At 47.0% G+C, this 230,686-nt stretch carries 224 protein-coding genes, 3 tRNA genes, 4 pseudogenes and 1 other annotated feature (1 of these 232 only partly in view); of the genes and pseudogenes, 89 read left to right on the top strand and 142 right to left on the bottom strand.

Annotation, left to right across the window (positions count from 1 at the left end; genetic code table 11):
- Position 1: 1 nt before the first annotated feature.
- Positions 2-1,021, bottom strand: coding sequence for a phenylalanine--tRNA ligase subunit alpha (gene pheS, locus CIB36_RS05070; RefSeq protein ID WP_093988449.1), 1,020 nt, complete (start codon positions 1,019-1,021; stop codon positions 2-4).
- Positions 1,022-1,106: 85 nt separating this feature from the next.
- Positions 1,107-1,345 (bottom strand) — a binding site (T-box leader).
- Between the two features lie 143 nt (positions 1,346-1,488).
- On the opposite strand from pheS, the gene CIB36_RS05065 reads away from it, so the two are divergent.
- Genes CIB36_RS05065 through CIB36_RS05050 form a run of 4 tightly spaced genes read left to right on the top strand, consistent with a single transcriptional unit; the run spans position 1,489 to position 4,589 of the window.
- A complete protein-coding gene (locus tag CIB36_RS05065) occupies positions 1,489-2,034 on the top strand; it encodes a hypothetical protein (RefSeq protein ID WP_093988448.1) in 546 nt (181 codons plus the stop codon).
- Positions 2,034-2,414, top strand: coding sequence for a holo-ACP synthase (acpS, locus tag CIB36_RS05060; RefSeq protein ID WP_093988447.1), 381 nt, complete (start codon positions 2,034-2,036; stop codon positions 2,412-2,414). Before CIB36_RS05065 ends, acpS begins: the two co-directional genes overlap by 1 nt.
- Entirely contained in the window at positions 2,411-3,970 is a 1,560-nt protein-coding gene (locus CIB36_RS05055) for an NAD(P)H-hydrate dehydratase (protein ID WP_093988446.1), read from the top strand. Before acpS ends, CIB36_RS05055 begins: the two co-directional genes overlap by 4 nt.
- A gap of 46 nt (positions 3,971-4,016) precedes the next feature.
- Positions 4,017-4,589 carry a hypothetical protein gene (locus CIB36_RS05050; RefSeq protein ID WP_093988445.1) on the top strand — a complete coding sequence of 191 codons (573 nt, stop codon included), beginning with the start codon at positions 4,017-4,019 and terminating at the stop codon, positions 4,587-4,589.
- A gap of 68 nt (positions 4,590-4,657) precedes the next feature.
- Here the strand turns inward: CIB36_RS05050 and CIB36_RS05045 are convergent, their stop codons facing one another.
- The 12 genes from CIB36_RS05045 to CIB36_RS04990 form a co-directional block, all read right to left on the bottom strand.
- A complete protein-coding gene (locus CIB36_RS05045) occupies positions 4,658-5,308 on the bottom strand; it encodes an HAD family hydrolase (RefSeq protein ID WP_093988444.1) in 651 nt (216 codons plus the stop codon).
- A complete protein-coding gene (locus CIB36_RS05040; protein WP_093988443.1) occupies positions 5,309-6,262 on the bottom strand; it encodes a DMT family transporter in 954 nt (317 codons plus the stop codon).
- 60 nt (positions 6,263-6,322) lie between these two features.
- Positions 6,323-7,108 carry an HAD-IIA family hydrolase gene (locus CIB36_RS05035; RefSeq protein ID WP_093988442.1) on the bottom strand — a complete coding sequence of 262 codons (786 nt, stop codon included), beginning with the start codon at positions 7,106-7,108 and terminating at the stop codon, positions 6,323-6,325.
- A gap of 10 nt (positions 7,109-7,118) precedes the next feature.
- Entirely contained in the window at positions 7,119-7,952 is an 834-nt protein-coding gene (locus CIB36_RS05030) for a YesL family protein (RefSeq protein WP_093988441.1), read from the bottom strand.
- A gap of 50 nt (positions 7,953-8,002) precedes the next feature.
- Positions 8,003-8,719: a stage II sporulation protein M gene (locus CIB36_RS05025; RefSeq protein WP_093988440.1), complete on the bottom strand. Its 717-nt coding sequence runs from the start codon at positions 8,717-8,719 to the stop codon at positions 8,003-8,005.
- Positions 8,720-8,779: 60 nt separating this feature from the next.
- Positions 8,780-9,571, bottom strand: coding sequence for a pyrroline-5-carboxylate reductase (proC, locus tag CIB36_RS05020; RefSeq protein WP_093988439.1), 792 nt, complete (start codon positions 9,569-9,571; stop codon positions 8,780-8,782).
- A gap of 13 nt (positions 9,572-9,584) precedes the next feature.
- Complete coding sequence (scfB, locus tag CIB36_RS05015; RefSeq protein WP_093988995.1) at positions 9,585-10,964, bottom strand: thioether cross-link-forming SCIFF peptide maturase; 1,380 nt, start codon at positions 10,962-10,964, stop codon at positions 9,585-9,587.
- A 187-nt stretch (positions 10,965-11,151) separates the two neighbouring features.
- Positions 11,152-11,295 carry a six-cysteine ranthipeptide SCIFF gene (gene scfA / locus CIB36_RS05010; protein WP_093988438.1) on the bottom strand — a complete coding sequence of 48 codons (144 nt, stop codon included), beginning with the start codon at positions 11,293-11,295 and terminating at the stop codon, positions 11,152-11,154.
- 58 nt (positions 11,296-11,353) lie between these two features.
- Positions 11,354-11,788, bottom strand: coding sequence for a DUF3792 family protein (locus tag CIB36_RS05005; protein WP_093988437.1), 435 nt, complete (start codon positions 11,786-11,788; stop codon positions 11,354-11,356).
- 69 nt (positions 11,789-11,857) lie between these two features.
- Complete coding sequence (yajC, locus tag CIB36_RS05000; RefSeq protein ID WP_324612346.1) at positions 11,858-12,196, bottom strand: preprotein translocase subunit YajC; 339 nt, start codon at positions 12,194-12,196, stop codon at positions 11,858-11,860.
- A 203-nt stretch (positions 12,197-12,399) separates the two neighbouring features.
- Positions 12,400-13,788, bottom strand: a complete 1,389-nt coding sequence (gene gltA / locus CIB36_RS04995; RefSeq protein WP_093988436.1) for an NADPH-dependent glutamate synthase — start codon at positions 13,786-13,788, stop codon at positions 12,400-12,402.
- 39 nt (positions 13,789-13,827) lie between these two features.
- Positions 13,828-14,667: a sulfide/dihydroorotate dehydrogenase-like FAD/NAD-binding protein gene (locus CIB36_RS04990; RefSeq protein WP_093988435.1), complete on the bottom strand. Its 840-nt coding sequence runs from the start codon at positions 14,665-14,667 to the stop codon at positions 13,828-13,830.
- A 194-nt stretch (positions 14,668-14,861) separates the two neighbouring features.
- On the opposite strand from CIB36_RS04990, the gene CIB36_RS04985 reads away from it, so the two are divergent.
- The 3 genes from CIB36_RS04985 (at position 14,862) to CIB36_RS04975 (ending at position 16,710) form a co-directional block, all read left to right on the top strand.
- Positions 14,862-15,701, top strand: a complete 840-nt coding sequence (locus CIB36_RS04985; protein ID WP_158662580.1) for a putative manganese transporter — start codon at positions 14,862-14,864, stop codon at positions 15,699-15,701.
- A gap of 127 nt (positions 15,702-15,828) precedes the next feature.
- On the top strand, positions 15,829-16,275 hold the full coding sequence (locus CIB36_RS04980) for a cell wall hydrolase (RefSeq protein ID WP_093988433.1): 447 nt from the start codon (positions 15,829-15,831) through the stop codon (positions 16,273-16,275).
- A gap of 15 nt (positions 16,276-16,290) precedes the next feature.
- Positions 16,291-16,710 (top strand): hypothetical protein, encoded by a 420-nt coding sequence (locus CIB36_RS04975; protein ID WP_093988432.1) that lies wholly within the window; start codon positions 16,291-16,293, stop codon positions 16,708-16,710.
- A gap of 22 nt (positions 16,711-16,732) precedes the next feature.
- Here the strand turns inward: CIB36_RS04975 and CIB36_RS04970 are convergent, their stop codons facing one another.
- Positions 16,733-18,826 carry an ATP-dependent helicase gene (locus tag CIB36_RS04970; protein WP_093988431.1) on the bottom strand — a complete coding sequence of 698 codons (2,094 nt, stop codon included), beginning with the start codon at positions 18,824-18,826 and terminating at the stop codon, positions 16,733-16,735.
- A gap of 62 nt (positions 18,827-18,888) precedes the next feature.
- Positions 18,889-20,709, bottom strand: coding sequence for a glutamine--fructose-6-phosphate transaminase (isomerizing) (glmS, locus tag CIB36_RS04965; RefSeq protein ID WP_093988430.1), 1,821 nt, complete (start codon positions 20,707-20,709; stop codon positions 18,889-18,891).
- Positions 20,710-21,196: 487 nt separating this feature from the next.
- Between glmS and CIB36_RS04960 the strand changes: the two genes are divergently transcribed.
- A complete protein-coding gene (locus CIB36_RS04960) occupies positions 21,197-22,147 on the top strand; it encodes an alpha/beta fold hydrolase (RefSeq protein ID WP_093988429.1) in 951 nt (316 codons plus the stop codon).
- Between the two features lie 19 nt (positions 22,148-22,166).
- Positions 22,167-23,015 carry a metallophosphoesterase gene (locus CIB36_RS04955; RefSeq protein ID WP_093988428.1) on the top strand — a complete coding sequence of 283 codons (849 nt, stop codon included), beginning with the start codon at positions 22,167-22,169 and terminating at the stop codon, positions 23,013-23,015.
- A 1-nt stretch (position 23,016) separates the two neighbouring features.
- On the opposite strand, the gene CIB36_RS04950 is transcribed toward CIB36_RS04955, so the two are convergent.
- Positions 23,017-23,706 carry a Crp/Fnr family transcriptional regulator gene (locus CIB36_RS04950; RefSeq protein ID WP_093988427.1) on the bottom strand — a complete coding sequence of 230 codons (690 nt, stop codon included), beginning with the start codon at positions 23,704-23,706 and terminating at the stop codon, positions 23,017-23,019.
- 117 nt (positions 23,707-23,823) lie between these two features.
- Between CIB36_RS04950 and leuC the strand changes: the two genes are divergently transcribed.
- The 6 genes from leuC (at position 23,824) to yfcE (ending at position 28,655) form a co-directional block, all read left to right on the top strand.
- A complete protein-coding gene (leuC, locus tag CIB36_RS04945; protein ID WP_093988426.1) occupies positions 23,824-25,089 on the top strand; it encodes a 3-isopropylmalate dehydratase large subunit in 1,266 nt (421 codons plus the stop codon).
- A 19-nt stretch (positions 25,090-25,108) separates the two neighbouring features.
- Entirely contained in the window at positions 25,109-25,591 is a 483-nt protein-coding gene (gene leuD, locus CIB36_RS04940) for a 3-isopropylmalate dehydratase small subunit (protein ID WP_093988425.1), read from the top strand.
- A gap of 8 nt (positions 25,592-25,599) precedes the next feature.
- Entirely contained in the window at positions 25,600-26,427 is an 828-nt protein-coding gene (locus CIB36_RS04935; protein ID WP_093988424.1) for a sugar phosphate isomerase/epimerase family protein, read from the top strand.
- Positions 26,428-26,461: 34 nt separating this feature from the next.
- The gene (gene leuB / locus CIB36_RS04930) at positions 26,462-27,532 is read left to right on the top strand and encodes a 3-isopropylmalate dehydrogenase (protein WP_093988423.1); all 1,071 of its coding nucleotides are present in this window, start codon (positions 26,462-26,464) and stop codon (positions 27,530-27,532) included.
- Between the two features lie 123 nt (positions 27,533-27,655).
- Entirely contained in the window at positions 27,656-28,075 is a 420-nt protein-coding gene (locus CIB36_RS04925; RefSeq protein WP_093988422.1) for a DUF3788 domain-containing protein, read from the top strand.
- 31 nt (positions 28,076-28,106) lie between these two features.
- Positions 28,107-28,655, top strand: coding sequence for a phosphodiesterase (gene yfcE, locus CIB36_RS04920; protein WP_093988421.1), 549 nt, complete (start codon positions 28,107-28,109; stop codon positions 28,653-28,655).
- Between the two features lie 81 nt (positions 28,656-28,736).
- On the opposite strand, the gene CIB36_RS04915 is transcribed toward yfcE, so the two are convergent.
- From CIB36_RS04915 to CIB36_RS04885, 7 genes are read right to left on the bottom strand one after another with little or no spacing between them, the layout of a single operon-like run.
- A complete protein-coding gene (locus CIB36_RS04915) occupies positions 28,737-29,669 on the bottom strand; it encodes an ATP-binding cassette domain-containing protein (RefSeq protein ID WP_229408195.1) in 933 nt (310 codons plus the stop codon).
- Complete coding sequence (locus CIB36_RS04910) at positions 29,659-30,345, bottom strand: ABC transporter ATP-binding protein (RefSeq protein ID WP_093988420.1); 687 nt, start codon at positions 30,343-30,345, stop codon at positions 29,659-29,661. The genes CIB36_RS04915 and CIB36_RS04910 overlap by 11 nt, the downstream gene beginning before the upstream one ends.
- 20 nt (positions 30,346-30,365) lie before the next feature.
- Complete coding sequence (locus CIB36_RS04905; RefSeq protein WP_093988419.1) at positions 30,366-33,260, bottom strand: ABC transporter permease; 2,895 nt, start codon at positions 33,258-33,260, stop codon at positions 30,366-30,368.
- 12 nt (positions 33,261-33,272) lie between these two features.
- Complete coding sequence (locus CIB36_RS04900; RefSeq protein ID WP_093988418.1) at positions 33,273-34,415, bottom strand: efflux RND transporter periplasmic adaptor subunit; 1,143 nt, start codon at positions 34,413-34,415, stop codon at positions 33,273-33,275.
- A gap of 1 nt (position 34,416) precedes the next feature.
- A complete protein-coding gene (locus CIB36_RS04895; protein WP_093988417.1) occupies positions 34,417-34,614 on the bottom strand; it encodes a hypothetical protein in 198 nt (65 codons plus the stop codon).
- A 46-nt stretch (positions 34,615-34,660) separates the two neighbouring features.
- Positions 34,661-36,163 (bottom strand): anti-sigma-I factor RsgI family protein, encoded by a 1,503-nt coding sequence (locus CIB36_RS04890; protein ID WP_093988416.1) that lies wholly within the window; start codon positions 36,161-36,163, stop codon positions 34,661-34,663.
- The gene (locus tag CIB36_RS04885) at positions 36,160-36,741 is read right to left on the bottom strand and encodes an RNA polymerase sigma factor (protein WP_093988415.1); all 582 of its coding nucleotides are present in this window, start codon (positions 36,739-36,741) and stop codon (positions 36,160-36,162) included. Before CIB36_RS04885 ends, CIB36_RS04890 begins: the two co-directional genes overlap by 4 nt.
- Positions 36,742-37,112: 371 nt before the next feature.
- Between CIB36_RS04885 and CIB36_RS04880 the strand changes: the two genes are divergently transcribed.
- Positions 37,113-37,808, top strand: coding sequence for a YjjG family noncanonical pyrimidine nucleotidase (locus CIB36_RS04880; protein ID WP_093988414.1), 696 nt, complete (start codon positions 37,113-37,115; stop codon positions 37,806-37,808).
- Positions 37,809-37,861: 53 nt separating this feature from the next.
- Here CIB36_RS04880 and CIB36_RS04875 read toward each other — a convergent pair whose 3' ends face one another.
- The 9 genes from CIB36_RS04875 to hrcA all read right to left on the bottom strand — a co-directional run bounded on the left by CIB36_RS04875 (position 37,862) and on the right by hrcA (position 47,000).
- Positions 37,862-38,605, bottom strand: coding sequence for an amino acid ABC transporter ATP-binding protein (locus CIB36_RS04875; RefSeq protein ID WP_093988413.1), 744 nt, complete (start codon positions 38,603-38,605; stop codon positions 37,862-37,864).
- A gap of 15 nt (positions 38,606-38,620) precedes the next feature.
- The gene (locus tag CIB36_RS04870) at positions 38,621-39,274 is read right to left on the bottom strand and encodes an amino acid ABC transporter permease (protein WP_093988412.1); all 654 of its coding nucleotides are present in this window, start codon (positions 39,272-39,274) and stop codon (positions 38,621-38,623) included.
- A 155-nt stretch (positions 39,275-39,429) separates the two neighbouring features.
- Positions 39,430-39,909: a 23S rRNA (pseudouridine(1915)-N(3))-methyltransferase RlmH gene (rlmH, locus tag CIB36_RS04865; protein ID WP_093988411.1), complete on the bottom strand. Its 480-nt coding sequence runs from the start codon at positions 39,907-39,909 to the stop codon at positions 39,430-39,432.
- A 31-nt stretch (positions 39,910-39,940) separates the two neighbouring features.
- A complete protein-coding gene (locus tag CIB36_RS04860) occupies positions 39,941-40,735 on the bottom strand; it encodes an MBL fold metallo-hydrolase (RefSeq protein ID WP_093988410.1) in 795 nt (264 codons plus the stop codon).
- 73 nt (positions 40,736-40,808) lie between these two features.
- The gene (locus CIB36_RS04855) at positions 40,809-42,092 is read right to left on the bottom strand and encodes a UDP-N-acetylglucosamine 1-carboxyvinyltransferase (protein ID WP_093988409.1); all 1,284 of its coding nucleotides are present in this window, start codon (positions 42,090-42,092) and stop codon (positions 40,809-40,811) included.
- A 181-nt stretch (positions 42,093-42,273) separates the two neighbouring features.
- Complete coding sequence (dnaJ, locus tag CIB36_RS04850) at positions 42,274-43,434, bottom strand: molecular chaperone DnaJ (protein WP_093988408.1); 1,161 nt, start codon at positions 43,432-43,434, stop codon at positions 42,274-42,276.
- 77 nt (positions 43,435-43,511) lie between these two features.
- A complete protein-coding gene (gene dnaK / locus CIB36_RS04845) occupies positions 43,512-45,359 on the bottom strand; it encodes a molecular chaperone DnaK (protein WP_093988407.1) in 1,848 nt (615 codons plus the stop codon).
- A gap of 52 nt (positions 45,360-45,411) precedes the next feature.
- A complete protein-coding gene (gene grpE / locus CIB36_RS04840) occupies positions 45,412-45,951 on the bottom strand; it encodes a nucleotide exchange factor GrpE (protein WP_093988406.1) in 540 nt (179 codons plus the stop codon).
- 14 nt (positions 45,952-45,965) lie between these two features.
- Positions 45,966-47,000 carry a heat-inducible transcriptional repressor HrcA gene (gene hrcA, locus CIB36_RS04835; RefSeq protein ID WP_093988405.1) on the bottom strand — a complete coding sequence of 345 codons (1,035 nt, stop codon included), beginning with the start codon at positions 46,998-47,000 and terminating at the stop codon, positions 45,966-45,968.
- A 244-nt stretch (positions 47,001-47,244) separates the two neighbouring features.
- Here hrcA and CIB36_RS04830 point away from each other — a divergent pair, with 244 nt between their 5' ends.
- The gene (locus CIB36_RS04830; RefSeq protein ID WP_093988404.1) at positions 47,245-47,748 is read left to right on the top strand and encodes a YcxB family protein; all 504 of its coding nucleotides are present in this window, start codon (positions 47,245-47,247) and stop codon (positions 47,746-47,748) included.
- A 49-nt stretch (positions 47,749-47,797) separates the two neighbouring features.
- Here CIB36_RS04830 and CIB36_RS04825 read toward each other — a convergent pair whose 3' ends face one another.
- The 6 genes from CIB36_RS04825 to CIB36_RS04800 are packed head-to-tail and all read right to left on the bottom strand — an operon-like array spanning position 47,798 to position 55,562.
- Positions 47,798-48,778, bottom strand: a complete 981-nt coding sequence (locus tag CIB36_RS04825) for an aldose 1-epimerase family protein (RefSeq protein WP_093988403.1) — start codon at positions 48,776-48,778, stop codon at positions 47,798-47,800.
- 17 nt (positions 48,779-48,795) lie between these two features.
- Positions 48,796-51,657, bottom strand: a complete 2,862-nt coding sequence (locus CIB36_RS04820; protein ID WP_093988402.1) for an alpha-mannosidase — start codon at positions 51,655-51,657, stop codon at positions 48,796-48,798.
- A gap of 30 nt (positions 51,658-51,687) precedes the next feature.
- Positions 51,688-52,362, bottom strand: a complete 675-nt coding sequence (locus tag CIB36_RS04815) for a D-lyxose/D-mannose family sugar isomerase (protein WP_093988401.1) — start codon at positions 52,360-52,362, stop codon at positions 51,688-51,690.
- Positions 52,363-52,389: 27 nt separating this feature from the next.
- Positions 52,390-53,232 (bottom strand): carbohydrate ABC transporter permease, encoded by an 843-nt coding sequence (locus tag CIB36_RS04810; RefSeq protein ID WP_093988400.1) that lies wholly within the window; start codon positions 53,230-53,232, stop codon positions 52,390-52,392.
- A gap of 5 nt (positions 53,233-53,237) precedes the next feature.
- Positions 53,238-54,155, bottom strand: a complete 918-nt coding sequence (locus CIB36_RS04805; protein WP_229408194.1) for a carbohydrate ABC transporter permease — start codon at positions 54,153-54,155, stop codon at positions 53,238-53,240.
- 42 nt (positions 54,156-54,197) lie between these two features.
- Positions 54,198-55,562, bottom strand: a complete 1,365-nt coding sequence (locus CIB36_RS04800; protein WP_093988399.1) for a sugar ABC transporter substrate-binding protein — start codon at positions 55,560-55,562, stop codon at positions 54,198-54,200.
- A gap of 456 nt (positions 55,563-56,018) precedes the next feature.
- On the opposite strand from CIB36_RS04800, the gene CIB36_RS04795 reads away from it, so the two are divergent.
- Positions 56,019-57,212, top strand: a complete 1,194-nt coding sequence (locus CIB36_RS04795) for an ROK family protein (protein ID WP_093988398.1) — start codon at positions 56,019-56,021, stop codon at positions 57,210-57,212.
- A gap of 41 nt (positions 57,213-57,253) precedes the next feature.
- Here the strand turns inward: CIB36_RS04795 and CIB36_RS04790 are convergent, their stop codons facing one another.
- Together CIB36_RS04790 and CIB36_RS04785 are read right to left on the bottom strand one after the other, a co-directional pair.
- Entirely contained in the window at positions 57,254-60,109 is a 2,856-nt protein-coding gene (locus CIB36_RS04790) for an alpha-mannosidase (RefSeq protein WP_093988397.1), read from the bottom strand.
- A 22-nt stretch (positions 60,110-60,131) separates the two neighbouring features.
- Positions 60,132-61,307: a carbohydrate kinase family protein gene (locus CIB36_RS04785; protein WP_093988396.1), complete on the bottom strand. Its 1,176-nt coding sequence runs from the start codon at positions 61,305-61,307 to the stop codon at positions 60,132-60,134.
- A gap of 31 nt (positions 61,308-61,338) precedes the next feature.
- Here CIB36_RS04785 and CIB36_RS04780 point away from each other — a divergent pair, with 31 nt between their 5' ends.
- Complete coding sequence (locus CIB36_RS04780) at positions 61,339-62,241, top strand: AraC family transcriptional regulator (RefSeq protein ID WP_093988395.1); 903 nt, start codon at positions 61,339-61,341, stop codon at positions 62,239-62,241.
- On the opposite strand, the gene CIB36_RS04775 is transcribed toward CIB36_RS04780, so the two are convergent.
- Both CIB36_RS04775 and spoIIID read right to left on the bottom strand, forming a co-directional pair.
- Complete coding sequence (locus tag CIB36_RS04775; protein ID WP_093988394.1) at positions 62,224-63,078, bottom strand: class II fructose-bisphosphate aldolase; 855 nt, start codon at positions 63,076-63,078, stop codon at positions 62,224-62,226. The two genes, CIB36_RS04780 and CIB36_RS04775, sit on opposite strands and share 18 nt — an antisense overlap.
- 187 nt (positions 63,079-63,265) lie before the next feature.
- Positions 63,266-63,550, bottom strand: a complete 285-nt coding sequence (gene spoIIID / locus CIB36_RS04770) for a sporulation transcriptional regulator SpoIIID (RefSeq protein ID WP_229408193.1) — start codon at positions 63,548-63,550, stop codon at positions 63,266-63,268.
- 134 nt (positions 63,551-63,684) lie between these two features.
- Between spoIIID and nagA the strand changes: the two genes are divergently transcribed.
- Positions 63,685-64,803 carry an N-acetylglucosamine-6-phosphate deacetylase gene (gene nagA, locus CIB36_RS04765; RefSeq protein ID WP_093988392.1) on the top strand — a complete coding sequence of 373 codons (1,119 nt, stop codon included), beginning with the start codon at positions 63,685-63,687 and terminating at the stop codon, positions 64,801-64,803.
- Between the two features lie 84 nt (positions 64,804-64,887).
- Here the strand turns inward: nagA and mutY are convergent, their stop codons facing one another.
- Together mutY and CIB36_RS04755 are read right to left on the bottom strand one after the other, a co-directional pair.
- Complete coding sequence (mutY, locus tag CIB36_RS04760) at positions 64,888-65,943, bottom strand: A/G-specific adenine glycosylase (protein ID WP_229408192.1); 1,056 nt, start codon at positions 65,941-65,943, stop codon at positions 64,888-64,890.
- Between the two features lie 14 nt (positions 65,944-65,957).
- The gene (locus CIB36_RS04755) at positions 65,958-66,278 is read right to left on the bottom strand and encodes an MGMT family protein (protein ID WP_229408191.1); all 321 of its coding nucleotides are present in this window, start codon (positions 66,276-66,278) and stop codon (positions 65,958-65,960) included.
- 269 nt (positions 66,279-66,547) lie between these two features.
- Here CIB36_RS04755 and CIB36_RS04750 point away from each other — a divergent pair, with 269 nt between their 5' ends.
- Positions 66,548-67,729 carry a Card1-like endonuclease domain-containing protein gene (locus CIB36_RS04750; protein ID WP_093988390.1) on the top strand — a complete coding sequence of 394 codons (1,182 nt, stop codon included), beginning with the start codon at positions 66,548-66,550 and terminating at the stop codon, positions 67,727-67,729.
- 92 nt (positions 67,730-67,821) lie between these two features.
- On the opposite strand, the gene CIB36_RS04745 is transcribed toward CIB36_RS04750, so the two are convergent.
- The 6 genes from CIB36_RS04745 to CIB36_RS04720 all read right to left on the bottom strand — a co-directional run bounded on the left by CIB36_RS04745 (position 67,822) and on the right by CIB36_RS04720 (position 73,197).
- Positions 67,822-68,778, bottom strand: a complete 957-nt coding sequence (locus CIB36_RS04745) for a D-alanyl-D-alanine carboxypeptidase family protein (protein ID WP_093988990.1) — start codon at positions 68,776-68,778, stop codon at positions 67,822-67,824.
- A gap of 66 nt (positions 68,779-68,844) precedes the next feature.
- A complete protein-coding gene (locus CIB36_RS04740) occupies positions 68,845-69,330 on the bottom strand; it encodes a deoxycytidylate deaminase (protein WP_093988389.1) in 486 nt (161 codons plus the stop codon).
- Entirely contained in the window at positions 69,330-70,676 is a 1,347-nt protein-coding gene (locus CIB36_RS04735) for a tagaturonate reductase (protein WP_093988388.1), read from the bottom strand. Before CIB36_RS04735 ends, CIB36_RS04740 begins: the two co-directional genes overlap by 1 nt.
- Before the next feature lie 18 nt (positions 70,677-70,694).
- Positions 70,695-71,420 carry an acyl-[acyl-carrier-protein] thioesterase gene (locus tag CIB36_RS04730; protein ID WP_093988387.1) on the bottom strand — a complete coding sequence of 242 codons (726 nt, stop codon included), beginning with the start codon at positions 71,418-71,420 and terminating at the stop codon, positions 70,695-70,697.
- 18 nt (positions 71,421-71,438) lie between these two features.
- Positions 71,439-72,239, bottom strand: coding sequence for a Cof-type HAD-IIB family hydrolase (locus tag CIB36_RS04725; RefSeq protein WP_203226428.1), 801 nt, complete (start codon positions 72,237-72,239; stop codon positions 71,439-71,441).
- A 16-nt stretch (positions 72,240-72,255) separates the two neighbouring features.
- Complete coding sequence (locus CIB36_RS04720; RefSeq protein WP_093988385.1) at positions 72,256-73,197, bottom strand: D-2-hydroxyacid dehydrogenase; 942 nt, start codon at positions 73,195-73,197, stop codon at positions 72,256-72,258.
- Positions 73,198-73,329: 132 nt separating this feature from the next.
- Here CIB36_RS04720 and dinB point away from each other — a divergent pair, with 132 nt between their 5' ends.
- Entirely contained in the window at positions 73,330-74,565 is a 1,236-nt protein-coding gene (gene dinB / locus CIB36_RS04715; RefSeq protein ID WP_093988384.1) for a DNA polymerase IV, read from the top strand.
- Between the two features lie 16 nt (positions 74,566-74,581).
- Here the strand turns inward: dinB and CIB36_RS04710 are convergent, their stop codons facing one another.
- Positions 74,582-74,962 (bottom strand): sulfite exporter TauE/SafE family protein, encoded by a 381-nt coding sequence (locus tag CIB36_RS04710; protein WP_093988383.1) that lies wholly within the window; start codon positions 74,960-74,962, stop codon positions 74,582-74,584.
- Positions 74,963-75,068: 106 nt separating this feature from the next.
- Positions 75,069-75,461, bottom strand: coding sequence for a sulfite exporter TauE/SafE family protein (locus CIB36_RS04705; protein ID WP_267872659.1), 393 nt, complete (start codon positions 75,459-75,461; stop codon positions 75,069-75,071).
- Positions 75,462-75,568: 107 nt separating this feature from the next.
- Between CIB36_RS04705 and CIB36_RS04700 the strand changes: the two genes are divergently transcribed.
- Positions 75,569-75,644, top strand: a tRNA-Gln gene (locus CIB36_RS04700).
- Positions 75,645-76,950: 1,306 nt separating this feature from the next.
- On the opposite strand, the gene CIB36_RS04690 is transcribed toward CIB36_RS04700, so the two are convergent.
- From CIB36_RS04690 to CIB36_RS04630, 13 genes are all read right to left on the bottom strand, one after another.
- On the bottom strand, positions 76,951-77,952 hold the full coding sequence (locus CIB36_RS04690; protein WP_158662579.1) for a dihydroxyacetone kinase subunit DhaK: 1,002 nt from the start codon (positions 77,950-77,952) through the stop codon (positions 76,951-76,953).
- Between the two features lie 48 nt (positions 77,953-78,000).
- A complete protein-coding gene (gene dhaL / locus CIB36_RS04685; RefSeq protein WP_093988379.1) occupies positions 78,001-78,633 on the bottom strand; it encodes a dihydroxyacetone kinase subunit DhaL in 633 nt (210 codons plus the stop codon).
- Between the two features lie 49 nt (positions 78,634-78,682).
- A complete protein-coding gene (locus CIB36_RS04680; protein ID WP_093988378.1) occupies positions 78,683-80,539 on the bottom strand; it encodes a beta-L-arabinofuranosidase domain-containing protein in 1,857 nt (618 codons plus the stop codon).
- Between the two features lie 47 nt (positions 80,540-80,586).
- On the bottom strand, positions 80,587-81,378 hold the full coding sequence (locus tag CIB36_RS04675) for a beta/alpha barrel domain-containing protein (protein ID WP_093988377.1): 792 nt from the start codon (positions 81,376-81,378) through the stop codon (positions 80,587-80,589).
- Positions 81,379-81,404: 26 nt separating this feature from the next.
- Positions 81,405-82,265 (bottom strand): carbohydrate ABC transporter permease, encoded by an 861-nt coding sequence (locus tag CIB36_RS04670; protein WP_093988376.1) that lies wholly within the window; start codon positions 82,263-82,265, stop codon positions 81,405-81,407.
- Complete coding sequence (locus tag CIB36_RS04665; RefSeq protein ID WP_229408190.1) at positions 82,262-83,173, bottom strand: carbohydrate ABC transporter permease; 912 nt, start codon at positions 83,171-83,173, stop codon at positions 82,262-82,264. Before CIB36_RS04665 ends, CIB36_RS04670 begins: the two co-directional genes overlap by 4 nt.
- A 253-nt stretch (positions 83,174-83,426) precedes the next feature.
- Positions 83,427-84,746: an ABC transporter substrate-binding protein gene (locus tag CIB36_RS04660; protein ID WP_093988375.1), complete on the bottom strand. Its 1,320-nt coding sequence runs from the start codon at positions 84,744-84,746 to the stop codon at positions 83,427-83,429.
- A gap of 66 nt (positions 84,747-84,812) precedes the next feature.
- Positions 84,813-85,652 (bottom strand): sugar-binding transcriptional regulator, encoded by an 840-nt coding sequence (locus CIB36_RS04655; RefSeq protein WP_158662578.1) that lies wholly within the window; start codon positions 85,650-85,652, stop codon positions 84,813-84,815.
- 399 nt (positions 85,653-86,051) lie between these two features.
- On the bottom strand, positions 86,052-87,728 hold the full coding sequence (locus tag CIB36_RS04650; RefSeq protein WP_093988373.1) for a Na/Pi cotransporter family protein: 1,677 nt from the start codon (positions 87,726-87,728) through the stop codon (positions 86,052-86,054).
- Between the two features lie 159 nt (positions 87,729-87,887).
- Complete coding sequence (locus CIB36_RS04645) at positions 87,888-88,481, bottom strand: zf-HC2 domain-containing protein (protein ID WP_106408085.1); 594 nt, start codon at positions 88,479-88,481, stop codon at positions 87,888-87,890.
- Between the two features lie 2 nt (positions 88,482-88,483).
- Positions 88,484-88,984, bottom strand: coding sequence for an RNA polymerase sigma factor (locus CIB36_RS04640; protein ID WP_324612345.1), 501 nt, complete (start codon positions 88,982-88,984; stop codon positions 88,484-88,486).
- Positions 88,985-89,093: 109 nt separating this feature from the next.
- The gene (locus tag CIB36_RS04635; RefSeq protein ID WP_093988371.1) at positions 89,094-90,788 is read right to left on the bottom strand and encodes an FAD-dependent oxidoreductase; all 1,695 of its coding nucleotides are present in this window, start codon (positions 90,786-90,788) and stop codon (positions 89,094-89,096) included.
- A gap of 29 nt (positions 90,789-90,817) precedes the next feature.
- Positions 90,818-91,126, bottom strand: a complete 309-nt coding sequence (locus CIB36_RS04630; protein WP_093988370.1) for a rhodanese-like domain-containing protein — start codon at positions 91,124-91,126, stop codon at positions 90,818-90,820.
- A 163-nt stretch (positions 91,127-91,289) separates the two neighbouring features.
- On the opposite strand from CIB36_RS04630, the gene CIB36_RS04625 reads away from it, so the two are divergent.
- Positions 91,290-91,997, top strand: a complete 708-nt coding sequence (locus tag CIB36_RS04625; RefSeq protein WP_093988369.1) for an SDR family NAD(P)-dependent oxidoreductase — start codon at positions 91,290-91,292, stop codon at positions 91,995-91,997.
- 116 nt (positions 91,998-92,113) lie between these two features.
- On the opposite strand, the gene CIB36_RS04620 is transcribed toward CIB36_RS04625, so the two are convergent.
- From CIB36_RS04620 to murD, 17 genes are all read right to left on the bottom strand, one after another.
- Positions 92,114-92,944: a sugar phosphate isomerase/epimerase family protein gene (locus tag CIB36_RS04620; protein ID WP_229408189.1), complete on the bottom strand. Its 831-nt coding sequence runs from the start codon at positions 92,942-92,944 to the stop codon at positions 92,114-92,116.
- A gap of 376 nt (positions 92,945-93,320) precedes the next feature.
- On the bottom strand, positions 93,321-94,298 hold the full coding sequence (locus CIB36_RS04615) for a Gfo/Idh/MocA family protein (protein WP_093988368.1): 978 nt from the start codon (positions 94,296-94,298) through the stop codon (positions 93,321-93,323).
- 11 nt (positions 94,299-94,309) lie between these two features.
- Entirely contained in the window at positions 94,310-95,242 is a 933-nt protein-coding gene (locus CIB36_RS04610; RefSeq protein ID WP_229408188.1) for a hypothetical protein, read from the bottom strand.
- Positions 95,243-95,303: 61 nt separating this feature from the next.
- Positions 95,304-96,128 (bottom strand): sugar phosphate isomerase/epimerase family protein, encoded by an 825-nt coding sequence (locus CIB36_RS04605; RefSeq protein WP_229408187.1) that lies wholly within the window; start codon positions 96,126-96,128, stop codon positions 95,304-95,306.
- A 26-nt stretch (positions 96,129-96,154) separates the two neighbouring features.
- The gene (locus tag CIB36_RS04600; protein ID WP_093988367.1) at positions 96,155-97,159 is read right to left on the bottom strand and encodes an alcohol dehydrogenase catalytic domain-containing protein; all 1,005 of its coding nucleotides are present in this window, start codon (positions 97,157-97,159) and stop codon (positions 96,155-96,157) included.
- A gap of 26 nt (positions 97,160-97,185) precedes the next feature.
- Positions 97,186-97,929: a hydroxypyruvate isomerase family protein gene (locus tag CIB36_RS04595; protein WP_093988366.1), complete on the bottom strand. Its 744-nt coding sequence runs from the start codon at positions 97,927-97,929 to the stop codon at positions 97,186-97,188.
- A 28-nt stretch (positions 97,930-97,957) separates the two neighbouring features.
- Positions 97,958-99,322 carry an ABC transporter substrate-binding protein gene (locus CIB36_RS04590; RefSeq protein ID WP_093988365.1) on the bottom strand — a complete coding sequence of 455 codons (1,365 nt, stop codon included), beginning with the start codon at positions 99,320-99,322 and terminating at the stop codon, positions 97,958-97,960.
- Between the two features lie 94 nt (positions 99,323-99,416).
- Positions 99,417-100,268: a carbohydrate ABC transporter permease gene (locus CIB36_RS04585; RefSeq protein WP_093988364.1), complete on the bottom strand. Its 852-nt coding sequence runs from the start codon at positions 100,266-100,268 to the stop codon at positions 99,417-99,419.
- A gap of 17 nt (positions 100,269-100,285) precedes the next feature.
- Positions 100,286-101,197, bottom strand: coding sequence for a carbohydrate ABC transporter permease (locus tag CIB36_RS04580; RefSeq protein WP_229408186.1), 912 nt, complete (start codon positions 101,195-101,197; stop codon positions 100,286-100,288).
- 468 nt (positions 101,198-101,665) lie between these two features.
- Positions 101,666-102,682 (bottom strand): LacI family DNA-binding transcriptional regulator, encoded by a 1,017-nt coding sequence (locus CIB36_RS04575; protein ID WP_093988362.1) that lies wholly within the window; start codon positions 102,680-102,682, stop codon positions 101,666-101,668.
- A 23-nt stretch (positions 102,683-102,705) separates the two neighbouring features.
- Positions 102,706-103,167 (bottom strand): VOC family protein, encoded by a 462-nt coding sequence (locus tag CIB36_RS04570; RefSeq protein WP_093988361.1) that lies wholly within the window; start codon positions 103,165-103,167, stop codon positions 102,706-102,708.
- A gap of 348 nt (positions 103,168-103,515) precedes the next feature.
- On the bottom strand, positions 103,516-103,959 hold the full coding sequence (locus CIB36_RS04565; protein ID WP_093988360.1) for a hypothetical protein: 444 nt from the start codon (positions 103,957-103,959) through the stop codon (positions 103,516-103,518).
- Positions 103,960-104,022: 63 nt separating this feature from the next.
- Positions 104,023-104,568 carry a phosphatase PAP2 family protein gene (locus CIB36_RS04560; RefSeq protein ID WP_093988359.1) on the bottom strand — a complete coding sequence of 182 codons (546 nt, stop codon included), beginning with the start codon at positions 104,566-104,568 and terminating at the stop codon, positions 104,023-104,025.
- Between the two features lie 2 nt (positions 104,569-104,570).
- On the bottom strand, positions 104,571-105,851 hold the full coding sequence (locus CIB36_RS04555) for a methionine gamma-lyase family protein (RefSeq protein WP_229408185.1): 1,281 nt from the start codon (positions 105,849-105,851) through the stop codon (positions 104,571-104,573).
- Between the two features lie 30 nt (positions 105,852-105,881).
- Positions 105,882-106,895, bottom strand: coding sequence for a M42 family metallopeptidase (locus tag CIB36_RS04550; protein ID WP_093988358.1), 1,014 nt, complete (start codon positions 106,893-106,895; stop codon positions 105,882-105,884).
- Positions 106,896-106,898: 3 nt separating this feature from the next.
- Positions 106,899-107,930, bottom strand: a complete 1,032-nt coding sequence (locus CIB36_RS04545; protein WP_093988357.1) for a M20/M25/M40 family metallo-hydrolase — start codon at positions 107,928-107,930, stop codon at positions 106,899-106,901.
- Between the two features lie 12 nt (positions 107,931-107,942).
- The gene (gene murD / locus CIB36_RS04540; RefSeq protein WP_093988356.1) at positions 107,943-109,349 is read right to left on the bottom strand and encodes a UDP-N-acetylmuramoyl-L-alanine--D-glutamate ligase; all 1,407 of its coding nucleotides are present in this window, start codon (positions 109,347-109,349) and stop codon (positions 107,943-107,945) included.
- Positions 109,350-109,656: 307 nt separating this feature from the next.
- On the opposite strand from murD, the gene asnA reads away from it, so the two are divergent.
- Entirely contained in the window at positions 109,657-110,667 is a 1,011-nt protein-coding gene (gene asnA, locus CIB36_RS04535; protein ID WP_093988355.1) for an aspartate--ammonia ligase, read from the top strand.
- 43 nt (positions 110,668-110,710) lie between these two features.
- Positions 110,711-112,795: a glutamine synthetase III family protein gene (locus CIB36_RS04530; RefSeq protein ID WP_093988354.1), complete on the top strand. Its 2,085-nt coding sequence runs from the start codon at positions 110,711-110,713 to the stop codon at positions 112,793-112,795.
- Positions 112,796-112,831: 36 nt separating this feature from the next.
- On the opposite strand, the gene CIB36_RS04525 is transcribed toward CIB36_RS04530, so the two are convergent.
- The 3 genes from CIB36_RS04525 to CIB36_RS04515 all read right to left on the bottom strand — a co-directional run bounded on the left by CIB36_RS04525 (position 112,832) and on the right by CIB36_RS04515 (position 114,468).
- Positions 112,832-113,500: a nitroreductase family protein gene (locus tag CIB36_RS04525; RefSeq protein ID WP_093988353.1), complete on the bottom strand. Its 669-nt coding sequence runs from the start codon at positions 113,498-113,500 to the stop codon at positions 112,832-112,834.
- 102 nt (positions 113,501-113,602) lie between these two features.
- Entirely contained in the window at positions 113,603-113,893 is a 291-nt protein-coding gene (locus CIB36_RS04520) for a Dabb family protein (RefSeq protein WP_093988352.1), read from the bottom strand.
- Between the two features lie 23 nt (positions 113,894-113,916).
- Positions 113,917-114,468, bottom strand: coding sequence for a TIGR01440 family protein (locus tag CIB36_RS04515; RefSeq protein ID WP_093988983.1), 552 nt, complete (start codon positions 114,466-114,468; stop codon positions 113,917-113,919).
- A 208-nt stretch (positions 114,469-114,676) separates the two neighbouring features.
- Here CIB36_RS04515 and fucO point away from each other — a divergent pair, with 208 nt between their 5' ends.
- From fucO to CIB36_RS04500, 3 genes are all read left to right on the top strand, one after another.
- Complete coding sequence (gene fucO, locus CIB36_RS04510; protein ID WP_093988351.1) at positions 114,677-115,828, top strand: lactaldehyde reductase; 1,152 nt, start codon at positions 114,677-114,679, stop codon at positions 115,826-115,828.
- Positions 115,829-115,900: 72 nt separating this feature from the next.
- Positions 115,901-116,470: a cysteine hydrolase family protein gene (locus CIB36_RS04505; protein ID WP_407657451.1), complete on the top strand. Its 570-nt coding sequence runs from the start codon at positions 115,901-115,903 to the stop codon at positions 116,468-116,470.
- A gap of 16 nt (positions 116,471-116,486) precedes the next feature.
- Positions 116,487-117,929 (top strand): nicotinate phosphoribosyltransferase, encoded by a 1,443-nt coding sequence (locus CIB36_RS04500; RefSeq protein ID WP_093988350.1) that lies wholly within the window; start codon positions 116,487-116,489, stop codon positions 117,927-117,929.
- Positions 117,930-117,974: 45 nt separating this feature from the next.
- Here the strand turns inward: CIB36_RS04500 and CIB36_RS04495 are convergent, their stop codons facing one another.
- The 4 genes from CIB36_RS04495 to CIB36_RS04480 form a co-directional block, all read right to left on the bottom strand.
- Entirely contained in the window at positions 117,975-119,330 is a 1,356-nt protein-coding gene (locus CIB36_RS04495) for a penicillin-binding transpeptidase domain-containing protein (protein WP_093988349.1), read from the bottom strand.
- Positions 119,327-121,099, bottom strand: a complete 1,773-nt coding sequence (locus CIB36_RS04490; protein WP_093988348.1) for an FtsW/RodA/SpoVE family cell cycle protein — start codon at positions 121,097-121,099, stop codon at positions 119,327-119,329. Before CIB36_RS04490 ends, CIB36_RS04495 begins: the two co-directional genes overlap by 4 nt.
- 408 nt (positions 121,100-121,507) lie before the next feature.
- Positions 121,508-122,116, bottom strand: coding sequence for a hypothetical protein (locus CIB36_RS04485; protein WP_093988347.1), 609 nt, complete (start codon positions 122,114-122,116; stop codon positions 121,508-121,510).
- Between the two features lie 187 nt (positions 122,117-122,303).
- Positions 122,304-123,812, bottom strand: a complete 1,509-nt coding sequence (locus tag CIB36_RS04480; RefSeq protein WP_267872658.1) for a recombinase family protein — start codon at positions 123,810-123,812, stop codon at positions 122,304-122,306.
- Positions 123,813-123,946: 134 nt separating this feature from the next.
- On the opposite strand from CIB36_RS04480, the gene CIB36_RS04475 reads away from it, so the two are divergent.
- From CIB36_RS04475 to CIB36_RS04315, 32 genes and pseudogenes are all read left to right on the top strand, one after another.
- Positions 123,947-124,165, top strand: a complete 219-nt coding sequence (locus tag CIB36_RS04475) for a hypothetical protein (protein ID WP_002604486.1) — start codon at positions 123,947-123,949, stop codon at positions 124,163-124,165.
- Positions 124,166-124,293: 128 nt separating this feature from the next.
- Positions 124,294-125,238 (top strand): DUF6017 domain-containing protein, encoded by a 945-nt coding sequence (locus CIB36_RS04470; protein WP_002604485.1) that lies wholly within the window; start codon positions 124,294-124,296, stop codon positions 125,236-125,238.
- 36 nt (positions 125,239-125,274) lie between these two features.
- Positions 125,275-125,748, top strand: coding sequence for a PcfB family protein (locus CIB36_RS04465; protein ID WP_002604484.1), 474 nt, complete (start codon positions 125,275-125,277; stop codon positions 125,746-125,748).
- Positions 125,745-127,526, top strand: coding sequence for a VirD4-like conjugal transfer protein, CD1115 family (locus tag CIB36_RS04460; RefSeq protein WP_002604483.1), 1,782 nt, complete (start codon positions 125,745-125,747; stop codon positions 127,524-127,526). The genes CIB36_RS04465 and CIB36_RS04460 overlap by 4 nt, the downstream gene beginning before the upstream one ends.
- Before the next feature lie 67 nt (positions 127,527-127,593).
- Positions 127,594-127,722, top strand: a pseudogene (locus CIB36_RS04455) (Maff2 family mobile element protein); the annotation flags it as partial.
- Positions 127,723-127,996: 274 nt separating this feature from the next.
- The gene (locus CIB36_RS04450) at positions 127,997-128,518 is read left to right on the top strand and encodes an AAA family ATPase (protein WP_093988346.1); all 522 of its coding nucleotides are present in this window, start codon (positions 127,997-127,999) and stop codon (positions 128,516-128,518) included.
- Positions 128,519-128,880: 362 nt separating this feature from the next.
- Entirely contained in the window at positions 128,881-130,800 is a 1,920-nt protein-coding gene (gene tet(32) / locus CIB36_RS04445; RefSeq protein WP_002602099.1) for a tetracycline resistance ribosomal protection protein Tet(32), read from the top strand.
- An 81-nt stretch (positions 130,801-130,881) separates the two neighbouring features.
- Positions 130,882-131,226, top strand: a complete 345-nt coding sequence (locus tag CIB36_RS04440) for a helix-turn-helix domain-containing protein (RefSeq protein ID WP_002602098.1) — start codon at positions 130,882-130,884, stop codon at positions 131,224-131,226.
- A 323-nt stretch (positions 131,227-131,549) separates the two neighbouring features.
- Positions 131,550-132,317 carry a class I SAM-dependent methyltransferase gene (locus CIB36_RS04435; protein WP_002602097.1) on the top strand — a complete coding sequence of 256 codons (768 nt, stop codon included), beginning with the start codon at positions 131,550-131,552 and terminating at the stop codon, positions 132,315-132,317.
- A 204-nt stretch (positions 132,318-132,521) separates the two neighbouring features.
- The gene (locus CIB36_RS04430) at positions 132,522-132,968 is read left to right on the top strand and encodes an RNA polymerase sigma factor (RefSeq protein WP_002602096.1); all 447 of its coding nucleotides are present in this window, start codon (positions 132,522-132,524) and stop codon (positions 132,966-132,968) included.
- A complete protein-coding gene (locus CIB36_RS04425) occupies positions 132,958-133,161 on the top strand; it encodes a helix-turn-helix domain-containing protein (protein ID WP_002602095.1) in 204 nt (67 codons plus the stop codon). Before CIB36_RS04430 ends, CIB36_RS04425 begins: the two co-directional genes overlap by 11 nt.
- A 624-nt stretch (positions 133,162-133,785) precedes the next feature.
- Positions 133,786-134,184 (top strand): plasmid mobilization protein, encoded by a 399-nt coding sequence (locus tag CIB36_RS04420; RefSeq protein WP_002569238.1) that lies wholly within the window; start codon positions 133,786-133,788, stop codon positions 134,182-134,184.
- Positions 134,156-135,778 carry a relaxase/mobilization nuclease domain-containing protein gene (locus CIB36_RS04415; RefSeq protein WP_002569237.1) on the top strand — a complete coding sequence of 541 codons (1,623 nt, stop codon included), beginning with the start codon at positions 134,156-134,158 and terminating at the stop codon, positions 135,776-135,778. Before CIB36_RS04420 ends, CIB36_RS04415 begins: the two co-directional genes overlap by 29 nt.
- Positions 135,779-135,963: 185 nt before the next feature.
- A complete protein-coding gene (locus tag CIB36_RS04405; RefSeq protein WP_002569236.1) occupies positions 135,964-136,176 on the top strand; it encodes a hypothetical protein in 213 nt (70 codons plus the stop codon).
- Positions 136,166-136,915, top strand: a complete 750-nt coding sequence (locus CIB36_RS04400; RefSeq protein WP_002569235.1) for a phage replisome organizer N-terminal domain-containing protein — start codon at positions 136,166-136,168, stop codon at positions 136,913-136,915. The genes CIB36_RS04405 and CIB36_RS04400 overlap by 11 nt, the downstream gene beginning before the upstream one ends.
- Positions 136,912-137,766, top strand: a complete 855-nt coding sequence (locus CIB36_RS04395) for an ATP-binding protein (RefSeq protein ID WP_002569234.1) — start codon at positions 136,912-136,914, stop codon at positions 137,764-137,766. Before CIB36_RS04400 ends, CIB36_RS04395 begins: the two co-directional genes overlap by 4 nt.
- A complete protein-coding gene (locus tag CIB36_RS04390) occupies positions 137,763-137,951 on the top strand; it encodes a transposon-encoded TnpW family protein (RefSeq protein WP_002569233.1) in 189 nt (62 codons plus the stop codon). Before CIB36_RS04395 ends, CIB36_RS04390 begins: the two co-directional genes overlap by 4 nt.
- 111 nt (positions 137,952-138,062) lie before the next feature.
- Positions 138,063-139,673: a recombinase family protein gene (locus tag CIB36_RS04385; RefSeq protein WP_002569232.1), complete on the top strand. Its 1,611-nt coding sequence runs from the start codon at positions 138,063-138,065 to the stop codon at positions 139,671-139,673.
- A gap of 90 nt (positions 139,674-139,763) precedes the next feature.
- A pseudogene (locus tag CIB36_RS13720) lies at positions 139,764-139,856 on the top strand (Maff2 family mobile element protein); the annotation flags it as partial.
- A gap of 73 nt (positions 139,857-139,929) precedes the next feature.
- Positions 139,930-140,793, top strand: coding sequence for a VirB6/TrbL-like conjugal transfer protein, CD1112 family (locus tag CIB36_RS04375; protein WP_002604481.1), 864 nt, complete (start codon positions 139,930-139,932; stop codon positions 140,791-140,793).
- Between the two features lie 10 nt (positions 140,794-140,803).
- A complete protein-coding gene (locus tag CIB36_RS04370; RefSeq protein ID WP_002604480.1) occupies positions 140,804-141,352 on the top strand; it encodes an MT-A70 family methyltransferase in 549 nt (182 codons plus the stop codon).
- 1 nt (position 141,353) lies between these two features.
- Positions 141,354-141,746 (top strand): PrgI family protein, encoded by a 393-nt coding sequence (locus CIB36_RS04365; RefSeq protein WP_002604479.1) that lies wholly within the window; start codon positions 141,354-141,356, stop codon positions 141,744-141,746.
- Positions 141,706-144,102, top strand: coding sequence for a VirB4-like conjugal transfer ATPase, CD1110 family (locus tag CIB36_RS04360; protein ID WP_002604478.1), 2,397 nt, complete (start codon positions 141,706-141,708; stop codon positions 144,100-144,102). Before CIB36_RS04365 ends, CIB36_RS04360 begins: the two co-directional genes overlap by 41 nt.
- Positions 144,099-145,104, top strand: a pseudogene (locus CIB36_RS13500) (DNA-methyltransferase). The gene CIB36_RS04360 and the pseudogene CIB36_RS13500 overlap by 4 nt, the downstream one beginning before the upstream one ends.
- Before the next feature lie 38 nt (positions 145,105-145,142).
- Entirely contained in the window at positions 145,143-147,071 is a 1,929-nt protein-coding gene (locus tag CIB36_RS04350) for a C40 family peptidase (protein ID WP_425516017.1), read from the top strand.
- 13 nt (positions 147,072-147,084) lie between these two features.
- Positions 147,085-147,807, top strand: a complete 723-nt coding sequence (locus CIB36_RS04345; protein WP_002604475.1) for a phosphoadenosine phosphosulfate reductase domain-containing protein — start codon at positions 147,085-147,087, stop codon at positions 147,805-147,807.
- A gap of 6 nt (positions 147,808-147,813) precedes the next feature.
- Positions 147,814-148,080 carry a DUF4315 family protein gene (locus CIB36_RS04340; RefSeq protein ID WP_002584965.1) on the top strand — a complete coding sequence of 89 codons (267 nt, stop codon included), beginning with the start codon at positions 147,814-147,816 and terminating at the stop codon, positions 148,078-148,080.
- Positions 148,070-148,819 (top strand): DUF4366 domain-containing protein, encoded by a 750-nt coding sequence (locus CIB36_RS04335; protein WP_002584964.1) that lies wholly within the window; start codon positions 148,070-148,072, stop codon positions 148,817-148,819. Before CIB36_RS04340 ends, CIB36_RS04335 begins: the two co-directional genes overlap by 11 nt.
- On the top strand, positions 148,816-150,891 hold the full coding sequence (locus CIB36_RS04330) for a type IA DNA topoisomerase (protein WP_002584963.1): 2,076 nt from the start codon (positions 148,816-148,818) through the stop codon (positions 150,889-150,891). The genes CIB36_RS04335 and CIB36_RS04330 overlap by 4 nt, the downstream gene beginning before the upstream one ends.
- Complete coding sequence (locus CIB36_RS04325) at positions 150,888-151,256, top strand: cysteine-rich VLP domain-containing protein (protein ID WP_002584962.1); 369 nt, start codon at positions 150,888-150,890, stop codon at positions 151,254-151,256. Before CIB36_RS04330 ends, CIB36_RS04325 begins: the two co-directional genes overlap by 4 nt.
- Before the next feature lie 125 nt (positions 151,257-151,381).
- A complete protein-coding gene (locus CIB36_RS04320) occupies positions 151,382-154,729 on the top strand; it encodes a YodL domain-containing protein (RefSeq protein ID WP_002584961.1) in 3,348 nt (1,115 codons plus the stop codon).
- Between the two features lie 4 nt (positions 154,730-154,733).
- Positions 154,734-154,943, top strand: a complete 210-nt coding sequence (locus CIB36_RS04315; protein WP_002584960.1) for a transposon-transfer assisting family protein — start codon at positions 154,734-154,736, stop codon at positions 154,941-154,943.
- Between the two features lie 201 nt (positions 154,944-155,144).
- Here CIB36_RS04315 and CIB36_RS04310 read toward each other — a convergent pair whose 3' ends face one another.
- The 3 genes from CIB36_RS04310 to CIB36_RS04300 form a co-directional block, all read right to left on the bottom strand.
- On the bottom strand, positions 155,145-156,479 hold the full coding sequence (locus CIB36_RS04310; RefSeq protein WP_002584959.1) for a relaxase/mobilization nuclease domain-containing protein: 1,335 nt from the start codon (positions 156,477-156,479) through the stop codon (positions 155,145-155,147).
- Positions 156,440-156,769: a plasmid mobilization protein gene (locus CIB36_RS04305; RefSeq protein WP_002584958.1), complete on the bottom strand. Its 330-nt coding sequence runs from the start codon at positions 156,767-156,769 to the stop codon at positions 156,440-156,442. The genes CIB36_RS04310 and CIB36_RS04305 overlap by 40 nt, the downstream gene beginning before the upstream one ends.
- Positions 156,770-156,970: 201 nt before the next feature.
- Positions 156,971-157,327 carry a helix-turn-helix transcriptional regulator gene (locus CIB36_RS04300; protein ID WP_002584957.1) on the bottom strand — a complete coding sequence of 119 codons (357 nt, stop codon included), beginning with the start codon at positions 157,325-157,327 and terminating at the stop codon, positions 156,971-156,973.
- Between the two features lie 398 nt (positions 157,328-157,725).
- Between CIB36_RS04300 and CIB36_RS04295 the strand changes: the two genes are divergently transcribed.
- The 4 genes from CIB36_RS04295 (at position 157,726) to CIB36_RS04280 (ending at position 160,048) form a co-directional block, all read left to right on the top strand.
- Positions 157,726-157,911: a cysteine-rich KTR domain-containing protein gene (locus CIB36_RS04295; protein ID WP_003431289.1), complete on the top strand. Its 186-nt coding sequence runs from the start codon at positions 157,726-157,728 to the stop codon at positions 157,909-157,911.
- A 16-nt stretch (positions 157,912-157,927) separates the two neighbouring features.
- Positions 157,928-158,911 (top strand): 23S rRNA (adenine(2503)-C(2))-methyltransferase RlmN, encoded by a 984-nt coding sequence (gene rlmN, locus CIB36_RS04290; protein ID WP_002584956.1) that lies wholly within the window; start codon positions 157,928-157,930, stop codon positions 158,909-158,911.
- A gap of 473 nt (positions 158,912-159,384) precedes the next feature.
- Positions 159,385-159,822, top strand: a complete 438-nt coding sequence (locus tag CIB36_RS04285) for a sigma-70 family RNA polymerase sigma factor (RefSeq protein ID WP_002604474.1) — start codon at positions 159,385-159,387, stop codon at positions 159,820-159,822.
- Positions 159,806-160,048: a helix-turn-helix domain-containing protein gene (locus tag CIB36_RS04280; RefSeq protein WP_002604473.1), complete on the top strand. Its 243-nt coding sequence runs from the start codon at positions 159,806-159,808 to the stop codon at positions 160,046-160,048. Before CIB36_RS04285 ends, CIB36_RS04280 begins: the two co-directional genes overlap by 17 nt.
- On the opposite strand, the gene CIB36_RS13495 is transcribed toward CIB36_RS04280, so the two are convergent.
- Entirely contained in the window at positions 160,036-160,257 is a 222-nt protein-coding gene (locus CIB36_RS13495; RefSeq protein ID WP_015522615.1) for a hypothetical protein, read from the bottom strand. The two genes, CIB36_RS04280 and CIB36_RS13495, sit on opposite strands and share 13 nt — an antisense overlap.
- A 249-nt stretch (positions 160,258-160,506) precedes the next feature.
- Between CIB36_RS13495 and CIB36_RS04270 the strand changes: the two genes are divergently transcribed.
- Positions 160,507-160,680: a transposon-encoded TnpW family protein gene (locus CIB36_RS04270; protein ID WP_002604472.1), complete on the top strand. Its 174-nt coding sequence runs from the start codon at positions 160,507-160,509 to the stop codon at positions 160,678-160,680.
- 77 nt (positions 160,681-160,757) lie between these two features.
- Positions 160,758-162,431, top strand: coding sequence for a recombinase family protein (locus CIB36_RS04265; protein WP_002604471.1), 1,674 nt, complete (start codon positions 160,758-160,760; stop codon positions 162,429-162,431).
- A gap of 7 nt (positions 162,432-162,438) precedes the next feature.
- Here CIB36_RS04265 and CIB36_RS04260 read toward each other — a convergent pair.
- Both CIB36_RS04260 and CIB36_RS04255 read right to left on the bottom strand, forming a co-directional pair.
- A pseudogene (locus CIB36_RS04260) lies at positions 162,439-162,621 on the bottom strand (recombinase family protein); the annotation flags it as partial.
- A 3-nt stretch (positions 162,622-162,624) separates the two neighbouring features.
- Positions 162,625-162,882 (bottom strand): hypothetical protein, encoded by a 258-nt coding sequence (locus tag CIB36_RS04255; RefSeq protein WP_024730796.1) that lies wholly within the window; start codon positions 162,880-162,882, stop codon positions 162,625-162,627.
- A 344-nt stretch (positions 162,883-163,226) separates the two neighbouring features.
- On the opposite strand from CIB36_RS04255, the gene CIB36_RS04250 reads away from it, so the two are divergent.
- The 5 genes from CIB36_RS04250 to CIB36_RS04230 all read left to right on the top strand — a co-directional run bounded on the left by CIB36_RS04250 (position 163,227) and on the right by CIB36_RS04230 (position 165,812).
- Entirely contained in the window at positions 163,227-163,847 is a 621-nt protein-coding gene (locus CIB36_RS04250) for a TetR/AcrR family transcriptional regulator (protein ID WP_093988345.1), read from the top strand.
- Entirely contained in the window at positions 163,844-164,605 is a 762-nt protein-coding gene (locus CIB36_RS04245) for an EFR1 family ferrodoxin (protein WP_093988344.1), read from the top strand. Before CIB36_RS04250 ends, CIB36_RS04245 begins: the two co-directional genes overlap by 4 nt.
- 30 nt (positions 164,606-164,635) lie before the next feature.
- Entirely contained in the window at positions 164,636-164,824 is a 189-nt protein-coding gene (locus CIB36_RS04240; RefSeq protein WP_093988343.1) for a cysteine-rich KTR domain-containing protein, read from the top strand.
- Between the two features lie 348 nt (positions 164,825-165,172).
- On the top strand, positions 165,173-165,619 hold the full coding sequence (locus CIB36_RS04235) for an RNA polymerase sigma factor (RefSeq protein WP_093988342.1): 447 nt from the start codon (positions 165,173-165,175) through the stop codon (positions 165,617-165,619).
- Positions 165,609-165,812 (top strand): helix-turn-helix domain-containing protein, encoded by a 204-nt coding sequence (locus CIB36_RS04230; protein ID WP_093988341.1) that lies wholly within the window; start codon positions 165,609-165,611, stop codon positions 165,810-165,812. Before CIB36_RS04235 ends, CIB36_RS04230 begins: the two co-directional genes overlap by 11 nt.
- 758 nt (positions 165,813-166,570) lie before the next feature.
- On the opposite strand, the gene CIB36_RS04225 is transcribed toward CIB36_RS04230, so the two are convergent.
- Positions 166,571-168,634 (bottom strand): beta-galactosidase, encoded by a 2,064-nt coding sequence (locus tag CIB36_RS04225; RefSeq protein WP_229408184.1) that lies wholly within the window; start codon positions 168,632-168,634, stop codon positions 166,571-166,573.
- Positions 168,635-168,776: 142 nt separating this feature from the next.
- On the opposite strand from CIB36_RS04225, the gene CIB36_RS04220 reads away from it, so the two are divergent.
- The gene (locus CIB36_RS04220; RefSeq protein WP_093988339.1) at positions 168,777-169,541 is read left to right on the top strand and encodes a MerR family transcriptional regulator; all 765 of its coding nucleotides are present in this window, start codon (positions 168,777-168,779) and stop codon (positions 169,539-169,541) included.
- A 94-nt stretch (positions 169,542-169,635) separates the two neighbouring features.
- Here the strand turns inward: CIB36_RS04220 and fabG are convergent, their stop codons facing one another.
- Genes fabG through CIB36_RS04190 form a run of 6 tightly spaced genes read right to left on the bottom strand, consistent with a single transcriptional unit; the run spans position 169,636 to position 175,272 of the window.
- Entirely contained in the window at positions 169,636-170,364 is a 729-nt protein-coding gene (gene fabG / locus CIB36_RS04215; protein ID WP_093988338.1) for a 3-oxoacyl-ACP reductase FabG, read from the bottom strand.
- A gap of 20 nt (positions 170,365-170,384) precedes the next feature.
- The gene (locus tag CIB36_RS04210) at positions 170,385-171,815 is read right to left on the bottom strand and encodes a four-carbon acid sugar kinase family protein (RefSeq protein WP_093988337.1); all 1,431 of its coding nucleotides are present in this window, start codon (positions 171,813-171,815) and stop codon (positions 170,385-170,387) included.
- A gap of 15 nt (positions 171,816-171,830) precedes the next feature.
- Positions 171,831-173,024, bottom strand: coding sequence for a thiolase family protein (locus CIB36_RS04205; RefSeq protein WP_093988336.1), 1,194 nt, complete (start codon positions 173,022-173,024; stop codon positions 171,831-171,833).
- A 19-nt stretch (positions 173,025-173,043) separates the two neighbouring features.
- Positions 173,044-173,979, bottom strand: coding sequence for a BKACE family enzyme (locus tag CIB36_RS04200; RefSeq protein WP_093988335.1), 936 nt, complete (start codon positions 173,977-173,979; stop codon positions 173,044-173,046).
- A gap of 39 nt (positions 173,980-174,018) precedes the next feature.
- The gene (locus tag CIB36_RS04195; RefSeq protein WP_093988334.1) at positions 174,019-174,807 is read right to left on the bottom strand and encodes a sugar phosphate isomerase/epimerase family protein; all 789 of its coding nucleotides are present in this window, start codon (positions 174,805-174,807) and stop codon (positions 174,019-174,021) included.
- A 36-nt stretch (positions 174,808-174,843) separates the two neighbouring features.
- Positions 174,844-175,272 carry a PPC domain-containing DNA-binding protein gene (locus tag CIB36_RS04190; protein ID WP_093988333.1) on the bottom strand — a complete coding sequence of 143 codons (429 nt, stop codon included), beginning with the start codon at positions 175,270-175,272 and terminating at the stop codon, positions 174,844-174,846.
- Positions 175,273-175,485: 213 nt separating this feature from the next.
- Here CIB36_RS04190 and CIB36_RS04185 point away from each other — a divergent pair, with 213 nt between their 5' ends.
- Complete coding sequence (locus CIB36_RS04185) at positions 175,486-176,535, top strand: LacI family DNA-binding transcriptional regulator (RefSeq protein ID WP_093988332.1); 1,050 nt, start codon at positions 175,486-175,488, stop codon at positions 176,533-176,535.
- Positions 176,536-176,695: 160 nt separating this feature from the next.
- On the opposite strand, the gene CIB36_RS04180 is transcribed toward CIB36_RS04185, so the two are convergent.
- The 8 genes from CIB36_RS04180 to CIB36_RS04145 form a co-directional block, all read right to left on the bottom strand.
- Positions 176,696-177,124, bottom strand: a complete 429-nt coding sequence (locus CIB36_RS04180) for a PPC domain-containing DNA-binding protein (RefSeq protein ID WP_093988331.1) — start codon at positions 177,122-177,124, stop codon at positions 176,696-176,698.
- A gap of 37 nt (positions 177,125-177,161) precedes the next feature.
- The gene (gene rpiB, locus CIB36_RS04175) at positions 177,162-177,611 is read right to left on the bottom strand and encodes a ribose 5-phosphate isomerase B (protein WP_093988330.1); all 450 of its coding nucleotides are present in this window, start codon (positions 177,609-177,611) and stop codon (positions 177,162-177,164) included.
- Between the two features lie 36 nt (positions 177,612-177,647).
- Positions 177,648-178,487: a carbohydrate ABC transporter permease gene (locus CIB36_RS04170; protein ID WP_093988329.1), complete on the bottom strand. Its 840-nt coding sequence runs from the start codon at positions 178,485-178,487 to the stop codon at positions 177,648-177,650.
- Between the two features lie 16 nt (positions 178,488-178,503).
- Positions 178,504-179,397 carry a carbohydrate ABC transporter permease gene (locus CIB36_RS04165; RefSeq protein ID WP_093988328.1) on the bottom strand — a complete coding sequence of 298 codons (894 nt, stop codon included), beginning with the start codon at positions 179,395-179,397 and terminating at the stop codon, positions 178,504-178,506.
- Between the two features lie 148 nt (positions 179,398-179,545).
- Complete coding sequence (locus CIB36_RS04160; RefSeq protein WP_093988327.1) at positions 179,546-180,871, bottom strand: ABC transporter substrate-binding protein; 1,326 nt, start codon at positions 180,869-180,871, stop codon at positions 179,546-179,548.
- Positions 180,872-181,488: 617 nt separating this feature from the next.
- A complete protein-coding gene (locus CIB36_RS04155; RefSeq protein WP_093988326.1) occupies positions 181,489-182,805 on the bottom strand; it encodes an ABC transporter substrate-binding protein in 1,317 nt (438 codons plus the stop codon).
- Between the two features lie 480 nt (positions 182,806-183,285).
- A complete protein-coding gene (locus CIB36_RS04150; RefSeq protein ID WP_093988325.1) occupies positions 183,286-184,614 on the bottom strand; it encodes an ABC transporter substrate-binding protein in 1,329 nt (442 codons plus the stop codon).
- Positions 184,615-185,037: 423 nt separating this feature from the next.
- Positions 185,038-185,886, bottom strand: coding sequence for a helix-turn-helix domain-containing protein (locus tag CIB36_RS04145; protein ID WP_093988324.1), 849 nt, complete (start codon positions 185,884-185,886; stop codon positions 185,038-185,040).
- A 695-nt stretch (positions 185,887-186,581) separates the two neighbouring features.
- Here CIB36_RS04145 and CIB36_RS04140 point away from each other — a divergent pair.
- Both CIB36_RS04140 and CIB36_RS04135 read left to right on the top strand, forming a co-directional pair.
- Complete coding sequence (locus CIB36_RS04140; protein ID WP_093988323.1) at positions 186,582-187,280, top strand: RraA family protein; 699 nt, start codon at positions 186,582-186,584, stop codon at positions 187,278-187,280.
- Positions 187,281-187,781: 501 nt separating this feature from the next.
- The gene (locus CIB36_RS04135; RefSeq protein WP_158662577.1) at positions 187,782-188,510 is read left to right on the top strand and encodes a DUF4397 domain-containing protein; all 729 of its coding nucleotides are present in this window, start codon (positions 187,782-187,784) and stop codon (positions 188,508-188,510) included.
- A 46-nt stretch (positions 188,511-188,556) separates the two neighbouring features.
- On the opposite strand, the gene CIB36_RS04130 is transcribed toward CIB36_RS04135, so the two are convergent.
- The 6 genes from CIB36_RS04130 to CIB36_RS04110 form a co-directional block, all read right to left on the bottom strand.
- On the bottom strand, positions 188,557-189,420 hold the full coding sequence (locus CIB36_RS04130) for a DUF362 domain-containing protein (protein ID WP_093988321.1): 864 nt from the start codon (positions 189,418-189,420) through the stop codon (positions 188,557-188,559).
- Between the two features lie 86 nt (positions 189,421-189,506).
- A complete protein-coding gene (locus tag CIB36_RS13490) occupies positions 189,507-190,142 on the bottom strand; it encodes an MATE family efflux transporter (RefSeq protein ID WP_267872647.1) in 636 nt (211 codons plus the stop codon).
- 9 nt (positions 190,143-190,151) lie between these two features.
- Positions 190,152-190,835, bottom strand: coding sequence for an MATE family efflux transporter (locus tag CIB36_RS13485; protein WP_229408182.1), 684 nt, complete (start codon positions 190,833-190,835; stop codon positions 190,152-190,154).
- Between the two features lie 28 nt (positions 190,836-190,863).
- Positions 190,864-191,871, bottom strand: a complete 1,008-nt coding sequence (locus CIB36_RS04120; RefSeq protein ID WP_093988320.1) for an aldo/keto reductase — start codon at positions 191,869-191,871, stop codon at positions 190,864-190,866.
- Positions 191,861-192,181: a MerR family transcriptional regulator gene (locus tag CIB36_RS04115; protein WP_093988319.1), complete on the bottom strand. Its 321-nt coding sequence runs from the start codon at positions 192,179-192,181 to the stop codon at positions 191,861-191,863. The genes CIB36_RS04120 and CIB36_RS04115 overlap by 11 nt, the downstream gene beginning before the upstream one ends.
- A gap of 96 nt (positions 192,182-192,277) precedes the next feature.
- A complete protein-coding gene (locus tag CIB36_RS04110; RefSeq protein ID WP_093988318.1) occupies positions 192,278-193,174 on the bottom strand; it encodes a LysR family transcriptional regulator in 897 nt (298 codons plus the stop codon).
- Positions 193,175-193,340: 166 nt separating this feature from the next.
- Here CIB36_RS04110 and CIB36_RS04105 point away from each other — a divergent pair, with 166 nt between their 5' ends.
- Positions 193,341-193,685, top strand: a complete 345-nt coding sequence (locus CIB36_RS04105) for a cupin domain-containing protein (protein WP_093988317.1) — start codon at positions 193,341-193,343, stop codon at positions 193,683-193,685.
- A gap of 123 nt (positions 193,686-193,808) precedes the next feature.
- Here CIB36_RS04105 and CIB36_RS04100 read toward each other — a convergent pair whose 3' ends face one another.
- Positions 193,809-194,762 carry a sugar kinase gene (locus CIB36_RS04100; RefSeq protein WP_093988316.1) on the bottom strand — a complete coding sequence of 318 codons (954 nt, stop codon included), beginning with the start codon at positions 194,760-194,762 and terminating at the stop codon, positions 193,809-193,811.
- Positions 194,763-194,992: 230 nt separating this feature from the next.
- On the opposite strand from CIB36_RS04100, the gene CIB36_RS04095 reads away from it, so the two are divergent.
- Positions 194,993-195,721: an SDR family NAD(P)-dependent oxidoreductase gene (locus CIB36_RS04095; protein ID WP_093988315.1), complete on the top strand. Its 729-nt coding sequence runs from the start codon at positions 194,993-194,995 to the stop codon at positions 195,719-195,721.
- A 67-nt stretch (positions 195,722-195,788) separates the two neighbouring features.
- On the opposite strand, the gene CIB36_RS04090 is transcribed toward CIB36_RS04095, so the two are convergent.
- From CIB36_RS04090 to CIB36_RS04025, 14 genes are all read right to left on the bottom strand, one after another.
- Positions 195,789-196,529 carry a hypothetical protein gene (locus tag CIB36_RS04090; RefSeq protein WP_158662576.1) on the bottom strand — a complete coding sequence of 247 codons (741 nt, stop codon included), beginning with the start codon at positions 196,527-196,529 and terminating at the stop codon, positions 195,789-195,791.
- Positions 196,530-196,837: 308 nt separating this feature from the next.
- Positions 196,838-197,605, bottom strand: a complete 768-nt coding sequence (locus CIB36_RS04085) for a peptidylprolyl isomerase (RefSeq protein WP_093988313.1) — start codon at positions 197,603-197,605, stop codon at positions 196,838-196,840.
- 109 nt (positions 197,606-197,714) lie between these two features.
- Positions 197,715-199,115 (bottom strand): cysteine--tRNA ligase, encoded by a 1,401-nt coding sequence (gene cysS, locus CIB36_RS04080; protein ID WP_093988312.1) that lies wholly within the window; start codon positions 199,113-199,115, stop codon positions 197,715-197,717.
- A 175-nt stretch (positions 199,116-199,290) separates the two neighbouring features.
- Positions 199,291-199,941, bottom strand: coding sequence for a serine O-acetyltransferase EpsC (epsC, locus tag CIB36_RS04075; RefSeq protein ID WP_093988980.1), 651 nt, complete (start codon positions 199,939-199,941; stop codon positions 199,291-199,293).
- A gap of 324 nt (positions 199,942-200,265) precedes the next feature.
- Positions 200,266-200,832, bottom strand: coding sequence for a CDP-diacylglycerol--glycerol-3-phosphate 3-phosphatidyltransferase (pgsA, locus tag CIB36_RS04070; protein WP_093988311.1), 567 nt, complete (start codon positions 200,830-200,832; stop codon positions 200,266-200,268).
- Between the two features lie 28 nt (positions 200,833-200,860).
- Positions 200,861-202,186 (bottom strand): 30S ribosomal protein S12 methylthiotransferase RimO, encoded by a 1,326-nt coding sequence (gene rimO / locus CIB36_RS04065; RefSeq protein WP_093988310.1) that lies wholly within the window; start codon positions 202,184-202,186, stop codon positions 200,861-200,863.
- Positions 202,171-202,812, bottom strand: a complete 642-nt coding sequence (locus tag CIB36_RS04060; RefSeq protein WP_093988309.1) for a regulatory protein RecX — start codon at positions 202,810-202,812, stop codon at positions 202,171-202,173. Before CIB36_RS04060 ends, rimO begins: the two co-directional genes overlap by 16 nt.
- Positions 202,813-202,817: 5 nt before the next feature.
- A complete protein-coding gene (recA, locus tag CIB36_RS04055; RefSeq protein WP_093988308.1) occupies positions 202,818-203,993 on the bottom strand; it encodes a recombinase RecA in 1,176 nt (391 codons plus the stop codon).
- 15 nt (positions 203,994-204,008) lie between these two features.
- Complete coding sequence (gene prmC / locus CIB36_RS04050; protein WP_093988307.1) at positions 204,009-204,848, bottom strand: peptide chain release factor N(5)-glutamine methyltransferase; 840 nt, start codon at positions 204,846-204,848, stop codon at positions 204,009-204,011.
- Positions 204,849-204,852: 4 nt separating this feature from the next.
- Complete coding sequence (locus CIB36_RS04045; protein WP_229408181.1) at positions 204,853-205,803, bottom strand: DUF1385 domain-containing protein; 951 nt, start codon at positions 205,801-205,803, stop codon at positions 204,853-204,855.
- 16 nt (positions 205,804-205,819) lie between these two features.
- Complete coding sequence (locus CIB36_RS04040; RefSeq protein WP_093988306.1) at positions 205,820-207,280, bottom strand: sensor histidine kinase; 1,461 nt, start codon at positions 207,278-207,280, stop codon at positions 205,820-205,822.
- Positions 207,281-207,316: 36 nt separating this feature from the next.
- Positions 207,317-208,018, bottom strand: coding sequence for a response regulator transcription factor (locus tag CIB36_RS04035; RefSeq protein WP_093988305.1), 702 nt, complete (start codon positions 208,016-208,018; stop codon positions 207,317-207,319).
- An 18-nt stretch (positions 208,019-208,036) separates the two neighbouring features.
- Positions 208,037-209,362, bottom strand: a complete 1,326-nt coding sequence (locus tag CIB36_RS04030; RefSeq protein WP_154824630.1) for a hypothetical protein — start codon at positions 209,360-209,362, stop codon at positions 208,037-208,039.
- Between the two features lie 146 nt (positions 209,363-209,508).
- Positions 209,509-210,879, bottom strand: coding sequence for a citrate/2-methylcitrate synthase (locus CIB36_RS04025; protein ID WP_229408180.1), 1,371 nt, complete (start codon positions 210,877-210,879; stop codon positions 209,509-209,511).
- A gap of 190 nt (positions 210,880-211,069) precedes the next feature.
- Between CIB36_RS04025 and spoIID the strand changes: the two genes are divergently transcribed.
- The 5 genes from spoIID (at position 211,070) to CIB36_RS04000 (ending at position 214,152) form a co-directional block, all read left to right on the top strand.
- Entirely contained in the window at positions 211,070-212,083 is a 1,014-nt protein-coding gene (gene spoIID / locus CIB36_RS04020; protein WP_158662575.1) for a stage II sporulation protein D, read from the top strand.
- Between the two features lie 125 nt (positions 212,084-212,208).
- Positions 212,209-212,297: transfer RNA gene (locus CIB36_RS04015), tRNA-Ser, on the top strand.
- 37 nt (positions 212,298-212,334) lie between these two features.
- Positions 212,335-212,425: transfer RNA gene (locus CIB36_RS04010), tRNA-Ser, on the top strand.
- A 708-nt stretch (positions 212,426-213,133) separates the two neighbouring features.
- The gene (locus CIB36_RS04005) at positions 213,134-213,880 is read left to right on the top strand and encodes a plasmid segregation actin-type ATPase ParM (protein WP_456085490.1); all 747 of its coding nucleotides are present in this window, start codon (positions 213,134-213,136) and stop codon (positions 213,878-213,880) included.
- Entirely contained in the window at positions 213,877-214,152 is a 276-nt protein-coding gene (locus CIB36_RS04000) for a plasmid segregation centromere-binding protein ParR (protein WP_093988302.1), read from the top strand. Before CIB36_RS04005 ends, CIB36_RS04000 begins: the two co-directional genes overlap by 4 nt.
- Before the next feature lie 105 nt (positions 214,153-214,257).
- On the opposite strand, the gene CIB36_RS03995 is transcribed toward CIB36_RS04000, so the two are convergent.
- Positions 214,258-215,151, bottom strand: coding sequence for a hypothetical protein (locus tag CIB36_RS03995; RefSeq protein WP_093988301.1), 894 nt, complete (start codon positions 215,149-215,151; stop codon positions 214,258-214,260).
- Between the two features lie 179 nt (positions 215,152-215,330).
- Here CIB36_RS03995 and CIB36_RS03990 point away from each other — a divergent pair, with 179 nt between their 5' ends.
- Both CIB36_RS03990 and CIB36_RS03985 read left to right on the top strand, forming a co-directional pair.
- Positions 215,331-215,966 (top strand): hypothetical protein, encoded by a 636-nt coding sequence (locus CIB36_RS03990; RefSeq protein WP_093988300.1) that lies wholly within the window; start codon positions 215,331-215,333, stop codon positions 215,964-215,966.
- Positions 215,963-216,355: an SLOG family protein gene (locus tag CIB36_RS03985; protein WP_093988299.1), complete on the top strand. Its 393-nt coding sequence runs from the start codon at positions 215,963-215,965 to the stop codon at positions 216,353-216,355. The genes CIB36_RS03990 and CIB36_RS03985 overlap by 4 nt, the downstream gene beginning before the upstream one ends.
- An 81-nt stretch (positions 216,356-216,436) precedes the next feature.
- On the opposite strand, the gene CIB36_RS13480 is transcribed toward CIB36_RS03985, so the two are convergent.
- The 5 genes from CIB36_RS13480 to istA all read right to left on the bottom strand — a co-directional run bounded on the left by CIB36_RS13480 (position 216,437) and on the right by istA (position 221,787).
- Positions 216,437-216,688: a DUF6171 family protein gene (locus CIB36_RS13480; RefSeq protein WP_093988298.1), complete on the bottom strand. Its 252-nt coding sequence runs from the start codon at positions 216,686-216,688 to the stop codon at positions 216,437-216,439.
- A complete protein-coding gene (locus CIB36_RS03975) occupies positions 216,688-218,196 on the bottom strand; it encodes an alpha-N-arabinofuranosidase (protein WP_093988297.1) in 1,509 nt (502 codons plus the stop codon). Before CIB36_RS03975 ends, CIB36_RS13480 begins: the two co-directional genes overlap by 1 nt.
- Before the next feature lie 79 nt (positions 218,197-218,275).
- Positions 218,276-219,337, bottom strand: a complete 1,062-nt coding sequence (locus CIB36_RS03970; RefSeq protein ID WP_229408179.1) for an aspartate-alanine antiporter-like transporter — start codon at positions 219,335-219,337, stop codon at positions 218,276-218,278.
- A 148-nt stretch (positions 219,338-219,485) separates the two neighbouring features.
- Entirely contained in the window at positions 219,486-220,229 is a 744-nt protein-coding gene (locus tag CIB36_RS03965) for an ATP-binding protein (protein ID WP_093987802.1), read from the bottom strand.
- The gene (gene istA / locus CIB36_RS03960; RefSeq protein ID WP_093987658.1) at positions 220,219-221,787 is read right to left on the bottom strand and encodes an IS21 family transposase; all 1,569 of its coding nucleotides are present in this window, start codon (positions 221,785-221,787) and stop codon (positions 220,219-220,221) included. The genes CIB36_RS03965 and istA overlap by 11 nt, the downstream gene beginning before the upstream one ends.
- 105 nt (positions 221,788-221,892) lie before the next feature.
- Here istA and CIB36_RS03955 point away from each other — a divergent pair, with 105 nt between their 5' ends.
- A complete protein-coding gene (locus CIB36_RS03955) occupies positions 221,893-222,366 on the top strand; it encodes a hypothetical protein (protein ID WP_158662574.1) in 474 nt (157 codons plus the stop codon).
- Complete coding sequence (locus CIB36_RS03950; protein WP_093988294.1) at positions 222,348-223,964, top strand: recombinase family protein; 1,617 nt, start codon at positions 222,348-222,350, stop codon at positions 223,962-223,964. Before CIB36_RS03955 ends, CIB36_RS03950 begins: the two co-directional genes overlap by 19 nt.
- A 362-nt stretch (positions 223,965-224,326) precedes the next feature.
- On the opposite strand, the gene CIB36_RS03945 is transcribed toward CIB36_RS03950, so the two are convergent.
- The 4 genes from CIB36_RS03945 to CIB36_RS03930 are packed head-to-tail and all read right to left on the bottom strand — an operon-like array spanning position 224,327 to position 228,142.
- On the bottom strand, positions 224,327-225,088 hold the full coding sequence (locus tag CIB36_RS03945) for a carbon-nitrogen hydrolase family protein (RefSeq protein ID WP_203226426.1): 762 nt from the start codon (positions 225,086-225,088) through the stop codon (positions 224,327-224,329).
- Between the two features lie 27 nt (positions 225,089-225,115).
- Positions 225,116-225,949 (bottom strand): carbohydrate ABC transporter permease, encoded by an 834-nt coding sequence (locus CIB36_RS03940; RefSeq protein ID WP_229408178.1) that lies wholly within the window; start codon positions 225,947-225,949, stop codon positions 225,116-225,118.
- Positions 225,946-226,830: a carbohydrate ABC transporter permease gene (locus tag CIB36_RS03935; protein ID WP_093988293.1), complete on the bottom strand. Its 885-nt coding sequence runs from the start codon at positions 226,828-226,830 to the stop codon at positions 225,946-225,948. Before CIB36_RS03935 ends, CIB36_RS03940 begins: the two co-directional genes overlap by 4 nt.
- Before the next feature lie 49 nt (positions 226,831-226,879).
- The gene (locus CIB36_RS03930) at positions 226,880-228,142 is read right to left on the bottom strand and encodes an ABC transporter substrate-binding protein (RefSeq protein WP_093988292.1); all 1,263 of its coding nucleotides are present in this window, start codon (positions 228,140-228,142) and stop codon (positions 226,880-226,882) included.
- 157 nt (positions 228,143-228,299) lie between these two features.
- Between CIB36_RS03930 and CIB36_RS03925 the strand changes: the two genes are divergently transcribed.
- Complete coding sequence (locus tag CIB36_RS03925) at positions 228,300-229,178, top strand: AraC family transcriptional regulator (RefSeq protein ID WP_093988291.1); 879 nt, start codon at positions 228,300-228,302, stop codon at positions 229,176-229,178.
- Between the two features lie 645 nt (positions 229,179-229,823).
- Positions 229,824-230,231 carry a helix-turn-helix domain-containing protein gene (locus CIB36_RS03920; RefSeq protein WP_093988290.1) on the top strand — a complete coding sequence of 136 codons (408 nt, stop codon included), beginning with the start codon at positions 229,824-229,826 and terminating at the stop codon, positions 230,229-230,231.
- A gap of 82 nt (positions 230,232-230,313) precedes the next feature.
- Here the strand turns inward: CIB36_RS03920 and CIB36_RS03915 are convergent, their stop codons facing one another.
- Positions 230,314-230,686, bottom strand: partial view of a hypothetical protein gene (locus CIB36_RS03915; protein WP_093988289.1) — the 3' end only. It continues 518 nt past the right edge of the window; 373 of the gene's 891 nt are visible here — the last part of the coding sequence; its start codon lies beyond the right edge, outside the window — the gene reads right to left on this strand; its stop codon occupies positions 230,314-230,316.

The raw sequence follows: 230,686 nt of genomic DNA, 5'->3' as shown, positions 1-230,686 counted from the left end.
ATTAAAACTGGTCTAAGAAACGCATGTCGTTTTCAAAGAACATCCTGATGTCGTCAATGTTGAAGCGGCGCATTACCACGCGTTCCAACCCGACGCCAAACGCAAAGCCGGAATATTCCTCCGGATCGATCCCACAGTTTAACAGCACCTTTGGATGAACCATCCCAGCGCCTAACACTTCGATCCAGCCTTCCCCCTTACATAAGCGGCAGCCCTCGCCGTGACAGTTAAAGCACATCACGTCGATCTCTGCGCTCGGTTCAGTGAACGGGAAGTGATGCGGGCGGAAGCGGATCTGGGAATCTTCGCCGTACAAGCCCTTAATGAACATTTCCAGCGTCCCTTTCAGGTCGCTCATCGTGACCCCTTTGTCCACGACAAGCCCCTCGATCTGATGGAATACCGGGGAATGGGTCGCGTCCAGCGCGTCAGAACGGTATACCCGTCCCGGGGAGATGATCCGGATCGGCGGTTTTCTTTTTTCCATGGTACGGATCTGCACCGGAGAGGTCTGAGTCCGCAAGAGAGTGTTTTCTGTAATGTAAAAGGTATCCTGCGTGTCGCGGGCTGGGTGGTCTTTCGGCAGGTTCAGCGCCTCAAAGTTGTAGTAGTCAAGCTCTACCTCCGGCCCGCTGACAACGTCAAATCCCATCCCTAAGAATATTTCCTTGATCTCATCCATCACAATGGTCAAAGGATGCTTTTTCCCCACGTCAAATTTTTTCCCCGGCATGGTCACGTCGATTTTTTCAGCTTTCAGCTGCTCTTGCAGCTGTTTTTCCTTGAGCTGTGCGATCCTTTGGGTCACTTCTTCCTCAATTTTTGCGCGCACCTCATTGGCAAGCTGTCCAATCACCGGGCGTTCTTCCGGGGAAAGCTTTCCCATCTGCTTTAAAATTGCGGTCAGTTCCCCTTTTTTTCCAAGATATTTTACCTTCAGTTCATCTAACGCTTTTAAATCGCTGCAAGCCTCCAGCTTCTCGATCGCAGTATTTTTGATTTGCTCCAATGCGTTTCTCATTTGAACAAAGCCTCCTGTCTTAAACTTCTTTTCATGACAAACAAAATACCCCGTAAATAAAAAAACTTCCGTCCCCCTGAATCATTCAAGGGACGAAAGACTTTATCTCTAACGCGGTACCACCCTGATTTCTGCGCAAACCTGCGCAGACACTCAAAAGCCCTTTAACGAAAGCCAACCCGTTTTTGCCTACTGTAAAAGGTTCAGCAAAACCACTCCTAAGCGAACTTCTGTATTTCCAATCAAGCGCCCGCTTTCAGCCGGTGACGGAACTTCTCTTCTCAAGATTTTTGAAATACATACTTTCTTAATCATCGTGTTTATCATATGACAACTAATAATATAACAAATTTTTTACAATTTTTCAAGTACAAAATCTACAAAATATATTGAATCTTTTCCTAAAATCCTCTATAATATATCTAACAGGCAGTTTTGCCACTGAACATTTAAAGGAGCTTTCAACAATGGATGTATTTTTTGAACAAATCGTAGCAAAAAGAAACACAGGAATAGACCTGGTTAAAAAAATTGGGATCGTGGTAGCGGCCCTTCTCTTGATTTTTATCTTTGCGTTTATTTTACCAGGCTTTCAAATGGCAGAGGGTGTCCTTGGCATCATTGGGCAAATTTTCAGCACCCTTGGCCTTTTGCTTGCAGCCGGTGTTATTTATGGAACATATTACCTGATCTCCGGCATGAGCATCGAGTATGAATATATCTTGACCAACGGGGAGATCGACGTTGACAAGATCATTGCCCGCCGGAAAAGAAAACGCCTGATCACAGTGGATACCCGCCAGTTTACAGAATTTGGGCTGTACCAAAACGCCCCGCAGACAGATTCAGGCACCACTGTCATTATGGCATGCAGTTCTACCCAGGACCCTAATACATACTATGCGCTGTTGGATCATGCAAAATTTGGGAAATGTATGCTGGTTTTCAATCCCAACGAAAAAATCTTGACCAACATGAAACAGTATATTAAAAGGAATATTTGGAAAGCATAATGATAAAGACTGGAATTGATTTAGTAGAGATCTCCAGGATCCAAAAGAGTATGGAAAACCCTCGTTTTTTAACGAGGGTTTTTTCAGAGGAAGAACTGGAGTACTTTCAGCAAAAAGGCGCGCATAAAATAGAAAGTGCCGCCGCAAACTTTGCCGCGAAAGAAGCTTTTTCCAAAGCGCTGGGAACCGGTGTGCGGGGATTCTCCCTGCGGGAGGTGTCTGTCCTGCGCGACAAGCTGGGCGCACCGTTTCTTTCCCTTTCCAAAAAAGCGGCACAACTGGCGCAGGGATATGAAATCTCCCTAAGCCTTACCCATACGACGCACTATGCGTCCGCTGTGGTGATCCTTACAAAAAACCAAAATGAACGAAAAGAGTGATCAATTTGCAAGCAAAGGCGCTGACGATCGCGCAGATGAAAGAAGCAGAAGCCCGCAGTAACGAATTAGGCGTATCCTACGCTCAGCTCATGGAAAACGCAGGTTCGGCCTGTACAGCAAAAATCAAAGAGCTTTTCCCAAAGCTTTCCACCTCTTCTGTTGTAATCCTATGTGGAAAAGGGAACAACGGCGGTGACGGCCTTGTCATTGCCCGCAAGCTGGAAAATTCCGCCGCAGATATCACCTGCATCTTTTGCTGTGGAGAACCGGGAACAGAGCTTTCCCAAAAGGTGTATCAGCAGGCGGCGGCTATTTCTTCCATACAATTTCTTGATGCAAAAAAGGAACCGATGCTCTGTCATTTCTGCTTGAATCAGGCAGATCTGATCATTGATTGCATCTTTGGAACCGGTTTTCACGGTGAAGTTCAAGGCAGTGCACAACCGATGATCGGCACAGCCAACAAAGCGGACGCCGTACGCATTGCGGTGGATATCCCCAGTGGAATGAATGGTGATGACGGCAGTTGCTCCATCTCGGTATTCCGTGCAGATCACACCCTTGCTCTGGGGGCGCTCAAACCCGCCCATCTTCTGGAAGATACCCAGTCTGTCTGCGGGAAGATCCACACATTGGACATCGGGATGCCCAGTGAAGCTTTAGAAGACAGTTCTTCTGTAAAGCTTCTCAAATGGGAAAATCTGCCCGCCCTTCTCCCGAAACGGGATCCAAACGCCAACAAAGGTGATTTTGGAAAACTGCTCATCCTTGCCGGACGTTCCGGGATGGGCGGCGCCGCCATGATGGCTACCCTGTCCGCCCTGCGGTGTGGCTGCGGCCTGACTACGCTGGCCGCGGCCAGTAGCGTCATCAATGCCTGTTTCCCCCACTTGATGGAAGCCGTTACCCTGTCTTTAGCGGAAACGAAAGACGGCGCCGTTTCTTCCGAAAGCCTGACGCTCCTTTCCGAACGTCTTTCCTCCTCTACCGCCGCTGTTATTGGCTGTGGGCTGGGACATGATGAGCATACCGAAAAACTGGTACGGTCGTTGGTAAAAGAAACACAAACCCCGCTTGTTATTGACGCAGATGGTATAAATTGCCTTGCTGGTGACATAAATATAGTACAAACAGCAAAGGCGCCCATTATCTTAACGCCCCACCCTAAAGAATTTTCACGCATTTGTGGAAAATCTGTTGCAGAGATCGAAGCAGACCGCGAGCAGGCAGCTTCACAATTCGCCCAACAGTACTCTGTCCATTTGGTGCTGAAGGGGCATGCCACCGTGATCGCCCTGCCGGATGGGACGGTATACCAAAATACTACCGGGAATGCTGGGATGGCAAAAGGCGGAAGCGGCGATGTCCTGGCTGGCATGATCGGTTCATTTCTGGCGCAGGGAATCGCGTCAGAGAAGGCGGCGTGTCTTGCGGTCTGCCTGCATGGCGCCTGTGGTGACCAATGCGCCCAGCGTCTCTCCGAATATGGGATCCTTGCCAGAGACCTGATTCAGGAAATCCCTTTGCTGTTGCGGGAATTGGAACAAAACAGATAAACTGTACCGTTTCGCTCCCGAACTATGGAAAAGGAGCTGAATTGGTTTGAAAAAGAAAGTCATCTATGCAGCGGTGTTTGTGGGGCTGTTTCTGTTTGGGATGCTCCTCGCCTGGTTTTTCTTCCACGACCGGACTCAGGTCCCGGAAACGAAGAAAGAAAACCTTGTCCAGGAGCTGCAACAGCCATTCTCCGCAACTGCTACCATTAAACTGGACCAGATCACTGCAACTGCCGACTTAAACCGTACGGCCCAAAATACCTTTACCCTGCATTTGACAGAACCGGCGGCGCTGAAAGACCTGTCTTTTCAGTATAACGGCGAAGATATTACCGCCTCTTACCATGGCATGAGCGTTTCGATCAGCGATGATTCTCTGGTTGCCAAAACACTGGCCGGGGTCTTGTTCCGCTCTCTCAGTTCCGCAACAGAAGGAACCGGCGTTGACATTTCCTCAAAAGATGGGATCCTTCTGGTAAAAGGAGAAAATGAAGACGGCAGGTTTTCCATGCAGATCGACCCAAAACATTCTTCCATCCTAAACTTGGAGGTACCCTCGCTGGATCTGTCCTGTGAATTTTCAGACTTTCTATTTCAGAAAAATACTGAATCCGAATAGGTAAAAAGGAGCGGCACATTTTTGTGCCGCTCCTTTTTACGAAAGCATGTGGTTTGCGTACTTCCTGCTTAGGCCAATAATTCTAATAGCTGTTTTGGGCTTGCAATGATCCTGTCTGCATGGTTTTCCCTTAGTTCCCGCTCTGTTCGGAATCCCCACAGCACGCCAATCGTTTTCATCCCAGCGCTTTTCCCTGTCTGCATATCCACGTTGGTATCGCCTACATAAAAACAATCTTTTGCCTCTATCCCAAATTGTTCCGCAATCTTTTTTGCTCCAACCGGAGAAGGCTTTTTCGGAACAGATTCACACTGCCCCTGAACATAATCAAACAAGTGTTCCGGAAAATACCGGGAGATCACATCTACTGTCTGCTGATGCGGCTTATTAGAGAGCACTGCCAGCTTTACCATTCTGCGTTTCAGTTCCTGAAGCAGCTCCACGATCCCCGGATAAGGCGCCACGTGGTAAGTACAGGTCTTTTCAAAATATCCCATATAGATCGGAAATGCTTTTTCCAGCAAAGCCGGGTCATCCTTTCCACAGGCATGAAGCACACGCTCCACTAAAGTCTTTGCACCATCTCCAGCATACAGCTTATATTCTTCTGCCGGACGCGGAGATAGCCCCAAATCTTTCAGCATTTTGCTTCCCGCCGCCTCCATGGATTCTACTGTGTTCAACAGCGTTCCGTCTAAATCAAAAATAACAGCTTTCATTTATCCGTTTCCTCCAAGTTCTTCTGCCGGCTCCTTTTGGCAGTTTACAATATAAATTCCTGCACACACCAGTACTAAGGCAGAGATGCTTTTCACCGAAAAAATCTCTTCCCCTAAAAATACGGCAGATAGGAGCGCTCCAAATACCGGCACTAGAAAATTATACACCGAAATTTTTCCCATCCGGTTGTACTTCAGTAAGATCGTCCATAGGCTGAACGCCGCAGAAGAAAGCACCGCCATGTAAAGCAGCAGTAAAACAGCTTTCATGCTCAAATCAGAAAAAGAAGCGCCGCCAGCCTTTCCGATCAAAACCAAAATAAGCCCGCCAATTGCTAGGTTGTATCCGGTCACAGCAGCAGAATCTTCCCCCGCCGACACCTTTTTGCTAATGAGGAAGCTGACCGCAAAGGAGGCGGCCGCTAAAATCACAAACCCTTCTCCTAAAAAGCGGAATCCGCCCTGTAAATCAGAAACACCGTTGAGGTTCACTAATACTACCCCTGCCATTCCGATGATACAGCCTATTCCCTTCGACCAGTTCAGCCGGTCATTTCGATAGAAAAAGTGAGCCAGTATCACAGCAATGAATGTGCCGAAGGAGTTCAAGATCGCGCCCTTCACCCCGGAGGTATAGGACATCCCTATGTAGAAAAACATGTATTGCAGGCTTGTCTGAAAAACTGACAGCAGGACAATCCCACCCCAGTTTTTCCTTTTCGGCAGGATCAGTTTCTTCTGAAAAATACTTGCGAAAAAGATCACGATCACTCCTGCAAGGGCAAAACGGTACCCGGCAAACAATATTTTTCCAAACGTATCCGCTTCTGTAATGGAAAACAGTTCATATCCGATTTTTACACAGGGATAAGCACTTCCCCACAAAACACAGCATAACGTTGCGCAAAGCAGTATCACCGTATTTTTCTGAAAAAAACTCGCAGTCCGTTCCAAGTTTGTCCCCCTTTTCTTTCACAGCAAAACAGGACGGAGCTTTCCGTCCTGTGATCGTTCTTAAAGCTGTTTTGCCAATTCTCCCAGATCTTCAAAAATATAATCCGGCTGAATTTCAGAACCTTCCAGATCCTGCCTCCCGGTCTCCCCGCTCAAAACTAAAATGGAAGTGATCCCCGCCTGTGCGCCTACAGCAATGTCTGTATATAGCCGGTCGCCGACCATAGCGATCTCCTCATGCGGGATCCGAAACTTGTCTGCCGCCGCGTCAATGATATACCGGTTCGGTTTTCCGATTACCAGCGGCCTTTTTCCAGTCGAAGCCTCTACAAACGCCATCATTGCACCGGTATCCGGAATAAAGCCACCGTTTTCTATCGGGCAGTTAAAATCCGGATGTGTCGCAATATATGGTACGTCGGCACGCACAAAATCACATAATTTTCTCAGCCGTTCATATGTCAGGCACTGGTCAAATCCCAATACTGCAAAATCCGGTTCCGCATCGGTTAATATAAAACCGGCTTCCTCAAATTCTTGCTCCAAGCTTGGCGTGCCCAGCAAAAACACCCTCGCCCCGGGCCTTTGCCGGTTCAAATAGATTGTTGTCGCCTCACCGGAAGTAATGACCTGATTCTCCGAGAAGGAAAATCCCATTTTTTGAAGCTTTTTTACATAGTCCATCCGGTTTTTGGAAGAATTATTCGTTAAAAAAGCAAGCTGACAGTCTGGCATGGCAGCGATTTTGTCTACGAACGGACGGGAACCCTCAAGTACCCGATCCCCTAAATAAAAGGTACCGTCCATATCCAATAAAAACAGTCTGATATTTTTTAAAAGGTTCATAGAATGGTCCTTATTTAATCGTTTTTGATTTTGTTTTAGAATTCCCTTTGATATTTACCGGTACTTCCTTGGAGCCAATATCTTCAAAAACAAAATCGTCTTCATCCATATCGTCCAGGTTTAACACATCAGGACGTTTTTCCCCGATCTGTTCATAATACGGGTCAATAATGTATTTTTCAACATACTGGAACGAGTTAAAGGTCATGATAAACCAAACGGTTGAAAAGAACAGCACCAATGCAACCAGAAGGGTGATCGGGAAAAACAGGAACATCAAAATGGACAGCGCCGCTACAAACAACGCAGTCAGGATATTTGTTTTGATCCCTAAAACAGACAAAAGAAGCGCATTTTTCAGCATAGGCTTAAATTTCATATCCAAAATAGGGATCATAATGAACATGTACATGCTGGCAAGCAAAGCCACAAATGTTAAGCTTAAAACCAATACCAAAGGCACATAGAAAAAGCTGTTTGTTTCCACACTCGCATAATAGAACCGGCAAGAAACAATACTTACTATGAAAAGCACGGCGTCGATCAAGCCCATTAAAAATCCCTGTTTCCAGTTTTTCTTAAACGCTTCCCAAAAATCAGACCATAAGAATACCGGGCGTTCCATGGTATAATTCTTTAAAATGTAGGTCATTGCCGCTGTTGCAGGGCCGATCGTCACGATCGGGATGCAAAACAGAACATACAGCATGTTCAGCGTGATCAGCTTCCAGAACTTTCTAAAATACAGTTCAAAGAAATGGAAAAACCGTTTCTTCTGGGGGCCGTTTTTGTCGACCCCTTTTCCCGGTTTGGAATAATCGAACAACCCAAAAAATCCAGCCATGGATACATCTCCTCTTTTTTACACGATGATCTTTTTTCGCTTCCTGTCTTTTACCCTAAATGAAAAATCCCTGAAAAAACAGCCCGTAAAATACAATCCAGCCCAGCGGAAGCGACTAAGAAGATAAATAAGATCAGGTGCTTTTTCAAATATAACGTGAAAATCTCACGGTTCAACAATGCCTCTCCCCGCAGGAAAGAACACAAAATCCGGTTTGACATCCGCAAAGATTCCCGGCATGATAACCCCAGTGCAAGTACCGAAACTAATACCCCCGGAACGATCAGCAGCAAAGAATACGCAACCCCCTGCACACTGTGCACCAAATAAAAGTACCCCATATAACTGCCGATCCCCAATCCACGGATAAACAGTGTCAAAACAGAAACCGGCTGCCCAACTGCGCATAATCCGCCTAAAAACGACAATGCCAGAAAAACACAGGAGGAAGTCAGCGAATTTAAAAAGTTCGCAAACATGCTTTGGCTTTCCGCCGCATACAGATACGACTGATTGATCGCCGACATCTTGGACCATAGCCCTCCGTCCTCTGTCTGTAGGAATACTGCGCCATACAGCATGCCGACCAGAAAAACTGCCAGTAATGTATAAAGCATCCTTGCCGAACGTGTCCGTTTCACCGAAACCTGTTTGACCGTTCGTAAGGGAGGTTGTGTCTCTGTGGGTTTTGCCGGAGCCATCCGTTCTTTTGAGGGTTCTGTCACCGGAGCCGAAGCCACGGGTGTAAAACCGCTTGTCCGAATCATAACATCATTCCTATCATAAAAGATTATGATAATATATATGTTACGAAACTCTGAATTATTCTATTTCGCCAATTCAATTGCACGTTTTGTACAACAGTCGCAGGCTTTTTTTATCATATCTCCCAAGCCATCCTCTGCGAAAGAAGTCAGCCCGGCAATAGTCGTGCCACCCTTGGAGGACACCATCTGGATCAACTCATCTAATGAGTACCCAGATTCGGTCATCATCTTGGCAGAACCGGTCAAGGTCTGGCAAAACATAGAAAGCGCCATCTGCCGGTCCAGCCCGCTTTCCTCTGCGTAATCCACAAAATGCTTTGTGATCTGGTAAATATAAGCCGGCGTGCTCCCACTGACAGAAATGATCGCGTTGATCTGGTCTTCCCGTACTACGGCAATCTCTCCGGAGGCTTTAAAAATCTCACAGCAGAACGAAAATTCTTCCTCGGTAGCCGGGGCAATCTGCGCCAAAGCTGAAGCGCCGCAGCCCAGCAGCAATGGTGTATTCGGCATCACCCGAACCACCTTCACATCAAAGCCCAGACCCTCTTTGATATAATCGGACGAGATTCCCGCAGCGATTGAGACGATCACCGTATCCGCCGATACATGGCCTTTCAGTTCTTCCAACACCTCTCCAAAGTTCTGCGGCTTCACTGCCAAAAACAGGTATTTCACGCTTTCGGCAAGCTCCCCGGCAGAAGCCTTCGGCTTAGCGCCGATCCCAGCTAACCTTTGAACCTGTTCCGGATTGATGTCATACACAAAAATATCGGAAACTGCGTGCTTTATGTACCCTTTGATAATGGCAGTCGCCATATTTCCAGCTCCGATAAAACCGATCTCATTCATTGCCACTTCTCCTTTAATCTTCCCCGGCCATCGCCGCTTTGATCATGATCGCGCATTCCAGACGCTTCTTCTCCAACTCGCAGGAAATGCGGTGCGGTTTGTGGATGTCCCCGGCGTATTGATAGCTGTTCGCATTGCACCCGCCGCTGCAATAAAATTTTGCCCAGCAGTTTTTACACTCTTCTTTGGAGTAAATATTTGCCTTTGCAAAATAATCTTTTTTCTTGAAATCAACCGTTAAATCGTGGACGCTACCCATTTTCCAGTCTTCCATCCCCACAAACTGGTGGCAGGGATATACATCTCCATCCGGCGTCACCGCGACATATTCGTTACCGCAGCCACAGCCGCGCAGACGCTTGATCGCACAAGGCCCTTGGTCAAGGTCGATCATAAAATGGAAGAAATTAAAGCCTTTGCCGGCTTTTTTCAAAGCGATCATCTGCTTCGCCAGCTCCTCATATTCTTCAAAGATCCGCGGCAGTTCCTTTTCTGTGATCGCATAATCCCGGTAGTCTTCCGATACCACCGGCTCGATCGAGATCTGGTCAAAGCCCAGCTCGTTAAGATGCATCACATCTTTTGCAAAATCCAGGTTGTGCTTGGTAAAGGTCCCGCGGACATAGTATTGCCAGCGGTCTTCTTCATTGTTACGGCGTTTTTCCACCAATCTCTGATAACGCGGAACGATCACGTCATAGCTTCCCTTCCCGTTTACTGCAGGCCGAAGCAGGTCGTTGATCTCTTTCCGCCCGTCAATGGACAAAACTACATTGGACATTTCCTTATTGATGTAATCGATCTTTGCGTCATCCAGTAAAACACCATTTGTCGTAATTGTAAAGCGGAAATTCTTGCCATACTCTTCTTCCTTGCTGCGGGCATAATCCACCACTTCTTTTACCACATCAAAGTTCATCAACGGCTCTCCGCCAAAGAAATCCAGTTCAATATTGCGCCGCCCGTAAGAATATTTGAGCAAAAAGTCGATCGCCTTTTTCCCGGTTTCAGCGTCCAAAAGCTTTCTTCCGCCGCCAAAATCCCCGGTGGAGGCAAAACAATATTTACACCGCAGGTTGCAGTCGTGCGCAACGTGCAGGCACATCGCCTTAATAGGAGAAGCTACCATCATATCGGCATACTGTTCATAATCATCGGAAGAAAACAGCACGTCCGCATGGTAAAGCTCTAAAATTTCCTGATAAGCCGCCAGAAGTTCCTCTTTTGGATAACGCCCCTCCAGTGCTTCCAGCACTGCTTTTGGACATTCCTCTGCAAGTGGGGCTTTAAGCAGCTCCAGTAAATCATATACAATGTCATCCACGACATGGACCGCGCCTGAATTGACATCCAGTACAATGTCATACCCATTCATGCGATATTGATGGATCATAAAAATCAATCATTCCTTTCTTCGGAATTTGTGCCGCTCGGCGAAGCCGGTTGCCGCTTTGCTTTTTGCAGCAAAAGCACAAAAACGGGGTGTGAAAAAGTATTTTTCACACTAACATCCTTTCTTTTTGAGAAATACAAAAAATTAAGGGACATCTTCATGTCCCTTAATGCAAGAAAACAAATTCTTACTTACTGTGTTCGCATTTCTGGTTAGCTACTGTACAGGAAGTTTTGCAAGCAGACTGACAGGAAGCCTGACATTCACCGCATCCGCCAGTTGCAGCAGATTTTTTCAAATTTGCCTGATTCAACGTTTTAACGTGTTTCATTTCTTTTACTCCTCTGCTAAAATCTATACCTTTATTATATCATAACCACAGCAAAGATTCAACGTTTTTTGAGCTTTTTTTTGCTTCTTGATCTTGCCGGCTTTGTCACAGCGGCAATCAAAAATGCCGGCAGTAAAATAGCCGCATATTTCCCAAAGCTTAATGCTGTGATCGGTTCCCGGAAAAAGATCAAATTCGCCAGTACCAAAATCAAAACCATCATTAAACCACAGATGATCGACATGGTCCCCCGTTCCTCCGGGAAAGCCCTGGCACATAAACGGCCAGTCACCACCGCACCAAAGATCAAGGCAACAAACACAAAAACCATAACGGCAATTTCCGGCAAATCCACTAAAGCAAAAACAAAGGAAAAGAAAGCTGCCAAGATCACCGTAACCAGTTCACCGCCTGCAATGCAGACCACGACCGGAAAAACAGATGATCTTACAGTTTTTTTTCTATTATTCTGCGACGCAGTAACAGTCGGCACAATAATTCCCCCTCAGCGAAGTTCTTACTAAAGGATATTCCGTCATTTGCAGTTTTATGCCGAATCCAATCAGCCTTCCAGATCGTCGTGGATTGTCGCGTTAGACTGGATCGCCCAGCGCTTGATCCGGATCTTGTTTCTTTCCCCCGCGGTTTCGATGACAACGTTGTCCTCTTTCAAGCTGACAACCAAGCCGATGATCCCGCCGATGGTAGTGATCTCGTCCCCTACCTGGACGTTCTGACGCATTTTCTGTGTTTCTTTATCTTTCTTTTTCTGCGGACGGATCAAAATAAAGTACATGATCACGAACATTAAAATCAACGGCCCGATCGTAATTAACAGCGATAAAGCCCCGCCGCCCGCCTGCGCTGAAGTGTCAGCAGTCAATACATTCATAAAATTCATATTATCCCAATGCCTTTCTGACCCACAAACATATTTTTACTTTCCCGAAATGGCGCCTTATCGTGAGCCGGATAAGGCACGCCGGACAAACCAATGGAAACAACAGAAAAAACCGTTGTTTCCACAGATTCAGACAAAGATATTATACACTTCTTTTTTAGAGGATGCAAGAAGTATTTCCAAACATTTATAATATCTTTACATTATTTGGTTTTTAGGTATTCATCAATCGAAGCTGCGGCGGTTTTTCCAGCGCCCATCGCCAAAATCACGGTCGCCGCGCCGGTCACCGCGTCGCCGCCCGCATAAACGCCCTCCCGGGTCGTCTGCATCGTTTCTTCATTTGCTACCAAACAGCCGCGGCGGTTCGCCTCCAGCCCCTGTGTCGTAGTGCGGATCAATGGGTTTGGCGAAGTACCGACAGACATGATCACACTGTCAACCTCCAGTACAAACTCACTGCCCTCTACCGCTTTCGGACGGCGGCGTCCGGATTCGTCCGGCTCGCCCAGCTCCATCTTCACGCATTCCAATCCGCAAACCTCTCCGTTCTCATTGCCGAGTACCTTGGTCGGATTAGTCAGGAGCATGAACTCGATCCCCTCTTCTTTGGCATGGTGGATCTCTTCTGCTCTTGCAGGCATCTCCTCTTCCGAACGGCGGTACACGATATATACATGTTCCGCGCCCAGTCGCTTGGCGCTTCTTGCCGCGTCCATAGCGACGTTTCCGCCGCCGACGACCGCCACCGCTTTTGCATGGCGGATCGGGGTGTCATAATTTTCGTTATATGCCTTCATCAGGTTGATGCGGGTCAAAAATTCATTGGCAGAATAAACGCCGATGTACGCTTCCCCTTCGATTCCTAAAAAGCTCGGCAGGCCTGCGCCAGAACCGATGAAAACAGCTTCATAGCCCATTTCAAACAGCTCGTCTACAGAAAGGATCTTCCCGATCACCATGTTTGTTTCAATATCCACTCCAAGCTCTGCCAGCTTGTCGATCTCTTTCTGAACGATCCGTTTCGGCAGCCGGAATTCCGGGATCCCATATACCAGCACGCCGCCGGCCTTGTGGAACGCCTCAAAAATGGTTACCTTATAACCCTTGCGCGCCAAATCGCCTGCGCAGGAAAGTCCGGCGGGCCCTGCGCCGATCACCGCGACTTTTTTCCCGTTGGATTCGGGCTTTTCAATCTTATCTGTGCCGTTTTTCATATACCAATCCGCAACAAACCGCTCCAAACGGCCGATCGCTACCGGTTCCCCCTTGATGCCGCGGACACACTTCCCCTCGCACTGTGATTCCTGCGGACATACACGCCCACATACAGCCGGCAGGGCATTCGTAGAAGTAATGATCCGGTAAGCCTCGGCAAATTCACCAGCAGCCACCTTTTCGATAAATTCCGGGATCCGTACATTGACTGGGCATCCGGAAACACAAGGCTTGTTTTTACAATTTAGGCAACGGGTCGCTTCTTCCATTGCCATCAGTTCATCATAGCCCAATGCGACCTCTTCAAAATTCTTATTTCTGACGTTCGGATCCTGTTCCGGCATCTTGATTTTTTCTAACGACATATTTGCCATCTTCCTCATTCCCTTTCCATTCAAAACCCCAAAAGTCCTTTATTCCTCCGCCTGATGTTTCATCAGCCGGCAGCCGCGTTCCCGTTCCGCTTTTTGATAGGTGGAATTGCGGCGCATCAGTTCGTCAAAATCGACCTTGTGTCCGTCAAAGTCCGGACCATCCACACATGCAAATTTGATCTGCCCGTCTACCGTTACACGGCATCCGCCGCACATGCCGGTCCCGTCGATCATAATTGGGTTTAAGGAAACGATCGTCTTAATGCCATACGGCTCTGTGACCTTACATACAAATTTCATCATCGGGATTGGTCCGATCGCTACCACGACATCGTACTTGTTTCCAGCATCGATCAATTCCCGAAGCGCGTCTGTTACAAAGCCTTTCTTTGCGTAAGAACCGTCGTCTGTTGTGATGATCAGATTGTCCGAAACTGCGCGCATCTCATCCTCTAAAATCACAATATCCTTGCTCCGGAATCCCGCGATCAAGTCCACACTTACCCCCATAGAGTGCAGAAGCTTTGCCTGCGGATATGCGATCGCACAGCCTACACCGCCGCCGATCACCGCCGCTTTTTTGATCCCCTTTTCAAAATGGGAAGCAACTCCCAAAGGCCCTACGAAATCCTGGATAAAATCCCCTTCATTCAGCTGTCCCAGTTCTTTGGTAGAAGCGCCTATCGTCTGGAAAATGATCGTCACAGTTCCCGCTTCACGGTCATAATCCGCAATGGTCAAAGGAACCCGTTCCCCCTGCTCGTCAACGCGGAAAATGATAAATTGCCCTGCCTGTGCTTTTTTTGCAATTAAGGGAGCTTTTACCTCCATAAGCACCACAGAGTCATTTAACCGCCGCTTCTTCACAATTTCAAACATTTTGAAATCCCTCCTCAGTTTAGATGGCTGTTTTAACTCCATATAAAATCTTCTGTTATTATACTATAGTTCTCTCTTTTTTTCAATCGCTGCGCCATTCCAATTTTGACATTTCGGTCATTTTATATTATAATATTAACTTATCAACGGCCTACACACTGCATCCTGTATGAATGAGTAAGGAGATCACCACGGTGCCTGAATTTATCCTTGATACTATTATCGACACACTCAAATCCATTCCCATCTTATGGATCGTTTATATCCTCATTGAACTGATCCAGCAAAAGATCAAGCCTCAAAAATTAGCCGAACACCGGGGCGGCTTATGGGCGCCGGCTGTCGGGGCATTGGCCGGTTCTGTACCGCAGTGTGGTTTTTCCGCAGCTTACGCTACCCTTTATAACAGCGGCGTGATCGGTGCCGGGACTTTGATCGCGGTGTTTATTTCAACCTCTGATGAAGCCATCCCAATCCTGCTTTCCCGCGCACAGGATTTTAAACTGATCGGCGCGCTGATTCTTTGTAAAATCTTTTTTGCCATGTTGGCCGGATATTTGCTGCGCTTTACCGTATTCCGGAACGAGCGGATCTCCCCGGACAGCGATTTAGTCTGCCACGATGAACACTGCCATGAACATCACAAAAAATCTATCGTGGTCAATTCCCTGATCCATACGCTGAAGATCGCCGCGTTTATCGGCGTAACACTGCTGGTCATCAACAGTATCGTTTACCTGATCGGAGAACAGCGCTTAGAACAGGTGCTCCTGTCACAAAATATATTCCAGCCCTTTATCACCGCCCTGATCGGCCTGATTCCGGGCTGTGCCACCTCGGTATTGTTGGTAGAGCTTCTTCTGAAAGGCTCTATCTCCTTTGCTTCTGCGATCGCCGGGCTGTCTACCGGCGCCGGGTTTGGATATATCATTCTTTTTAAAGGGTCTAAAAATATAAAAAAAAGCCTGCTCATTTTATTGTGCACTTACCTTTCCGGCGCGCTGATTGGCATGGTTTTACAGCTTTTTTCCTGATCCTGCATCATATGACTAATCCTGCTGTCAAAATACATTTGACAGCAGAATTTTTTTATTTCAGTATCCTTTTTTTCTGTTTTTGCATAGCATAATACGATAAAACAAGAAAGAAAGGGGGAATTTTATGCCTTATACGACCCGGGAACTATTTGCCCGGCTGATCCAATGCGAGGCAGGCGGTGAGGGGGACAATGGAATGCGTGCTGTTGCCACTGTCATCATGAACCGTTCTACGATCCAGTACGGGGAATTTGCCCGTGTTAACCAAGGGGGAAATATCCGCAACATCATCGAACAGTACGGACAGTTTAACTGTATGCGCGACGTCCTTGGCGGAAAACCAAACCGTCAAAACGTTTGGAACATGACGCCCACCGAGCTTCATTACGAAATCGCCGATTGGGCAATGGCTGGAAATATCCTGCCGGGGATCGACCATTCTTTGTTTTTTCACAATCCCTACAGCCCAAAATGCCCCACATATTTTCCACCCGGAGGCGCTGGGATCATCCACAACCGCCTGAACGACCATTGTTTTTACATTCCCACCGAAAAATACGCTGATACATAGAAAAGGAGCGCCATCATGGATCAATTTCAGGATATCCTAAACCAATACCTTTCCGGAAAAACCACCTCGCCGAATGTTTATCCGCAGGCCATGCAAAATGCCGCGAACCAAACCAATGCCCAAAACTCGCTTCAGCCTTATCCCCAGCAGCCTACCCCCGGATATTCAGCCCTCTCCGGCCTTACCCCGATCGAACCGTCAAACCAACCGCAGTCGGAAATGCTGTACAATGACGAATATCTCAATGCGATCCTGCAAAAGTTTGTAGGGCATAAGGTTCTCGTTGAGTTTCTGATCGGCACCAATACCCTGACCGACCGCAGCGGTTACCTGCTGGAGGTCGGCGCCAATTACCTTATTTTAAACGAAATGGAAACCGACGACCTTTTGATTTGTGACTTCTATTCGGTCAAATTTGTCCGCGTGTATCTTTAAACTGCAAAACAGGGCGGTGGGCTCAAGCCCGCTGCCCTGTTTCTTTTATCGTTAAAAGTCCGCTGTCAATGCACACCCGATAGGATAACTCCCGTATCTCCCCTTTGGCAAAGCGCACCGTGATCTGGTCCTGAGGACCCGCCTTTTTTATGACGCCTTCCCCAAACAATTTGTGGACTACCCGCCGGCCTTTCAACCAGCTTTGGTCTCCTGCGTTTTCCGTATTTTTCCCCTGATAGGCCTCTCCGAAAAAGCGGGTCAAAAACCGGGATTTTGTAACATATTCATCATTGCAAAAGCTGGAAGTAAAGATCAAAAGCTTTTTTCTGGCACGGGTCACGGCCACATAAAAAAGACGGGTTTCCCCTTCCAGGGGTTCCCGGTCCCCGGCGTCCGCGTCCTCCAATGCCTGCAAGGTGGGCAGTACTCCGTCGATAAAATCCAGCAAGATCACCGTGTCAAATTCCAAGCCCTTGCTGGAATGAACCGAAGAAAGCGTTACCCGGCACTCCTTTCCCGATCCTTCCGCCTGTCCGAGCCGCCGGCTCAGAAAATCCAGCGCAGACAAAAACTCCCGCACTGTTGTGTGCCGGCCCGCTAGGGTTTTTAAGATATTCAGCTTTAAAGCGGCGTTGATCCGGTTTATCCCAGTGCCGGAACGCTTTTTCAGATATTCCCCGTACCCCAGCCGGGATTCGATCAGATCTATCACCTGGCGGGGTAGCTTTTTTGCAAAGCGCCCCATTTCCTCCATGATCTGGACAAGCCTTTTCCTAGAAGCATAAGAAGTGTCCGGGCAGTCGATTGCCGCTTCCCAAACAGAATCATACCGTGCAAGGTTATACTTGACATAAATCAAAGTCATCCGTGAGCAATAGCATTGATAACATATCCGTTCAAAGTCAGGCAGCGACTTGGGGTTTAAAGCCAAATTCAGGTAGGCTGTAACATCCCTTACGACAAAGCTTGAAAAAAATCTCTGGCTGTTCTCCTTGCAGTAATAGGAGACCCCCTGCTCTTCCAGCAGGTCGACCACCGGCACCGCGCTTTCATTGTTGCGGTATAAAACCGCTACAGTCCCCGCCGTATTTTGGATCTCCTCTAAGATATGTTGATACTGGTCCCTGTAATCCTCCAAGGGCTGAACTGCCACGGAATCCCGCTGCCTGCTTGCCGGCACCATCTTTTTTTTATAGCGGTTCCGGTTTAGCTCAATCACCGCGTTGGCCTGGTCAACCAGATCCGCCGGACAGCGGTAATTCATTTCGATCTTCAGAACCTTTGCGTTTGGATAACGGGCAGGAAACTCTGTCAGCCCTTCGGGATACGCTCCCCGGAAAGAGTAAATGCATTGATCCTCATCCCCTACCACAAACAGTCGTTTCCCTTTCCCGATCAAATTCAGGATCTCGTACTGCAACTTGGAGGTATCCTGCGCTTCGTCCAGATAAATCTCGTCATACCTGCCCATGACCGCCTCCCGCACTGCCGGCGCCTTTTGCAGGATCGTCAGCGCAAAAAAAAGCATGTCGTCATAATCCATCAGGTTCTGTTCTTTTTTGGCTTGTTCGTACCGATCTAGGATCTCTCTGAAATTTGGGGCGGTGATCTCATAATCTTTTAATTCTTCCCGTGGGATCATCAGATTGTTCACTAGGCTGATATCGTTTACTAGGCTTTCCAGCATGTCATCGGTCAGATATTCCTCGTTCACCTGCTGATAGATCCTCCGCAGCAAAGCCGCTCCCTGCCCGTCTATCAGCTCCGGGCGTTTTCTCCGGTAGCGTTTCGCGTAATACTCCAAAACCATGTAACAAAAACTGTGGATCGTCGAAAAACGCGGAACCAAAGGGATTTTTTCAGAAAACAGGGTCAAAAACCTCCGCTTCATGTCCTTGGCCGCCTCCCGGCTAAAGGTAAGCGTTAAAACACGCTTTCCTTCTGTTTTCCCGGTCAGTATCCTGTGAGCGATCCGGCTCACCAGCACAGTGGTTTTCCCGGAACCCGGCACCGCCAAAAGAAGGATCTGCGGATCTTCCGCCAGTACAGCCTGTTCCTGCTGCTTGTCCAGCGAAATTTCAAATCTTTCTTTTAAATATTCTGTGATCTGTTCCACGTTCTCCCTCTTTTCTAAAAGCTGAAAAACAGACGGAGGTTTCCCGCCGTCTGTTTTTCCCTTTATTCTACTGTTACAGATTTCGCCAAATTTCTCGGTTTGTCAACGTCACACCCACGAAGCACAGCGGTATAATATGCAAATAACTGCAGCGGAATCACCGCCAGCAAAGGCATCAAAACATCCTCTGTCGTCGGAAGGCGTAAAATGTAATCCGCAATATCGTCTTTCACTTCAAAGCGGTCGTTCACTACCAGCAGTACCTTAGCGCCGCGGGTCGTCACCTCTTTGATGTTGCTGATGGTCTTTTCGTAAATGTGTTCCTGGGTCGCCACGGCTACCACTGGGACATGATCCGTGATCAAGGATATAGTGCCGTGTTTTAATTCCCCGGCAGCATATGCCTCGCTGTGGATATAGGAGATCTCTTTCAGCTTCAAAGAGCCTTCCATTGACAGCGCATAATCCAGCCCCCGTCCAATATAAAACAGGTGCTCCGCATTCTGGAAACGGGAAGCAAAGTATTGGCAGGTATCCGACTGTGCAAGAATATCCTGCTGTTTTTCAGGCATCGCCTGAATGATCTCACAATACCGCCGTACCTCTTCTTCCGTTAATGTACCGCGTACCAATGCCATTTTTAAAGCAATCAGATACATCACGGACATCTGGACTGTATAAGCCTTGGTGCTGGCCACTGCAATTTCCGGCCCCGCCCAAGTATAGATGATACTGTCAGCCTCCCGGGCGATCGAAGAGCCAACCACATTGACGATCGCCATGGTATGGATGCCCTTTTCCTTGGCAAGGCGAAGCGCCGCCAAAGTGTCGGCCGTTTCCCCTGACTGGGAAATCACGATCACTAAATCGTCCGGAGCAAGGATCGGGTCGTTGTACCGAAATTCCGAAGCGATGCAAACCTCAGCCGGCACACGCACTAGTTTTTCCAAAGCGCATTTCCCGATCATCCCGGCATAGCTTGCCGTCCCGCATGCAACGATGTGAATTTTCCCAACCGAGCGGATCAGCTCATCGGTAAATGCCTCTACCTGCAAATCAGGCAAGCCATCCTTGATGCGCGGCGCCACAGTTTTTCGCAGCGCTTCAGGCTGTTCAAAAATCTCTTTCAGCATAAAGTGAGGATAACCGCCCTTTTCCGCCGCCTCAATGTCCCAAGTCGCGGTCTGTCGCTCTTTTTCAATCGGCTCCTGATCCAGGTTCAGGACTTTTACCCCATCTTTTTTCAAAATGACGATCTCGTTCTCGTCAATCAAATAATAATCCTTGGTGTATTTCAAAATTGCGGGGACATCGGAAGCAATAAAGTTTTCTTCTTCCCCCAGCCCCACGATCATCGGACTGTCCTTCCGGACTGCAAAAATCTGATCCGGATAATCGGAAAACATCATCCCAAACGCATAAGACCCCTTTACGCTTTGGATCACCTTTTTTACAGCTTCAAACGGATTTCCGTCATAATAGTAATCCAGCAGCTTTGCCACTGCTTCGGTATCTGTTTCCGATTCAAATACATATCCTTTGGAAATCAACCGTTCTTTGATCTCCAGATAATTTTCAATGATCCCGTTATGTACCAGCGTCACGCGGCTGTTTCCGTGTGGGTGGGAGTTGACGTCGCTTGGTTCCCCATGGGTCGCCCAACGGGTGTGGCCGATCCCGCAGCAGCCTTTCGGTACGCCGGCCAGTTTCATCTTTTCTTCTAAGTCAGATAAACGCCCTTTGGCCTTTACTACCTTGATCCCTTCGTCTTCAAATACAGCAATCCCAGCCGAGTCATAACCCCGGTATTCCAGCTTACGAAGCCCATCCACTAAAATTTCCGCCGCATTATTTTTGCCGATATAACCAACGATTCCGCACATAATAAAATCCTTTCCGCAATCAGGGTGCACAACAATAAATCGTAATAGCTTTTTGCTGTTACAACCACCAATCGCCCGTGTTATTTTGTATAGAAGATAAGCTGTATTTTTGTCCTCTCCGGTCGCCCAAAGTTTTTGTATACAGCCTAACGAGAAGCGTTGTGTCTTCCCGGGAGAGTACCCGCCGAATATCTCGATTTTCTCTCCACCTCGTTAACCATATGCGGACTCAGGTCTGGCGCTTTTTTATCCCGGCTTTTTGTTTTATATTCCCCTTTCCCCTTTTATTTTCCGCAATACAGGATAGTACTATTTTATGTTTTTAACTTCAATATTGTACCCCGTTTTCGTTAAAAAGTCAACTTTTCCGCCCCGTTTCCAGAATTTTGTCTTCCTATATGCAGATTATTCACAGTTTCCTGTGGAAATTGTCACGAATTTGGTATATGATAAAGATAAATACTTTGATTAGAAAGGATGCTGTCGGATGAGCCGTGCAATGTATCGATCCAATTTCCTAAGTAGCAATCAAAAGGACCGGATCGCCTATTATGTGTTTCAGGCAGATCCTCTGACCCAACCGCCTAAGGCGGTGATCCAAATCTCACATGGGATGTGCGAATATTTCCTGCGGTATAGCGATTTTGCCTCTTTTTTGGTAGATCATGGCTATGCCGTATGCGGGAACGACCACTTGGGGCATGGGGACTCTGTCCCAAGCGATAAATATCTGGGATATTTTGCTCCCGAAAAGGGCTGGAACTATCTGGTGGAGGATGTCCACCGTCTCACTGTCTTGATGAAAGGGCGGTTTCCCAATGTTCCAATTATCCTGCTGGGACACAGCATGGGATCGTTTATCGCCCGGCTGTATCTGGACCGTTACAGCCAGGAGCTTGCTGGCAGTATGATCGTCGGGACAAACGGCGGTAACCCCTTTACCGCCGTCGGAATCTCCCTTGCCAAGCAGATCAAAGCGGTCAAAGGCGAATTTTACCGCAGCGACCTGCTCCAGAAGATGATGAACGCAGGCTTTAACAGCAAATATGCAGAACATTATTCTATTTACGACTGGCTGAGCCGCGACAAACAGGTAGTGGATCAATTTGCCGCCGATGAAAAATGCGGTTTTACCTTTACCACCAGTGGCTTTTTAGATCTGTTTACCATGATACAAATGATCAGCCGCTCCTCTTGGGGAGAAAACATCCGCAAGGATCTGCCCCTTTATTTGTTTGCGGGCGCCGCCGACCCGGTGGGCGGTCACGGAAAAGGGGTCGAAAAGGTATCCCGTCACCTAAAGCAGCTTGGAATTCGGGATGTGGAATGTAAATTATACCCAGAGGCACGGCACGAAGTGCTGAATGAACTGAATAAACAGGAAGTTTATCAGGATTGCCTGGACTGGCTGAACCGCCACGGATTTGGCGAAAATTAAGCGGAACGGGGGTCACTTTATGAGACGGAAAGTATGGCTCGCCGGGATCTGCCTGTTTGTGGTTTTGCTGATCTGGCTGATCTGGGAAAGCGTAAGCCTGCAGGTCACAAAATATCAAGTTTCGTCTGAAAATCTTCCCAAAGCCTTTGATGGCTACCGGATCGTACAGGTATCGGATTTTCACAATCACCGTTATGGCGCCGATAACGCCGGTTTGCTGGAAGAAATCAAAAAGCTTCGGCCGGATATCATTGCTGTTACCGGCGACGTTATCACCAATTCCCGGGATCTTAAGACGGATAACACGCCAAATTTTCTCCGCCGCCTGACCGCGATCGCGCCCGTTTATTATGTGCCCGGAAACCATGAGGCGTGGACCCCGGAATATCCCCGATTAGAACGGCAGATGCGGGATGCGGGGATTCATGTCCTGAGAAACGAAAAAGTCGTCCTGCAAAAAGGGACGGATACCATTGAACTGTTAGGGGTGGACGATCCCGCCTTTGCAGAGGAATCTTTTGTAGACGACGCGGCGGCTATGGATGCTGCCCTGCAGAAGCTGTGCGACGGCTCTCATTGCCGTATCCTGCTTTCCCACCGCCCAGAGCTTTTTGACCAGTACGCCGCTCATCATATTGATCTGGTATTTTCCGGGCACGCGCATGGCGGGCAGTTCCGCCTGCCTGGCATTGGCGGGCTGTATGCTCCCAATCAGGGAATCTTCCCTAAATATTCCGGCGGGCTTTACCGCAAAGGAAATACGCAAATGGTTGTCAGCCGCGGCTTGGGAAACGGCTTTTTTCCGATCCGTATCGGTAACCGGTTGGAACTGGTTTTTGTCACCTTACATACAGAAAACGGCAGGTAGTTTACCTGCCGTTTTCTGTTGCGTCTGTCAAAGCAAATTCCCGAATGGGCTTTTCCTTTAAGATCACAATCTCTCGGTAGCCGGTTTGAATCCAGCCGTATTTTGCGAAGCGGCTTAAAACCTTACTCACAGTAACACGGGAAACCCCCGCAAGCTCCCCGATCTCCTCATGGCAGACCGAAACGGTCAGCTCGTCCCCTTTTTCTCTGGCCAAGTTGAGCAGAAGCTGCGCGATCCTGCGGTCCGCCTGCATAAACGCCATGTGGTCTACCTGCGCGGAAAGCATCCGCACAGTCCGCGATAAATAACGCAACAAATCCAGCGCCGTATCGGGCTGTTCGCGGAAATAACGCAGCAGTACCGGCTTGGTGATCACTACGATCTGTGAATCCTCTTCCGCCCTTGCCGAGGATACCCGTGGCAACTCGTCAAAAAAGGCCGCTTCTCCGAATACGGAACCCGGCTTTTGAATCGCCAGGGTTTTCTTGGTCCCATTGACCGAGCTTAAAAAAATACTGACTGTCCCTTTTTTCAGGTAATAAAATCCCTCTGCCCGCTCTCCCTGCCAGTAGATCATCTGTCCCTTTTTTACCCGCTTTACCGCCGTTTCCCGGGCAAACAGCGGTAACAGCCTGCTATTGGGCAGATTTTTTTCCATGGAACTTGCAATATAGCCAGAACCGTATTCCACCTGTCGTCCCCCCTGCCTTTTTCTTTTAATTGTAGCATACTTTACATTCTTGATGCAAGGAGTATAATATAATTAGATTATGCAATCCAAAATGAATGTTAAGAAAGAGATGATATTATGGGAATGACTATGACACAAAAAGTACTGGCGGCGCACGCCGGTCTTCCAGCCGTAAAAGCCGGTCAGCTAATCAAGGCGAAACTGGATCTGGTGCTTGGGAACGACATCACCTCCCCTGTCGCGATCAATGAATTCAATAAGGCAGGGTTCGACCAGATCTTTCATCAGGATAAGATCGCGCTGGTCATGGACCACTTTACCCCGAACAAAGACATCAAGGCGGCGGAGCAATGTAAGCAGTGCCGCACCTTCGCCAAACAGTTTCAGGTGAAAAACTATTTTGACGTCGGTGATATGGGAATCGAACATGCCCTTCTCCCCGAAAAAGGACTGGTCGCACCGGGCGACTGTGTCATCGGCGCAGATTCCCACACCTGCACCTACGGCGCTTTGGGCGCGTTCTCCACCGGCGTTGGCAGCACCGATATGGCCGCCGGCATGGCGACCGGAGAAGCTTGGTTCAAGGTTCCTTCCGCCATCAAATTCCACCTGACCGGAAAACTGAACAAATGGGTCAGCGGAAAGGATGTCATCCTGCACATCATCGGCATGATCGGTGTGGACGGCGCTTTGTACCGCTCCATGGAGTTCACTGGCGAGGGGTTAAAAAATCTGTCTATGGACGACCGTCTCTGCATGGCGAACATGGCGATTGAAGCCGGCGCTAAAAACGGGATCTTTGAAGTAGACGACGTCACCTTAAACTATGTCAAAGGACGCGTCAGCAAAGAGTACACCGTCTTTCAGGCAGACGCCGACGCAGAATATGACGAAGTATATGAAATTGATTTAAGCACGATCAAGTCCACAGTTTCCTTCCCGCATCTGCCGGAAAACACCAAAACGATCGACGAAGTGGGCGATGTAACAATCGATCAGGTCGTCATTGGTTCCTGCACCAACGGCCGTCTGGAAGACATGGAAACCGCGGCAGAGATCCTCAAAGGCAAACACATTGCCCCGGATGTACGCGCTATCATTATCCCGGGGACCCAGTCCATCTATAAAGAATGCATCAAACGCGGCTATGCGGAAATTTTCATCGATGCCGGCTGCGTCTTCTCCACCCCGACCTGCGGGCCTTGCCTGGGCGGCCACATGGGGATCCTAGCGGCTGGGGAACGTGCCGTTTCCACAACAAACCGCAACTTTGTCGGAAGAATGGGACATGTTGATTCCGAAGTTTATCTGGCAAGCCCGGCTGTTGCGGCCGCAAGCGCGCTGACCGGGAAGATTTCCGGGCCAGAAGAAGTGATGGGTTAATCGAAAGGGGTAATAAGCTATGAATACAAAAGGGTTTGTACATAAATACGGCGATAACGTTGATACCGACGTCATCATTCCCGCAAGATATTTGAACACGGCAGACGCTAAAGAACTGGCCAGCCATTGCATGGAGGACATTGATAAGGATTTTGTTAAAAATGTCAAGCCAAACGACATTATCGTTGCAAACTACAACTTTGGCTGCGGCTCTTCCCGGGAGCACGCCCCGCTGGCAATCAAAACCGCCGGTATTTCCTGTGTTATTGCCAAGACCTTTGCCCGGATCTTTTACCGCAACGCGATCAATATCGGGCTTGCGATTTTGGAATGCGAAGAGGCCGCCGATAAAATCGACGCGGGTAATGAAGTGGCGATCGATTTTGATACCGGTGTGATCACCAACCTGACGAAAGATGAAACCTATCAGGCGGAACCTTTCCCTGATTTTATCAAAGACATCATCAACAAGGGCGGTTTGTTGAACTCCCTGAAAAAGTAGGTGCCGGCATGGAAAAAATTTTGATTGCCGCCCCGCTTTATATTCTTCGTGAGGAAGCGCAGAAAGATCTGTTCGGTGTGCTGGAACGCCTGCATGAAATTGGGTATGACGGCGTAGAGCTGCTTGGCCTTTTTGGAAAAAAGCCGGAAGAACTTCGTAAAAAACTGGATCAGCTGGGCATGAAAGCGCTTGGCGACCACGTTTCCACCACCGATTTCCTCCGCGACCCGCAGCAGGTCATTGCAGACCACAAAATCCTAGGCTGTGAGTATCTCACCATCGGCTGGCCGGACCGGGACCTTCTTCCCGGCCAACCCGCTTACGAAGACGCGATACAGGATATCCAAACCTTGAGCGCGCTCTGTGTGCAGGAGGGGATCACCCCGCTGTACCATAACCACGATTTTGAATTCCGCATCATCCCCTCCACCCTGGACCGGGTAATGGAATACGGAAAACAACACGGGCTTTGTCTAGAACCCGACCTTGGCTGGATGCTTTTTGGGGGCGCCGACCCTGCTTCTTATCTGAAACTGTATCAGGACTGCTCCCCTGTCATTCACCTGAAAGACGTTTATGCGCTTTCCTTTGAACAAGCTGGCAAGGGGGAAGAATTGGGAGAGGAAAAGGCGCGGCCGGAGAAGGGATTTTTTGAATTCCGTCCGGTAGGGTACGGCCTGCTGGATCTCCCGCGGCTGATGCCGCTCTGCTTAGCCTGCCAGCCAAAATGGCTGGTCGCGGACCACGACCTTGCGTATGACCGCGACAGCTACGAAGATCTGGCATGGAGCCTTTCTTATATCCGCAACATGCTCAAAATCTGTGGAAAATCTTAAAAATATCTATCATCTGTAAAAGGAGTTTCATAACATGGAAAAAAACATCGTACTGATCAAAGGCGACGGTATCGGCCCTGAAATCGTTGATGAAGCTTTGAAAGTGTTGGATAAGGTCTGCGAAAAATATGGCCACACGTTCCGCTATACCCGCATCCTCATGGGCGGTGAATCCATTGATGAATACGGCGTGCCGTTGACAGACGAGGCGCTGGACACCGCAAAAGCAGCGGACGCCGTCCTGCTTGGCAGCGTCGGCGGCCCAAAATGGGATGATCTTCCCGGTCACCTGCGCCCCGAAAAAGGCTTACTGGCGATCCGGAAAGGCTTGGGGTTATTTGCCAACGTCCGTCCAGCTTACCTATACCCGGAACTAAAGGCCGCATGCCCGCTGCGTGATGAGATCATCGGCGACGGCTTTGATATGGTCGTGATGCGTGAGCTGACCGGCGGATTGTACTTCGGCGCACGCGAAACCGTAGAACAGGACGGCCAAATGGTTGCCAAGGACACCCTGACCTATTCGGAAGAAGAGATCAGGCGGATCGCTGTCAAAGGCTTTGACATTGCCAGAAAACGCAGGAACAAAGTCATCAGTGTGGATAAGGCGAATGTTTTGGATTCCTCCCGCCTGTGGAGAAAGGTTGTGCATGAGGTTGCCGCTTCTTATCCGGACGTAGAGTGCGTTGACATGCTGGTAGACAACTGCGCCATGCAGCTTGTCAAAGACCCCAAGCAGTTCGACGTGATTCTCACGGAAAACATGTTCGGCGACATCCTTTCCGATGAAGCAAGCATGGTGACCGGATCGATCGGGATGCTTTCCTCTGCAAGCCTGAATGAAACCAAGTTTGGGCTTTATGAGCCAAGCCATGGTTCTGCGCCGGACATTGCCGGCATGGATCTTGCGAACCCGATCGCTACGATCCTTTCCGCAGCGATGATGCTCCGTTATTCTTTCGACTTAGATCAGGAAGCGGATGCGATCGAAAATGCAGTCAAACAGGTTTTGGCAGACGGTTACCGCACCGGTGACATTATGAGCGACGGCTGTAAGCAAGTCGGCTGTAAAGAAATGGGCGATTTGATCGCCGAACGTGTATAGCTTGGCAAAACACTAAAATAGAAAAAGACGGACGGCAAATTATCAGACCTCCGTCTTTTTTTCGTGAAAATAAGCGTGACGAAGTGCGATAAAAATGGTATAATAGACGCGAGGTGACGGATAATGGATCTGCTGGAAAATCCAAGCCACTGCCCTTCTCTGGAAGAGATCAGGAAATATATAAATAACCCGCTATTCTCTGAATTTTATCATGCTGTTACAGAAAAGTATCATGCGATAGAAAAAATAGAGTTCAGCAAATGCAGCTTAGCATACGGATGGAACATCAAACTAAAAAAATCCGGGAAATCATTGTGTACGATCTACCCCGGAAAGGGGGATTTTACCGTATTGGTTGTGATCGGGGAGCAGAAACAACCAGCCGTGGAACTATTATTGCCCGATCTTACCCCGGAAGTACAAAAAATTTATCGAGAAACTAAAGAAGGCAACGGGCAAAGATGGCTGATGATCGACTTCACAGACAATAAATCCGTCTGCCAAGATGTGTTGCGCCTGATAGAAATCAGACACAGCCGTTAATCTTTCAGATAAAGGAGAATTTGAAACTACAATGAAATGGATGATCGCTTCTGATATTCATGGCTCTGCTTATTACTGTAAACAAATGGTAGAAGCCTATCGCCGGGAAAAGGCAGACCGCCTGCTTTTATTGGGAGATCTGCTTTATCATGGCCCCAGAAATGACCTCCCCCGGGACTATGCGCCCAAACAGGTCATTGCCATGCTCAACGAGCTTTCCAATGACATCCTGTGTGTACGTGGAAACTGTGACACCGAGGTGGATCAAATGGTGCTGGATTTCCCGATCCTTGCAGATTACGCTATCCTTTGTGAACAGGGACGCCTCATTTTTGCAACGCACGGCCACCGATACAATGAAGCCGACTTACCAAAAATAAAGCACGGCGACATTTTGCTAAACGGGCATACTCATGTTCCGGCTTGCGATCAGCACGGGCATTACACCTATCTGAATCCCGGTTCTGTTTCTATCCCCAAGGAAGGCAGCCCCAACAGCTACCTGACATTAGAGGACGGCGCTTTCTTGTGGAAAACGCTGGAGGGAACTGTCTGGAAAGAGTTTACGATCGCCCCGTAGCAGGCCGCCAAAATATCCGGTAAAATAGGCTATTTAAAAAACAACGAGTAAACGAGCAGGCGAAATTTTCGCCTGCTCGTTTTACTTTTCTTGCGTCTGTTCTGTTTCTTCCGTTTCCTTGACCGGTTCAATGATGATCTTCCCATCCTCCAGTTCCACCCGGACTTTATTTTTGTTCTGCAAGCCGAGCGAATCCAGATATTCCCTGGGAAGCTGTACCCGTCCCGCCCGGTCCATCACAACAAATTCTTCGTGGCTGTCCTGATCTAAGAAGCTGCCCATTTCGTCTAAGACGCTGGAATACTTCTGCCGCCGGATAAATTCGGAGCTCGTTTTTCCATCCCGGATCGCGATGATCCGATCCACCTTTCTGGACAACGACATATCGTGAGTAACGATAACCACCGTGACGCCCAGCTGTTCATTGACTTCCCGGAACACCTGTAAAATTTGGTCCGAGGTTTGGGTATCCACCGCGCCGGTCGGTTCATCTGCAAGCAACAGCTTCGGCTGATTTGCCAGTGCGATCCCAATCGCTACCCGTTGCTGTTCCCCGCCGGAAAGCTCGCTCAACTTATTGTCCGCACGGCCGGAAAGCCCAACCATATCAAGCAGTTCTTTTCCCCATCTGCGGTGCTCCGTCTTTAGGCGGCGATGCTTCAGGCGTATCACCAGTTCAATATTTTCCGTGGCGGTCAAATAAGGCAGCAGGTTTCTCGCCACATTCTGCCAAACAAACCCCACTGTGCTGCGCCGGTACTCTACCAAATCCCTGTCCTTAAACTTTAACAGATCCTGTCCGTTTACTAAGATCTTTCCGGCAGTTGGCTTATCCAGCCCGCCCAGCATATTCAGCAGGGTCGATTTCCCGCTTCCGCTGTTTCCGATGATCCCCACCAGATCACCCTGTCTTACTGTCAAATCAAGCCCCTGCAAAGCCAGTATCTCCGTTTCCTCCGTGCGGTAGATCTTTACAAGATTCTCACAAAGAATCATCTCAGTGTCACTGTGCATCGACAATCTCCCCATCCTGTAAGCTGTATACCGTGTCTGCGATTTCCATCATATTCGGGTCATGGGTCGTCATAACAACCGTAATTTTTTCCGTTTCGATCAGCTCTTTCAGAAGCTTCACCACATGCAGCGCGGTTGCGGTATCAAGCTGCGCTGTCGGTTCGTCCGCAAACACTACCTTTGGGTGATGAGCAATTGCCCTTGCAATGGCGATCCGCTGCTGTTCCCCGCCGGAAAGCTCGCCGGGAAGATGGGCCGTCCTGTTCCCAAGCCCAACAAGGTTTAAGTATTTCTGTACCAGCGGCTTGTATTCCTGATAAGGTATCCCCGCGATCCGCAGACCAAATTCCACATTTTCATAGGCAGTCATCTGGCTCATCAGCGCCACGGACTGAAAAATGACCCCAATTTCTTCCCTGCGGAACCGGTCCTTCTCTGCTTCGGAAAACTTGGTAATATCCTCATCGTGATAATAAATATTCCCCTGTGTCGGCATATCCAGCGTGCTCAGTAAATTTAAAAGAGTGGTCTTCCCAGACCCCGAACGCCCGCGCAAAACGGTGAGCTCCCCCTGTTTTACTGTAAGGGAAACGTTTTTTACAGCATTGATCACTGTATTTCCTACCTGGTATTGCCGGTACAGCCCATTGGTAGAAATGATAATCGTTTTTTCCATCTATGCTCTCCACTTTATGTTTAATCTTCGCCCAGTTTTAGGGCCTGATCGATCTTAATTTTACTGATCATCCGTCCCAGGATCAGTACCCCGAACAGAATCATCAAAGCAATCACAACAAATATCTTCACATAATCAGACGGATCCATATAAATGCTGAACGGCGGCACCTGTTCTGAAGGCGCGTAAAGGTATTGCAGCAGCGGGATAGTCAGCTTGTTGACCAGCAGGCCGATCAAAATCCCGGCGGCTACCGCCCCTCCGGTAATCATCAGCTGCTCACAGCCCAGCATGAGCAAAAGACTGCGCCTGGAAAGCCCCATTGCCCGAAGCACCCCGAATTGAAGCGTACGTTCTTTCAAATTCAGAATCCAGAAAATCAAAAATCCAATAAAACTGATTGCTAGGGTGATCACAAAACTCAGTGTCAGGGATCCGTTGATCCCCTGTAGCATCGGGTCGTTTTTGATCTGGATGATCTGCTGTCCAGCGTCCTCGACCTCGGCAACCGGAAGCTTTTTATCCTGAATATCCTGATAAACCTCCGCATGGGTGATATCTCCATCCAAACTCAGCCAAATTTCATAGGGTTCCAGCCGCATCTGTGCCTGAATCAAGCTGTAATTTGCGATCACTAGAGCCGGCGCCTTATCCGGATCTGTTTCTGTGTCCTGTTTATCTGATTTTACCGGGTTAAAGGAAGGCCAATAATCTACAAAGCCAGCGACGATCCCATCCATTGCATAAGGCTGATCTTTCCAAGCCACCTGGATCTCATCCCCTACCTTTAGGCCCCTTTCTTTCATCGAAGAGGAAAGCAACATCATTCGCGGGTCCTCTGCCAAAAGGTTGAGGTACTCGTTGATATGATAAGGCAAAAGATCACTTCGCATCCAGGCTACTTTCGCAAACTCATGTGGTGTGATCCCCATAAGCTGTACATCATTCCAGCCATCGCTTCCCCTGGAAACTGTTGTGCCCGGCTTTTGGAACACCTTAGTGGCTGATCCCACACCCTTTATTTCCTCAAACGGCTGAAATGGAATATCCAGATAAGTAACGGAATGCACCAGGTATCCCTCCTCATCCGGTAATGCGGGCTCCAGCTTTGTTTCCTCTCCCTCCTCGCTTTCCGCCACCTTGTAGTAGGAGTCCTGATATGGAAGGCTTATCCCCAGCACCATATCCGTGCCAACCGCGTAGTTAACACGATCTTCCATAAAGGTATTTAATGTTCTCGCAGCTGTTGCATGGAACATGGCAAGAGCTACCGTCAAAATTATAAACAGGATAATGAACTGATCCTTTCCCTTGGAACGGGAAACTGATAAAAAAGAAGCATAAAGCTGGGGCGACCAAGCTCTTTTTCCAATCAAAAAAATCAGTTTTATCAAATACGGAAAAACCCGCAAAAATAAAAGCCCAAGTCCTAAAATCAATAAAGCGTTAATCAAAAATAAAGCCGGATCGATGTAAGAAAGCATCCCGGTGTCCGAATGGGACAATGAACGGCTCATATTGGTATAATTATATATCAGATAAGCGGAAACAGCGATCAGGATAAAGTCGATCCCTATTTTTTGCCACCAGGAACCCTTAAAAAACCTCCCCTTTTTCCGTTTATATTCTACAATCGACATTCTGGATGCCTGCACGGCAGGGATCATGATCGCGAGAAATCCGATCATAAACACGCTTAACAGTCCCAGAAAATAGGAACTGTTCAGATGAAAATCCACATTGATGTTTTTTCGCCCTACCAATTCCATAAATCCATTGGAAAGCCCAAGCACTTTACAGATAAAAATCCCGGCTAATGTTCCCGGCACCACAGATACAAGTGCAATTATCCCATTTTTCATGATGGTTTCTGAGAAGATCTGAAGATTGTTCGCCCCTCTGCTTTTGAGCAGCACAATATCATTTTTTTCATGCTCCATGATCAAGGAAGATACCATGAAAATATAGAAAAATAGCATCAGTATCACCGGCGCTAACAGCACCTGAAGCGTCATATTCAAATTTTCATGGCGCTCGGTATAGGAACGAAATACCTCAAGTGCTTTAAAGACAACGGAAGCGTCTTCTCCCACTGTGCTTTTCAGTTGTCCCAGCCGAGATGTCACAGTAGAAACCTGATCCATTTGCAAATCATGATAATCAAAGGTATAATACCAGTTTGCACTGTCGATCAAAGGGGTTTCACCCTCAACAAACAAATCCTGAAATAACCCAAAATCCATCATTGCATTCTTTTTGTGATCCTCAATTTTGCTGTTCCAGTACAGGTCGCCGGTATCCTTATAGGTATAAACTCCAACGACCTTCAGCTTCTGTGCCGGATATCTTTCCTTATATGGAGTCAGGTCGAAGGTATCACCCAAAGAAAGCTCGAAAAAATTTAATCCTTCTTCTGTTAGCATCACCTCAATAATTTCTCCATTTTTCTGCGATGACGGGAATTTTCCGGCAATCAGGCTGCAATGGTCGAACAGGTCTTTTCGCCCGGTCAGATTCATCGCTTCTTTCCGGTCCCGCGAGGTGCCCCTGACCACTTTTACATAACTGTCAACATAGCGGTACTGCTTGCTGGAAACAACGACCGGGACTCCCAGCGAGGCAATATTGTCCTCATCTATCTTTTTCTCTAAAAGGAAAAAGGTATCAAGCGCTTTTTCCAGCTCTTCCTCTTGCATATTGGGCTGGATCGCCCGAAGCGTAACAGAATAATTTCCCGGATAAAGTCCGGTTTCCTCCTGCCGTGCTTCCATATCCTTGATCAGCATGCGGTGCAAAATGCTTCCGGTATAAATTGGAATACAAGTAATTACAGCAGTACTGATGATAAAACCAATCAGCAGGCAGGCCACCATCCACTTGTTTCGCATCATTTTCCTGACACAAAATTCAAACAAGCTGCCTTCCCCCTATTCCAAAATAACAATGTCGCCTTCTTCCAGCCCACTTATAACCTCATACTGTGTTGCTGTTTCGATTCCCACTTCGATGTCCTTCTCGCTTCTGATATTGTCCTCAGATAGCACACGTGCTGTATAAATCCCCATATATTGGATCACTGCACGTTTTGGTACGAGCAAAACATCTTCCTTCTGTTCCAGAACTACTTCAAAGCTGGCGCTGTCCCCGATCTCTACACCCTCAGGCACTTTATTTAGCTTGATGAACGCCGTTTCCTTCCGAAGCTCTTGCTCCTCTGCCGGAAAATCAGATGGTGTCGTTACCACCTCGCCAGTAACTGTTTTTCCACTCACAGTTGCTGTAACAGGCATCCCCACCTTCATTTTCAAAGCGTACCCGCCTGTATATTCCAGAATCAAATCAGAGGGATCAGAAACCTTGACCAGTGTTTTGAGCGCAGGAACATAATCACCAATTCCAATCTCCTCCATATAGGTGATCTTTCCGCTGCTCGGTGCAACGATCTGTGACTTATCCCGGGTCAGCTTCAAATCCTCCAGATCGATCTGTGCGATTTCCAGATCCTTTTTCTTTACCTTGACACTATAATTGTCGCCATCCTGGTTTTCCATGTCTTTGATTTCTAATTTCAAATCTTTGATTTGGTAATCAAGCTCCAGTGCTTCATCTGGAAACTGTTTTTTCCTGTCCTCTAAATACTCCAGCTTTAACTTCTTGCGTTCTAATTCATTGGAGGGATCCTGATCCTGTAATTGTTCTAATTCCAGCTTGATTTTATCGATCTCAAGCTGCTTTTTTTGAATATCCTTTTCCAACGAGTCCGTGTCAAGCTCGGCAATCAGTTGCCCTTTCTTGACGGTATCCCCCAGCTTGACATTCATAGATTTCAGATACCCGCTGCGGTATGTAAAAGAAAGAGAATACTGCTTTTTGCTCCCGATATTCCCTGAGCCTTTCGCCGTATTCACAATGTCCCCGCGTTCTACCACTTGTGTTGTATATTCAACAGCCTCCGGCTCTTTGACCGGCGGCGGCAAAAGTTCCTCTTCCTCCGGCATCATAGAGCACCCCTGCAACAGCAATGTGATCATCGAGATAGACGCCAGTATTTTTAGCCTTAACTTACACATGTCAGCCTTCCTCACTTTTACTTTTCATTTCAGGGCTATTATAATACACAGGAATAAATATTGCTAGTTTTTTCTTATTATATAAAAAAATATTTAGCAGGATGACAAATAAATAAAAAAATATTATTGATATTGCCAAGTCAGAAAGGGCAAAAAAATACGCAGGCATATTACCTGCGTATTTTTCATCTTTTTTCATCGGCTGTGCATACCGTTATCTCAAATAATATGAACTTATCTGTGTCCTATAACCTTTCCCGATCATATTCCATTATTTTTCCGTTCTGAGCATTGATCTCATAATCATACTCATAGCCGCTGGCAGCGAATTCCACATCATATTTGTTATCCTCGCCGTCAAAAGAAGCTTCTATCCAATCCGGATCACTGATCCCAGCCTGTTTTAAGGCAATACTTTTCGCTTCCTCTTCTGAAATAATAACTCCTGTTGAACTGCTGTTCCTATCATCGTCATCTAACCGTTCCTTGTCTGCTGCAAGGACCTTTCCAGACACGGCATGGATCTCGTAATCATACTCAAATTCCCCGTCCATAAACTCAACATTGTATTCCCTGTCATCACGGTCTAAGGAAACTTTCACGTTTTTTGCTTGATTAACCCCAGCGGCCTTTAAAGCAATATTTTTCGCTTCCTCTTTTGAAATAAAGCTGTTATTTCCAGTGGAGTTATTTCCGCCTTGGCTGTTTTCGGAAGAAGAATTGGAGGAGTTTGCCTGCTGGCTATTGTCAGTTCCGTCTTTTTCTACCTTCAGCACCTTGGCGGTAACAGCGTCTATATCATATTCATACTCTGCATTTCCACGGACAAATTCAATCTCATATACCATTACGCCATCGTCAAAATCGAGCTCCGCTTTTAACAGCTGCACTTCAGAAGCACTTACTCCCGCATGTGCAAACGCCGCTGATTTCGCTTTTTCTACGTCAATATATGCTTTATCGCTTGGATTTCCCTGTGTTATCGTATCATCTAAATTTACTTTTTGGGAATCTGCGATTAGGTAAAGGTCATTGATCGATAATTTTGCCAAATCAGCAAATTGTTTCGTACTGTCCTGAGCGCAGATGCTCTGGATCAGGGAAGCTTTACCCACCGAAATCTGATACTGCTCAGAAAGTTTTTGCAATTCATCGCTTTCTGCGGAAACGGTCTGCGCCTTCAAGGCTGGGTCCACCTGACTGCTGGACAAAATCGCACTGATCTCTTCCATTAAGCGGTTTTCCAACTCTGCGCTTTTTTCTGCGTCATCATTATCAACAGAAATTAAAATAGAATTTTTCAGTTCGTCAATATACCCGTTTTTCAGCATAGAACCAATCAACGCGTTGACTGCCACATCAAAATCAACGCCCTTTAATTCCATACCATCCAGAATTTCATTTGCGTCTTGGTTTAATGCCTCCACTTTCAAAACTTTATCCTGCCGGTTGATCTCCAGTTCAATGCTTGGGTTTACATCAATTCCGATCACAGAATCGACCGCCATATAATTGTATCCAAATATGCCGGCGCCTGCCACTACAACAACCGCTGCCGCCGCAGAAGCTAACCCCGCGATCCATTTTTTCCTTTTGCTGGTGTTTACCACCTGTACTTCCATCTGATTTGCCATATCCGTACACTCCTCTTTCTGTGTTTGACATTGCTGGAGGACCTGAGCCAATACATTAGGAGTTGCCTGCCGGATCTCTTCTGCCAGCCTATTCTCAATTTCTCGATTGGTCATCCTTGTTCCTCCATTCGTTTTTTCAATTTCATTAGTGCGCGGCGATATTTGGAAAGCACAGTCGGCAGCGGTAATCCCACTAAAGATGCGATTTCCCTGTGTTTCATTCCGGAAACCGCATAAAGGGTGACGATCTGCCGTTCCTCATCTGTCAAAATCTGCATAGCAGCCTGTAATAGCAATTTGTTGTTTGACTCAGAAACAAAATCCCGTGCTTCATGAATATCCCACGATTCTTCGATAGAAACCGCACTGTTCTCTTTTAGTTGCCGCAGCTTCATCAAAGAAAGGTTTCGGACGATCCTTAAAACCCAAGCCATTGGTTTTCCCTGCGGTCGATACTTTTCCGCACCGGCATGGATTTTTAAATAAGCGTCCTGCATCACATCTTCCGCAAGTGTGTGATCCTTCAAAATTGACAAGGCAAAGCCATAAACCGCAGAAGCAGTTGCCTGATACAAACTGGCAAATGCCTGCTGGTCACCTTTTGCCACCCTTAAGATCCATTCTTCTTCCAAGGGCAGTGTATTCTGCTGTAAGGTGCTTTTTATCGTCGACGTCAAACCAATAAAAATCATTGCTTTTACCTCTTCATTAGAATAATGCTCAAATAGTTAGATTTATTGCACGGAATTTAAAATTTTTTTATCATCCTATGGCCCTGACAATACAAAAGCGGCATGCAAGGCATAAAAGAATTTTCTATCACCTTAAAAGTCTGTTTGCCCTGTTATGATTACCGCGAACCTGCCAAAACAAAAACAGCGATACTGTAAGGCATGAAAGAACTTTGTTCTGAGAGCTGCTTTTTAGGACGTTGAACGACCCGTTTAACGTTATAATAACATATTTATCAAAAAAATGGAAGAATCCTTGCTTTTACGCAGGTTGCCTTATCAAACCCTTTTTGTTATAATATGGATAAAATCAAACGCGTTAGGAGATAAAAATGATAAAGGCAGTTCTGTGGGATATTGACGGCACGCTCCTTGATTTTAAAAAATCAGAACGCTATGCGCTAAAAACATGTTTTTCCCGATTTGGACTGGGAATATGCGACGATGATGCGATCAAACGATATTCAGCCATTAACCGGACGCTTTGGGAAAAGCTTGAAAAAGGCGAGATCACAAAACAAGATGTCCTTCTTGGAAGATTTCAAGCATTTTTCAAGGAAGAACAGATCTCATTCGACCAAGTCGAAGCTTTTAATGAAGAGTACCAGCTCTGTCTGGGGGATCGATTTTTCTTTTGTGAACATGGGCTGGAAACGGTGACAGCGCTTAAAGGCCTTGTCAAGCAATACGCAGTAACAAACGGCACTCTAGCCGCTCAATCCAGAAAGCTTCAAAAATCAGGGCTTATCAGCCTTTTTGATGATATTTTTATCTCAGATCAGGTCGGCTTCGAAAAACCAAGCCGAGAGTTTTTTCAGTTTGTATGGGACCGGATCGGAGATTGTAAGCGCCATGAGGCGATCATCATTGGGGATTCCTTGACCAGCGATATGCTGGGCGGGTATCAGTTTGGTATTTTGTGCTGCTGGTATAACCCACTGCATGCCGCCGCCCCTTCAGATATAAAGATCGATTACACGATAGATCATTTAAGCCAAGTCTTGCCTCTGATAGATCACCATCAATAAAAAGCAGTACAAGTTTTCACTTGTACTGCTTTTTATTGATAATAGAACATATTTTATTTTAAAACCGTCGTCAAAAATTCCCGTGTCCGGTCGCATTTTGGGTTTCCAAACACTTCGTCCGGCGTTCCCTCTTCCAAAATAACGCCGCCGTCCATAAAAACAACCCGGTTGGCTACTTCCCTTGCAAAGCCCATTTCATGGGTCACCACAATCATTGTCATGTTTTCTTCCGCAAGCTGACGAATGGTTTCTAAAACTTCCCCCGTCAATTCCGGGTCCAGTGCAGAGGTAGGTTCGTCAAACAACATAATATCCGGATTCATCATCAACGCACGGGCGATCGCAACACGTTGTTTCTGACCGCCGCTCAGAGAGGCTGGAAATACATCCGCTTTAGAGAGCATCCCCACTTTGGAAAGGTATTTTTGGGCATTCTCCCGGATCGTTTTCGGATCCTGCTGTTTTACAAGCTTAGGCGCCAATTCCAAATTCTGCCGTACGGTCAAATGCGGAAAAAGATTAAAATGCTGGAATACCATCCCCATTTTTAAGATCAGCTTTTGAATCTCCCCCTGAGATACATAAACGCCGTCCTGCACTAAGGGATCCCCCTCAATGATAACTGTTCCGGAATCCACCTTTTCAAGGTCGATCAAACACCGCAGCATGGTCGATTTCCCGGAACCGGAGGAGCCGATCACCGCCAGCACATCGCCCTGATGGACATCCAAGGTGATCCCTTTGAGCACTTCTACATCAAAGGACTTTTTCATGTCTTTTATCTGTACCATTTTCATGACTGTTCCCCTCCCTTACTGAAAGCTATATTTCTTTTCTAGCTTTTTGAAGATGATTGCGGGAACCGTTGTCAAAATCAAATAGAAGATCATGCAGAAGAAATACGGCAGAATCGTTGCCTGAGCGTTTGCGATATTTTTTGCCGCTTCCAAAAGGTCGCCCATCCCGATGACAAAGACCAGAGAAGTGTCCTTCACCAGCGTAATGGTTTCATTTGCCAAGGAAGGCAGTGCTACACGGAACATCTGTGGGAAAATGATCCGAAACATGGTCTGCGTCCGGTTTAATCCCAATACTTTGGCGGCTTCATACTGACCCTTGTCTACTGCTAAAAGCCCGCCGCGGAAGATCTCAGCAAAATATGCCGCATAGTTTAGGGTAAATGCGATCAAAGCTGCCGCCATCCGGCTGGTCAAGGTCAGGTACGGCCCAACTACCGGTAAAAACGGCAGGCCGTAAAAAATTGTAAAGATCTGAAGCATCAGCGGCGTTCCCCGCATGATGTAAATATAAAAATTCAATACCGCCTTTAAGGGCTTAAAGCGGCAGCGCACCCCCAGCGTCACCAGCATCCCCAGCGGGAGCGCCATGACATAGGTCGCGCAAAATACGATAATCGTTATTCCAGAACCCTTTAAAAGCTGCTGAAGCATCCCTAAGTAGTCCATTGCAGAATCCTCCGTTTGATTTGTTTTTTGGCATCCCAGCCAAGATTGATAACGTAGTAACACACTAAAGTATATTATACTATAACTTCCCAGCCCTACGCAACCAATTTTTCAGAAAAAAGCAGAAAACAGAAATATTTCCACCTTTTTCCCAATTATTTGTGATATTTTCCGTTGCAGTTGATTTGAAATGCACGGTAAATCTGTTCCAGCAGCATTACTCTTGCAAGCTGGTGCGGAAAGGTCATTGGGGACATGGATAATTTCCAGTCGGCCCTATCCTTTACCTGCTGAGATAACCCATAGGAACCGCCGATCACAAAGCTGATCTCACTCACCCCATTTAAAGAGATTTCTGAAATTTTCCGGGCAAGCTGCTCGGAAGTAACGTTTTTCCCCTCAATGCACATTGCGATTTGGTATCCGCTTTTGACGCGGCCCATGATCTCTTTTCCCTCTTCCTCAATGCATTTTACGATTTGGCTGTCAGAGGGCTCAGAGGGCAGCTTATATTCCGGCAGCTCTATCATTTGCAGTTTACAGAACGCTTTCAGCCGCTTCTGGTATTCCGCGCATGCGTCCTGCCAGTAGCGTTCTTTCAGTTTGCCAATATGTATCAAATTGATCGTCAGCATAGGCTTTCCTTCTCATAAATTCTATACAAAGCTATTTAATTTCCATCCATTTTCCCTGATTTGCCTTGGGCGCTACCATCAGTTCAAAATCCTTTGCGGCAACCGCGCCGCATTCCCCTAAAATATGTACAATGTTTGCATACGCAAGCTCAGGACGGTTGTTTTCCTCACTTAAATGGCCCAGCACAAAACGCTTTACCCCGGCTTCATATAAACGTTTGATCTCTTTCCCGCAATCTTCGTTGGACAAGTGCCCGTGCGCTCCTGAAATACGGCGTTTTAAGAAAAACGGATATTTCCCAACTGCCAGCAAAGATTCCTCATAGTTGCTTTCCAACATTACTAAATCGCTTTGCACTAAGTGGCTGTGGATCTCCTCTGTCATATGCCCCAAATCGGTACAGACCGAAACCTGTTTCCCATCGGGAAGCCCGATCCGGTAACACTGGCTTTCTTCACAGTCATGCGGCGTGGGAAAGGCGGTTATCTGAAAACTACCAGCCCTGACCCCTTCTCCCGTCGCCAACTGCATCGGTGCTTGTACCGAAAGCACCTGTTTTTCCAGCAATCTTTTTAAGGTACCCCTTGACGCATAAACCGGCACTTTCAAAGCCTGCTGGATTCTGGCTAACCCTTTGATATGGTCAGAGTGCTCGTGTGTGACAAAAATGCCCTGGATCGCTTTGGAATGAATTCCAATCAAAGCCATATGCGCGGCAAAAGACCGTATCCCGATACCGGCGTCGATTAAAATGCCCTGTTTTTGATCCCCAACGTAAATACAGTTTCCGCTGGAAGAGCTTGCCAATGGATAAATAAATGACATACGTTTCGTCCTTTTCTGAATGGTTTGCAAAAAGAAAGCCACTTAAATGATAAGTGGCTGGATCGTCTTTTTATTACAGTGCCTGTTCTAAAACACGGTCAGGGATCGAAATCTTTTTCACATCAGCGCCAATGGCAAGAAGCTTCTTTTCAATATCTTCATATCCGCGTTCTACATGAAAAATATCTTCGATCTCAGTTGTCCCCTCTGCAGACAGCGCCGCAATGACCATGGCGGCACCCGCGCGCAGATCTACTGCTTTTACCGGTGCGGCAGTAAAATGTGGAATTCCTTCCACTACCGCCACTCTGCCGTCTACCGATACCACTGCTCCCATGCGGCGCAGCTCATCAATGTACCGGAAACGATTGTCCCATACTCCTTCTTTTACAATGCTTGTCCCCTCCGCCAAACACAACAAGGTGGTGATCTGCGGCTGCATGTCGGTAGGAAAGCCGGGATGTGGCAAGGTCTTTACATCACACTGTTTTAATGGGCCGACATACCTGACACGGACAGCATCATCATATTCAGTGACTTCTACGCCCATTTTCCGCAGTTTTACCGTGATCGGTTCCAAGTGCTTCGGAATCACGTTCTGGATCAAAAGATCCCCTTTGGTAGCCGCCGCCGCTACCATATACGTTCCAGCCTCAATTTGGTCCGGGATAATGGAATATTCCACCCCATGCAGGTGGTTCACTCCCCGGATCTTAATAGTATCTGTCCCGGCGCCCATAATATCAGCGCCCATAGAGTTCAAAAAGTTTGCCAAATCGACAATATGCGGTTCACGCGCAGCGTTTTCAATAATAGAAACGCCCTCTGCCTTTACCGCCGCCAGCATAATATTGATAGTAGCACCAACAGAAACCACATCTAAATAAATCGTTGACCCGGTCAGCTTTTGAGCCTTTACATTGATCACGCCGTATTCCAGATTCCAGTCAGCGCCAAGGGTCTTAAAGCCTTTTAAATGCTGGTCGATTGGTCGAACGCCAAAATTACATCCTCCCGGCAGCGGAACCTTTGCATGCTTAAACTGTCCCAATAAAGAACCCAAAAAATAATAAGATGCACGCATCCGCTTTGCCTGTTCATAAGGAACTTCCGGATTGCGGATTCTTCTTGTGTCGATCTCCAAGGTTGTTTTATTGATCACTTTGATGGAGGCGCCCATCTCGTGTAAAATACTAGTTAAAATAGAAACATCACTGATGTTTGGTATGTTTTCAATGACACAGGGAGTATCTGCTAAGATAGTCGCAGCTAAAATCGCCACAACGGCATTTTTTGCTCCACTGATCGGCACTTCACCGTACAGTTTCTTTCCGCCGTTGATGATGTATTTTTCCAAAATGCTCTCTCCTTTGTTACTCATAGAGTTTATTATAGCATAAAGTTCCCCAATTGAAAAGCAATTTTACAAATTTTAATAATTTGTCACTTTTCATTACCGTTTGGCGATTTTCCCTAATGCCAAGCAAAGAAAAATAAGAGCCAGAACACTTTCCAGCTCTTATTTATCTTGCCCACAATTATTTAAAATTATCCCTTAATCGCTCAAAAAATGATTTTCTTTTTTCATAATTTTTTTCATTTAATGATTCATCAAATTTTTTCAGCGAATCCATCTGCGTTTTATTTAAATTCTGCGGCACCTCAACGACCATCGTTACAAATTGGTCGCCGCGCCCGCGCCCGTTTAAGCGCTGTACCCCTTTTCCGCGCAGACGGAACACTGTTCCGGGCTGAGTACCGGCAGGGACCGTATATTCCACTTTTCCGTCGATCGTCGGAACGATCAGCTTATCGCCGGATACCGCCTGAAAATAAGTAATCGGAATATCGCACCATACGTCGTATCCATCCCTGCGGAACAAGGTATCTGGACGCACTGTAACTGTTACGGCAAGATCTCCGGCCGGGCCGCCGTTAGCCCCGCTGTTGCCCTGTCCCCTTACAGCCAAAGTCTGGCCGTCGTCAATCCCTGCTGGGATCTCGACCTCGATTTTTTTGGTCTGAGCCACTTGCCCGGAGCCATGGCAGGTCTTGCATGGGTGGTCAATGATCGTTCCTTTTCCGCCGCACCGTGAACAGGTGCGGGTAGTCTGGATCACCCCTAAGGGGGTCCGCTGTGCAACGCGCGTCTGCCCCGTACCGCCACAGTCCGGGCAGGTCTGCGGATTATGTCCCGGTTCACAGCCATTCCCATGACAAGCGTTGCAGGTTTCCTGCCGGGTAACACGGATTTCCTTTTTTACCCCTTTGCAGGCTTCAAAAAAATCAATGGTAATACTGCTGCGCAGGTCTGCTCCCCGTCTTGGCGCGTTGGGGTTTGCCCTTCTTCCGCCGCCAAAGCCGCTGAATCCACCGCCAAACATATCAAAAATATCACCGATGTCTCCAAAGTCAAATCCGCCGCCGCCAAAACCGCCGTATCCTCCAGCTCCGCCTGCGCCGTAATTAGGATCGACCCCAGCATGGCCAAATTGATCATAACGGGATTTTTTCTGAGGATCGGACAGTACTTCGTAGGCTTCATTGACTTCTTTAAAATGTTTTTCCGCTTCGGCATCACCAGGGTTTAAGTCCGGATGATATTTTTTCGCCATTTTGCGGTATGCTTTTTTTAGTTCATCTTCCGAAGCGCCCTTCTGAACACCCAGCACTTCATAATAATCTCTTTTATCAGCCAAGCTGTTTACCCACCTTTTCTACAACAGTTTGCAGTTAGAGAATCCCCTAACTGCAAACGATCTTCCTGTTCAGGAAACTATTTGTTGTCGTCATTTACTTCCGTAAAATCCGCGTCAACATAATCTGCATTTGCGCCCGCGGCATTCTGGTCAGCGCCAGGCTGTGCACCTGCCTGAGCCTGCTGCGCCTGCTGAGCAGCCGCATACATCTTTTCACTGATCTTATAGAAAGACTGCTGCAGTTCTTCCTGTTTTGCCTTGATCGCATCGTAATTTTCGCCTTTGAGTTCTTCTCTCAAAGCGCTGATCTTAGCTTCCACATCCGCTTTTTCCTCTGCGGAAACCTTATCGCCCAGTTCGTTCAAAGTTTTTTCGCACTGGAAGATCATCTGGTCAGCACCGTTTCTGATGTCGATCTGTTCTTTGCGTTTTTTATCTTCTGCAGCAAACTGTTCCGCTTCTTTTACCGCCTTGTCGATATCGTCTTTAGACATATTGGTAGAAGAGGTAATGGTGATCTGCTGTTCTTTTCCGGTACCCAGATCCTTTGCGGATACATGGACGATCCCGTTTGCGTCAATATCAAAGGTAACTTCGATCTGCGGAACACCGCGCGGTGCAGCCGGGATCCCATCTAAATGGAACATCCCCAAAGTTTTGTTATCCTTTGCAAATTCACGTTCACCCTGCAGGATGTGGATCTCAACAGAGGTCTGGTTATCCGCAGCGGTGGAATAAACCTGTGTCTTTTTGGTCGGGATCGTGGTATTGCGTTCGATCATTCTGGTGCAAACGCCACCCAAGGTTTCAATCCCCAAGGACAACGGAGTAACATCCAGCAAAAGCAGGCCCTTTACTTCGCCGCCTAATACGCCGCCCTGAATCGCAGCGCCCATTGCAACGCACTCATCCGGGTTGATCCCTTTGAACGGATCTTTCCCGATCACATTTTTTACAGCATCCTGGACAGCTGGGATACGGCTGGAACCGCCCACCATCAAAACCTTATCCAGTTCAGAGCTGGAAAGCCCGGAGTCCTGCAATGCCTGACGTACCGGCCCCATGGTGGCTTCTACCAGGTCAGCGGTCAGCTCATTAAATTTTGCACGGCTTAGAGTCATATCCAAGTGTTTCGGGCCAGTGGCGTCCGCGGTGATAAACGGGAGATTGATCTGGGTAGTAGGCATGCTGGAAAGCTCGATCTTCGCTTTTTCAGCAGCTTCTTTCAGTCTCTGCATCGCCATGTTGTCAGAAGACAGATCAACGCCGTTATCGCGTTTAAATTCCGCAACCATCCAGTTGATCACTCTCTGGTCAAAGTCGTCGCCGCCAAGGTGATTGTTCCCGGCAGTTGCCAGAACTTCCTGAACACCGTCGCCCATTTCAATGATAGAAACGTCAAACGTACCGCCGCCGAGGTCGTATACCATGATCTTCTGTTCCTGTTCTTTATCTACCCCGTAAGCAAGAGCCGCCGCAGTTGGTTCGTTAATGATACGTTTTACATCTAAACCGGCAATTTTCCCAGCGTCCTTGGTCGCCTGACGCTGTGCGTCGGTAAAGTATGCCGGAACGGTGATGACCGCTTCTGTTACAGTGCCTCCCAAATAGCTTTCAGCGTCTGCTTTCAGTTTTTGCAGGATCATTGCAGAAATTTCCTGCGGGGAATATTTCTTCCCGTCAATATCAACCTTGTAGTCACTGCCCATATGGCGTTTGATGGATGAAATGGTTCTGTCGTGGTTGGTTACCGCCTGGCGTTTTGCCACCTGGCCTACCATTCTTTCTCCAGTTTTGGAGAATGCGACCACAGACGGGGTGGTTCTTGCGCCTTCTGTGTTTGCGATAACGACCGCTTCGCCGCCTTCCATAACAGCAACGCAAGAGTTGGTAGTACCTAAGTCAATTCCAATAATTTTTCCCATAATAATCTTCCTCCTAAAAATCTATCTGATTGATTGTTTTACCATTTTTGATTTATGGATTCGCTACCACGACCATGGAATGGCGGATAACGCGATCACCGATTTTATATCCCTTTTGGAACACCTGGCAAACGGTGTTTTCTCCGTATTGATCATCCTCTACCTGGTTCACCGCGTTGTGGACTTGTGGGTCAAACGCCTCGCCCAAGGCCGGAATTTCTTCCACGCCCAACTTTTTCAAGGTTTCACTGAACTGGTTAAAGATCATCGCAACGCCCTGTTTAAAGGTTTCATCGGAGCACTCTGTCTGCAAGGCTCGTTCAAAATTATCAAGCACGCCCAAAACAGATTCTACACAGTTTGCTTTTGCAAAGTCATAAAGCTCATCTTTTTCTTTGGCTGTTCTTTTTTTATAGTTGTCGAACTCTGCCATTTGACGAAGAAGCTTATTTTTTAATTCCTCATTCTCTGTCTGCAAAGCTTTTATTTCTTCCTGCCCCGGCTGTTCCGCCGTGCTGGGATTTTCTGCCGTTTCCTCCGCAGTTTGATCCACCATCGGTTCTTCGGGCATTTTTTTCTCTTTTTCTGCCATGTCTGATTCTCCTTTTATTTTGTTTCATGTTCTTCATGTAATATATCGGATAACATTTTTGTAACGCTATCGGAAAAATACTGCATATACGGAATCACCTTTGCATAATCAAGCCTTAAAGGTCCGATGATGCCAAGCGAGCCGCCTTGCGCCTCCCCTATCCTATAAGGAGAAACCACCATGGAAGAATTGGTGATAGAAAAGGTCTCATTTTCCTTTCCGAAAATCACCTTGATCCCGCTAAACGCTTCGGATAAAAGCCGCGCCAGCTCCTGCTTTTCATTCAAAAACCGGACGATCTCTACACTGTCCATATTCCCCGCTTCTAACAAGCGCTGTTCCCCGCGGATATTTACGTTATCGTGAGAAAATTCCTCACTCAGCTCATAAACAGCATATAACAGCGGAGAAAGGGAGATCATATAACTGCCGAGCGCGATCGCCAAATTTTGAAGCATAGCAGGCGTCAGTTCATCAATGTTGATCCCTTTCAGGTTTTTATTGACAAACTCAGCAAAAAAGCCAAGCTGTTCGTTGGTCAAATCAAATTCCAAACGGCAGATCTTATTCTTGATCGACCCGCTGGAGGTGATGATCAAAAGTGCATACAGCCTCCGTCCCGCCGGGATTACTTCTACCCGAGTGATCACAGAAAAATGCGGCATATTGTTGGTGTTGACCACTGTCAGCTGGGTCAGATCGGAAAGCACCTGCACCGCATTGTCCACCACGTTCTCAGCCGTGATGCCGTTTCTTGTCAGCTGCTCGTCGATCTCATGCTTCTCCTTTGCTGACAACACATACGGCCGCATCAGGCGTTCAATATATAACCGGTATCCCAAATAGGTGGGGATGCGCCCCGCCGAGGTATGCGGCTGTTCTAAAAGCCCCATTTTTTCCAAGGCAGCCATATCGTTTCGTACTGTGGCGGAAGAAACATTGATTTTAGAGCTGTTTAAAATCGTTTTAGAACCCACCGGTTCCCCGGAGCGGATGTATTCTTCCACGATCGTGGCCAGCACCAGCAGCTTGCGGTCGTCTAAAGCCAATTTTCTCACCACCTGTTATTTGTTTTATCACTTGTTTTTCACATCTTCATTCTTTTAGCACTCTTCTATCTCGAGTGCTAACTATAATTTACCACTCAAATCCAATTCTGTCAAGGCTTCTTTTCACAAATTTTGTAAATTAAATTTTAACAATTCCGGTAAATTTTTTACCGCCTCAAATATGCGATTGCAAAACAGTTTTCAAATTGTTATAATGATAATATCCTAATCTTCGGAGGTCAATATGGACGAATTAGTAATACATACCGCATGGACAGAACAGGATATTAAAAAGGGGGCTTTCTATAACATTATCGTGCGCCGCCCCGTGCTGCAGATATTGTGCCTGTTGCTCTTTTTAGGCGGGCTGTTCTGTCTGATCTTTCCAGATATCATGCGCCTTCATTATATTTTTGCAATTATTTTTATGGTCTATCCATTTGTACTGCTTTTTTTGCAGTTCCGCCAAATCAAGCGGGTCGTAGCGCGCCGTAAGGACTGGCTCGGCCAGCCGCAAGTCATTACGATCAGCGACGAATCCATCACCCTGCGCAGCGACATTGAAAATCAAGATTTGGACTGGGGAAATATCCGGGCGGTACGGGAACTGTCCGACCAGTTTTTATGCTACACTACCGTCAACCGGCTGATCTATCTTCCAAAGCGCGATTTCTCTGCGGAACAGATCAATGCATTTCGCGGAATGGTGATCAACCATCTGTCCTATAAAAATTATACTTTGAAATAAAAGCCAGCGAGCCACGGGAAAATCCCGTGGCTCGCTGGCTTTTTGGATATTACAAAAACGGGTCGTGATCTAAAAATTGCAGACAGATCCGGAAGCATTTCTCTTCGTTAGGATGTATCCATTTCAGCTTTCCTTCCCGGCGGACAACATCCCGGCCGTCAGGATAGCAGTTTCCCGGTTCCAGTCCCATCACATAATCCTTTGTTCCCATCATCTTCCACTGGGTAAAGCAGTCCAGTTCCCTTGGGTCAAAGCTCATGACCAGCCCTTTGCTGATTTTCGGGTTAAAGATCCCTGCCCTACCCTCTTTCTCAAAGGTATGGTAAAAGCACTGCTCCTGATACTGCGGCTGTGGCGGAATTATTTCGTCCCAGGCGGAAAGCCCCTTTTCCGCTTCCCTGTCGCGCGGGCGCATCGAATCGGAAGGAATATGAAGCTTTGCAGTTTCACTTAATAGCGGATACCCCATATTAAAATGGTACAGCAGCATCAGGGGGCTTTCCCTGTCCCCGATATTCCTGACACGGTCCTCCAGTTCGATCGTATTTTCCTCTAACGAACAGGTTATTGTTCTCTCCAGCGCCAATTTGTCGCCGAAGATCTCCGCGTCGTACATTTTGGCAGAGATCGAAATTTTTTCATCATCTACCAGCCAGTTCAGCTGCTGCGCCGGCTTGTGGGAGATGGTGCCATGCATCGGCAGGTCTTCCCCTTCGTCCTGGCAGGCGGCGCCCGCGGCGCGCAGGCCGCAGGTGGTCAAAAAACCCGCCGTAAAGGATTTTAAAAACCCTTTTCCCACAGGATCATAATACTGCGGGGCCACATAGCCGCAGGGGGAGAAAAACCCCATATTCGCGCCTTGGAAAGAAACACGTGAAATATCGCTGCACCGGTCGGCTGAAATGGTAAATTCCAAGCCCTTTCCATTGCGCACCTGAAGTAGGCGCATTCCATCGCCTGTTCCGCCAACTAAACGGTGCTCCTCTACGCCGTAGATCTGCGAATCATGTCCCAAATAAGATTCAACCATGCTTTTTCCCCCGTTCTTTAAAAGGTGATCCTCAAGGTGGCGATCTTGTGGGCGGTCAGTTCCACCGCCACGCAGTTTTCTTCTATGTTTTGATCCAGGCAAACCACCGGTTTTTCATGCAGGTCTGTCATCCAAACCGATTTTACCGGCCGGTCAAATTTTAAAACGGTGCGCCCCGCTTTTCCATCCGGTTCATAAATGCGGGCGATCATCGCGTGATCTCCGTCCTGTTCTGGCTGTTTTACACCCGAAACGATCCCGTTCCCCTCCGCCACAGAAACAAAGCTGTACCGCATGGGAAGCTGTCCTTCATGTGAACGGTCGGATACAACTGTCATCGGGAGATTGTAGCACTGGGACAAGCTAATCAAATCCCCGCCGGAAACGATTCCATTCAGGAATCCCACCGCAAAGTCAAAACGATAGATCCCGTTTTCCGGATACGGATCCGGGTCAAATCCGCAGCGGAGCAGCGGCAGCATGATCGCGTTGTCATCGCACCGGAATCCATACTTGGAACGGGTCAGCACCATTGTGGTGTCCTCTCCGTTCGGATTCAGTCCGGCCGCAAAGCTGTTAGCAGCCACATCCACCCCATTTTCCCCGCGGTCGATCACCCCAAACGGGACGTCGAACCGGTAGGTATCACAAGGGTATGCCATCGGCAGGTAAAAACTCAGCAGGGGAACCCCAGTTTCTTCCGTGCCGTATTCATGCCAATCGCAGGTGACCTGATAACGCAGGAAACGTTCGTGGTCATCCAGTGAAACCGTCACATCCAGTTTAGAATCAGCAAACGCCGCATGATAGGTGACAGAATTTCTCAAGATCCCTTTGGAAACGCTCATTTCCATATTTTTATTGATGACTTCGACCTGTTTGTACCGTCCGGTAAACCAAGCGGACATTTCAGAACGCCAGTCGTTCACCTCTTTGTGGTTCGCCTCCAAAATGTATTGGAACACCCCGCCCTGACGCGTCTGGTCCGCCAGTTCCCTGCCGGTCTGTTTGTCGATCACCGAATCGATCGCGGCCGACTGCGGGTTTAAAGTCACGCGAATCAGGTCGTTTTCCAGTACGAACTCTTCCCGTTTCTGTTTCCGGCGTTCCCACCAGTAAGAAATCGGCAGATCGTCGATCTCCGCTTCAGAGATCACATAGGTCGCATATCCGCAGGCGGGCACCTTTACCTTGACCAATAAGCGCTGGTACTTGTGCCACCAGTAGGTGTTAAAGCCCTGATCCACCAGCTGGCAGGGAACGACATTGCCCTCTGCGTCTTTTGCCTGCAAACGGTTGTGGTCGCCGTACCATTCCCACAGCAATATTTCCACGACCTCTTCCCGTTCCTTGGCAGCAGGGTTGAAGAAATGGAAAATACGGGTCTTCCCTGTCCCCCGTTCCACCTGTCCGGAACCAACGCCGGAACCATATGAACGGGTCGAGGTCACGTCGTCCATGTCGCCGATCGCTTCTGTCGTGATGGAGGAAGTGTCGATCTTCGCGGCGATCTTTTGCAAAGCCAGTTTGCGCTTGCTGCTGGTGACGGCGCGCACCTCCTGATACAGCCCCAGCGCGTAATGGCGGGTATCCGCCACACCGGATCCGGTAATGATGTCGTGGAACTGGTTTAACAGCACATGCTGCCATGCCGTCCTGAAATCCTTGGCAGGGTAACGGACGTCGTCCAAAGAAAGAACGGTGTTAAACAGCTCCGCAGAATACAATTCGTTTTCCGACGTGCGATTCCCCTCCTTGTTTTCGCTTTGGGAGGTAAAACAGCCGTCAAAAATAAAGTTCAGTTCCCCGGTCACGACCGGAAGCTTGTCCTTTTCCTGTTCAATGATCTCAAAAAATTCGCGGTAAGTTCCCATCTTGACAGTTGGGAAGATCGGCCATGATGCCATATCGCGCAGGCGCTCAATGTCGCGCCGGGTCGGCCCGCCCCCGTGGTCGCCTACCCCGTATACCCGCAAGGTCGTTTTGATCCCGGATTTTTTGGACAGGTCAAAGGCGTGCTGGGCAATCATTTCGTCCACATTGGTGAAATAAAAGTTTGTTTCCCGGTTCACCAGTACTTCCGCACCGGTTTTTCCCACCCAGCGGTAAAGCTGTTCCCCATCGCCTTTTCCGCGGCAGTGGTAGTAATATTTGATCCCCGCTTCCTGCAGCATCTCCGGCACATAAACGCTGTGCCCAAAGGTGTCCGGTTCAAAATCCATAGAAAGGTAATCCTCCGGCAAATCAAACAGGCTGGTCAAATATTCCTTTGCATATAGCATCTGCCGCGCAAGGCTTTCGCCGCTCGGCATGTTTTTGTCACATTCCACCCATGTCGCCGCCGTGACCTCCCAGCGCCCTTCTTTCACGCGCTGCTTGATTTCCTCCAGCATTTCTGGATCGTAATCTTCTACGATCTTGTAAACAGAGGCCTGCGACTGGGAAAATTTATAGTCCGGATATTCTTCCATAATGTCCAGCATCGTGCGCAGGGTATCCAGTACAACATTGACCGTTTCATCCCAGCCCCACTGCCAGTTCATATCAATGTGGGCGTGTGCGGCGCAGATGATCTGGTAGCTTTTTGCCTCCGATTGGATCGGCAGCAGGATCTCCTCCGCCGCCGAAACTGCCTCTGGGGTGATCAGCCCGGTTTTTCCGCACATAGTTATGATCGTCTGTTCTGCCTGACGAATCAATTCATGGTATTTCCCGTCCAACTCTTTAGAAAGAAGGTATGCAAACTTCATCTCCCCAATGATCCGGTCACGGTAATAGTCTACCCGCCGTTTTGCCGCCACATCAGGGTTGTTTTTTCGTTCCCGGTATCCATCTCTCGGTGCCGGGTCGCCTGCAATATCCAATAATCGTTCTAACATATCCGTTCTCCTCGCTCTTTCCGATAAAGCTTATTTCGGATACTCGTTACACAGCAGGTATAACGGCGCTTCATCTTCTATAATGTTAGTAAACCGGCTGGTTTCATCATAAAACCGGTTGTCAATATTGTCGTCGTTCGTCATAGAGACCTCGCCCAGCAGCGTCTTTCCAAAGCCCTTTTCCGCCCAGAATTTGTGGTAAAGCCTTGGGGTAAGGCTGATGCTCTCACCTGGTTTTAATCGGATGATGCTCCCTGCCTCGAAAGTCTTTTGGATTCCGTCAATGGAAACTACCACAGGGGTGTCCGCAAACTTTTCATCCGGGGTAGAATTATACAGCTGGATCAGCAGGTTCCCGCCTCCCCGGTTGATGATGTCCTCCATTTTGTGCCAGTGGAAATGGAACGGGGTGATCTGATCCTCCGAAGAGATCATGATCTTTTCCGCATATGGCTTTTTGTAGCGGTCGTCGTGCAGCACCCCGTTACGCAGCGTAAAGCTGGTAAAGCCATACTGCCTAAAATCTCCATATCCAAAATCGGTAACGTCCCAGCCCAGCATTGCGTCTTTGATCTCTTCGCAGTTTTCCGGGTGGCTGTTCCATTGTTCTGCCGTCCAATATGCGAACGGAGGCAAATTGAATTTTAACTGCTTTAAAAATGCCAAAGAAAATTTAATCGTGTTGTTGATTTCTGAACGTTTCATGATACTACACTCCGCTTCCCTGAAAAATTAACCTTTGACCGCACCGGAAGTCAAGGCCGATACAATGTATTTTTGAAGAAATACAAACAAAATAACGGTTGGCAAAATAGTCAGCACGCTGGCGCCTGCCAAATAATGGGTCGTGATCTGGTTTAACTTCCCCTGTAAGTTTACCAGCAAAGCCGAAACAGGCATCTTGGTTGGGGAATCAATCAGAATATATGGAACGATAAACTGGGACCAGCTTGTGATAAAGACCAGCAAAACCCCGCTGAACAACCCCGGAACAATGACCGGGAGCAGGATCTTCACTACGGTTTGCAGGCGGCTGCAGCCGTCAATGGTGGCCGCTTCGTCCAGTTCAACCGGAATGGTATCCAAAAAGCTTTTTAAAAACCATACTTGAAACGGCGCTGAAATGGCAATGTAAATCAGCGTCAGCCCAATCAGGGAGTTGAGCATTCCCAGAGAGGACAGATACCGGTACAGCGGGATCACTACCACCAGCGGGGAGATCATCTGGAACATCAGTACAATAAACTGAAGCTGCTTGGAAAACCGGAATTTCATCCGGGAAAAACAATATGCGGCCGGAACAGAGATGATCATGGTACCAACAATGGTCCCAGCAGTTACCTTTAAGGAATTCCAGATCCCCTGCATAATATTGATCTGCTCAAACAGGTAAACATAATTTTCCCACGCGAATGTTTCCGGTAGGATCGCCGGCGGCACCTTATACAACTCCGGCACCGTTTTCAAAGAAAGGGACAGCACCCACAGCACCGGGAACAGGAAGAAGACCGCAACGATAAAATAAAAGAAATATAACGCCACTTTGATCAGGCGGTTCTTATGCCGAATATTCATCTTTACTACTCCTCCTTGTTCATCCGGATATACAGTATCCCAAAGCAGATATTGATCAGCAGCAGGATCACCGCGACCGCACAGCCCTTTCCAAGGTCAAGCTGCTGGAAAATCGTCCGGTAAGAGCTTAATACCAAAACCTCGGTGCTTCTGCCCGGGCCGCCGCCAGTCAAAGGCATGATCATATCAAAGGTATTGAACGTATTGATGATATTGAGCAGTAAGTTGATCATAATGACCGATTTCATGGAAGGAATGATCACGCTGATGATTTTCCGGAAGCCGCTGGCGCCGTCTACATCAGCCGCCTCCAAAATATCGGTGGGAACAGTTTTGATCCCCGCGTACAGCAAAATCATACTCTGCGCAGTACCGCGCCAAACATTTGCGATCGAAATGGAGAGCAGCGCCATCTTCGGGTCAGTTAAAAACGCAACAGTATCCACCCCGATCAGAGAAAGCATGTAGTTTAAGATCCCGGAGCCGGTTTCGGAATACATAATCTTCCAGATGATCCCAATGGCTACCCCGGGGATCGCCCAAGAGATCAGGGACACCGTCCGGGTAAACACGGTTCCGTGCAGCCGGCGTTTTTCCCCGTTATCTACTGCAAAAGCAATCAAAAAACCCAATAAAAATTGGAATATTACGCTGAACGATACAAAGAAAAAGGTAACGCCCAGCACCTCCAGAAAAGAAGGATCCTGAAACACCCTTAAATAGGAGTTTAATGTAAATTCATATCCAGGCTTCGTCATAGAAGCGTTGGTAAAGCTCGTTTTTATAACATCCAAAATAGGAACCAGAAAAAACAGGCACAAAAATACCAAAAGCGGCAACAACCAGAGGATGGGCCTCTGGTTGTTGAGTGCACTTCTTTTTCGGTTTCGTGTGGATGCCTGAACATTCGTCATTGTTCTCATATTCTAACCTCCACTACCGTAGCTGTAAAACGCCCTATCAAACTATTTTGTTTTAGAATATTCAACGTCGACATTGTCAGACATCGTCTGCAAAGCCTGTTCCGGAGAAGCGTTTCCATTGATCACATCGGCGATCGCTACCTGAAGCTCGTTAGAAACAAAGGTATAAAGCGGGTCGGCTGGTCTAACCTTACCATACTGGAACAATTCTCTGAATGCCATTGCGTTCGGATCGTCTTTGAAACGGTCGGACAGGTCATAGCTGGTTTCACGGCAAGGAAGGTTTCCGCAGGCGGTGGTATAATCAACGTTTCCTTCGTCGCTGATGTATGTATCGATCGCAAACTGAGCAGCTAATTTTCTGGTTTCATCGTCTTTTGCAAAAACACCGCAGGTCCAGCCGCCGCAGCAGGTGGACGGATCTTTTCCGTCAGCAACCGGGATATTGGCAATCCCATAGGTTTCATTGAAAACGTCCTGTCCAAGGATCGCGCCGATCTGGGTGGCCAGCCAGCTTCCGCCGACAAACATTGCTACCTTACCGGTCGCAACGTCTTCGTTCATAGCGCCGTCGTCAATAAAGGAGGTAACACGGGCCGGAGTAATACCGGTATCGATCGTTTTCTTCAAGAAGTTGAACGTGCCAAGCATCGCGTCTTTGTTCACGCCTTCGTTGAAGATCGGTTTTCCGGTTTCATCTAACAGTTCGCCGCCCTGTGACCAGAACCATGGCAATACATCGCAGGTGGTTGTTTCGTTCTTCCCAGCCGGATACAGGAACATATACCCTTCATCCGCCAAAGGCTCCATGGCGTCAAACAGCTCCGTCCAGGTGGTCGGCGGGGTTTCTACTAAGTCTTTCTGATAATACAGCGCCCGGACATCAGTGTCGTACCACATCGCCAAAACTTCGTCTTCTGGTTTCATCATGCCTTGGGCAAACGGGAACCAAGAATCCAGAGGAATGTTGTTTTCTTCCAGCACATCGGTCACTGGCTGTAAATAGTCATAGTAATGCGGCAGGAAAAAGCTGTCGACAGATGCAAGGTCCGGAGCGTTCCCGGCAGCGGCCTGGGTCAGCAGTTTTGCCATCGCGTCATTGATCTGCGTGGTCTGTGCAGTGATCTGGATTTTTACTTCTGGATGCTCTTTCACGAAATCAATCGCACTCTGTTTAAAATAATCTGCAACCGGTTTGTTCGTGGAATCAAAACCTTCCTGAGGCAGCCATGTCAATTCAATGGTCGCGTCGTCATATCCAACGCTGTCGCTGGTTACCGTTGGCTCGCCCTTTGCGCCGCCGGTTTTTCCATCAGAGGTATTTCCCCCGTCGTTGGAACCGCAGCCCGTCAGTGCCATTGAACCTAACAAAGCAGCTACTAAAACAGAACTAATCGCTTTTTTCATGTTGAAATCTCCTCTCCCTTTTTTGTCTTTGCCTGTGTAACATACATTTACCCCTATTATTTCTTCTGATGTGTGAAAGGTAGGAGTTTTTGTTCAGGGAAAATCTTGAAAAAAACATGAAAAAAAGTCCCGTTTCAGGAACTTTTCAGCTAATTTTTTAATGAACGGAAATGTCTACATTTTCGGTAAAAGCACTAAAACAAATTTACACAAAAATTACTTCCTAATTTTTACTAGCGGAATGTTTTAATAACACAAAAACATTTAAAATAAATTCTGATAAATATATATTTTGTACTAATAGTAAAACATATTTATTATTAAATGTCAAGAACTATTTGTAAAAAAAATGTACAAATAACCATTTTTTTGTTTGTGTAGATTGATTCTGGACTTTTTTCCCGTTCCTGTTTATAATATATAGTGCTTTTATGTGTAAAGAAAGAAGGTGTCAAAATGGATTCGCATAAGGTGAAAAACATGCAGTTTTTGCGAAATGCCAACCGCGCCGCGATCATTAAGCGTCTTGCTACACAGGAAACTGTCAGCCGGATCGAGCTTTCTTCCCAACTGGGTCTTTCCAAAATGGCTGTCAGCAATATCGTGTCCGAAATGATAGAGGAGCACCTGATCACAGAGGTGGGCTCAGTTCCCTTAAAAAATGGGAAAGCCACCTCCTCGGGCCGCAGGCCGACCGCGCTGGCATTAGTGCCAAACAGCATCAATGGCATTGCAGTCTGGATCACCCGTTATCAGCTTCACTGCCTTGCGATTGAGATCAATGGGCAGATATTCTGCCATCTTTGCCAAGAGATCCCCGAGGATGCGGACAACCAGTTTATTTCTGATTCTCTTCGGGCTATGATAACACGGATTCTTGCAGTCAATCCCGATATGAATTTTGTAGGGATCGGGATCGCCTCCATTGGGCCGTTAGACATCCAAAAGAAGAAGCTGCTCGCTCCGCCAAACTTTTGCCGGATCAGCAATCTTGACCTAGGCGCTGTTCTGGAAAACGCATTTCCGTACCGGGTCTTTTTGGACAACGATATGAACGGGATCGCTATGGCCGAACAGCTTTATGGAATTGGAAAAGGGCTAAACGATCTGGTATATATCGGTATCGGCACGGGCGTAGGGTCCGGGATCATTGCAAACGGAAAAATCCTGCACGGAAACGGAGGGTTCGCCGGCGAACTAGGCCACATCTCGATCGACCCCAGCGGCGAATACTGTTCCTGCGGGCAACGTGGCTGTCTGGAGCTGTATACCCGAATGGCAAGCCTGTTAAAAAAATGCGGGCTGTCTTCCCTGAAAGAGCTGCGTCAAAAGCTTTCCTCAAATCCCGTGCCGGAGCTGATCGCTGAAAATATGCGGGAATATCAGAAAGCGGTAGAAAAGGCCTTCGTTACTATTGCAAACCTGTTCGACCCGGAACTGATCATAGTCGGGGATCAAATGCTCCCCTTCCTTACGCCGATGCTCCCGAGCATCGAAGCGTATATGAATACCCACATGTTCCACCATGGTTCGCGGGACATCCGGGTGGTTCCCAGCAGCTTTGGCACCCGCGCCCCACTGGTCGGCGCCGGAGCGATCCTGTTTCAGCGGGTATTCAGCGGAGAGATTTCCCTGCGTGCCAACGAATAAAAAAATCCGTGATCCCATATAGGATCACGGATTTTTAGGATCTATTGCTCCAGTGTCACACAGATTGTCCGCATCGTGTCAGGCTGTACCGTAACAGTAACAGTATCGCCGTCGACCGGCAGTTCTTCTTTTGGATGCTCCAAAAGGTCTGTAGTCTGGGCGGATTTTACACGGTATCCCGCAAAATGGAAGGCCGCATCTGTAGCCTCCTCCCCTGTGTGATAAAAGCGCAGGATAACCTGATTTTGCGTTTTGTCCTCCGGCATCTTGACTGCGGATACTTTCACATTTCCCTCTACGGTCAGGAAGCTGTCCTCCAGCGGAAGATCCCCTGCGTGGGAAGTATTGGAGAGGGTGTGGACTGGATGCGCGATCTGGCTGCTGAGTTCCAAAAGTTCGTTATCACTTCCCGTCTGGGTCACGGCAAGGGCTATGGTAGTGTCATGGATCCCAAATTCCGGATAACGGTCCGGTTCATAGGAGGTGTGCAGCAAGGTCACCGCCATAGTGTTTTCTGTGCCGCGGTAACCATACTTGTTGTCAGTGATCAAGGCAAGGCTCGGCCCGACCGGGTTCACTGCATGGATCAGGCTGTTGCCCGGTACATCATGACCGATCGCCGGACGGACGATCATTCCACCCGGTATGTCATAAGTAAATTTGTTTGCCTGATAACCCACCGGCACCATAAAGCTCAGGTTCGGCATTCCTTTTTGCTTATCCCCGGTTTCCGTCCAGTCGGCAGAGGCAAAGAACTTCAGCATTTTGCTGTTCTTTTCCAAGCTGACCGCAACAGAAAGCTTTGACTGCATAAAGGTCAGGTCATACTGGATGGTCTGCACCAGTTCGCCTTTGGAAACTGTGTTGATACACACCGGATATACTTCATTCAGGTTGACGATCTGCATGAACCGCCCGATTCGCCATGCAATATAGGATTCGTGGGTGGTTTCCAGCGCATACTGAAAATACCCTGCCGGTTTAGAGAGCATTTCAGTTCCGTCAGCCTTGTTGACTAGCGAAACCAGCTGCATGGTGCTCTGTTCAAATTCCGCGCGCAGGTGTTCGTTTTCCAGAACCAGATTATCGGAAGTGACGACGTCAATCCGCGGCTCTACGAAGTCAGGCACCACAATGCGCTGAGGCTGCGCTTCCTTTACCACATAGGTGCAGTATCCAAATGCCGGCACTTCGATCTCCGCCACAAATTTAATGTAATGGTGCATCCAGTACCATTCCTGATTTTCTAAAATTTGCACCGGGATGCGGTTCCCATGGATATCTTCAAAGGCCAGCAATTCCTCTTTTCCATTCCAGTCCCAAATCACAAATTCCACGACTTCTTTGCGGTCGTATTGGGTCGTGTTGAAGGCATGAAGGATCCGTACCTTTCCGTTTCCGCGTTCTGCCTGCGGGAATTTGTACTGACAGCGCCGGATCAAACCGGAATCCGCTTCGCTGATGTGCCCGGTAGAGCTTGGATCAGCGTCGCTGACGTTAAACCCAACTCCCGCGCCCTCGCTGCGGGTCAGCGGGTCTTCTCCGGTCACGATGCCGGAGGTGTCGATCCGTTCCATCAGCGTATACATTGCCTGATTGGCGTTGCTGTTTGCATAGGCCATAATTTCCTGGAAGTTGCCCAGCGCATGTTCCCGGGTTTCCAAAACGCCGGAACCAGGGATAATGTCATGGAACTGGTCAAACAGATGCTTTTCCCATGCGCTTTGGAACCTTTCAGTGAAACGGTTGCTGTTTTCTTTGAGCCCGGCCAAGGTGCAAAGCATCTCTGCGTCATACAAACGGTCTTCCCCTAAGCGGTTTGCCATTTTGATCCGTGACTGCGCCGTGTAGCAGCCGCTGAAGACGAAATTCAATTCCTGCTCCACCACCGGCAGACGGTCCGCATATTGTTCCAATTCATGGAAAAATTGATGGTAGGTGCCAAATTCCAGCTTAGGCTGAAGCGGCCACGAAGCCATGTCCCGCAGGATTTCAATGTCGCGGCGGGTCGGCCCGCCTCCATGGTCACCGACACCGTAAACCTTTAGCATAATATCAATATTGTGCTTCTGACAGAATTCCGGTACATTGAGCAACATGTCATATTCAATGTCCGCATTGTACCAGTAGGGCTCCCGGTAAGCCAGCACCTCTGCACCGGAGGGCGCTTTCCAGCGGTAAACATGGTGCCCCATATATCCGCGGCAGTGGTAAAGATATTTGACATTCCCATTCGTTAAAATTTCCGGAACGTTGGCGCTGTGTCCAAAGGTATCCGGCTCAAAATCAAGCTCCATGCTTTCTTCCGGGATCTCTAGGAGCTTGGACAGATATTTCTTAGTATATAGGACCTGACGGCTCAAAGATTCCCCGTTCGGCATATTCTTGTCACATTCCACCCAGGTAGAGGCTGTTACCTCCCATCTGCCCTCGTGGATCCGTTGTTTTATTTCCGGCAGCATTTCAGGATAATACTGCTCGATGATACGGTATGTAGACGCCTGTGACTGGGAAAAGGTAAATTCCGGGTATTCCTTTAATAATTTCAGCATGGTGCGGAACGTGTCGATGGTAACGGCGACCGTTTCCTGGAATCCCCACATCCAGTTCATATCAATGTGGGCGTGCGCCGTGCAGATGACTTTATATTTTTTTGCTTCCGGCGAAAGAACAGAAAGCTCCTCCTCTACTTTCCGGGCAGCTTGGTATGAAATAACTCCCTCCTTTTCCAAAGCTGCCGTCAGCTGGTCTAATCCCTGTTCCAGCACCTCGTCGAAGCGATGTTCCTTTACTTCCGATACCTTTAACATAAATGCGATCTGGGATAAAATCCTTTTCTCCCAATAGCTGTGATTGGTTTTTTCCAATAAAAACTGATACTTTTGAATGACGTTCATCTTATTCTCCCCTTTTCCTATGTTATTTTTTCCAGCACTTATCTGCCGTAGAATATTCCCATGATAACAGTTCCACCGGCTGCTTTTTCCATCCCCTTTCCATTTTTTCCTCTAATTCTTCAAAGCTGCGCAGCCCGCTTAAAGCGTCAAACGCTTCTACACAGCAGGCGCCTGTTCCGGCTGCCAGCTTCATGCTCTGGTTCCATGTTCTGCCTTCCATCACCGCAGTCAAAAAGGCGGCGATGGTCGTGTCCCCCGCGCCTGTTCCAGAACGCACCTGCTCCGGCAAAAAGCACTCTTCAAATAGTTCCAAATCGGCCCAGCGCTCTATTTGCTCCGGCGCACCGCGACCCATGGTACTAAGCATCGCGCCTTTTGCAGTGCGCAGGTAAAGTCCCTTTGCCCCGCATTTGATCAAGATCACCTTAGCCCCCATCTGAAGCAGCTGGTCGGACAATCTGGTCAAATCCTTTTCCAGATCGATCCCCTGGATCAATTCTTTTCCGGCCGTTTTTTCTTCCCACTGACGGTATAATTCCCGGTCTATCATAAAGGCCAGTTCTTCTGCGCTGGGAACAAAATAATCCACATACGGCAAAACCCGTTTCAAGATCGCTTTCCAGTCCTCTTCGGCCGCATCTGACGCGGCGTCGATCGCAGCCATATCCAAAGATACCGAAACACCCATCTGATAGACCCTTTCCAAAAGTTCTGCCAGTTCCTGCCCGTTATTGCAGTACATCCGCTTCATTAACGGCGGGTATCCAAAATGGAATAGGTCTGCCTCTCGGATCTTGTCAAAATCCAGATCTTCGCTTGAAAAAGTATCGTTGGCACCCGGATCATGCAAAAAGATCCGGTCAATTCCCTCCGGCGCCAGCACTACGGAATAAGAGGTAGCGGAATCCTCGGATACCAGCATATGCTTTTTTGATTCCCCGTCCAAGAAGGAGAGCACCAGCCTGCCAAAGGCGTCATTCCCTACCTTTCCCATCAGTGAAACCTCTCCGCCAAGGCGTTTTATCGCCAAACCGGTATTTGCCACACAGCCGCCCACATGAACATCCGCGCCCTGCATATGCACCAGTTTTCCCGGGGACAGCAGCTCCGACAGGCTTTCACATCTTTGCTTTCCAAACACAGGGGTAATATCCAGGCAGATATGCCCGCATACGATTATTTTTTTCTTCTGTTTCATTCCAAACCGCCTTTCTGTTAGGAGAATTTTTATGGCCAGACATCCCTTTGAAATGAACTGTCAAATTGAATTTTTAAACCTGACTGCCCAAAAACAGGTATTTAACCAGAATTTTGCATTTTTTGCGGTGCTGTCCGGCGCGATTTCGGTCCATTCCGATAAAAAACAATTCCTTTGCCAAGCCGGAGAGATCCTGCTTTTTCAGCCGCATACCCCGTTTCGCCTGCAAAGGGTTAATGAGCAATGCGAGGTAGTAAGCCTGCGCGTCCATCCGGAATTTTTTTACGGCTCCTATCCCGCCCTTTGCACACAGCTTCTTTCTGCCCCGGTACTGCTTCAGGATACACAGGTAAAACAGTTCCTCCTGCTTGCAGCGCTTTCTGCCTTAAAAAAGGGAGTGGGATGGGAGCTTATTTGCAGCAGTTATATCTGCCAGTTGTTTTTCCAACTGCTTCAAAACTTCCCGGTATCCGAAAAAAGCATCAAAAAATATACCGACCGCCTGTACCAGGTGCTACAATATTGCCACAGCCATTACAGCCAAAAGTTCTCTATTCAGGCAATGGCGGAACAAATAGGGCTTTCCTCCTCCTACCTTTCGCATTCCTTTAAAAGGGAAACGGGGATCTCTGTTCAGGAATATGTCTGCCGCCTTCGGATGGAACATGCCTGCCGTATGATCCTGACCCAGGAGCAAAAAAGCCTTTCCGAGACCTGCTTTGCAAGCGGATTTTCGGATTACCGGTACTTTAACCGGGAATTTCAGCGGCGCTACCACTGCACCCCGCAGCAGTTCCGGCAATCTCTGCGCCGCTTGGGAAATCCTTACCTTTATACAGCGGGTTTTTCAGAACATTCGGCCCAGCCTCTTTCCTTATCCCGCGCGCAAAAGCTGGCAGAGGACCTTCTCTACTCCTCAGGCCTTGCCCACTGAACCAAACAGTTCCATCTTATGGCGTACAGTCGCCTGGATCTCCGCTGTTATTTCAGGTATCAGGTCTGTCAGGCAGGCGGCTCCAGCCTCCATTGCCCTGCGTGCGCCCCGGCAGCCGGCCTGGTCAATATCAGTAAAAATATTGATCTTCGCGATCCCGCGTTCAATACAGTTACGGAAATCCTGATCACTCAACCCCGAACCGCCATGAAGCACCAGTGGGGTGTCAATGGTACGGCGTATCTCCTCCAGACGCTGTAAATCAAGCTTTGGCGTTTTTAGGTAAGGCCCGTGCGCAGTTCCGATCGCTACCGCCAATGCATCCACTTTTGTATATTCCACAAATTCCTTCGCCTGGTCAGGCTGTGTGTAAACGGAATGGTCTTCTCCGCCGGCAGACTCCTTGCTTCCGGCCGCCCCGCTTCCCACATGCCCCAGCTCCGCTTCGATCGAGGCGCCAAACGCATGGGCGATGGATGCCATCTCCCGGCAATTTTTCAAATTCTCTTCCAAAGAGCAGCCGGAGCAGTCGTACATCACAGAAGAAAAACCGCATCGTAAAGCCTGGATCACCCGGTCATAGGTCAGGCCGTGGTCATAGTGCAAAACGATCGGGACCGGGCTTTTTTGGATCATCGGAAGCAAAATATCTGCCAGCTGCGGAATATCACAGTGTCCCAGCAAAATTTCCGCAGACCCCACAATGACCGGGGACCTGCTTTCTTCCGCTGCTGAAATAACCGCTTTGGCCATTTCCAAATTCACCGTATTGAACAACCCTACCGCATATCCCTGCTTTTGTGCATCTCCTAATACTTCTTTTAAGGTAACTAACATCTTGACCCTCCCGTCTGGTTTTAATTAATAAAAAAAGTTTAATAATTACTTTTATTATAATACCGCCGGTTTTTATGGATATTGCAAATCCGCTTTTTTTATATGACAATTCTGCTTTTTCTTAAAAATATTTCTACCAAAAAATAAACGGGCCTATCGCCTACTAAGGCGGATAGGTCCGTTTATTTTAATGTTTTTCCATGCAATGCTGTTCTTCCAGTTTCCGGTACTTTTCGCGGGTCGCCAGTCCGCCGCGGATATGACGTTCCTGCTTATTCTGATCTAAAATCTTTTTTACTTCCACATAAAGGCTGTGGTTCAAAGCTGGCAAACGGGAGGTAATGTCCTTATGTACCGTGCTTTTGCTGATCCGAAACGCCTTGGCAGTGCTGCGGACAGTTCCTTTATGTTCTAAAATATATTCCCCTAATTTCAAACATCTGTCTTCTAAAAATTCAGCCTGCTTTCTCAAGTGATCTCCCCTCGTCATTCATTATAGTTTGTACTATCCTATGCACAAATCGCGGTACTTATGAGGAAATCTATGGGATTTTACTGCAAAAAGGTGTATAATAAACGTAGAAATCTAAAATAGGGGGTCTTATTATGTTATTCCAACACGGTACGGTATTTTATCAGAGCCAGTTCCGGCAAATAGATGTGCGGGTCGAAAATGGAAAAATCACAGAAGCAGCGGCCCATTTGGAAGGAACCGAAACGATCGACTGCACAGGAAAGCTATTGCTTCCCGGACTTGTGGATATACACAGCCATGGCTGTATGGGATCGGATTTTTCTACAGCCCAGCCGCAGGAAATGGAAAAGATGCTGCAGTATTACCAGTCGTGGGGGATCACCTCTGTTTGCCCCACCACCATTACCATGTCTCCCGAGGGCTGCAAACGTGCGGTAACCAATCTCGCTCAGGTCAATTCCCTTTCCCCAAGCGGCAGCAGAATGCTGGGAATCAATCTGGAGGGGCCGTTCCTGAACCCTGCTAAGAAGGGCGCGCACGACGAACGATTTTTGATCCCGCCGGATCTTGAACTGCTGGACGAGTTGGACAAGCTTTCCGGGGGGCTTCTGCGCATCATTGACATCGACCCCACTTTAGCGGGAGCAGACCAGGTGATCGAGCGTTATCACCAAGAAAAAACCATCTCACTGGCGCATACGCCCTGCACCTATGATCAGGCGATCGAGGCTTTTGACCGCGGCGCGGACCATATCACCCATCTTTTTAACGCGATGAACGGCCTGCATCACCGCGATCCGGGCTTAGTCGGCGCCTTGGGTGACCGGGATGTCTTTGCAGAACTGATTTGTGACGGGATCCATATCCATCCGTCCGTGATCCGGCTCATCTTCCGGGCCTGTGCGCCTAAATTGGCGATCATCTCCGATTCTATGTGTGCCTGCGGCCTAACAGACGGTACCTATGAACTTGGAGGGCTTACCGTAACTGTAACCGGACGGAAAGCCGCCCTAGCTGACGGAACGATCGCAGGCTCGGTCACAAACGTGTACCAGGGGATGTGCAATGCCATTCGCTTTGGCGTTCCGGCGGAACAGGCGATCCTTTCCGCTTCCTTGATCCCGGCAAAATCAATCGGAGCCGATCAGGAATACGGCAGTATTGAACCGGGAAAATATGCTGATCTGCTGTTAGTTCAGCCCGATTATCAACTGGAGCATGTATATCAGGCAGGGAAGCTGGTAAAGTAATACCATAAAAAAACAGGGAAGCAAATTGCTTCCCTGTTTTTTATTACTATATCTCTGCGTAACTATAAAAATGTGATCGTATTGTCATCCCAAAACCTCGGCGAGCACCTTTAAAAACGCCTTATAGGCATTGGGAACAGCATATTGACCATGCAATTCTTCTTTGGTGACCCATACAAACTGATCCGCAGACTGTGGAAGACGAACCAAATATCCGCTCATTTTCCACTCCACATGGGTAAAAATATGTTTTGCAGCCCGCAGTTTTTGTATGGAACTGGGGCAAACGCCAAGATTTTTCCAGTATTCTGCCGCTTGTTCCCGGGTCAGCGCTCCCTCCGCGTTTGGGAATTCCCATAAGCCTGCCAGAAGCCCCGTATCAGGGCGTTTTTGAACTGCTATCCTGTTTTGCGGGTCTAATGCCACAAAAACTGTTTTTTCCTCCAGTTTTCGAGGCTTTTTTTCTGCCTTTACCGGCAATTCCAACATCGTCTGGTGCAAAAAAGCCTGACAGCAGTGGGATAAAGGACACTGTTCACACAACGGGACGCCATTCGGCACGCATACCATCGCGCCAAGCTCCATCAAGGCCTGGGTAAAATCCCCGGCGCAGTCCGCCGGGTAGATCTCCCGAAGCTGTTCAGAAAATTCTTTTTTCACTTTGCTGTTTAAAATGTCCCGTCGGCTTTCCGTAACGCGTGATAAAACCCGCAGCACATTTCCGTCTACCGCCGGGACTGGCTTTCCAAATGCAATAGAAGCGATCGCCCCCGCCGTATACTCACCAATCCCCGGAAGCGAACGGAGTTCCTCAAACTCTGCGGGCAGTTCCCCGCCGTATGTTTCCATCACGACCTTTGCGGCTTTCTGCAAATTCCGCACACGGCTGTAATATCCCAGCCCTTCCCACAGCTTTAGCAGCTTTTCCTCTTCCGCTTCGGCAAGCGCCTGAACCGTTGGAAGTTGCTCCATAAACCGTTCGTAATAAGGCTTTACCGCCTCTACCCTCGTTTGCTGCAGCATGATTTCCGATACCCATACCCGGTAAGGCGTGGGATCGCTTCTCCAGGAAAGCTCCCTAGCACATCGGCGGTACCATTCCAACAAGGGCGCTACGATCTGTTTTAATTGATCATTCATATCATTTATATTCCTTACTCTGAGATTCCATCCCATTGATGTTTCTTTAAATCGACCCGTCCTTCTTCCAGAAACGTGACGCCCTCCTGCCGGAGCAGGCCTATTTGACGGTTTTCCCCACCAAAAGCAAACGCGGACGACACTTCGCCAAAGCGGTTCACGACCCGAAAACACGGTATCCGGTCCGGGTCAGGATTCACATGAAGGGCATATCCCACCACCCGGGACCAGCGCGGGTTTCCTGCCATAAGGGCGATCTGTCCGTAGGTTGCCACTTTTCCCTTTGGGATTTTTTTCACGATCTCATAGATTCGAGCGAAACTATTTTGCTTCATCACAATACTCCTATCGTATGAACCGCCGGCTTTGTCACACAATAACTGCATACCAAACGTGATACGCCCCTTTTCCCCGTTATCATTCCCCGCAAGCCTGCCGGGATAAAAACGGCGGTGCCCCAAGGCAGGAAAGAACCTCGTTCTGACAGCCGTTTTGTGACGTTAAACGACCCGTTTAACGTTATGATACCACACTTGTCCTAAAAAAACAAATTTACAATTACCTAAGATAATGGTAAAATAAAGGAGAAAGGAGGGGATTTTTGATGAAGACCCTGATCGAATTGTTTGACCGGGAGCCCCTTGAAAATGTTTTGGGAATGCTCATGATGAATCCGGAACACGTCATTTTTCTCGGAGATAAAAGGATCATGCGGGAATACCGTAAAGAGAGTATCCGGCGTTTTGTCGCGCAAAGAAAACTGGAAACCAAAATTTCCTTTTATCATTATCGGAACAATGATTATCAGGATATTTTATCCTCCTTTGAGCGGATCTATCAAAGCCATCCCGGCTGTGCCTTTGAGGTCACCGGCGGTAAGGAGATCCCCTTACTGGCGGCTGGCGCGTTCTGCCGGGAAAAACAAATTCCCGCCTTTTATTTTGACACCCGCAACAACCGGTTTATCCATGTTTTCACCGGTGAGCCCTTAAACGATATTCCATCCCCAAAATTGACAGTCCGGGACATTTTAACCATTGCGGGCGGCTCTATGATGCGGCATGGGCATTTTCAGGAGCCGTATTATTCCGAAGAAATGAAGACTGATATATTGTCCGTTTGGGATATTTACAAGCGTTTTCGGCAAAAGTGGGGTGCCCAAACCACCTATTTTCAGCAGCTGACTGGAGAAGAGCTCTCTTTCCGTGTTCCCATTCATCTACAGGGTAAGGTCGCGGCAGAATGCAGCCTGCCAATCCTGTATGCTTTGGGCGAGCGCGGCATTTTAAAAGATGTTTCCCATCAGGGAAAAATGGTATCCTTCACCTTTAAAAATGAATATCTCCGCCGGTTTTTAAACGACGCCGGCATCTGGCTGGAATTTTATACCGGCCTGTGCGCCCACCAAACTGAATTTTTTGACGATGTACAGGTCAGCGTGGTCATTGACTGGGACGGCAGCGACCGTGACCCCCGCGACACCACCAATGAGATCGACGTCCTGCTGGTACATGACCTCACCTCTGTCTTTGTGTCCTGCAAGACCGGTGTTCCCTCTACCCATGCTTTAAATGAAATCAAACTGCTGGCCGAACGGTTCGGCGGTTCATTTGCAAAGGCGGTGCTCGTTACCTCTACCCCGCTTTCAGAGATCGCCCCGGCTACCTACCGCCGTGCGGCAGATATGGGGGTATCTATTTTAGAAGAAGAGGAATTATTCACCAAGCAATTCCCGCAAAAGCTGATCGACATCGCACAAAACCAGTTTTACATGAAAAAGGTCTAAAAAATACCGCCTGAATTTTTCAGGCGGTATTTTTTAGATGAAAAGCCAAAAGCCTTTATAGAAAAAATTTCAAATCATCTTACAGCTTCTCTTTACTGTGACAAATAATTAGATTCATCGATCGTTTTGATGATGGAATCCACGTCGTCGTAACGGGCAGAGTCCGATTCCGAGCCAAAGCTGCAAATCAAAAATTCTTTTCCATGCTGCTGATACAGCACCACCAAATTATAGTCCCCAGATAACGAACCGGTTTTGACCCCAATGACATTTTCATGATAATATTCCGACTCCGGGTCAAGGAATGTATTTGTATTTTTCCAAGTTTGGGTGCTTCCATCGGGCAGTTTTGCAGTGTAAGTGCTTTGTGAGATGATTTCCCGAAACCAGTCATGCTCCAGCAGACGGTCTACGACCGACTTCATATCCAGCGCCGTAGTACGGGCGTCTGTATCAAATCCGCTGGGATCATATAAAACGGTATCATGATAACCCAATTCCTGCAAATGCTGGTTCAAGCTGTCCATAAAAACACTGATCCGTTCCTGACAGGTTTTCGCCTCTGGCGATAAAATCCCCCCGCAGTAATCTGCAACCACATAGGCGGCGTCATTGCCGGAAGGGACCAGCATGGCGGCAAACAAATTCTGTAAAGAATAGTTTTTCGCTTCCAAATTTGCAACAGAAGAATTCGGTTTGATCGAAGCGATCGCCTCGGGATCTGCAAACACAGTATCTGTCAAATCAGCGATCGTTGATGCATACTCGACCACAAACAGCTTTGCCAAGCTGGCTGGGAGATGTTGTTCCGTTTCCCTTTTAGAAATAAAGATGCTGTCATCGGAACGGTCTACTAAAACCAGTGATTTCGCATTATAGTACCCCTCTTTTAAATCCCCAAACAAAAAGGCGGAAATTTGGCTTTTGATAGTCTGGACATTTTCAGGCCTTGCTAGCCAAAATGCAAAGGCTCCCCCTAATATCATCACTGCAAGGAATAAAAAAGCGATAACATGCCTTGTTTTTTTCTTTTGACGGTTCTGTTTCATAGTTCCTCCCGCAACGTGTTCTAAAAAATGTGCAGAAATCATTTCTCCGCCTTTTTGGCTGACCATTTATTGTTCTACCCGAAAATCCAAGGTTATCGTGTCAACCGATGGTGTAAAGCGACGATACTTTACACCCGCCGAATCCATCATCCGCTTGGAGGCAAGCGTTCCATCAGTATGGGCATACTTATCAGACAGGTAAACCACTTCCCGAATCCCCGACTGGATGATCGCTTTTGCACATTCGTTGCATGGGAACAGCGCTACATAGATTTTGGCATTTTCCAAAGACTTGCCGCGTGTGTTTAAGATCGCATTTAATTCTGCATGTACAACAAAGGGATACTTTGTCTGTTCCCCTTCCCTATCCCAAGGGTAATCATCGTCAGAACAGCCGACCGGGAACCCATTATACCCGGTGGACAAAATAATATTGTCCTGACTCACAATGCAGGCGCCGACCTGTGTGTTGGGGTCTTTGCTCCGTTTTGCCGCCAGCATAGCGACTCCCATAAAATATTCATCCCAGCAAATATAATCCCTGCGCTTCATCAAAGTATGCCTCCTTTGTCTTTCAAAATCATCTGGTATGCTTCTTCTGTTCTTCCTGCCAGCATCCTTTCATAATAGGGGGAAACCTTTTCCATTAAAAATGACAGGTCGCGCCCCCAAACAGCCTGGTCGGAAAGGATCTCCCGCAACGCCTTTTCTTTCAGAGTCCGGATATATTCCGGCTTATCCTTCGGCTCCTTTAAACGATAATAGGCCAAAAGCGCTGCCAGCGAAAAACACAGGCCATCCGGCAAGGCGCCGAACTGCTCCCGGTATTCCAGTATCGTCGGCAGGATCCGCACTTTAAACTTGCTGACCGAATTGACCGCGATATCAGAAAGATGATGGCAGAGATACGGGTTGGAAAACCGCTCCTCCACTGCACGGGCAAAGCTTTCTTCCTCCGTACCGCCGCCCAAAGCAGGCACGATTTCTTCCCAGATACAGTGCCGAAACAACGCATGTACCTGCTCATGCCGCATACACTCCAGCACGTTTTCCAGCCCCAGAAGGCTGGCGCCCAATACCATGGAGGTGTGCCCGCCGTTTAAAATCCGCACCTTGCGTTTTTTATATGGGGTGATGTCCGTTGTCCACACAACGTTGCAGCCCGCCGTGCAAAACGGCAGCAACGCTTCATAATCCCCCTCGATCGCCCACAGGTGGAACGGCTCCGCCACATTCAGCAGCTTATCCTTTTCGCCGATCTTCTCCTGCCAACGGGCTTCTTCCTCTTTGGGAAATCCGGTACAGATCCGGTCTACCAGGGTATTGCAGAACTTGTTTTCCTGCTCCAGCCAGTTTAAAAAGTCTTGTCCATAGCCCCATTCCTCAGCATAACGGCACACGATCCCTTTCAACACTTGGGCATTGGAGTCGATCAGCTCGCAGGGGAAAATCAAAAATCCCGGCAGGCCGCATTCATACCGGCGGTACAAAAGCCGGCACAGCTTTGCAGGAAACGAGCTTGGCGGGGCGTCTGTAGCACGGTCAGCCGCATCATATTGAATACCCACCTCAGTCGTGTTAGAAACGATCACCTGCATATCGGGATTTTCCGCCAGCTGCAAAAACTCGTCAAACTGTCCGTTTATCTCCAGTGCGCGGGATATTGATTCCACCGCACGGCATTCTTCCACAGGCTGTCCGTTTTCGATTCCGCGCAACACCAAGTGATATTTTCCATGCTGGTCATTAATATCCTTCCAAGTATGCCCGCCTGTTGACTGCACCACGACGATTTTCCCATCATACAGGCCACGGCGATTTAAGCTGTCTACAAAACAGTCCACAAATCCCCGCAGCAAACGCCCTGTTCCAAACTGAATGATCCGTTCCCTGCTCATTTGGCTTCCCTCTTTTCTTTATTTCAAAGTGACCTGCGCTTCAAAGCACTTCTTTTCGTCCTGTCGGATCCCATAAAAATAATAGCTGTTTTGCGTTGTCTTTGCCCGGAACAATTCCATCGTTTCACCCATAGGAAGCTCGTTATGATAATAAATAACCAAACGTTCTACTGAAGTATGTTCCAATTCTTCCAGCGGCAAGTGATTCAAAATGAGATCCGCATATTCCGCGTTGTTTAAATGCCGGTTAATATCGACCCGGGAATATTCCGCGCAAACAATTCCCACCGATTCCGTTTCCGGTACAGCCTCGATCGAAAAATCAAGCTCCTTTGCCGTCTTGTCCACAAAGGGAAGCTGAAATTCCTCCGGCGGCCTGCGCAGAATACGGCGTGACTGTGTGTCTACCAATACCCAGCGGGTGTCGATCCCTGCGGCTTCGTTCCCGTTTTGATCCAGCACAGAGGTGTAGCGGTTATAGACCGCACGCACAGGAAGCGCCGCGGTCGTGTCCAGCTTTAACAGCTCCCCCACGGTAATATCCCGGTAAAAGATCAAAGAAAGCTTTGCCAGCAAAAAGGCCGTGTGGGTGCGGTCATAAAGCGCCGCGTCCACCCCGATAGCGGTGCAGTTGTCCATACTTACCTGCTCCACCTGCCGCATCAGAGAGCCGGCTTTCATTCGGTTTTGAAAATCGCATTCAAATTGATTGACTGCGATCTCTTTTTCATAATGCTGTATCACAAAAAGACCTCGCTTCTTCTAAAAAAATTTTTCGATCATGTATGCTATGCCGTCTTCATCGTTAGAACGGGTCACAAAATCAGCCGCCTCTTTTACCGGTGCCTGTGCATTTGCCATGGCGACGCCAAAGCCGGCAAACCGGATCATAGAAAGGTCGTTAAACCCATCCCCGCAGCAAGCCAGCTCCTCCCGGCTGTACCCCAGCCTTTTGAGCATCAAATCCAAAGAACTAGCCTTGTCGACCCCTCTTGGAACTACCTCTAAAAAAAACGGCTCCGAACGGTACATCATCAATTCCGGCATCCGCCCGGCAATTTTGGGCTCTACCTCACCCAAATAATCGCCGTCAGCCATCATCAAACACTTGTTGACAGGGAATGTCACATATTCCCTGAAATTTTCAATCTTACGCAGACCTAATCCATTGATCCGCGCCTCATATTGTATGTATGGATCCTCCGGGGACTCGGTGATCACGTCATCCCCTTCATAGGACATCAGCGCAATGTTGTATTCCTTTGCTAGATCTGCCAGCTTTCCAAGCTGTTCCTGAGGCAGGGTAAAATCACAGATCGCTTCCTGCGTACGGTAATCCACGATCCGACCCCCGTTAAAGCAAAGTAAATATCCCCCGTATTCTTTTAGCTTCAGTTCCTCTGCAATCCCAATCAGCCCGGCCAAGGGCCTGCCAGAAGCCAATATCACCTTGACCCCTGCACGCTGAATCTGCTCCAGCACTTCTTTTGTTTTTGGGGTGATCTTTTTTTCGCTGTTGGTCAGTGTTCCGTCAATATCTAAGGCCAGCAGTTTAAATTTCATCTGTCTTCTTTCTCCTTTACCGATTTACCACGTTTTTCATAGGCGCTCCGGAAAGGAATGCCTCCAAGTTCTCCGCACTGATCTTCACGATCCGTTCCAGTGTTTCTGCCAAGTGAAAACCGCCGGTGATGTGAGGCGTTAAGATCACGCCCTCAGTACCCCACAAACGGTCATTCTCCGGCAGCGGTTCCGGGTCGGTCACATCTAAGTAAGCGCCGCCCAAATTTCCTTGTTCCAAAGCGTCGCAAAGCGCCTCGCTGTCCACAGCAGTCCCCCTCCCTACATTAAGGAGGATCGCGCCTGGTTTCATATGGGACAGGCGTTCCCTGTTGATCAAATGGTAGGTTTCCGGCGTTGACGGCAGGCTTAACGCCACAATGTCCGCCTGCGGAAGAAGCGTATCCAGGTTTGAAATCAAATCGATCTGTTCAACATGATCCGGTTTGACGGAAAGGCTTCGTTTTAACCCGGTAACATGCGCTCCCATTGCGGCGGCACGCTTTGAAAATCCCCCGCCAATATCGCCCAAGCCTACTACTAAAACATTCGCGCCGTAAATGGAACGCACCATCCCCGCGTCGCTCCAACGGCGGTTCTTCTGTTCCTCAAAATAAAACGGCATCTTTTTCATCAGCATCAATGCCGCACAGATCATGTATTCAGAGATCGCCAGCCCATATGCTCCGCTGGCATTGGTCAGCACCACGTCCTGCGGAAGTACGCCTGCTTTTACATAATTGTCATATCCGGCGCTGTTTAACTGTACCCACTTCAATTTTTTCGCAGATCGAAGCTTTTCCGGATCAGGATTTCCCAAAATGATCTGAGCGTTTTCCATTTCCTCCTGCGAAACAGCCTCCGGACTGGTAAAACGAAATACCGCCTCCGGCGCTTTTTGTTTCAAAATCTGCTTTTGATGCTCCTGTATTGGGAACAAAACTAAGATCTGCTGTTCCATGTAACTGCCCCTCCCAAAATATTTTCTTTCAGGATTTATTATATCATAAAGCCCTTTTATTTACAATTTTCCTTGCAGTATTTTAAGATTTTGGGTATCATAAAGATAAGAAATAATTAAGGAAGGAATACCATGGACCGTACCATCTTACACTGTGACTGCAATGGCTTTTATGCTTCTGTAGAATGTGTGCACAATCCAAAACTGAAAGAAGTTCCCATGGCAGTCTGCGGCAGCCCGGACAACCGTCACGGAATCATTCTGGCAAAGAACGAGCTTGCCAAGCGTCAAGGGGTCCTGACTGCGGAAACGATCTGGCAGGCCAAACAAAAGTGTCCCGATCTGACCCTTGTTCCGCCCCACCGGGAAGAATATCTCCGCTACTCCAAGCTGGTCAATCAAATTTATCTGGAATACACTGACCTTGTGGAGCCTTTTGGAATCGACGAATCGTGGCTGGACGTTACTGGTAGCCGTCGCCTTTTCGGCGACGGCAGGACGATCGCCAACACCCTTAGAGAGCGGATCCGCCGTGAAACCGGGCTGACCATCTCCGTCGGGGTGAGTTTTAATAAAATTTTTGCCAAATTGGGAAGCGACTACAAAAAGCCGGATGCAACAACGGTTATTTCCCGGGAAAACTTTCAGCAGCTTCTTTACCCTTTACCAGTCGATCAGCTGCTTTATGTAGGGAACGCTGTCAATAAAACCTTGAAAAAATTCAGCATCCGCACCATAGGGGATTTGGCGAGCTGCAATAAAGCCCAGCTTTCCGGGGTCTTAGGAAAGCTGGGAGAAAATATTTGGGAATATGCCAATGGTCTGGATAGCAGCCCGGTACGCCGTTTTGACGACCAGCCGGAAGTTAAATCAATCGGAAACCACATCACCTTCCGCCGCAACCTGACTGGAACAGAGGATTTCAAGGTCGGGATCCTCGCCCTAGCAGACAGCGTGGCTATGCGCTTAAGAAAACACGGGCTAAAATGCCGCGGTGTGCAGATCATTATTAAAGACCCGCAGTTAAAATCCATCTCCCGGCAAACACAACTGGAAAATCCGACCGACCTCGCCAAAGAATTGGGACAACAAGCCTTGTCCCTGCTGTCCTCCTGCTGGAGCCCAGAGAAGCCGATCCGGATGCTGGGGCTTACTGCGATCCAGCTAACAGAAGAGGACTGCGGTTTTCAAATCAGCCTGTTCGCACCGCAGCAAGCATCTGATCACCAAAAACAGCAGGAGCTGGAACAAACGATTGACAAAATACGGCAGAAATATGGCGTCAATTCTGTGCAGCAAGCAGTTATTTTGAAGAACGACATTGGTGTAGACCGTTCATCGAAATCAAACTATTCTAGAAAAGAATAGCATATATCAGTCCACCCTATCCTTTTTGTGCCTGTTTGTCTGCTTTTTTATGGAATAACTCTCTTGCCCCGATCCACAAAATAAATGCACCAAATAATTTAGAGATCCACTCCTCTGGTAAATATCTGGAAATCAAATAGCCGACGATTACCCCGGCTACTCCGGTAATAATTGCTTTCCACAGGACCTTCTTCTCGATCAAACGGTTTTTCAAGTGAAGCAGGATGGAAATAGCGGCAATCGGTAAAAAGAAAACCAAATTTGTCAGCTGTGATTCCAACTGGGACAACTGGGTAAACATCGTCAAATACACCAGCAGTACAAAACCGCCCCCCAGCCCCATCGAGGCACATATCCCGGATAACAGCCCGGCAAGAATCAAAAAAATGTTATTCATCGTATGACTATCGCTTTCGTATTCAAAAGCATTCCTTTCTTGTGTACTTTGCGTCGGTTTTTCTTACAAAACCGCGTCACTGTTCTTGTAACGAAAATCACATAACTTACCCTAATAAATGACGAATTCCGGAATAAATAATCACAGCCCCAAATATTCTTCTAAGCAGGTCCTGATCTATGGTCTTTAAGAGTTTCGCACCGATCAGTGCCCCCACGATCCCGCTGGGAATCAACCATAAAAGCATGGAACCATCCACCTGAATCCCTCGCATAAAATATAAAATCGCGGTCGCAGCGCTTAATGGAAGGATAATTGCTACGGAGGTGGCGTGGGCTTTCTGCGGTTCGATTTCCATCTGTTCCAGCATAGGCACTACTGCCACGCCGCCCCCGGCGCCAAACAACCCATTTAAAGCACCGGATATGATCCCTAATATGGCGCTGCCCCATTTTTTCATCTTCATAACTTTGTCCTCAGCTTTTCTCTTTTTTCTTATTATGGATTATTTTTGAAAAATTATAAAAAATGTATTGACAAATCAAATTTTCACTGATATAATATATCTTGCTGTTAAGGAAACAGGCAAGCCTAAAAATTAAACATTGGGGTATAGCCAAGCGGTAAGGCAGCGGACTCTGACTCCGCCATTCCAAAGGTTCGAATCCTTTTACCCCAGCCAATAAATGATAAAGCCTATCCAATAATTGGATAGGCTTTATCATTTTAATAGTATGCTTGTATCCGGTCAGGTTAAGATACGGCGTATTTCCCCTATTTCTTTTGCTGGCGGTATCATGGCAATTATTCTGTTTGCTATCCGGGGGTATGACCTTTTCACAGGATGTGCGCACATCAAAAGCCTTGTTGCTTTGGCATGTTATTTGTCAAGTTTCAATCCTCCTTTCTGCAAAGGAAGCCAAAAACAAGGGCCTGAACGTTATCTCTCACAGAATACGTTCAAGCCCTTGACAGTTATCCCTATCACTGAATATATCATAAATACATTCAGTGAATTAACCCCGTTAGTGTTTAGAACGTATTACTAGTACGTTTCAATTCGTGTAGATGGTCGCCCCATTAGCCTACAGCTAATGGGGCGATTTTATTACAATTTTGATAAGCTGACAACAATATTTTGCTGCGATATTTAATTCTGGAAACATCAATAAACTATATGAATTTTATCCATAATATATCTATATTGCTCTATAAACTAAAAGATATATCCTATTTCTTTCTGTCCTGCTTTAGCTTGTAGGTCTAATAGATGTTGCTCAAAATATATACCAGATGAAAATCAACTCCAAAGACATATAAAACATTTGACAGATGTAAAAGCATGTGCTATCTTAAGGTTAAGATAGTTAGTTAATATATCCTGCATTGTATATTTCTTTGGAAAAGTACGTTTGGCAGAACGTACTTTTTTTCTGCCCTTTTTTCTTTGATTGCAGAGATAGAGTAAATAACGATTGTACCTGAACGCTGCTGTACGCTTGTATTTGCGGCGTATTTTGTTTATGTAGGAAATCTCCTTTCAGGAACCTCAAACCCCGTGATACGGCGGTGTGGCTTAGCCCTGTAGCCCATTCGATTTTTCTTAATGACGGAAACGCTTCGTTTTGCTTTCCGGACATACATTTTTTGATGCAGCAGTACAGCATAAAGTTTACCGGGGAAATATCAGTGTAAACACCTCACGTTCCACGACAAACCTGCCTCCAGCCGGGACAACAATAAAATAGCCGTTCTTTTGATAGCCACAATACTCAAAACACTGTTTCTTAAAAGCCTAGAGAAATCGTACGGAACGAGCAGCCCGCCCATCTGCTAAAATAATTTAGCTGATAAACAAGAGGGTTCCTGACTTTTTGAGCCAAGAACCCTCTTGTTTTATTCAGCTAAAATCTTTATATAAAGCTTTTTTCGATCTCGTAAGCATAGATGATATAGCCAAAGACCCGGTAATCCACTTATGGAATCTGCTATAGTTTACATTGGATCCCGCATTGACAAGGGGCATTCCAAAGCATTTTGCATTCATCATCGACTTTGCATAAAGATACAGATACACCACCTAGTTCCTGTGTGGTCAAGCAGCTGTCACAGAATCCATCATACACATGGATGTTTCTCGATTCTAAATATTCCACGATGTCTTTATAGAATACGGATAACTCCATCATTGTAGTGGAGCCTAATCCATTTATGAATACCAACACTTCATCATCAGGCATATAAGGAAGATCCTCGATCAAGACATCGCAAACCTTCTTCGCCAAATCCTTTGACTTTTGCATTGGGATCCGGTTTGCTCCGCCTCCCTCACCATGCACGCCCATTCCAAGTTCAATTTCCGTTTCCGGCAAAGAAATAATATCTAACCCGGTGATTGGATGGGTGCATTTTGTAAAAGCCACACTGTATGTCCGTGTCGCGTCCCGAACTTTTTCAAACAGGGAAACGGCGTCTTCGATATTCCCCCCTGTTTCTAAAAAGGCCCCTACTATTTTGGTGTAAAAAAGCATTCCGCCCATACCCCTTCGTTCTTCTTCCATTCCCTTAGGGGCAGAGGCAACATCGTCGTAAAATAAAACCTTATGCACGTCGATACCCTTTTCTAATGCATCCGCATATGCTAAATTGGCATTTAATACATCTCCGGCATGATTTTGAACGGCAAGCAAAATAGGGCTTCCATCATCAATATACTCCAACGCTTCTAAAATTTTGTCACTGGATGGGGCGGTAAAAACCTCCCCTACAACATTCATGTCCAGCATTCCGGGCCCAACCCAACCAATAACTGCCGGTTCATGCCCCGCGCCATTGCCCAAGACAAACTTGACCTTCCCTTTTTCTTTTTTCTGTTTGCGGACAACCATATGTGAATCTGGTACTAATTCAACAATGTTTTTATTTGCCATAGTATATCCCAGCAACGTGTCATTTACCAGTTCTTCGGGACAATTTATCAATTTTTTCATTGTTATGGTCATACCTTTCTTTTTGATTTAAACTAAAAAATTCTGGAATTATAAAGTTTTTAAAAAATCACTCATGGCCTTCATGATAATTGCCATGGAGGAAGCTCCTGCATCTCGGTATCCCAGTGACTTTTCCTTTAAAAATCTTGCCCTGCCCTTTTGGGCGATCATATCTACAGTGGACTGCGCTCCTTTTTCCGCGCATTCGGCAGCGGCTTCAAAAGCCTGTTTTAAGTCCAAGTTATTTACATAGCTTTTCGCCAACGAACTGACTGCTGGGCTTAATGCGTCAATCAATGTTTTCTGCCCTTCTTTTACATCAGCCGTCAGCTTCACCCTTTGCAGCCCTTTCCGGAACATCAACATGATCGCTTCTAAATCCAAGGTTTCTTTTCCCTCGGTTTCTTTGGCAAAGGTCTTAAACAGAGTTCCAAAAATCGGACCGATCGCTCCTCCCATATTGGACATCAATCCCTGTCCCATGGCAGTAAACTTTTCCGAAATCGTGCCGTCACAGTTTTGCAAAGCTTCTTTTGCAGCGCGCCAGCCACGCGTCATGGTAACGCCATGATCGCCGTCTCCAACGACAGAATCCAGTTCACATAAATGGGATTCATTTTCTATAACTGTATCAGCTACGAACACAAATAAATTTGTAATGTCTTTGACAGTTAATTCCATGTCTTTCTGCTATCCTTTCTATGTACACAGGACACCTGCTTTTTATTATTTATGGCCTGCCTGTATTCTTCACAGGAAAATATACCGTATAGTGTTCTTTTCCAATATCTTTTATTGGCTTTAAATAGAATCCCATTTGCTGGTTTACGGTTTTATAAGCTGGCATCCATTGCACCCATTGGCGTTCATGATATGGTTTAATCAATGTTTCCGGTTGATTGATGTCCCCAAATAAGATCCGCTCCTCCGAAACCAGACCAGCCAGCAAAACCGGACCATCTAAAAAGGCCACTGTATCCTTTTCGTCTGGCAAAGGCCAGCATGTGATCCCTTTCGGGATCGTAACTGTAACCGTATCATTTTCCCATTTCCTAGTCAAAACGGCAAAATGATTTTCTTCTGTATAGGCAACCGGTTCCCCATTCACCGTGATCTGCATATCACCTTTCGCCCACCATGGGATCCTGAATTTTACAGAAAATCCAACCGGGTCTTCTGCCGAAACCTCAAAACACATTTTGTTGTAATTCGGTCTATCCTCAATAGCCATCGCAATGTCCTTGATCTCGATGCAGTCCCCGCATAAATCAAAATCTGTCTGTTTGATCTTTACCTGCGTCCCTTGGAAATCTGTACATAACTCAGAGGGCATATATTGCGCCACTGTCAGTTCTGTATCATTTTTATAATAGATAAATTCCCGGTATCTGGCATTTGCCTGAACCAATGTACAATGACAGCACCAAAAATCTTCTGTTTTTGAGCCCCATTTCTTTTGTGAACCAGCCGCCAGCGGCAGAAAATATGCTACGATCCCAGTATCGGGAACCGCGGGATCACATACGGTATCCTGGCAGCGTGCCTGCCAAAATCCCTGTGCAAACAGGCCGTTTTCAATGTTCTGCTCAATATAATCCAGATAAACCGCATCGCCTGTCCAACGAAACAGGTAATCAGCCAAGCGGATCATATTATATACTGTGCAGTGCTCTTGGTTCAGTTCGCTTAAACGGGCAGACTGCTTCAGCATAGGCGTCCATATTTCTCCGTTTGTCTGCCCTCCTGTTGCAAATGTTCCGCGTTTCGCCACGGCAAAATCCCAATAGTTTTCTACAATTTTGCGGTAACGATCTTCTCCTGTTACTTCATATGCCCGCGCGCAGCCATGTATTTCCGGAATCGTAGTATTCGCATGCATGTTGGTAAGCACATCTTTTCCCAAGGAAAGCGGTGTGGTAAGTTTGGGCCGTTCATACCGTTTCATCAGTTCCAAATGTTTTGGGTCTTTTGTAACGGCATACAGGTCCGCCCACAGCTCCATGATCCCGCCGGTTTCTTCAATATCCATCATCATGTCCATGGTCTCCCGGCTGATGTCGTCTGTAAATCTTAAAAACCAGTCTGCGCATTTTTTAATTATATCCAACGCCTGTTGGTTTCCCGCAAACTGGTACATGTCCAGCAGCCCCATCATTGTTTTATGGCAGACATACTGGGGCGCCCAGAAATGCTGTCCTTTTTTAACGCCATAAAGGTATTTTTCCGGGATCGGGAAAGCCCATTCCCCTCCATTCGTCTGCTGGCACCTCGCAATCTCAGCAACAATATGGTCTGCCTTTGCCTTTAATTCCATGTTAGAGGTTTCCTGATAGATTCTAGCGGCTGCGCTCAGCCAGTGGCCGGTAAAAGTTCCCCTGATCTGGCTCAACGGGCTATCCCACCCCCAATGTACATCGGTAAGTTTATAGTTCAGCCTGCCGTTCAAGCCAGCTTCAGTATAATACGGGAACAATAAGTTTTCTGTCTTTAACTCCATGAGATACTGTATATCCCGTTCTCTTTTTTCATAAGCCGTACCTGGTAACAGCTTCACTGTCTGAATCAATTCCTGATAAGCTTGTTTCATTCGCAATACCACTCCTTTTATTGATTTTTTAACTACAAGAAAAAGGGTTATTCTTCCGCGATGATATTTAAAATTTCTTCAATCGTCTTTTCCATATCGTCAGACTGCCAAACATTGCGGCCAAACATAAAACCGTCGATTTTTTGCTTGGACATCTCTCGCAGCTGGCTTTTAAACGCTTCCCTGTCCTCGTTTTTTTGCCCGCCTAGCATGTAGATCGGCAGTTTTAATGAGTTTGATATCTCTTCCACTATATTGGAATTGGGGATATACGGAATTTTCAAAGCATCCGCTCCCAGTTCCATAGCAATACGGCATCCCCGCATCAGTTCAGCTTCCCTGGTAGCGGGATCGGCAAACGCCTTGTTTCCATAAAACATGATCTCAGCTAAGGTATTTACACCGTGATTCGCACCATAAACGGTAAATCGCTCCACATCCCTGCAATTTCTATATAATTGCTTATCGTCTTCATAAAGGTTCAAAAACATTTTAAAACAGTGGGGGGCTACGATCTCGGTCTCTTCCGGCTTAACGATCATTTCTCTCTGGTCTAAATAAGAAACTCCGTCTTTCTCTTTGAGCGCAACATAATCGACCAGTACCAGCCTTGTTTTATCCGCTAGATCAATCCCTAATTTCTTTGCCTGCCGAAACACCCCAAGGGAGGCGATCAGCCCGTCTATTTCCGGATGATCCGATATGACTTTTAAAATGTCAAATGGTTTTTCTAATCCTTCTAAAATTGGGAAAGACAGTCCGTGGTCGATCGCGATAAACAACTGCTTACGTTTTAACAAGGTTCCCTTTAATGTTTTCTGTATGATTTGAGAAGTCATAGTTTCCCTTCCTTACTGTATTAGAATCATTTTTCCACGCCTTTTACCACGATCCCCGCAATAAAATAACGCTGACAGAAATAATATAAAAGCAAACAAGGGATCACCGTTATAATTGCCGCGCACATCTGCATAGGCATCATGGATTGCACATCTTGTGAACTCTTTAAATACATCAGCGCTAAAGCGGCTGTTCGACTGGATTCTTTTGTAATATAGATCAATGGACCAAAGAAATCGTTCCAGTGGAACATGAATATGTAAATTGCCGATGTTGCCAAAACTGGCTTGGACAACGGTAAATAAATGCTGCGGAAAATCCGAAACCTGCTGCATCCGTCTATTTTGGCGGCTTCACCCAGCTCATTTGGGATTCCAAGGAAAAATTGCCGCATTAAGAATATTTGGAATGCATCTCCAAAAAATGCCGGGATCCATAAAGGCGTCATCGTTCCGTAAAGGCCTAAATACTTGAACAAAATAAATCTTGGGTAAAAAATCACTTCTTTTGGCAGCATCATCGTTGCAAGCACTAATAGGAACAATACGTTTTTATATTTCCATTTCTGAGTTGCAAACGCATATGCGACCATGGCGCATGAAATCATATATCCAATCAGGTTTACAGCAGTTAACCATACGGAATTAAAAATATAATTCTGAAAATGAAATTCTTCAAACAACCGGGTAAAATTCGCTAAAGTAGGTTCCTTTGGAATCCACTGCATCGGCTGAATAAAAACTGCGCCCGGTTTTTTAAACGCGGTAGAGATCATCCAGAAAAATGGAACTAAAAATACTAGGGAGCATAGAATGAGACAGGCATAAATAGCAATTTTCGCTCCGATCGAATTGATTTCTCCTGGTTTTGTAGCATGTTTTCTCATAATATGTCGCCTCCCTCTTTGTTATCATAGTGTACATGCCCATTGGTAATCTTTAGGGTAATAAACGTTAATATAAAGATAATAACGAATAAGATCCATGCCTGCGCGCAGGCCTCTCCCATCTTATGCCATACAAACGCATTATTATAAATGTAATACGCATAGAAGTTTGTGGAGTTGTTGGGCCCGCCCTGAGTCATAACGAAAGCCTGGGTAAATGTTTGAAGCGCATTGATGATCCCTGTCAAAAGGGTGAACAGCAAAACTGGGCTCATACTTGGGATCGTAATGTTAATCAGCCTATCCCAAAAATTTGCACCATCAATATGGGCAGCTTCATAAAATTCGGTGGAAATACTTTGCAGAGAAGCTAAATAAATTACGATATTGCTGCCAATCCCCCATAATGACATAATAATGATAGAAGGCAGCGCCCAGTTTTCATCGTAAACCCAACCAGGCCCCTGGATCCCGAATATCCGTAAAAAGCTGTTTATAATACCATAATCCGGATTATAGATCCACAGCCAAACGATCGCCACGACAATTCCAGATACGATCGCCGGAAGATAGAAGATCGTTCTAAATAGTTTCATCCCTTTCAAATTATTGTTCAATAGCATTGCCACAAAAATTGAAAGTATGATATTGATCGGAACTGAAAAAACTGTATACAAAAGCGTTACTTTCAGGGATTTATAAAATAATGGGTCGGTGAAAATAGTTTTAAAATTATCCAAGCCGATCCACACAGGGTCTGACAAGATGTTCCAATCTGTAAAGCTTATATAAAGCGATGCCACCATCGGTATCAGCGTCAGAAAAACAAATCCCAGGATCCATGGAGCCGCAAAGGCAAAAAAGCCCAGCGTATCCCCTGTTTTGGTTTTTATTTTTATACCTTTCAAAATACGAACCTCCTTATCAAATAATCAACACAGACAGTATCTGCTATCTGTGTTGATTGAATTGATCCAAGTATAAGATCCCGGGATCTCACATTTTCATAATGAAGCTGTCATACAACCAGTTTACTGTATGGCTGAAAAAACAATGTTATAAACGAAATCTTATACATTTTCGTTCATAAAAAAGGGCATAAAAAAACACCCTAAAACGGATGTAAACAATATGGCAGGAGCCTGCCAGAAAAGGTATGTTTTATGCTTGAGCGAGCATCTCTTCCAGTCCCTTATGGACTTTTTCCGCACACTCTTCTGGGGTTACCTTAGCGGTCAGCAATTCATCAAATGCAGGTTTCATCACCTTTGTCATCATTTCTTCCCAGTTGGTCAGCATCGCGTATCCATTCGTTGCATAATCGATCGAAGAAACCCTAAGCGCGTGATGTTCAGGCATCCCTTCCCCTTTTAGGTTCTCATCAGAAGAGGCGATCTCTTTATTGATCACTGTAATCAAGCCAAGCTGTGATAAGATCTGCTGTCCGTCATCTTCCTGGAAAAATTTCGCAAAAGCATAAGACAGATCGGGATTCTCTGTTTTGGCATTGATTGCATATCCTGCATAAAAGGCGCTTGTTCTTCTTTCCTTGCCTTCTTTTAAAGGAATATTGGCCATATCCCATTTAAACTCTGTAATGTTCTTTCTTCCTGCCGGCGCCCAAGAACCTTCAATATCCATCGCAACACGGCCTGTATCAAAGGCTCCGCCCGTCAGGTCGCTGTCCTGATAGTCGGGTGCTACGCCATATTTGTGAACTGCATCTTGAATAAACCGTAATGCTTCTACCGTTTCCGGACTGTTAAACACTACCTTTGTAGGAGCGTCCATATCATCAAAGATGTTTCCGCCAAAGCTGTAAATAAATGGGAACCATGCAGCCGGATTGTCCGCACTGAACACAGTAGCGTATTGTGTAGAGCCATCTGCGGCAGTAGTCGTTAATTTTTGGGCTGCTGCCAGCCAATCATCCCAAGTCCATTCGTCTGTTGGGTATTCCACCCCAGCCTTATCGAACAAATCCTTGTTATAATAAAGCAGGAACGTGTCATGGCCGTTGATAGTGGCAATGTTTTTTCCATCATATTTAAAAGAATCGTACATATTCGTTGCGAATTTATCCGCCATATAAAAATCGCTTTCTTCCTCAAAACGTTCGGATAAATCCATAATCAATCCCTGTTCTGCCCATGCGGCAAAGTAGTGAGGATGTCCATAAATTACATCCGGTGCGTTTCCTCCTAAAAACATCGTGTCGATTTTTTCTCTGTACTTTTCAGGAATAAATTCCAGATTGACCTTTGTGCCGGGATTTTTTTCTTCAAACGCCTTGATCACTTCTTCATTTACTTTCTTTTCGTCTAAAGAACCCCATGTAGAAAATGTAATTTCTCCTTTTAATTCGCCATCTCCTGAAATGCCCCCGCTTTCATTGGAACCGCCGGAATCATTCCCACAGCCCACGATCGATGTGCACATAAGGCCTGCCAACAAAAGTGTCCATAGTTTTTTGAATTTCATGATTTGACCTCCGTTTTTTATTATAGTAACGTATATTCAAAACAGACTGACCTGTTTTTGAATCAATTAAAGAAGCCTTTGCGCCAATTTTTTACTGGTGATCAACGTGTTAAAATACTTTTTATTTAAACTTGCCCGTATCACTATCTCCTTTTCCGGTTCGCTGGCAATGCAAAGGGAGGTAGGCGCGCGGCTGATCAGTTCGACCGGCACACCATTATACAGCTCGGACTTGCTCCATTTAATCGGTTCGCCTTTCTCATCAATAAAATATCCGGCGATGTCACCAACCGCATTCAAACTGGACAGCTCTTCAATATCGTCCGGAGATACCATCCCCACCTGAAAAACCGTACTTTCTTTTTTAAGAGGACTTGCCCCAATAATATTCACCGCAGATCGGCCCGCCAGTTCATAAATTTTTAAGATGCCTTCATCTTTGAGCAATTCATTTTTTGTATCCAGATTCGGCGAAAAAAATGGGGCGTTTAAAAAGACCGGAACACCTCCCAGTTTTTCACAGGCAGTTGTAACAATATGCGCAGGGGTGACCATATAATTGTTTTCAGAAAAAAAGCCCCCGGACAGCTGTACTATTTTTAGATTTGGGAACCTGCTAAAAGGAAGCTGTTTTACAAACTCATAAATTCCCTTCCCCCACGATACCCCTATGATCGTATCATCCTGCAGCAATGAAGATACAAATTTTGCAGTATATTGGGCGATCTTTACACCTATCAATCCATCATTTTCTTCATCTACTACAACACATTCCCTCAATTTGTATTTATCCTTTATTTTTTTCCCTAAATCAAAATCGACCTCTATCGGCATCGTGATATGGAATTGAATAATGTTGCTGTCAATAGCTACTTTTAAAAGCCGCGACACTTGAATCGGGGTCATATGAAAGATCTCTGCAATATCTTTTTGTTTAATTTGGTCAATATAATAGAGCTTAGCTATCTCCGCTAACAAAAATTTATCAAACATTTTATTTCACTCACCAATATTGTTATAAATTTCTATTTCGATATTTATAACAATATTATATCACAACATTGCACATTGTCAATAGTTTCCATTTACAATTCAATAATTTTTTTGAGAATATTTTCAATAAGACGGCAAACTAAATTACAATCGGTTCCAAAACAGCCTCCCTTTTGGGATGGACGCTTCTAACTTTCAGCCCGCTGTATTCAAGCCATAAAACCCAAAAGGTTAGCCAGCCATATTTCCAGTACTTATGAATAAATCAACCCCCAGCAGATGATAATATCTGCTGGGGGTTGATTTCAAATTTTATGCTATCACTAACTCTTTTTTCTCCGCTTCCGGTTGAAAATTATTGTTTGCCATCATCTGTCCAATGTTTAAAACATGGTCCCCGATCCGTTCAAAGTCGGTCAGCATTTCGGAATATAAAACACTGGATTCATTTTGGCAGTCCCCATGGCGCATCCGTTCAAATTGGTTTTGACGGAAAGCAACTGTCATATCATCCATCTTCTGCTCGATTGCGGCAATCCGTTCCAAACGCTGCGCGACTGTCAAATTTTCCCGCTGCAACAAGGACAAAGCTTCCAGGGCAGTGTCCTTCATCTGCTGAATTTCATTCTTTGCAGCCTCAGACAAATGGATCCGCTGCTGCTCTAAATGTTTATTATATCCAAACAGATTCATTGCATGGTCCCCGATCCTTTCCAGATCAGAGGACATTTTGAAAAATGCACTGATCAGTGCGGAATCCTTTTCATTGCTTTCGATCGCGATCGTATTAGAGATATATCCCGCAATTTCTTTATTCAAATAGTCAATATATTCTTCGCGGTCATTGATCTCTTCAGCGCGTTTCCCCTTTTCCTTTTCGTGAAGCAATGTGTCAAAGCTTTGCTCCACATTGGAACGCACCATTCCAAGCATCCGGGAAAGCTCTTTCCAAAGTCCATTTAACGCGATCGCCGAAGAACCGATCTGATATTCAGGTGAAGCGGAAAGCGGTTTTAAATACATTAAATGGTGTTCCTGGTTCGCCTCGTCTGCTGATTCCGGCAGGATCTTCTGCGCCAGTTTCGCCAGCAGAGTTCCAAACGGTAACAAAAGAAGTGTTGTAACCACATTAAACAGCGTATGCATATTCGCAATTTGCGCTTCCGGTTTTCCCGGAGTCAGGTATTCAATCAAATCAGTCAAAGGCAGTGTTAAACAAATTACCGTAAACAGCGTTGTCCCGATCAGATTGAATAACAAATGGATGATCGTGGTGCGCTTTGCATTTCGGCTGGTTCCGATCGAAGCCAGCACCGCTGTAATACAGGTACCAATATTCTGTCCAAACAGAACATACACTGCACTGGGAAGTCCAATAAGTCCGCTTCTCGCCAACGTCTGCAAAATCCCGACAGAAGCAGAGGAAGACTGGATGATCGCAGTAAATACCATACCGGCCAGGATTCCCAAAAGCGGATTGCTGAACTGCGTCATCAGGGAAATAAAGGCTTCCGATTCTCTTAGGGGAACCATTGCGCCGCTCATCATTTCCATCCCAATGAACAAAACACCTAGTCCTGCAATGATCTGTCCATAGTGATGTGACTTTACATTTTTGATAAAGACAACCATCACAACGCCCAAAAATGCAAACAAAGGAGCTAATGTACCGATGTCCAAAGCAATCAGCTGTCCTGTGATCGTAGTCCCAATATTCGCTCCCATGATAATCCAAACAGCCTGCCGTAACGTCATCATGCCAGAGTTCACAAACCCCACTACCATAACTGTCGTAGCGGAAGAGGACTGGATGATCGCGGTGATCCCCGCCCCAACGATCACGCCTAAAAGCCGGTTGGAAGTAAGCTTTTCCAAAATCTGCTTCATGCGGTTTCCTGCCGCCGCTTCTAAACCGGTACTCATCATCTGCATCCCATACAGAAAAAGTGCCAGCCCACCCAGCAGGCTAATAATATCTGTGATTTTCATGATTATGTTCCCCTTTAATCTTCAAAATTCATCCGACAAGATCTTTCAAAAAACAAACCTTGCGATATTAAGGTTAACATAATCTGAATCGTGCAACTATCAACTCTTGGTAAACTTCATGTAAACGGCAAGTAAAACCTCAAAATAGAATCAGCCAAGCTATTTCCCGAAGTTTGTATTGGCTCGCTTCTGCCTCTTCCGTCTGTTCCATGCCCTTTTACTGAAAAAAATAATACTTCCCAATCCCAACCCGATCAGTGAGGGGATCAGCGCAAAAAACAACGCGATACCATCAAAATTTCTGAAAAAAAACATCGGAATCAAGACCCCTACCCCTCCAAACACAATGGGAGCAAACCACTTGATGGCAGACTTCCCCAATCCTAACACCAAAGAGCAGACAAATGCCGTAACAGGCAGGATTAGATAAAAGCATAGCAACGTATAGCCAAAGGCTTCATCGGGCTTTACAAAAAAGAGCCCCTGAATCAAAATCATCGCCGCAACAGTCAAAAACACTACAATCATTACAATGCTTAACGTATGCTGCAGCAAGACCCGTTTCAGCCGCTTTAGCTGCCCGACTTGCTGAACCGGTGGCTGAGGCTGTGGGCATTTCATGCATTCGCACCTTTCGCGGCATTCTCCGCATTCTTCCAGATGTTCTTCCACCAGTTCCCGGCTTTCTTCACTTGCTATCCCCTCCACATACAGCGGCAGTAGGTCTCGGATAATATTACAGTTTATTTTCATCTTCATTCCTCCATCCCTTTCTGGATCTTTTCCTTTGCCCGGTGATAGGTCACGCAGGCCCAATGCTCGGTTTTGCCAAACAGCATGGCAATTTTCCCAAAGGAAAGCTCCCCAAATACACGAAGTGAAAAAACCTCCTTATATGGCTCTTTCAGGTCATGCAAACACCGGTGGAGCTGAAATGCCAGTTCCTTGTCCGCAAACAGCTTTTCCAAATCCTCTCCGCTCACTGTCAGCATCTCCGGCGATCCTTCCCCAGAAATTCGCTTTTGTTTTTTCAGATAGGAAAAATAACTGTTTTTTGCAATTTGGCACAGCCATACCCGCACGTCACATTTTCCTTCAAACTGCTCCAGGGAACGGAGCGCTTTGAAAAATGTTTCCTCGGTCAATTCTTCAGACAATGCCTCATCGGCCGTCAATCCCCTAAGATAGCGGAACACATCTTCAAAATACTGCGTGTAGATCTCCTCAAAATCTGTCATCCCATCACCTCTAGCCACCTATAAGACTCCCAAAAGAGAGAAATATCACAAGTTATTTTTATTCTACCATATCCAGCAAAAAAGGGCAGGCCCTAAGCTTTAAGGTCTGCCCTTTTTACATGGATCGTTATAATTTTACACCGCACGGGTAAGCAGGCGCTTCATCAAAACCGCCGTCATGCTCAATCAGCTGGTAAAACCGATATCCTCCGGAGAAGTTATAGCAGTCATATCCATGCTGTGCCAAAATGCGGCAGGCGATATAGCTTCTCAATCCGCTTTGGCAGTTTACATAAATCGGTTTGCTGCGGTCCAATTCTCCTAAATGCTCGCGCAGGACATCAACTGGAATGTGTACAGTACCCTCCATATGTCCCGCCTGATATTCCGCATCGGTACGGACATCCAGCCGGATCACGCTCCCGTCATTGGGAAGCGATTTTAAATCGTGCCAATGGTATTGCTTCACCCGGCCGGCAAGGATATTCCCAATTACAAAGCCAGCCATATTGACCGGATCCTTGGCCGAAGAGAACGGCGGCGCATAGGCAAGCTCCAGTTCCTCCAGATCAGCGGCTGTCATCTCCGCCCGGATCGCTGTTGCCAGTACGTCGATCCTTTTATCTACCCCGTCAAAGCCTACGATCTGCGCGCCTAGGATCTTTCCTGATCCCGGGTCAAAAAGCGTTTTGATGGTCATGTTGCTGGCTCCCGGGTAATAGGTAGCATGATTAGGAGAAAAGGTCACTACCTTATCAAAGGGAATTTCCGCAGCCTTAGCAGCGGCCTCGTTCAATCCAGTCGCCGCAACGGTCATGTCAAACAGCTTCAGCACTGAGGTCCCCTGTGCGCCGCGGAAATGGCTGTCTCCGCCGCAGATGTTGTCCGCCGCGATCCTGCCCTGTTTGTTGGCAGGGCCGGCCAGCGGGATCAGGGTCTTCCTTCCGCTGACGTAGTGCACAAGCTCTACCGCATCCCCTACAGCGTAGATGTCCGGAACAGAGGTTTCCATCCGGTCGTTCACCACGATCGACCCGCGTGCGCCAAGTTCCAAGCCGGATTTCTCCGCCAAGGCGGTCTCTGGCGCAACGCCGATCGCAAGCACCACCAAATCAGCTTCTACAGCTTCTCCGTTTTCCAGCAGGGTGGAAATCCCGTGTTCCTGTTCTTCAAAGCCGGTCACTGCTTTGGAACGGAGCAGACGGATCCCCTTTTTCTGCAAATACCCATGCACGCTGCACGCCATATCATAATCGAGCGGGGTCATAACCTGGTTCAACCGCTCTACAACTGTTACTTCCAGACCAAGATTTTTTAAGTTTTCCGCCATTTCCAGGCCGATAAAGCCGCCGCCTATCACAACCGCCCGTTTGGGTTGTTCGCGTTTAATAAATTCATCTAATAAAAAGGTGTCTTCCACGCTCCGCAGGGTAAAGATTCGTTTTCCGTCTATCCCGGGAAGCGGCGGCTTCACCGGTTTCGCCCCCGGCGAAAGGATCAGCTTATCATAGGTTTCCTCATATTCACTGCCGTCGTCAAGCCTGCGGACGATGACCTTTTTCTCGTCCGGCAAAATCTGTACCGCTTCGTTTTTCACCCGCACGTCGATCCGAAACCGCGCGAAAAAGCTCTGCGGGGTTTGCAGGGTCAAAGCGTTTTTTTCGGTGATCTCTCCGCCGATATAGTAAGGCAGCCCACAGTTTGCGTAAGAAATATACCCGCCCCGTTCTAAAATAATGATCTGGGCTTCTTCATTCAGCCTGCGCAGCCGTGCCGCCGCGGTCGCTCCGCCGGCTACCCCTCCGATAATTACAACTTTCATCTTTGTGTTCTCCCTTCTCTCAATATGGATCAGCCTTTCCAGGATGCGATTCCGCCGATATTGGTCACATTCTGATACCCCATGTTCTGGAAGATCGCACAGGCCTGTTCGCTGCGCATTCCGCTGTGGCAGTATACATAGATTTTGTGCTCCAAATCCGGGATCAGGTCCGGCAATTCGTTTGCTTTGGAAAGCTCTAAATGGATGCTTCCGGGGATATGCTCCGTTTCATATTCATCATCTGTCCGCACATCGATCAAAGCGATCTCCGGGTCGTTTTGTGCTTCCTTTGCCAACTGGTTAATATCCGGCCTCTGGAATAAATTCAATAAATTCATTTCTTCTTCGCCTCACAGTCTATTCGTCTTTTGTTCTTGTTTTTTAGTATACGCTGCCTTACGGCCGAAAACCGTGACTATATCACATTTCGGAAACGATCTTTCAAAAAAGGCTGAATCCCCTCAAAAAATGTGGTATAATTTTCAAAAAGGAGGTAACAGCATGGATTTTCAAGATAAGGTTGCCGTGGTTACCGGCGGGGCAGGCGGCATCGGGAAAACGATCGCGGAGGAGTTTTCCAAGCATGGTGCCAATGTCTGTATCATCGACCAAAAGCCAAACCCATATTTTGTCGGGGATCTGTCAGAGGAGCAGGTTTTAATTCGCTTTGTGAAGCAGGTCATCTCTGATTTTGGCCGGGTGGATTACCTTGTGAACAACGCATTACCCATTACCAAAGGGATCGATACCTGTACCTACCAAGAATTTGAATATGCGCTGAAGGTTGGAGTAACCGCTCCATTTTATTTGTCAAAGCTGTTTCTCCCCCACTTTTCCGCTGGGGCGTCGATCGTCAATATCTCTTCCTCCCGTGATCGTATGAGCCAGCCGAATACCGAAAGCTATACCGCCGCAAAGGGCGGGATTTCCGCGCTGACCCATGCGCTGTCGGTCAGCCTGGCAGGGAAAGTACGTGTAAATTCGATCTCACCGGGCTGGATCGATACAAGCTTCCGGCAATACGCCGGACCGGATGCCCTTCAGCATCCCGTACGCCGGGTAGGGAATCCTTTGGATATTGCCAATATGGTGCTGTTTTTATGTTCGGAGCAGGCCGGATTTATTACCGGGGAAAACATCTGCATTGACGGAGGGATGACAAAGCAGATGATCTACCATGACGATTATGGCTGGAAGCTGGAGGGATAAAGGACTCCCTTGGCCACAAAAACATGATGGAACCAATCCGCTTTCTGTTTCCAAAATGAGTATAGACTATATAAAAACACCTGTGGGAATCGTTCTCACAGGTGTTTTTTCGTTTCTTATAATCCAATCGAATGGAGATAGTCAATGCTCATCTTCGCAGCTTCTAAAGAGGTGCGGTTGTAGGAAAGGTCTTGTTCTACTACAACATATTCGGCGCCGCTTTCCTCGGAAGCTTTTAAAATGCTTGGGAAGTCTTGCATTCCGTGCCCAACCGGACGGAACTCAAACACCCCTTCCCCTGCTTCGTCGCTCTTCTTGTCTTCTTCGCCGATCAGTTCATACATGTTGGCAGGTTTCCCCTCTTTGTAGAAATCCTTCAGGTGAACGACCGGGCAGCGGCCCGCATATTTTTTAATGTATTCAGACGGATTTTCCCCGGCCACGTTGATCCAACAGCAATCCAGCTCTGTCTGTAAAAGGTTTGCCGGAACAGTTGCATACATATAATCCAGTGCGTATTGTCCATCATCCATTTTTACAAATTCAAAGTCATGGTTGTGGTACAGCAGGGTAGCGTTGTGTTTATTGCAAACTTCGCCCAGCTTCGGAAGCACTTCCATAACTGTGGCAAAGCCTTCTGTTTTTGGACGGAGTTCATCCGGCAAAAACGGTACAACAATAAATTTACAGCCGATCACTTCCGTATAATCAGAAACTACTTTTTCCATGTCCCCCATCAGTTCTACCAACGGAACATGGGCAGACAAAGCGTTGATCCCCACTTCATCCAAAATTTGTTTTACTGTTTCCGGGGACTGTCCGTAAAGCCCTGCCAGCTCTACAAAATCATACCCCATTGCTTTGACTTCTTCCATAGTCTTTTTAAAGTCTTTTTCAGCCGCATCCCGAACCGTGTACACTTGCAGCCCGATTGGAAATTTTTTCATCGCAGGTTCCTCCTCATTTTTATCCGCCCTTTTTGGCTGGAAATACTACCCGCATAAAAACTGGAACTATTTTACATACCAGCCCAATTTTTATTACATATTTTTAGCAAATTTATTATAGCAAGATTTTAAGAGAATATCAATAGCAAATAAGAACGATTTTTAGGAAAATATTTCGTTTCTCACAAATCCGGTTACTTCTCCCGTATGGAATAAAACAGTCTTTTCTTCCTATCAAACCAGCCCTTTAAAAGGTACACAGGCAATGTAGGTTTAGGGCAGACACAAAAAACTGCCCTCCCCAATCCCGCTTTTTTCAGGAAAGGGACTAAGGGCAGCTTCTAAAAAAGAGCAGGAAAAATACTTTCTTTTGTCCTTATTCTTTGAGCTTCCACTCCCGCATGAGCCGTTCAAATAATTCCGAGCAGGCAATACTGTCCTGCCACGGAATATAGGGGCTTTGCAGCTTTTGATTTTTCACCAGCTCAGCCGCATGGCAGATCTGGTAAATAAATCCGTCCTCGGCTTCTTCTTCATAAAAATCTAACAATTCATTTTGATCGTTATACAGTTCGCACCGTTTTCCACGCAGAAAATCCCGGACGATGATATGCCCGTTTTCCCCGTAAATGTAAGCGTCAGAAATCGTATTCAGGCTGATCCCGCAAACCATATGGGCGATCGCTCCGTTGCCGTACTGCATGGTAATCACGTCAAAGCTGTCCAGCCCGTTCGGGGTCAGCGTATGCATACTGTGCATGTTTTCAGAAAAACCGCCCATCACATCGTACGCATATTCTAATGGGTAGACACCGGCATCATATAAAGCGCCGCCTGCCAAGGCCGGATTAAACAGCCTCTCTTCCGGATCATACTCCACATGGAACGAAAACTGCACATCCAAATACCGAACTTCACCGATCGTTCCAGCCTTCAGCCACTCCTTCGTTTTCAGGCTTGCCGGCAGGCAGCGGGTCCACATCGCTTCCATCAGCAGAACCTGATTTTTTTCCGCACATGCGGCCAGATCCTCCGCTTCCCATTTTGTCAGCACCATTGGCTTTTCGCATAATACGGCTTTCCCATGCTCCAAGCATTGCTTGACGACTTCATAATGAAAGTTGTGGGTCAGGCCAATATAAACAATCTCTATCTCCGGATCGTTCATCAGATCCAGATAGTTTCCATAAGCGCGCTTTGCACCATATTCTTTCGCGAAAGAATCCGCTCTCTCCTGCTCCCGTGCGGCTACTGCCCAAAGCAGCGCCTGGTCGCAGGTATTCAGTACCTTGGCAAACCGCTGGGAGATCCGTCCCAAGCCAATGATGCCAAATTTCGCCTGATTCTGGGCCATCTGTACCCCTCCTATTTCCGGTCGTTTAAAACAGCCTGTTTATTATTCGGACTGGAGCGTTTTTCCAGCTGCGGGAACCGGTGTTCGATCGCGGCAAGAGAAATTTCCACATCCTCGTGGACTTCTTCCGGGGTAAAGCAGCCTACTGTGACCATATCGCAGGGACGGATCGTATTCCAGGAGAAATTAAGCCCCACATAAGGCGTACAGCGGCCTGCCCCCATAGATTTAATGGTCATCACCGGTTTTTTCGCATGATGGATAATGGAAGAAACTGTTTCAATTTCGATCTGCATCATAAATCCTACGCAGTTATAGATTTGAATATAGGTTTCCACGTCATAGCCGTTCGCATCGGAATACAAAATCAGCTCCGGCATGTGCGCGCTCAGTCCCGGGATCATCTTTTCTTCCCGGATCATTTTCGTATAGTCATCCAATCGTTCAATGGTCCCTTTGTTTTTGTTCACCAGCTGTTCTGCGCTGGAATGGTGGATCAGGCAGAAAGTTGAGCCGATCTCCGCGCTTTTGCGGATCGCCTTCCGCGCTTCAGCCCGGGCTTCGTCCGTATCATCTACATTGATGATCGGGGTGTCCACAATAATAAATTTGCAGTTTAGCTTCTGCTCCGCGTAACGGATCGCTTCGACCATGCGGGGCTGGCTGCTGATCGGCCCCATAATGGTATCGATCCCATATTGCGCATAGGCCTCCAATACCGGGAAAAAGCTCTCCGGCGACTGATAACGTTCCGTGATCCGATGATCCGCCGCTTTGCCGGTATGGCTCCATCCCAATAGCCAGTTTGTGCCGATGATCATCCGGGATACCGATACCCCGGCGACCTCAGTCCTTGGGAATTGCTGTCTTTCCATCATATAACCAAGCCTTTCTGACAGATCCCTCTCCCCAGTTTGGGAAACGGGATCAAAAATTTTTATCATTCATCAAAATCCCCCGATAACGCTTATCGGGGGATCTCAACCTTACAATCATATTTTAGTCTTAGAAGCCTAACAAGTCAAGATATTTTTTGCTCATGGTAACAGCTTCCATCGGTGTTCTTCCAACTGAAGCATCTTGTTCTACAACAACATACTCAGCACCATTTGCAACTGCTGCCTCCAGAATCTCCGGCATAACCTGCATTCCAAACCCTACCGGGCGGAATTCAAACTTTCCTGAATCCTCTTTTTTCTCTTCCGGATCAATTCCAATCAGTTCATACAGGTTTTCCGGATTCCCTTCCTTGTAGAAATCCTTCAGATGCACCACCGGGCAGCGGTTTTCATATTTCTTGATGTATCCTGCCGGTTCCTCTCCTGCTACCTTTACCCAGCAGCAGTCAAGCTCGGTCTGCAACAATTCTGCCGGTATTGTTTCATACATGTAATCCAATGCGTATCTTCCGTCCGCCACCTTTACAAACTCAAAGTCATGGTTATGGTAAAGCAGGGTCACTCCATGTTTGTTGCAAACCTCCCCGATCTGAGGGATCAGGCTCATTACCTTATCAAAACCGGGGGTGTTTGGCCGAAGTTCCTCTGGGAGATACGGGATCGCAATGTATTTACAGCCAATTTTCGCATAATCCGTAACGGTTTTCTCCACGTCCGCTTCCAATTCTGCCAACGGCACATGCGCAGACAGCGCAGGGATCCCCGCTTCTTCCAGCGCCGCCTTTACTTCCTCGGCGGTTTGCCCATACAGGCCGGCCAGCTCTACAAAATCATATCCGATCTCTTTGATCTTTTTCATGGTGCCGAGAAAATCTTTCTCTGCATCATCACGGACAGAATATACCTGTAATCCTACTGGCAATTTTCCCATAGCTTTCATCTCCTCTACCGTATCGGTTATAAAATATATGGTTCGCCGTCTTCCATGGTCATGTCGATGATCGCTTTCATGTATACGCCGTATTTATCATACTGTTCCGCCTGAGCTTCGTCAAACTTATTCATCGGGAAAATTTTGACCGGAATATCTTTGTAGTTCCAAGCTCCGTTCGCCAGCATTTCCACCGCATTATGAGCGCCCTCTTCAGACAGCCAGGCTTCCCGCGGATGGGTGTTCAGCATTTCGATCGCTTTTACGCCCAGTTGCTGTACGTCTACGGTTCTCTTGCCGCCGGTATGGTAGTCTGCTACACAGAGCTGTCCGCATTCCGCAGTCAGGTTTACTGCCAGATCCAAAGAATCGCTTCCTTCTTCAGGATCTAATCCTGCGCCCCATTCCATAACGACCTTGAAGCCTTTGAAATCACTGTCAATGAACTTTTTCTTTGCTTCTTCCACAAGATATACTTCATCTGCCCCATATTTTTTCGCATCCTCTAAAGATGTCTGGCGCTTGTCGATCGCTACGACGTAGCAGCCGCGCATCTTCAACAGGCTGATAGCCCCACAGCCCATGTATCCGCAGCCGACTACTGCTACATGAGTTCCCGGCATCTGGACCTTTGCTTTGCTGACTGCGCTCATCATGCAGGACAGCGGTTCTACGATCAGGTCTTCGTCGCGGACATTATCCGGCAGCTTGATCACGACTTCTTTTTTCGGGTCCGCGATGCCATACTGTACCATTCCGCCGGAGCCCGGCAGGGTGCCGCCCCACATCCCGCTGACACGGTCGCCGGGCTTGAAGCCCGTTACATTCTTTCCGACCTTTTCAACAATCCCCATTGGTTCGTGTCCGAAGGTCATTCCGGCTTCTGCAACCTTCCAGTCGTCATGCTCCGAATGGCATACGCCCACATATTTAGTTTTAATCAACAGCTGATCATCGTTTGGGACCGGAATATCGATTTCTCTGATTTCATTCTGTTTTGGTCCTACAGCTACAATTTGTTTCTGTTTCATTGCTCTTTCTCCTTTGTATGTAATTTTTATCTAGGCAATTTTTGTAACCCTTCCAACGCAGGTTTTACGGGGAAATATTCCAATCCCATATAGCCAGTATAACCTGTTTCCTGAATTACCCGAAAAATATTCGGGTAATTCAGTTCACCGGTATCGATCTCATGCCGTCCGGGGTTCCCGGCTGCATGAAAGTGCCCGATCAGGGAAATATTTTCACGGATACTGCGGATCACATCTCCTTCTGTAATCTGCTGATGATAGATATCAAACAGTATCTTTACGTTTTCACTGCCAGCCTCTTTAGCCAGCAAAAACGCTTCTTTAGAAGAAGAAAGATAATATCCGGCATGATCTACCGCCGTATTCAAAGGTTCCAGAACCAGGGTGATCCCGTTTTCCTCCAGCACCGGAACGACCTTTTTTACCCCTTGAAGCAATGCGGCATATTGTTTTTCCCGCGCTTCTCCGGTATCCGCCCCGACCTGACTGATCAAGGTTTTGCAGCCAAGCTTTTTCGCGGCCGCAATGCTTTCTTCCAAACCGGCAAGATATGATTCATGTTCTTTTGGGTCTACAAGGCTGAAAAACTTTGTGCACATCGCGGCCACTGTCAAACCCAATTTTTCTTTTTCTTCCACGATCTGGTCAAGGTCTTTGTCCCACCAAGACCAGAACTCGAACGCATCAAGTCCAGCCTCTTTGGTCTCACGCATCCCTTCCACGAAATCCTTTCCGTGATACAATGCGTCAATACATACGGAGTAGTTCATATCTTTCGTTCTCCTTCTTCTGCTGTGATTAGCCTAAATCAACTTCGCCTTTGTCGTAGATTTCCTGGACTTGTTTCAGGCAGTTATCTACTTCTGTTTGGATGTCCGCGCCGCCTACGATGTTGGTCAGCATGGTGTTGAGCGGGCCGTTCGGGAATGCGTCGATCTGGCTCCAGGTCGGGATAGCCGGGTCGCCGTAAATAGCGCGTTCCGCCTGTTCCGGATAAGTTTTCATAAAGTCACTGCTGTAAAATTCATCTTCCATAACGTCTTTTCTGGAGTTGATGAGATTTACGGAAGAGCAGAATTTGATCTGGCCTTCTTTAGAACAGAAATATTTCAGCCATTCTTCGGCTGCCGCACGTTCTTTGGTAGAATTCATAATGCAGATCGGCGCAGAAAATACGACAGAAGAAGGTCCTTCGCCAGTCAAGCTAGGCATAACGGCGCTTCCTGTTACGTCAACTAGCTGAGGAGCATTTGCTTCCAAAGCAGTCATAAAATCAGCGTTAGCACCCAAAACGATAGATGCTTTTTCAGCCTGGTATTCTGTACTGGAGTTAAAGGATGGGTCAATTACATTTGCAGTGCAGACTTTATGTACATTGATCAGATCCAGCATAAACTGAATCGCATCGATCCCTTCCTGTCCGCCAAAGGTAAATTCTGTGTAGTCTTCGTTCATAACACTTGTTCCGTGTCCTGCCAGGAAACTAAACCACCCTTGGTCAAAACGTGCATCCCCTACTGGTAAAACTGCTCCGGAACGGGTAATGTTGCCGTTTGCATCTGTTTTAGTCAATTTTTTAGCAACTTCGATCAGTTCGTCATAGGTAGTCGGCACTTCCGTGATGCCTGCTTCCTCAAAGTGAGCCTTGTTATAAATCATAGCACGGGTATCCATACGCCACGGGATACCATAAATCTTGCCGTCGATTTTAACTTCATCGATAGCCGCTTCAAAATACGCGTCTTCTCCGCCCAGCTCTTCAAAAACATTTGTAACGTCAGCCGGTCCGTATTTACCCTGTCCAATGGTAACAAAGGAAGAGGTAAAATAAGCGTCGGCAACATCCGGGGCTTCCCCTCCGGTGCAGGCCAGAGTCAATTTGGTAAGCGCCTGCCCCCAGTCAATGATAGAATAATTAACCGTGATCCCGGTTTCTTCTTTAAATGCCTCTGTCATTTCTTTTAAGACCTTGTCCTGAGCCGAAGCATCGTTGCCGTATTTCTGCATGGTGAATGTAATTGTTTTTCCGCTCAGGTCGCCAGTATCACCGCCGGCAGATCCAGAACCATCGTTGGCCGGTTTGTCGTCTTGTCCGCAAGCCGCAAACGTTGACAGCATGGAGACTGCTAATAATGCACTTAAAATTTTCTTTGAATTTTTCATACACTTACTCCTTTATACTTGTTTTATTCTTTTAACAGCATATGGAGGCTGCCCTCTGGGACAGCTGCCCCGCATAGCTGTTGCCGAAACAAAATTAACCTTTTACCGCACCTGCGGACAGACCGCTGATGAGATACTTTTGCAGGAATGCGAAGAAGATGATCGCCGGAAGTGTGATCATAACCGCAGCGGTCATGGACATGGAAATATTGCTGTTCGCCCCATACTGTCCAATAAAGTCATAAATACCAACTGAAGCCGGTTTCATGTCATTGTTAGACAGCATAACGCTTGCCCACATAAACTCATTCCAGCCTTGGATAAATGCGAAGATCGAGGTAGCGACAAGTCCAGGAACCGAGATCGGGATCGCAATACGGAAGAAGATCCCAAATTTGCTGCAGCCATCTAATGTGGCGCTTTCCTCCAGCGCGATCGGAACCGATTGGCTGAAATAGCTCTTCATCATCAGTGTGCAGAACGGGATCGCCCAAACAGAATAAGCAATGACCAATCCCTGATAAGTATTTGTCAGCCCTGCATTGTACATGATAAAGTAGAACGAGATGAAAGGCAGCGTGCCGGGAATCAACTGCGATAGGATCATCATGACTGTGGTGATTTTTTGCGGTTTCCGAATTACGAAACGGCTAATGCTGTAACCGCAGAAAGTTGCCAAAACAAGACATACGATCGTCGTCATCAGCGATACGAACAGCGAGTTGCCTAAATATCTCAGCAAGGGCATCTGTTCCCACACCAGCTTATAGTTGTTAAAATCCAGAAAGGACGGGATCCATACCGGCGGGGAAGCCATCAGCTCTTCACGCGGTTTTAAGGAAGTGAGCACCATCCAGTAGAATGGGAACAGAACAAAGATCGTTGTAAAGATCATAACGGCCCAGTGCCGAATCCCGTTGAGTATACGTCTGCTTCTTTTGTTCATTGATGTTTTCTCCTTCCCTAAATGTTATCTGTCTGCCGCAATTGTTTTTTCAAATAGACAACTGCCGGGAACAGGATAATGAGCATCATCAATACGCTGATCGTAGCGCCGGAACCATAGTTAAAGTTAATGAATGCTTCCGTATATACATCAACAGCCATAACCATCGTACTGTTCAACGGCCCGCCCTTAGTGACCAGATAGCTGATATTGAAGTTGTTGAACTGCCAGATCCCTTCCAGCAGGATCGACGTTTCGATCACCGGCATCAGGCAAGGCAGGGTGATCTTAAAAAAGCGCTGCACAGAATTTGCGCCATCTACCGTCGCCGCCTCGATCATTTCAGCCGGGATCGTCTGCATCCCTGCAAGGAACATGACCATGAGGAACGGGAAGATCGACCAAACGTTGATGATAATGATCGAAATCAGCGGCATGCTTAAGAATCCTAAGATCGGTTCTGTATTTCCCAGGAAATTGATCGGCTTATCAATCCACCCAAGCTGCATCAGCAATCCGTTGATCGGGCTGAAAGTTTCGCTCAGCAATAATTGCCAAATTGCGGAAGTTACCAGTGGCGGCGTGACCCATGGCGCTAAAAACATTGCGCGGAAAAAAGTGCGGCCACGGAATTTTTTGTTCAATTCGTTCGCAACGAGCATTGCGAAAACCGCTCCCAAGGCCAAGGACAAAACAGCAAACACAAGGGTATTCAAAATCGTCTGCCATGTCTGCGGGTCAGATAATGCTTTGATGTAGTTGTCAAAGCCCACATAAGATGTGATCGGGTTGAGCAGGGATTTGTCCGTAAAGGACAGGCGAATCGAATCTAAGCTGGGATAAATTTGAATAATCAATACGCCGATTAAAGCCGGCAAAAGCATGATCACTGGCGTATACTTGTTAACGAATTTTTTTAGTTTATCCACCTTTGAAACCTCCATTTTCTAATCTGGTTTAATCACACCTTTTCGTTCCGGAAAAAAACGTTAAAAAGGCATAAAAAAACACCTTAAAAAAGGTGTTTCAACGGTATTTTTTTTAGAACGAAAAGGTGTACCTTTTAATATAATCAGCTTATCGACCCCTTTTCCTGAAAAAACAAAATTTCTTAAAATTTGCCTTATAAAATATGTAATTTTTCATAAGAAAAAACTAGAACAAAAATGTAAACTTACTTAATTCTCAAATATTAATTGTGCATTCATCACAATAAATATTATAAAGTTTATACAAAAATAATTCAATTAACAAATTATACAAATGTATTTCAAAATAATTGTGCAAATATCCCTGTATATTATATGTAAAATTACATATTTTTATTGATTTTGATAAGGTATAAAACTGTAAAAAAAGACCTATCAGAAAACCTGACAGGTCTTTTTTTCATTCAATTACATTCCCGATGACTTTCTCACCGACAGCTTGGGGCTTAATGTAATCGTTTTCGAATAGAAATCCAATGTTTGGTTCCGGCTTTCTACAATCATCTGGATTGCGGCCTGAGCCATTTCCTCCAAAGGCATTTTTACGCTTGTCAGCGGCGGAACTACAGCCGGGGCATAAATATCGTCAAAGCCTGTTATTGCAATGTCCTGCGGCACCCTGCGTCCCGTATCAAAGCAATACTGCATGGCGCCGACCGCATATAGATCCGACCATGCGACAACCGCAGTTGTCTGCGGCCATTGTTCCAAGCCGATTTTTATTGAATCGTAGCCGGCCTGCATTGTACCGCTTTCAAAGGGGTTTACGATAGGCGGGTCATGGATACCTATTTCCGCTAATGCGTTCTGGTACCCTTTCAGCCGCTGTTTATCAACGTCATTCGTTGAATTCTGCCCAATATACAGAAAATGCTTGTGCCCTTGTTCTATTAGGTGCCGGGTCGCCAGGTAGATCCCTTCCCCTCCGTCCAGCAGTACGCGATTAAGCCCATAACAGCGGGCTGTTCGCTCCACAAAAACAACTGGTACCCCGCAGCCCAGCAAAAGGTCTTTTGCTTCATCCAGAAGCAGCGTATCCTCAAAACCTACAATGACGATCCCGCAAACTGATTCAGAGATAAAATCCTGCACCACATCTTGTAAATATTGATTGGTAGCCTGCTGCACACGGAGCATGACATACAATCCGTTTTTATTGGCCTCTATTCCCAATGCATGCGGAAGGTAGGAAAAAAACGGATTTTCCCTGTCCGGTGGCGTCAGCACCCCAACAAGGTTTCTTGAAACGGAAACAGTTTCTTTCACCGGAACTACATATCCTAATTCTTCGATTGCCTGCTGGATCAGTTTCCTTTTTTGCGCAGATACATACCCGTTATTGTGGATCACCCGCGCTACTGTTGCGATGGATACGTTCGCCCGATTGGCAACCTCCATCATTGTCGCCGTCTTTTTGATTCCCATTCATAAGCCCCGATTCGCTAAAATTATTTCTCAAAGTTCTCCAACAGTTCCAGAATTATTTTCAGATCTCCTTGCGTGTCCATATATGCAAATTGTCCAGAAGCATCGCCGTAAAGCCCGCGCTGCATCACAGGATACCCCTTGCCTTCCATCGCTTTGATCGCCTCATCCGCACTTTTTACCCGGAACGCAATATGGTGGAGCCCTTCCCCTTTTTCATTCAGGAACTGCCTCCATACGCTGGGGGTGTCGTCCGGCTGGATCAATTCGATCTGTACCGAAGGTGTTTCAAAAAATTTCATATGGCAGGAAGCCGTGGTTGGCTGTCCCAAATATGTTCCTTTCACCACCTCAGCGTCACCGGAATAACAGGTAGGCGGGCATTCCACCCCAAAAAATTCCGCAAATTTCTGGCCTGTTTTTTCCAAATCATTCACAACTAAGCCCACTTGAACAACCACATCTGTCCCAATGATCGAACTCATAAACATTCCTCTTTTCTTTCCTAAAAGTTCATTTAAAAATTAACGCTTTACTCTGCTGTAACCCTTTCTCAAAATAAATCCGTCACGAAAAAGGGCCGATTTCATTACAATTTCAGCATAGCAAAAACAAAACCGCTTTTCAATCATTTCTCACCACATCAATTTCTATTTTGGACACTTTTACAGGAAAATACAATAATTTTCTGTAAAAATAATCAAACATCAAAAAAATATCCTCCAAAAATAGAGGATATTTTTTATTGATATTTTCAGTTCAAATTTTACTTTCCAAGTTTTACAGCCAGTGGCAGAAATCGCCCTAAAGCAAAGCCTTTTTAGATTTCCGTATCAGCTTTTTTGTAACGGTAGGACTTCACTCAACCTTATATATTCAGCAACCAAAAAGCAGTTTTTTAAATCTTCCTCATCCAGTCCCCGGTACAGAAATAAATCATCGTAAACCGCGGCCGCTTTGTTTATATCCTCACATTCCACGTGAAATTCACCACTTAATAAGTCGATTCCGACCAGAACGCCGTCCTTGCAGTAACATTGAGGATTCGGCCGCGTTCCTTGGGGCAGTTTTCTGCGGGAATGCTCATTTTCCATGATATTGTATGCAACGATCTTGCGAAATTCTTCATTGTCAAAGGTCTGGTAATGATATTTTTTTCTAAAATAATCGTCGATCCCCTTCCCGGTTTTCCTGTTTGGGTGCAGAGATAACCGATTGGCTTCAAAGATCCGTTTCCCTCCCTCTACTAACTCAGGTGTGACCTCAGTCGTTAACATCAGAAGACCTCCTCCGAAACGCCAAATTGATTTTCCTGTTTCCGATCGTTGTCCCGCCAAGCCTTATTCTTTTCGGCGGCTCTGCTCCCACCGGCGGTAAACCCACACCGTCAGCAGCCCAACACAGACGCCTAAACAGCATCCTGTCAAAACATCCGTTGGGTAATGGACATATAAATACATTCTGGAAAAGGCGATCCCTCCAGCCAAAAGAAAGGCAAAAGCGCCCCGCTTTCTGTAAAATGCGGTCAACACAACTGCGGCGGCAAAGGAACTTCCGCTGTGCCCGGAGGGGAATGAATACCCGTGCGGCGGAGAGATCAAAAGCTCAAACGCCGGATCGTCGATAAACGGCCGTGCGCGGCTGACTAGAGGCTTGACGATCAGATCCCCGATCAAAAAATTCAGCGCAACTGCCGCCAAAAGTACCACGCCGCAGCGCCGCGTCTTTTTAAAGCACAGTAAAATGATCCCGCCAAGGATCCAGATAAAGCCGGCGTCTCCCAATTTGGTGATAAAGATCATGATATGATCGAGCCACGCAGAGGACAGGCTGCTCTGCACCCATTCCATTACCGCGCGGTCCGTCTGATAAATCCACTCTATCATTGTTATTCCTCCGAAGGAAGCTGTAACAGGCCTTTCTCCAGCATAGACTGTGCCGCCATTAAGATCCCGAATTTCCCGGTATAATAGGTAAGCCCGCCCTGAAGCCAAACCGCATAGGGCTCTCTTAGCGGTGCGTCGGCGGAAAGCTCGATCGACGCACCCATCGTAAAGGCACCGGCAGCCATGATCACCTGGCTTTCATATCCCGGCATGTCCCATGGTTCCGGAGATACAAAGCTATCCACCGGGGAACCCTTTTGTATCCCCTGACAAAATGCCACCAAGGACTCCGGCTCACCCAGTTTGATCGCCGCAATAATATCGGTGCGCTGGGCGTCATAGCGCGGAAACACCTCATACCCCAGCTTTTCAAACATCCGCAGGGCGAACACACTTGTTTTTAAGGCAGACGCTACCACGCCCGGCGCAAAAAACAGTCCCATAAACATACCGCGGCTTTGATCCAGCGTGCAGCCAACCTCCTTGCCCATCCCTACTGCGGTCAAGCGGTAGGAGCACAATTCCACCAGCTTTGCTTTCCCCGCTATGTAACCGCCTGTCTGCGCAATCCCGCCGCCCGGATTTTTAATCAGCGAGCCTACCATCAAATCGGCTCCCATCGCAGAGGGTTCCTGCTTTTCCACCAGTTCACCATAGCAGTTGTCCACCACCACGACCGCCTGCGGATTGGTGCTGCGGACAGCCCTGATGATCTGTCCTATCTCGGATACCGTCAGCGATTCCCGCAAGGAGTACCCGCGGGAACGTTGGATATAAGCCACCTTGCAGCCTTTTACCGCTTCCGGGATCGCCGCAAGGTCTACCGCCCCATTTTCCAATAAATCGACCTGACGGTACAAAACGCCAAAATCTTTTAAAGAGCCGTTCCCCTCTCCCCGTAAGCCGATCACCTCTTCCATGGTATCATAGGGGGTTCCGGTCAGGGATACCATCGTGTCCCCGGTGCGCAGCACGCCAAACAGCGCCACGCTCAGCGCATGGGTGCCCGATACAAAATTATGCCGTACTAAGGCGTCTTCGGTCCCCATCACCTTGGCGTATACCTCGTCCAGCACATCCCGGCCGCGGTCGCCGTAACCATACCCAGTAGACCCAATAAAATGCGTTTCACTGACCCCGCATTCCATAAATGCGGACAAGACCCTCGCTTCGTTATATTCACAGATTTCGTCGATCCGTTCAAAAACCGGTTTGCAGTCCCGCTCCACCTCTTTGGCGAAGGCAGTCAGCCTTGGGGAAAAATTCATCTGCTCTGTCAGCATATTTTTACGACACTCCTACTCTTTTTCACATTACAAAATCGTTTCTGTCAATTCATAAACCAGCTTTAGCACTGCTTTTACATCTTCTTTTTTTACAGTGCAAACGCCGGAATGCAGATACCTGCTCGGCACGCTTACCGCAATAGTACGCACCCCGCCCCGTGATGTATGGATAGCCCCCGCGTCGTTCCCGCCGGCAACCATGGTTTTGGTCTGCGCGGTAATTTTTTTCTCCACCGCCAGCTTATAAGCAAGGGCATAAAGCTCCCGGTCGTAAATCGTGGCCCGGTCCATGAATCCAACCACCGCGCCTTTTCCCAGCGCGCAGACCTGCTTTTGCTCCGATACCCCGCTTAAATCCGCGGCCGTTGTAGTTTCTACCACCACCGCAAAATCCGGATTTACCGAATATGCGGCCGCTTTTGCGCCGCGCAGCCCGACTTCCTCCTGGGTAGTAAAAACAAAATACATATCAAACTTCAATTTACTGCGGATCAATTCTACCAAAACCGCGCAGCCAAGACGGTCATCCAGCGCTTTTCCTTTCAGCAGCCCGTCACCGAACTCTTCGTAGTCCGTGCAAAAGACCGCACAATCCCCCGGCCTGACGACGTTCATCGCCTCTTCACGGCTGGATGCGCCGATGTCAATAAACATGTCCTCTACCTTGACTACGGTTTCCCGTTCCTGCTCCGTCTGCTGATGGATCGCCTTGGTGCCAATCACACCGATCGTTCCGGTACGGTACAGGTTTACCGCACGTCCCAAAACAACGCGGCTGTCGATCCCGCCCACCGTGGTGAATTTGAGCATCCCGCCGTCCGTGATATGGGTCACGATAAAGCCCACCTCATCCATATGGGCGCAGAGCATCAATTTTTTATCCGGGGTCACCATCCCTTTTTTAAAGCAGATCAAGTTTCCCAGCGCGTCTACCTCATATTGGCAATAGGCTTTGACCTCTTCAATAATGGCTTCCCGCACTGCAGATTCATCGCCGGATACGCCGTTTAGCCTGCTGTAATGTTCCACACGTTCCCACATTGCCTATTCCCCCTTTCCGATCTCAGAAAGGAACGCTGCCAACAGCCTGGCAGTTGCTTCACAGTCTGAAAGGTCCACCATTTCGATCGGTGTGTGCATATATTTCAGCGGCACAGAAAGAAGCCCCATCCGTACGCCGCCGCGCAGAACCCCGATAGCATCCGCGTTGGTGCCTGTTGCGCCGCCCATCACTTCGGTTTGATATGGGATCTGATTTTGCTGTGCCAATGTGACAAATCTCTGTGATAATTCCCGGTCCAGCGTCGGCGCCATGCCGATCATCGGCCCGGCCCCCATTTTTCCGCATTTGGTTTCATCAGCATCCGGGGTATGCGCAAAGGAAACATCCAGCGCCACAGCAATGTCCGGCTTCAATTGATATCCGGCGATCATGGCGCCCCGCTCCCCAGTTTCCTCTTGGGCGGAAAACATGACGGACAGCCCGCAGGACAAATCCTGCCCTTTCAACAGTTCCAAAGTACGGAGGATCACCGCCACACAGCTCCGGTCATCCAATGATTTGGAGGCGATCCGGCTGCCTAACAAGGAATGGAAGCCGGATTTTATCGTGACCCGATCCCCCAAGGCAACTACCTTTTTCACCTCGTCCCGGGTAAGTCCTACGTCAATTAAAATCTGCTCGATCTCCGACACCTTGCCGCTGTCGTCCCCGGCAGTCAAATGCGGCGGCATTGCCGCAACCACACCGTGCAGTTCCTGCCGGCCGTGGACGATCACTTCCTGTCCCAGCACCAGCCGGCGGTCCACCCCGCCGCAGGCGGAAACCTTTAAAAAACCATGCGTATCCACATAGGTGACGATCATCCCGATCTCGTCAATATGTGCGTCCAGCACCACGGCAGGCTGCCCTTCTTTGGCAAGGCGCACCACGCCGTAAACATTGTGAAACGGGTCTATTTCCGCATTGGGCGCATATTCTTTCAATAAATTCAGTGCGGCCGCCGCTGCGGAATGTTCCTGTCCCGAAACACCGACAGCCCCGCACAGGGTTTCTATTGTCTGTAGCAATTCCATTTCTTTCTCCTTCTATTTCAGCGCGTTGACGATCCGTTTAAAATGCTGCCCCCGCTGTTCAAAATTCAGGTATAGATCAAAGCTGGCGCTTGCCGGGGAAAGGGTGACCACATCCCCTGCCTGAGCCGCTTTTCGAGCCGTCTCCACCGCCTCTTCCAAAGTCTGCGCGTGCAGGATCTTAAGCTTCTGCGGATCGTAGGCAGTATCCTCAGTCACCGCTTTTTCGATCTTCGGGGCAGTCGCGCCCAAAAGCACCAGCACTTTTACTTTTTCATTGATATAAGGCGCCAAAGGCTCGTAGGGGATCTTTTTGTCATACCCGCCCGCAATGACGATCAGCTTCTGGTCAAACGCTTTCAGCCCCGCGATCGTCCGGGTCGGGCTGGTGGCGATGCTGTCGTTGTAGTAGCGAACCCCATCAAGCGTGCGCACTAGTTCGATCCGGTGTTCCACCCCGCCGAACTCCATCGCTACCTTCTTGATCGTCTGTGCCGACACATCAGCCCCAACTGCGCTGATGGCAGTCAGGTAATTTTCCACGTTGTGCATTCCGGGGAGTTTGATCTCCTCCTTGTGAAGAAGCTTTTCTTCTTTTCCTTGAATCACCCGGACTAACGTGCCATCCTCTGCCAAATAAGCGCCGTTCTTGACCGGCTGGGTGCGGGAAAAGAAGCCCAGTTCCCCACGTACCCGGACGGAAAAACCTTTTGTGATCTGGTTGTCCAAATTCAATACCGTTCTGGAAAATGCGTTTTGATGGCAGAAAATATTGGTTTTCGCCTCAATGTATTCTTCCATGGTCCCATGTACGTCCAAATGGTTCGGCGCGACGTTGGTCACCACCGCCACATCGGGCGACTGCCGCATAGAAATCAGCTGGAAGCTGGATAGCTCCACCACGGCGACATCCTCCGGGGAGATGCTCTCGATCTCCGGCAGCAGGGCTTTCCCGATATTCCCGCCCAGATGAACGGTTTTCCCCTCCGCCTTTAAAAATTCACTGATCAGCGTGGTAGTAGTCGTCTTCCCATCCGAGCCGGTGACCGCATAGATCTTGCAGGGGCACAGGTCAAAAAACACTTCCATCTCCGAGGTGACCACCTTGCCGTTTTCCCTTGCCTTGGTCAGCTCGGGATGATAAAAATACATCCCGGGAGTCCGGAAAATAATGTCCGCTTCTTCAAAGGCGTCTGTATAGCGATCTCCTAAAGAAAACCTTGCTCCCTTCTGCTTCAGGGCTTCATAGTTTTCCCTGTAGCTTTCCAAAAGCTGTTCTTCGGTCCGCTTATCACAGACAATGACATCCAGTCCTTTGCGGATCAGCAGGCAGATCAGGTCAAAATGGCTTACCCCCATCCCCACGACCGCGATCCTTTTATTTTGTAACTGTGCAAAAAAACCGGCAGTATCTTTGCGCATCTTCTCATCTCCTATTATTTGTTTCCTGTTGGAAAACAAGAATTCACTAATATTTTATTATACTTTTTTTGCCTTTATTTATCAATCTTTTCCGGGAAAAATTTGAAATTATTTCGCTTTTTGATCCCTTTATTTTCACATCTTTGTAAAATCTCTAAAATTTCATCACCATATTTCACCAGAATAAAGTGAAAACAGAAAATTTCTGCACAGAACCCTCTCATTACTTGTCAAACTGTTCCAATAATGATAAAATTATTTCTAGTTATAAGAAGAAAGAACTTTGTCTGAAAAGGAGTTGTCCTGATTGAGCTGCCGTTACGAGATCCCAAAATCATACACCAACAAGCTTTCGATCCTTGACACCGAGATCGCTATCAAGCTGGTAAAGGATACCTTTGAAAAAAAGCTGGCGGAAAACCTGAATCTTACCCGCGTATCCGCCCCGCTTTTTGTCCGGCCGGAAAGCGGTTTGAACGACGACCTCAACGGTGTGGAACGCCCGGTGCGTTTTGATGTTCCAGATGCTGAGTGCGAGGTGGAAATCGTCCATTCTCTGGCAAAGTGGAAACGCCAGGCGCTGAAGCGCTACCGCTTTTTTCCTGACAGCGGGCTGTACACCGATATGAACGCCATCCGTCGTGATGAGATCCTGGATAATCTTCATTCTGTTTATGTGGACCAGTGGGACTGGGAAAAAATTATTACCCGGGAAACCCGTAATGCGGAAACTTTAAAACACACTGTCCGCCAGATCGTAAAGGCGATCAAAAGGACACAGGACCGTCTGGCTGAAACCTTCCCTCAGATCAAAAGCTTCATTTCTACAGACGTCACTTTTTTAACGACCCAAGAACTGGAGGACCGTTACCCTGACCTGACTCCAAAGCAGCGTGAGGATGCTGTCTGCAAAGAACATAAGACCGTCTTTTTAATGCAGATCGGCGATGTGCTCAAAAGCGGTGAAAAGCATGACGGCCGCGCCCCTGATTATGATGACTGGACCTTAAACGGCGACCTGTTGATCTGGTATCCGGTCCTAGAACGTTCTATTGAACTGAGCTCCATGGGGATCCGTGTAGATACCGAGGCCCTGGAAAGCCAGCTGAAAAAAGCAGGCTGCGAAGAACGGAAAGACCTTCCGTTCCACCGACAGCTGTTAAACGGCGACCTTCCGCTGACGATGGGCGGTGGGATCGGCCAGTCCCGGCTTTGCATGGTTCTGCTGCAAAAGGCACATATCGGGGAAGTTCAGGCTTCCATCTGGCAGGACGAAATGATCGCTGCCTGCGAAGAACATGGCATTACCCTACTGTAAATAAAATAACCCATCCCTGTTTTTAAGTACCAAGGAGTAATTTATGAGCTTTGATTTTTCACAATTTGGCTGCAACGTGTTCAGCGACACCGTGATGCGGGATAAACTTCCTAAAAGCACTTACAAGGAACTAAAAAAATCCATTGATTCCGGCAAGCCGCTTCGCGCCGACGTTGCGGAGATCGTTGCCGAAGCAATGAAAGACTGGGCCGTGGAAAAGGGGGCTACCCATTTTACCCACTGGTTCCAGCCGATGACGAATATCACCGCCGGGAAATTAGACAGCTTTATCTCCCCCACCCCAGACGGAAAAATCATTCTGGAATTTTCCGGAAAAGAACTGATCAAGGGGGAACCGGACGCTTCCAGCTTTCCGAACGGTGGGCTGAGAAATACCTTTGAAGCGCGCGGCTATACCATGTGGGACTGCACCTCCCCCGCCTTTATCAGGGATCACACCCTGTATATTCCCACCGCCTTCTGTTCTTATACCGGGGAAGCGCTTGATACCAAGACCCCGCTTCTGCGCTCCATGGAGGTCATCTCCAACGAAGCGATGCGCCTGCTGCATGCATTTGGAAATACTACTTCCAAAAGGGTGCTGGTAACTGTCGGTGCAGAACAGGAATATTTTTTGGTAGACCGTAAAGCCTATGAAAAACGCCTGGACCTAAAGATCTGCGGCAGGACCCTGCTGGGCGCTAAACCGCCGAAGGGTCAGGAAATGGAAGACCATTACTTTGGCCGCATCCGTATCCGTATCGCAGACTACATGCACCAGCTTGACGAAGAACTGTGGAAGCTTGGGGTCACTGCAAAAACCAAGCATAATGAGGTAGCACCGGCACAGCATGAGCTTGCCCCGATTTTTGATTCGGTCAATATCGCGTGCGACCATAACCAGCTCACCATGGAACTGATGCGGGTGATCGCCAAGAAAAACGGCCTTGCCTGCCTGCTCCACGAAAAACCGTTTGCGCACATCAACGGCTCTGGCAAGCACAATAACTGGTCTTTATGTACAGACGACGGGATCAACCTCTTTGAGCCGGGGAAAAACCCCTATGAAAATATTCAGTTTTTAACCTTTTTATGTGCGGTCATCACCGCTGTTGATGAATACGCCGACCTCATCCGTCTATCGGCCGCCATCGCCGGAAACGATTACCGTCTTGGCGCCAATGAAGCGCCGCCGGCGATCATCTCAGTATTCTTGGGTGAACAGCTGACCTCTATTTTAAAACAAATCGCGGACGGGGAAAAACCACACAACCAAATGGAATCTGCGTTCCTGCAAATGGGGGTCGAGACCCTGCCTAAGCTGAAAAAGGATGACAGCGACCGCAACCGCACCTCCCCATTCGCATTTACCGGAAATAAGTTTGAGTTCCGCATGGTCGGCTCTTCCGCATCGATCGCCTGTGCAAATTTTGTGTTAAACACCATTGTAGCCGACGTTCTGTCCCGGTTTACCGACCGTTTGGAGCATACCAAGGACTTTGACGGGGAGATCCACCGCATTATCAAAGATACCATGGAGCAGCACGGCCGTATCATTTTTAACGGCAACAACTATACGCAGGAGTGGGTGGAAGAGGCTGCCCGCCGCGGCCTGCCGAATTTAAGCAATACCGTAGACGCCGCCTCGGCTTACCTGAACCCCAAAAATATTGATGTTCTCAGCCGCCACCATGTCCTAAGCGAAGTGGAGTGCCACTCCCGGTATGAGGTCCTGCTGGAAAATTACAGCCATATCATCGTGATCGAGGCCAACACCCTTCTGGAGATGATCCACAAGCTGGTGATCCCCGCCACGATCGAATACATCGGCATGATCTCTGACAGCTTTTTAAAGCTGAAAGAGGCCGGCCTGCATAATCAAAGCATGGAAAAAATTTTAACTTCCCTATCCGAATTATTGGACGGCACCTCCAGCCTGACAGAAACGCTGGAACAGCTTGTTGCGCAGGTGCCGCACACCAATTCTTTAGAAGCCGCAGGGTTCTGCCGCGACCAGATCCGTCCAAAAATGGAAGAGATCCGTTTACTGGTAGATAAGATCGAAGTGCTGACTGACAAGAAAAAATGGCCGATGCCAAGCTACACCGACCTGCTCCACAGAATATAGTAAAACAGTCCGCCGGAAAATTCCGGCGGACTGTTTTTACGCCCAGATAAAATTCTTTTTATCGGCGCCGATCTCAAAATGATATTTGACGATACCAAGGTCTATTTTGCTGTAAAACCCCATTCCAGCCTTTGCGGTCACCCTGTTTTCCCCGTCAAGCTTCAGGTAAAACTTTTGTTGGTTCACCGCGGTAGGTGCCAGCAAAGCCAGTTCCACGCCGTTTTGAAACCATTTAGGCGAATCTTCTGCGGCATTGCTCACCGCTTCTATGGACTTTGTTTTGTGGGCTGTTCCCTGCGTTTCCCCGTATCCCAAAGCGATCACGGCCACCAGCCTTTCTCCCTTGCGGACAACAAACGCCCCGGGCACCTTTTTATAGGTCATCGCGGCCCAGCAGGTATTTAGCCCCAGCTGCTGGGCGTTCAGCACCAGCCGTTCGCCGTAATAGCCGCATAATTCCTCCAGATGTTTCCCTTTTGTTCCAACCAACGCAATATAATTGGTAACTCCGCTGAAATTCCCATAATGCGCCATCAGGCTGCGAAACGCATTTGGCTCCCCGGTCACAAGCTGGAGATGCAGGCCGCTTTTCTGATTACAGGCGTTTATCTCTTCCTGCAAAGCAGAAAGCTTTTCTGCTTCTATGGGCTTTTTCTGATACCGGCGCACACTGTGGCGGTTTTTGACGGCTTCAATCAGCTCCATGGCTGTTCCCTCCTCATTGCTCCCTCTGTCCGGTAGAGATTCCATAATCATGTAAGGCCAATGCAGAAAGCGGCAGGATTTTATTCCCGCCGCCTCAAGCTGTTAACATTCATAATCCACCGCAACGCTTGCCGAACGCACGGCATGCATATGTTTTTTCACAACGCCGACATGGTACGGGTGGCTTTGGTAAGCCTCCATGTCCTCCCGGCTGTCGAGCAGGACTTCTAAAATCAGGTCATAGGAACGCTCCGAATGGAGGAAATCTATCCCCACCTGAATGTCCCTGATCTGTTCCACCTGCCCTTTCATGGACATTAAAACCTCCCGCGCTTTTTCACATTCTGCCGCAGAATTGTCTTTCAGCTTAAAACAAACGATGTGCTTGATCATGTCCTTTTCTCCTTATCTTCCCGTTATAATAGTTCCTGATTATAATGAGCGCGCTCCCCGCCTACAAATTTAGGCCTTGTCCGCGCGCAGATGATCGGCGCTTCCCCGATGTTCCGAACAGACAGCCTTACCGGTACTGCCACCCGTTTCAGGTGCATCCCGATCAGGGTGCCGCCGATGTCAATGCCGCATACCGCCCGGACTTCTTCTACTACGACCGGATGCGCAAAATGTGCATAGGCAGTTGTAGCAAAAGAACCGCCCGCTTTCATCTGGGGGACCACATTGACTGGTTCCAGCCCCAATTTTTCCGCCGCCTCTTCTTCTATAACAATACAGCGGTTTAAATGCTCACAGCACTGCGCCGCTAAAAACAGCCCCTTTTCCTGCAATGCCGGGGCAATCCCCTGATAAATCGCTTCCGCCAGTTCCATGCTGGAATGGGTGCCAATCTTTTTTCCCCCAACCTCACTGCTGGAACAGCCCACTACCACGATTTCTCCTTGTTTGGGATCGGCCATTTCCAATAGCTCTTTCATTGCCTGCGCCGCCTGTTGTTTGATCTGATCTAACATGTTTCCGCCTCGTTTCCCTGATTTCAAGATTATTGTATCACAAATCGGCCGCTTCATCAACTTTTTCCTATCATGTTCTTTTTTGATCATTTTAACAGCAAATTTTGATTATTTCTGCTTATTTTCCAAGTTAACGCAGACCACTTTACATGAAAAATCCTTTGCAGTATACTAAAAGCAAAGATCAAGAAAAAGGAGTTGCATGCACATGGCTAACAGAATGGTTTTAAACGAAACAAGCTATATCGGCGCTGGCGCGATCGCTTCTATTGTGGAAGAAGCGAAAAACCGCGGTTTTTCCAAGGCATTGGTCGTTACTGACAAAGACCTGGTAAAATTCCAGGTTGCTTCCAAAGTCACTGACCTGCTGGATCAAAACGGGTTGGCTTATGAGGTTTACGATTCGGTCAAGGCAAACCCAACCGTTGCAATCGTAAAAGACGGACTGAACAAATTCAAAGCGTGCGGTGCGGATTATTTGATCGCGATCGGCGGCGGTTCTCCGATCGACACCACCAAGGCGATCGGGATCATTGCGGCGAATCCGGAATATGCCGATGTCGTCAGCCTGGAAGGCGCTGTCAACACCCCGAACAAGTCTGTCCCGATCTTTGCAGTTCCCACCACTGCGGGCACTGCCGCTGAGGTGACCATCAACTATGTTATCACCGACGAAGAGAAAAAACGGAAATTTGTCTGTGTAGACCCGCATGATATCCCTGTCGTTGCTTTTGTGGACAGCGATATGATGAGCTCTATGCCAAAGGGGCTGACCGCCGCCACCGGTATGGACGCCTTGACCCATGCGATCGAAGGATATACCACCAAGGCCGCTTGGGAACTGACCGACATGATGCACTTAAAGGCCATTGAGATCATCTCCCGTTCCCTGCGTGCGGCAGTAGCCGGGGAAAAATCGGGCCGGGAAGATATGGCTTTGGGCCAGTACGTTGCCGGTATGGGCTTCTCTAACGTGGGTTTGGGGATCGTCCATGCAATGGCTCACCCGCTGGGCGCTTTTTATGATACCCCGCACGGCGTTGCCAATGCAGTGATCCTGCCCTATGTTATGGAATACAATGCTTCCGCGACCGGGGAAAAATACCGTGAAATCGCGCGGGCAATGGGCGTTTCCAATGTTGACGGTATGTCTCAGGAAGAATACCGGAAAGCCGCGATCGACGCAGTAAAACAGCTTTCTGAAGACGTCGGTATTCCAAAAACGCTCCGAGAAATCGGCGTCAAGGAAGAAGACCTGCCGGCTCTGGCTGAATCCGCCTTTGCCGACGCCTGCGCGCCGGGAAATCCGAAAGACGCTTCTGTGGAAGACCTGCTGAACCTCTACAAATCTATCTATTAACTTTTATTCCAAAAAGCCCCTCTGTCAGAGGGGCTTTTTGCTTGCCAGCGGGTTTTAGGTGTGCTATACTGGATGAAACACATCTTGTCCAGAAAGGGAATGATGCAGATGAAACGCGCTTTGATCGTAGTAGATTATCAAAATGATTTTGTGACAGGAGCCTTGGGATTTTCCAAAGCAAAGGAAATTGAACAGGCTGTTGTTGATAAAATCAAAAAATATCTCCATAATAATGAGGACCTGATCTTTACCTTTGACACCCACGGCGAAGATTACCTTGATACGCACGAGGGGAAACATCTGCCCGTGCCCCATTGCTTAAAAGGAACGTCAGGCTGGCAGCTTTGCGAAGCTTTGACGCCCTTTTTGGAAAAAGCGGCGGCGTGTTTTGAAAAGCCGACCTTCGGTTCCTTAGAACTGGCAAATTATCTGCAAGCGCAGGGCTATGACGAGGTGGAGCTTTGCGGCGTTGTTTCCCATATCTGTGTGATCTCCAATGCGGTTTTGTCAAAGGCGGCGCTCCCGCAGGCAAAGATCATCATTGACGCCAACTGTACTGCCGGGCTTTCCGATGACATGCACCAGAAAGCGCTGGACTTGATGGAAGGACTATACATGACGGTCACAAACCGTTCAAACTAGAAAAGAGGATTCGGCAATGAAAGAACCAAATTATACACTGCTGTGCGACTATTATGAATTGACCATGGGAAACGGCTATTTTGAGGCCGGCATGGCAGACCAGATCACCTATTTTGATATTTTTTTCCGTCAGGTACCGGATCACGGCGGCTTTGCGATCGCGGCCGGATTGGAACAGGCGATCGAATACATTGAAAATCTGCATTTTTCGGAGGAGGATATCGCCTTTTTGCGAAACAAGGGGATCTTCTCCGAAGAATTTTTGTCCTACTTAAAGCACTTCCAGTTCAGCGGGGATGTCTGGGCAGTGCCTGAGGGGACGCCAATTTTTCCCGGCGAGCCGATCCTGACCGTGCGCGCCCCAGCCATTGAAGCACAGCTTTTAGAAACCTTTTTACTGCTGACACTCAACCACCAGTCCCTCATTGCGACAAAAGCTAACCGCATCGTACGGGCGGCCAACGGCAGGGTGGTACTGGAATTTGGCTCCCGGCGCGCGCAGGGGCCAGACGGCGCGGTGCTTGGCGCAAGGGCCGCGTATATAGCGGGCTGTGCCGGCACAGCCTGTACTTTGACCGACCAGCTTTACGGCGTACCGGCCGGCGGCACGATGGCACATGCCTGGATCCAGATGTTTGACGATGAATACACGGCGTTTAAAACCTACTGCGAGCTGTACCCGGACAACGCTACTCTATTGGTCGATACCTATAACGTATTAAAAAGCGGGATCCCTAATGCGATCCGTGCATTCCGTGAAGTACTGCTGCCTAAGGGAATCACCAAATGCGGCATCCGCTTGGATTCCGGCGATATTACCTACCTGTCCAAAAAGGCACGGAAGATGCTGGATGAGGCAGGATTCCCACAATGCCAGATTGTCGCCTCCAACTCTCTGGACGAAATGATCATCCGGGATATTTTGATGCAGGGCGCTCAGGTGGATTTATTCGGAGTTGGAGAGCGGCTGATCACCTCAAAAAGCGATCCGGTGTTCGGCGGGGTATACAAGCTTGCCGCAGTTGAAAATGAACAGGGAGAGATCATCCCAAAAATCAAACTGAGTGAAAATGTTTCCAAGATCACCAACCCCCATTTTAAAAAGGTATACCGCTTGTTTGAAAACCAGACCGGAAAGGCGTTTGCCGACCTGATCTGTGTACACGACGAGGTAGTTGACGACACCCAGCCCATTGAGCTGTTTGATCCAGACTACACATGGAAACGAAAGACCTTTACTGATTTTACTGCAAAGGAGCTGCTGGTGCCTGTGTTTTCTCACGGCGAACGGGTTTACCCCAAGTTTTCCACCGAAGAGATCAAGCGGTACTGTGCTGAACAATTAGATCTTTTATGGGACGAAGTGAAACGGTTTGAGAACCCGCACAATTATTATGTGGACCTGTCACAGAAATTATGGGATATCAAACACCAGCTGTTAAACGAAAAGAAAAACTAGTAAAAAAGCTGTATGGCAAATTCGCCATACAGCTTTTTTTATTGTTTATAATGCTTTTTGCGCTGATTCAAGCACCTTTTGCGCTACCGGGATCGCAACGCTGCTGGCACTGCCGCTGTGTTCCACCACTACAACAAAAGCAAGCGGAACGGATTCATCGGCGGAAAAACCGACGAACCATGCATGCGGGCGGCCGTCATCCACCTCCGCAGTACCAGTTTTGGCACAAATTTTCAGGTTTCCGAATTTAGAATCCCCGTACTCGCTTTCCACGTTGTTGCGCATCATGTCCTTTAACTGCGCGGCTGTATCCGCTGAAAGCATCCGGTCTTCCTTGGAACCTAAATTAACTTTATTCAGCAGCTTGGAGGAGCTGTCAATATAATAGGGTGTGACAGCCTGACCGCCGTTTGCGATCGCCCCCATGTAGATCAGGTACTGCATCGGGTTGACCATATCTGTATACTGCCCGATCCCCGCCCAGGCAAGCCCAACTTCATCCGCTTTGCTCAGGCCAAAATTCCCCTTAAAGGTTTTTGCCCCGCTCACCGTAAAGCTGGAGGTGACCCCGGCGTCAGCGGCGTGTTCTAATAAGGCTTCTTTTCCTACCTCATTGGCGATCGTGGCAAAAGCGGCGTTGCACGATTTGGCAAGCGCCTCGTCAAAAGAAATATTGCCATGATTGCCGGTACATTTGATCCATTCGCCGTTGATCTCGATCCCGCCCTTGCAGGTAAAGGTCTGCGTTTCAATGTCATCGATCGTGTCAATGGCCGCCGCCGCAGTGATCACCTTAAAAACAGAGCCCGGCGTATAAAGTCCATTCATAAACCGGTTGATATAAACGCCCTCGTAGTAATCGCTGGTTAGATCCGGCGGATCGTTTGGGTCATAGGAGGGCTTGCTGACCATACAAAGGATCTCCCCGGTCTTATAGTTGTATACTCCGACTGTTCCTTTATAGTCGCCAAGCGCCTTGTAAGCCGCCTTGCTGGTATCTGCGTCAATGGTCAGCTTCACGGTATTTCCGGCAGAAAACGGACTGTATACCCCGTTTAACAGGTCATAACCGATCAGCTTAGATTTTTGGGTCTTTAAAACCCCGGTTGTAATGTTATCCTGCAAATCCCCTACTAAATGCAGGGTGGCTTTTCTTAAAGTAGCATCCTCTGCGGCATAGGTAGTCCCATTTTGGTCTAAGGTTAAAAGTACTGTTCCGTCGGCAGAAACGACCGTTCCTTTCCCCGTGGGCACACCATTGTGATAAACGTCCTGATTAGCCGGATGCACTACCCATTTGCTTGCGTTTTTCCCATATTGGTAAAAGAACACGCCAAAACAGGCGGCAAAATAGAAGATCACTACGATCAAAATTTTTGCTCTGGTCCCGATCCGTTTCATCCGCGCACCACCCTTCTGGAAACACGCTCCGGTTCTTTGCGTGTTTTCCGCTTCATTTTAGGACGCGCATAATTCAGCGCCGCGGTAATAAAGCTTAAAAGCCCCCAGCTTGCCGCAATACTGGAACCGCCGTTGCTGATAAAAGGCAGAGTGACCCCCGTGATCGGTAAAATATCGGTCGCTCCAAAAATATTTAAAGAAGCCTGAAAAATAAAAATGGAGGCCGCCGTACAGGCCGCAATGATATGGTAGGAAGAATAGGTCGTTTTCCTGGAACGGATCGCCGCCAGCAGCAGCAAGACATAACAGCTGACTGCCAATACCGCGATCAAAAGCCCCCACTCCTCACACAAAATACCAAATACCAGATCCGTGTCCGAAGCAAAAACCTGCTTTAAAAAGCCGTTTCCGCCGCCGATCCCAAGCAGGCCGCCGCTTGACGCCGCCATCAGGGTGCGCGTCTGCTGGAAGCCAATCCCGTTGACATGCTCCCATACATGCCCCCAAGCGGCAAAACGGCTTACGATATATGGCTTAAAGGTCAAGATCAAAAGCCCGCCCATACCGGCGCAGACACAGGTCAAGATAATCGCGCGCAGGTCGCCGCTTGTCAAGAATACCATCACCAAAAAGGTAAAGAAGAAAATCAAGGCTGTCCCAAAGTCCCCCATTAAAAACAGCAAACCGATACAGCCGGATGCATATAAAATCAGCATCGTCAAATTTTTGGTGGTCAAAAGCCATTCCAATGTAGCGGCTCCCGCAAATACGAATAAAATCTTTACAAATTCAGAAGGCTGAACCGACACAAATCCCAAATTGATCCAGTTTTTCTGGCCGTTTAAAGTAGTTCCCATCACCAAGTTGACCGCCAGCAGTAAAATGGAGGCGACCGCCGCGTATCTTCTTAATTTCATCACCAAATTCAAATTCCGCAAAATGCCGCACAGCACGCAGAAGATCGCAAACCCCAGTAAAAATGCCAATAGTTCTTTGACCAGACTATAAGGGGCGGCGCTGGCTGTGGTGCAAAACCCAAGAGTCGTTAAAAAAAAGGCTAGGGCTTCGGCTGTGATTGTGCGTATCCCCAAAAGGTTGGCCGACACTTTATAGACCCACGGCAAGATCAGCAATACCACAAAACACACCGCCAACGCGGGACGGTACTTCTCGTCAAGGGTCAAAAACAACTGCAAAAACGCCAAAAGCTGAAACAGGGTCAGCGCCCCCAACGCCATATTGATAGAGCCCAGCTTTTTCGCCCTGCCGGTAAAACGCCGTGCCAGCTTTCCCCAATGGTATGCAAACCAGTTTTTTTGCTTTTCCATGTATTCCGGGCGCTGTTCGTACCGGGCAGGCGGCGTTAACGTCATATGCGCCCCCGCCATCACGATGTCATCGCCCATTTCGATTAAGGTATCCTGCTCCAATTCTTCCCCGTTGACAGAGATCCCCCCATTAGAATTCGTATCGCTGATCCGCCACAGCCCGTCATCTTCCATGGTAAGCACAGCATGCTGACGGGAAAGCACCTGCAGCGGGATTACCACGTCACAGGATTTTGACCTGCCGATCGTGGTTTCATAGTGGGTGATCGGAAGGCGGATCGCCCCTTCCTCTACATTCAAAACAGCCAATACTTTGGTATCCTCAGTCCGGTGATAGATACACCGTTTCAGTTGAACCCAAATAATCGCCGCATAAATCACAAAAAGATACCGGGCAATAACCAGATAATAGGTATTTAAAAATGTAATGATCTGTTCCATTCCCTCTCCCCTTTCGTCAGGTTTCTATTCGTAAGCCCTTTTTATTGTACGGGAACCTGTTGGAAAAATCAAGCGATTCCCGGTGAACTTTTCGTAAATCTGCTGGCGTGAAGGGCAGGATTGCCATGTACTTTGGGCACTGGATTTACACTTTTACAGTTTTTTTGTCAGATAAAGATAAGACTTTCAGAGAGAACTGTTTTAATGACCGGGAAATTGCATCCATTGCCATAGACCGGCCTTGCGGTGATCCGCCGCCGGGATGACAATAGAAGACAAATGGGCAATCGTTCCGGAAAATACCATATTTTCCAAGAAAGAAATCAAAGAGCAGGTCTATTTTCAGGAACATTTCTTTGATTTTATCGTGCAGTTATAAAAGAGGGGCAGGAAATCCCGCCCCTCTTTTTAGCTGTTTGGAAATTCTGTATACGGTACATCCATCGGTATGGTTACATTGATGTTTTCCAGCGTTAACGGCTGGTCGCCCTCCATGCTGTAGTAAATATCCAGCGAATCCGGATCGCCCCCGGCTTCAGTATCCACAAAATTTTCCTGCAAGGTTTTCTTGATGCTGTCCAGAATCGTTTGCGACAGTGTTTGTGCATCATACATAAAAAATGTTTCTTTCTGGTTTTCCGGCGGGCCGACAAATAAAGCAGAGGTTTTGGCAAAGGATACTGTCATTCCGCCCTTTCCAATCGTCACCTCGTCTGCAAGGCTCAAATCCCAGCCGGTTAATTCAGCGATCCCCTGTATCAACATTTCCGGCTTTAATTCCTCTTCATATTTAAAAGAAAATTCTTGGAAGGAATCTTTTGTTCCAATATATAACGTTGCCTCCTGCATCTGGGCCTGTGAGGAATTCCCCTGACTCTCTGCCGAAGAGGCAGTGGAAGAGGTTTGGTCTGATGAAGAGCCCTGCTCCTTCACTGGCGCCCCGCAGCCTGCCAAAGATGCTGCCATGATCACCAATATAGCTGCCATAGAAACAGCTGTTATCAATCGACGTTTCATTGCTTCTGCACTCCTTTCTTTGTCCCCCAGTATAACAGCTATTTGCAAATAAAATTCTTAAAATCTGCAAATATTGTATGAATGGAAAAAGAAATTTCGCTTCCTGCAAAATAAAGAGAGGAGCCTTAAAAAGCGGCACACCCATAAGGAAGTAATTGTATTACCGCAGGGCGGCATAGTCAAAAGGCTATGCCGTTCTGCTTTTTCTTTGCCTTTCAATGGTCTGCTTATCCTCGTCCTGTTCCAGTTCTCCGATAAAGTTCCAGACAATTTCTATCCGCTGTCTGCGGTGTCCGGTGGACTTGTCCGGCGCATGGACTATGATTTTCTTCACAAACTCATTGACGATAGTAGGTGTTAATTCCCGTATTCCCACATACTTGCGGATAACGGCGGCGAAGCTGTCAAAATCCGTTCTGTCCTGTTCGTAAGTATCAACGGCAGCTTGCTCTACCTTGACAAACTCTGTCAGTTCCTTTTGCTCCGCTTCATACTCTGCGGATAACTTCAAGAATCTTTCGTGGCTGATTGTGCCGTTAATATCGTCCTCGTAAATCCGCTTGAAAATACGGTCAAGTTCGGCAATCCGTTTCCTTGCCTGTTCCAGTTCTTTTTTCTGCCGCTTTACTGCCTTTTCTGTTTCCGTAAATCTCTGTTGATAGACCATGTTTTGGAAGTTCTGTATATCGTCAAAGAACATAGCTGTTACATCAAAAATCCTCTGCCGGACGAACAGCTTTAAGGTTTCTTCTCTGATAAAATGCGCGGAACAAGTACCTGTATTGCTCTTGTAGTTGGAGCAGACATAATGCTCTTGCTTGGGCGCAAAATTGTTTGTCGTGCAAAAGTACAGCTTTTCGCCGCAGTCAGCGCAATAAAGCAAGCCGGAAAATAAGCCTTGCCGTCTTGTCTTTGTGGGGCGGCGTTTGTTTGCTCTTAATTCCTGTACCCTCTCAAATACTTGTTCCTCGATAATAGCAGGTTGCGTATTGAGGAAAATCCGTTGATTTTCCGGCGCATTTTGCAGACGCTTTTTCAGTTTGTGGGATTTGGAATAGGTCTTGAAATTGACCGTACACCCTGTATATTCCGGGCGTTCTAAAATCCCCGCTATGGTTTTGAAATCCCACCGATAGAGATTATCCGGCATAGGCTTTCCGTCACGCTTTGCATAGTAGGCTTTGACTGTCAACACCTTGTCTGCTGTCAGCATTTTTGCTATCTGCATGGGTCCTTTTCCGGCAATACACAAATCAAAAACCCTCTTTACCACAGCGGCAGCTTCCTCGTCCACAATCCACACTTTCTTGTTGTCTGGGGATTTCATATATCCGTAGGGCGGATTGGTACAAAGATGTTCTCCGGCGTTGCCCTTTGCTCGCATGACCGCGCGGATTTTCTTGCTTGTATCGCGTGCGTAAAAATCATTGAACAGATTGCGGAAAGGGGTAAATTCGTTGTCGCCCTTGTCACTGTCTACTCCGTCATTGATTGCGATATAGCGAATATCACGCTCGGCAAAGAAACTTTCAGTGTAGTAGCCGACTTTCAGATAATCGCGCCCCATGCGGGACATATCCTTGACGATAACTGTCTTGACCTTTCCTGCTTCCGAAAGCCTTATCATTTCATTCCAGCCCGGTCTGTCAAATAATGAGGTGTGATAGCGATAGCGGCAAAAAGCTAATAAAATCAATGGTTTTGCGGACAGCGGATAGACAGGGAATGTGTTAAAAACTGAATACGCACACAAACGGCGTTACCTTAACCCCTTTGGGGGAGAAAGTAACGCCGTTTTTTTATGCCCGCAGGAAAGGAGGTGCAGCCGGAATGTATTTCACAAAGGGCAAGCAGCGGGCGTTTGAATTGCTCATGCAGCAGAAGCCGGGATTTGACCGCTATCAATCCGGTTGTGCCGGAGATGATGAAGATTGCGGCACTTGCCGTTTCTACCGCCCCGGGTGGAAATATGAGTTTTGCGTTTTCAAAGAGTGTCCCTATTGCCCCGGCAAAAGGACGCGGAAAACGCACGCCAGCATGGACAAATAGACGGGCAAAAGCCCTTGTGCCATGCGGCTTTGCAGACGCGAAAACGGCAAAGGGCATATTGCAATACCAAAACAGCCGAAAACGGCTTTCTAATTGTCCACGCATACCAAGAGAGGAAGTGAGGAAATATGGCAGTTTTCAGAGTGGAGCGAAATACGGGATATACCGTTATGAGCAACCACCACTTGCGAAACAAGGAATTGTCCTTAAAGGCAAAGGGCTTGTTGTCGCAAATGCTTTCGCTGCCCGAAGATTGGGATTATACCCTTGCGGGCTTATCCCATATCAACCGGGAGAAGATCGACGCAATCCGCGAAGCGGTAAAGGAACTCGAAAAAGCCGGATATATCGTGCGCAGCCGGGAGCGCGACGAAAAGGGACGCTTGCGGGGCGCAGATTACGTCATATACGAGCAGCCGCAGCCGCGAGAGCCGGAAGCAGCTACCAGCGGCGGACAGCCGCCTATATTGGATTTACCTACATTGGAAAATCCAACATTGGATAATCCAACGTTGGAAAAACCTACGCAGGAAAAACCTACGTTGGAAAATCCAACGCAATTAAATAAAGATATATTAAGTAAAGAACAATCAATTACTGATTTATCAAGTACCGATTCCATTCCTTTCCATTCCCTAAACCCCTTGCCCTTTGCGCATGGCGAAGCGGCTACGCCGCCGGAAAGGAAAAGAACGGAAGCGAAAAGCAATAGCGCAGTAGAGATTTACAGGGAGATTATCAAGGACAATATCGAATACGACCATCTCATTCAAAACTGCAAAATTGACAAAGACCGTTTGGACGAGATTGTTGACCTTATGCTGGAAACCGTCTGCACAGCCCGAAAGACAATCCGTATTGCCGGGGACGACTACCCCGCCGAATTGGTGAAATCCAAGTTTTTGAAGCTGAACAGCAGCCATATTGAGTTTGTTTTGGATTGCATGAGGGAGAACACAACCAAAGTGCGCAACATCAAGCAGTATCTAAAAGCGGTGCTGTTCAACGCGCCGAGTACCATTGACAGCTACTATACCGCCCTTGTCAATCACGACTTATACGGCGGCGAATGAGCATAGCCGCACTTTACCGGGAAAGGAGTTGATACCTTGCAGGAGGAAGTAACCCAAAAAACGATTGCCCTATACGTCAAAGTGGGAAAAGGCGCGGCGCGGCTTACCGAACAGGCGTTACAGAAAGCAATCCAAAAGTTTTTGGAGCAGAAAAGCAAACCCGCGCATGGGAAACAGACCATGCGGCAGCTTATGAAGCAGAACGCGGGTGTTTCCAACATCGAGATCACCGACAGCAATATTAAAGCCTTTGAGAGTACGGCGAAGAAATACAACATAGATTTTTCGCTAAAAAAGGTTAAGGGCGAGCAGACCCGTTACCTTGTGTTTTTCAAAGGCCGGGACGCGGACGTTATGACCGCAGCGTTTCAAGAGTTTTCCGCAAAGAAGCTGAACCGGGAGAAAAAGCCCTCTATCCGCAAAGCCCTTGCCGCTGCAAAGGACAAGGCGAAGCAGCTTAACGCCGCCCGCGACAAGGTAAAGAAAATGGACAGGGGGCGCGAGATATGAAGCAGATCAACTACAAAAAGCTGATACTTCCGAATATCCCCTATGTGTTCTTTGTCTATCTCTTTGATAAAGTCGGACAGGCGGTGCGGCTTGCCCCCGGCGCGGATATTTCTGCAAAGATACTGAATATCACACAAGGATTTTCCGCAGCCTTTGAAAACGCCTTGCCGAGCGTTTACCCGTTGGATTTGCTTGTCGGCATTGTCGGTGCGGTGATTATCCGCTTGATAGTCTATGTCAAAGGGAAAAACGCGAAGAAATACCGCAAGGGCGCGGAGTACGGCTCTGCCCGATGGGGAAACGCCGAAGATATAAAGCCCTACATAGACCCGGATTTCCAAAACAACATCATTTTGACGCAGACGGAACGGCTTACCATGAACAGCCGCCCGAAGCAGCCGAAGTACGCGAGAAATAAGAACGTCGTCGTGATCGGCGGCAGCGGCAGCGGAAAAACAAGATTTTTTGTCAAACCTAATCTAATGCAGCTTCATTCCTCTTACGTCTTAACCGACCCGAAAGGTACGGTTTTGATTGAGTGCGGGAAGCTGCTGCAACGGGCGGGCTACCGCATTAAGGTACTGAATACGATTAACTTCAAAAAATCTATGCACTACAACCCCTTTGTGTATATCCGCAGCGAGAAAGATATTTTGAAGCTGGTAAATACGTTGATAGCGAATACCAAAGGTGAGGGAGAAAAAAGCGCGGAGGATTTTTGGGTAAAGGCAGAACGGCTTTTGTATTGCGCGTTGGTGGGCTACATCTGGTACGAAGCCCCCGCCGAGGAAATGAACTTTATTACCCTGTTGGAACTTATCAACGCCAGCGAAGCCCGCGAGGACGACGAGGAATATCAAAGCCCCGTCGATTTGCTGTTTGCCGACTTGGAAGAACGCGACCCCGACCATTTCGCGGTGAAGCAGTACCGAAAATATAAATTGGCGGCGGGCAAAACCGCAAAATCAATCCTCATTTCTTGCGGTGCGAGGCTCGCTCCTTTTGATATAAAGGAATTGCGCGATCTTATGTCCTACGACGAATTAGAACTTGACACGTTAGGCGACAGAAAAACAGCTTTGTTTTTGATTATGAGCGATACGGACAGCACGTTTAATTTTGTTATCGCTATGCTGCAATCGCAGTTATTTAATCTCTTGTGCGACAAGGCCGACGACGAATACGGCGGCAAGCTGCCGGTTCATGTTCGCTGCCTGTTAGACGAGTTTGCAAACATTGGACAAATCCCGCAGTTTGAAAAATTGATTGCCACAATCCGCAGCCGGGAAATCTCGGCTTCTATCATTCTGCAATCGCAGAGCCAGCTAAAAGCCATTTACAAGGACGCGGCAGAAATCATACTTGACAATGCCGACAGCACCTTGTTTTTGGGAGGGCGCGGGAAAAATGCAAAGGATATTTCGGAGAACTTGGGACGTGAAACAATCGACAGTTTCAACACTTCCGAAAATCGCGGCACGCAGGTTTCTCATGGCCTCAATTATCAGAAATTGGGAAAGGAGTTGATGACACAGGACGAAATCGCAGTTATGGACGGAGGAAAATGTATTTTGCAGTTGCGCGGCGTGCGCCCCTTTTTCAGCGATAAGTACGATATAACGCAGCACCCGAACTACAAATACCTTTCCGACTTCGACAAGAAAAACGCTTTTGACGTTGAACGGTATATGTCCACCCGTCCGGCAATCGTAAAGCCCGACGAACCCTTTGACATATACGAAATAGATTTGTCCGACGAGGACGCAGCCGCCGAATAAAAACGGCGGCATTTTTATTTCCAACAACATTTTTTGAGCCGTTTTAGCGGCAGAAAGCGAGGTTTATATGGATTTTTTCAACAGCGCAGTTGACGTATTGCAGACTTTGGTAATCGCGCTTGGCGCAGGACTTGGCATTTGGGGCGGCATTAACCTCATGGAGGGGTACGGCAACGATAACCCCGGCGCGAATGCTCATGTACGGTAAGGAAGCAAGCAACCGAAAACAAGAGATAGACCGCCAGCACTACACTATTCCGAACCAAAGACCAAAAGATAAGCATTGTGGGAAAATCTAAACTTTTGGATTTTCCTACAATGCCGACTACGGCGGAATCCCTCCCACTCCTTATATCTTTCTTTCCGTATACATTGAATTTGTATTTAGTAAATGCTATAATGTCCCTATTCAAATTATAAATGTGTTGAATTAGTTACATGTACATATTTTTTGTGCCGGAGGAAGTGAAATGAAACAAAAAATTTATCTCATTACAGGCTTAATGGCTTCTGGAAAATCTACAGTTTCCGATTTACTGGCAAAATCAATAGAAAAATGCGTCCATCTTCGTGGTGATGTGTTCCGAAAAATGATTATTTCAGGCAGAGAAAATATGTCAGCTACCCCATCAGCGGAAGCAGTCCGCCAGCTGTACCTTCGATACAAATTGACTGCTGATGCGGCAAGGTCATACTTTGACAACGGCTTTTCTGTAGTGATCCAAGATAACTACTACGGTGATGAATTAAACCGAATGATAAATTATCTGCATAAATACCCTGTTGAGGTTGTCGTTCTTTGTCCAGATGTGGAAACAATAAAAGGAAGGGAACGATACAGGGAGAAAACAGGCTATTCCGGCTTTACGGTTGAAACCTTATACGATACATTTATGCAGACAACACCACGGATCGGCTTTTGGCTGGACAATTCCAACCAAACACCACAGCAGACAGCAGAAACCATTCTGAACGCCAGAAAGTCGGTATGATTGTTACATATAAGGGGAAGAAAAATTTCTTTTAGGTACTTTCTTTCCTAAAACTAATGTGATATAATAGCATCATTCCAAAAAAGGAGTAAAAAATATGCGGCAAGGTATTCTTAAATAAAACTATAATCAAATAGTGGGAACAAAGGATTATGATAGTCCCTTTTGTGGGGGCTTGGTTTTTTGTACCCAATTTAAAAATACTTTTGCCTTATCAATTTTGACATATCCGAAAAACAGCAATCACAAACAGGTGTATGCTGTATATGTGTATGTCCGCAAATTATAATCCCCAGTGGTAAAAGTATTTTACTGCTGGGGATTTTTATGCCCTTTTGGGGCTGTAAAAGGAGGACAATCACATGAAAATAATCAATATTGGAATTCTCGCCCATGTAGACGCAGGAAAAACAACATTGACGGAAAGCCTGCTGTACACCAGTGGAGCGATTGCGGAACAAGGAAACGTGGATAAAGGAACTACAAGAACAGACACTATGATTTTGGAACGGCAGCGCGGAATTACCATTCAGACAGCGGTTACTTCTTTTTGCTGGAATGATTATAAAATCAATATCGTGGACACTCCCGGTCATATGGATTTTTTAACCGAAGCATACCGCTCTTTATCTGTCCTTGACGGAGCTGTTTTAGTCATTTCGGCAAAAGACGGCGTACAGGCACAAACCCGTATATTATTCCATGCGCTTCAGAAAATGGACATTCCGACAATTATCTTTATAAATAAGATAGACCAAAATGGGATCGACCTGCGGCGTGTTTACCAAAGCATTAAAGATAAACTTACCAGTGATATGATTGTCATGCAGGAGGTTTCCCTGTCGCCAAAGATAACCATGACCGATATTTCTGATTTGGACAAATGGGATATGATTATTTCCGGAAGCGATGAACTATTAGAACGATATGTTGCAGAGGATTCTTTGGATATACAGGAATTACAATATGAAAAGTGCAAAAGAACCAGATGCTGCTCTTTGTTTCCTGTTTATCATGGGAGTGCAAAAGACAATTTAGGAACAGAAAAACTGATTGAAGCGATTACAGAAACTTTCATTACAGAAACAGACGATATTCAGTCTGAATTATGTGGATATGTTTTTAAGGTTGAGTATACAGAGCGGAAAAAACGGCTTTCTTATTTACGCCTGTATCATGGGACGCTCCATTTACGGGATACCCTGCTGCTGTCAAAAAAGGAAAAAATAAAGATTACAGAAATGTGTATTCCGTCAAATGGTGAAATCGTCCCGGTTGACCATGCCTGTCCGGGAGAAATTGTTATTTTAGCTGATGATACTTTGAAACTGAACGACATTCTGGGAAATGAAAAACTCCTGCCTCACAAAACACGGATTGATAATCCCATGCCATTACTTCGGACAACGGTAGAGCCGCAAAAGCCGGAGCAAAGGGAAGCCCTGTTAAATGCCCTCACAGAGATTGCTGATACAGACCCTCTTTTGCATTTTGACATTGATACTGTTACACATGAGATTATATTATCTTTTTTGGGAAAAGTACAGTTAGAAGTTATTTGTTCGCTATTAGAAGAAAAATATCATGTGGGCGTGGCTATGAAAGAGCCTTCGGTTATTTATCTGGAAAGACCGCAAAAAAAAGCGAGCTACACGATTCATATTGAAGTGCCGCCGAATCCGTTTTGGGCATCTATTGGTTTGACTGTAACACCGCTTCCTGTTGGAAGCGGAACACAATATAAAAGCGAGGTATCTCTCGGCTATTTAAACCAAAGTTTTCAAAATGCCGTCATGGAGGGTGTGCGTTATGGAATGGAGCAGGGCTTATATGGCTGGGGAGTGACAGACTGCCAAATTTGTTTTGATTATGGAGTTTATTACAGCCCGGTCAGCACCCCCGCTGATTTTCGTTTTCTTGCGCCTGTCGTGTTGGAGCAGGCATTGAAAAAAGCAGGAACACAACTGTTGGAACCATACCTTTCCTTTACCCTTTTTGCACCGCAGGAATATCTTTCACGGGCTTATAATGACGCACCAAAGTATTGCGCAATCATTGAATCAACCAGACTTGAAAAAGATGAAGTTATTTTTAAGGGGGAAATCCCTGCCCGTTGTATTGGTGAATATAGAAATGATTTGAATTTTTATACAAATGGAAGAAGTGTCTGCATTACAGAATTAAAAGGGTATCAGGAAACTTCCGGCGAGCCTGTGTTTCAGCCACGCCGCCCGAACAGCCGTTTAGACAAGATCCGGCATATGTTTCAGAAGATAATGTAACATCTTGCGCAATGCAAACGTTCATTGCTGGCTATTGCGAAATATCATTGATAAAATCAGCATCAGAGAGGAGGAACCATTTTGAACCAGAAACAGACGGATATTACAACAGGAAAGCAAATACGTCATCTGCGAACACAATCGGGAATGACACAGGAAGAACTGGCTGGGAAATTGAATGTTACCCGGCAGGCGCTATCGAATTGGGAGAGAGATGTTAATGAACCCGATTTAAATACGTTGAAAAAAATTTGTTTTCTTTTTGGAGTCCACATGGACGATTTTGCGAAGGAGGTAATAACAAAAATGGAAACATGTGAAAAAAAGAGAAACGACAATTTAATAAGTATGATATGGCAATTGGACTTTTTTATGGTGTCGGGATATTTCTTGGCATTGGTATTTTCTTTGTTGGCGGTTTTATGACAATGTCGGGTGCAGGGTGGGGAGCATCACTATTTGGCGGTGGCTGTTTTTCTCTTGTATTTGGCTTGATATGCCATGCAGTTATTACATTGAGAAGAAATGACAAATGATGACATATCCTGCTTTCTAGTCTTTTCGGTCATATCGCGTAAAAAAGCCGCTGCTTTTGGCTTTCCAATAGCGGCGGCAAAGGGAAATATCCTTTGAATACCTTACAGAAGAAAAGTTTTGCAGCATTATAAAAATAAAAGCCTATACCATTTTGGAAAGAAAAGATACATAATAGTCAAGACGGCAACAATCAGAAGTTATGGAGGGTAACAATGGAATATAGTAAGGAAGATTTAATGGAAGCAAAAAGGCAAATTTTGGGAGTGGGAGAGAACATGGGAACAGAGGAAAGCAAAAAGATCTGGGAGAAAAACGCACAATTTTGGGATGATGCAATGGGTGACGAATCCAATGAATTTCACAGAGAGGTAGTACGTCCCAAAGTAACGGAACTTCTCTCTCCTGATCCTTCGGATTACATTTTGGATATTGCGTGCGGCAATGGAAATTATTCTTCGTATCTTGCACAGAGAGGCGCTTCGGTCGTCGCTTTTGATTACAGCAAAAAAATGATAGAATTGGCTAAAAGACGGCGATCACAATATGCAAAACAAATTGAGTTTTGCGTAGCGGATGCGACCAATAGAGAAAGCTTATTAGGATTAAAAAGAAATCGAGCCTTTACGAAAGCAGTTTCTAATATGGCAATTATGGATATTACGGATATTGAACCGCTTTTTATGGCTGTTTATGAACTATTGGAGGAAAACGGGATTTTTGTCTTTGCAACGCAGCACCCTTGTTTTATCACATTGACTGAAAAATATATGACACCGCACAGTTACTATGATATAGCGATCGAAGGGCAGCCGGAGGAGCAGATTTATTATCATCGTTCCATACAAGATATTTTTAACCTTTGTTTCAGAGCTGGATTTGTCATTGATGGATTTTATGAAGAATGTTTCAAAAACAATAAAGAAATTCCTATGGTAATGATAGTAAGGCTTAAAAAGGTAAAACGTGATAGCTTAAAATAAATTCAAGTTTGCCGGATAAATAGCAAACCCGGCCGAGCCAGTCAACGGTCAAGATGAACGGGCTTCGCCCGCCGTTGACAGCCCCGCCCGGTTTTGCAGTTAGGCAGTCAAGGAGCGACAGCCTAAAGTGCTGCCGCCCCTTACTATCATAAAAAGCAACTACTAACCAGCCACAGCCCTTTTGGGAGGAAAGGGGGATTTTCCATGACCTGTACAGAAGAATATCGGGAACATATCGAGTACACTTTCCATGCCTTTTGCAAAGTCGTTATCCGAAATGCAACGATCAACGCAGCGAGGACACGGAGCAGGAAGCACAAAAGAGAAATATCCCTTGAATACCTCACAGACGAAAAGCACTACCCTTTAGGCACGACAGATGAATATTTCCAAGCCCCGGAGCCGGACGAGGAATACATACTTACCCTTTGCGGCGATACGGTCATTTTCAGCAGCGGTTTACTTGCGGAAGCCCTGTCACGGCTGGACGAACGGGAGCGGGAAATGATTTACCTGTCCTTTTTCAAGCGTATTCCACAGCACGAAATTGGCAGACAGTACGGGCGCAGCCGCAGCACAGCGGGCTACCATATCCGAAAAGCCCTACGGCAGCTCCAAGCGGAAATGGAGGGAATGGCATATGAGAAATAATAGGCTTCTCCCCTATGAAACAATCGTCCAAGCCGCCAGCGGGGAGCCGGAAGCGGTGGGAACTGTATTGCAGTATTACCGCCGCCGCATACAATGTGCCGCCCGTGTGAATGGACGGGTAGACCAAGATACAGAGGACTACATCACCCAGACGCTTCTCACAGCTATTTTCAAGTTCCGCTTTGGGAGATAGCCCTACCGCCTACAACTGAATAACCGCCGCTTCGCCGGCAACCAGAAAGCAGTAAATCTATTCAACAGATTTGCTGCTTTTTTTCGTTCCTGTTTGGCATTTTTGAAAATCCCCAGTATGAAAAAACAAAAGGGAAAATTGCCGCCGCAGTTGGCAAAATCCCTTACTTATCCGTGGAGGGTATCAAAGAAAAAAATACTGCCATTGTCCGCCTTTTTCGGCTTGCGTGGTGTTGTAGGGAATAAGGGGAAATTCTAAAAATCTCCGTCCATTTTGCTTTGCGTGGTGTTGTAGGTAGTGAAAGGAAAATTTTCAAGATATGCCGGAATAGCGGGTAGCAAAGCCCTTTTGAAACGTCTTGTTAGCGGAAAGTACGGAAGCCGGGGAACGCCGGAGTTTTTCAGAGCAAGATTCTACCGCAGTACCAAAATTCGCTTATCGCTCATTTTGCCCCTGCGGGAATCTTGTTGGGGAGTGCCTTCCCCAAACCCTGCTTATGCGGCTTACGCCGCTGGAAAATCCCTCAAAATAATTTTTCGGATTTTTCAAAAACAGTTCCGCTTTACACCCTGTTTTTCTCCTATTAGTGAGAGGACACCACGCACAGCCGAAGGAGGTTTTACCATGCGAAAACGATATAACACGCCGCACCGCAGCCGGGTAGTCAAGACACGCATGACCGAGGAAGAATACGCCGAGTTTGCGGAAAGGCTTTCTGCTTACAACATGAGCCAAGCCGAGTTTATCCGGCAAGCCATAACCGGGGCAGCCATACGCCCCATCATAACCGTTTCCCCCGTCAATGACGAGTTGCTTGCCGCTGTCGGGAAGCTGACCGCCGAATACGGCAGGATCGGCGGCAACTTAAACCAGATAGCCCGGACGCTGAACGAGTGGCACAGCCCCTACCCGCAGCTTGCCGGGGAGGTACGGGCGGCGGTTTCCGACCTTGCTGCCCTAAAGTTTGAAGTCTTGCAGAAAGTGGGTGACGCTGTTGGCAACATTCAAACATATCAGCTCTAAAAATGCGGACTATGGCGCAGCGGAAGCCTATCTCACATTTGAGCATGACGAGTTTACCATGAAGCCCACCCTTGATGAAAACGGGCGGCTGATACCGAGGGAGGATTACCGCATTTCTTCCCTCAACTGTGGGGGCGAGGATTTCGCTGTTGCCTGTATGCGGGCTAATCTCCGCTATGAGAAAAACCAAAAACGGGAAGATGTGAAAAGCCACCACTATATCATCAGCTTTGACCCACGGGACGGGACAGACAACGGCTTGACCGTAGACCGGGCGCAGGAGCTGGGCGAGCAGTTCTGTAAAGAGCATTTCCCCGGACACCAAGCCTTAGTCTGCACCCACCCGGACGGGCATAACCACAGCGGCAATATCCATGTGCATATCGTCATCAACTCCCTGCGGATTTATGAAGTCCCGCTTCTGCCCTACATGGACAGACCAGCCGACACACGGGAGGGCTGCAAGCACCGCTGCACCAACGCCGCTATGGAATATTTCAAGAGTGAAGTCATGGAGATGTGCCACCGGGAGGGGCTTTACCAAATCGACCTCCTAAGCGGCAGCAAGGAACGGATAACCGAACGGGAATACTGGGCGGCAAAGAAAGGACAGCTTGCCCTTGATAAAGAGAACGCTGTCAGAGAAGCCGCAGGACAGCCGACCAAGCCCACCAAGTTTGAAACGGACAAGGCGAAGCTGCGCCGGACGATACGGCAGGCACTTTCCCAAGCTGGCAGCTTTGACGAATTTTCTTCCCTTTTGCTGCGGGAGGGTGTGACCGTCAAGGAGAGCCGGGGGCGGCTTTCCTACCTCACGCCGGACAGGACAAAGCCTATCACAGCCCGGAAGCTGGGGGACGATTTTGACAAGGCTGCTGTCCTTGTCCTGCTTACGCAGAACGCCCACAGAGCCGCCGAACAGAGCAAAGCCATACTCGAATACCCTGCCGCGGTTAAAAAGCTGTCACAAGGGGAAAAAACCACAAAAACCACCCCGGCAGACAACACCTTGCAGCGCATGGTTGACCGGGAAGCCAAGCGAGCCGAGGGCAAGGGCGTGGGCTATGACCGCTGGGCGGCAAAGCACAACCTAAAGCAAATGGCAGCTACCGTTACCGCCTATCAGCAGTACGGCTTTTCTTCCCCGGAGGAACTGGACGAAGCCTGTTCTGCCGCCTATACCGCCATGCGGGAAAGCCTTACAGAGCTGAAGCAGATGGAAAAGACGCTGAACGGGAAAAAGGAGCTGCAACGGCAGGTGCTTGCCTATTCCAAGACCCGCCCTGTCCGGGACGGGCTGAAACAGCAGAAAAACGCCAAAGCAAAAGCAGCCTACCGTCAGAAGTACGAAAGCGACTTTATCATAGCAGACGCAGCCGCCCGCTATTTCAGGGAAAACGGCATTTCCAAGCTGCCGAGCTATAAAGCCCTGCAAGCAGAGATTGAAACCCTTATCCAAGAGAAAAACAGCGGCTACAACGATTACCGGGCAAAACGGGAGGAATACCGCCGCTTACAGACTGTCAAGGGCAATATCGACCAGATTTTACACCGGGAGCGCAAGCCTGTGAAAAGGCAGGAACAGGAACGATAAAAACCGCCCCAAAATGTACCCGAACCTATACAGAACAAGGGGGCTGCCCCGTACCCTATCCGCAAATACCAAAGGATTTTTTAACGGGCTTATAGGGCAGAAAAAACCCGAAAATGATACCGAGATGATACAGAATTACCGCCGATACCGCCACACCAGCGGAAACGGCAGAAAGGAGCGCACCCATGCCAAGAATGAGCAAGAAACGGCGGCTGGAATGGTCTTTTTTCCTGCGGCAAGTGAAAGTCGGGAATTCCACCTGCGATCGTATCACATACAATGACCTCTGCCGGGGCTGTACCCATAGCTGCAAGCAGAGCTTCCGGGCGGTTATCATACTCTGCCCCCACTACTACTCCAAACGCCGGAAAAAGGAGGACAGGGACAATGGCAGATAACCGCAAGTATTACTACCTCAAGCTGAAAGAGAACTTTTTTGACAGCGACTCCATTGTGCTGCTGGAAGATATGAAAGACGGGATTTTATACTCCAATATCCTCTTGAAGCTGTACTTAAAATCGCTGAAAAACGGCGGGAAATTGCAGCTTGACGAGCATATCCCCTACACAGCGCAGATGATAGCGACACTGACCCGCCACCAGATAGGGACGGTTGAGAGGGCTTTAGAGATTTTCCGGCAGTTGGGGCTTGTGGAGCAGCTTGACAGCGGGGCTTTCTATATGACCGACATTGAGCTGATGATAGGACAGTCCTCTACCGAAGCCGAGCGGAAACGGGCTGCAAGACTGGAAAACAAGGCACTTTTACCGCCCCGGACAAAAGGCGGACATTTGTCCGACATTCGTCCACCAGAGATAGAGATAGAGTTAGAGAAAGAGATAGAGATAGAAAAAGAGAGAGAGGGAGAAACGGGACACCCCGCCCCCGCCGCTTATGGCAGATACAACAATGTGATACTGACCGATACAGAGCTTTCCGGGCTAAAAACAGAGTTGCCCGACAAGTGGGAGTATTATATTGACCGGCTTTCCTGCCATATCGCTTCCACCGGGAAACAGTACCACAGCCATGCAGCCACCATTTACAAGTGGGCGCAGGAGGACGCTGCCAAAGGCAAGGCTGCCCCGAAACAGGGCATACCCGATTATTCATGCAAGGAGGGCGAGAGCTTATGAAAAACGGAATTGAAGCTATGATTACGGACATTACAGCCACTACCGCCGAAGCGGAGGACTACACAGGCGAGGACGGGCTTTTATACTGCGGTAAGTGCCATACGCCCAAAGAAGCCTATTTTGCAGAGGGAAAGACTTGTTTCGGGCGTGACCGCCACCCGGCAGAGTGCGACTGCCAGCGGGCAGCCCGTGAAAAGCAGCAAGCCGCCGAAAGCCGACAGAAGCACCTTGAAAAAGTGGAGGACTTGAAACGCCGGGGCTTTACCGACCCTGCTATGCGGAACTGGACATTTGAGCATGACAACGGCAGAAACCCGCAGACCGAAACCGCCCGCTTTTATGTGGAGAGCTGGGAAACCATGCAGGCTGAAAATATCGGCTACCTGTTTTGGGGCGGCGTGGGGACGGGAAAAAGCTACCTTGCCGCCTGTATCGCCAACGCCCTTATGGAAAAAGAGGTTGCCGTCTGCATGACAAACTTTGCAACGATACTGGGTGACCTTGCCGCCAGCTTTGAGGGCAGGAACGAATATATTTCCCGCCTTTGCAGCTACCCTCTGCTGATACTTGATGATTTCGGTATGGAGCGAGGAACAGAATACGGGCTGGAACAGGTTTACAGCGTGATTGACAGCCGTTACCGAAGCGGCAAGCCGCTGATCGCCACGACCAACCTCACGCTGGAGGAATTGCAGCACCCGCAGGACACGCCCCACGCCCGTATCTATGACAGGCTGACTTCCATGTGCGCCCCCGTCCGCTTCACGGGCAGCAACTTCCGAAAGGAAACCGCACAGGAAAAGCTGGAACGCTTAAAGCAACTGATGAAGCAGCGAAAGGAGAGCCTATGACAGAAACGAAACAGACAAGCACCACCAAAACAGACCGCCGCCCGGACTGTGTGACGGAAATCCGCATGGGCAACTCCGTCCTTACCGTTTCCGGCTTCTTCAAGCAGGGCGCAACCGACACCGCAGCCGACAAGATGATGAAAGTGCTGGAAGCGGAAGCTGCTACACAAAAAACGGCGATTTGACCGACCATAAAGAAGCAGATTTGACGCTTTTGCCGCTATACAGACAGCCGCCCCATGTGGTACAATCAAGGTACGGAATAGTGGGGCTGGCTGTCGGAAACGGAGGATTTTATGTTAAGACAGACCAACCAACAACCAATTACCGCCCTTTACCCAAGACTATCCCATGAGGACGAGCTGCAAGGCGAAAGCAATTCCATTTCCAATCAGAAGCGTATCCTTGAAACCTATGCAAAGCAGAACGGCTTTTCCAATCTGCGCTGGTACACGGACGACGGTTATTCTGGTGCGAACTTTCAAAGACCCGGTTTTCAAGCCATGCTTGCGGACATTGAAGCCGGAAAAGTCGGGACAGTTATCGTAAAGGATATGTCGAGGTTAGGGCGAAACTACCTGCAAGTGGGAATGTACACGGAAATGATTTTCCCACAGAAAGGTGTCCGCTTCATCGCTATCAATGACGGAGTGGACAGCGCACAGGGCGACAATGACTTTGCCCCGCTGCGGAATATCTTTAACGAATGGCTGGTGAGAGATACGAGCAAGAAAATCAAAGCAGTAAAACGCTCAAAAGGCATGAATGGCAAGCCCATCACAAGCAAGCCTGTGTATGGCTACCTCATGGACGAGGATGAAAATTTCATTATTGACGAGGAAGCTGCACCCGTAGTCAAGCAGATATACAACCTCTGTCTTGCCGGGAATGGTCCGACCAAGATAGCCCGTATGCTCACAGAGCAGCAAATCCCCACGCCGGGAACGCTTGAATACCGCAGGACGGGCAGCACCCGCCGCTACCACCCCGGCTATGAGTGCAAGTGGGCGACCAATACCGTAGTGCATATCCTTGAAAACCGGGAATACACAGGCTGTCTGGTAAATTTCAAGACAGAAAAACTTTCTTACAAAGTCAAGCACAGTGTAGAAAATCCCCCGGAAAAGCAAGTGATTTTCGAGAACCACCACGAGCCTATCATAGACACCCAAACATGGGAACGGGTGCAGGAGCTTCGCAAACAGCGCAAACGCCCAAACCGCTATGATGAAGTGGGTTTGTTCTCCGGCATACTGTTCTGTGCGGACTGCGGCAGCGTGATGTATCAGCAGCGATACCAGACGGACAAGCGCAAGCAGGACTGTTATATCTGCGGCAACTACAAGAAACGCACCCATGACTGTACGGCGCACTTTATCCGCACCGACCTCTTGACCGCTGGTGTACTCTCCAATCTGCGGAAAGTGACCAGCTATGCGGCAAAGCATGAAGCCCGGTTTATGAAACTCTTGATTGAGCAGAACGAGGACGGGGGCAAACGCAGGAACGCCGCCAAGAAAAAGGAACTGGAAGCCTCCGAGAAACGCATAGCCGAGTTATCCGCTATCTTCAAGCGGCTGTATGAGGACAGCGTGACCGGGCGCATATCAGACGAGCGTTTCACAGAGCTGTCGGCAGACTATGAAGCAGAGCAACGGGAGCTGAAAGAAAGAGCCGCTGCTATTCAAGCGGAGCTTTCCAAAGCACAGGAAGCCACCGTGAACGCAGAAAAGTTTATGAATGTTGTCCGGCGGCATACCAGCTTTGAAGAACTTACCCCTACTCTGCTGCGGGAGTTTGTAGAGAAAATCGTTGTGCATGAGTGCAGCTATGACGAGAACAAGACCCGCAGACAGGACATTGAGATTTATTATTCTTTTGTTGGCAAGGTGGACTTGCCCGAATAACCGCCCGACCTATCCGACACAATGCGCAAGTGCCGGATAGGAACGGCAAAATTTTTTACACTTCTATTACTTCTTTATCGCACATCAGTAAAGTCGCAGGGCATGAAACAGTTGATGGCGGGCGGCGGCGTTGCCCTTATCGGCCTTACCCTTGTCCCGCTGCTCTCCGGCCTGTTTGGATAATGCCACAAACTAACACTACCCGCCGCGCTCTCCCGCTTCACGCGGGAGGGCGCGGGAAAGGAGGGATTAGCTTTTGATATGGCAGATGATTGAAGATTGGTTTCGCGGCATTTTGACAGACGGAATACTCTCTAATCTCTCCGGGCTGTTCGACAGCGTAAATACAGAGGTTGGAGAAATCGCAACGCAAGTCGGCACAACCCCCGCCGGGTGGAACGCGGGCATATTCAATATGATACGCAGCCTATCGGAAAACGTCATTGTGCCGATTGCGGGCGTTATCATTACCTTTGTCATGTGCTACGAACTAATCCAGCTTGTAATTGAGAAAAACAATCTGCACGATCTCGACACTTGGATTTTCTTCAAGTGGATTTTCAAAACCTTTGTTGCGGTGCTGCTGGTAACAAATACTTGGAACATCGTCATGGGCGTATTTGACATTACACAGAGCGTCGTCAACGACAGCGCGGGCGTTATCATATCCGACACAAGCATAGATATTGCAACCGTTATCACCGATATAGAAGCAAAGCTGGACGCTATGAGCGTCGGCGGGCTTTTGGGGCTATGGTTTCAATCACTCTTTGTGGGGCTTACCATGAAAGCGTTGTCTATCTGTATCATGCTGGTGGTGTACGGGCGCATGATTGAAATATACCTTGTAACGAGTATCGCCCCTATCCCCGTTGCGACAATGGTAAATCGTGAATGGGGCGGCATGGGACAGAACTACTTAAAATCCTTGCTTGCCCTCGGTTTTCAGGCTTTTCTAATTCTTGTGTGCGTCGGTATTTATGCGGTTTTGATACAGACAATCGCAGCAACCGATGACATATCCGGCGCGATCTGGTCTTGCATGGGCTATACCGTCCTCTTGTGTTTTACGCTTTTCAAAACGGGAAGCCTTGCAAAATCCGTATTCAGCGCGCATTAAGGGGGTGCAGATGAAGAAATACAAAATCATTTACGCCGATCCCCCTTGGAGATACGCGAGAAGCAAGGTACAGGGCGCAGCGGAAAAGCACTATCCCACTATGAGTATTGAGGAACTTTGCGCTTTACCCGTCAAAGAAATTGCGGATAAGGACTGTATTTTATTCCTATGGGCGACGTTCCCGCAGCTTAAAGAAGCGTTGCAGTTAATCAAGGCTTGGGGATTTACCTATAAATCCGTTGCCTTTGTATGGTTAAAGCAAAATCGGAAATCGCCCACTTGGTTTTATGGCTTGGGCTTTTGGACGCGAGGAAATGCGGAAATCTGCTTGCTTGCTACCAAAGGACACCCGAAGCGACAATCAAACAAGGTACATCAATTTATTATTTCCCCTGTTGAGCAGCACAGCAAAAAGCCGGATATAACGCGGGAAAAGATACTTGCCCTTATGGGCGACCTACCGCGTATTGAACTGTTTGCAAGGCAGCATACCCCTGGTTGGGACGTATGGGGAAATGAAATCAAAAGCGACATACGGTTTGCCGGAAAGGAGGTTTGAAATGGCGTATGTAACCGTCCCAAAGGATTTAACCAAAATCAAGAGCAAGGTAATGTTCAACCTTACCAAAAGACAATTACTCTGTTTCGGCGCGGCGGTGGCTATCGGGCTACCGCTATTCTTTTTGACAAAGGACAGCGCGGGAACGACAACGGCGGCTTTGTGCATGGTGCTTGCCATGCTGCCCATGTTCCTACTCGCTATGTACGAGAAGAACGGGCAACCGCTGGAAGTGATTATACGGCAATTTGTGGAAGTGAAGTTTCTTCGCCCCAAAGAGCGACCTTATCAGACCAACAATTTTTATACCGCCCTTGCGCGGCAGGAGCGATTAGATAAGGAGGTACGGGCGATTGTCAAAGGAAAAGGGAAAGACCCAAAACAAAAAGCGTAAACTTACGCGGCAGGAAAAGAAACAGATCGACGCGCTTATCCGGCAGTCAAAGGGCGACGGGAAGCCCCATACGGCGCAGGACAGCATACCGTTTGAACGAATGTATAAGGACGGGATTTGCCGCCTTGCAAACGGGCGGTATTCCAAGTGCATTGAGTTTGAAGATATTAACTATCAGCTTGCGCAGCCGGACGACAAGACCGCCATTTTTGAAGCCCTTTGCGATATGTATAACTCTTTTGACGCTTCTATCAGTGTGCAGCTTTCCTTAATCAGCCGCCATGCGAACAAGGAGGATTTCAAGAGCAGTATCACGATTGCCCCACAGAATGACGACTTTGACAGTATCAGAGCCGAATACACCGAAATGCTGCAAACACAGCTTGAACGCGGCAACAACGGGCTTATCAAGACAAAGTTTCTCACCTTTACCATTGAAGCAAAAGATATTAAATCGGCGCGGGCGCGGCTTGCCCGTATCGAAACGGACACCCTCAACCATTTTAAGGTGATCGGCGCGGCGGCGCGGGTATTGGACGGGAAGCAGCGGCTTGAAGTGCTGCATGGGCTTTTCCACCCGGACGGGGAACGCTTCAACTTTGCGTGGGAATGGCTACCCGTAAGCGGCCTTTCCGTCAAAGACTTTATTGCCCCGTCCTCTTTCCGTTTTGGCGACGGGCGAATGTTTCAAATGGGCGGGAAGTTTGGCGCGGTTTCCTTTTTGCAGATTGCCGCGCCGGAACTTTCAGACCGTATGCTTGCCGACTTCATGGAAGCGGAAAACGGGATTGTCGTCAATCTGCACATTCAGAGTATCGACCACAACGAAGCGATCAAGACGATCAAGCGGAAAATCACCGACCTTGACCGTATGAAAATCGAGGAACAGAAAAAGGCAATCCGCAGCGGCTACGATATGGATATAATTCCGTCCGACCTTGCCACCTACGGCGGCGAAGCGAAAAACCTTTTGCGGGATTTGCAGAGCCGGAACGAGCGAATGTTTTTGCTTACGCTGTTAGTTTTGAATGTGGCAGACACAAAGCAGAAATTGGACAACGACGTATTTCAGGCCGCAAGTATCGCACAGAAATACAACTGTATGCTCACCCGCCTTGACTACCGGCAGGAACAGGGGCTTATGTCCTCTATCCCATTGGGCGAAAACCTAATCCAAATCCAGCGGGGCTTGACGACTTCCAGCACCGCCATTTTCGTCCCCTTTACGGTACAAGAGCTGTTCCAAAGCGGCGAAGCGTTGTATTACGGCTTAAACGCATTATCGAATAACATGATTTTGTGCGACAGGAAAAGGCTGAAGAACCCTAACGGCTTGATACTCGGCACACCCGGCAGCGGCAAGAGTTTTTCGGCAAAGCGCGAGATCACCAACGCTTTTCTCATTACCGCAGACGATATTATCATTTGCGACCCGGAAGCGGAATATTACCCCCTTGTGGAACGGCTGAAAGGGCAGGTTATCAAGGTTTCGCAGAACAGCACGCAGTACATTAACCCGATGGATATAAACCTCAATTACAGCGAGGGCGACACGCCCATAGCCTTAAAGAGCGATTTTATCCTTTCCTTTTGCGAGTTGATTATGGGCGGCAAAAACGGGCTGGAAGCGGTTGAAAAGACTTTGATTGACCGCGCCGTTATCAGCGTGTACCGCAGCTACCTTGCAGACCCGAAGCCGGAGAATATGCCGATTTTGGGCGACCTCTACAATGAAATCAAGAAGCAGCCGGAAAAGGAAGCGCAGCGTATCGCGTCGGCATTGGAACTCTATGTAAATGGCAGTTTGAACGTGTTTAACCACCAAACAAACGTTGACATTCACAACCGCCTTGTCTGCTTTGATATTAAAGAACTCGGCACCCAGCTACGAAAACTCGGTATGCTCATTGTCCAAGATCAAGTTTGGAACAGAGTTACCATAAACCGCAGCGAAGGCAAGGCGACGCGGTACTATATCGACGAGTTTCATTTGCTGCTCAAAGAGGAACAGACCGCAGCGTACAGCGTTGAGATTTGGAAGCGTTTTAGAAAATGGGGCGGTATTCCGACAGGTATCACCCAAAACGTGAAAGATTTGTTATCGTCCCGCGAGGTGGAGAACATTTTTGAAAACAGCGATTTTGTGTATATGCTCAACCAAGCCCAGGGCGACAGGGAAATCCTTGCAAAGCAGCTTAACATTTCGCAGCAGCAAATGACCTATGTAACCCATTCCGACGCGGGCGAGGGGCTTATCTTCTATGGCAACGTGATTTTGCCCTTTATTGACCGTTTCCCGCAAGATACGGAACTCTATCGTGTAATGACGACCAAACCCGGCGAGGTGTCGGCATGAGGATAGAAATGGACAAAATCTATTGCGGCGACAGCTTGCAGGTGCTTCAAACCTTGCCGGAAAATGCAGTTGATTGTTGCGTAACGTCCCCACCCTACTATGCCTTGCGGGACTACGGCGCAGACGGGCAGATCGGACGGGAAGCAACGCCGGAGGAATATGTTTCCCGTATTACGGCGGTATTCCATGAGGTAAAGCGGGTGCTTACGCCGGAGGGTACTTGTTGGCTGAATATCGCGGACACTTATTGCGGCACAGGCAGCAAAGCCGACCACCAAGACCCCAAATACCCCAAAGGCAGGAACGGGCAGCAAGTGGCGTTTAACCACCGCGCCCCCGGCTGCAAGCCCAAAGATTTAATTGGTATTCCGTGGCTTGTAGCCCTCGCCTTGCGGGGCGACGGTTGGTATTTGCGCAGTTCTATCATTTGGCACAAAACAAACCCCATGCCGGAAAGCACGCGGGACAGGCCGACCCGCTGCTATGAATATGTGTTTCTGCTTACCAAGTCAAAGAAGTATTATTACGATTGGCAAGCAGTAGCCGAGCCGATAGCCCCCACAACGGCGGGGCGGCTGAAAAGCGGAGTTAGCAAAGGAAATAAGTATAACGTTACTGTTCCGGGGCAAAACCAACCGCAGAAAATCAACCGCCCCCGCGAAAAGGGCGCATACGCCGACGAGTTGATTTCTCCCGTCCGCAGCCGCCGCAACGTTTGGCAGATTAACAATGTCGGCTATCATGGCGGGCATTTCGCAGCGTTCCCGCCGAAACTTGCGGAAACGTGCATTTTGGCGGGCTGTCCCATCGGCGGGATTGTCCTTGACCCCTTTTTCGGCAGCGGCACGACGGCCCACCGGCGGGATTGTCCTTGACCCCTTTTTCGGCAGCGGCACGACGGGCATGGTAGCAAAACGGCTTAACCGCCGCTATATCGGCATTGAGTTAAACCCCGACTATTGCGAACTTGCAAAACAGCGGATTGGAGGTGATGAAGATTGAGCAAGGAACTGAAAGCCCCCGACAAGGTAACGCAAAAAATGACCCGCGACGGTGCGGTTGCGGAAAACCTCACGACGGGCGAAACGTCCAGTATCAGCGAAAGGCCGCAGGAAGAAAACTATTCAGCCCCCGCAGGGGTGGCAGCGGAAAAGGTTGTGCAGCATATCGGCGCAGAGATTGAGCGACACGCAGCAAAAGGCGCGGAGAAAAAAGCCCTTGACGCGACGCAGCCTAAAACCCATTCTTCCCGCTTGCAGTTTTCCGAAGCGGAACGGGCAACGCCGGAACTTCAAAAAGCGATCAAGAAATCGGATAAGGCGGCAGACTGTTTAGACGCAGCGCGGGCGGCTATCCCCAAGCAGACCAAAATCAAGAAAGAGCGCGTTTTTGACGAAGCGAAAGGCAAGGCAAAGACGCGCCTTTCCTTTGAAAAGACGGATAAGCCCCCAAACGGCAAGTTGCGGCATAACCCCTTATCCCGTCCGGCACAGGAGTTAAACAGTACCGTACATGGGAAAATCTACGAGGTAGAGAAAGAAAACGTCGGTGTGGAAAGCGGGCACCGGGTAGAACTTGCCGGAGAGAAAGCGGGCGGCATGGCGGCGCGGGCAGTTAAGGGCGGCATACGCCGCCATAAGCTGAAACCCTACCGGGCAGCGGCGGCAGCGGAAAAACAAGCGGTAAAGGCAAACGCAGATTTTCTCTATCAAAAGGCGTTGCACGATAACCCCGCGCTTGCGCACTCCAACCCCATTTCCCGTTTTTGGCAGAAGCAGCGCATTAAAAAGCAGTATGCAAAAACGCTGAAAGCGGGCGGCAAAGCGAAAAAAACCGCTGAAGCCACCGCAAAGGCGGCGAAGAAAACCGCGCAGGAAACCAAACGGGCGACGTTCTTTGTTGTCCGGCATTGGAAAGGCTGCTTGATTGTGGGCGGGATTGCCTTTATCGTGCTGCTGCTTTTCGGCGGGCTGTCCTCTTGCTCCCTCTTTGGCGGCAACAGCGGCAGCGGCTTGATTGCGTCGTCCTATCTCTCCGAGGACGCGGATATAACGGGCGCGGAAAGCGCGTATGCCGCTATGGAAGCCGAGTTACAAGATATGCTGGACAATATCGAAAGCGAATACCCCGGCTATGACGAATACCGGGTAAACGCGGACGAGATCGAGCATGACCCCTATGTGCTAATTTCTATCCTTTCCGCGTGGCATGAGGGCGTGTTTACACTCGATGAAGTGCAAAGCACCCTTGAAATGCTCTTTGAGAAACAGTATATCTTGACGGTCGAGGAAGAAGTACAGGTACGCTACCGCACCGAAACAAGGACGGACAGCGAGGGCAACCCCTATACGGTTGAAGTCCCCTATAACTATTACATTCTTCATGTGGATTTGGAAAACTTCAACCTCTCCCATGTCCCCGTTTACATCATGGGCGAAGAACAGCTATCCATGTACGCTATGTATATGTCGTCGCTGGGAAACAGACCCGACCTTTTCCCGCAATCCGGCTATGTGTCTAAATACTATGAAAACCCGCCCGCCGATTATGAAGTACCCGCCGCGCTGCTGGGTTCCGATGAAAAGTTTGCGCGGCTCATGGAGGAAGCAGATAAATACGTCGGTTTTCCCTATGTGTGGGGCGGCAGCACCCCGGAAACCTCTTTTGATTGCAGCGGCTTTGTGAGTTATGTGTTGACGAACAGCGGCCTATACAATACGGGCAGACTTGGGGCGCAAGGGCTTTACAACATCTCAACCCCTGTTTCTAACCCGCAGCCGGGGGATTTGGTGTTCTTTACGGGTACATACGACACCCCCGGCGTTTCCCATGTGGGGATTTATGTGGGCGAGGACGGGGACGGAAGCCCCGTCATGCTGCATTGTGGCGACCCTATCCAGTATTCAAAGCTGGACACCAGCTATTGGCAATCCCACTTTTACGCCTACGGGCGGTTAAATTACAATTAAAAGGAGTTGAAAAATGAATATTGTATCTTTTGGCGGCGGCACGAATAGTGCCGCCTTACTTATTGGCCTATACAAGCACAAAATCCCGATTGACCTTATCACCTTTGCCGATACGGGCGCGGAACACCCGCATACCTATCAATTTATCGAGATAATCAATCAATGGCTTGCGGAACACGGTATGCCGCAGATTACCGTTGTGCAGTATGTTGACCGCTACGGCAACCGCCTATCTCTTGAAACCGAGTGCTTGCGCTCTCATACGCTCCCGTCGATTGCCTACGGGCATAAGCGTTGTTCGCAGAAACACAAAATCGCACCGCAGGAAAAGTTTTGCAACCACTATGCGCCTTGCCGCGAAGTATGGCAGCGCGGCGAGAAAGTCAACCGCTATATCGGCTATGACGCGGGAGAAGTGAAACGGTATGAACATTCCCGCAAGTACAACGAAGCCGACAAAAAATATCATAACCGCTACCCCCTCATTGAAGAATGGGGCTGGAACAGGGACGATTGTATCCGGGAAATCAAAGCGGCAGGATTGCCGCAGCCGGGTAAATCGTCCTGTTTCTTTTGTCCGAGCATGAAGAAACAAGAGATTTTATATCTCAAAGAACACTATCCCGATCTATTTAACCGGGCGGCGACTTTGGAAGAAAACGCTATGCCCTATCTTAAAACCGTTAAGGGATTGGGGCGCAGCTATTCATGGAAAGAACAGTTTGGAAAGGAGTAAATGACTATGGCGAACACGAAACTTGACCGTATCGAAAGGGATATTGAGAAAACGAGGGCAAAAATCCTTGAACAGCAAAAGAAGCTGAAAGACCTTGAAGCGCAGAAAGTCGAGGAAGAAAACGCGCAGATCGTGCAAATGGTAAAGGCGGTACACCTTGACGGGACGCAGCTTGCCGCGTTCCTCTCCGCTTACGCCAGCGGCGAAATCACCTTGCCGCAGCCGGAAGCCACTTACCCCGCCGAACAGGAGGACAACGACAATGAAGAATAAAAAGATAATCCGAAAGTTTACCGTATTGCTTGCCGCACTGGTTATCATGTGCGGCTTTTCTGTTACCGCTTATGCGGGCGGTGGCGATGAAAGCGACGACACGCCTACCCCCGTAACCGAGGAAACCCCCGCGCCGGAAACCGAGCCGGAAGAAACGACGGGCGGCTATGAGCCGCAGCCCCTTACCCCGGACGGGAATATGTCCCTTGTGGACGATATAACGGGTGAAGCGTCCGGCGACAAGCAGTTTATCACCGTCGTTACCAAAAGTGGCAACTATTTTTACATCATCATTGACCGCGCCGAGGACGGGGAAAATACCGTCCATTTCCTTAACCAAGTGGACGAAGCGGATTTAACCGCCCTTATGGAGGACGGGCAGACCGAAGCCCCCGTTTGTAGCTGCACCGATAAATGCGTTGCCGGAAGCGTCAACACCGCTTGCCCGGTTTGCAGCGTCAACATGAGCGAGTGCGCGGGTGTGGAAGCCGAGCCGGAGCCGGAAGAAACCGAGCAGCCGCCGGAAGAAGAAAAAGGCGGCGGCATGGGTATTCTGCTTGTCGTGCTGCTTGTTGCCGCAGCGGGCGGCGGCGCGTTCTACTACTTTAAGATTTTGAAGCCCAAAAAGGACGCGGCGAAAGGCAGCAGCAGCCTTGACGACCTTGATTTTGACGAGGACGACGAGGAAACGGAAGTAGTCGAAACCGAACAGACCGAGCAGGAGGACGATAATCTATGAAACTTGTAATTGCAGAAAAACCGAGCGTCGGGGCGGCGATTGCCGCCGTTATGGGCGCGAATGAAAAGCGCAGCGGATATTTTGAGGGCGGCGGCTACCTTGTGTCGTGGTGTATCGGGCATTTGATTAGCCTTGCAGACGCGGCGACCTACAATGAACAATTCCGTAAATGGAAGTACGACGATCTTCCCATTGTCCCGCAGGAGTGGCAGTTTATTGTTGCCAGCGGCAAGGAGCAGCAGTTTTCCATTCTCAAAGACCTTATGCACCGCAGCGACGTTACCGAGATTATCAATGCTTGCGACAGCGGGCGCGAGGGGGAACTCATTTTCCGCTTTGTCTATGAACAGGCGAATTGCAAAAAGCCCTTTTCCCGCCTTTGGATTAGCAGCATGGAAGCAAGTGCAATCCGCGAGGGCTTTTCAAATCTCAAAGACGGGCGCGGCTATGACAACCTCTATCAATCCGCGCTTTGCAGAGCAAAGGCCGATTGGCTCATTGGCATTAACGCGACCCGCCTTTTCTCTATCCTCTACCATAAAACATTGAATGTCGGCAGAGTGCAAACGCCCACCCTTGCTATGCTGGTAAACCGCGACTATGCAATCAGCAGCTTTAAGAAAGAGAAATATCATGTCGTCCGGCTGGACGTTGGCGGCGTTGCCGCCCTTTCCGAAAGGCAGGACGACGAAGCGGCGGCGCGGCAGATGAAAGCGGCTTGCGAGAAATCGCAGGCCGTTTGTACTTCCCTTAAAAAAGAGAAAAAGACCGCAGCCCCGCCGAAACTGTTTGACCTCACCGCCTTGCAGCGGGAAGCAAACCGTTTGTATGGGTTTACGGCGAAACAGACCCTTGACTATGCGCAAGCCCTTTATGAAAAACGGCTTTTGACCTATCCCCGCACCGACAGCAAATATATCACTTCCGATATGGAGGGCAGCACAAAGGAACTTATCACCGGCCTTTGCGCTGCTCTCCCCTTTATGCAGGGCGTGAAGCTGCAAGCCGACCTTGCGAGGATTTGCGACAACAGCAAAGTAACCGACCATCACGCCATTTTGCCGACAGCGGAGTTTGTGAAAACGGGCTTTTCTTCCCTTGCCGAAAGTGAGAAAAAGCTAATGACCCTTGTGTGCGCAAAACTGCTTTGCGCCGTTGCCGCGCCCTATGAGTATGAAGCGGTTACGGCGGTTTTCACTTGCGGCGGCTATACCTTTACCGCAAAGGGCAGGACGACGCTTTGCGAGGGTTGGCGCGAGATTGAAAGACTATCCCGCGCCGCGTCCGGGGAACAGGACGAGGACGCAGAGCCGGAAGCGGTTTTACCCCCGCTTGCCGAGGGGCAGACCTTTGACAATCCGGCAGCGGAGATCTCCGAACGTTACACGCAGCCCCCAAAGGCATTTACCGAAGATACGTTACTTTCGGCTATGGAGAGTGCGGGAAAGGAGGACACGCCGGAGGACGCGGAGCGCAAAGGGTTAGGCACCACCGCGACGCGGGCGGGTATCATTGAAAAACTCATTAGCGCGGGCTTTGCCGAGCGCAAGGGCAAAAAGCTAATCCCCACAAAGGACGGGTATAACCTTGTCGCTATTCTGCCCGACAGCCTTACGTCCCCGCAGCTTACGGCAGAATGGGAAACGCGCCTTACCGGGATTGCAAAGGGCAGCGACAGCCCCGCCGACTTCATGCGCGGGATTGAGGAAATGACAGCGGGGCTTGTCAAGACCTATTCCGCGATTTCCGAGGATAAAGCGAAGCTGTTTACCCCGCAGCGGGAAGCAATCGGCACTTGCCCCCGTTGCGGCGCGGCGGTTTACGAGGGCAAGAAAAACTTTTACTGCTCCGACAGGGCTTGCAGCTTTGTGATGTGGAAGAATGACCGCTTTTTTGAGCAGCGCAAAAAGGCTTTCACAAAGGCGATTGCCGCCGCCCTTTTGAAAGACGGAAAGGTAAAAATCAAAGGTATGTACTCGACCAAGACGGGAAAGACCTTTGACGGAGTTGTGCTGCTTGCCGACACAGGCGGCAAGTATGTAAACTTCCGCGTCGAGCAGAACCGAAAATGATAAGGCTTGATGAAAAGCAATACCGCGCCGTAAAGAAAATGACCCGCGCCGCTTGTGCAAACAACGATTGCGGGAATTGTCTGCTGCTGGACGACGGGGAAACTTGCGTTTGTGTGCAGAGTATCAGCTATTCGCTGCTATGCCGCTATTTCCGCGAAGCGGTATTACCCGCCGACAGGCAGCTTTGCGAACAGATCACCCGCAGCGGGGAAACCGATTTGAAGCGTTGCGCGGTATGCGGCAGCACGTTTGCGGCGGGCAGCAACCGGGCGAAATACTGCCCCGATTGCGCGGCAAAGATACGCCGCAGACAGAAAGCCCAAAGCGAGAGAAACAGGCGTTTACGGATAAAAACAACTACATAGCAAGCACAGCAAACGAGTACCCGTTTGCGAGAAATGCCCGCGCTTCCCATAGAGAGCGCGGGCATTTTGCTTGTTGGGATAGTCCCAAACCCTTATATGACCGAGAAAGGACGTGATGAAAGAATATGCCGTATTCCTCATACGACCATGACAAATTAGAAGCCGCCGAAACCATGCGGATAGAACGCCGGATATATTTTGAAGCAAAGGACAGGGAGATTGCCCCTTATGCTTCCTTGCCGATTGCGCAGCTACTTTCCATGCGCAGCGAAAGCGCGGCGGCAGAACAGGCGATTTTTGACGACCTTAAAGAACGCGCCGCCGCATGGGAAGAACAGGCGGGAAGAACGCTTTTGCTGGATAAAACACTTGAATATGTGAGAACGCCGCACGTCCAGCACACCGCTAACGAGTGGCAGACCACCGAGCATAACCGCCATATTCGCAGCAATCGGGTATATCAGATGAATTACTACATTTACGAGAATACCCGCTACGACAAAGAAGCGCAGAAATCTATCCCGTATTCATGGACGCTTACATGGAGCGTGCGCACCAACAGCCCAAGCAGAACCCAAGCGAAGATTGCCGGACAAGATAGAAAGGTTTTCACCGACAAGGCAGCTATGGAAAAGTATCTGAATGGGCGTATCAAAGCGTATGACCGCTTGTTTACGGAAATCTCCCCGCCTATCCCGCAGGAGTACGCCGACTATTTCAAAGTAAACGGTATGCTCATGCCGGACTACACCATAGAGGGCGAAGAACCCCCGCAGCAGCAACAGGCGGCAGCTATCCCCGAAAATACCGGGCAGGAAAAGGAGCGTGAACACATGAGCGAACAGTTTTCTATTATGATAGGCAACCGCAGCCGCTTTGACGCGGGCGACCCCGGCGGCTATTGGTTGGATATGCCCGCCACAAAGGAGCAGTTGCACGAAGCTATGCGGAACGTCGGCATTACCGCCGACAACCCGCAGGATTTTTCCATTCGCGGCTATTCCGACGACCCGGAGAAACATATTGCCTTGCCTTATGAAATGGTATGCGCCGCCGACGTGGACGAACTCAATTTTCTTGCGGCGCGGCTCGAACAGCTTGACCCCGCCGAGGTTGGCAAGCTGAACGCAGCTTTGCAGCAGAAAAACGGGCTTGCAAATATTGGACAGGTAATTGACTTCACCTACAACGTGGATTTTTACGTCCATATCCCCGAAGTACATAACTACCACGATTTGGGCGACTATTACTTAAATCAATCCGGCATGGTACAAATGCCCGAAGAATGGAAAGGCGGCATTGACCTTTCTACTTTTGGCAGGAACGCTGCCGCGCAGGAAAAAGGCGCGTTTACCGAGTACGGCTATATCGTGGAAAGCGGCGACGAGTGGGAACGGCAGTTTGAGGGGCGCGAAGTGCCGGAAGAATACCGCATTATGAGTTACCCGCAGCCGGAGCGCGGCGAACAGGACAAAGCCTATATGGACGCAGCCGAAACGCAGCAAGCAGACGCACAGGCCGCAGAGCCGCAGCAGCCCCGCCCCGTCGTCCCCATTATCCTTACTTCCGAAAAGCCCGCCGAAAAGGTAAAGGAGATCACCGCGCGTTTGGAACAGGGCGTACAGGCGATTTTTGACAGCGACCGCTACAAAGAGTTTCTAACCGCTATGTCAAAGTTCCATGATTATAGTTTGAATAACACTATCCTAATTGCTATGCAGGGCGGCAATTTGGTAATGGGCTTCCGTCAATGGGAAAAGGAGTTTGACCGCCATGTAAAGAAAGGCGAGAAAGGCATTAAAATCTTTGCCCCCGCGCCCTACAAGGTGAAAAAGCTGGTTGATAAAATCGACCCCGAAACGAGAAAGCCCATGCTTGACCGCGAGGGAAAAGTGGTAAAGGAAGAAAAGGAAATCACCGTCCCCGCCTTTAAGGTTATAACCGTCTTTGATATTTCGCAGACCGAGGGCAAGGAGTTTCCCGACCTTTCCGTTAAACCGCTGCTTGCCGATGTGGAGCAGTACGAGGATTTTTTCGCCGCCCTTGAAAAAGCGTCCCCCGTCCCGATTGCATTTGAGCAGATCACAAACGGCGCAAATGGGTATTTCAGTTTGACCGACAAGCGTATTGCAATCAAAGAGGGCGTGAGTGAATTACAGGCGGTAAAGACCGCCATTCACGAAATCGCCCATGCGAAGCTGCACGACGTAGACTTAAACGCCCCGCCGGAGCAGCAAAACCGCGTTGACCGCCATACCTGCGAGGTAGAAGCGGAAAGCGTCGCTTATACGGTTTGCCAGCATTTCGGCCTTGATACTTCCGATTACTCTTTCGGCTATGTGGCTGGTTGGAGCAGCGGCAAGGAAATGACCGAGTTAAAAGCGTCCCTTGAAACAATACAGACCACCGCAAAGGAACTCATTACCGAGATTGAGGGGCATTTTACCGAGTTGCAGCAGCAGCGGCAAGCCGAGCAGGAGCAGGGCGATACCTTTTCCATTTATCAGTTAAAGCGCGGGGACGAAACAAGGGACTTGCGCTTTGAGCCTTATGACCGTCTGCAAGCGGCTGGACTTACCATTGACCGGGTAAATTATGAACTCGTCTATACTGCACCGCTTACAAAGGATATGACGCTGGGCGACATTTGGGAAAGGTTTAATATCGACCACCCCGCCGACTTTAAGGGGCATAGCCTTTCCGTTTCCGACATTGTTGTGCTTCATCAGAACGACGAGGACACCGCCCACTATGTAGACAGTATCGGTTTTCAGCAAGTGCCGGAGTTTTTGCAGGAGCAGCAGACCCCCGTATTTGACAAGCTGCCGCCCGAACAGCAGCAAGCCTTGTCCGACACCGTACAAGACACTTTGCAAATGCTGGTTGACGCAGACAAGCGGATTTATGGCGACGTTACGGGCAAGACCCTTGAAGCAATCGCGGCGCAAGGATATTCCTACAAGGACGGGCAGCTTGAAAAGCAGCAGCCGGAAGCGACCCCCGACAGCCTTTTGACGGGTGAAACCGTTAGAACGCCGAGGGGCAATTTTCATATTACCGATATGAGCCGTGAACAGATCGAAGCGGCGGGATTTGGTTTTCACCATGCGTCGGAGGACGGGAAGTATCTCATTATGGGGAATGGCACACAGGCTTATGCCATAGCCGCCGAGCAGCCGCAGCGGGATAATCCCTTAAAGCACGTCGAGGACACCATAGAGCAGAACGACAACAATTTTGACGGGCTTATCAACAATACGCCGCAAACGCCCACCGTTGCAGATTTTGAGCAGCGGGCAAAGGCGGGGGAAGCGATTTCCGTTACCGACCTTGCAAAAGCGGTAAAAGCCGAGAAACGGGAACAGCCGCAGAAAAAACCGTCCATTTTGAAGAAGCTGGACGAATACAAGAAACAGGCGGCGCAGCAGCCGAAAGATAAACAGAAAGAGCATAAAAAGGATTTGGAGGTTTGATAGCATGAATACCCGCTTTACCATTGAGGAAGAAAACATTGTTGCGATCTACGCCGAGGACAGCCGGGAAACAACGCTTGAAAATATCCTTGCCGCCATGCCCTACATGGACGAGGATATGCGCCAGCTTGCCGCCGCAGCGGTGAACAAGCTGCAAGCCATGACGGACAGCGAGTTTTCCGAAAGGGAGTTTATCTTGACCGACGAGGAATAGCCCATAGAGAACAGGGGCGCGGTTGCCGATTTCCGGCACCGCGCCCCTGTTCTTTTTTTGTCCTTGCGTGGACAATTAGAAAGCCGTTTTTGCGGGTTTGAATATACTTTATCGTCTATGTCGTTTTCATGCGCTGGAAGCCGCAGAAACACAGGCGTTTTCAGCCCTTAACATTCCACTTGCCACCCCATGTTTTGCGCCTTATCGCTCCTGCTCCCGCGCCCTGCTTTGGGACGGGTAAAGAATACTATCGACGTTCTTTTTGACAACGCCGTATTCCTGCATTTGCTTCTTGGCTTGCCGATAATCTTCATACAATTTGGTTTTCCTGTCGTTTAAGCTTCTATACTCCTTGCGCAGCGCGGCGAGATCGGGCAGCTTCTTTATCTGCATTTCCTTTAATGCCCTTGCCGCAGCTTCAAACAGGATAATTTCGCTTTCATGCCCCCGCAGATACTTTTCCTTGTCCGGCGATTTTCGGTATTCATCGTAAATCGGTTTTAACTGTCGGTATGTGGTGGTGTGCTTGATAAGCAGCGACAAATCAGACATACGCTGTTCCACTTCCTTAACCGCCTTTGCCGCCGCGTCATGAGCGGTCATAATATCGGCTATCTTGCTTTCAAGTTCGCTATAATACTCAATCTTGTTTTCGGTTAGGAAGTTCATGCTTTTAGCAGCCTGTTTCAGATTATGGATTTTTGCCCACCGTTCATAGCCCGCCGACTGTTGGGCTTTGATACTGTTTTCAAGATCGACGACAAGCCGGATTTTCTTATCTTCCCGCAGCGTTTTTGTTTTGGCAACATACACGCCCTTGATACGCTCCTTTATCGCTTCTTCCGTATAGGCCGCGCCGAGCGTCTTTGTGCGGGTAAACCGTTCCTGTCCGGCAGCGCGAAAGGAAATGTATTTGCCCTGTTTGATTTCATACCCCATTTCCTGCAAGCGGCGCAGCAGTTCGTCAAAATCTTTCACTTGGGGAATGAGAGTATCTATCGCCGTTTTCAGCTTTGCTTTGTAGCTTGTCCCTTGCTTTTCGGCGGTGTATTCTGCATAGCTTTTTCCCTTGTCCTGTCCCGGTACGACGACGGATAGCCCATGCTCTTTACATATCCTGTCGCTGGTGCGCCGGATAAAGTGATAGCTTTGCTTGTTGGAATGGTACTTTTTGTAGTCAACGAAGCTAACCGCGTTGAAAATCAAGTGATTATGCAGATGGTCTTTATCGACGTGAGTTGTCAAAACAAACTCATACTTGCCGCCTAATACCGCCCCGGCAAGTTCCATGCCGATTTTGTGCGCTTCTTCCGGTGTGGTTTCTCCCACCGCAAAGGATTGTATCAAGTGCCGCCCTAAATGTGTGCCGCGATCTCCGGCAGCTTCCCGCGTCCATGCAAACTCAATATCGGCGGTTTCCAGCCCGCAGCCGAAAGAGGACGCAAGCAGCTTCCCGTCTGTCTTTTCGGGATTTAAGATATAGTCTATCGCAGCCTTTAAGGTTGATTTAATAGGGTGCGTCTTTGTAACCGCCATATCTCGTCCACCGCCTTTTTAATGTCCTCTATATCCTGCCTGTAAACCGTCCCCGTCGCATTGGCGCGTTTTGCAATTTGGTTGATGTTCCGGCTCACCGCTTGCAGTTCCCGGATATATGCTTTTGTGTCGCTTCGGTCAACGACAAGAATATACCCGTCTATCGCCATTTTACGGAAGTATGCCCCATACTGCTTTATGGGAAGCTGCTTCATCTTCTCGTCGATCAGCCGCTTTTCTTCTTCCGTAACGTAAAACTTCATCTGTATATTTCTCTTTCGGTTTTCCATTTCCGCACCGCCTTTCGGTATAAGGGTTTGGGATTATCCCAACAAGCATTTTCCGCAAACGGGTACTCGTTTGCTGTGCTTGCTATCTACTCCATACCCCCACCGAAAGGCGGTATTTGTTGCGCGTTCCTTTGATTTTGGACGCAAAAAAAGATTGCAGCCGCCATGCGCTGCAATCTCCCGATTTCTCATATTGTGAGGTTAATCCTCTGCTTTTTCGACTTCCGTTATCTCCCTTGCTGTTGCGGTTACAATCCGTATGCCTTTATCGCTCATACCGTCCAGCAGCGCGTCAAGCTGCCGCCGCCCGGTGGATTTCTCCGCATTGCTGTTCGGGAAGAAAAATTGATCTACCGAAATATGATACCGGGTTACAAGGTCATAGAATACCTGTAAACTCGGCTGTTGTCCCTTGTTCTCGATATTCGCAAGGTAGCGCGGGGAAATATATAACTCGTCGCTTACCTTTTTGCGGCTCTCGCCGTATTCATTTCTCGCGGCTTTTATAGCTGCCCCGAAAGCCTTAAAGTCGTACAATGGTACGGGTCTTTTTGCCATTTTCATTCACCCTGTTACATTTTACAGTTCACCTTTCTTTTTGGATATGTCCACACAATTCATATCATTAGGTTAAATACTTCCTGTTGTGTATTGACAGTAGACTGATTTTCTGATAAAATAAAATTTATGTAAAAGGAGGCGGCGTTTATGTTGCATAGCATGCGTATTAGATAAGCATTGAAAAAAAGGATTTTCCCATTTTCAACATGGGCTTTTTTGTCATGCTTATTTTGCGGATGCTATACAAAAAACTAACGACGTATAGATATAGTATAGACATAGTGCAAGCTATGCCTTAGTTTTGTTGTACTGCTCTGTGCATTATAAATGCAGGTCAATGCTCATGTTGAGGATTGACCTGCATTTTTTTGTGTAAAAAGGACGAGTGAAATATAATGCTTAAAAAATATTGGATAAAATGTCCGATTTGTAACGGAAAGACGAGAGTTCAAGTATTTCATAATACTGTATTAAAAGATTTTCCTCTTTTCTGCCCTAAATGCAAATTGACGCATATCATTGATGTAGAAAAATTAGAGATTGTAATCAAAAATACAGAAAAACAAACTTTTATTATTTAGAAGAAAGGATATAAAAATGAAACGTTTACCTAAATATACGCCTGCGGAAGTACGGAATGATCCATACGGATTTACTTACAAAGAAATGTCGGAAGTTATTGGCGAGAATGAAGCAAAAGCCTTATATGAAGAATTATATAAGCAATTACCACGCAAAAAAAATCTATCAATGTTGGTAAAAAATATTTGCAAAAGCAGTGATACTGAAAAGTATGTTTACGAACTGAAAGACAACAAATACATTGAAACGGTTTTTATCAAGCGGCGAGATGGTGGAACTGTTTGCGTGAGCACACAAGTCGGTTGTCCTGTTGGTTGTATTTTTTGTGAGTCCGGGCGAAATGGCTTTGTTCGTAATCTAACATCGTCAGAAATCGTACAACAGATTATATTGTTGCGTCGAAAAGTAAACCGTATCGTTTTTATGGGTATGGGAGAGCCTTTATTCAATTATGACAACTTGATAAAAGCAATCCATATTCTCCGAGATAGATATGGGCTCAACTTTCCAACCGACGGCATTACCATATCAACAGTTGGTCCGGTCGATCAATTAAAAAAATTGCGCGAGGAACATCTTAAAATTCAGTTGACAATATCTTTACACGCAGCAACACAATCTGCAAGAAATCGTATTATTCCTCACATGCGCATATATGCTATTGAAGATGTTGTTAAGCAAGCCTTATCCTATTCTGAAAGGCATAATCGCAAAATTGTCTTTGCGTATTTGCTTTTACCGGGTATAAATGACCGGCCCTCAGATGTAAGACAACTTGCAAAATGGTTTCGGGGCAAAAAAGTTATGATTAACGTGTTACAATACAACCCAACAAGCAATTCAAGAATTAAAGCACCACAGAAACGGGAAATAGTTGCATTCAAACATCAATTAGAGCAAGCAGGACTTGAAGTTACTATGAGAGTTTCTCATGGCAGAGAGATTAACGCGGCTTGTGGACAGTTAGCTAACACATATAATAAATTCAAAAAAAAATGATTAAAAGTGCCAGACGCATAGACGCAGAGCCGATAACGCATTAGGTCAAAAAACCTATGTGTTATCGGCTTTTTTATTTAATATTGCGCAAAAGCCGCTGTTCCCTATTATAGAATGGATTGCGGGTAGTGTATTAAAGTCGCCCTTTTTTAAGGATACGGCGGTATCGGGGAGGTATCGCCGTGTCCATTTTTATTTACTGTAACCCGCCTAATGCTTTGCGGTCAAAAAAAGCTATGCTCCGCAAGCGGGATATTCCGGCTATGAATGTGAACTGTCAATACATTTAGCTACTGCTTACATTTCCTTTGCGCCCGTCCGCGTCTTGCGGACGGGCGCATTTTGCTTTTTTCAACTTTTTTCTGAAAAGCGCACTCAAGAGCCATCTCCCGAACGGGTACGGAGCGAAAGGGGCAGAGAGGACAAGCCCTTAACTCCCGTCCTCTACTCCACGCGGGAAGGAGGTGAACTCTATGGAGCTATCTTCTTCCGACAAGGAAAGAATACAACATCAGTACGACGCATTAGCAAAGAAAACTTTGGTCGGCGAAGCGAAAAGCCACCGCCGCACTCTTGCGAAACGCGCAGCACGCGAAGTTACTTTTTCGGATTTGAGCGAAAGCGAACTCGCGCAGCTTTTCACAACGGACGAATACGAAAGCGATTATTTCCGTTTTCAAGTGTCCGGCTTTGATGTACTCGTCAAAAATGAACTGCTTGCCGAAGCCCTTAACGCTTTGCCCGAAAGGAAACGCGACATTATCCTTTTGTCCTACTTCTTGGATATGAGCGACGCGGAAATTGGCGAACTGCTGAATGTTGTACGCACGACGGTTTTCCGGCACAGGAAATCCGCGCTTGCGAAAATCAAACAGTATTTGGAGGGAAAAGCAGATGATGAATACCGTTAGGAAGTCTGAAAATCTGTTGCCGTTCCCTGTCATTTCCGCAGCGGCAAACGGCGACACAACCGCCATGTGCGCGATCTTGAAGCACTACGAGGGTTACATAGCGAAACTTTGTACCCGCACGCTGAAAGACGACGCGGGCAATACCTATTCCTATGTGGACGAGGAAATGCGTAACAGGCTGCAAGTGCGCCTTATTACCCGCACCCTTGCTTTTCATGTAGGATAATCTTTTAGCCCATGCGGGGAGCGTGTCCCCTTTCCACGCTTCCCGTTATGGGCTATTTGTCGTTCCGCAAAAGCATATCCGCTGTTGATGTGCTTTTGCAGGCCGACAAAGCCTATTGTTCTTTGACAAAGAAAGCGGCCTTTGGTGCGCAGCATAACAGGCAAACGGGTACATTCCGTCTGTACCGAGCCAGTCGGCGGGTACGCCATGACAGCTTTTCCCCATAGGGGAAAAGCCGAGCGAGAACTACCGCGCCGTAAAACAGGTTTAGCAGCTTGTGGGCGACGACATACAAGGCGGCACAATGATACTCCCGCGTTGAACACCCTCAAAGTATTGCGCGGCGCACCCATAAGCATGGGCCGGGGTGAAACTCCCGTGAGGTTGCAGCTAACAACCGCCCGTTTTTGCCTTTTGACGAATATAGTTTATCCATACAGGAAAAGGAGGTTTTTCTAATGGATAAAAAACAGACAATTACAACCGAACGCAAAATAGGGAAAATCACCTATCTTGTTCAAGCGTTGCCGAGTGAAAAGGCAACCGATACAATCCATAAAAAGATTGAGAAACTCATTGTAAAGGATTTGCAGAAAAAGCCCGGAAATCCGGGATTTTTAGCGTCCGAGTAGTGCATTAGGCGGCGGGATATGGTATAATGATAGCAACACATTATACCTGTTTATTCGGCTGTCGGAAAGGAGGACTAATGTTACAGTCGAATAAAATCACCGCCCTTTACTGCCGTTTAAGTCAAGAGGATATGCAAGCCGGAGAAAGCGGAAGCATACAGCACCAAAAAATGATACTTCAACGCTATGCGGACGAACACCATTTTTTGAACACAAAGTTTTTTGTGGACGACGGATTTTCCGGCGTGAGTTTTGAGCGCGAGGGGCTGCAAGCGATGTTGCAGGAAGTGGAAGCCGGACGAGTGGCGACGGTCATTACCAAAGACCTTTCCCGTCTTGGCAGAAACTATCTGAAAACGGGCGAACTCATAGAGATTGTATTTCCCGAAAACGGAGTACGCTATATCGCGATCAACGACGGAGTTGACACAGCGCGGGAGGATAACGAGTTTACCCCCTTGCGGAACTGGTTTAACGAGTTTTACGCCCGCGACACAAGCAAGAAAATCCGCGCAGTTAAACAGGCACAGGCGCAAAAAGGCGAGCGCGTCAACGGGGAATATCCATACGGCTATATCCCAGACCCGAACAACCGCCACCACCTTATACCCGACCCGGAAACCGCGCCGATTGTCAAACAGGTTTTCGCTATGTTTGTTAGCGGCGTGCGTATGTGCGAAATCCAAAAATGGCTTGCGGAAAACAAAGTCTTGACGATTGGAGCGTTGCGCTATCAGCGTACAGGACAGGCGCGGTATCAGCGGGCAATGATCGCCCCCTATACTTGGCCGGACAAAACGCTCTATGACATATTAGCAAGGCAGGAATATTTAGGGCATACCATAACCGCGAAAACTCACAAGGTATCCTACAAGTCGAAAAAGACCCGGAAGAACGAAGAAGAACAACGCTATTTCTTCCCAAACACCCATGAGCCGCTTGTTGACGAGGAAACCTTTGAACTTGCGCAAAAGCGGATTGCTACCCGCCACCGCCCGACAAAAGCAGCGGAGATTGATATTTTTTCCGGCTTGCTGTTTTGCGCTGGTTGCAGACATAAGATGTATTACCAACAGGGCGTAAATATCGAGCCGCGCAAGTTTTCCTATTCTTGCGGCGCATGGCGCAACAGGGCAAGGACAGGCAGCGAGTGTACCTCTCATTATATCCGCAAAAACGTACTTCTTGATTTAGTGCTGGAAGATATGCGGCGGGTTTTGCGGTATGTTAAGGAACACGAACAGGACTTTATCTGTAAAGCTACCGAGTACGGCGACATGGAAGCGAGAAAGGCATTAGCGCAGCAGCAAAAGGAACTTTTCAAAGCACAGGCGCGTATGACCGAACTTGACACGCTTTTCCGCAAGCTGTATGAGGACAACGCATTAGGCAGACTGACAGATGAACGGTTTGTGTTTCTAACTTCCGGCTATGAGGACGAAAAGAAATCCCTTGCCGCAAGGATAGACGAGTTACAACAGCAGATCGCAACCGTTACCGAGCGAAAAAGGGATATATCAAGGTTTATTCAGATTGTCGGGAAATACAGCGACATACAGGAATTGACCTATGAAAACGTCCATGAGTTTATCGACCGTATTTTGATACATGAATTAGACCGGGAAACCAACACCCGGAAAATCGAAATCCATTATAGCTTTGTCGGACAGGTTGATACCGAGCAGGAGCCGACGCAAGTTGTCAACCATGACCGCCGCAACATGGTAGATGTAAAAAGTATCGCTATCTAACCCCAGCAAACGTAACGCCCGAAACGCCGTCGTCAATGAAAAATGTAGGATTAGGAAAACCGTTGTCCATTGCATATTTGAGCAGGATTTTCTTTTGATTTGCTATGCTGTTACTCTCTCCGTCCAAGGCGTCCTCTTGAGAAAGCCTTGCATATAAAGCAGTAATGTTGTCGGGATAATTTTTTGTCATTGTTCATTCCTCCTGTAATGAACGCCCGACAAACAGGTTGCTATCTTTATTATAGCGGACTTCTTTTTCTTTGTCAGTAGGCGTTTTGACGGATTCCGCTCTTATGAGCCGTTCCATTTTGTTATAAAGCAGTTCCGAGCCGCCGCAAATCGTTGACACTTCAAAAATTGTGCCGCCGATTTTGTAAGTGACAGTTTCATGTAGCGGATTGCCCTTTTGTGGTATAAATCCACTGTTTTCAATATCTTGTTTCCTTTCCATTCCTTTCCCGTCCTTTCATAGTTTGTTGAAGTGAAAACTGAATAGCAAGCATAGGAAAAGGGTACCCTTTTCCGAAAATGCGCTGCATTTTGCTTGTTGGGAAGTTTCCCAAACCCTCTGATTTTCCTCTCACTACCTACAACACCGCATAGGGCGATTTTGCCGAAGTTTTGAGAGAAATTTTTCAAAAAGTTTTTCTTATCTCTTAATACGGAAAAGTTCCTGAAATGCCAAATAAATAACCGAAAATATTTCGAGTATCATTGCTTAAAATCTCTTTTAATCTTGACAGTGTAAAGTTTGAATTTTATAATATAGACAGTGTAAAGATTGGAGGAATTAGCATGGAACAGCAACGACAGACTTATCATCATAAAGACTTGCGAAACGCATTGATTGAAACAGGTATTCAGATTGTAAATACAGAGGGAGTAAATGCTTTTTCTTTGAGAAAGGTAGCTGCGGCGTGTGGTGTCAGCCATGCTGCCCCTTATAGCCATTTTCAAAATAAAGAGGAACTTCTTGAAGCAATGCAATTATTTATCACAGATAGATTTTCTAAACAATTAGAAAGTACCGTTCAAAAGAATAATAATGTTGCAGAAATATTAAAAGATATGGGAATAGCATATGTATCTTTCTTTGTAGACAACCCTACTTATTTTCAATTTTTATATTCTCAATCCAATATAAAAATTGACTTATCATTATCAATGCCAGATGACCAAAACTATAAACCTTATATTATCTATAAAAATGTTGTAAGTGAATTATTAGAGCAGACGCACTATTCAGAAGGAAAGCAAAATGATATTATCATAACCATTTGGGCTTTTATACATGGTATTACTTCATTAGCCACCATGAATAATGTAAATTATGATAATGACTGGAGAGAGAAAGTCATTGATTTTATGGACGTTTTTCAACTTTCCTTTTTAGATAATACGGGAGAAAAAATATGATTGGGATTTATTTTAGCGGAACAGGAAATACAAAATATTGTTTAGAAAAGTTTTTTGCTCTATATGACAGGAACATTGAAATAACCCCGTTAGAAGATACAGGTACAATGGAAAAAGTTACATATCATAAAGACATCATTTTTGCTTATCCAATCTATTACAGTAACTTACCTAAAATTGTACGGGATTTTATCTGCGAAAATTCTGATGTATGGAAAGGAAAACGTATTTTCATTATTGCAACAATGGGACTGTTTAGCGGCGACGGTGCGGGTGTATCTGCAAGATTGTTCGAGAGATACGGCGCACAGGTATGGGGTGGACTTCATTTGAAAATGCCGGATTGTATTTGTGATGTAAAATCCTTAAAGCGTACTCCGGCTCAAAATAAGCAAATTGTCATACAAGCGGAAGAACGCATAAAATCAGCGGTGTGCAATTTGAAAAATGGTACTCCAACTAAAGACGGTTTGGGATTTTTATGCCATATTACAGGGCTTTTTGGACAGCGGCTTTGGTTTTTCCGTAAAACACAAGAATATTCAGACAAAATACAGATAGATACCGACGCTTGTATAAAGTGCGGGAAATGTGCATTGGTGTGTCCTATGAACAATTTGTCATTATCAGAAGATAAGATTATAGCAGACGGACGGTGTACGTTATGCTATCGGTGCGTAAATCAATGTAGCGAGAAAGCAATTACTATTTTGGGGAAACAAGTGATTTTCCAACACTCTGTTTCTGATTTTCATTGAAAGTAGTCTGATTAGAAATGAGGTGGTGCATTGCAACAAGAAAAATGGATTTTATGTCCTGTATGCAATAATAAAACCCGATTAAGGATACGGGAAGATACAGAAATAAAGAATTTTCCCCTATACTGTCCGAAGTGCAAGCAGGAAAATCTTATCAATGTAAAAAATCTGAATATTTCAGTTATCACAGAGCCAGACGCATTGACGCAGAGCCGATAATCACAAGAAATAAATCTTATGATTATTGGCTCTTTCTGTTTTGTGATAGGAAAACAAACCGCCATTTCCTGTATATAAAATGGAATAGCGGCAAATACACAATTATTTTTATATACATGGCGGTGTCGGGAGATATTGCCATGTTTCTTTTTCACATTTTTAATTCTATTCCATTGTTAAAAAAAGCCTATTCCATGCAACGGTTTTTTGCAACCATAGAGATGAACACACAAATCATCATAATTACTTAAATAACTCATATTACCAAACGCCTATGCGGTTTTACGTCTGCATGGGCGTTTGTCGTAATAGCCCCCTACTGGGAAGAAAAGGGGGGGTGATGAGAAAATGAGGTATTCCGAACAATTTATGGAGCATATCGAATATGCCTTTGCCGCGTTCTGTAAAGTCGTTCTCCGTAACGCGGCAATCAACGCGTACCGCGATTTGGGACGAAAACAGAAGCATGAAGTGTCGCTTGACTATCTGATGTCAGAAACGTCTTTTGAACCATTTGCAACCGACAACTACTTTGAGCAGTATGTTTATGAGAAGCCGACTGTTTTTGTCGTGCAAGGAAAAGAAGTTGTCGTTACAAGTAGACGGTTAGCCGACGCATTAGCTAATCTGTCAGAACAAAGGCGTACTGTTCTGCTGATGAATTTCTTCCTCGGTTACAGCGAAAGAAAAATCGGGAATGAGTACGGACGGAGCAGAAGCACAGTAAACTATTGGAAGTTGGCGGCATTGAAACAGTTAAGAAAAGAACTGGAGGAAACAAAACATGAGGAATAAGAAGCTGATACCCTTTGAAATCATTGAAAAAGCTGTTGCCGGAGAGCCGGAAGCGATAGCCGCAGTATTGCGGCACTACGAGGGGTGTATAAAATATTTGTCTACCTATCGTGGACATATCAACGACGATATTCAAGACCGCTTAAAAGCACAGCTTATCAAAGCTATCTTGCAATTCCGATTTGACAGGTAACAGATAGCAAAGCCAAAAACAGTCGTCAAGGATAAACTTTGCGCAAGCGTCCTTGACGACTGTTTCCGTCTTTGCTGTTGGACAACCAAGAGAGCGCAAGCGGTCTATCCGATTGCGCTCTCAATCCAGTATGGAATGTTATGCGATAGGGTGCGTTTCTCGCTTGATTTAAGCGCGTTACAGCGACGATAGGGGCAAGGGTAAAGGTTTTCCACCCTTAAAAATGGCGTTCTACTGCGTAACATGGCAAACGATATTTTGTATTGTCGCTTCTGTTCCATTCTTTTCCGTTCCGGCGGCTCTGCCGCTATACCTTGCCCCAAAGGAGAGGGATTAGGGAAAGGATAGGAAAGGAATAGGTATTTGATTAAATCTGTATTTGGTTTTTCTTTAGTTAGTATATCTTTATTTAATTGCGTTGGATTTTCCGATGTCGGAAAATCCAACAACGGGAAAACCGAGATATGTGGTCTATGCTTTATCGGATAATTACCACAGGTTTGTTACGCAGTAGAAGGGAAAAAGCGCTTGATTTATGCGGCTTGCAGAACATGTAAAACGCTTAAATGATATTTTATACTTCTACCCTCAAAAATGACGTTCTATTGCGTAACAAAGTGAAGATAGAAAAGCAGAGAGCCAACCACTATTGAAAGTGATTAGCCCTCTGTTTCTGTTTGCACCCTGTCTGTCAGCGTTAGTGATAAGTTGTTGTGAATACTTCCTTATCAGCGTAAAACTAACGGCCCCTCCCTCTTTTATTTTTCTATTAAGATCACACAGTCAAACGGTTTTAGGAACAACGTGCCGGAAACCGTTTCTCCAGCCACGGTGCGGTATTCCTTCGCTAAATCCATAGAGATTTCCGCCTCGTTAAAGTTTTGAATAAACAATAAAGATTCCTTGCCAACACGTTTGCTGACAGTTACCCCTTCCGGTAACTCATCCGGCCAGTTGGCGGCAACTGCTTCCTCTTTTACAAGGTCACGATAAAACGCGTCAAAGAAGGCGTCTTCGTTTTCTGAGCAGATGTAATAAGCCTTTCCTTTTCCAAAGGCGTTTACAGTAACCGCAGGGCTTCCTTTATAGTAGTCCGCTTCATATTCCGCGAGCGTTTTGGCGGTCGTCGTGTGGATCACGTCACGCAACGCGCCGACGCTGTAAGAATTTCCACCGTAAGAAACAGTGTTTTTCCGGTGCGGGCCTATGGCGTCGATTTCTTCCTCTTCCAGCCCCATCACATCTGTGATCAGCCCCGGGAATCCTCCCATAAAGCACAGATCGGTTTCATCCACCATTCCGCTCCAGTAGGTGGTAACAAATACACCGCCTTTTTCTACAAACCGGCGCACCTGTTCTGCAAATCCGGCTTTCATCATGTAAGTCATCGGCGCAACCACGATCTTATATTCGGACAGATCGCAGTCCATGTCAATAATATCAGTGGTAACTCCCATTTTCCAGAACGGACGGTAATGCATCATCACAGTTCCCGCATAATCAAGCGGAACGATCGGGCCTTTCGCGTCTTCTACAGCCCACCAGTTTTCCCAGTCAAACACAATCGCAACATCTGCTTTGTTTAGGGTAGGATAAACACGGTCAGAGATCTGCTCCAAGCATGCCCCAAGTTCGGTCACTTCCCGGAAGGAACGCATATTTTCCGTATTCTGGTGGCTGATAACAGCGCCGTGGAATTTTTCAAAGGAACCGCGGCCTTTGCGGATCTGGAAATACTGCACACTGTTGGAGCCGTGCGCGACAGCCTGCAAAGAAGCAAGCTTATGCATTCCCGGCCGCTTTTGGGTATTGACCGGTTTCCAGTTTGTGATAGACGGGGTACTTTCCATCAATAAAAACGGCGCTTTTTTCAGGCTTCGCATCAGGTCGTGCATAAAAGCGGTTTCTGTCGCGGCTTTTAGCTCTGTCTCTTCCGCATGCCAGTTCGGATAGCTGTCCCAGGAAATGACGTCAACAAGACCGGCAAACTTAAAGTAATCCAGGTCTTTAAAGAAGGTCATCATATTCACAGTTGCCGGCAGATCATTGCTGTACTGCTTTACGGTTTTGATCTCTTCTTTGGTAAAGTCCATCATCTGCTCGTTGCAGAAGCGCTTCCAGTCTAAGTTTAACCCGTGGATCCCCATCTCGCCGTGCGGGGCAGGGCTTTCGATCTGTTCCCAAGACGTGTAAGTGTGGCTCCAGAAATCTGCCCACCAAGCGTGGTTGAGCGCGTCTAACGTCTTGTATTTCGCTTTCAGCCATTCCCGGAACGCCTGCTGGCACAGCGGGCAGTGGCATTCCCCGTGGGTCCCGTTGCCGCCCAATTCATTGGAAATATGCCATAAAATCACCCCGGGATGATTTCCAAGTTCCTGTGCGATCAACGCGTCCAACGCCTGAATCTTCTGGCGCATGACCGGGGAGGTGGGGCAGAAATTGTGACGGCCGCCCGGCAGATTGCGGACCCGCTCCGCACTGACCATCATCACTTCCGGATATTTTTCGGTCAGCCACCGCGGCATCGCGCCGGACGGGGTTGCCAAAACCGTGTAGATCCCCTCCTGATAAAGCCGGTCCACGATCTTCTTCAGCCATTCCAGACGATACACCCCTTCTTCCGGTTCCAGGGTAGCCCACGCAAAGATCGCCAAAGATACGCAGTTGATCTTTGCCTTTTTCATCAGTTCAATGTCTTTTTCCAAAATGTCCGGATATTTCAGCCACTGATCCGGATTATAGTCACCGCCATGCAGCAAGTGCGGAAATTTTTCTAATACCATGATGTTGATCTCCTTCCTTTGATAGATGATTTCTATCATCTACAGCCTAACCCTATTATAAACATTTCTATCAGTGAACGCAATGGATTTTACCGAATTTATCTCCCGGAAAAATTTTAAAAAACAGCTTGACATTGACGCTACGTTATCCTTTATAATCATTCTTGTGAGGTGATAAAAAGTGGAATATACCATCCATCAACTGGCCCAGCTTTCCGGGGTCACAGTCCGTACCCTTCGATACTATGACCAAATCGGCTTGCTCTGCCCGGCACGGAATTCTTCCAACAGCTACCGGGTCTACGAACCAAGTGAGGTCGACCTGCTTCAGCAAATTTTATTTTACCGGGAATTGGGGATTGCGCTAAAGGACATTCAGCAGATCCTGTACGCCCCGGATTATGACAAGGAAAAAGCTCTCTCCAGCCACTTAAAAGCACTCTTGCAGAAAAAACAAAAAATCGAACTGCTGATCCAAAATGTCACCAAAACGATCAGCACATGGAAAGGAGAAACCGATATGAGCGATCACGAAAAATTTCAAGGATTCCAGAAACAAAGGATCGAACAAAATGAAGCCGCCTACGGCAAAGAACTCCGCGAAAGGTACGGAGACCCGGCTATTGACGCCAGCAATCAAAAATTTCAAGGCATGGACAAATCACAGTGGGAAACAGCCGAAGCCCTGCGCACCCAATATGAAGCCCTTTTGAAAGAGGCTCTTCAGCAGGGGGATCCCGCCGGAGAAACCGCGCAAAAAGCCTGTGACCTGCACCGCAGATGGCTTTGCATGTTCTGGAAAGATGGAACCTATACCAAAAAAGCCCATCAGGGAATCGCCCAAATGTACCTGTCGGACGAGCGTTTTAAAAATTATTATGAACAGCTCTCGCCGGGCTGCGCACAGTTTTTCTGCGACGCAATCAACCTGTACTGCGCAGAATAACCAAGCGAAACAAGAAAGGGACGATGTTGATTTTATTTCAACATCGTCCCTTTCTTGTTTTTCTGATACCGGGGAGGAATCAGAAAGTTTGTGCTTACATGTAAGAACCGCCGGAAACTACAATGCATTCACCGGTTACAAAGCTGGAATCATCAGAAGAAAGGAATGCGGCAACCGCAGCCAATTCTTCCGGTTCGCCCAGACGGTTCATCGGGATAGCCGCCAGGAATTTCTGCATAACATTTTCCGGCACAGCCTGCAGCATCTCTGTGTTGACATAGCTTGGAGCTATGCAGTTGACGGTGCAGTTATACCGCGCCACTTCTTTGGCCAAGCATTTAGTAAAGCCGATCACGCCGCCTTTAGAAGCACCGTAGTTGGTCTGGCCAATATTTCCGAACGCAGAAACAGAAGCCAGGTTAACGATTTTACCGTATTTTCTTTCACGCATTCCCGGAACGACCGCTTTACAGCAATTAAAGATCCCTTTCAGGTTTACGTCAATCACAGCGTCCCACTGCGCTTCTTCCATTTTGTGGAACATAGCGTCGCGGGTGATCCCTGCGTTATTAACCAAAATGTCAACCTTTCCCTCTTTTTCAATAATATCGCCGAACACTTCGTTGACAGCCGCAACGTCTGCAACATTGCAAACCTTCCAATATGCGTCGTTCCCGGCAGCGTTTGCCGCAACCTCCAGCTTTTCAGCATTCATATCCAGTAAAACAACCTTTGCGCCGTCGTCCGCCAAGCGTTTTGCGATCGCAGCGCCGATTCCCTGTGCAGCTCCTGTCACAACTGCAACCTTTCCGTCCATTCTCATTGATTTGCTCCTCCTTTAATTTATGCCTGCATTTTTTCCACTGCGCGCAGCAGTGCGTCGTCATCACCAACATTTCCCGGGAAGATCACATACGAGGTACCCGGGAATTTGCTTTCGTCCCCAGTTTTCCAAACCGGGATGCCCGGCAAAATCTGCCCTAAAACCAGCGCCTTTTTTACCTGCAACGCCTTTACCCCAACATCGCTGGAGGTGATACCGCCCTTGGCAATGATAAACCGCGGTTTTACCTTTAAGGAAGAAACGACTCCGGTAACAGCGTCAGAAATTTTTACCGCCATTTTCAGTTCGTCTTCCTTATTTCCATTGTTTAAATCAAAGCGGTCCCTGCGGGTGTAAACAGCGGCTGTCTTTCCAGAGGTCAGCACTCGCTGTACCTCCTCGTTGACGCGCTGTTTCTCTGCTTCAAATTTCTCTTCGTCAACGACTAAATGCTGGTTCATTTCGATAAACTCGATCCCAGAAGCCTGATGCAGCATTTCAAGCTGTTTGGTCGTTTTGCTGACGTGAGAGCCCACTACGATAATCCCGCCGTTCGGATTGCCCGCGTCTACCAGCTGGCCGCGTTCTAAAAGCGGCTGGTCGCTGACATTGCCTAAAATTTTAGGCAGTGCGGCGGCAGTGCGGAACAAGAACTCCTTCCCGTCTTTGATTGCCAGCATTAAAGCGGCGGCAAACACCTTTACATCGTCATAGCAGATCGCGTTAACGATCACCTTAGTGCAGTTTGACAGGCCGCAAAGCTTTTTGCGGATGCCGGCAACATCGCACCGGCGAAGCTCCTCCAAGCTAACAGAAACCACATCTTTGCTGGAGGTTTTCCCCCCGCTTTTTTCTTCGATGTATTCTTTCAGGTTGGAAGCGGTATAGCCAAAGGTCTTATCCTTTGCAAATTCTGTCTGCCCAGCCGGGACTAATTCGTCGCCATATGCGACATAGTGGACATCCCCTGCTGTAAAACGACCGCCCTCCGCAAAGAAAGGCATCAAGATTTCCCCGTCATAACAGATTTCAGAATCGCTTTCGATCACTTTCCGCAGTACCTGGGGTTCCAGCGGATAATGGCCGCGCAGGGTAGAATCCCCGCGGCTAATCACCACAAATTTTTTCCCGGTCTTTTTTGCCGCCCACAAGATATTTTCCGCGATCTGGGTATGCATGGCAATCGTTTCCGACTGGGTAAAGCCTCTGGAGTTTGTCAGGATAAAAAACATGGAGGTCTCTTCCTCAAAAGCCTGCAATAGACTTTCCGGCTCCCAATCCGTATAAACGGAAACATCATGCACTGTCTGAATCCCGGTAGGGTCGTCGTCTAAAACCACGATTTTGCGGTCAAAGCCCTGTCTTGCTTCGGCAAGGGCTTCCTCCACCCCGCCGGAAAACGGCGGGATAGAATCAAATAACTCCTTTTTTGACCGAATTGTTTCGTTCATATTTCGATCCTCCGGTTACTGCATATTCTCAAACAATACGCTCATGCCCTGGCCGCCGCCGATGCAGAGGGTAGCCAGACCGTAACGGATGTTTTTGCGCTTCATCTGATGAATCAGCTTCACAGAGATCACTGCGCCGGTCGCGCCGATCGGGTGACCCAAAGAGATGCCGCTTCCGTTGACGTTTACGATGTCCGGATTCAAGCCCAGTTCCCGGATGCAGGCGATCGCCTGCGGGGCAAACGCCTCGTTGAGCTCTACCATTCCGATCTGATCTAAGGTGATCCCTTTGTCTTTCACCTTTTCCATCAGCTTTTGGGTGGAAGCAACCGGTCCCATGCCCATGTAGCTCGGGTCAACGCCGGCAACGGCATAATCAACAATCTTCACCAGCGGCTTGCAGCCCAGTTCCTTTGCCTTGGCTTCGCTCATAACGACCACGGCGGCCGCCGCATCGTTAATGCCGGATGCGTTCCCCGCAGTCACAATTCCGTCTGCCTTTACGATCGGACGGAGCTTCGCCAGTTTTTCCATGCTGGTTTCTCTTGGGTGTTCGTCAGTTTTAAAAACAAAGGTGTCTTTTTTGGTTTTAATCTCAACCGGAACGATCTCTTCCTCAAATTCCCCGGCGTCAATCGCGCGGCGTGCTTTTTGCTGCCCCTCTAAAGCGTAAGCGTCCGCTTCTTCCCGGGTAATGCCGTATTTTGCAGCGATGTTTTCCGCTGTGATCGCAATGTGGGTAGAGGTTCCGGTAAACGGTTCGCACAGCGCGGTGGTCAAATCGTCCTTTAAAACAGAATCCCCCATCCGGATCCCCCATCTTGCCCCGCTACTGCTGAACGGGAAATTGCTCATGCTTTCCGCGCCGCCCGCAACGCAGACGTCCGCGTCGCCATGGTCAACGGTCATTGCCGCGGTTACGATTGCCTGCAAACCGGAAGCGCACAGACGGTTTACCGTCTGTCCGGAACTTGCGATATCGCAGCCGGCTTTCACGGCAACCAAACGGGCTAAAAACGCGTTTACACCATACTGCCCAACGCAGCCGATCACCGCTTCGTCAACCTCTTTTGCGTCGATCCCGGCACGTTTGATCGCTTCCTGTACGGCGATCGTCCCAAGGTCGACTGTACTCTTTGTTTTCAGGCTCCCGCCAAAACCGCCTACCGCAGTACGGGCAGCCGATACAATTACTGCATTTTCAAACATTTTGATTCCTCCCGGTCAATTAAAAGTCTACTTTGTCCAAACCTTTCAGGTGGAGCATTTCTCTGGCTTCTTCTACATTGGCAATTTCGTAGTCCATGGATTCTACGATGCCCTTGATCTTCTGGACCTGCTGTGCATTGCTCTGTGCCAAGGTCCCGTTTGGTTTCAGATACAAGCTGTCTTCCATCCCGACGCGGACGTTACCGCCGTTGATCGCACAGAATGCGCCGATCCGGAAAATTCTTCTGCCTGCGCCAACGCAGCAGTATTGGATGTCATTGCCCAAAATCTTTTTCGCCTGGTCGATCATAAACATGATGCCTTCCCAGCTGATCGGCATACCGCCCATGATCCCCGGTACAAACTGCAGGTAGATCGGCTGTGTGATCAGGCCTTTTTTCTTGAAGTAGGCAAGGTTGCTCAACTGGCCGTAATCAAAGATTTCGTATTCCGGCAGGGTCCCGCATTTGTTCATAGTCGTGATGCAGTATTCAATGTCCTTAAAGGTGTTTTTAAACACGTTGTCATAGGTTCTTTCAATGAACGGCTTTTCCCATTCATATTCTGGTTTGTCCATGGTTTCCGCCAGCTTGCTGAAGCAGAAGTTCATGCTTCCTCCGTTAGCAGAAGCCATTTCCGGTTTAAAGCGTTCGATTACCGCAAACCGCTCCTGGGTAGTCATCCCCTGCGCGCCGCCGGTAGTGATCCCAATGATGACCGGGCATTGTTTTTTGATGCTGGAAAGGATATACTCAAAGGTATCGTAATCCGCGGTTGGTTCCCCGTTTTCCTTTCTTGCATGCAGATGGACGATAGCAGCCCCTGCTTTGTAAGCATCTACCGCATTCTGGATGATGTCATCCGGGGTTTTCGGAAGATACGGTGACATAGTAGGAGTATGCACACCACCTGTGATTGCCGCTGAAATAACTACTTTTTTCTGTTGTTTTGCCATGTTCTTTCCCTCCTGATAAATTTATGTATTTTGGTATACTTACAGGCTTATGCTGGCTCCGCACAGCATAGCCAAAGACGACGAGGCTTTTTCCCGGATCACCGGTTCATCGATCTCTACCGAGATCCTCCCGGCGTATCCGGCTTCATAAAACCGGCGAACGCGATTTTGATGGATCTCTTTTTTCTCAGGCCGCATAAAGTCCCGCTTATACGGGTCCCCAGCGTCGTCTGAGATATGAGCATGTAAAATCACCGAAAGATATTTTCCCAGATCCTGGTCTGCGTCCCCATTTTGCTCCATGTTATAAAAGTCAACCACCATGCCAAGATTTTTGGCGCCTACACGGACAATGATCTCTTCTGCCTCTGAAAGGTCGTTGATAAAATTGCAAAAGCATCTGCCTAAAGGCTCCACACAAACGGTGATCCCATATGGAGCAAACACCCTTGCTGTTTCCTCAAAAAAACGGCAGGCCTGTTCCTTAGCAAGCTTCCTGTCAAACCCTTCGGGCAGGTTTCTGGAAAAAGGAGAGCCGACTGAAACATTGCAGACGCTCAATTCCTGCGCGCGTTTGGCAACCTGTTTTGCATAATCTGCCGCATTTTCCGGGTCAAATCCCGGACCTGCAATAATGATCTCCGGCGGGCAATAAGCGGTCAGGCATTCACAGCGCAGCCCTGTGCGGGATAGATCCTTTTTCAGCTCCTGGTACTCTTCTTCTGTCATGGCCACAAGCCCTTTTCCGGAAAATTCCAGATAATCGTACCCAACGGATTTTACAAGGCCTATTGCATGTTCATCTCTTGTTGCACAACCGATCTGCATGTTGGTTCTTCCTCTCTTGTTTTTTCAATGCCCAGTTTATTTTTTATCAATATAAGAAACGCCAAATTCATCTTTCCGTCTGGTCAGGTCCGCACCCTTAAGCTCCATGATACAGATCTCTGCCAAATACTGCACTTCACTTTCCGGTTCCAAATGCCCAATATAAGCACGGTCCGGATCGGAGGCAGTAACATGGAGATGCGGTACCCCTTCAATGATTAGGCCTTGGACAGCCCCCATTTCGATCGGTTTTTTCGCCATATCGAACTGATCTTCTGCCACATCTGCCAAAGAACTGATGAAGTGGTAGTGAAGCTGGCGCAGTGAACCGATCCCCGAAACCACTACCGCATTTTGAAGCTGGTATTTTGAAATGACCTCGCGGATCCCCTCCAGTACTCCATCCCCTTTTTTCAGATGCAGGATAAAGACTCTTCCAATGCCTTCTGACTCATAGATTCTCATCTTTTATTCCTCCTTTAAAACGAATATCTCCGTTTGAATCACCTTTTCTTTGTCATTCTTCGGAAGCTTTCTTCTCAAAATTTGACTTTTTTTTCACCTATCTTGCACTTTTTTCGGAATAGGTTGCAATCTAATGAAAAACTGTTATAATGACAAGAAAGAAGGAGAACTTGCAGCTTTCTCTGCTTTTGAAAGAAAGGAACGTGTTCACCCGTGAATCCAAGTCGTGACCGTGTAACGGTAAAAGATGTAGCGAAATTTGCTAATGTTTCTATTGCAACGGTTTCCCGTGTCCTAAACGGGAATTACTATGTAAGTCCCGAAATCGCAGACAGGGTCAACGCAGCAATCAAAGAATTGCAATATTATCCGAATAGTGTTGCACGCAGTTTAAAGACCCGTTCTACCAAGACGATCGGATTTGTTGTATCGGATATTTCCAACAGCTACCACATCACCCTGGCAAAAGCGGTAGAAGATGTGATCAGCGTAGAAGGATATAATATGATCGTTTGCAGCACCAAAGGCAGCAAAGAACGGGAATTGACCTACTTGCAGCTGCTACAAAGTAAAAATATCGACGGGCTGCTGCTTAACAGCACCGCAGAAAATAACGACTACATAGCGTCTTTAAATATGCCCATGATCCTGATCAACCGTAAATTAAAGATCCCGAATTTCATCGGCGACATCATTGACACAGATAACTTTCAAGGCAGTTACCTTTTGACCAAGCAGCTCCTTCAATTAGGACACCGAAAGATCTTTGTGATCAAAGGTCCTAAAAACCTGAATAACGCCTTCGAGCGTATGCAGGGCTTCATTTCCGCGATGAAAGAATACGGGATCGTTGTCGACGATCAGTATCCATTCCAATTTGAGGGGAATTTCACCCTCAAATCCGGTTATGAAGCAGTAGAGCAAATTGGCTCCATGGAAGAAAAACCAACTGCGATCATTGCTTTAAACAACATGATGTCGGTCGGCGCCTTAAAGTGCATGAAAGAAAAGAATATCAATGCACCGGAAGATCTGTCGATCGTTTCCTACGACGGAATCGATAACCTGGAATTGATGAGCACACGCCCTTCGACCGCACAGTTCCATCCGTATGAAATTGGGCGGTGCGCCGGAGAAGCTATACTGCAACGGATCGAAAACCCAAATATGGAAAACCGGACCTTTATTTTCCCGCCCACTATGGTGGCTGGAAATGCAGTTAGTATTCCAACGGACAATCTTTCGCAGAAAGCCACATGGTAATGTGGCTTTTTTATCTGCCTAAGAAAACGTTTACTTAATACCGTCCAACTATTTTCGAGGATAAATTCCTTTCAAAGCAAGGTATGTATCCCTTGCTTTGAAAGGTCAAGACTTGATCAATGAACATTGTGAAGCGAATTTTTAAGCGGCTGTAACAGAATTATTTTTCTGTAATATAGCTGATCCCAAACTCATCTAATTTACGGGTCACATCCAGATCTAAAATTTCTGCGATCGAGATTTCAGCAAGGTACTGCACTTCTGTGCCATTTTCCAAATGCCCAATGTAAGGACGTTCCGGGTCGGCGCAGATAATATGCAGGTGTGGTTCTCCATCAAGGATGACCCCTTGCACACCGCCTAATTCGATTGGTTTTTCTACTGTGATATATTTATTTTCAGAGTTATCTTCTGTATTCATGATGATATGTAAGCTGGCTTTCCGCATAGAACCGATCGCAGACAGCACTACGCCATTGCGGATTCCCAGACGGTCAACTTCGGCTTGAATGCTCTCCAGAAGTTTTTCCCCTTTTCCAAGATGGATCACGACAAGGCGTCCCCACTTGTTAGAAACAAATGAATTCATGTAATAGACCTCTTTCTAGTTTGTTTAATAAAAATGATTACAATTCCCCGCGTTCCATCTTTGCCAGTTTTTCCACACGGCGGGCAAACTCTTCCCCGTTGGAAAAAGTAGCTGACAAGAACAAGCGGATGATTTCAATTGCAGCGGAATGTCCAATAATTTGTCCGCCCAGGCATAATACCTGTACGTCGTCATGCTCTACACATTGATGTGCAGAGTACAAATCATGACATACTGCCGCTCTTATCCCCGGGGTTTTGTTGCAGGCGATCGCCGCGCCGACACCCGTTCCACAGAACATGATCCCGCGTTTGGCTTCCCCTTTGAGGATCGCCGTACAAACCTGCTTTGCAATATCTGGAAAATCTACTGGATCGGGGTTATAGCTTCCAAAGTCAGTAATATCATGTCCGTCTGCTTCGATCTCTTTGAGCAGTTTTTGTTTTAACTCAAACCCGGCATGGTCACTTCCAATCGCAAGCTTCATCAATAACCCCTCCTTTCTTTTCAAAGTATTTTATTATTAACCCTTTACGCTTCCTGCTGTAATGCCGTCCACCAGATAGCTCTGGAACAGAACGAACATTAAGAACAACGGGATCAGGGATAATACAGACATTGCGAACAAAGCCCCCCAAGAGCTGTTCCCCATCGCATCGGTAAACTGGCGAAGCGCCATAGACACCGTATATTTTTTGGTTTCTGTCAGGTAGATGTTCTGGGTGAAGAAATCGTTCCAAGTCCACAGGAAAGAGAAAATCGCTGTGGTAACAATTGCCGGAACAGACAATGGAACCGTGATCTGGATAAAGCTGCGGAACGGGCCGCATCCATCTACGGTCGCCGCCTCGTCAAGCTCTTTCGGCAGCCCTCTCATATATTGGGTCATCAAGAAAATGAAGAACCCTTGTGTTGCAAAGAAGCTCGGTACGATCATTGGCAGGAATGTATTGACCCATCCTAGATTGTTGAACACGATATAAGTCGGGATCAATTTAACGTGCATCGGAAGCATCAAAGTACCCATCATGATCGTAAACCACAAGCTCCTCAACGGGAATTTCAGTTTACTAAAAGCATATGCAGTTGGCAGGCAGCTGATGATATTTCCAAGCATAACAAAGAGAACGATCGTAAAAGAATTGGCAAAAAACTGCCAGAACGGGATCCCCATGATCCCTTCCCAGCCCTGTACATAGCTGTCAAAGGTTGGAGCTTCCGGGAAGAAGTTTGTCCCCTGGAATATTTCAGTCGATGTTTTAAAAGACGCACTTAACATCCACAGCAATGGGTATAACATAATTAAACCAAAGAGGATAATGAAAAAGTGCACGCAAAAGGTTTTAAATCTTCTTTTCGCCATAATTTCTTACCTCCTATTAATCGTAGTAGACCCATTTCTTTGCAGATGCAAAGAGGAGGGCGGTGACAACGCCAATGATGAGCAGCAGGATCCATGCCATAGCAGAAGCATAACCCATGGAGAACTGACGGAACCCTTTGGTATACAAATACAAAGAATAGAACAATGTGGAATCCATCGGTCCACCAGTACCGCCGCTGACGATATACGCAGAGGTAAAGGACTGGAATGCATTGATGATCTGCATAACAACGTTGAAGAATACCATCGGGGTCAACAATGGCAAGGTAATGCTGAAAAACTGTTTTGGCTTACTTGCCCCGTCGATCGTAGCCGCTTCATAATAATCCTGCGGAATCTGTTTTAAAGAGGATAAGAAAATTACCATCGAAGCGCCAAACTGCCAGACCGCTAAAACAATCAGCGTATTCAGCGCAGTACTTGGGGTAGCGATCCAGTTAATTCCTTCGATCCCGAAAACACCCAAAATCTGATTGAATACCCCTTCTTTATTAAACAACTCTTTCCAAAGAATTGCAACTGCAACACTACCGCCAAACAAAGATGGCAGGTAATAAATTGCGCGGTAGATCTTCGCACCGCGGCGGTCCTGTTTCAGGATAACTGCGATAAACAACGCAAACGCCAACTGGAGCGGAACACTGATAAATACGAACTTAAATGTAACGACTAAGCTGGAACGGAATTTGGGATCTGCAAACAACGCCTTATAGTTATTGATTCCAGACCATACCGGGTCGGTCAGCATATCATAGTCAGTGAAAGAGAAATACAGTGATGCGATCATAGGGATCGCTGTAAACGCCAGTAGACCCAGCAGCCACGGTGTTAAAAACAAATAGCCGGCAATACCAGATCGCGCTTTTCTGCTTAATTTCACAACATTCATTCCCTTACTAATAAATTTTTCATTCCCGTATCACTACAGAAATTCGATTCAAAAAGGCGGCAGAGTTAGTTCCGTATCTCAAACAACGATCCTGAACGTCCTCTTCCGCCCTTTCTCATCCGATTAACGCTTTACGAAAAAAATCAACTTATTTTTTGTTCTTTTCTGTGATCTCTTTTGCCTTTGCAGTCAGGTCTTTCGCAGCCTGCTCCGGAGTCATTTCACCAAAGCCTACCGCCTGACCAAAGTTTTTCACTTCAGTGTCGATCTCGCTGGCGCCAATTGGTGCAGGTGTATAAGCAGATGCAACTTCCATGTAAGACTGTACAAACTCAATACATTTTGTATCAGATTCACTCAGATCAGCAGTGATCTTGCTTGCCAATTCGTTGTTGATCGGAACACCCTGGTCCATTTTGTAGATATTGACTGCATCTTCATCATTGGTCCAGAAGTTGATCAGCATCGCTGCTTCTTTCTGATGAGAGCTCTTCGGAGAGATAGACCAGTGTGCGCCTTCAATGATCGCACCCTGAGAGCCATCATTGCCGATCGGCTGGCGCAGCAGAATGATTTCATCATCCGGCATTTGTTCCTGATATAAGTACAGCTGGTTTGCCGGTACGTTGTGCATTGCACATTTCCGGGTCGTAAAGATCTTCTGTTCCAAGGCTAAGGTGCCATCTTCGTTAGAAGTAGCCGCATCTGGAATGATCCCTTCATCGCGGAGCTCTTTCCACATGGTCAGCCATTCTGCAACTGTCCCTTCGCTCCAAGCGATGTCACCTTCCGGAGTAAATGCTTCTTCCCCTTTGATCCGTGCCCAGTAACGAATGTTGTTGGTAGAGCCGGTCGCCCAGTCATTGCTGAACCAGATCTCCCCATTCGTAGCATCTTTAAACTTCTTACCAGCAGCAGCAAATTCATCCCATGTCCAGTCTTCATTATAAGCCGGATATTCAATCCCATATTCATCTAACAAGGTTTTGTTAGTGATCAGGGAAGCTGTGGTAACAGCCATAGGGACCATACAGAATACACCGTCCATTTTACCGGTGTCTAATACGCTCTGTTCTACTTTGGAAACATCAATCGTCCCATCGTCAACGAACGGCTGAAGGTCTAACAGCGCGCCTCTTCCAGCATAATCGGAAGAATACTGAACATGCATACCCATCATATCCGGCGCATTTCCGCCCGCTACCTGTACAGAAAGCTTATCCCAGTAGTCGTTCCAGGAGTTCGGTTCCCGTTCCACTTTAATCCCAGGATTTTTTTCTTCAAACTTGTCTGCAATAGAGTTATACAGCTCATGCCGTTTTGTGTCGCCCCACCATGACCAGCGGATGCTTACGTCGCCGGTCGATGCGTCGCCGCTCTTGTTAGAGGTATCTGCGTCTTTGTCGCCTCCGCAGGATGCCAGCGAAGCCATCATTACCAGACACAGTGCCGATGCAAGAATCTTCTTTTTCATGTTTTTGCCTCCTTGAATTTGTTCGATACCATTATGTAAACGTTTTCTTGAGTTTTAAATATAAAACTCATTTCACCTTCACCCCACTGTTTTATTTTTACTTCAAAGAAAATACCGTCAAATTAGCCATAGAATAAATATCCTATATTCTGATTTTCAAAAAAACTTTTTTGGGCAATTTGCTATTTGTGAAGTAAAAATAAAGCACCCTCCAAAACGAAATGATTTTGTTCCCCGATCCCGTTTCTTCTGAGTGTTGCAAATAAACGAATTTAACAATGAAGTTCAGAAAACGTTTACTATGTATTTAATTATAGTCAATTTTGACGTCTTTTCTACTCAATTATTGTCATATAATTATCAGAATTTGACTTTTTTATTTTTAATTCACAAATCAATTTTCGTTAATTTATGAAAAAAGTTTCGTAAAAAACTATAGAAATTGCAAAACAGCAATTAAAATACCGGTTCAGGAAATCGGTTATTATTTTTTCCCTTTCTTTTTCTAAAAATTCGGTTTTTAAATATATTGTGCATTTTAAACAAAGAAAGCAATTTCCATAAAAATACAGCAAGGTTTTTGTAACCTTGCTGTATTTTACTCGTTGATCTTAATTTTATTTATTTAATACTTCATCAACTTTTGCAACAAACTCTTTTGCTGCCTCTTCCGGTGTTTTTTCACCGAATCCTACCGCGGAACCATAGTTTTGCAATTCAGTATCCAATTCAGTAGCTCCGGCCGGCGGTGTGGTATATCCGCTGGCTACTTCCATATAAGCCTGTACAAATTCAATACATTTTTTATCGGATTCACTTAGGTTCTCAGATATCTGGCTTGCAAGTTCATTATTGATTGGAACACCTTGGTCCATCTGATAAATATTAACAGCATCTGCGTCATTAGTCCAGAAGTTGATCAGCATCGCTGCTTCTTTCTGATGTGCACTCTTAGAAGAAACTGCCCAGTGAGCTCCTTCTACAAAGACCCCTTGTTTCTTGTCATTGCTGATCGGCTGGCGCAGTAGAATCACTTCTTCGTCCGGAGCCTGTTCTGCGTAAAGATACAATTGGTTAGCCGGCACACTAGCTATCGCCGATTTGTGAGTAGAGAAAAGGTTCTGTTCCAAAGCATTGGATTTATCTTCTGTGGTAGTGGCCGCATCCGGAATAACACCTTTGTCGCGCAGGTCTTTCCACATAGTCAGCCATTCTGCCAAAGTTTCTTCTTCAAATCCACGTTTACCATCTTCTGTATAGGCTTCCTGCCCATTCATACGGCTCCAGTAACGGACGATGTTCATAGAAGCCGTAGACCAGTCACCGGTAAACCAAATTTCGCCATTGGTTGCTTTTACAAATTTTTCCCCTTCAGCGGCAAATTCATCCCATGTCCAATCCTCATTATATGCAGGATAGTCAACACCGTATTGATCTAACAAGGTTTTATTTGCGATCAAAGATTGTGTTGTAACTGCCATTGGAACCATGCAGAATACATCGTTCATCTTTCCAGTATCCAGAACACTCTGTTCTACTTTAGAAACGTCAATCGTTCCATCGTCAACGAACGGCTGAAGATCTTGTAAAGCGCCACGAGTAGAATAGTCAGCGGCAAACTGTAAATGCTGCCCCATCATATCCGGTGCATTTCCGCCTGCTACCTGTACAGATAATTTATCCCAGTAATCAGCCCAAGAGTTTGGTTCCCGTTCCACTTTGATCCCAGGATTTTTTTCTTCAAACTTATCTGCGATCTGATTGTACTTTTCATGACGGGTAGTATCACCCCACCATGACCAACGGATGGTTACGTCGCCGGTCGATGCGTCGCCGCTCTTGTTAGAGGTATCCACGTCTTTGTCGCCGCCGCATGATGCCAGCGAAGCCATCATTGCCAGACATAACGCCGATGCAAGAATCTTCTTTTTCATATTTTTGCCTCCTTGAATTTTAAGTACCAATGCGTAAACGTTTTCTTAAAAGATCATAACAGATCCAATACTGTTCTAAATCCACACCCTACTATCCTTCCCAAAAACAGAATATCTATTATCCTGTCGATCTTCGAAAGAATTTTAGGCATCTTGCCTATTGAAGGGGAAAAAATAATACCATTTCAAAACAGAATCTTTACAACTCCATTTTTCATGGATAATGGATAAAAATAGGATCAGGATTTCATAAATTTTCAAGAAATCGTTTACTATGCATCCTATTATATACAGAATTAGTTTTGATTCTACTTAATTTTTGTCCCATTCTAATTATTTTTTGTCCTTAAAAGAACATTTTCCATATCATTTTTTGCTGTCAATGATAAAAAATACCTAATTTTTTCTTTCTACTTATTATTTTTGCACAAAAATACTCAGGTATCCATGAAAGATACCTGAGTATACACCAAGTGTTTCCTATTTATTTGCTGCAACAATCTCTTTTGCTTTTTCTGTCCAGTCTTTTGCAGCCTGTTCCGGAGTCTTTTCACCAAAGGCTACCGCTTCACCCGCGGCTTTCACTTCTGTATCGATCTCACTTGCGCCTTTCGGGGCAGGGATATACGCAGTTGCTACTTCCATATATGCCTGAACGAACTGAATATACTGTGAATCAGATTCATCCAGTTTCGGAACAAGATCCTCAACCAACGCATTATTGATCGGAACACCTTGGTCCATTCTGTAAATATCTACTGCACTTTCATCATTGGTCCAGAAGTCGATCAACATCGCAGCCTCTTTCTGATGAGAGCTCTTCGGAGAGATGGACCAGTGTGCGCCTTCCAAAATAACGCCCTGACCGCCGTCGTTTCCAATTGGCAGCCGCAGCAATACAATTTCGTCATCCGGCATCTGTTCCTGATACAAGTACAACTGGTTTGCCGGTACTCTATGCATTGCACACTTCCGGGTCGTGAAGATCTTCTGTTCCAATGCTAAGGTGCCGTCTTCGGTAGAGGTAGCCGCATCTGGAATGATCCCTTTATCGCGCAGGTCTTTCCACATGGTCAGCCATTCTACAACTGTTTCTTCATTCCAAGCGATGTCGCCGTCCTCAGTGAAAGCTTCCCCACCCTTGGTACGCTCCCAGTAACGGATCACGTTTGTTTCACCGGTCGCCCAATCGTTCGTAAACCAAAGTTCCCCATTGGTCGCGTCGTTGAACTTTTGACCTGCGGCTGCAAATTCATCCCATGTCCAGTCTTCATTGTAAGCTGGATATTCAATCCCATATTCATCCAGCAATGTTTTATTCGTGATCAAAGAACTTGTTGTAACGCCCATCGGCACCATGCAGAATACATCATTCATCACACCGGTGTCCAGTACGCTCTGTTCAATATTATCTACCTTGATCGTTCCGTCATCGACAAACGGCTGGAGGTCTAATAATGCGTCTCTGCCCGCATAGTCAGAAACATACTGCGTGTGCATCCCCATCATATCCGGTGCGTTTCCGCCTGCGACCTGTACAGATAATTTATCCCAGTAGTCATTCCATGAGTTCGGTTCACGCGCCACTTTAATGCCAGGATTTTTTTCCTCAAACAAGTCTGCGATCTGATTATACTTTTCATGACGGGAGGTATCGCCCCACCATGCCCAGCGAATGGTAACTTCTTCGCCGCCGCCTGACGCAGAGCTGCTGCCGCCGGAAGTATCCGTGTCTTTATTTTCTCCGCACGCGGCCAGAGAAGCCATCATAGCCAGACACAAAACTGATGCAAGGATCTTCTTTTTCATGTTTTTGCCTCCTTATAGTTGTTCGATACTCATGATAAACGATTTCTGAAATTGGTGTTTTTTCTTGCGCTCTTTCCTGACGCTTCCCCTAACAGCAGTCCAAAATGTCATAATAGATAACAATGTCAATTATTATCTATAATTTTTGGGCGTTTTGCTATTTTGATGGTAAAAAGAAAGGCACTGTTCAAAACGAGTTTTATTCACCATCTTTTCGTTTTTACTTGGTGCATCCTGTTGGTCAATTTTCACAGTAATTTCTGAAAACGTTTACTATATGTTTCATTATAAACAAAAATTTTCAAATATCTACCTATATTTTGTCTTATATTTATTAAAATTTGACATAAAGATATTGTTATTACCAAAAAAGCGTTTAGAATAAAAAAAAGGAAAGCGTGATCACGCTTTCCTTTTGCCCTTTTATTTTTTCCCTTTACGCTTTTTCCGGTACTCTGTTGGATTAATATTACGGATCTGTTTAAAAACACGATTAAAGGTCTGTACACTGGAAAATCCCGTTGCATAAGCGATCTCTGTAATATTATCATTCGTTTCCAGCAAAAGTGTTTCTGCTTCAGAAATTCTAGAAGCATTGACATACTCTACAAACGTCATCCCCGTTTTCTTCTTAATGTAGCGGGAACAGTAGCATACGCTGAATCCCAAATGATTTGCAAGAGCCTCCAACGTAATGCCATCACGAATATGTTCATGGATAAAATCAAAGGTAGAACGCAAGCTGTTTGAGGTGTCCTCATTCCCCCTGCTTTTTTCCATAACGATCAAAGAAGGATAACGCAGGAAATAGGAAGTCAGCTCTGTCAGCTTGCAGCAAAGATAACACTCGTTGTAGTCTCCAAAATCAGCCTCTTGGATCTGGTGCACGATCTCCCCCATCGCAGGCAATGATTCTGCAATAAAATAATTTTTGTACATTCTGGAAATCGCCGTTTTGGTATCATTTGCAAAGGTATGCTTTATTACATGCTCCTGCAAAAATTTTAAAACATGTACAACACCATCGTCAGCTTTTTTCAAATAGGAATGGATCACCCCTTCTGGGATAAACATAAAATTCCCAGCCTTTAGATGGTAGGTCTGATCCTGCACGGAAATATCCAGCCAACCGCTTTCAATATATACCCCTTCAATCTCGGCCTGCCAGTGCTTCGGGCTGCTTACCAGCTGCGTCACTAAAAAACTATATGGTTGTGTATGTATCTGTCCAAACCGCTTGGTATGAGAATTACTTTCTACTGCTTTTTGCACGCATCTCTCTCCTTTTATTATTTTGCAGCGCAGAGTGCAAATTTTGAGAACTATGATTCTTTCCTCTTTTATAAACCACAAGATGAATGAAAAAGCAAACTTTTTCTTTCTTGGCAAAAATGGAAAAAAGGATTAAAAAAACGCCTTAAGCAAGGCGTTTCCCGTATCATGCAAGACGAAAGAAAAAGTTTAAATTCTCTTTCGGCCGTTCTGCATCCCGTTTTGGATACCCCTCCTTTTATGTCTAAGCTTTATCTTTAAAATCGTTCATAATTTTACAAATTGATCGTCAAAAAATCGTCATAATACCAAAAAACAAAGTATTTATATATCCGAATTATACAAAACTAATAAATATTTGTCAAGTGCAAGTTTTGCCAAATTCTCAGATCATACTAGGATTTTAGCCTAAAAAAGCCCGTTTTTTTGATATTGAAAAAATAAAAAGTGATCTTAAACCATTTTATCCCTTTTTTAAGCTGTTTCTACAGCATATCCTCTTTAGATTTTTCCCTTGATAAAAAGAAAGTGTGCGAAATAAATAAATCAATTTCAGTAATAGAGCAAAAAATGAGTAGTATTGCGCAAAACATGAGTGGAAAATCATTGGATATACGCCTATAATGACAAGTGTCAGGAGAGAGAAATCTCCAAATGAAACGAAAAATTTTTTAGTAAAAGGAAGGTACATAACAATGACTAATGAAGACAGAGAATTACTGGAACTCTTCAAACCTTTGAGAGTTGCCGACGTTCGTGACGGTATGGACTGGATGGGTTACCACCACTACGGAACCGTTGACAAAAACATTCGCCCATTATTCCGCACCAAAGCAGTTGGTATCGCAAAAACAGCTCGTTACGTTCCGTATGAAGGCCCGGCTCCAACCGTTACCGGCGACGACTACACCGCTTGGTCTAACTGGTTCTATTCTGAAGTCTGCATTTATCCTTGGGCAAAAGACATCGAAGAAGGGACCTTTATGTGCATCGACGTTGCTGGCGTTGACGTTGGTTTGATCGGTTCCGAAAATGGTCTGGGTATGGTTATGGACGGCTGTGTTGGGTTCTTGACCAACGGCGGCGGTATCCGTGATACAGATGAATGCATCGCTGAAAAAGTACCGGTATGGTCTTACTTCGTATCCCAGAAAATGGACCAGGCTCGTCTGAGATATGCAGACATGAACGTTCCGATCTCTATCGGCGGCGTAGCTATCTATCCTGGTGACATCGTTGTTGCTGACGGTGACAGCGCGATCGTTGTTCCGAGAAAAGTTGCTCGCGACGTTGCTAAATATGCTAGCCGCGAACTGTTCAACGATAAAAATGCCCGTCGTGCGAAATACGAAAAACTGGGTTGGGAACTGGATGAATCCGTTATCAACGACTAATCTATTTTCTATAAGCCTCCTGCTTCAAACGCAGGAGGCTTAATTTTTATCATCATATTGGGTTCAACCCTGTATAAAAAGATTTTTTGAAACCTTTATCCAGCAAATAGTCAAAACTTCGCCTTATCTTTTTCCCCCTCTTTCCATGAAAGTCAAAATTTTTCTTCCTTTCTTTTTTCAAATCCATGCTATTTTAAAGTTTTACCGCTTCTTTCCGCACGCAATCTGAGGAAAAGGAATATTCTGTTAATAGAAACAGAAAGGAGGAAGATGGAGTTTACTCTATCTATTTTTATGGAAAGAAATCGTGAAAACATACCGACTATCCCCCTTCCCAATCCCGGTGAGGGAGGGCCTGTAGCTGATCTGCCGGGCAATAACGGCAACCGCCCTGTTATTCCTCTGCCAAACCCCGGTGAGGGAGGACCTGTGGCCGATTTACCGGGCAGTAACGATAACCGGCCCACTATCCCTTTACCAAATCCCGGCGAAGGAGGGCCTGTGGCTGATTTGCCAGGCAATAACGGCAACCGCCCTACAATCCCCTTGCCCAACCCCGGTGAAGGCGGGCCGATTTTAAACTGGCCCAGACGTGCAAGGATCAGATTTTTAAATGCCGCCTTTGGCTACCCGCCCTTTTTAGTCTTTGTCAACAACCGGGTCGCCGTTAACTTTCTCAGTACAGCCTCTATTTCTCCCTATGGGAATTTTCCTTCCGGTTATCAAACCATCACTGTCAGCGGGATCAACGGCTATATCTATCTTCAAAAGACTATCCCATTTGAGGCTGGAAGCTCCTCCACCGTGGCGATCATCAACCGGACTGGCGGGCTGGACTTGATCCAAATCCCAGATATCTGCTGCGGCCTCGCTAATGGTACCTCTAACTTTCGGGTCAGCAACCTAGCCTATAACAGCCAGCCCATGGATGTCTTGCTGGGAGATGGCCGGGTCATCTATGCAGACGTTCAGTTTAAAGAAACTACTGTTTACAAGCGTATCCAGCCCGGCGCCTATCAGTTCATTTTTGCAGAAACAAACCTAATGCCCATGCCCTCAAGTTCAGACATTGAAAGTTTAGATGAAGCCTTTATCGGTATGGTACCAGAAAACGGAATCGTGGCTTCCCTGTATCTCAATGTTCAAAGAAATACGAATTATACAGTATTCCTGATCAATAACGGCCCGGAGACCAATGCAATTCAGACAATGGTAGTAGAAGACCGATAACAACAAAAAGAACTATACCAAAAGGTATAGTTCTTTTTTGTGAAGCTTATTTTTCTATCAATTCATATTCTTTGGAGCCATATCCATGCTTTGCAGCCATTTCAATGGTATGCGCTCCGTTTCTAGATTCAATTCGCTCGATCAGATGTGCCTTTCCTGGATCGTCTGAAGCATAAATCAGATCCAAACATGCCTGATCGATCGCAACAGGATCCAAAGAAACCAAGATCCCAATATCCTGCATGCATGGATCCTCAGCTACCGCACAGCAATCACAGTCTACAGACATATTTTTCATGACGTTGATGTATACAGCATTACCCTGAAACAGATCAACGACAGAATATGCGGCGTCCGCCATCGCTTCTAAAAAAGAATCGTGGTCAGCTGTCCAAATATTTTCCGGCTTTCCGACCCCATGGATATATGCCTTTCCAAAAGACGAAGCGATCCCAATGGAGAGCTGTTTCAGCGCTCCGCCATAGCCACCCATCGGATGTCCCTTAAAATGGGACAACACCAGCAAGGAATCATAATTTTTTAAATTTTTCCCCACATAATTTTTCTGAATCACTGTTCCATCAGGAATAGGCAGCTCCCAATCCGGTCCCTGAGCGTCTAAAAGATCGGTTGGGAAATATTTGCTCCACTCATGTTTCTCCAGCGTTTTCAAGTGCTTTTGAGTAGTATTGCGCTCCCCTTCATAAGCCGTATTACATTCTACCACTGTACCGTTCACCGCTTCAATGACCGGCTTCCAAAATTCAGGACGCAGAAAATTTTGATTGCCCACCTCACCTGAATGAAGCTTTACGGCGACCTTTCCGGTCAATTCTTTTCCGGCTATGCGGTATAATTCCAAAACCTTTTCCGGCGTGATCTGCCGGGTAAAATATACTGTTGAAGCCATCGCGTTTCCCCCTTATCCAATTTAGTATCGACGAATCCTTCTTTATTTAAACAATACCATATTTTAGCAAAAAATACAATCACTTATTATTTGATCGCGTTAAACTGCTTCCATTTTCCGCTTCGGTACCGCAATACAAAAGCGGCCGAGCGCGCGGTCCAATCTGCCCCCATCGCGATCCATACGCCAATTACCCCCATCTGCAATATAACGCCAAACAGCAGCGCTGAACCCAGCCGGAACAAAAGCATGGAGCCGATCCCTACATACATGGTAAACCTCACATCCCCCGAGGCACGCAGGCTGTTTGCCAGGTTAAACGAGGTCGGATGGAGTAAAGCTGCCAGGATGTTGTGCATAACAATCAGGATACAGCTGTACCGATAAGCCTCGGGCGACAATTCGTAAAGGCCTAGGATCACCGGTAGCAATGCGCATACCGCTACCCCCAGCACAGTTGTCGCCAGATAGGAAAGTTTCATCAGCTTTTTAGTATACGCTTTTGCCTGCTCTTGTTTTCCGGCGCCGATGCACTGCCCTACCACAGTGATCATCGCAAGGTTCACAGCGTTTACCACGATAATTGGAATTTGGTCAATGCTGTTTGCCACCCCGTTCGCCGCTATTTGAGCGGTACCGAACAAGGCTACAATCCCGGTCACCAACACTCGTCCTAAAGCAAACAATCCATTTTCAATGCTGTTGGGCAGTGCGATCCGCAAAATCCTTTTTTAAAATTCACTATGCCACGAAAATACCGAATGCGCACTCAGGCACACTTCCCTTTTGGAAGAAAACAAAAATGCAGTTAATAAAATTGCCGCAAACGCGCGGGCAACCAATGTAGACACCGCCACCCCTGCTACGCCAGCGTGCAGGCCAAAAGTACCGATCGCATTGCCGATCACATTCATGATATTCATGGCTGCGGAAACATACATGGTGATATTTGTTTTCTGCATCGAACGGAACAAGGCCGCAGAAGCCTGATAGATCCCAAGAAACGGAAAGGAACAAGCGACAATGATAAAATAGGTTTCTGCTGCTTCCATCACATCCGTTTCAATTTTTCCAAACAACAGCGTCAAAATTCCTGTATGCAGAACAAGGCATAGTATCATTCCCGCCGCGGAAACAAGAGCAGAAACGATCATCAGCTGTCCTGCTGACAGATTAGCCTTATCCCGGTCTTTCCGCCCTAAATATTGGGATACGATCACCGCCCCGCCTGTAGCTAGCGCAGAAAAAATCGTCAGTACCAGATAATCGATCATCGCGACCAGCGCTACCCCAGAGATCGCAGCTTCTCCGGCATATGAGATCATCATGGTATCCGCCACACTGACCATCATAACCAGGATCTGTTCAATGACTAAAGGGACCAGCAGCTTTTTTAAGGCTTGATTGGTAAACAAATGCTTTCCCCCTTTTTTACAAACAGCTCTACTTCCCAGTCAAGCGTTCCTGTTCTTCTGGATAGCGCTCCCCGGTGATCGGGATCGTTTGAAGGACGGCGCGTATCTGGGACAGTTCTTCCTGTGTAAATATGATTTCGGCGCCGCCAATGTTTTCTTCGATCCGTTCCACCCGCTTAGTACCGGGGATCGGGACGATCCAGGGCTTTTGAGCCAGCAACCAGCCCAAGGCGACGCGGGCAGGCGTAGTTTCCTTTTTCTTCGCCCAATCCGCCACATATTCAGCAAGCACGATATTGTTTTTTAAGTTTTCCGGCTGAAACCGCGGGATTTGGCTGCGGAAATCATCCTTGCCAAAGGTGGTATCCTTTCCAAACCGTCCGGTCAGCACCGCTTTTCCCAAAGGGCTGAATGGGACAAACCCAATCCCCAATTCTTCCAATGCAGGAAGCAATTCTTCTTCCGGCTTGCGGTACCACATCGAATATTCGCTCTGCACCGCAGTCAAGGGGCATACGGCATGTGCACGGCGAACCGTGTCTGCCGCAGCCTCCGAAAGCCCCCAGTGCAGCACCTTTCCCTCTTGGATCAGTTGCTTCACTGTATCTGCCACTATTTCGATCGGCGTGTTGGGGTCGACCCGGTGCTGATAATACAGGTCGATATGATCGGTCTGCAGGCGGGAAAGGCTCCCTTCTACGGCTTTCCGAATCGCTTTGGGACTGCTGTTGAGGCTGGTGGGCCTCCCGGTTTCGTCCAAACGGTATTGGTCAAAATTGAAACCAAACTTTGTTGCCAAAACTACTTGGTCCCTAACAGGTTTTAATGCTTCTCCCAATAATTTTTCATTTTCAAAAGGTCCATACACCTCGGCCGTATCAAAAAAGGTCACTCCCAGCTCTACCGCTTTTCGTATGACTGTGACCGCCTCCTCCTTAGGAAGATACGGTGGGTAGCTTTGAGTAAACCCCATGCATCCTAGCCCGACCGCGGATACCTCTAAGGCGCTTTGTCTTCCTAAAACCCTATGTTTCATCTACAGTTTCCTCCTTTTTTAAAGAACTTATATAATAATCTAGTTGATCTAAGATCTGCTGCTTTTCATGGATCTGCTCTAATAAACGGCAGCGGTATTTCCGCAGTAAACGGACCTGCCGTTCCCTACCTGCCGGGGAATATTCCAAAAATGCTGCCAGATACTCTGTTACTGCTTCCGGCCCCATTCCGAGCTTTATCAACAGGTCGATCACTTCCAATTTTTGCGGCTCTTCCTCCAAAAAATTTCTGATCCAGCCATTTTCTTGGTATTTCCGAATTTTTTCTGCGTAAGGTTCAATTTCCGCCACTGTCATCACCTGCCAGTAAAAAATAAAGTGTGATAAGAAGAAGTTTTTCTTATCACACTTTTTATTATAAGTTCTGAAGCAAATAGAATCAAATACCTATATTTTATGTTTATCCATGCTCAAAAAGCATTTTGCAAAGGTGATAAACCTGTTTGCAGCCAAACTAAACGGCTGCCCTCTTTTCCATGCAAGCACACTGGTGGCTGTTAATTCTGGAAACAACGGACGGTATGCCAGCTTTGTACGGTCCCAAAACGGAAGCGCACCTTCTAAAGTAATAGAATAACCCAATCCCCCAAAAACCATAACTGCCCCGTTTGTGCTGAAATTACTGGTAAAACGCACCTGAAGATCCGAATAATCACTTCCAAACCAATTTGCCAGTTCATTCTGCACACTTGTCCTTCTCGGGAAAATCAGCGGCGCCTCTTTCAAATCCTTTGCAGTCACGTACTCTTGCTTTGCCAGTGGGTCGTCGGGACGCATCAGCACGATCCATTTTTCTTTGACCGCCATCCGGATAAAACCGTATTTCTCAATATCGATCGGTTCCAGCAGCAGTCCTATATCAACCAGCCCTTTATCCATCTGCTCCTTCACAGCGTCCGCATTTTCGGTATAAATGTCATAGGTCACCCGGGGATAACGCCTGCTAAAGGATTTCAGCAATTCTGGCAAAAGCTGTACCGAAGCCATCTCCCCGCAGACGATCGTAATCTTTCCCTTGATCTGTTCTTCCTGTTCCAATAGCTCCTGTTCTGTTTTATCCACCAATTGCAGGATCTCTTCCGCCCTTCTGCGCAAAAGCATCCCCTCGTCTGTCAAAGCGATCCTTCTTGCACCGCGGTGAAACAGCGTTACCCCCAGTTCCCGCTCCATCTGCGATAACTGCCGGCTCAAAGTAGGCTGTGTGATATGCAGTACTTCTGCCGCCTTGGTGATGCTCTCTTCCCTGACGACTGTTAAAAAATAGTGGAGCACTCGAATTTCCATCTTTTTCACCTTGCCTTTCCTGTCAGTTTATCCTACCATACCCATGCTCAAAAAGCAAGAAATAAGGGAAATACGTTATATAGCGTATGAATTATTCGTTGTAAAAACAACTGAATATACTCCTATTTTGTGATAAACTAATTCTATCAAAGAAAGGATGGTATTTATGGAACAGCTCATTAAAAATATTGCGCACGCAACCATTCTTCCCCTTGCGGAAGAGGTTTCCTACCAGCCCGGTCAAATCGTAAGCAAAACCTTGTCGCAAAACCGGCATCACAGCCTGACCCTGTTTGCATTTGACAAAGGGGAAGAGATCAGCACCCACGAATCAAGCGGTGACGCCATGATCCTTGCCTTAGACGGAACAGGAAAAATCACCATTGATTCAACCGAATATTTACTCAACGCCGGGGAGACAATTATCATGCCTGCCCAAAAGCCCCATGCGGTCTTTGCCGAAGAACGGTTTAAAATGTTCCTCATTGTGATGTTTCCAGAATCAAATTAAATGCAAAAGAGCGGTGATCAAAAATCATCACTCTTTTGCGCCTTTCCTGAATCGTCACAGTTCACAGCATGTTTCCCGCATTTCGTTTCCTGTCCTTTTATATTTTAAGATCACTGTGTTGTCTTAAAGGCGGCCGCCCTTATTATTTCGGTCAATCAACGCCTGAATCTCAGAAAGATAGCTGGCGCCCTCCATCGGCCCCCGCTTTTGCACAGCCAAAGCCCCGGCGGCGCAGCCCATTTTAGCAGCTTCCTCCAACCCGCATCCCTGAACTAAGGCGGCAAGAAATGCGCCGTCAAAGCAATCGCCCGCGCCGGTCGGGTCTGTTTCGCATGCAGGAAATGGGGGTACAATAAACTGCTTTTTACGGCCATACACCGCTGTGTCCCTGTTTCCATTCTTCACCACGACTGTCTGCGCCCCGCAAAGCAGTTTTTTTGCCCCCTCTTCTACAGTTTGGCTGCCTGTGATCTGCTTTAGTTCCCCTGCGCCGGTTAAAACAAGGTCCGCCTGGCATAAAACCCGCATAAAGATCTCCTTTGTTTCTTGATCTCTCATCAATTCCGGACGAATATTAGGGTCAAATGAGACAGACACCCCATTTTCGGCCGCTACTTCAACGCCTATTGCAATCGCACGGGCGATCTGAGGCGCGGCAAGCAGAGAGCAGCCCATGATATGCAGGTATTTCGCAGAAGATATGTATTGCCTGTCAATCTCCTCCGGCTGGACGTTTCCGATCGCAGAATCTTTAAAATGATAGATGAACCCCCTCTCCCCATCATGATGATAAGTCACGAACGCAATCCCGGTCAAACGGTCCGGGTCGGTTATTACCTGGGATATATCCACTCCATCAGCTTCCAAGCGTTTCAAATTCAACGCTCCAAACGGGTCGTTTCCCACCCTTGAAATGATCCCGCAGCTGACCCCCATACGGGCGGCCTGATCTGCAAAAATAGCCGGTGCCCCGCTTGGATAAGGCCCGCAGAACATCCCGGGCTTTAAAAAGGTCTGCCCTTTTTCCTGTGCCATGATCTCAACTAAAATTTCCCCAATGGTAACAATATCCGGCATGACAGTTCCTCCTTGTCGGTCTGATCTTCCTTAGCTGATCCCGGCAGATGCCCCAACAGGCCTTTTTATGCTTTACCGTGCCGGCAACAGATTCCGCTCCTTCATTATTTTTTATTATATCACAAAAATCCCAAAGACGGCAATCCGAAAGGATTGTTTCCACGGCTGGTATATGGTAAAATAAAACTATATTACATACTATCAACTTTTTAAAAAGGAGCATTTTTAAGATGAATTTTCAAAACAGAACCGCAATCGTAACTGGGGGCACCTCTGGGATCGGAGAAAGCACTGTCCGCCAGCTGTTGGAAAAAGGCGCGACTGTTCTGGTTTTAGGACGGAATGCAGAAAAAGGAAAGCAACTGGAAGCCTTAGGAAACTGCAAATTTTATTCCTGTGACGTTGCTGACCCAGCCTCGATCGAATCAGTTTGCAGCAAAATTTTAGAAGCACATCCCACCATTGATATTTTAGTAAACAACGCGGGAATGTCCTTAGACGGAACGGTGGAAAGCCTGACGCTGGAAGAATGGAACCGCATTTTCGCAGTCAACGTGACCAGTATCTATCTAATGAGCAAATACATTGTACCGGCAATGCGCAAAAACGGATACGGCCGGATCATCAATATCGGCTCTACTGCTGGGACAGTTGGCGCCTGGGGGCTTCACGCTTATTCTGCAACCAAAGGTGCGGTGATTCAGCTTTCCAAAAGCATGGCCGCAGAATACGCCAAAGAGGGGATCCTTGTCAACTGCCTTTGCCCAGGCGGTACGATGACCCCGTTGATGGAGGGGATCGGCGCGAACGATCTGGACGATTTTGCAAAATTATTCCCGATCGGCCGTTTGGCACAGCCTGATGAGATCGCCCGCACCATCGTTTTTCTGGCAAGCGAAGAAGCCAGCTTTATGGCGGGAAGCACCGTTTTGGTGGACGGCGGGTTCACCTGCATTTAAAAAAATAGCCATAGGTTAAGTATAAACCTATGGCTATTTTTGCCTTTCATATCCCGTAAACAACTGTTCAATCAAAGCATCGGAAGCCGGGAGGGACAGATACCAGCATGACCCCTACGGCCTCCAGCATGTTCTGCTGAAGATAGTCATACCGTTTTTGAAGATCAAGTTCTTCCGGTGACAGTTGGAAAACGCTGTCCAGCACATGATAAAAATCACCCGGATGTTCCTGTAAGTAACGAAGGGAATCCTTAAAATATTGTTCTTCGGCGGCAAATTTCCGTTCACAGTAGTTTTTCAGCCCATCTCTTGCTGCTGCCAAAGGGATCGTATGTCCATACCGCAGATTTCCTCTCATCCCGATGGCAAGTTCCTCCATATCGGAAGAACTTTTTATGGGGATCCACAGCACCCCGGAATCATGGTCTAAAAGTCCCGGTTCCTCTATTAATGGTTCCAGTTGTACAAACAGTTCCTGTACCGGGACCGGACAAGAAAAGGAAATGGTATAAAGCTTTTTATCTCCCAGATCCTCCGTCATCTGTATGCTGGAAATCGTCGGACTTTCCGCGTAATATCCCTGGGAACGCAGCTGGTCGGAAAAATAAGACAGGCGTTTTACCTGCCACTTCTCCCCAACGGCAAACCGGTCTACACTTGCGCTTCGTATCGTATCCCACCCGGGGACCCAAAAATATCCGGAAGCCACCTCAGGACAAAGGAGTTGCGCTGTCAGTTCATAGGACGCGTTGCCCGGCCGTTCCTGCGAAAACCAATTTTTCACAGAAAAGCAAATAGAGCAGATCATCCATAAAAAAGCTACCAAAGCGGCAGCCACAACAAGTCTTTTCGCAATCGTTTTCTAGATACCCATAAAAACACGCTCCTGTTCTTTTAACCGGATACCCACATACCCCCTAGCCGATGTGTCTTTCATACCCAGACCGGAAAAGGAAAACTTTCTGAATCGCTATGCCTCTAACCATAATGGAACCAACTTAGCTGTATCTGTCTTGATTATAAAAGAAAGCCGGCGAAAAAGAAACCTTTTTCGCCGGCTTTCTTTATTTATTATATGCAAGCGCTAATACTTCAGCAGTCTTTCCAAATCACTGCTTAAGACGCGGCTTTCAGTTCTACAGAAGCAAACATTTCTTCCGAATAGGTCGTCAGCTCTGCGGAATTGATCATCAAATCCTCTCCCGCACCGGACTGGACCTTTGTAATAAGTTCCTCCACAACATCCATTCCGTCGATCACCTGCCCAAATACCGTATAAAAGCCGGTATACTGCGGCCTCCCGCCCAGCTTTTTATAGGCGCTGATCACTTCGCGGGGGAACCCGCCCTCTTCCATCTGTTCAATCAATTCTGTCTGCGCAGACTGATTGCCTACAATGAAAAAACGACTGTCTGATACATACCGTTTGTTAAAAATCCCAGTCTCTTTCCCATAAGCGGATACGGCGCCGCTAAAATGCCACACATTTGGGGTCACCTCCGGCTCTACTGGTTTCCCATTTTCGGTTGCGACTGTCCCACTTGAACCATCCTGTCCATCTGCCCCAGATAAAAAGGTATGCTCATCTCCAGAGATCGGAAAAATATTTTTCCCATTATAAAAACCGTCCTGTACCAATTTTTTAAACTGGTTCACCGTATTGGGAGCATACTGGCCATAAAGCAAGATGCTGATGTTTCCCAGCGATGTATGCAGCACCGCCATATCCTGCCCTTCAGTCGGTTTTTGCAGCTGAACTAACTCCAGTGATTCCTTTTGGGAAGAGGTTTGATCTGTCTGTTCCATGGTACCAACCGGCCCACAGCCCGCCAAAAGGCACAAACTCACCGAAACACCCGCTATTACTTTTATCCAAGCAACCATAGTTTCCTCCACGTTACCATCAACTTTATTTTAGATTATAACGAAAAAAGGCAACCGTTCTTCGGAAAAAATATAAATAATCTGTAAATTTTACTAGTATTTAAGAAGCTTAATTCTTGGTTTTTGTGACCTGTACACCCTGACGTGTTTCTTTTACCTCATAACCAAGCGCTAGAATTTGATCGCGCAGCGCATCCGCTGTTTTGAAATCCTTTTCCTTTCTAGCCTGAGCACGCTGGGAAACAAGCTCCATTACCTCCTGCGGGATTTCCTCTTTCTGTTCTTGATACAGCAAGCCAAGGACCCCCGTTAATTCCAGAAACAGTTTTTCAGCGAACTCCACATATTCTTTCCCGGCAGGGGTATCAGACGACAGGTTTGAATTGATCTCACGCACCAGATCAAACACCGCAGCGATCGCGTCGGCAGTATTCAAATCATCATCCATAGCCGCAATAAACTTTTCTTTATATTGCAGCAATTCTTGTTTTTGAGCCTCGTCCATTGCGGTATCTACCGCCGCGCCCTTGGCACGGGCAAGCAGTTCCTTGCAGTTATACAGACGTTCCAACGCCGATTTGCACTGTTCGATAATCTCCAGCGAATAGTTGATCGGACTGCGGTAATGCGCCTGCAGCATCATAAAACGGATCGGTTCATACCCAAATTTTTCAGCCACTTCCCGGACCGTGAAAAAGTTCCCCAAAGATTTTGACATCTTCCGGTTATCCACGTTAATATATCCGTTATGCATCCAATAGTTCGCAAAAATTTTTCCAGAAGCGCATTCACTTTGTGCGATCTCGTTTTCATGATGCGGAAAGATCAAATCCTGCCCACCGCAGTGCAGGTCAATGGTTTCCCCTAAAATACTTCTGGACATCGCAGAGCATTCGATATGCCATCCCGGACGTCCTTCGCCCCACGGAGACGGCCAGCTTGGCTCGCCCGGCTTTGCAGCTTTCCATAGCGCAAAATCCATAGGGTCCTCTTTCTGTTCCCCAACCGCGATCCGCGCGCCGGATTCCAGATCCTCCAGCGGCATATGGGACAGCTTGCCGTAATCCTTGAACTGATGTGTACGGAAATACACATCCCCATTTGCCTCATAGGCATATCCTTTGTCAACCAGAGTTTTTACGATCTCAAGAATGCTGTCCATGTTTTCCGTTACCTTAGGATGTACCGTAGCTTCCCGGACGTTCAGCCCTTTCGCATCCTTCTGGTACTCCGCAATAAAGCGCTCTGATACCTCATGGGCGGAAACCCCTTCTTCTTTGGCCTTGTTGATGATCTTGTCATCCACATCGGTAAAATTCTGTACAAAGGTCACTTCATTTCCACGGTATTCCAAATAGCTGCGCAGCACATCAAATACGATCATTGGTCGGGCGTTCCCAATATGGATATAGTTATACACCGTCGGCCCACAGGCATACATTTTTACCTTTCCCGGCGTGATGGTTTTGAACTCCTCTTTTTGTCTGGTCAGCGTATTGTATACTTTCATAACAACATTCCTTTCTTCTGTTCATTTTTCTATTTCGGATAACCTATAAAATCTATGATATGGCAGAGCTTTTCTATGCTGATGATCCTGTCCCCTGTTTTTAGAGCCCTGTCGGCTTTTCACCCTATCAGAGTATAGGGAACACAATCCGACTTTAACCAAGGAACTTCATTTTTTACTGTCCCGGCTCCTGATGCTCCAATTCTGCCACCCGTTTTTCCAAACGTTCGATCTTCATCAAAAGCTTGCATAATTCCTGAGAAACTGGATCCGGAATATGGATCTGATCCATTTCCGCGCCAATTTTCTGGCCGTTTCTGCGCACGATTCTGGCAGGTACCCCTACTGCGGTAGAATTAGGCGGGATCTCTGACAACACAACAGCATTGGAGGCGATTTTAGAGTTATCCCCTACCTTAAAGGGGCCCAGTACCTTTGCCCCGCTCCCCACCATAACATGGTTGCCCAGTGTAGGATGCCGCTTGCCGCATTCCTTTCCCGTCCCGCCAAGAGTCACCCCTTGGTAGAGGGTGCAGTCGTCTCCTATAATGGTAGTTTCCCCAATGACGACCCCGCTCCCGTGGTCGATCATCAGCCCCCGGCCAATCTGCGCGCCGGGATGAATTTCAATCCCGGTAAAGAAACGAGTAAGCTGGGAAATCAGCCTTGCCAGAAAAAACAAATGGCGCTTATAAAACCAATGTGCCAGCCGGTACCAGAACACTGCATGGAATCCCGAATAAAGCAGGAAGATCTCCAAGCAGTTTCTTGCCGCCGGGTCCCTGCGTTTAATGGATTGTAAATCGTACCGTATATTTCGAAACATTGTTGTAACATTCCCCCTATAAAAGAAAAAGCCTTCAAAAAGAGCCATTCAGCTCCCTTTGAAGGCGGCATGTTCCGCGGTTCCACTTCAATTTATCACTTATCAAACCGTCCGATAACGCGGACGAAACGTGCAGTAGTAGTAAGAAAAATTTTCTGTTCCCCTGCCTGCTCCAAGACGCACTTCGCACTCCACCCGATCCCGCAGGCCCTTTCAGCCGGTGAGGTCCGCTCTCTGTAGGGGGAAAAGAGGCTACTCTTTCTTTTCTTCGCATTTCTATATGATATGTATATACTCTAACACAATGTGCCAGATTTTTCAAGTTTATTTTGTGGTATTGATGCAGCTGCGGTTCTTCACCAGATAATCAATCCCAGAAATTACTGTCACCACTGCGGTGATCCACATTAAAATATTCCCGGTCATTTCAATCGCACTTTCCAGTCCCAGATTACCAATCTCATTCACAGAAAACAGCAGTAAAATCGCCACAATAGACACCATCTGCACCACAGTTTTTACCTTGCCGTAAATGCTTGCCGCGATGACTGTGCCATCCGCCGCCGCAACCAGCCGCAGAGAGGTCACCAAAAATTCACGGGTCACTACAATGATCACCACTACCGGGCTGCACACCCCCAGCGAAATAAAACAAATCAAAGCAGACAGTACCAAAACTTTATCTGCCAACGGGTCTAAAAACTTCCCAAAGGTAGTCACCAAACCATGCTTTCGTGCAATATTTCCATCCAAGGCATCGGTAATCGCCGCCACTGCAAACACGAGCAGCGCCAGAGGATAATGATACGGGATTTGGCTGATCAACAGAAATGCCACAAAAAACGGTACCAGAATTACCCGCAGCAGCGTTAACTTATTCGGTAAATTCATATGTTTCCTTCCTTTCAGGCAGCAAGGCCTATACTTCTTCTCCCACTAAGTCATAATCACATACTTCGTCGATCCTTACCTGGATAAAATCGCCCATGGTATGCTGTTTGTCTGAGGTAAAGAAAATTTTTCCGTCAATATCCGGCGCGTCTGCCTCACTTCTTCCAAAATAGCATTCCGCCAGCTTGTCAGCGCCCTCCAGCACCACCGTGACAACTTTCCCGATCATCTTTTCGTTGGCGCGTTCCATAATGGTCATCTGCTCCTCCATGATGATCTCGGCACGCCGTTCCCTGATTTTTTCATCAACCTGCGGCGACATCTGCGCCGCAACGGTTCCCTCCTCCTCGGAATATGCAAAACAGCCTAACCGGTCAAATTTCATCTCTTTCACAAATTCTACCAGTTCCACAAACTGTTCCTGCGTTTCGGTCGGGAAGCCGGAAATCAAGGTAGTGCGCAGCGTCAGCCCCGGAATTTTCTGCCGCAGCTTCTGTATCAGGGCGACGGTATCCTGTTTGTTCATCGGGCGGTTCATCTTCCGCAAAATATCATCATTGCAGTGCTGAAGCGGTAAATCTATGTATTTTGCAACCTTTTCTTCCGCTACCATCACTTCGATCAATTCATCGGTCACCTTATCCGGATAACAATAAAGCACCCGAATCCACTGGAACCCATCGATCTTACACAGTTCCTTTAGCAGCTTCGCAAGGCGGTACTCCCCATATAAGTCTTCCCCGTAACGGGTCGTATCCTGTGCAACAAGGATCAGCTCTTTGACCCCCTCTTTTGCCAGCCAGCGTGCTTCCTCCAGCACATCTTCCATAGGCTTAGATCGGAAACGCCCCCTAATTTCCGGAATCGCACAGTAGGTGCAGCAATTGTCACAGCCTTCCGCGATCTTCAAATAAGCGTAATACGGCAGGGTGGAGATAACACGCCCACCGCAAAGCGGCAGGTCTTCCTTTGCACCATAACGCTGCACCTTTTTTCCCGCTAAGGCCGACTGGATCACATCGCAGATCTTCTCATTCGAGCCAATCCCTACCACAGCGTCTACTTCAGGCATCTCTTCCAAGATCTGCTCCCGGTAGCGTTCCGCCAAACAACCTGTCACGATAATGGCCTTGATGCGGCCTTCATTTTTCAGGTTGATGAACTCGATAATATTTTCAATGGCTTCTTCCTTGGCGGACTGGATAAACCCACAGGTATTGATCACTACAACATCACAATTCCCAGTGTCCGATACCAACTTATATCCTTTGTGTTGTAACCGGTCCAACAGCATTTCTGCATCCACCTGGTTTTTTGGACATCCCAGGGAAACCATCCCTACTCGTATTGCCATTCGTCTTCTTCCTCCAACTCTATTTGCTCCAAGTACTCCCGCACCGCAGCCCGGACATCCCCATAGGAAAACCCCAGCCTGAGCAGTGCGTTAATGACCTTTTGGTTGCCTTTTGGGTCACCCAGATAGCGGGCATATTTCGTATCAATCAGCCGGCGGATCTGATCTTCCGGCTGTACTTCACAAGCCTCTAACGCAAGACGGGCCACCTCGTCCGGGATCCCTTTTTGCCGCATCTCATAAAGGCTTTTCTTTTCACTCCACTGCTTTTGGTTTAAATAATAGTCCGCCAGCTTCTCCGCATAACGTTCATCGTTTAGAAGCCCAAGCTCCAGCATCTTGGCCACCGTGTGGGCGGCCGCCTCGTCCGAAACGTTCCGCCGCAGTTTTTGATACAACTCCTTTTCGGAATGATCCCGGTAAGACAACAGGTAAAAAGCCCGCTCCCTGGCACGGCGCAGCTGGGCGGCTGCCTTTAGCTGTTCCAGAAAAGCTTCGGTTACCTCCATGCCTGCCCGGACATGGTGCTCCGTCAAAATCTCCGCATCCAGAATATAAAAATATTCTCCGTCAACATAAACGGTATACCGCGTCTTGCTTTTTTTCTCGATCTCTGTAATTTTCATCGGAATTATTCAAAATCCTCGTCATCCGGGTCAATATCCATAAATAGATTATCATTTGCCGGTTTAGAAGCCGGGGCGCCCTTTTCCTCTGCAGCTCCAGCAGCAGGAGCTGGGTCGGGCATTGATTTAGCTGTTTTAGAAGCAGCGTCCAACGCCTCTTTCTGATGGTCACGGATTTTCTGCGCAATTTCTTCGCAAAGCTGTGGGTTTTCTTTCAGCAGGATCTTCACCTTGTCACGTCCCTGTCCCAAACGCTCACCGTTATAGCTGAACCATGCGCCGCTTTTATGGATAATATCAAGGTCAGTCGCAAAGTCAATGATCTCCCCCTCGCGGGAAACGCCTTCTCCATACATGATGTCAAACACTACTTCTTTAAATGGCGGAGCTACTTTATTTTTCACGATCTTACACTTGGTCTTATTTCCGATGATTTCGGAACCATTTTTGATCGCCTCGCCTTTGCGAACTTCGATTCGGACAGAGGAATAGAACTTCAATGCCCGGCCGCCGGGAGTTGTTTCCGGATTGCCGTACATCACGCCGATCTTTTCACGGACCTGATTGATAAATACCGCCACACAGTTAGATTTGGAGATCACACTGGTCAATTTTCTCAATGCTTGGGACATCAGCCGCGCCTGTAAGCCAACGTGGCTGGAGCCCATTTCCCCATCAATTTCAGCACGGGTCACCATAGCGGCAACAGAGTCTAAAACGATCACATCGATCGCTCCGGAGCGAATGAGGGCCTCCATGATCTCCAGCGCTTGTTCCCCGGTATCCGGCTGGGAAACCAAAAGCGAATCAATATCAACCCCCAAAGCTTTGGCATAAATAGGGTCCAAAGCGTGCTCTACGTCGATAAACGCAGCTTCCCCGCCTTCTTTCTGCGCTTCTGCTACGATCTGCAAAGCAACCGTCGTTTTCCCGGAAGATTCCGGCCCATACACCTCAACGATCCTTCCGCGCGGTACCCCGCCGATCCCCAGCGCCATGTCAAGCCCCAAAGAACCAGTAGAGATATGATCCACATTCATGGTTTTCGCTTCACCCAGTTTCATCACAGCGCCCTTGCCAAACTGCTTTTCAATCTGGCTGATCGCGTTGTCCAACGCCTTTTTCCGCTCGCTAGCCGCCACCTGTTCCACTGCCGGCTTTGATTTTGGTTTTACTGCCATTTTTATTTCCTCCTATCAATCAGGTCTTTTTCCAAAAACAATTCGGTCAATGCCGCACAAATCTTTTTGTGTGCCCACCGATTCAAACCCATGTCCCTCTAATATATCGCAAACAGCTTGATGCTGATGGATCCCTACTTCATAAATAAGCCCTCCGCCGGGCTTTAAACGCTCTTTCCAGACCTCTGTCAGTTTCCGGTAAAAAAAAAGCCCCTCTTCCTCTGCAAACAGGGCCTCTTCCGGTTCATAAGAAAGCTCCTTTTGCAGTTTTTCCCGGTCCTTTGACGAGATATAAGGCGGGTTTGATACGATCAGATCAAACCCAGTTTCCAAGGTAGACGGAGAGATTGCGTCGTCTTGCAGCAAGGTGACTGGCACCCTGTTTTTTTCAATGTTTCGCCGGCAGTATTCCGCCGCTTTTTCTGACTTTTCCAAAGCGAACACCCGGCTTTTGGTCAGGTACTTTGCCAACGTAACGGCAATGCAACCGCTTCCGCTGCACAGGTCGATGATCCGTTCCGGCTGATGCTTTGAACAGCTTTGGAGCACCCATTCGCACAAGGTTTCCGTATCTTGGCGGGGAATCAAAACACCTTCCCCCACATCAAACGGAAGCCCGTAAAATTCCCACTCGCCTAGCAGGTATTGAAGCGGATACCCGTTACAGCGCTTTCGGCAGCAGTTTTCCACTGTCGCCTGCTGCTGCGGCGTTATCTCTATCCTGTCGGAAAGCAGATCCGTTTCTTTCAGCGAAAACAGCCCTGTTAAAAGCTGACGGCTTTCAAAACGCGCGTTTTCTATCCCGGATTCCTGAAGCGTTCGTACGGTCTGCCGATAAAACTCTTTCAGCTTCATATGCTTACCAGCGGTCCTCCCCTTCAGTTTGAGGAAGCACCGGCTTTAACGAAGCGATCGCCACTTCGATCTGATCGCCATCCGGCTCGTTAGTGGTCAGATGCTGCAGCTTTAGGCCGGGGAAAGAAATGATCTTGGTGAACAGGTTGTCGTACCGCCCTGCAAGCTTGATCAACTCATAAGCGATCCCGATCACCACCGGCAAAAGCGCCAGCTTCAGCAGTGTGCGGATCAGAGGATTGCTCCATGTCACAGCCGAGAAGATCAAAATCCCCAAAATCAATACTAAAATCAAAAAGCTGGTGCCGCATCTTGGGTGAAATCTGGAATGCTTTTTGATATTTTCTACTGTCAGTTCCTCTCCCGCTTCATAGCAGGCGATCGTTTTGTGTTCCGCGCCATGGTACTGGAACATGCGTCGCATATCCGGAATCTTCCCGACCAAATACATATAGAGGATAAAGATAACGATTTTAATAACTCCTTCAATCAAGCCCTTCCAAACACCGACCGGGAACAGCTTATCCAGCCCCCATACAACCACCGTAGGCAGCAGCATAAAAAGCACCACAGCCAGCACGACTCCTAAAATCGCGCTGAGCCAGCTGACATATTTCATCAGCTTATCCCCAAAGTGCTTTTCCAGCCACAGATCAAATTTGGAAGGCTCTTCTTCCTCCAGTTCCATTCCCGAAACCTCGGCGGATTTCATCAAACAGCGGTAGCCGATCAGCAAGCTGTCTATCATATTGAAAATTCCGCGCACAAACGGGATCCGTTTCCATCTGCTTGACCCGGGTTTGGCACGGTTGTCCCAAACCTCCACGTCAATGCTTTGGTCCGGCTTTCTGACCGCCATTGCTGTTTGGCGCACACCGCGCATCATAACCCCTTCGATCAACGCCTGTCCGCCTATCGAGGTCTTATAGTTGGAGCATTTTTCTTTTTCTGGCACGTACTTGTACCCCTTTCTATTGGTTCGGTTCGCTTTCCCCTGTAGTGATCTGGGTGGGGCGTTCCGTATCCTTTGCCATCACTGGTATCCGGATGATAACCGTTGTCCCGACATCCAACTCGCTTTCCACGGTCAGCGTCCCATCATGAAGCTGTACGATCTCATTTGCCACCGCAAGCCCGATCCCGGACCCGCGGCGGGTAGAATTTGCTTTATAAAATTTTTCTTTTACTTTGGGCAGGTCCTCCGCCGCGATCCCGCAGCCGGTATCCTGCACCCGGATCTCGATAAAGCCGTCTTCCTCTTTTACCGAAACGCGGACGGTATCCCCCCGGTCCGAATATTTCAGCGCATTGTCAATGACATTGATAAAGACCTGCTTTAACCGGTTCTTATCTCCAAACACATAAGAAACATTCTCCGGCTCGCTGTATTCAAAGTGAATGGCGTCCCGGCGGGCGCGTTCCGTATACATCAGCACCGCATCGCCAAGCTCCGCCAAAATATCGATCCTGGTTTTGACCAGCGTAAAACGCCCATTCTGAATCCTGGAAAAGTCCAAAAGCTCCTCCACCATATTGGACAAACGCTCTGTTTCGTTCAAGATAACATGCATCCCGCGCTGTACCATCTGCCGGTCGTCCGGCCCCATGGTCATCAGAGTTTCGCCCCAGCCTTTGATCGCAGTAAGCGGGGTGCGCAGTTCATGGGATACGGAAGAGATAAATTCATTTTTCATCTTTTCTGAGTTCTGGATCTCGTCCGCCATATAGTTGATGATGTCGCACAATTCCCCGATCTCGTCGTCGGAACGCTTCAGGATACGGGCGCTCATGTCCCCGGTTGCGAAGCCGCGCGCCACAGTTCCCACTTCCTGGACCGGAATGACAATAGAACGGATAAAGTACGAGCTTGTCACCAAAATCAGGGCAAGGATCAGCACCATCACCCCGCAAAGGATCAGGATCACTGTCAGGATAGTGCGGTCTACGTTTTCCAGCGAAATCACATACCGCACCGCCGAAACATCCCCGCTGAATACCGGGAGCACAACTGTCATCGCCATTACCTTTTCATTGGTGCCTTCCAGCTTATATACCCTTGTTCCCCGCCCGACAGGATCCTCCTTCGTCGCGGCATAGTCTGGCATATCGTAAGAGGAGAAGTAAGAAAACCCGCTCGACGTCACAATGATATTTCCGTTGTGATCGACCGCCATCATTTCCATTTTATCCTTATCTTCAAAGGCTTCTACCAAGTTTCGGATCTCTGCGTTTAAGTTTGCCTTTCCGGCGGCGGACATATCCTGTACCTGACTATCCCCATAATCCGCACGCAGTTTTAATTCCCGTTCCATGCTGGTGTAATAATAGTTGTGGATCATCAGGGAGGCTGTCAACGTAACCACTACCAAAACAAGCAGGATCACCCCTAAGCTGTTGATGATCCAACGTTTGGTAATACTGCGGTACGCCATGCTCTGCCCCTCCTTTCTGATGAAATCTTCTTTCCTTTAATCCACTTCCTGCCACTTGTAGCCAAAGCCCCAGATCGTTTGGATATATTTCGGGCTGGACGGTTCGTCCTCGATCTTCATGCGCAGGCGGCGGATGTTTACATCAACGATCTTAATATCACCATAGTAATTGTCGCCCCAGATCTCTTCCAAAATCCTGCTCCGCTCCAGTGCGACGTTTTTGTTTTTCAAAAACAGGTCCATGATCTGGTATTCCACCTGTGTCAAATCAACCAGAATCCCGTTCTTGGTCAAGGTACGGCTTTTGGGAGAAAGGAGAAACGGGCCGGATTTGATGGGGGAGATCTCTTTTTGACGGTTGTTCACCATGGTAACGCGGCGGTAGATCGCATCTACCCGGGCAACCAGCTCGGAGGGGCTGAACGGCTTTGTCACATAGTCGTCCGCACCGATCATCAATGCCCCGACCTTGTCCATTTCCTGCGTTTTGGCGCTAAGCATGATGATCCCCATGGTAGCGCTCTTTTCCCGAAGCTTTTTACATACTGTAAACCCGTCGATCCCCGGCATCATAATGTCCAAAAGGGCAATGTCAAAATCCCCGTTTTGTTCCTCAAATACGCGCAGGGCGTCTTCCCCGCAACTGACGTCAGTTACAATATATCCGGAACGCTGCAAATTGATCACCACAAAGTCGCGGATCACATCTTCATCTTCACACACTAAAATCTTTTTCATTGCTAGTTCTTCCTCCATTTACTGCAAGATCGAAAATAACTGCTGGACCTCGTTTGGGGTCAGATCAAATTCCGAATGAGTCACTTTCAAATTATAGGCATATACCATCTGTCCATTGGAGCCCAACATCGTATAACCATAAGGAAGCGATGTATCCTGATCCAAGGAAGAACGGGAAAACGGGCGGATTTTTAAGAGTGTTTCCGCCTCGTTTTTAAGATCCCCGTGATAGATAAAAAAGGTCAGCTCGTTGTTGGTCGCATTCCGTTTTGCGGTGATCTGCCCCTCTCCCGAATCAAGCCATTTTTCCGGGATCTTAAAGCTGTATCCCAGCACATAGTTGGTATACGTCGTATCCTGTGCGGTGAGGCTTTGGGTTTTAGAATCATACTGGTACCAGTTGATTAGGTAAGGCTGTTCTGCTACGGCCGCCTCAGAATATCCCGGCAGGGTAATGGTCTGCGGAACCAAATAGCTTTCATTCTCCCCCTTCATAGAGGAAAGCCCCGCATACCGGTATGTTTTCTCCTTTAGTCCATACATCAAAATCGGATTTTGCAGCCGGTTATTTACTGCTGTCAAAATTTCAGTCCCATACTGGTCCGCCCCCTGCTGGGTATCTAAAAATAACGCCGGAGTCCCATCGGGCAGCTTTCCCGGGAAGATATTCACATAAGACGAAACCTCTTCATCCATCCTTGTCTGGCTTAGCTGCCTGCATTCCTCCTGATAAAGGGAATACAACTGCGCCGTTGTTTCCTTTTTCGTATCGCTCAACATGGTATGGGTCAAGGTAATGATCTCTTCATTTCCGTCGTCGTTCAAGTCGTATACCGCAAAGTTGGCACAAGTTGTGGTGAATACCTGTTTTAAAACTCTTTGGGCATATTCATAGATGATCAATGTCTTATCCGATGCGCTTGCGACATTGACCCCTAAAACCAGATATACCCTGCCCCCTGTTTTGATAAAGGAAACTTTTTCGATCTCTGTCCCGTTGACTGTGGTGTTGTCCCAAACCGACACCCATTCACCGTTCTGTTGATCCAAAATGTTCATGCGCACCGAACCTGTTCCGGCATTTGTTTTGTAGAAAACAATCGCTTCCGTGCTGTCCTCATCATCAATATTTTCCACGATAAATGCAGATTTGTAGTCCCCTGTTTTGGGATAAACCAAATTGATAGCATCCCCAACGCTGTCGCGAAGCGCAGCGTCGATCCGGTTTTGCTCTTCGGTCAGCTTGGGAGGCTTCATCAGATTGTCCACAGAAGAAAAGGTCAGCTCGCAGCCAGTAAAAAGGGGAATCACCATACACGCTAACACGATTAGAATCCGTTTCAATGGCAATCTTCCCCCTTTCCTGACATATCCTCATATAGAATCTATTATAACATATCAACACCCAATTTGTATAGATTTTTTGTGAAACTTTTAAAAGCCGTGCAAAGATAAAGAATACCGGTACAGAACTTCTGTACCGGTATTCTTTACCGCTTGGAGATCGGAACATACGGGCGCTTTCTGGCGATCGCCTTATAAGCCGGCCGAATGATCCGGTTATTGTTATACATTTCTTCGATCCGGTGCGCGCTCCAGCCAGCCATGCGGGAGCAGGCAAATAACGGGGTAAACAGGTCTTCTGGGATTTTCAGCATCCGGTAAACTAACCCGGAATACAGGTCCACATTCGCACAAACACTCTTGCAGTCCCCTTTGACCTCCATGAACACCTGCGGAGTCAGCTTTTCCACCAAGCTCAACAGCTTAAATTCCGCTTCGTATTCCGTTCCCTGGGCCAGCTTCATAGCATTCTCACGCAAAATTAACGCGCGCGGGTCAGACTTGGTATATACCGCATGACCCATGCCGTAAATCAGCCCTGTACCATCTCCCGCCTGTTTGAGCAGGATCTTTTTCAAAAAACCAGCAACTTCGTCTTCATCCTCCCAGTTGTGGATTCCTTCCTTCATAAAGCTGAGCATCCGGGAGGTATTGATATTGGCCCCCCCGTGCCGGAAGCCTTTCAAGGAGCCGATCGCCCCAGCATAAGCGGAATAGGTATCCGTTCCGGAAGAGGTCAGCACACGGCAGGTGAAGGTTGAATTGTTCCCGCCGCCATGTTCGGCATGGAGCATCAGGCAAATATCAAGCAGGCGCGCTTCTTCGGGGGTGAATTCCCGGTCCAGCCGCAGCAGGGACAAGATATTTTCCGCCATGCTCTGCCCGGGAACTAAGGGATGCAGCACCATAGATTTGCCGTCATAATGGCTTACCTTTACCTGGTGCGCCTTGACCATGATATTAGGCAGGCGCGCGATCAGCTGCAGGGATTTGCGCATCTCCTGCTCCAAAGAAGCATCTTCTGCGTCTTCATCATAAGAATACAGTGCCAGAACCGATCTTGCCAGCTTATTCATTACATTATTCGACGGAGCTTTCAGCACCATATCTTCAAAAAAGTTCGGCGGTAATTCCCGTGATTCACTCATCAGCTGGGTAAACTGCTCCAGTTGTTTTTGGGTGGGGAGATTCCCAAAAATCAGCAGATAAACGACCTCTTCAAATCCAAACCTTTTTTCTGCAATACAGTTGGACACAATATCGTTAATATTGATCCCCCGATAGATCAGCTGCCCGTCTACCGGTTCCTTTTCCCCTTCGTTGAGCACGTAGCCGTGGACATTACAGATGTGAGTCAGGCCAGCCAATACCCCGGTGCCGTCTTGATTCCTCAACCCGCGTTTAATATCGAAGCTTTCATATAATTCTGAAGGGATATGGTTATATTTTTTATATTCCTCACATAAATTTTTAATAGCCTCCATATGAAATGGGTTTGAAACTTCACTTGTTCCCATAAACGACTCCTCTCCGCGGACAAGACCGCCAGCTTCATTTACCGCACTTCTTTCGGTAGATGTTTCCATCTTACCACAGTATGGAAAATTCGTCAATTATTTTGCAGGAATTTCATAAAAGAATTTCATAATATAATTAGAAAGGAAAAGTTTTTCCAAAATTTTGCCGAAAAACTGAATGGTGGAAGTTATGAAACGTCATATCAATCTGTTTTTGTTCTTCATTATTGCGATCGCCGTGATCCCGTTTACCGCGTTATTGCGGACAGGCGCTTCCCCGGAAGCTTCCTTACCGGCGGCTGCGGGAACGTCATCTTCTTCCGAAGAGCCCGGGGCCACCCCAATAGAAGATGAGATCACGGTCTATCTTTCTGACCAAAAGAAAACACAGACCCTATCCATGAAAGATTATCTCGTCGGCGTTGTCACTGCCGAAATGCCGGCTACCTTTGAAAAAGAGGCATTGAAAGCGCAGGCAGTCTTAGCGCATACCTATACCCTGAGGGTCATGGCAAATGAAGAAAAATCCCCCAGTGACGATTTAAAGGGCGCTTCTATCTCTACAGATCCTTCCCGGCATCAGGCCTACTGTTCCGAAGAAGAGGCGAAGAAAAAATACGGCGACCATTACGAGGAATACCATTCAAAAATTGAAAGCTGTGTCAATGAGGTCATGAATCAGATCCTGACCTATGAAGACGAGCCTATCATCGCCGCCTTTCACGCGATCTCTGCCGGTAATACAGAGGCAGCAGAAAATGTCTGGGGACAGGAGGTTCCCTATTTGGTTCCCGCAGAAAGTGAAGGAGATCTTCTCTCCCCCTCTTATGAAGAATCCTTGACCCTCACCACCGCAGAGGTCAAAAAACTGCTCACTGAAAAGTATGAAGATCTTACATTTACCGATCAGGAAAAAGAATGGTTCCAAATCACTGATATTACGCCAAGCGGATATGTTGCCACAGTAACAGTTCTTGGGAAAGAAATGACTGGTCAGGACTTTCGGACGCTGTTTGGACTTCGGAGCAGTGATTTTTCGATCAGCTTCAAAGATGACAAATTCACCTTTACTACCAAGGGATACGGGCACGGTGTTGGGATGAGCCAATACGGTGCCGATTACATGGCGCGGCAGGGCAGCACCTATCAGGAGATCCTAGCCCATTATTACCCAAAAACAACCCTTTCCGACCTTTCTGCTTAGAAAACGGGACGGCACCCATGTATCGGGTGCCGTCCCGAAAAATCTTGAAAAAGGAGTTGACATTTTGGGGATTTTATGATAATATATAAAGCGTCGCTTAACCAAGCTATTGGTTAGTCCTGCTTGGAGAGGTGTCCGAGTGGTTTAAGGAGCTGGTCTTGAAAACCAGTGATCCCGCAAGGGACCGTGGGTTCGAATCCCACCCTCTCCGCCACAATATAGTTTATATTGTTCTTATCAACGTCACAAATGGAGAAGTACTCAAGTTGGTGACGAGGCGCCCCTGCTAAGGGCGTAGGTCGGGTAACCGGCGCGGGAGTTCGAGTCTCCCCTTCTCCGCCATGATGGAGTGACAAAAAAGATGTCACTCCATTTTTCTTAGTATTCATGCGGTTTTTTGGGTTTTTTAAAGCAAAATCCCAAAAACCATTTTACCGTGGAGGCCTAAAAATAAAACCGAATCAAATAGCGAGAAAGCGGAGCCTCGAGCCTGAAAAATCAGGCCCGAGGCTCCGCTTTTTTGCGTTTTTACTCTTTTTTCTACTGTCAGAAGTGTAGAAGTTTCCGGCAGTTTCATAGATAGATTGACAGATCTCTTCACAAAGGAAGGCTTTTAAATCCTCAAATCACATGGGGTCAGTGCGCCCTTTTTTAGAACCTCCCTGGCAGGTCACCAGGGAGGTTCTTCGCTTCTCCCCCCTGATCACTTACCAGCTGGGAAGAAGAATATAGCTTATGCCATATCTTCCTGAAAAATCACTTACAGATCATACCGCAGGATCTGTATTTTGCTGTGCAAAACTGTGCTTTTTCACACTATTGTTTGAACATAAGCAATAAGCAATTTTCGACAGTCAAACAGAAAGGATGAGGAAAACCATGAACATAGGCATAGACCACGGATATTACGCTATTAAAACCCGACATTTGTCCTTCCCAGCCGGTATTACGGAGTGTTCCCATGAGCCATATACCCTGCAGAACACCCTGGAGTACAGCGGGAAGTATTTTGTGTGCGGGACAGGAAGGTAGCCGATCCTGCACAACAAAATGGAAAACGACAATTACTATCTGCTTACCCTGGCAGCTATTGCCAGAGAGATCAGACATCGGGAAGAAAACACAACGTGTTCGGTCAGGCTTGCAGCCAGGCTGCCTCTGGCAGGCTTTGGTCGGGAGAAGAAGCCCTTCCGGGAATATCTTCTCCGTTCTTCCCAGCCGGTAAGCTTTAAGTTTGAGGGAATACCCTACAAAATCACCATCGAAGATGTGAAGCTGTTCCCGCAGGGGTATTCTGCTATCGCTATCCACCCGGAACTGATCCGGAATGAGCCGTCTGTCCTGCTGATAGACATCGGGGGCTGGACAGTGGATCTCATGCGGCTGGACAATGGTGTTCCCAATGCTTCGACCTGCCGCAACCTGAAGCTTGGCATGATCCGGTGTATTGACGAAGAAAAAGAACAGGTCCGCCGAGATACCGGGCTGTCTGTGACTGACGCCCAAGTGGAACAAATACTGGCCGGAAGGGACTGCAATATGGATAAAACTGTGAAGGGGATCATTCAAAGGCAGGGACGAATATATACACGGCGCCTCATATCAGCAGTTCTGGAATCGGGATTTGACCTTAAAGCTATCCCGGTGATCATGCTGGGAGGAGCGACGGTGGTCAAGGGCAGCGTGAGCGAACAGGACGGCTTGTGCCGGGCTTTTACCCTTTTAGACGACAAGGTAAACGCCGAAGGATTCGAACGGATCTTGGACCAGTATTCGGGCGGTGTGAGACAGGGATGACAAGGCCCCGGTTTTCATTCCGCCCCAATCTGCGGAATGAGGAGCACAGTAAGGCATGGGAGATCCTGCAGGGCGTTCCGGAAGGACAAAGAAACGCCTTCCTGGTGCGGGTGATTTTGGAGAATGAACAGAAGAAGGAACTGGAAAAAATATTGCGTCGGGTGCTGCGGGAAGAACTCAAAGCTGTGCCTGTTCAAGCATTCGCGGAACAGGAAGAAGCAGTCCCGAAAGAAATGCTGGCTTTTCTCGATACCCTGATTGAAAAAGATTAGTTGCTATGCTTGCCTGTCAATTTATCGGGAGAAAGATCACAGGTATCTAAACAACAAGAGAGAGCCAACTGCTTTCAGCCAGCTCTCTCTTATTAAAATATTCTCTTATTTTCCTGTTCTTCTCTTTTTATTGAGAATGATTGTACCAACTAATCCAAGTGCGGAAATAGCTGCCAGGCTGATCCATAAGGTCATGCCGCTGTCTCCTATTTTAGGGTTATCTGTAGATTCATTTTCTTTAGATTGTCCAAGTGCTGGGATCATAGTATCATCTCTGCTGATTTCTTTAGTCAGAGCTGCATCGCTGAAGTACTTGCCGCAGTCAGCACAGTACCAGTAAGCAATGTTGCCCGAATCTGTTTCAGTTGGGTCTGTTGCTTCAACTTTCACTGCGTGATGACCAGCTGCCTTTACAACGGTGTCCTCTTTAGAAATCTCTTTGGTCAAAGCCTCATCACTAAAGTATTCACCGCAGTCAGCGCAGTACCAATAAGCGATATTACCATCTTCTGTGCAGGTTGGTTCCTGAGCCTTTACCTCAACAGGTGTGTGGGCATGGGGTGCAGGAACAGCTTTAAATTCTGCTGTAGTTTCAGCCAGAACATCTTTACCGTCTGTTGTTTTGATTTCAATTTTCGCATTCACAGAACCAGCTTCTTTAAAGGTAACACGGAATTTACTGGTGAAGTCGCCTAACGGGAAACCGGACTGCGGGCCAAAGCTGTCCCCGGTGAGTTCATACCATTTGCCGTCAGCTGTTTCATAGTATTCGATCTTCGCAATGCTGGTATCGCCGGTTACAGTAGAGAAACCTTTCACCATGGTACCAGCTTTGCTTCCGCCAGTGGTAGAAATGGAGAATTCCTCAGTTTGACCAACTGTGAATACGTCCGGTTTATCAACCTTTACTGTTGGAGCAGTCGCTGCAGACACTACGGAAGGAAACAAACTGAATGCCATCATGACTGTTGTCAAAACAGCAAGCAATTTTTTCTTCATTTGTTCAAAACCTCCTTCATTGATTTACGGCAGGTAATATTTTCCCGCCAAATATTTGAGAGCTTAGCGCTAGTCCCCTATCACTCCAAAATAGAGGAATATATTCCCCCCCTTCCGTCCTGTTTATTGAAATCACATGAAAAGTTGTCAGCATCATTCTGCACCAGAAAACATACCATATGATTTACAATCCGGGCTCCCTTCCTCCAAAACCTCTGTATTCCCTTACTCCGGACACACAGAATACCGAGAAATTGGAGCTTCTGGAACGGGAGCTTGACGTATACCCGAAGGAACACCCGATCTATACAGCTCGGATTCAGGACGAACTGAGCAAGGAGCATGAAGCCGAACATTACAGCTATCATCGGTGTCTGGATCTAATCTTAGATTTCATACGGTTTAACAATGAAACCGCCTATCTGCGAGGCTTGGCGCTTGGCATGATCCAGACGGATAACCTGCAAAAAGAAGTAGATCATTATTCTGTCACCCATACCCCTTTCTACAGACAGTTTCAGGAAAAGCTGCTGGCTCTGGCCGAGGCAGTCAGGAAGGACGGCGATTCTGAGCTTCTCAGCTCGCTGTACCAAAAGATCGAGGCGGTAGACAGGCGGCTGAAGATCGACCAGACCGGATACCTTCTGCTGGGTTTCCGGAGCGGCAGGAAGAAAGCGGTAGAATTTGACGAAAAACTGGACGAACAGTTTGAGGACTACTGCAAGAAACAGATGAAGCTGTTTTACGACTGCCAGTTTAATGTGGATACAATAGGGATCATCTCAAAAATCTTCCGGGAGAAGAAGCGGACATGATCACTGACAAAAATGAGATATTGAAGGCTTTGTCAGACCGTGGAGCCTGCGTCTGCTTTACCGGACACCGGCCTGGCAAGCTTCCCGAGGAAAGCGATCTCAAGGAGACCGCCCTGCTCTGTGAGAGGATAGAAGCGGAAATTGTCAAAGCCTATGGGGAAGGCAAGCGGTTCTTCCTGCACGGTATGATGGCGGGCTTTGATATTCTGGCGGCGGAGACGGTTTTGCAAATGAAGAAGGACTATCCAGAGATTCAGCTCGTTTCTGTGGCTCAATTCATAAAAAGGGAGTCCTCTTACCTATGTGAGAGGACTCCTGTGCGGAGAAACGTATTGGCTGTGATATACAGAGTAGAATGCTACAACCTGTTTTGTTTCCTGATGTGGTAATCAATGCGAGTGCATTGACACTGAGATATTGCCTAAGTTATAAACTAAAAATATTTATAGAGGAGGATAATATTTTGTAATTTACCACATTCTCCTTATAGCTGGACAATATGAAAATATCTTTACGGCCCTTGTTTCAACAAAGCAGCCGCATATCCTGCACATCCCGTTTACTAGATTTTCACAGCTTCTGCATATTTTCAGCCTTCTTTCGTATTCTTCTCCACATACCTTCATCTCATCCGGAAGGCTCTTAATATACTCATATACATTTTGGAAATACCCTTCTCCTAACTCTTTTAACAGGCATCTCCTGCATATCCTCTGCTCCATCACTTGGTTTTTACAGTAAACTGTACAATGCTGCACGCCGGGATCGTAAACCGGATCCCTTTCCCAGTCACTTCATAATTATCGTAACACTCAGCCTTTATTTGTTCCGGTCTGTCAAAAGTATTGTAAGCGTCTGTCGCCCCGCTTAATATCTCAGCCTTTACTTCTTTGACCTCTGTTTCTACGATAATACTGTCCACTTCATAGCTGGTGTCTGAGGATAAATTGCTTACCGACAGGTTGATCGTCCCATCTTCCTGAATGGAAGCTGACTCATGCAGATTCGGTACCGTGTTTCCGCCGGTCCCGATCTCTTCTGTTTCCATAAAACTGTCGATGAGCTGTGCCCCCTGATGCCCCTGGAACATTTTAAAGACATAATAAGTCGGTGTCAGCACCATCTTTTCTCCCTCTGTTAAAATCACCGCCTGAAGTACATTCACTAATTGTGCTATGTTCGCCATCTTGACCCGGTCAGAATGTTTATGGAAGATATTCAGCGTTACACTGGCGACCAGCGCGTCGCGCATTGTATTCTGCTGGTACAGGAAACCTGGATTCGTCCCCGGTTCTACATCGTACCACGTTCCCCATTCATCTACGATCAGCCCTACTGTTTTCTCTGGGTCATACTGATTCATGATATCCCCGTGGCGAGAGATCAGTTCTTCCATTTTTAAAGCCTTTTTCAATGTCAGGTAATATTCGGCCTTGTCAAATTGTGTGGCTGATCCTTTGTGGTCCCATTCTTTCCCTGGAACTGTATAATAATGCAATGATAGCCCGTTCAGCCGTCCCCCTCCGTGGCCGTCCAATGGCTTCAGCGTCTTCATCACGCCTTCTGTCCAGCTATAGTCATCCGCATTAGGTCCACATGCGACCTTATACAGCTTTTGATTCGAGTCATAGTTGCGGCAATAGGTCGCATACCTGCGGTACTCATTAGCATAATGCTCCGGGGTCATATTTCCTCCGCAGCCCCAGTTTTCATTCCCTACTCCAAAGTAGTCAACAGTCCACGGTTCTGTTCTTCCGTTTTCTTTCCTTAATTCTGTCATAGGGGACAGGCCTGAAAATGTCAGGTATTCTACCCATTCGCTCATTTCCTGTACGGTTCCGCTTCCAACGTTTCCATTGATATATGCTTTGCAGCCAAGCTGGTTACAGAGCTCCATGAATTCATGGGTGCCAAAGCTGTTGTCTTCCACTACTCCGCCCCAGTGGGTATTGATCATCTTTTTCCGATTTTCTTTGGGGCCGATCCCGTCTTTCCAGTGGTATTCATCTGCAAAGCAGCCGCCGGGCCACCGTAGAACTGGGATTTTCATTGCCTTTAACGCTTCTACTACATCAGTTCGTATCCCATTTATATTTGGGATATCCGAATTTTCTCCTACGTAGAGGCCTTCATAGATACACCGGCCTAAATGCTCTGAAAAATGCCCGTAGATTTCTGGGTTTATTACTGACTTTTTATTTATTGGGTTTATGATTAGCTTCTTTGTCATTTTTTATCATCCCTTCATGATTACTTAATGAAATCTATTTTCTAAATAAAAGAATTCTATTTTTAATACATTTTCTATTTTACCGAATAAAAATAATAAAAAACTGAACCACCAATACTACCGAAATCAAAGCGATTGGATAAGTAGCTGCGTACGCTGCTATCACCTCATTGGTTTTAGAAATATGTATTAATGTTCCTAAAGCAGGGGTGCTAGTCATTCCTCCTGTTACTGAACCAAGATTATTCAACAAACCTATCTTCAAAACATATTTGGCAAACAAATACCCTATCACCATTGGTATCACGGTAATAACGACTCCATAAATAAAATAAATCAATTTAAAATATTGTATGAATTTCGTTCCACCTGCAACTCCTGCACCTATTAAAAAAAACATTAATCCCATTTCCCGAAAAATATCTAGTACCTTCGGATTAACAGTCATATTAATCGGGCCAATTTTCCCAAAGTGCCCAATGAACAGGGAAACTAATAAGGCTCCTCCAGTTATTGTCAAGGAAAAGGTAGTTCCTGAAAAACCGGCCGAACTCAAAGGTATTTTTATGTTTCCAACAAATATTCCCAACATTACTGTTAATGCAAATGGCATTAGCCCGAATTCATCTATGGATATACATTTTTTAAATGTCTTCCGTCGTTCAGACTTTATGGTGTTTTGGGATAGTATCTTTTCTTTTTCATTTTTCATATCAGCATGAACTAGTTTGGGGATTAGTTGTACAAACAATACCACACCGATTACACCAAACAGATACGCAATACCATATCCGACAGTAACTGCACTTTCATATTCAGCAGCAACCGAAGCTTTAGCGGCAGAAAAGGCAGGGGTGCTGGTCAAAGCGCCCGAAAAAATTCCGGATAAAATTGCGACAAACTCATCAGGATTAGATTCTGATCCGTAACCAATAAAATAACAAAAAAGACAAGCTAATCCACCTGATAAGATAATTATGATGCCTAAAATAATATAAGATTTAAAGTTTTGCTTTAAATTCTCAAAAAATGTCGGTGCGGCAATAAAACCCACCGAAGTAACAAATAAAACTAACCCTACATTCTCAATTACTTTCAATGCGCTTCCACTGATGTCTACTATGATTCCATCAGCTGCCACTTGTGTCACTGTTTTGCTAATAGTTTCCGAAAACAAAGCACCATAATGATTATTTCACGCCAAGGGATCCGGGTCTGAGCTTTGCTCAGACCCACTGATTTTTCTCTCAGACCCAGCAATACGCTTTTGGGATCCACCGGTGTGTTTTTTACCTTTTATGCTTGGCACAGTATTCCCTCATATTGGTGCTGCCAGTTTCAATCCAGAAGGCTGTGTATGCGTAACGGTCTACAATCGCTTCTGCCCGTACTCCTTCGCCCAGACGTTTCACCCAGTCATCCTTGCGGTATTGTGTACAGAAGATGGTAGAGGTTGTATCCGAGCGCCTTTCCATAAGTTCAAACAGGAAGTAGAGTTCCGCATCCGATATGTCAGACACCAGCCACTCATCCAGTATCAGGAGAGGTATCCGGCTGTAACGTTCAAGCAGCTTCCTTTGATTCCCGGCAACTACGGTGGAGTCCCCATACTCCATTAGCAGATCAGGCAGCCTGACATACCGTACCCTGACATGGTTCAGGCAGGCTTCTTTTCCCAGGGCACAGGCCAGGTAGGTCTTCCCTGAACCGGTAAATCCCTGGAGGATGATGCTCTGGTGCAAACCGATGTACTGGCCACTGAACAGGTTCTCAATGAGCTCCCTGTTTAATCCGCGGCTGGCATAGATGACTCCCTGCCGGTTTGCCTGCGGAAAACGGAGCTTTGCTGACTTGATCAGCCGCTGTATCTTCCCATTGTATTTCTCCTGGTAAATGTAGTCCACCAGCCGCTGCATCCTTTCATCGAAGGGCAGGGCTATTGTCGCAGGATCCGCCTGCTGTACCTCCAGCCCTTTGATTGCCTCGCCCAGATTAATTTCACGCAGCTTGCGCCTGGTCTCTTCATTGATCATCTCTGCCACCTCCGTAATAGCTGCTTCCCCTCAGGTATCCCATCTGGGAATGGTCCTTTGCATTTGCTTTTTTGCGCTCTACGTAAATCTCATCTTGATTGGATGCAAGGATCGAATTAAGATGGTGGTAACGGGGCTTTTTAATCCCGCTGGTGATGGCAAACTCACAGGCAGCTTCCAGGCGCGCTTCGGAGTATTTGTTGCTCAGTCTCAGGACGGCCAGCGCAGGGTTATAGCCCTGTTCTTTTATGGGAACCCCCTCAAAGATACGGTCAATCGCCTGTACCGTATAATCGCCGATGGATCGTGCCCAGTTTTTGATCCGGATATCATCCCATGGGGAAAACTTGAACTTATCCGGCATATCTTCCGGATGGGTGGAATACTGGTTCCTCCGGCCAGCCGGGAAGCGGTTATGCGTGGCTATGCGAGCAGAACCGCTGTAGATCTCCACGGTGCTGTCCGTAACCTTTAGGTCAACACTCTTCCTGGCGTACTGGTAAGGACAAGAGTACCGGTTATACTCAAAGACGACATGGTAGTCGATGTTTACCTTCCTGCCATAGACCCACGTGGCGATCTCATAAGGGACAGACGGCAGTGGATGCAGGAACGGCTTCTCATCCAGGTAAGCGTCATAGCGGCTCCCTTCACGTTTCTGGAAACTATCGTGGTTGAAGCCGTAGAGCTTTTTTGCAACGGCAGCTTTCAGATCCTCAAAGCTGTAAAAAGTCTCGTTCCTCAGCCGTGCGATGATCGCTGTTGCAATCTTCCCCACTGTGCCTTCCACGGAAGCTTTCTGTTTGGGTTTACAGATGCCTGCCGGCATGATGGCTGTCTGGTAGTGGCTGCCCAGGGCTTCATAATCCGCAGTCAGGACAACTTCCCCTTCTCTGGGATGGGATACAACGCCCGTCTTCAGGTTATCGCAGACAAGACGCGTGGCAACCCCGCCGAAGAACCCATACATGTGGATGTGGGCGCGGATAAAGCTGTCCATCTTCATGTCCCGGCAGGGTTCCACGTAGGAGTACTGGCTGTAGGGCAGTGTCCCTACAAACAGGTATACGGTTACGATCTCCCCTGTGGAAGTGTCGACATAGGTCATGGTAGGCCCTGACCAATCTACCTCCACAGCAACGCCGGGCTTATGTTCCAGGTGGTTCGTAAGCTTGTTTACAATCGTGTATTCGCTGTAGCCCTGGCAGTATTTCGTATATCCCATGGGAATGTTGCCAGACGCCCTGCATTTGTCCTGGTATTCCTGCCAAAGGAGCTTCAGCGTCACGCCCGTACGTTTCAGTTCCTGATGGACATACTCGTAATCCGGCTTGTCATACAAGCTTTCCAGGGCAAACTTGTCCGGATAAAACTTGCGGTAAACCGTATCCTCATCCATCTGGGCGATGTCCTCATAGGATATGCCCATCCTGTCAGCGATGTGGAACACATCACCGACAGAGTTCTTTGAAATGTGCCTGCTGGCGGCGATTGCATTCCGCCCCATCCCGGCACTGCGAAGCTCCAGTATCAGCTTCACGTTAATCTTTTTGGCCATGTTTTCGGCCTCCTTTCATAGAATCGGAGACTATTTCTCCAATAAAGATTCTACAAAAGAATAGCTGAAGTAAAAACCTGGCCTCTCGGCATCGGGGCGGATCTATTGCATGAACTGATCAATGGTGGATCACTTATGTGTACTGGTGGATCTCAAAAGCGTATCGATGGCCCTCATAGCGTGAAATATTCAAACGCATTAATTAGCAAGCCTGATATCTTTCAAACTCCTATCGCACATTACAATCACCTTCCTATACAGGTCAGAAAAATCACGCAGGATATCCACCGTCTGATGGATCAGCCATCCGCTGAACCGGACGAAATTATAGCCCTTATTTTCGAAAGGGCACAACTCCAATACGAATGTTTAGAACCTATCCAATACGATCCTGCAACATTGAAATTGCAACAGCTTTATTCAAATCGTTCCATATTAGAACAAATAGATGAAAAGCTATTTCGAGAAAGCATACAAAGCATATTGTTATCGTCTACAGGCGCTATTCGATTATGCTTTATCAATAACCAAATCTATCCCCATAACGAAGGTGAATCGCCATGCAACAAAAAAGAATAAGGGAAATCCCAGCAAATCCACTTTTACAGGATACCCGAAAGCGCAAAAAGAATCTTCGAGTTGCTGCCTATTGCCGGGTCAGCACAGATGAAGAAGAACAGCAGAGCAGCTTTGAAATTCAAGTAGAATATTATACAAATAAAATCAATTCCCATGACAATTGGAAACTGGTTGGAATCTTTGCAGACGACGGAATTTCCGGTGTTCACGTGAAAAAACGTACTCAGTTTTTAGAAATGATAGAACTGTGCAAGAAAAAGAAAATAGACTTAATCCTGACAAAATCCATTTCTCGATTTGCTCGAAATACGCTGGAATGCATTCAATATGTTCGAATGCTGAAAAGTCTTGATATTCCGGTGATTTTTGAAAAAGAGGGAATCAATACTGCGGATATGACCAGCGAGATGATTTTAACCTGTCTGAGTTCCTTTGCTCAGGCAGAGAGCGAATCTATCAGCCTTAATGTCGCTCGTGGAAAGCGAATGGGATACAAACAGGGAAAATTTTCCTTCCGATATACTAATTTTTTAGGTTACCGAAAGGGCACAGATGGACAACCTGAAATAGTTCCAGAGGAAGCCGATGCGATACGGATGATGTTTCAAAATTATTTAAATGGAGATAGCCTGAGCAAGATTAAAGAAACACTTGAATCTAAAGGCTTTCCTACCGCTACTGGGAAAAAAGAATGGACAACGCAGGCTATCCTGCGCATTCTTCAAAATGAGAAATACATGGGTGATGTACTGCTGCAAAAAACCTTTACCGCTAATTTCTTAGAAGGTAAACCGCAGAAAAACAATGGGGAATTACCTCAATATTACATAGAAAACAATCATCCTGCTATTGTCACCAGAGAAGTGTTCCATCAAGTTCAGGAAGAAATCGCAAGAAGAAAAAGCAAACGCCCCGTCACTCAGAAACATTCTAAAACAAATCGAGGAAAATTCACCAGTCAATATGCACTGTCCGAACGGTTGGTATGTGGAAACTGTGGCTGTTATTATCGGCGGGTGACTTGGAACATTCATGGGCGTAAGCAAATTGTATGGTGCTGCATCAACCGCTTGGAATTCGGAAAAAAATTCTGTAAAGACTCGCCCAGTATTCCTGAAGATGCATTGCACAAGGCTATAGTGGCATCACTTAACACTCTATTAAATAGCCATCAAGAAGAAGTCACCGCTTGCATACAAAACACCTTGGTAAATTGTACGGTTACAGAAACAGGTGCCGATCCCATCGTCATACAGAATAAAATAGCTGAAATGAATCGGGAGTTCAATCGGCTACTCCTCCTTGCAGGCGATGAAGAAAACGAGTTCCTGGATAGAAAACTCCAACAGGTTAATGATGAGCTTCTTTCACTGAAACAACTAAAAAAGCGTGCGGAGCAAGCCATTGAGCAAAACCAAAACAGAACCTCCAGGGTTCAGGAAATTATACAGATGATTTCTGCGGATGACATCGCCATTCATGAATACTCCGATACTCTAACCTACCGCATCATTGAACAGATTACTATCCTATCCAAAGAGGAAATCCGCATCCGATTTGTAGGCGGATATGAGATTACACAGTCCCTTGTCCAATAAAGCAGGTACAGAGAAATGCTGGCAGACCATGTGCTGTCGGTGTTTCTCTGTACCTGCTTTTTTCGTTGTATTTCATATAGACTTGCACTATACTATTTTTTATTTATTATCTTTTTTCTACTGTCAGAAGTGTAGAAATTTCTGACAGTTCCTCGAATAGATCGACAATCCTACAACACGAAAAATATCGCCTTTAAAAATTTGAATTTATTTTTAGAAAGAAATAATATATAACAATAAAATATAAAGTGAGCGCATAGAAATATTAGTCGCATTTAATTACTAGTATTTTTATGTGCTCACTTTATATTTTTATCAATAATTAGATGGTATGCAACGAGTATAAGGAAAATTTTGCTATTTTAAATCTCATATTGAAAAAGATCAACCTGTTCTGCATCTTCTCCATAGTTTAAAGTTAACATCTTTTGTCCCTTATTTCCTATAGCGATAGAATTTCCGATACAACTCCAGCCTTTCCACGCTCCGTCTATTACCGGACCAACGTTACTGACCGATACGATATCTATATTATATTTTTGAGATAAATATGTAAATGGTTCGATCCATTCCTTCCCATAGATGTTATTTAATTTTTCTGGCGGAACAGCCCATGAAGAGGGAGAAAGAATTAAGTCTGCTCCCATTTTTGCCATACTTTCTCCAATCATAATGGAAGACATTAGATTATCCGCACAAATATTTATACCTATCTTTCCTAGTGGAGTATGATAAATTCTAATTCTATCACCAATTTCATACATCTGTTCTACGTTCTGTACTAAATTGATTTTTCGATATTTCCCTAAAAATTCGCCTGTATTTGATATAAGGACGGCAGTATTAAATATTTTTTCATTTTCTCTTTCAGTAATCCCGGCAACAATATAAATATGGAATTCTCTTGCCAATTCTTGAATAAACCGCGTTGTCGTACCGCCCGGAACTGGCTGTGCTAAAACATTTGAAGAAGCGCTCGCCCAACCAAGGTCGCAACATTCTGGAAACAAGGCAATATCGGCATTTTTAGCAAGCTTTAAACTTTGTTTCATGTGTTCTAAGTTCTTTTCCAGAGCGTTAGGAATTACGCGAATTTGCATCATTGCAACTGTATATGTAGACATGAAGTATATCCTCTTTTCTGAAGTGTTTTAAGATTTTACTGCACCATCAGTTAAGCCGCCAATAATGTGTTTTTGTAATAAAGCATAAACGATGATAATAGGCAACATAGATATTAAAAACGATGCAAAAGCTAAATTATAATCAAAGCTATACTGACCTTTAAAATTGTATTGAAATAAAGGAAGTGTCCATTGTTCCGAAGAAGTATTCAGCATGATAAGCGGTAATTGAAAATCATTCCAAATCCATAAAGCATCCATAATCAATAATGTGACCAATATAGGTTTCATCAAGGGGAATACTACAGAGAAAAAAGTCCGGTAAACTGAACAGCCATCAATATGGGCAGCTTCCTCCATTTCCATCGGAATGGATTTTAAATAATTCACACAGAGGAAAACCCCTTGAGCATTTGCTAGGGTGATATACAAAAGAATAATTCCCACCTGATTGGTTAAATTCATGCCGCTCATGAATTTAACCAAAGGAAGCATAATGACTTGAAAAGGCACAAAAATCCCCGCCAAAAGATATATATGCAAAAATCTAAAATAGCGGCTATTTTGGTTGCGTGAAATTGCATACGAGCATAATGAAACAAAGAAAATAATTACGATTAATGAAATGACAGTGATAGCAATCGAGTTTATTAAAAAATAAATAAAATTATCTGAACAAACAACTGTTTTTAAATTTTCTAAATAGAACTGTTTCGGAAAAGAGAAAAAGTTCTCTGCCGATTCGGCAGGAGTTTTAAACGCTACGATTATGGTTAAGTACATCGGAAAAAGGATCAATAATAATCCCAGCACTAAAGAAGTGTAGATCACGATTTTTAAAGATAATTTCGTTTTATTCACTGCTGCCCTACCTCTTTCCTACTTAAAAGTTTCGTTTGGATAACTGATATCATTACAATCACAATAAGTAAAATAATTGATTGAGCTACCCCGTATGAAAACTGATATTGTCGAAAGCCTTGTTGATATATAATATAAGCGATCGATTCTGTTGATCTTCCTGGTCCACCTTCTGTCATCGCAACAATATAATCAAACACTGTCAATCCGGATTTAACCACTAAAACCAGGTTTATGCTTAGCATGGGAATCAAAAACGGAATGGTAATATATTGAAACTTCTGAATCATATTTGCACCATCAATTGTTGCAGCTTCATATAAATCTTTGGGAACACTTTGCAGTCCTGCCAAAAAAATAATTGCAGGCATAGCAACACCCTGCCATATATTTGTAATCAAAATCCCCCAAATTGCCAATTCTGAATTTCCTAATATATTACTTTGCAAACTTTCTATTCCGAGCAGTTCTCCCAACTGAGGTACAACTCGATAAAAAATCTGATTAAATATTAAACCAACAGTAATTAAACTTAGTACGGCAGGGAAAAAATAAATAGATCGAAAGAACCCTTTCCCTTTAATATTCGTATTTAATAAGAGCGCTATTATCAAGGAAATAACAATGACGGAGATTACTAGTACGATTGTGTACTTAAATGTGAACAGAAAAGAATTCCAAAATCTGTCATCTTGGAAACTATGGAGATAGTTTTTAAAACCTATAAAGTTAAACTCCTTAGACATGCCGTCCCAATCAGTTAAACTGTAATAAATCCCGGATATGACAGGTATTCCAAAAAAGAAACTATACATGATCAATGACGGCAAACTCATAATATAAAATGGCATTTTTTTATTAGGGGATTTTGGGGTTCGCATTACGAAATACCTCCTTAAGAATTCAAAAAAGAGCCTCTAAGGGCTCTTTTTATTTTTCCGTATTGGCCCATAAGTCATTCATTGATGTTTTGAATTCATCAATGTCTTGGGATACAATTAACTGCTGGCATACTGCCGGCTCATTTGTAGCAATATCTGTAGTGTGTAATCCCATAAGCTGTGGAAAAGATTTCCCTTCCTCCACATATTTAACAAGAGGTGCGATTGCGGTTAACTCTGCATTCCCTCCTTCTATTGCTGTTGGAACCTGGATTGTTTCAGAATACAACTTGGCTGTTTCAGGTGTCATCATGTACCTTACAAATTCTAAAGCCGCTTCTTTATTTTTGGAATCTTTTGATACATCAAAGGCCAAATCGACGCCGATTTCCACTCTGGTTTCATCAGCAGTGTTTCCAGGCACCGCAAATACATTGAATTCAAATTCAGGGTTTGCTTGTTTAATTGGATCTAACGCCCAGATGCCTTGCATAAACATGCTGCTTTTTCCTGTGGCAAAATTGCTAATTGCATCATCATAACTGGTTCCCAAAGAATCTTTTTGTCCAAAGCGATTGCGTAGATCCAGCATTCTGGAGGCTGTCTGCTGAATTCCATCATCTTCAATCAAAGTGATATATCCCTCTTTGCATCCCCGATAGGTATCCAGAAAATTCTTATCCCAAACGCCAGTATTAAACATGAATTCCTGCTCTACCGTCCAAGAATCTTTATCAGGAAACATAAATGGGGTTTTCCCTGCTGCCTGTAGCTTTTCACATACCAAAATCAATTCATCATAAGTGGTTGGAATTGTAATATTCAGCTCTTCAAAGTCTTCTACAGAATAAAATATTCCATAAGTGTTTAATGCTAATGGCGCAGTATAAATTTTCCCGTCGGGTCTAGTGCTGATTTCCAGTGCAGTTTCGTTGACAGTATCCATATATGGTTCATTTGTCAAATCTTCCAATAAGCCACTATCAACATATTGTCCGTAATTTGCTTGCATTGGCCAATCTGTAAATACTTCTGGCAAATCACCTGAAGCCGCCCGGGAAGAGATGACCGTTGTTGCTTCTGCTGGACTATTTAATTTCACTATCACTTTATCTTGGGACTTATTGTACTGATCTACTATTTTTGTTAATACATCAATACTTTCTCTTTTTTGGTTAAGAAATTCAATAGTAGTTTTGCTGCCTGCATTGGCTGATTCGCCATCTGTTGTGTCTGAACCACATGCTGTAGTCATTATAACTGTTGAAGATACAATCAAAACAGATAACAAAATATTAAAGTATCTTTTCATTTTTCTCCTCCAAGTTTTTTAACACTAAATGAATGTTCGGCCTTTACAAAGATATCCTTGTTATAGTATTATAATATTATTCTTATTTAAATTTATCTTATATTATTTTACGTTTAATTAACAATATTCTGTTATTTCAAAACTGAAAGGTGATTACGTGCAGTTATTGAGCAGCAGCCTGAAAGAAGGCGTTCGACACGGAAACCCCTCGCTCCCAATTGTAGTATACTATCCCACTCTGGATACTCAGTGCACACAGCTTGCGGCACATTGGCATGAAGAAATGGAAATTAGCCTTGTTCAAAAAGGAGAAGGCATCTATTCAATTGATGCTGTAAAATACCATGTCAAGCAAGGCGATATTTTAATTATCCCTCCTCGCTCTTTACACTCTGGGCATTCTATTTCTGGACATGATAGCCAAAATACTACGGTACTTTTTAATACATCTGTTTTAGCCTCGTCTTCCAAGGATATTTGCAATAGCCAATATATCCTGCCCCTTCAAGAATGTCAGCTGCCGATCACAAATCATATTTTAGCGGACACTGAAGAAGCGGCTGGGATTTCGGAAATCATACAAAGGATTTCTGATAATATGGTCAAGCAAGACAAGGCTTTTTCATTAAAGGTTAAATCATTGTTGTTTGAATTACTTTATAAAATTATTCTAGTTTCCCCAAAAGAGAAAATCACCTTAACTACTAATATTGCTATCGAAAAAATCAAATTGGCATTAGAATATATCCAAGCAAATTATATGAAAAAAATATATATTAAAGATTTAGCTCTGCTCACCAGTTACAGTGAATCTTATTTTTCAAAAATATTTAAACAGGCGACCCAGTGTTCTTGTATTGATTATATCAATCAATATCGTATTATAATGGCGCAAAATCAGCTCTTAGAAACCACGAAACCAATAACAGAAATAGCGTTGGATGTTGGATTCGAGAACATATCTTATTTCTGTAAAGAATTTTTACATATGAACCATATGACAGCACGTCAATATCGGGATTTATATAAGAATTGATCCTGTGTCAGAAGTATAGAAATTTTTAGCATTTTCATAGATAGATTGACGAATCTTCACAAAAAAGAGGGCTTTGAAACCATCAAAGTACATTGGGTCGGAATTTGGAACTCGAAAATAAGACATCCAAGTTTCGGCCTCTTTTTCTATACCAAGAATCCGGTATTCAAGTCAACTTTTTAGGATTGTCTCTCTTGCAAGAATGAGACATCCCAAAAATAAAAAATCATGTTATAAAAATGAAAAAGACCTATTCTGAACCTGAAATCCTTATTTCAGAGGATATCTATTTCGTAACAGTCACACAAAGTGTTAAGAATCGCCTTGAAACGGGCGGTTCTTTTCTTTTATCCCCGAAATTATTTTAAAAAACTATCCATATATTCAAAACAGAAAGCCCCCGAATGATTCTAGGGGCTTTTTTGATATTATATTTTATAAAAAGGTTTGGAACAACTCACATCAATGTATAATTTTTAAATCTCCCCTGTATAATGAAATTATAAGCAAGGGAGAGATTCCATGTTCTTCATCACTATTAATATATTAATATTAATAGAATGATACTAATAAATTCTATTGATTATGAACTTATTGAAATATTCCAAATTTTGGAATATTCTGTAGAAGTAGGGGTGAAGATATATGAAGAAAAAAAGTAAAATTATTATAGATGAATTTGACGATAATAAGAAGATTCTTGGAAACTTGGTCCGTCTGCACCGTGAAACCAATGAAATGACTATGGAGCAACTGGCACGTCAGTCTCAGCTAAGTAGTTCATATATATGGCAGATCGAAAAGGGGAGAAAGAATATTACCCATTATACTTTATGGTGCGTAGCGCAGGCCTTGGACATTCCAAGCGGGCAATTATTATATGGGTTTACAGAATTACCTGCCCCTCAAGATGTGTGCCCTTTAAAGCATCTCTTAAGTCAATGCAGCAACTGCCAGAAAAAAGATTTCCAAGACTGCTGTTTCTCGACAGGTTCTGAATACGCGGAACTTATCATTACTTACATAAATTCTATATTGAAAAAGAAAATGTAAAAAAGCCCCCGGAATGATCCGAGGGCTTTCGTATACAAAAAGACGGTCTGCCGATGTAATAATCGGCAGACCGTTGTTACGCTTATATAGTCAGCGGGAATAAAATTTTCAGGAAGGCACGTTCAGCGTAGCTTGTACTGTTAAAGCTAAAATAGCGCCGGCATCCATAGCCGTCGTACAATTCAAAATCATTCGGCGAAGCCTGTACGGTATATCCCAAACCCTGCATAGCCGCATGCAGCGAAAGCTCCCATTCAATCCTGTTCCCTACAGCACCTTGGGAGATAGCGCCATACAGCCATTCAAACTCTGTATGGTCAAAGCCGTCTTTTAAAAAGTCCGTCCAAAGAGTGATCTTTTGCTGAAGATCAAGCGCCTGCAAAAGATCTTCAAATCTTATATCCTCAAGTATACTTCCATAGCAAAAACAACTGTTTTGTGTTGGGAGCGCAAGA

The sequence above is a fragment of the Massiliimalia timonensis genome (genome assembly GCF_900186585.1).
Taxonomy (GTDB): Bacteria; Bacillota; Clostridia; order Oscillospirales; family Ruminococcaceae; genus Massiliimalia; species Massiliimalia timonensis.
The sequence above is the reverse complement of the archived record's forward strand: the minus strand, read 5'-3'. Positions and strand labels throughout refer to the sequence as shown.

What these genes read in the sequence shown, in the direction of transcription:
- CIB36_RS04555 (WP_229408185.1), bottom strand. Translation starts at nt 105,851, where the DNA reads ATGCTGACAGAGCAGATGAATTTTTCCCCAAGGCTGACTGCCTTCGCC.
- rlmH (WP_093988411.1), bottom strand. Translation starts at nt 39,909, where the DNA reads ATGCTGACGATCAATTTGATACATATTGGCAAACTGAAAGAACGCTAC.
- CIB36_RS04385 (WP_002569232.1), top strand. Translation starts at nt 138,063, where the DNA reads ATGTTAAGACAGACCAACCAACAACCAATTACCGCCCTTTACCCAAGA.
- CIB36_RS04095 (WP_093988315.1), top strand. Translation starts at nt 194,993, where the DNA reads ATGAATTTTCAAAACAGAACCGCAATCGTAACTGGGGGCACCTCTGGG.
- CIB36_RS04515 (WP_093988983.1), bottom strand. Translation starts at nt 114,468, where the DNA reads ATGTTAGATCAGATCAAACAACAGGCGGCGCAGGCAATGAAAGAGCTA.
- CIB36_RS04980 (WP_093988433.1), top strand. Translation starts at nt 15,829, where the DNA reads ATGCCTTATACGACCCGGGAACTATTTGCCCGGCTGATCCAATGCGAG.
- CIB36_RS03975 (WP_093988297.1), bottom strand. Translation starts at nt 218,196, where the DNA reads ATGACAAAGAAGCTAATCATAAACCCAATAAATAAAAAGTCAGTAATA.
- glmS (WP_093988430.1), bottom strand. Translation starts at nt 20,709, where the DNA reads ATGTGCGGAATCGTTGGTTATATCGGCAAAAATAATGCGGCGGAAATT.
- CIB36_RS04060 (WP_093988309.1), bottom strand. Translation starts at nt 202,812, where the DNA reads ATGAAAATTACAGAGATCGAGAAAAAAAGCAAGACGCGGTATACCGTT.
- CIB36_RS04295 (WP_003431289.1), top strand. Translation starts at nt 157,726, where the DNA reads ATGCTTAAAAAATATTGGATAAAATGTCCGATTTGTAACGGAAAGACG.
- CIB36_RS04645 (WP_106408085.1), bottom strand. Translation starts at nt 88,481, where the DNA reads ATGAAAATAAACTGTAATATTATCCGAGACCTACTGCCGCTGTATGTG.
- CIB36_RS04740 (WP_093988389.1), bottom strand. Translation starts at nt 69,330, where the DNA reads ATGAAGCGCAGGGATTATATTTGCTGGGATGAATATTTTATGGGAGTC.
- CIB36_RS04690 (WP_158662579.1), bottom strand. Translation starts at nt 77,952, where the DNA reads ATGAAAAAATTGATAAATTGTCCCGAAGAACTGGTAAATGACACGTTG.
- CIB36_RS04650 (WP_093988373.1), bottom strand. Translation starts at nt 87,728, where the DNA reads ATGAAAATCACAGATATTATTAGCCTGCTGGGTGGGCTGGCACTTTTT.
- mutY (WP_229408192.1), bottom strand. Translation starts at nt 65,943, where the DNA reads ATGAATGATCAATTAAAACAGATCGTAGCGCCCTTGTTGGAATGGTAC.
- nagA (WP_093988392.1), top strand. Translation starts at nt 63,685, where the DNA reads ATGTTATTCCAACACGGTACGGTATTTTATCAGAGCCAGTTCCGGCAA.
- CIB36_RS05025 (WP_093988440.1), bottom strand. Translation starts at nt 8,719, where the DNA reads ATGATTCGGACAAGCGGTTTTACACCCGTGGCTTCGGCTCCGGTGACA.
- dnaK (WP_093988407.1), bottom strand. Translation starts at nt 45,359, where the DNA reads ATGGGAAAAATTATTGGAATTGACTTAGGTACTACCAACTCTTGCGTT.
- CIB36_RS04505 (WP_407657451.1), top strand. Translation starts at nt 115,901, where the DNA reads ATGAAACACATCTTGTCCAGAAAGGGAATGATGCAGATGAAACGCGCT.
- CIB36_RS04255 (WP_024730796.1), bottom strand. Translation starts at nt 162,882, where the DNA reads ATGGAAAGGAAACAAGATATTGAAAACAGTGGATTTATACCACAAAAG.
- gltA (WP_093988436.1), bottom strand. Translation starts at nt 13,788, where the DNA reads ATGGCAAATATGTCGTTAGAAAAAATCAAGATGCCGGAACAGGATCCG.
- CIB36_RS04655 (WP_158662578.1), bottom strand. Translation starts at nt 85,652, where the DNA reads ATGACCCCGATTCAAGTGTCGCGGCTTTTAAAAGTAGCTATTGACAGC.
- leuD (WP_093988425.1), top strand. Translation starts at nt 25,109, where the DNA reads ATGAATACAAAAGGGTTTGTACATAAATACGGCGATAACGTTGATACC.
- CIB36_RS04100 (WP_093988316.1), bottom strand. Translation starts at nt 194,762, where the DNA reads ATGCCGGATATTGTTACCATTGGGGAAATTTTAGTTGAGATCATGGCA.
- CIB36_RS04270 (WP_002604472.1), top strand. Translation starts at nt 160,507, where the DNA reads ATGGATAAAAAACAGACAATTACAACCGAACGCAAAATAGGGAAAATC.
- CIB36_RS04960 (WP_093988429.1), top strand. Translation starts at nt 21,197, where the DNA reads ATGAGCCGTGCAATGTATCGATCCAATTTCCTAAGTAGCAATCAAAAG.
- pgsA (WP_093988311.1), bottom strand. Translation starts at nt 200,832, where the DNA reads ATGAATTTACCGAATAAGTTAACGCTGCTGCGGGTAATTCTGGTACCG.
- CIB36_RS04195 (WP_093988334.1), bottom strand. Translation starts at nt 174,807, where the DNA reads ATGCAGATCGGTTGTGCAACAAGAGATGAACATGCAATAGGCCTTGTA.
- CIB36_RS04910 (WP_093988420.1), bottom strand. Translation starts at nt 30,345, where the DNA reads ATGGAAAAAACGATTATCATTTCTACCAATGGGCTGTACCGGCAATAC.
- dinB (WP_093988384.1), top strand. Translation starts at nt 73,330, where the DNA reads ATGGACCGTACCATCTTACACTGTGACTGCAATGGCTTTTATGCTTCT.
- CIB36_RS04895 (WP_093988417.1), bottom strand. Translation starts at nt 34,614, where the DNA reads ATGAAAAAAGATGAAAAATACGCAGGTAATATGCCTGCGTATTTTTTT.
- CIB36_RS04915 (WP_229408195.1), bottom strand. Translation starts at nt 29,669, where the DNA reads ATGCACAGTGACACTGAGATGATTCTTTGTGAGAATCTTGTAAAGATC.
- CIB36_RS04875 (WP_093988413.1), bottom strand. Translation starts at nt 38,605, where the DNA reads ATGAAAATGGTACAGATAAAAGACATGAAAAAGTCCTTTGATGTAGAA.
- CIB36_RS04225 (WP_229408184.1), bottom strand. Translation starts at nt 168,634, where the DNA reads ATGATAGAAATCATCTATCAAAGGAAGGAGATCAACATCATGGTATTA.
- CIB36_RS04755 (WP_229408191.1), bottom strand. Translation starts at nt 66,278, where the DNA reads ATGAAGCAAAATAGTTTCGCTCGAATCTATGAGATCGTGAAAAAAATC.
- CIB36_RS04370 (WP_002604480.1), top strand. Translation starts at nt 140,804, where the DNA reads ATGAAGAAATACAAAATCATTTACGCCGATCCCCCTTGGAGATACGCG.
- CIB36_RS03985 (WP_093988299.1), top strand. Translation starts at nt 215,963, where the DNA reads ATGATCACTGACAAAAATGAGATATTGAAGGCTTTGTCAGACCGTGGA.
- CIB36_RS04035 (WP_093988305.1), bottom strand. Translation starts at nt 208,018, where the DNA reads ATGAAAAAGATTTTAGTGTGTGAAGATGAAGATGTGATCCGCGACTTT.
- CIB36_RS04595 (WP_093988366.1), bottom strand. Translation starts at nt 97,929, where the DNA reads ATGAACTACTCCGTATGTATTGACGCATTGTATCACGGAAAGGATTTC.
- CIB36_RS04140 (WP_093988323.1), top strand. Translation starts at nt 186,582, where the DNA reads ATGACTAATGAAGACAGAGAATTACTGGAACTCTTCAAACCTTTGAGA.
- CIB36_RS04585 (WP_093988364.1), bottom strand. Translation starts at nt 100,268, where the DNA reads ATGAACAAAAGAAGCAGACGTATACTCAACGGGATTCGGCACTGGGCC.
- CIB36_RS04265 (WP_002604471.1), top strand. Translation starts at nt 160,758, where the DNA reads ATGTTACAGTCGAATAAAATCACCGCCCTTTACTGCCGTTTAAGTCAA.
- CIB36_RS04775 (WP_093988394.1), bottom strand. Translation starts at nt 63,078, where the DNA reads ATGTTAGTTACCTTAAAAGAAGTATTAGGAGATGCACAAAAGCAGGGA.
- CIB36_RS04735 (WP_093988388.1), bottom strand. Translation starts at nt 70,676, where the DNA reads ATGAGCAGGGAACGGATCATTCAGTTTGGAACAGGGCGTTTGCTGCGG.
- CIB36_RS04230 (WP_093988341.1), top strand. Translation starts at nt 165,609, where the DNA reads ATGAGGAATAAGAAGCTGATACCCTTTGAAATCATTGAAAAAGCTGTT.
- CIB36_RS03990 (WP_093988300.1), top strand. Translation starts at nt 215,331, where the DNA reads ATGATTTACAATCCGGGCTCCCTTCCTCCAAAACCTCTGTATTCCCTT.
- CIB36_RS04520 (WP_093988352.1), bottom strand. Translation starts at nt 113,893, where the DNA reads ATGATCAAGCACATCGTTTGTTTTAAGCTGAAAGACAATTCTGCGGCA.
- CIB36_RS04495 (WP_093988349.1), bottom strand. Translation starts at nt 119,330, where the DNA reads ATGAAACGGATCGGGACCAGAGCAAAAATTTTGATCGTAGTGATCTTC.
- CIB36_RS04710 (WP_093988383.1), bottom strand. Translation starts at nt 74,962, where the DNA reads ATGAATAACATTTTTTTGATTCTTGCCGGGCTGTTATCCGGGATATGT.
- epsC (WP_093988980.1), bottom strand. Translation starts at nt 199,941, where the DNA reads ATGTTTCGAAATATACGGTACGATTTACAATCCATTAAACGCAGGGAC.
- CIB36_RS04610 (WP_229408188.1), bottom strand. Translation starts at nt 95,242, where the DNA reads ATGATAAAAATTTTTGATCCCGTTTCCCAAACTGGGGAGAGGGATCTG.
- CIB36_RS04475 (WP_002604486.1), top strand. Translation starts at nt 123,947, where the DNA reads ATGTATTTCACAAAGGGCAAGCAGCGGGCGTTTGAATTGCTCATGCAG.
- CIB36_RS04860 (WP_093988410.1), bottom strand. Translation starts at nt 40,735, where the DNA reads ATGTCATTTATTTATCCATTGGCAAGCTCTTCCAGCGGAAACTGTATT.
- CIB36_RS04955 (WP_093988428.1), top strand. Translation starts at nt 22,167, where the DNA reads ATGAGACGGAAAGTATGGCTCGCCGGGATCTGCCTGTTTGTGGTTTTG.
- CIB36_RS04210 (WP_093988337.1), bottom strand. Translation starts at nt 171,815, where the DNA reads ATGAACGAAACAATTCGGTCAAAAAAGGAGTTATTTGATTCTATCCCG.
- CIB36_RS04805 (WP_229408194.1), bottom strand. Translation starts at nt 54,155, where the DNA reads ATGAGAACAATGACGAATGTTCAGGCATCCACACGAAACCGAAAAAGA.
- CIB36_RS13495 (WP_015522615.1), bottom strand. Translation starts at nt 160,257, where the DNA reads ATGGCGTACCCGCCGACTGGCTCGGTACAGACGGAATGTACCCGTTTG.
- CIB36_RS04660 (WP_093988375.1), bottom strand. Translation starts at nt 84,746, where the DNA reads ATGAAATTCAAAAAACTATGGACACTTTTGTTGGCAGGCCTTATGTGC.
- CIB36_RS04110 (WP_093988318.1), bottom strand. Translation starts at nt 193,174, where the DNA reads ATGGAAATTCGAGTGCTCCACTATTTTTTAACAGTCGTCAGGGAAGAG.
- CIB36_RS04500 (WP_093988350.1), top strand. Translation starts at nt 116,487, where the DNA reads ATGAAAGAACCAAATTATACACTGCTGTGCGACTATTATGAATTGACC.
- CIB36_RS03945 (WP_203226426.1), bottom strand. Translation starts at nt 225,088, where the DNA reads ATGTCTACATATACAGTTGCAATGATGCAAATTCGCGTAATTCCTAAC.
- CIB36_RS04725 (WP_203226428.1), bottom strand. Translation starts at nt 72,239, where the DNA reads ATGAAATTTAAACTGCTGGCCTTAGATATTGACGGAACACTGACCAAC.
- CIB36_RS03930 (WP_093988292.1), bottom strand. Translation starts at nt 228,142, where the DNA reads ATGAAAAGATACTTTAATATTTTGTTATCTGTTTTGATTGTATCTTCA.
- CIB36_RS04625 (WP_093988369.1), top strand. Translation starts at nt 91,290, where the DNA reads ATGGATTTTCAAGATAAGGTTGCCGTGGTTACCGGCGGGGCAGGCGGC.
- yfcE (WP_093988421.1), top strand. Translation starts at nt 28,107, where the DNA reads ATGAAATGGATGATCGCTTCTGATATTCATGGCTCTGCTTATTACTGT.
- CIB36_RS04160 (WP_093988327.1), bottom strand. Translation starts at nt 180,871, where the DNA reads ATGAAAAAGAAGATTCTTGCATCGGCACTGTGTCTGGTAATGATGGCT.
- scfB (WP_093988995.1), bottom strand. Translation starts at nt 10,964, where the DNA reads ATGATCCATCAATATCGCATGAATGGGTATGACATTGTACTGGATGTC.
- leuC (WP_093988426.1), top strand. Translation starts at nt 23,824, where the DNA reads ATGGGAATGACTATGACACAAAAAGTACTGGCGGCGCACGCCGGTCTT.
- dhaL (WP_093988379.1), bottom strand. Translation starts at nt 78,633, where the DNA reads ATGGAATTAACTGTCAAAGACATTACAAATTTATTTGTGTTCGTAGCT.
- CIB36_RS04005 (WP_456085490.1), top strand. Translation starts at nt 213,134, where the DNA reads ATGGAAAACGACAATTACTATCTGCTTACCCTGGCAGCTATTGCCAGA.
- CIB36_RS04990 (WP_093988435.1), bottom strand. Translation starts at nt 14,667, where the DNA reads ATGTTTGAAATTGTGAAGAAGCGGCGGTTAAATGACTCTGTGGTGCTT.
- CIB36_RS04285 (WP_002604474.1), top strand. Translation starts at nt 159,385, where the DNA reads ATGGAGCTATCTTCTTCCGACAAGGAAAGAATACAACATCAGTACGAC.
- CIB36_RS04335 (WP_002584964.1), top strand. Translation starts at nt 148,070, where the DNA reads ATGAAGAATAAAAAGATAATCCGAAAGTTTACCGTATTGCTTGCCGCA.
- spoIID (WP_158662575.1), top strand. Translation starts at nt 211,070, where the DNA reads ATGAAACGTCATATCAATCTGTTTTTGTTCTTCATTATTGCGATCGCC.
- CIB36_RS04460 (WP_002604483.1), top strand. Translation starts at nt 125,745, where the DNA reads ATGAAGCAGATCAACTACAAAAAGCTGATACTTCCGAATATCCCCTAT.
- leuB (WP_093988423.1), top strand. Translation starts at nt 26,462, where the DNA reads ATGGAAAAAAACATCGTACTGATCAAAGGCGACGGTATCGGCCCTGAA.
- CIB36_RS04750 (WP_093988390.1), top strand. Translation starts at nt 66,548, where the DNA reads ATGAAGACCCTGATCGAATTGTTTGACCGGGAGCCCCTTGAAAATGTT.
- CIB36_RS04800 (WP_093988399.1), bottom strand. Translation starts at nt 55,562, where the DNA reads ATGAAAAAAGCGATTAGTTCTGTTTTAGTAGCTGCTTTGTTAGGTTCA.
- CIB36_RS04190 (WP_093988333.1), bottom strand. Translation starts at nt 175,272, where the DNA reads ATGAGAATCTATGAGTCAGAAGGCATTGGAAGAGTCTTTATCCTGCAT.
- CIB36_RS04105 (WP_093988317.1), top strand. Translation starts at nt 193,341, where the DNA reads ATGGAACAGCTCATTAAAAATATTGCGCACGCAACCATTCTTCCCCTT.
- CIB36_RS04815 (WP_093988401.1), bottom strand. Translation starts at nt 52,362, where the DNA reads ATGAAACGTTCAGAAATCAACAACACGATTAAATTTTCTTTGGCATTT.
- CIB36_RS04000 (WP_093988302.1), top strand. Translation starts at nt 213,877, where the DNA reads ATGACAAGGCCCCGGTTTTCATTCCGCCCCAATCTGCGGAATGAGGAG.
- CIB36_RS03995 (WP_093988301.1), bottom strand. Translation starts at nt 215,151, where the DNA reads ATGAAGAAAAAATTGCTTGCTGTTTTGACAACAGTCATGATGGCATTC.
- CIB36_RS04150 (WP_093988325.1), bottom strand. Translation starts at nt 184,614, where the DNA reads ATGAAAAAGAAGATCCTTGCATCAGTTTTGTGTCTGGCTATGATGGCT.
- CIB36_RS04430 (WP_002602096.1), top strand. Translation starts at nt 132,522, where the DNA reads ATGACCTGTACAGAAGAATATCGGGAACATATCGAGTACACTTTCCAT.
- CIB36_RS04085 (WP_093988313.1), bottom strand. Translation starts at nt 197,605, where the DNA reads ATGGTTGCTTGGATAAAAGTAATAGCGGGTGTTTCGGTGAGTTTGTGC.
- CIB36_RS04550 (WP_093988358.1), bottom strand. Translation starts at nt 106,895, where the DNA reads ATGTGGGAACGTGTGGAACATTACAGCAGGCTAAACGGCGTATCCGGC.
- istA (WP_093987658.1), bottom strand. Translation starts at nt 221,787, where the DNA reads ATGGCCAAAAAGATTAACGTGAAGCTGATACTGGAGCTTCGCAGTGCC.
- CIB36_RS04575 (WP_093988362.1), bottom strand. Translation starts at nt 102,682, where the DNA reads ATGGGAATCAAAAAGACGGCGACAATGATGGAGGTTGCCAATCGGGCG.
- CIB36_RS04090 (WP_158662576.1), bottom strand. Translation starts at nt 196,529, where the DNA reads ATGATCTGCTCTATTTGCTTTTCTGTGAAAAATTGGTTTTCGCAGGAA.
- CIB36_RS04470 (WP_002604485.1), top strand. Translation starts at nt 124,294, where the DNA reads ATGGCAGTTTTCAGAGTGGAGCGAAATACGGGATATACCGTTATGAGC.
- CIB36_RS04885 (WP_093988415.1), bottom strand. Translation starts at nt 36,741, where the DNA reads ATGATTTTTATTGGTTTGACGTCGACGATAAAAAGCACCTTACAGCAG.
- CIB36_RS04560 (WP_093988359.1), bottom strand. Translation starts at nt 104,568, where the DNA reads ATGATAGAGTGGATTTATCAGACGGACCGCGCGGTAATGGAATGGGTG.
- CIB36_RS04745 (WP_093988990.1), bottom strand. Translation starts at nt 68,778, where the DNA reads ATGAAACAGAACCGTCAAAAGAAAAAAACAAGGCATGTTATCGCTTTT.
- fucO (WP_093988351.1), top strand. Translation starts at nt 114,677, where the DNA reads ATGGCTAACAGAATGGTTTTAAACGAAACAAGCTATATCGGCGCTGGC.
- CIB36_RS04635 (WP_093988371.1), bottom strand. Translation starts at nt 90,788, where the DNA reads ATGAAAGTTGTAATTATCGGAGGGGTAGCCGGCGGAGCGACCGCGGCG.
- CIB36_RS04900 (WP_093988418.1), bottom strand. Translation starts at nt 34,415, where the DNA reads ATGTGTAAGTTAAGGCTAAAAATACTGGCGTCTATCTCGATGATCACA.
- CIB36_RS04300 (WP_002584957.1), bottom strand. Translation starts at nt 157,327, where the DNA reads ATGGCAAAAAGACCCGTACCATTGTACGACTTTAAGGCTTTCGGGGCA.
- CIB36_RS04810 (WP_093988400.1), bottom strand. Translation starts at nt 53,232, where the DNA reads ATGAATATTCGGCATAAGAACCGCCTGATCAAAGTGGCGTTATATTTC.
- CIB36_RS04420 (WP_002569238.1), top strand. Translation starts at nt 133,786, where the DNA reads ATGCGAAAACGATATAACACGCCGCACCGCAGCCGGGTAGTCAAGACA.
- scfA (WP_093988438.1), bottom strand. Translation starts at nt 11,295, where the DNA reads ATGAAACACGTTAAAACGTTGAATCAGGCAAATTTGAAAAAATCTGCT.
- CIB36_RS04425 (WP_002602095.1), top strand. Translation starts at nt 132,958, where the DNA reads ATGAGAAATAATAGGCTTCTCCCCTATGAAACAATCGTCCAAGCCGCC.
- CIB36_RS04435 (WP_002602097.1), top strand. Translation starts at nt 131,550, where the DNA reads ATGGAATATAGTAAGGAAGATTTAATGGAAGCAAAAAGGCAAATTTTG.
- CIB36_RS03950 (WP_093988294.1), top strand. Translation starts at nt 222,348, where the DNA reads ATGCAACAAAAAAGAATAAGGGAAATCCCAGCAAATCCACTTTTACAG.
- CIB36_RS04365 (WP_002604479.1), top strand. Translation starts at nt 141,354, where the DNA reads ATGGCGTATGTAACCGTCCCAAAGGATTTAACCAAAATCAAGAGCAAG.
- CIB36_RS05065 (WP_093988448.1), top strand. Translation starts at nt 1,489, where the DNA reads ATGGATGTATTTTTTGAACAAATCGTAGCAAAAAGAAACACAGGAATA.
- CIB36_RS04935 (WP_093988424.1), top strand. Translation starts at nt 25,600, where the DNA reads ATGGAAAAAATTTTGATTGCCGCCCCGCTTTATATTCTTCGTGAGGAA.
- CIB36_RS04590 (WP_093988365.1), bottom strand. Translation starts at nt 99,322, where the DNA reads ATGAAAAATTCAAAGAAAATTTTAAGTGCATTATTAGCAGTCTCCATG.
- CIB36_RS05035 (WP_093988442.1), bottom strand. Translation starts at nt 7,108, where the DNA reads ATGAACCTTTTAAAAAATATCAGACTGTTTTTATTGGATATGGACGGT.
- CIB36_RS04200 (WP_093988335.1), bottom strand. Translation starts at nt 173,979, where the DNA reads ATGGCAAAACAACAGAAAAAAGTAGTTATTTCAGCGGCAATCACAGGT.
- CIB36_RS04155 (WP_093988326.1), bottom strand. Translation starts at nt 182,805, where the DNA reads ATGAAAAAGAAGATTCTTGCATCGGCGTTATGTCTGGCAATGATGGCT.
- CIB36_RS04040 (WP_093988306.1), bottom strand. Translation starts at nt 207,280, where the DNA reads ATGGCGTACCGCAGTATTACCAAACGTTGGATCATCAACAGCTTAGGG.
- CIB36_RS05030 (WP_093988441.1), bottom strand. Translation starts at nt 7,952, where the DNA reads ATGGCTGGATTTTTTGGGTTGTTCGATTATTCCAAACCGGGAAAAGGG.
- CIB36_RS04825 (WP_093988403.1), bottom strand. Translation starts at nt 48,778, where the DNA reads ATGGTTGAATCTTATTTGGGACATGATTCGCAGATCTACGGCGTAGAG.
- CIB36_RS04570 (WP_093988361.1), bottom strand. Translation starts at nt 103,167, where the DNA reads ATGAGTTCGATCATTGGGACAGATGTGGTTGTTCAAGTGGGCTTAGTT.
- CIB36_RS04525 (WP_093988353.1), bottom strand. Translation starts at nt 113,500, where the DNA reads ATGGAGCTGATTGAAGCCGTCAAAAACCGCCACAGTGTGCGCCGGTAT.
- CIB36_RS04325 (WP_002584962.1), top strand. Translation starts at nt 150,888, where the DNA reads ATGATAAGGCTTGATGAAAAGCAATACCGCGCCGTAAAGAAAATGACC.
- CIB36_RS04600 (WP_093988367.1), bottom strand. Translation starts at nt 97,159, where the DNA reads ATGAAACAGAAACAAATTGTAGCTGTAGGACCAAAACAGAATGAAATC.
- CIB36_RS04340 (WP_002584965.1), top strand. Translation starts at nt 147,814, where the DNA reads ATGGCGAACACGAAACTTGACCGTATCGAAAGGGATATTGAGAAAACG.
- CIB36_RS04390 (WP_002569233.1), top strand. Translation starts at nt 137,763, where the DNA reads ATGACAGAAACGAAACAGACAAGCACCACCAAAACAGACCGCCGCCCG.
- CIB36_RS04675 (WP_093988377.1), bottom strand. Translation starts at nt 81,378, where the DNA reads ATGACTTCTCAAATCATACAGAAAACATTAAAGGGAACCTTGTTAAAA.
- CIB36_RS04250 (WP_093988345.1), top strand. Translation starts at nt 163,227, where the DNA reads ATGGAACAGCAACGACAGACTTATCATCATAAAGACTTGCGAAACGCA.
- CIB36_RS04925 (WP_093988422.1), top strand. Translation starts at nt 27,656, where the DNA reads ATGGATCTGCTGGAAAATCCAAGCCACTGCCCTTCTCTGGAAGAGATC.
- CIB36_RS04305 (WP_002584958.1), bottom strand. Translation starts at nt 156,769, where the DNA reads ATGGAAAACCGAAAGAGAAATATACAGATGAAGTTTTACGTTACGGAA.
- CIB36_RS04310 (WP_002584959.1), bottom strand. Translation starts at nt 156,479, where the DNA reads ATGGCGGTTACAAAGACGCACCCTATTAAATCAACCTTAAAGGCTGCG.
- cysS (WP_093988312.1), bottom strand. Translation starts at nt 199,115, where the DNA reads ATGAAAGTATACAATACGCTGACCAGACAAAAAGAGGAGTTCAAAACC.
- CIB36_RS04630 (WP_093988370.1), bottom strand. Translation starts at nt 91,126, where the DNA reads ATGAATTTATTGAATTTATTCCAGAGGCCGGATATTAACCAGTTGGCA.
- acpS (WP_093988447.1), top strand. Translation starts at nt 2,034, where the DNA reads ATGATAAAGACTGGAATTGATTTAGTAGAGATCTCCAGGATCCAAAAG.
- CIB36_RS04395 (WP_002569234.1), top strand. Translation starts at nt 136,912, where the DNA reads ATGAAAAACGGAATTGAAGCTATGATTACGGACATTACAGCCACTACC.
- CIB36_RS04620 (WP_229408189.1), bottom strand. Translation starts at nt 92,944, where the DNA reads ATGAAAAAATTTCCAATCGGGCTGCAAGTGTACACGGTTCGGGATGCG.
- CIB36_RS04820 (WP_093988402.1), bottom strand. Translation starts at nt 51,657, where the DNA reads ATGTTAGAACGATTATTGGATATTGCAGGCGACCCGGCACCGAGAGAT.
- rimO (WP_093988310.1), bottom strand. Translation starts at nt 202,186, where the DNA reads ATGGCAATACGAGTAGGGATGGTTTCCCTGGGATGTCCAAAAAACCAG.
- prmC (WP_093988307.1), bottom strand. Translation starts at nt 204,848, where the DNA reads ATGAAGCTGAAAGAGTTTTATCGGCAGACCGTACGAACGCTTCAGGAA.
- proC (WP_093988439.1), bottom strand. Translation starts at nt 9,571, where the DNA reads ATGAATGAGATCGGTTTTATCGGAGCTGGAAATATGGCGACTGCCATT.
- CIB36_RS04890 (WP_093988416.1), bottom strand. Translation starts at nt 36,163, where the DNA reads ATGACCAATCGAGAAATTGAGAATAGGCTGGCAGAAGAGATCCGGCAG.
- fabG (WP_093988338.1), bottom strand. Translation starts at nt 170,364, where the DNA reads ATGAGAATGGACGGAAAGGTTGCAGTTGTGACAGGAGCTGCACAGGGA.
- rpiB (WP_093988330.1), bottom strand. Translation starts at nt 177,611, where the DNA reads ATGAAGCTTGCGATTGGAAGTGACCATGCCGGGTTTGAGTTAAAACAA.
- CIB36_RS04180 (WP_093988331.1), bottom strand. Translation starts at nt 177,124, where the DNA reads ATGAATTCATTTGTTTCTAACAAGTGGGGACGCCTTGTCGTGATCCAT.
- CIB36_RS04880 (WP_093988414.1), top strand. Translation starts at nt 37,113, where the DNA reads ATGATAAAGGCAGTTCTGTGGGATATTGACGGCACGCTCCTTGATTTT.
- rlmN (WP_002584956.1), top strand. Translation starts at nt 157,928, where the DNA reads ATGAAACGTTTACCTAAATATACGCCTGCGGAAGTACGGAATGATCCA.
- CIB36_RS04405 (WP_002569236.1), top strand. Translation starts at nt 135,964, where the DNA reads ATGCCAAGAATGAGCAAGAAACGGCGGCTGGAATGGTCTTTTTTCCTG.
- CIB36_RS05045 (WP_093988444.1), bottom strand. Translation starts at nt 5,308, where the DNA reads ATGAAAGCTGTTATTTTTGATTTAGACGGAACGCTGTTGAACACAGTA.
- CIB36_RS04235 (WP_093988342.1), top strand. Translation starts at nt 165,173, where the DNA reads ATGAGGTATTCCGAACAATTTATGGAGCATATCGAATATGCCTTTGCC.
- CIB36_RS04245 (WP_093988344.1), top strand. Translation starts at nt 163,844, where the DNA reads ATGATTGGGATTTATTTTAGCGGAACAGGAAATACAAAATATTGTTTA.
- CIB36_RS04680 (WP_093988378.1), bottom strand. Translation starts at nt 80,539, where the DNA reads ATGAAACAAGCTTATCAGGAATTGATTCAGACAGTGAAGCTGTTACCA.
- CIB36_RS04870 (WP_093988412.1), bottom strand. Translation starts at nt 39,274, where the DNA reads ATGGACTACTTAGGGATGCTTCAGCAGCTTTTAAAGGGTTCTGGAATA.
- CIB36_RS04400 (WP_002569235.1), top strand. Translation starts at nt 136,166, where the DNA reads ATGGCAGATAACCGCAAGTATTACTACCTCAAGCTGAAAGAGAACTTT.
- CIB36_RS04670 (WP_093988376.1), bottom strand. Translation starts at nt 82,265, where the DNA reads ATGAGAAAACATGCTACAAAACCAGGAGAAATCAATTCGATCGGAGCG.
- CIB36_RS04165 (WP_093988328.1), bottom strand. Translation starts at nt 179,397, where the DNA reads ATGAATGTTGTGAAATTAAGCAGAAAAGCGCGATCTGGTATTGCCGGC.
- CIB36_RS04785 (WP_093988396.1), bottom strand. Translation starts at nt 61,307, where the DNA reads ATGAAACAGAAGAAAAAAATAATCGTATGCGGGCATATCTGCCTGGAT.
- CIB36_RS04790 (WP_093988397.1), bottom strand. Translation starts at nt 60,109, where the DNA reads ATGAACGTCATTCAAAAGTATCAGTTTTTATTGGAAAAAACCAATCAC.
- CIB36_RS04350 (WP_425516017.1), top strand. Translation starts at nt 145,143, where the DNA reads ATGACCCGCGACGGTGCGGTTGCGGAAAACCTCACGACGGGCGAAACG.
- CIB36_RS04490 (WP_093988348.1), bottom strand. Translation starts at nt 121,099, where the DNA reads ATGGAACAGATCATTACATTTTTAAATACCTATTATCTGGTTATTGCC.
- CIB36_RS04615 (WP_093988368.1), bottom strand. Translation starts at nt 94,298, where the DNA reads ATGGCCCAGAATCAGGCGAAATTTGGCATCATTGGCTTGGGACGGATC.
- CIB36_RS04025 (WP_229408180.1), bottom strand. Translation starts at nt 210,879, where the DNA reads ATGGGAACAAGTGAAGTTTCAAACCCATTTCATATGGAGGCTATTAAA.
- yajC (WP_324612346.1), bottom strand. Translation starts at nt 12,196, where the DNA reads ATGAATTTTATGAATGTATTGACTGCTGACACTTCAGCGCAGGCGGGC.
- CIB36_RS04780 (WP_093988395.1), top strand. Translation starts at nt 61,339, where the DNA reads ATGGCCAGACATCCCTTTGAAATGAACTGTCAAATTGAATTTTTAAAC.
- CIB36_RS04330 (WP_002584963.1), top strand. Translation starts at nt 148,816, where the DNA reads ATGAAACTTGTAATTGCAGAAAAACCGAGCGTCGGGGCGGCGATTGCC.
- CIB36_RS04345 (WP_002604475.1), top strand. Translation starts at nt 147,085, where the DNA reads ATGAATATTGTATCTTTTGGCGGCGGCACGAATAGTGCCGCCTTACTT.
- CIB36_RS04720 (WP_093988385.1), bottom strand. Translation starts at nt 73,197, where the DNA reads ATGGAACAGCAGATCTTAGTTTTGTTCCCAATACAGGAGCATCAAAAG.
- CIB36_RS04280 (WP_002604473.1), top strand. Translation starts at nt 159,806, where the DNA reads ATGATGAATACCGTTAGGAAGTCTGAAAATCTGTTGCCGTTCCCTGTC.
- CIB36_RS04205 (WP_093988336.1), bottom strand. Translation starts at nt 173,024, where the DNA reads ATGTTTGAAAATGCAGTAATTGTATCGGCTGCCCGTACTGCGGTAGGC.
- CIB36_RS04120 (WP_093988320.1), bottom strand. Translation starts at nt 191,871, where the DNA reads ATGAAACATAGGGTTTTAGGAAGACAAAGCGCCTTAGAGGTATCCGCG.
- CIB36_RS04320 (WP_002584961.1), top strand. Translation starts at nt 151,382, where the DNA reads ATGCCGTATTCCTCATACGACCATGACAAATTAGAAGCCGCCGAAACC.
- CIB36_RS04450 (WP_093988346.1), top strand. Translation starts at nt 127,997, where the DNA reads ATGAAACAAAAAATTTATCTCATTACAGGCTTAATGGCTTCTGGAAAA.
- CIB36_RS03935 (WP_093988293.1), bottom strand. Translation starts at nt 226,830, where the DNA reads ATGCGAACCCCAAAATCCCCTAATAAAAAAATGCCATTTTATATTATG.
- CIB36_RS04545 (WP_093988357.1), bottom strand. Translation starts at nt 107,930, where the DNA reads ATGGAATTGCTACAGACAATAGAAACCCTGTGCGGGGCTGTCGGTGTT.
- CIB36_RS04315 (WP_002584960.1), top strand. Translation starts at nt 154,734, where the DNA reads ATGAATACCCGCTTTACCATTGAGGAAGAAAACATTGTTGCGATCTAC.
- recA (WP_093988308.1), bottom strand. Translation starts at nt 203,993, where the DNA reads ATGGCAGTAAAACCAAAATCAAAGCCGGCAGTGGAACAGGTGGCGGCT.
- CIB36_RS13480 (WP_093988298.1), bottom strand. Translation starts at nt 216,688, where the DNA reads ATGGAGCAGAGGATATGCAGGAGATGCCTGTTAAAAGAGTTAGGAGAA.
- grpE (WP_093988406.1), bottom strand. Translation starts at nt 45,951, where the DNA reads ATGGCAGAAAAAGAGAAAAAAATGCCCGAAGAACCGATGGTGGATCAA.
- CIB36_RS04565 (WP_093988360.1), bottom strand. Translation starts at nt 103,959, where the DNA reads ATGTTAACGACTGAGGTCACACCTGAGTTAGTAGAGGGAGGGAAACGG.
- CIB36_RS04170 (WP_093988329.1), bottom strand. Translation starts at nt 178,487, where the DNA reads ATGGCGAAAAGAAGATTTAAAACCTTTTGCGTGCACTTTTTCATTATC.
- CIB36_RS03920 (WP_093988290.1), top strand. Translation starts at nt 229,824, where the DNA reads ATGAAGAAAAAAAGTAAAATTATTATAGATGAATTTGACGATAATAAG.
- CIB36_RS04975 (WP_093988432.1), top strand. Translation starts at nt 16,291, where the DNA reads ATGGATCAATTTCAGGATATCCTAAACCAATACCTTTCCGGAAAAACC.
- CIB36_RS04830 (WP_093988404.1), top strand. Translation starts at nt 47,245, where the DNA reads ATGGACGAATTAGTAATACATACCGCATGGACAGAACAGGATATTAAA.
- pheS (WP_093988449.1), bottom strand. Translation starts at nt 1,021, where the DNA reads ATGAGAAACGCATTGGAGCAAATCAAAAATACTGCGATCGAGAAGCTG.
- murD (WP_093988356.1), bottom strand. Translation starts at nt 109,349, where the DNA reads ATGCGCAAAGATACTGCCGGTTTTTTTGCACAGTTACAAAATAAAAGG.
- CIB36_RS04605 (WP_229408187.1), bottom strand. Translation starts at nt 96,128, where the DNA reads ATGGGAAAATTGCCAGTAGGATTACAGGTATATTCTGTCCGTGATGAT.
- CIB36_RS04130 (WP_093988321.1), bottom strand. Translation starts at nt 189,420, where the DNA reads ATGGCTTCAACAGTATATTTTACCCGGCAGATCACGCCGGAAAAGGTT.
- CIB36_RS04530 (WP_093988354.1), top strand. Translation starts at nt 110,711, where the DNA reads ATGAGCTTTGATTTTTCACAATTTGGCTGCAACGTGTTCAGCGACACC.
- CIB36_RS03965 (WP_093987802.1), bottom strand. Translation starts at nt 220,229, where the DNA reads ATGATCAATGAAGAGACCAGGCGCAAGCTGCGTGAAATTAATCTGGGC.
- CIB36_RS04795 (WP_093988398.1), top strand. Translation starts at nt 56,019, where the DNA reads ATGGATTCGCATAAGGTGAAAAACATGCAGTTTTTGCGAAATGCCAAC.
- CIB36_RS04485 (WP_093988347.1), bottom strand. Translation starts at nt 122,116, where the DNA reads ATGAAACGTCGATTGATAACAGCTGTTTCTATGGCAGCTATATTGGTG.